195 protein-coding genes, 1 tRNA gene, 2 pseudogenes and 1 riboswitch (2 of these 199 running past the window's edge) are annotated in these 227,381 nt (G+C 72.9%); of the genes and pseudogenes, 114 read left to right on the top strand and 84 right to left on the bottom strand.

The features are described 5' to 3' along the window. A protein-coding gene (gene dnaE / locus ACZ7MX_RS27800) for a DNA polymerase III subunit alpha (protein ID WP_472135956.1) crosses the window boundary here: on the top strand, positions 1 to 1,666 show its 3' portion. It extends 1,877 nt beyond the left edge of the window; only the last 1,666 of its 3,543 coding nucleotides appear in the window; its start codon lies beyond the left edge, outside the window; its stop codon occupies positions 1,664 to 1,666. Positions 1,667 to 1,735: 69 nt separating this feature from the next. Here the strand turns inward: dnaE and ACZ7MX_RS27795 are convergent, their stop codons facing one another. Continuing rightward, positions 1,736 to 1,903: a hypothetical protein gene (locus ACZ7MX_RS27795; protein WP_199812527.1), complete on the bottom strand. Its 168-nt coding sequence runs from the start codon at positions 1,901 to 1,903 to the stop codon at positions 1,736 to 1,738. A 275-nt stretch (positions 1,904 to 2,178) separates the two neighbouring features. On the opposite strand from ACZ7MX_RS27795, the gene ACZ7MX_RS27790 reads away from it, so the two are divergent. From ACZ7MX_RS27790 to ACZ7MX_RS27775, 4 genes are all read left to right on the top strand, one after another. Then, positions 2,179 to 3,471 carry an NYN domain-containing protein gene (locus ACZ7MX_RS27790; RefSeq protein WP_472135955.1) on the top strand — a complete coding sequence of 431 codons (1,293 nt, stop codon included), beginning with the start codon at positions 2,179 to 2,181 and terminating at the stop codon, positions 3,469 to 3,471. A 75-nt stretch (positions 3,472 to 3,546) separates the two neighbouring features. After that, positions 3,547 to 4,557: an ABC transporter ATP-binding protein gene (locus ACZ7MX_RS27785; protein ID WP_472135954.1), complete on the top strand. Its 1,011-nt coding sequence runs from the start codon at positions 3,547 to 3,549 to the stop codon at positions 4,555 to 4,557. Positions 4,558 to 4,675: 118 nt separating this feature from the next. After that, positions 4,676 to 5,476, top strand: a complete 801-nt coding sequence (locus ACZ7MX_RS27780; protein ID WP_472136010.1) for an ABC transporter permease — start codon at positions 4,676 to 4,678, stop codon at positions 5,474 to 5,476. Between the two features lie 68 nt (positions 5,477 to 5,544). Continuing rightward, positions 5,545 to 6,222, top strand: a complete 678-nt coding sequence (locus ACZ7MX_RS27775; protein ID WP_472135953.1) for an ABC transporter permease — start codon at positions 5,545 to 5,547, stop codon at positions 6,220 to 6,222. 41 nt (positions 6,223 to 6,263) lie between these two features. On the opposite strand, the gene ybaK is transcribed toward ACZ7MX_RS27775, so the two are convergent. The 3 genes from ybaK to ACZ7MX_RS27760 form a co-directional block, all read right to left on the bottom strand. Continuing rightward, on the bottom strand, positions 6,264 to 6,758 hold the full coding sequence (ybaK, locus tag ACZ7MX_RS27770) for a Cys-tRNA(Pro) deacylase (protein WP_201802008.1): 495 nt from the start codon (positions 6,756 to 6,758) through the stop codon (positions 6,264 to 6,266). Between the two features lie 66 nt (positions 6,759 to 6,824). Continuing rightward, positions 6,825 to 7,565, bottom strand: coding sequence for an LON peptidase substrate-binding domain-containing protein (locus tag ACZ7MX_RS27765; protein ID WP_472135952.1), 741 nt, complete (start codon positions 7,563 to 7,565; stop codon positions 6,825 to 6,827). A gap of 466 nt (positions 7,566 to 8,031) precedes the next feature. Next, on the bottom strand, positions 8,032 to 9,633 hold the full coding sequence (locus tag ACZ7MX_RS27760; RefSeq protein WP_472135951.1) for an oxidoreductase: 1,602 nt from the start codon (positions 9,631 to 9,633) through the stop codon (positions 8,032 to 8,034). A gap of 307 nt (positions 9,634 to 9,940) precedes the next feature. On the opposite strand from ACZ7MX_RS27760, the gene hisD reads away from it, so the two are divergent. From hisD to hisF, 8 genes are read left to right on the top strand one after another with little or no spacing between them, the layout of a single operon-like run. After that, the gene (hisD, locus tag ACZ7MX_RS27755) at positions 9,941 to 11,266 is read left to right on the top strand and encodes a histidinol dehydrogenase (RefSeq protein ID WP_472135950.1); all 1,326 of its coding nucleotides are present in this window, start codon (positions 9,941 to 9,943) and stop codon (positions 11,264 to 11,266) included. Positions 11,267 to 11,292: 26 nt separating this feature from the next. Continuing rightward, positions 11,293 to 12,417: a histidinol-phosphate transaminase gene (locus ACZ7MX_RS27750; RefSeq protein ID WP_472135949.1), complete on the top strand. Its 1,125-nt coding sequence runs from the start codon at positions 11,293 to 11,295 to the stop codon at positions 12,415 to 12,417. After that, positions 12,414 to 13,007, top strand: coding sequence for an imidazoleglycerol-phosphate dehydratase HisB (gene hisB / locus ACZ7MX_RS27745; RefSeq protein WP_030413627.1), 594 nt, complete (start codon positions 12,414 to 12,416; stop codon positions 13,005 to 13,007). The genes ACZ7MX_RS27750 and hisB overlap by 4 nt, the downstream gene beginning before the upstream one ends. Positions 13,008 to 13,011: 4 nt before the next feature. Then, positions 13,012 to 13,176 (top strand): hypothetical protein, encoded by a 165-nt coding sequence (locus ACZ7MX_RS27740; protein ID WP_030413628.1) that lies wholly within the window; start codon positions 13,012 to 13,014, stop codon positions 13,174 to 13,176. Further along, positions 13,173 to 13,823 carry an imidazole glycerol phosphate synthase subunit HisH gene (hisH, locus tag ACZ7MX_RS27735; RefSeq protein WP_472135948.1) on the top strand — a complete coding sequence of 217 codons (651 nt, stop codon included), beginning with the start codon at positions 13,173 to 13,175 and terminating at the stop codon, positions 13,821 to 13,823. The genes ACZ7MX_RS27740 and hisH overlap by 4 nt, the downstream gene beginning before the upstream one ends. A 5-nt stretch (positions 13,824 to 13,828) precedes the next feature. Further along, positions 13,829 to 14,554, top strand: coding sequence for a bifunctional 1-(5-phosphoribosyl)-5-((5-phosphoribosylamino)methylideneamino)imidazole-4-carboxamide isomerase/phosphoribosylanthranilate isomerase PriA (gene priA / locus ACZ7MX_RS27730; protein ID WP_472135947.1), 726 nt, complete (start codon positions 13,829 to 13,831; stop codon positions 14,552 to 14,554). Next, positions 14,551 to 14,988, top strand: coding sequence for a RidA family protein (locus ACZ7MX_RS27725; protein ID WP_472135946.1), 438 nt, complete (start codon positions 14,551 to 14,553; stop codon positions 14,986 to 14,988). The genes priA and ACZ7MX_RS27725 overlap by 4 nt, the downstream gene beginning before the upstream one ends. Next, a complete protein-coding gene (gene hisF, locus ACZ7MX_RS27720) occupies positions 14,985 to 15,749 on the top strand; it encodes an imidazole glycerol phosphate synthase subunit HisF (RefSeq protein WP_472135945.1) in 765 nt (254 codons plus the stop codon). The genes ACZ7MX_RS27725 and hisF overlap by 4 nt, the downstream gene beginning before the upstream one ends. Before the next feature lie 28 nt (positions 15,750 to 15,777). Here hisF and ACZ7MX_RS27715 read toward each other — a convergent pair whose 3' ends face one another. Genes ACZ7MX_RS27715 through ACZ7MX_RS27705 form a run of 3 tightly spaced genes read right to left on the bottom strand, consistent with a single transcriptional unit; the run spans position 15,778 to position 19,138 of the window. Continuing rightward, positions 15,778 to 16,521: a succinate dehydrogenase/fumarate reductase iron-sulfur subunit gene (locus tag ACZ7MX_RS27715; RefSeq protein ID WP_472135944.1), complete on the bottom strand. Its 744-nt coding sequence runs from the start codon at positions 16,519 to 16,521 to the stop codon at positions 15,778 to 15,780. Further along, positions 16,518 to 18,467: a fumarate reductase/succinate dehydrogenase flavoprotein subunit gene (locus ACZ7MX_RS27710; RefSeq protein WP_472135943.1), complete on the bottom strand. Its 1,950-nt coding sequence runs from the start codon at positions 18,465 to 18,467 to the stop codon at positions 16,518 to 16,520. Before ACZ7MX_RS27710 ends, ACZ7MX_RS27715 begins: the two co-directional genes overlap by 4 nt. Positions 18,468 to 18,469: 2 nt before the next feature. Beyond that, positions 18,470 to 19,138 (bottom strand): succinate dehydrogenase, encoded by a 669-nt coding sequence (locus ACZ7MX_RS27705; RefSeq protein ID WP_472136009.1) that lies wholly within the window; start codon positions 19,136 to 19,138, stop codon positions 18,470 to 18,472. 130 nt (positions 19,139 to 19,268) lie between these two features. Here ACZ7MX_RS27705 and ACZ7MX_RS27700 point away from each other — a divergent pair, with 130 nt between their 5' ends. Continuing rightward, the gene (locus tag ACZ7MX_RS27700) at positions 19,269 to 20,240 is read left to right on the top strand and encodes a LysR family transcriptional regulator (RefSeq protein ID WP_472135942.1); all 972 of its coding nucleotides are present in this window, start codon (positions 19,269 to 19,271) and stop codon (positions 20,238 to 20,240) included. A gap of 10 nt (positions 20,241 to 20,250) precedes the next feature. Beyond that, the gene (locus tag ACZ7MX_RS27695) at positions 20,251 to 20,883 is read left to right on the top strand and encodes a TIGR03085 family metal-binding protein (protein WP_472135941.1); all 633 of its coding nucleotides are present in this window, start codon (positions 20,251 to 20,253) and stop codon (positions 20,881 to 20,883) included. 46 nt (positions 20,884 to 20,929) lie between these two features. Here ACZ7MX_RS27695 and ACZ7MX_RS27690 read toward each other — a convergent pair whose 3' ends face one another. Then, positions 20,930 to 21,079, bottom strand: coding sequence for a hypothetical protein (locus tag ACZ7MX_RS27690; RefSeq protein WP_472135940.1), 150 nt, complete (start codon positions 21,077 to 21,079; stop codon positions 20,930 to 20,932). Positions 21,080 to 21,118: 39 nt separating this feature from the next. Between ACZ7MX_RS27690 and hisI the strand changes: the two genes are divergently transcribed. From hisI to lgt, 11 genes are all read left to right on the top strand, one after another. Next, a complete protein-coding gene (gene hisI / locus ACZ7MX_RS27685) occupies positions 21,119 to 21,505 on the top strand; it encodes a phosphoribosyl-AMP cyclohydrolase (protein WP_472135939.1) in 387 nt (128 codons plus the stop codon). Positions 21,506 to 21,516: 11 nt separating this feature from the next. Beyond that, positions 21,517 to 23,052, top strand: coding sequence for an anthranilate synthase component I (locus ACZ7MX_RS27680; protein WP_472135938.1), 1,536 nt, complete (start codon positions 21,517 to 21,519; stop codon positions 23,050 to 23,052). A gap of 67 nt (positions 23,053 to 23,119) precedes the next feature. Then, entirely contained in the window at positions 23,120 to 23,836 is a 717-nt protein-coding gene (locus ACZ7MX_RS27675; RefSeq protein ID WP_472135937.1) for a TIGR02234 family membrane protein, read from the top strand. Positions 23,837 to 23,921: 85 nt separating this feature from the next. Continuing rightward, positions 23,922 to 24,164 (top strand): HGxxPAAW family protein, encoded by a 243-nt coding sequence (locus tag ACZ7MX_RS27670; protein ID WP_472135936.1) that lies wholly within the window; start codon positions 23,922 to 23,924, stop codon positions 24,162 to 24,164. Positions 24,165 to 24,323: 159 nt separating this feature from the next. After that, complete coding sequence (locus tag ACZ7MX_RS27665) at positions 24,324 to 24,770, top strand: DUF2752 domain-containing protein (RefSeq protein ID WP_472135935.1); 447 nt, start codon at positions 24,324 to 24,326, stop codon at positions 24,768 to 24,770. Between the two features lie 151 nt (positions 24,771 to 24,921). Continuing rightward, positions 24,922 to 25,731, top strand: a complete 810-nt coding sequence (gene trpC / locus ACZ7MX_RS27660) for an indole-3-glycerol phosphate synthase TrpC (protein WP_030413643.1) — start codon at positions 24,922 to 24,924, stop codon at positions 25,729 to 25,731. A gap of 20 nt (positions 25,732 to 25,751) precedes the next feature. Further along, positions 25,752 to 25,934, top strand: coding sequence for a tryptophan biosynthesis modulator TrpM (trpM, locus tag ACZ7MX_RS27655; RefSeq protein WP_472135934.1), 183 nt, complete (start codon positions 25,752 to 25,754; stop codon positions 25,932 to 25,934). A gap of 110 nt (positions 25,935 to 26,044) precedes the next feature. Beyond that, the gene (gene trpB / locus ACZ7MX_RS27650) at positions 26,045 to 27,337 is read left to right on the top strand and encodes a tryptophan synthase subunit beta (RefSeq protein ID WP_472135933.1); all 1,293 of its coding nucleotides are present in this window, start codon (positions 26,045 to 26,047) and stop codon (positions 27,335 to 27,337) included. Then, positions 27,337 to 28,155: a tryptophan synthase subunit alpha gene (gene trpA, locus ACZ7MX_RS27645; RefSeq protein WP_472135932.1), complete on the top strand. Its 819-nt coding sequence runs from the start codon at positions 27,337 to 27,339 to the stop codon at positions 28,153 to 28,155. The genes trpB and trpA overlap by 1 nt, the downstream gene beginning before the upstream one ends. Positions 28,156 to 28,301: 146 nt before the next feature. Further along, the gene (locus tag ACZ7MX_RS27640; RefSeq protein WP_472135931.1) at positions 28,302 to 29,285 is read left to right on the top strand and encodes a DsbA family protein; all 984 of its coding nucleotides are present in this window, start codon (positions 28,302 to 28,304) and stop codon (positions 29,283 to 29,285) included. 96 nt (positions 29,286 to 29,381) lie between these two features. Next, a complete protein-coding gene (gene lgt, locus ACZ7MX_RS27635) occupies positions 29,382 to 30,497 on the top strand; it encodes a prolipoprotein diacylglyceryl transferase (RefSeq protein WP_472135930.1) in 1,116 nt (371 codons plus the stop codon). An 85-nt stretch (positions 30,498 to 30,582) separates the two neighbouring features. Here the strand turns inward: lgt and ACZ7MX_RS27630 are convergent, their stop codons facing one another. From ACZ7MX_RS27630 to ACZ7MX_RS27605, 6 genes are read right to left on the bottom strand one after another with little or no spacing between them, the layout of a single operon-like run. After that, positions 30,583 to 31,626: an HpcH/HpaI aldolase/citrate lyase family protein gene (locus ACZ7MX_RS27630; RefSeq protein WP_472136008.1), complete on the bottom strand. Its 1,044-nt coding sequence runs from the start codon at positions 31,624 to 31,626 to the stop codon at positions 30,583 to 30,585. 14 nt (positions 31,627 to 31,640) lie between these two features. Next, on the bottom strand, positions 31,641 to 32,900 hold the full coding sequence (locus ACZ7MX_RS27625) for a CaiB/BaiF CoA transferase family protein (protein ID WP_472135929.1): 1,260 nt from the start codon (positions 32,898 to 32,900) through the stop codon (positions 31,641 to 31,643). Beyond that, a complete protein-coding gene (locus ACZ7MX_RS27620) occupies positions 32,897 to 34,435 on the bottom strand; it encodes an ADP-ribosylglycohydrolase family protein (RefSeq protein ID WP_472135928.1) in 1,539 nt (512 codons plus the stop codon). Before ACZ7MX_RS27620 ends, ACZ7MX_RS27625 begins: the two co-directional genes overlap by 4 nt. Next, positions 34,432 to 35,745, bottom strand: coding sequence for an ADP-ribosylglycohydrolase family protein (locus ACZ7MX_RS27615; RefSeq protein ID WP_472135927.1), 1,314 nt, complete (start codon positions 35,743 to 35,745; stop codon positions 34,432 to 34,434). Before ACZ7MX_RS27615 ends, ACZ7MX_RS27620 begins: the two co-directional genes overlap by 4 nt. Then, positions 35,742 to 37,034: an ADP-ribosylglycohydrolase family protein gene (locus tag ACZ7MX_RS27610; RefSeq protein WP_472135926.1), complete on the bottom strand. Its 1,293-nt coding sequence runs from the start codon at positions 37,032 to 37,034 to the stop codon at positions 35,742 to 35,744. Before ACZ7MX_RS27610 ends, ACZ7MX_RS27615 begins: the two co-directional genes overlap by 4 nt. Next, positions 37,031 to 38,248, bottom strand: coding sequence for an ADP-ribosylglycohydrolase family protein (locus tag ACZ7MX_RS27605; protein ID WP_472135925.1), 1,218 nt, complete (start codon positions 38,246 to 38,248; stop codon positions 37,031 to 37,033). The genes ACZ7MX_RS27610 and ACZ7MX_RS27605 overlap by 4 nt, the downstream gene beginning before the upstream one ends. Positions 38,249 to 38,547: 299 nt before the next feature. Between ACZ7MX_RS27605 and ACZ7MX_RS27600 the strand changes: the two genes are divergently transcribed. From ACZ7MX_RS27600 to ACZ7MX_RS27590, 3 genes are all read left to right on the top strand, one after another. Then, positions 38,548 to 39,279: a VIT1/CCC1 transporter family protein gene (locus tag ACZ7MX_RS27600; RefSeq protein ID WP_472136007.1), complete on the top strand. Its 732-nt coding sequence runs from the start codon at positions 38,548 to 38,550 to the stop codon at positions 39,277 to 39,279. Positions 39,280 to 39,568: 289 nt separating this feature from the next. Then, the gene (gene gltB, locus ACZ7MX_RS27595; RefSeq protein ID WP_472135924.1) at positions 39,569 to 44,170 is read left to right on the top strand and encodes a glutamate synthase large subunit; all 4,602 of its coding nucleotides are present in this window, start codon (positions 39,569 to 39,571) and stop codon (positions 44,168 to 44,170) included. Continuing rightward, positions 44,163 to 45,623, top strand: coding sequence for a glutamate synthase subunit beta (locus ACZ7MX_RS27590; protein ID WP_472135923.1), 1,461 nt, complete (start codon positions 44,163 to 44,165; stop codon positions 45,621 to 45,623). Before gltB ends, ACZ7MX_RS27590 begins: the two co-directional genes overlap by 8 nt. A 169-nt stretch (positions 45,624 to 45,792) precedes the next feature. On the opposite strand, the gene ACZ7MX_RS27585 is transcribed toward ACZ7MX_RS27590, so the two are convergent. Next, positions 45,793 to 46,365, bottom strand: a complete 573-nt coding sequence (locus tag ACZ7MX_RS27585) for a hypothetical protein (protein WP_472135922.1) — start codon at positions 46,363 to 46,365, stop codon at positions 45,793 to 45,795. 67 nt (positions 46,366 to 46,432) lie between these two features. Here ACZ7MX_RS27585 and ACZ7MX_RS27580 point away from each other — a divergent pair, with 67 nt between their 5' ends. Continuing rightward, a complete protein-coding gene (locus ACZ7MX_RS27580; protein ID WP_472135921.1) occupies positions 46,433 to 47,194 on the top strand; it encodes an ArsR/SmtB family transcription factor in 762 nt (253 codons plus the stop codon). Positions 47,195 to 47,200: 6 nt separating this feature from the next. On the opposite strand, the gene ACZ7MX_RS27575 is transcribed toward ACZ7MX_RS27580, so the two are convergent. Then, positions 47,201 to 47,740, bottom strand: a complete 540-nt coding sequence (locus ACZ7MX_RS27575; protein WP_472135920.1) for a PPOX class F420-dependent oxidoreductase — start codon at positions 47,738 to 47,740, stop codon at positions 47,201 to 47,203. 130 nt (positions 47,741 to 47,870) lie between these two features. Continuing rightward, the gene (locus tag ACZ7MX_RS27570) at positions 47,871 to 48,374 is read right to left on the bottom strand and encodes a hypothetical protein (RefSeq protein ID WP_472135919.1); all 504 of its coding nucleotides are present in this window, start codon (positions 48,372 to 48,374) and stop codon (positions 47,871 to 47,873) included. Between the two features lie 154 nt (positions 48,375 to 48,528). Between ACZ7MX_RS27570 and ACZ7MX_RS27565 the strand changes: the two genes are divergently transcribed. Next, a complete protein-coding gene (locus tag ACZ7MX_RS27565; protein ID WP_472135918.1) occupies positions 48,529 to 49,263 on the top strand; it encodes an MBL fold metallo-hydrolase in 735 nt (244 codons plus the stop codon). 135 nt (positions 49,264 to 49,398) lie between these two features. Here ACZ7MX_RS27565 and ACZ7MX_RS27560 read toward each other — a convergent pair whose 3' ends face one another. Next, positions 49,399 to 50,442, bottom strand: a complete 1,044-nt coding sequence (locus ACZ7MX_RS27560) for a LacI family DNA-binding transcriptional regulator (protein ID WP_472135917.1) — start codon at positions 50,440 to 50,442, stop codon at positions 49,399 to 49,401. A gap of 166 nt (positions 50,443 to 50,608) precedes the next feature. On the opposite strand from ACZ7MX_RS27560, the gene ACZ7MX_RS27555 reads away from it, so the two are divergent. Further along, a complete protein-coding gene (locus tag ACZ7MX_RS27555) occupies positions 50,609 to 51,304 on the top strand; it encodes an alpha/beta fold hydrolase (protein ID WP_472135916.1) in 696 nt (231 codons plus the stop codon). 25 nt (positions 51,305 to 51,329) lie between these two features. Here ACZ7MX_RS27555 and ACZ7MX_RS27550 read toward each other — a convergent pair whose 3' ends face one another. After that, complete coding sequence (locus ACZ7MX_RS27550; RefSeq protein ID WP_472135915.1) at positions 51,330 to 52,232, bottom strand: hypothetical protein; 903 nt, start codon at positions 52,230 to 52,232, stop codon at positions 51,330 to 51,332. 264 nt (positions 52,233 to 52,496) lie between these two features. Here ACZ7MX_RS27550 and ACZ7MX_RS27545 point away from each other — a divergent pair, with 264 nt between their 5' ends. The 3 genes from ACZ7MX_RS27545 (at position 52,497) to ACZ7MX_RS27535 (ending at position 56,923) form a co-directional block, all read left to right on the top strand. After that, positions 52,497 to 53,306: a S1 family peptidase gene (locus tag ACZ7MX_RS27545; protein ID WP_472135914.1), complete on the top strand. Its 810-nt coding sequence runs from the start codon at positions 52,497 to 52,499 to the stop codon at positions 53,304 to 53,306. Positions 53,307 to 53,519: 213 nt separating this feature from the next. Further along, complete coding sequence (locus ACZ7MX_RS27540) at positions 53,520 to 53,699, top strand: hypothetical protein (protein WP_472135913.1); 180 nt, start codon at positions 53,520 to 53,522, stop codon at positions 53,697 to 53,699. A 143-nt stretch (positions 53,700 to 53,842) separates the two neighbouring features. Next, on the top strand, positions 53,843 to 56,923 hold the full coding sequence (locus tag ACZ7MX_RS27535) for an endo-alpha-N-acetylgalactosaminidase family protein (RefSeq protein WP_472135912.1): 3,081 nt from the start codon (positions 53,843 to 53,845) through the stop codon (positions 56,921 to 56,923). A gap of 53 nt (positions 56,924 to 56,976) precedes the next feature. On the opposite strand, the gene ACZ7MX_RS27530 is transcribed toward ACZ7MX_RS27535, so the two are convergent. Further along, positions 56,977 to 58,776 carry a glycoside hydrolase family 35 protein gene (locus ACZ7MX_RS27530; RefSeq protein ID WP_472136006.1) on the bottom strand — a complete coding sequence of 600 codons (1,800 nt, stop codon included), beginning with the start codon at positions 58,774 to 58,776 and terminating at the stop codon, positions 56,977 to 56,979. A gap of 237 nt (positions 58,777 to 59,013) precedes the next feature. On the opposite strand from ACZ7MX_RS27530, the gene ACZ7MX_RS27525 reads away from it, so the two are divergent. The 4 genes from ACZ7MX_RS27525 (at position 59,014) to ACZ7MX_RS27510 (ending at position 65,811) form a co-directional block, all read left to right on the top strand. Beyond that, positions 59,014 to 59,889: a helix-turn-helix domain-containing protein gene (locus ACZ7MX_RS27525; RefSeq protein ID WP_472135911.1), complete on the top strand. Its 876-nt coding sequence runs from the start codon at positions 59,014 to 59,016 to the stop codon at positions 59,887 to 59,889. Between the two features lie 70 nt (positions 59,890 to 59,959). Then, the gene (gene pepN / locus ACZ7MX_RS27520) at positions 59,960 to 62,620 is read left to right on the top strand and encodes an aminopeptidase N (protein ID WP_472135910.1); all 2,661 of its coding nucleotides are present in this window, start codon (positions 59,960 to 59,962) and stop codon (positions 62,618 to 62,620) included. Between the two features lie 348 nt (positions 62,621 to 62,968). Continuing rightward, positions 62,969 to 64,387, top strand: coding sequence for a pyridoxal phosphate-dependent decarboxylase family protein (locus tag ACZ7MX_RS27515; protein WP_472135909.1), 1,419 nt, complete (start codon positions 62,969 to 62,971; stop codon positions 64,385 to 64,387). Further along, on the top strand, positions 64,384 to 65,811 hold the full coding sequence (locus ACZ7MX_RS27510; protein ID WP_472135908.1) for a lysine N(6)-hydroxylase/L-ornithine N(5)-oxygenase family protein: 1,428 nt from the start codon (positions 64,384 to 64,386) through the stop codon (positions 65,809 to 65,811). The genes ACZ7MX_RS27515 and ACZ7MX_RS27510 overlap by 4 nt, the downstream gene beginning before the upstream one ends. Before the next feature lie 84 nt (positions 65,812 to 65,895). Here the strand turns inward: ACZ7MX_RS27510 and ACZ7MX_RS27505 are convergent, their stop codons facing one another. Next, positions 65,896 to 67,707, bottom strand: coding sequence for a bifunctional metallophosphatase/5'-nucleotidase (locus ACZ7MX_RS27505; protein ID WP_472135907.1), 1,812 nt, complete (start codon positions 67,705 to 67,707; stop codon positions 65,896 to 65,898). A gap of 180 nt (positions 67,708 to 67,887) precedes the next feature. On the opposite strand from ACZ7MX_RS27505, the gene ACZ7MX_RS27500 reads away from it, so the two are divergent. Then, complete coding sequence (locus ACZ7MX_RS27500) at positions 67,888 to 68,583, top strand: SIMPL domain-containing protein (protein WP_472135906.1); 696 nt, start codon at positions 67,888 to 67,890, stop codon at positions 68,581 to 68,583. A gap of 145 nt (positions 68,584 to 68,728) precedes the next feature. After that, positions 68,729 to 70,165: a pyruvate kinase gene (gene pyk, locus ACZ7MX_RS27495; protein ID WP_472135905.1), complete on the top strand. Its 1,437-nt coding sequence runs from the start codon at positions 68,729 to 68,731 to the stop codon at positions 70,163 to 70,165. 51 nt (positions 70,166 to 70,216) lie between these two features. Here pyk and ACZ7MX_RS27490 read toward each other — a convergent pair whose 3' ends face one another. Both ACZ7MX_RS27490 and ACZ7MX_RS27485 read right to left on the bottom strand, forming a co-directional pair. Further along, a complete protein-coding gene (locus ACZ7MX_RS27490) occupies positions 70,217 to 71,005 on the bottom strand; it encodes a helix-turn-helix domain-containing protein (RefSeq protein ID WP_472135904.1) in 789 nt (262 codons plus the stop codon). 83 nt (positions 71,006 to 71,088) lie between these two features. Beyond that, positions 71,089 to 71,171: transfer RNA gene (locus tag ACZ7MX_RS27485), tRNA-Leu, on the bottom strand. 88 nt (positions 71,172 to 71,259) lie between these two features. On the opposite strand from ACZ7MX_RS27485, the gene ACZ7MX_RS27480 reads away from it, so the two are divergent. Further along, entirely contained in the window at positions 71,260 to 71,916 is a 657-nt protein-coding gene (locus ACZ7MX_RS27480) for an ANTAR domain-containing response regulator (protein WP_472135903.1), read from the top strand. Positions 71,917 to 71,989: 73 nt separating this feature from the next. On the opposite strand, the gene ACZ7MX_RS27475 is transcribed toward ACZ7MX_RS27480, so the two are convergent. The 7 genes from ACZ7MX_RS27475 to ACZ7MX_RS27445 all read right to left on the bottom strand — a co-directional run bounded on the left by ACZ7MX_RS27475 (position 71,990) and on the right by ACZ7MX_RS27445 (position 81,110). After that, positions 71,990 to 72,706: an ABC transporter ATP-binding protein gene (locus ACZ7MX_RS27475; protein WP_472135902.1), complete on the bottom strand. Its 717-nt coding sequence runs from the start codon at positions 72,704 to 72,706 to the stop codon at positions 71,990 to 71,992. Beyond that, entirely contained in the window at positions 72,703 to 73,662 is a 960-nt protein-coding gene (locus ACZ7MX_RS27470; protein WP_472135901.1) for an ABC transporter ATP-binding protein, read from the bottom strand. Before ACZ7MX_RS27470 ends, ACZ7MX_RS27475 begins: the two co-directional genes overlap by 4 nt. A 5-nt stretch (positions 73,663 to 73,667) precedes the next feature. Continuing rightward, on the bottom strand, positions 73,668 to 75,461 hold the full coding sequence (locus tag ACZ7MX_RS27465; protein ID WP_472135900.1) for a branched-chain amino acid ABC transporter permease: 1,794 nt from the start codon (positions 75,459 to 75,461) through the stop codon (positions 73,668 to 73,670). 5 nt (positions 75,462 to 75,466) lie between these two features. Continuing rightward, entirely contained in the window at positions 75,467 to 76,396 is a 930-nt protein-coding gene (locus ACZ7MX_RS27460) for a branched-chain amino acid ABC transporter permease (protein WP_472135899.1), read from the bottom strand. A gap of 126 nt (positions 76,397 to 76,522) precedes the next feature. After that, complete coding sequence (locus tag ACZ7MX_RS27455; protein WP_472135898.1) at positions 76,523 to 77,755, bottom strand: branched-chain amino acid ABC transporter substrate-binding protein; 1,233 nt, start codon at positions 77,753 to 77,755, stop codon at positions 76,523 to 76,525. Between the two features lie 463 nt (positions 77,756 to 78,218). After that, a complete protein-coding gene (locus ACZ7MX_RS27450; protein WP_310728064.1) occupies positions 78,219 to 78,692 on the bottom strand; it encodes a PaaI family thioesterase in 474 nt (157 codons plus the stop codon). A 132-nt stretch (positions 78,693 to 78,824) separates the two neighbouring features. Beyond that, positions 78,825 to 81,110, bottom strand: coding sequence for an FdhF/YdeP family oxidoreductase (locus ACZ7MX_RS27445; RefSeq protein ID WP_472135897.1), 2,286 nt, complete (start codon positions 81,108 to 81,110; stop codon positions 78,825 to 78,827). 263 nt (positions 81,111 to 81,373) lie between these two features. On the opposite strand from ACZ7MX_RS27445, the gene polA reads away from it, so the two are divergent. Further along, positions 81,374 to 84,091, top strand: a complete 2,718-nt coding sequence (polA, locus tag ACZ7MX_RS27440; protein ID WP_472135896.1) for a DNA polymerase I — start codon at positions 81,374 to 81,376, stop codon at positions 84,089 to 84,091. Between the two features lie 83 nt (positions 84,092 to 84,174). On the opposite strand, the gene ACZ7MX_RS27435 is transcribed toward polA, so the two are convergent. Further along, the gene (locus ACZ7MX_RS27435) at positions 84,175 to 85,092 is read right to left on the bottom strand and encodes a DUF4184 family protein (RefSeq protein ID WP_472135895.1); all 918 of its coding nucleotides are present in this window, start codon (positions 85,090 to 85,092) and stop codon (positions 84,175 to 84,177) included. 151 nt (positions 85,093 to 85,243) lie between these two features. Between ACZ7MX_RS27435 and ACZ7MX_RS27430 the strand changes: the two genes are divergently transcribed. The 3 genes from ACZ7MX_RS27430 (at position 85,244) to pgfA (ending at position 88,379) form a co-directional block, all read left to right on the top strand. Beyond that, positions 85,244 to 87,040: a lytic transglycosylase domain-containing protein gene (locus tag ACZ7MX_RS27430; RefSeq protein WP_472135894.1), complete on the top strand. Its 1,797-nt coding sequence runs from the start codon at positions 85,244 to 85,246 to the stop codon at positions 87,038 to 87,040. Positions 87,041 to 87,239: 199 nt separating this feature from the next. Then, positions 87,240 to 87,374, top strand: a complete 135-nt coding sequence (locus ACZ7MX_RS27425; RefSeq protein ID WP_472135893.1) for an SPW_0924 family protein — start codon at positions 87,240 to 87,242, stop codon at positions 87,372 to 87,374. Between the two features lie 18 nt (positions 87,375 to 87,392). Next, the gene (gene pgfA, locus ACZ7MX_RS27420; RefSeq protein WP_472135892.1) at positions 87,393 to 88,379 is read left to right on the top strand and encodes a cell envelope lipid trafficking protein PgfA; all 987 of its coding nucleotides are present in this window, start codon (positions 87,393 to 87,395) and stop codon (positions 88,377 to 88,379) included. Here pgfA and hrpB read toward each other — a convergent pair. Further along, positions 88,366 to 90,924, bottom strand: coding sequence for an ATP-dependent helicase HrpB (gene hrpB, locus ACZ7MX_RS27415; RefSeq protein ID WP_472135891.1), 2,559 nt, complete (start codon positions 90,922 to 90,924; stop codon positions 88,366 to 88,368). The genes pgfA and hrpB overlap by 14 nt on opposite strands. An 81-nt stretch (positions 90,925 to 91,005) precedes the next feature. Then, entirely contained in the window at positions 91,006 to 91,848 is an 843-nt protein-coding gene (locus tag ACZ7MX_RS27410) for a class I SAM-dependent methyltransferase (RefSeq protein ID WP_472135890.1), read from the bottom strand. A 374-nt stretch (positions 91,849 to 92,222) separates the two neighbouring features. Between ACZ7MX_RS27410 and rpsA the strand changes: the two genes are divergently transcribed. Further along, the gene (gene rpsA, locus ACZ7MX_RS27405; protein ID WP_472135889.1) at positions 92,223 to 93,743 is read left to right on the top strand and encodes a 30S ribosomal protein S1; all 1,521 of its coding nucleotides are present in this window, start codon (positions 92,223 to 92,225) and stop codon (positions 93,741 to 93,743) included. Between the two features lie 194 nt (positions 93,744 to 93,937). On the opposite strand, the pseudogene ACZ7MX_RS27400 reads toward rpsA, so the two are convergent. Next, positions 93,938 to 94,830: pseudogene (locus ACZ7MX_RS27400) on the bottom strand (right-handed parallel beta-helix repeat-containing protein). Between the two features lie 453 nt (positions 94,831 to 95,283). On the opposite strand from ACZ7MX_RS27400, the gene ACZ7MX_RS27395 reads away from it, so the two are divergent. The 4 genes from ACZ7MX_RS27395 to ACZ7MX_RS27380 all read left to right on the top strand — a co-directional run bounded on the left by ACZ7MX_RS27395 (position 95,284) and on the right by ACZ7MX_RS27380 (position 98,276). Further along, positions 95,284 to 96,237, top strand: a complete 954-nt coding sequence (locus ACZ7MX_RS27395; RefSeq protein ID WP_472135888.1) for a PAC2 family protein — start codon at positions 95,284 to 95,286, stop codon at positions 96,235 to 96,237. Positions 96,238 to 96,371: 134 nt separating this feature from the next. Then, on the top strand, positions 96,372 to 96,962 hold the full coding sequence (coaE, locus tag ACZ7MX_RS27390; RefSeq protein ID WP_472135887.1) for a dephospho-CoA kinase: 591 nt from the start codon (positions 96,372 to 96,374) through the stop codon (positions 96,960 to 96,962). 221 nt (positions 96,963 to 97,183) lie between these two features. Further along, positions 97,184 to 97,636 carry a cupin domain-containing protein gene (locus ACZ7MX_RS27385; RefSeq protein WP_472135886.1) on the top strand — a complete coding sequence of 151 codons (453 nt, stop codon included), beginning with the start codon at positions 97,184 to 97,186 and terminating at the stop codon, positions 97,634 to 97,636. 190 nt (positions 97,637 to 97,826) lie between these two features. Beyond that, a complete protein-coding gene (locus ACZ7MX_RS27380) occupies positions 97,827 to 98,276 on the top strand; it encodes a tetratricopeptide repeat protein (RefSeq protein ID WP_472135885.1) in 450 nt (149 codons plus the stop codon). 159 nt (positions 98,277 to 98,435) lie between these two features. Here ACZ7MX_RS27380 and ACZ7MX_RS27375 read toward each other — a convergent pair whose 3' ends face one another. Continuing rightward, positions 98,436 to 98,771, bottom strand: a complete 336-nt coding sequence (locus ACZ7MX_RS27375; RefSeq protein ID WP_472135884.1) for a DUF6343 family protein — start codon at positions 98,769 to 98,771, stop codon at positions 98,436 to 98,438. Positions 98,772 to 98,801: 30 nt separating this feature from the next. Then, positions 98,802 to 100,358: a UvrD-helicase domain-containing protein gene (locus tag ACZ7MX_RS27370; RefSeq protein WP_472135883.1), complete on the bottom strand. Its 1,557-nt coding sequence runs from the start codon at positions 100,356 to 100,358 to the stop codon at positions 98,802 to 98,804. 253 nt (positions 100,359 to 100,611) lie between these two features. Between ACZ7MX_RS27370 and ACZ7MX_RS27365 the strand changes: the two genes are divergently transcribed. Genes ACZ7MX_RS27365 through ACZ7MX_RS27355 form a run of 3 tightly spaced genes read left to right on the top strand, consistent with a single transcriptional unit; the run spans position 100,612 to position 106,825 of the window. After that, positions 100,612 to 103,467 (top strand): DEAD/DEAH box helicase, encoded by a 2,856-nt coding sequence (locus tag ACZ7MX_RS27365; RefSeq protein ID WP_472135882.1) that lies wholly within the window; start codon positions 100,612 to 100,614, stop codon positions 103,465 to 103,467. Beyond that, positions 103,464 to 104,897, top strand: coding sequence for an SWIM zinc finger family protein (locus ACZ7MX_RS27360; RefSeq protein WP_472135881.1), 1,434 nt, complete (start codon positions 103,464 to 103,466; stop codon positions 104,895 to 104,897). The genes ACZ7MX_RS27365 and ACZ7MX_RS27360 overlap by 4 nt, the downstream gene beginning before the upstream one ends. 14 nt (positions 104,898 to 104,911) lie before the next feature. Beyond that, positions 104,912 to 106,825: a helicase-associated domain-containing protein gene (locus ACZ7MX_RS27355; protein ID WP_472135880.1), complete on the top strand. Its 1,914-nt coding sequence runs from the start codon at positions 104,912 to 104,914 to the stop codon at positions 106,823 to 106,825. Between the two features lie 472 nt (positions 106,826 to 107,297). Here ACZ7MX_RS27355 and ACZ7MX_RS27350 read toward each other — a convergent pair whose 3' ends face one another. Then, on the bottom strand, positions 107,298 to 108,887 hold the full coding sequence (locus ACZ7MX_RS27350; protein ID WP_472135879.1) for an FAD-dependent monooxygenase: 1,590 nt from the start codon (positions 108,885 to 108,887) through the stop codon (positions 107,298 to 107,300). Positions 108,888 to 109,610: 723 nt separating this feature from the next. Between ACZ7MX_RS27350 and ACZ7MX_RS27345 the strand changes: the two genes are divergently transcribed. The 4 genes from ACZ7MX_RS27345 to ACZ7MX_RS27330 all read left to right on the top strand — a co-directional run bounded on the left by ACZ7MX_RS27345 (position 109,611) and on the right by ACZ7MX_RS27330 (position 112,829). Next, complete coding sequence (locus tag ACZ7MX_RS27345; protein ID WP_472135878.1) at positions 109,611 to 110,555, top strand: quinone oxidoreductase family protein; 945 nt, start codon at positions 109,611 to 109,613, stop codon at positions 110,553 to 110,555. Positions 110,556 to 110,714: 159 nt separating this feature from the next. Further along, positions 110,715 to 111,656, top strand: a complete 942-nt coding sequence (locus ACZ7MX_RS27340; RefSeq protein WP_472135877.1) for an IclR family transcriptional regulator domain-containing protein — start codon at positions 110,715 to 110,717, stop codon at positions 111,654 to 111,656. A gap of 43 nt (positions 111,657 to 111,699) precedes the next feature. Next, positions 111,700 to 112,149 carry a hypothetical protein gene (locus ACZ7MX_RS27335; RefSeq protein WP_472135876.1) on the top strand — a complete coding sequence of 150 codons (450 nt, stop codon included), beginning with the start codon at positions 111,700 to 111,702 and terminating at the stop codon, positions 112,147 to 112,149. Positions 112,150 to 112,190: 41 nt separating this feature from the next. Next, entirely contained in the window at positions 112,191 to 112,829 is a 639-nt protein-coding gene (locus ACZ7MX_RS27330; RefSeq protein WP_472135875.1) for a nucleoside/nucleotide kinase family protein, read from the top strand. A 29-nt stretch (positions 112,830 to 112,858) separates the two neighbouring features. Here ACZ7MX_RS27330 and ACZ7MX_RS27325 read toward each other — a convergent pair whose 3' ends face one another. Beyond that, entirely contained in the window at positions 112,859 to 114,289 is a 1,431-nt protein-coding gene (locus ACZ7MX_RS27325) for a WGR domain-containing protein (RefSeq protein WP_472135874.1), read from the bottom strand. A gap of 136 nt (positions 114,290 to 114,425) precedes the next feature. On the opposite strand from ACZ7MX_RS27325, the gene ACZ7MX_RS27320 reads away from it, so the two are divergent. Next, the gene (locus ACZ7MX_RS27320; protein WP_201802071.1) at positions 114,426 to 114,896 is read left to right on the top strand and encodes a type II toxin-antitoxin system PemK/MazF family toxin; all 471 of its coding nucleotides are present in this window, start codon (positions 114,426 to 114,428) and stop codon (positions 114,894 to 114,896) included. A 21-nt stretch (positions 114,897 to 114,917) separates the two neighbouring features. On the opposite strand, the gene ACZ7MX_RS27315 is transcribed toward ACZ7MX_RS27320, so the two are convergent. The 3 genes from ACZ7MX_RS27315 to ACZ7MX_RS27305 form a co-directional block, all read right to left on the bottom strand. Continuing rightward, positions 114,918 to 115,460, bottom strand: coding sequence for a DUF1697 domain-containing protein (locus ACZ7MX_RS27315; RefSeq protein ID WP_472135873.1), 543 nt, complete (start codon positions 115,458 to 115,460; stop codon positions 114,918 to 114,920). A gap of 78 nt (positions 115,461 to 115,538) precedes the next feature. Further along, positions 115,539 to 116,138 (bottom strand): methylated-DNA--[protein]-cysteine S-methyltransferase, encoded by a 600-nt coding sequence (locus ACZ7MX_RS27310; RefSeq protein ID WP_472135872.1) that lies wholly within the window; start codon positions 116,136 to 116,138, stop codon positions 115,539 to 115,541. 89 nt (positions 116,139 to 116,227) lie between these two features. After that, positions 116,228 to 117,118: a glycerophosphodiester phosphodiesterase gene (locus tag ACZ7MX_RS27305; RefSeq protein WP_472135871.1), complete on the bottom strand. Its 891-nt coding sequence runs from the start codon at positions 117,116 to 117,118 to the stop codon at positions 116,228 to 116,230. Positions 117,119 to 117,662: 544 nt separating this feature from the next. Between ACZ7MX_RS27305 and uvrB the strand changes: the two genes are divergently transcribed. The 4 genes from uvrB to ACZ7MX_RS27285 all read left to right on the top strand — a co-directional run bounded on the left by uvrB (position 117,663) and on the right by ACZ7MX_RS27285 (position 123,833). After that, positions 117,663 to 119,795, top strand: a complete 2,133-nt coding sequence (gene uvrB, locus ACZ7MX_RS27300; protein ID WP_472135870.1) for an excinuclease ABC subunit UvrB — start codon at positions 117,663 to 117,665, stop codon at positions 119,793 to 119,795. Between the two features lie 166 nt (positions 119,796 to 119,961). Then, positions 119,962 to 120,540, top strand: a complete 579-nt coding sequence (locus ACZ7MX_RS27295; RefSeq protein ID WP_030811182.1) for a TerD family protein — start codon at positions 119,962 to 119,964, stop codon at positions 120,538 to 120,540. A gap of 104 nt (positions 120,541 to 120,644) precedes the next feature. Then, positions 120,645 to 122,615 carry a TerD family protein gene (locus ACZ7MX_RS27290; protein WP_472135869.1) on the top strand — a complete coding sequence of 657 codons (1,971 nt, stop codon included), beginning with the start codon at positions 120,645 to 120,647 and terminating at the stop codon, positions 122,613 to 122,615. A gap of 216 nt (positions 122,616 to 122,831) precedes the next feature. After that, positions 122,832 to 123,833, top strand: a complete 1,002-nt coding sequence (locus ACZ7MX_RS27285) for a TerC family protein (RefSeq protein ID WP_472135868.1) — start codon at positions 122,832 to 122,834, stop codon at positions 123,831 to 123,833. Between the two features lie 76 nt (positions 123,834 to 123,909). Here the strand turns inward: ACZ7MX_RS27285 and ACZ7MX_RS27280 are convergent, their stop codons facing one another. From ACZ7MX_RS27280 to ACZ7MX_RS27270, 3 genes are all read right to left on the bottom strand, one after another. Then, a complete protein-coding gene (locus ACZ7MX_RS27280) occupies positions 123,910 to 124,566 on the bottom strand; it encodes an MBL fold metallo-hydrolase (protein WP_472135867.1) in 657 nt (218 codons plus the stop codon). 10 nt (positions 124,567 to 124,576) lie between these two features. Next, positions 124,577 to 125,320 (bottom strand): maleylpyruvate isomerase family mycothiol-dependent enzyme, encoded by a 744-nt coding sequence (locus tag ACZ7MX_RS27275; RefSeq protein WP_472135866.1) that lies wholly within the window; start codon positions 125,318 to 125,320, stop codon positions 124,577 to 124,579. Between the two features lie 132 nt (positions 125,321 to 125,452). Continuing rightward, entirely contained in the window at positions 125,453 to 127,033 is a 1,581-nt protein-coding gene (locus tag ACZ7MX_RS27270) for an FAD-dependent oxidoreductase (protein WP_472135865.1), read from the bottom strand. Positions 127,034 to 127,104: 71 nt separating this feature from the next. On the opposite strand from ACZ7MX_RS27270, the gene ACZ7MX_RS27265 reads away from it, so the two are divergent. Both ACZ7MX_RS27265 and uvrA read left to right on the top strand, forming a co-directional pair. Further along, positions 127,105 to 127,878 (top strand): TetR/AcrR family transcriptional regulator, encoded by a 774-nt coding sequence (locus ACZ7MX_RS27265; protein ID WP_472135864.1) that lies wholly within the window; start codon positions 127,105 to 127,107, stop codon positions 127,876 to 127,878. A gap of 284 nt (positions 127,879 to 128,162) precedes the next feature. Continuing rightward, positions 128,163 to 131,219 carry an excinuclease ABC subunit UvrA gene (gene uvrA, locus ACZ7MX_RS27260; protein WP_472135863.1) on the top strand — a complete coding sequence of 1,019 codons (3,057 nt, stop codon included), beginning with the start codon at positions 128,163 to 128,165 and terminating at the stop codon, positions 131,217 to 131,219. A gap of 75 nt (positions 131,220 to 131,294) precedes the next feature. Here the strand turns inward: uvrA and ACZ7MX_RS27255 are convergent, their stop codons facing one another. Beyond that, entirely contained in the window at positions 131,295 to 132,311 is a 1,017-nt protein-coding gene (locus ACZ7MX_RS27255; RefSeq protein WP_472135862.1) for a carbohydrate kinase family protein, read from the bottom strand. Continuing rightward, complete coding sequence (locus ACZ7MX_RS27250) at positions 132,308 to 133,477, bottom strand: LacI family DNA-binding transcriptional regulator (RefSeq protein WP_472135861.1); 1,170 nt, start codon at positions 133,475 to 133,477, stop codon at positions 132,308 to 132,310. Before ACZ7MX_RS27250 ends, ACZ7MX_RS27255 begins: the two co-directional genes overlap by 4 nt. 389 nt (positions 133,478 to 133,866) lie before the next feature. Between ACZ7MX_RS27250 and ACZ7MX_RS27245 the strand changes: the two genes are divergently transcribed. Beyond that, positions 133,867 to 134,298: a Rieske (2Fe-2S) protein gene (locus ACZ7MX_RS27245; RefSeq protein ID WP_472135860.1), complete on the top strand. Its 432-nt coding sequence runs from the start codon at positions 133,867 to 133,869 to the stop codon at positions 134,296 to 134,298. A 90-nt stretch (positions 134,299 to 134,388) separates the two neighbouring features. Here the strand turns inward: ACZ7MX_RS27245 and ACZ7MX_RS27240 are convergent, their stop codons facing one another. After that, positions 134,389 to 135,327, bottom strand: a complete 939-nt coding sequence (locus ACZ7MX_RS27240; RefSeq protein ID WP_472135859.1) for a hypothetical protein — start codon at positions 135,325 to 135,327, stop codon at positions 134,389 to 134,391. Between the two features lie 237 nt (positions 135,328 to 135,564). Between ACZ7MX_RS27240 and ACZ7MX_RS27235 the strand changes: the two genes are divergently transcribed. The 13 genes from ACZ7MX_RS27235 (at position 135,565) to pgi (ending at position 149,801) form a co-directional block, all read left to right on the top strand. Then, on the top strand, positions 135,565 to 136,200 hold the full coding sequence (locus ACZ7MX_RS27235) for a papain-like cysteine protease family protein (protein WP_472135858.1): 636 nt from the start codon (positions 135,565 to 135,567) through the stop codon (positions 136,198 to 136,200). Positions 136,201 to 136,203: 3 nt separating this feature from the next. After that, positions 136,204 to 137,082 (top strand): hypothetical protein, encoded by an 879-nt coding sequence (locus ACZ7MX_RS27230; protein ID WP_472135857.1) that lies wholly within the window; start codon positions 136,204 to 136,206, stop codon positions 137,080 to 137,082. A gap of 102 nt (positions 137,083 to 137,184) precedes the next feature. Then, a complete protein-coding gene (gene uvrC / locus ACZ7MX_RS27225) occupies positions 137,185 to 139,305 on the top strand; it encodes an excinuclease ABC subunit UvrC (RefSeq protein ID WP_472135856.1) in 2,121 nt (706 codons plus the stop codon). Between the two features lie 59 nt (positions 139,306 to 139,364). Continuing rightward, on the top strand, positions 139,365 to 140,255 hold the full coding sequence (gene rapZ, locus ACZ7MX_RS27220; protein WP_472136005.1) for an RNase adapter RapZ: 891 nt from the start codon (positions 139,365 to 139,367) through the stop codon (positions 140,253 to 140,255). Continuing rightward, positions 140,252 to 141,313 (top strand): gluconeogenesis factor YvcK family protein, encoded by a 1,062-nt coding sequence (locus ACZ7MX_RS27215; protein WP_030411881.1) that lies wholly within the window; start codon positions 140,252 to 140,254, stop codon positions 141,311 to 141,313. Before rapZ ends, ACZ7MX_RS27215 begins: the two co-directional genes overlap by 4 nt. Further along, positions 141,304 to 142,293 carry a DNA-binding protein WhiA gene (gene whiA / locus ACZ7MX_RS27210; RefSeq protein WP_018091880.1) on the top strand — a complete coding sequence of 330 codons (990 nt, stop codon included), beginning with the start codon at positions 141,304 to 141,306 and terminating at the stop codon, positions 142,291 to 142,293. Before ACZ7MX_RS27215 ends, whiA begins: the two co-directional genes overlap by 10 nt. 230 nt (positions 142,294 to 142,523) lie before the next feature. Continuing rightward, on the top strand, positions 142,524 to 143,528 hold the full coding sequence (gene gap / locus ACZ7MX_RS27205) for a type I glyceraldehyde-3-phosphate dehydrogenase (protein WP_030411882.1): 1,005 nt from the start codon (positions 142,524 to 142,526) through the stop codon (positions 143,526 to 143,528). A 113-nt stretch (positions 143,529 to 143,641) separates the two neighbouring features. Beyond that, a complete protein-coding gene (locus tag ACZ7MX_RS27200) occupies positions 143,642 to 144,844 on the top strand; it encodes a phosphoglycerate kinase (protein WP_472135855.1) in 1,203 nt (400 codons plus the stop codon). A gap of 6 nt (positions 144,845 to 144,850) precedes the next feature. Then, positions 144,851 to 145,627, top strand: a complete 777-nt coding sequence (gene tpiA / locus ACZ7MX_RS27195; RefSeq protein ID WP_030411884.1) for a triose-phosphate isomerase — start codon at positions 144,851 to 144,853, stop codon at positions 145,625 to 145,627. Between the two features lie 157 nt (positions 145,628 to 145,784). Then, a complete protein-coding gene (gene secG / locus ACZ7MX_RS27190) occupies positions 145,785 to 146,021 on the top strand; it encodes a preprotein translocase subunit SecG (protein WP_030411885.1) in 237 nt (78 codons plus the stop codon). 153 nt (positions 146,022 to 146,174) lie between these two features. After that, positions 146,175 to 146,510 carry an RNA polymerase-binding protein RbpA gene (locus ACZ7MX_RS27185; protein ID WP_016578660.1) on the top strand — a complete coding sequence of 112 codons (336 nt, stop codon included), beginning with the start codon at positions 146,175 to 146,177 and terminating at the stop codon, positions 146,508 to 146,510. Between the two features lie 279 nt (positions 146,511 to 146,789). Continuing rightward, a complete protein-coding gene (locus ACZ7MX_RS27180; RefSeq protein ID WP_472135854.1) occupies positions 146,790 to 148,091 on the top strand; it encodes an MFS transporter in 1,302 nt (433 codons plus the stop codon). A gap of 57 nt (positions 148,092 to 148,148) precedes the next feature. Next, positions 148,149 to 149,801: a glucose-6-phosphate isomerase gene (gene pgi, locus ACZ7MX_RS27175; protein ID WP_472136004.1), complete on the top strand. Its 1,653-nt coding sequence runs from the start codon at positions 148,149 to 148,151 to the stop codon at positions 149,799 to 149,801. Positions 149,802 to 150,014: 213 nt separating this feature from the next. Here the strand turns inward: pgi and pgl are convergent, their stop codons facing one another. Genes pgl through tkt form a run of 5 tightly spaced genes read right to left on the bottom strand, consistent with a single transcriptional unit; the run spans position 150,015 to position 156,651 of the window. Next, on the bottom strand, positions 150,015 to 150,797 hold the full coding sequence (pgl, locus tag ACZ7MX_RS27170; RefSeq protein WP_472135853.1) for a 6-phosphogluconolactonase: 783 nt from the start codon (positions 150,795 to 150,797) through the stop codon (positions 150,015 to 150,017). Continuing rightward, complete coding sequence (opcA, locus tag ACZ7MX_RS27165) at positions 150,794 to 151,876, bottom strand: glucose-6-phosphate dehydrogenase assembly protein OpcA (protein ID WP_472135852.1); 1,083 nt, start codon at positions 151,874 to 151,876, stop codon at positions 150,794 to 150,796. The genes pgl and opcA overlap by 4 nt, the downstream gene beginning before the upstream one ends. Continuing rightward, complete coding sequence (gene zwf, locus ACZ7MX_RS27160; protein ID WP_472135851.1) at positions 151,873 to 153,405, bottom strand: glucose-6-phosphate dehydrogenase; 1,533 nt, start codon at positions 153,403 to 153,405, stop codon at positions 151,873 to 151,875. Before zwf ends, opcA begins: the two co-directional genes overlap by 4 nt. 5 nt (positions 153,406 to 153,410) lie before the next feature. Next, positions 153,411 to 154,529, bottom strand: a complete 1,119-nt coding sequence (gene tal, locus ACZ7MX_RS27155) for a transaldolase (protein WP_472135850.1) — start codon at positions 154,527 to 154,529, stop codon at positions 153,411 to 153,413. Positions 154,530 to 154,563: 34 nt separating this feature from the next. Beyond that, positions 154,564 to 156,651: a transketolase gene (tkt, locus tag ACZ7MX_RS27150; protein WP_472135849.1), complete on the bottom strand. Its 2,088-nt coding sequence runs from the start codon at positions 156,649 to 156,651 to the stop codon at positions 154,564 to 154,566. A gap of 437 nt (positions 156,652 to 157,088) precedes the next feature. On the opposite strand from tkt, the gene ACZ7MX_RS27145 reads away from it, so the two are divergent. The 3 genes from ACZ7MX_RS27145 (at position 157,089) to ACZ7MX_RS27135 (ending at position 159,656) form a co-directional block, all read left to right on the top strand. Next, a complete protein-coding gene (locus ACZ7MX_RS27145) occupies positions 157,089 to 158,060 on the top strand; it encodes a heme o synthase (protein WP_351534391.1) in 972 nt (323 codons plus the stop codon). Positions 158,061 to 158,075: 15 nt separating this feature from the next. Beyond that, complete coding sequence (locus ACZ7MX_RS27140) at positions 158,076 to 158,462, top strand: hypothetical protein (protein ID WP_472136003.1); 387 nt, start codon at positions 158,076 to 158,078, stop codon at positions 158,460 to 158,462. Positions 158,463 to 158,591: 129 nt separating this feature from the next. Then, a complete protein-coding gene (locus ACZ7MX_RS27135) occupies positions 158,592 to 159,656 on the top strand; it encodes an amidohydrolase (RefSeq protein WP_472135848.1) in 1,065 nt (354 codons plus the stop codon). Here ACZ7MX_RS27135 and ACZ7MX_RS27130 read toward each other — a convergent pair. The 3 genes from ACZ7MX_RS27130 to ACZ7MX_RS27120 all read right to left on the bottom strand — a co-directional run bounded on the left by ACZ7MX_RS27130 (position 159,629) and on the right by ACZ7MX_RS27120 (position 162,593). Then, a complete protein-coding gene (locus ACZ7MX_RS27130) occupies positions 159,629 to 160,642 on the bottom strand; it encodes a COX15/CtaA family protein (RefSeq protein WP_472135847.1) in 1,014 nt (337 codons plus the stop codon). The two genes, ACZ7MX_RS27135 and ACZ7MX_RS27130, sit on opposite strands and share 28 nt — an antisense overlap. Before the next feature lie 105 nt (positions 160,643 to 160,747). After that, the gene (locus ACZ7MX_RS27125) at positions 160,748 to 161,542 is read right to left on the bottom strand and encodes an ABC transporter permease (protein WP_472135846.1); all 795 of its coding nucleotides are present in this window, start codon (positions 161,540 to 161,542) and stop codon (positions 160,748 to 160,750) included. Between the two features lie 88 nt (positions 161,543 to 161,630). Next, on the bottom strand, positions 161,631 to 162,593 hold the full coding sequence (locus ACZ7MX_RS27120; RefSeq protein WP_472135845.1) for an ABC transporter ATP-binding protein: 963 nt from the start codon (positions 162,591 to 162,593) through the stop codon (positions 161,631 to 161,633). A 199-nt stretch (positions 162,594 to 162,792) separates the two neighbouring features. Here ACZ7MX_RS27120 and ACZ7MX_RS27115 point away from each other — a divergent pair, with 199 nt between their 5' ends. The 8 genes from ACZ7MX_RS27115 to ACZ7MX_RS27080 all read left to right on the top strand — a co-directional run bounded on the left by ACZ7MX_RS27115 (position 162,793) and on the right by ACZ7MX_RS27080 (position 169,488). Further along, the gene (locus ACZ7MX_RS27115) at positions 162,793 to 163,656 is read left to right on the top strand and encodes a helix-turn-helix transcriptional regulator (protein WP_472135844.1); all 864 of its coding nucleotides are present in this window, start codon (positions 162,793 to 162,795) and stop codon (positions 163,654 to 163,656) included. Further along, positions 163,653 to 165,074: a Fe-S cluster assembly protein SufB gene (sufB, locus tag ACZ7MX_RS27110; RefSeq protein WP_472135843.1), complete on the top strand. Its 1,422-nt coding sequence runs from the start codon at positions 163,653 to 163,655 to the stop codon at positions 165,072 to 165,074. The genes ACZ7MX_RS27115 and sufB overlap by 4 nt, the downstream gene beginning before the upstream one ends. A 62-nt stretch (positions 165,075 to 165,136) precedes the next feature. Further along, entirely contained in the window at positions 165,137 to 166,321 is a 1,185-nt protein-coding gene (gene sufD / locus ACZ7MX_RS27105) for a Fe-S cluster assembly protein SufD (protein WP_030411901.1), read from the top strand. Further along, complete coding sequence (locus tag ACZ7MX_RS27100) at positions 166,318 to 166,635, top strand: non-heme iron oxygenase ferredoxin subunit (RefSeq protein WP_472135842.1); 318 nt, start codon at positions 166,318 to 166,320, stop codon at positions 166,633 to 166,635. Before sufD ends, ACZ7MX_RS27100 begins: the two co-directional genes overlap by 4 nt. A gap of 7 nt (positions 166,636 to 166,642) precedes the next feature. Continuing rightward, complete coding sequence (gene sufC / locus ACZ7MX_RS27095; protein ID WP_030411903.1) at positions 166,643 to 167,407, top strand: Fe-S cluster assembly ATPase SufC; 765 nt, start codon at positions 166,643 to 166,645, stop codon at positions 167,405 to 167,407. Next, positions 167,404 to 168,660 carry a cysteine desulfurase gene (locus tag ACZ7MX_RS27090; RefSeq protein WP_472135841.1) on the top strand — a complete coding sequence of 419 codons (1,257 nt, stop codon included), beginning with the start codon at positions 167,404 to 167,406 and terminating at the stop codon, positions 168,658 to 168,660. Before sufC ends, ACZ7MX_RS27090 begins: the two co-directional genes overlap by 4 nt. A 37-nt stretch (positions 168,661 to 168,697) precedes the next feature. Beyond that, a complete protein-coding gene (gene sufU, locus ACZ7MX_RS27085; protein ID WP_030799206.1) occupies positions 168,698 to 169,156 on the top strand; it encodes a Fe-S cluster assembly sulfur transfer protein SufU in 459 nt (152 codons plus the stop codon). Then, positions 169,153 to 169,488: a metal-sulfur cluster assembly factor gene (locus ACZ7MX_RS27080; protein ID WP_033270552.1), complete on the top strand. Its 336-nt coding sequence runs from the start codon at positions 169,153 to 169,155 to the stop codon at positions 169,486 to 169,488. Before sufU ends, ACZ7MX_RS27080 begins: the two co-directional genes overlap by 4 nt. A 108-nt stretch (positions 169,489 to 169,596) precedes the next feature. Here ACZ7MX_RS27080 and ACZ7MX_RS27075 read toward each other — a convergent pair whose 3' ends face one another. Next, the gene (locus tag ACZ7MX_RS27075) at positions 169,597 to 170,070 is read right to left on the bottom strand and encodes a MarR family winged helix-turn-helix transcriptional regulator (RefSeq protein WP_472135840.1); all 474 of its coding nucleotides are present in this window, start codon (positions 170,068 to 170,070) and stop codon (positions 169,597 to 169,599) included. Positions 170,071 to 170,208: 138 nt separating this feature from the next. Here ACZ7MX_RS27075 and ACZ7MX_RS27070 point away from each other — a divergent pair, with 138 nt between their 5' ends. The 3 genes from ACZ7MX_RS27070 to ACZ7MX_RS27060 all read left to right on the top strand — a co-directional run bounded on the left by ACZ7MX_RS27070 (position 170,209) and on the right by ACZ7MX_RS27060 (position 173,048). After that, positions 170,209 to 170,673, top strand: a complete 465-nt coding sequence (locus tag ACZ7MX_RS27070; RefSeq protein ID WP_472135839.1) for an SgcJ/EcaC family oxidoreductase — start codon at positions 170,209 to 170,211, stop codon at positions 170,671 to 170,673. A 270-nt stretch (positions 170,674 to 170,943) separates the two neighbouring features. After that, complete coding sequence (dapD, locus tag ACZ7MX_RS27065; protein WP_472135838.1) at positions 170,944 to 171,954, top strand: 2,3,4,5-tetrahydropyridine-2,6-dicarboxylate N-succinyltransferase; 1,011 nt, start codon at positions 170,944 to 170,946, stop codon at positions 171,952 to 171,954. A 170-nt stretch (positions 171,955 to 172,124) separates the two neighbouring features. Continuing rightward, positions 172,125 to 173,048: an EI24 domain-containing protein gene (locus ACZ7MX_RS27060; protein WP_472135837.1), complete on the top strand. Its 924-nt coding sequence runs from the start codon at positions 172,125 to 172,127 to the stop codon at positions 173,046 to 173,048. On the opposite strand, the gene dapA is transcribed toward ACZ7MX_RS27060, so the two are convergent. The 3 genes from dapA to ACZ7MX_RS27045 form a co-directional block, all read right to left on the bottom strand. Further along, the gene (dapA, locus tag ACZ7MX_RS27055) at positions 172,951 to 173,895 is read right to left on the bottom strand and encodes a 4-hydroxy-tetrahydrodipicolinate synthase (RefSeq protein WP_472135836.1); all 945 of its coding nucleotides are present in this window, start codon (positions 173,893 to 173,895) and stop codon (positions 172,951 to 172,953) included. The genes ACZ7MX_RS27060 and dapA overlap by 98 nt on opposite strands. 198 nt (positions 173,896 to 174,093) lie before the next feature. Then, complete coding sequence (locus ACZ7MX_RS27050; protein WP_199812430.1) at positions 174,094 to 174,243, bottom strand: hypothetical protein; 150 nt, start codon at positions 174,241 to 174,243, stop codon at positions 174,094 to 174,096. A gap of 135 nt (positions 174,244 to 174,378) precedes the next feature. Continuing rightward, the gene (locus tag ACZ7MX_RS27045; protein WP_472135835.1) at positions 174,379 to 176,217 is read right to left on the bottom strand and encodes an endonuclease/exonuclease/phosphatase family protein; all 1,839 of its coding nucleotides are present in this window, start codon (positions 176,215 to 176,217) and stop codon (positions 174,379 to 174,381) included. Positions 176,218 to 176,463: 246 nt separating this feature from the next. Here ACZ7MX_RS27045 and ACZ7MX_RS27040 point away from each other — a divergent pair, with 246 nt between their 5' ends. Both ACZ7MX_RS27040 and ACZ7MX_RS27035 read left to right on the top strand, forming a co-directional pair. After that, positions 176,464 to 177,978: a hypothetical protein gene (locus tag ACZ7MX_RS27040; RefSeq protein ID WP_472135834.1), complete on the top strand. Its 1,515-nt coding sequence runs from the start codon at positions 176,464 to 176,466 to the stop codon at positions 177,976 to 177,978. A gap of 161 nt (positions 177,979 to 178,139) precedes the next feature. Further along, positions 178,140 to 179,594, top strand: coding sequence for an alkaline phosphatase PhoX (locus tag ACZ7MX_RS27035; protein ID WP_472135833.1), 1,455 nt, complete (start codon positions 178,140 to 178,142; stop codon positions 179,592 to 179,594). Here ACZ7MX_RS27035 and ACZ7MX_RS27030 read toward each other — a convergent pair. Further along, positions 179,591 to 180,493, bottom strand: coding sequence for a class I SAM-dependent methyltransferase (locus ACZ7MX_RS27030; protein WP_472135832.1), 903 nt, complete (start codon positions 180,491 to 180,493; stop codon positions 179,591 to 179,593). The genes ACZ7MX_RS27035 and ACZ7MX_RS27030 overlap by 4 nt on opposite strands. 73 nt (positions 180,494 to 180,566) lie before the next feature. Here ACZ7MX_RS27030 and ACZ7MX_RS27025 point away from each other — a divergent pair, with 73 nt between their 5' ends. Beyond that, a complete protein-coding gene (locus ACZ7MX_RS27025; protein WP_472135831.1) occupies positions 180,567 to 181,598 on the top strand; it encodes an MsnO8 family LLM class oxidoreductase in 1,032 nt (343 codons plus the stop codon). Here the strand turns inward: ACZ7MX_RS27025 and ACZ7MX_RS27020 are convergent. From ACZ7MX_RS27020 to ACZ7MX_RS27010, 3 genes are all read right to left on the bottom strand, one after another. After that, positions 181,573 to 182,733, bottom strand: a complete 1,161-nt coding sequence (locus ACZ7MX_RS27020) for a TerD family protein (RefSeq protein ID WP_472136002.1) — start codon at positions 182,731 to 182,733, stop codon at positions 181,573 to 181,575. The two genes, ACZ7MX_RS27025 and ACZ7MX_RS27020, sit on opposite strands and share 26 nt — an antisense overlap. Positions 182,734 to 182,809: 76 nt before the next feature. Further along, the gene (locus tag ACZ7MX_RS27015; RefSeq protein ID WP_030411749.1) at positions 182,810 to 183,082 is read right to left on the bottom strand and encodes a GlsB/YeaQ/YmgE family stress response membrane protein; all 273 of its coding nucleotides are present in this window, start codon (positions 183,080 to 183,082) and stop codon (positions 182,810 to 182,812) included. A gap of 136 nt (positions 183,083 to 183,218) precedes the next feature. Continuing rightward, positions 183,219 to 184,037 carry an NAD-dependent epimerase/dehydratase family protein gene (locus ACZ7MX_RS27010; protein WP_472135830.1) on the bottom strand — a complete coding sequence of 273 codons (819 nt, stop codon included), beginning with the start codon at positions 184,035 to 184,037 and terminating at the stop codon, positions 183,219 to 183,221. Positions 184,038 to 184,348: 311 nt separating this feature from the next. Here ACZ7MX_RS27010 and ACZ7MX_RS27005 point away from each other — a divergent pair, with 311 nt between their 5' ends. Further along, positions 184,349 to 185,320 (top strand): 5-dehydro-4-deoxyglucarate dehydratase, encoded by a 972-nt coding sequence (locus tag ACZ7MX_RS27005; RefSeq protein ID WP_472135829.1) that lies wholly within the window; start codon positions 184,349 to 184,351, stop codon positions 185,318 to 185,320. Further along, positions 185,320 to 186,552 (top strand): hypothetical protein, encoded by a 1,233-nt coding sequence (locus tag ACZ7MX_RS27000; RefSeq protein ID WP_472135828.1) that lies wholly within the window; start codon positions 185,320 to 185,322, stop codon positions 186,550 to 186,552. Before ACZ7MX_RS27005 ends, ACZ7MX_RS27000 begins: the two co-directional genes overlap by 1 nt. Here the strand turns inward: ACZ7MX_RS27000 and ACZ7MX_RS26995 are convergent. The 3 genes from ACZ7MX_RS26995 to ACZ7MX_RS26985 all read right to left on the bottom strand — a co-directional run bounded on the left by ACZ7MX_RS26995 (position 186,524) and on the right by ACZ7MX_RS26985 (position 189,445). Next, the gene (locus ACZ7MX_RS26995; RefSeq protein ID WP_472135827.1) at positions 186,524 to 187,264 is read right to left on the bottom strand and encodes a response regulator transcription factor; all 741 of its coding nucleotides are present in this window, start codon (positions 187,262 to 187,264) and stop codon (positions 186,524 to 186,526) included. The two genes, ACZ7MX_RS27000 and ACZ7MX_RS26995, sit on opposite strands and share 29 nt — an antisense overlap. After that, positions 187,261 to 188,577, bottom strand: a complete 1,317-nt coding sequence (locus ACZ7MX_RS26990) for a sensor histidine kinase (RefSeq protein WP_472135826.1) — start codon at positions 188,575 to 188,577, stop codon at positions 187,261 to 187,263. The genes ACZ7MX_RS26995 and ACZ7MX_RS26990 overlap by 4 nt, the downstream gene beginning before the upstream one ends. Before the next feature lie 97 nt (positions 188,578 to 188,674). After that, entirely contained in the window at positions 188,675 to 189,445 is a 771-nt protein-coding gene (locus ACZ7MX_RS26985; protein ID WP_472135825.1) for an IclR family transcriptional regulator, read from the bottom strand. A 228-nt stretch (positions 189,446 to 189,673) separates the two neighbouring features. Here ACZ7MX_RS26985 and ACZ7MX_RS26980 point away from each other — a divergent pair, with 228 nt between their 5' ends. Together ACZ7MX_RS26980 and ACZ7MX_RS26975 are read left to right on the top strand one after the other, a co-directional pair. Next, positions 189,674 to 191,233: an aldehyde dehydrogenase (NADP(+)) gene (locus tag ACZ7MX_RS26980; RefSeq protein ID WP_472135824.1), complete on the top strand. Its 1,560-nt coding sequence runs from the start codon at positions 189,674 to 189,676 to the stop codon at positions 191,231 to 191,233. 8 nt (positions 191,234 to 191,241) lie between these two features. Further along, positions 191,242 to 191,844 (top strand): GNAT family N-acetyltransferase, encoded by a 603-nt coding sequence (locus ACZ7MX_RS26975; RefSeq protein ID WP_472135823.1) that lies wholly within the window; start codon positions 191,242 to 191,244, stop codon positions 191,842 to 191,844. Here the strand turns inward: ACZ7MX_RS26975 and ACZ7MX_RS26970 are convergent. Further along, positions 191,762 to 192,475 carry a class I SAM-dependent methyltransferase gene (locus ACZ7MX_RS26970; protein ID WP_472135822.1) on the bottom strand — a complete coding sequence of 238 codons (714 nt, stop codon included), beginning with the start codon at positions 192,473 to 192,475 and terminating at the stop codon, positions 191,762 to 191,764. The genes ACZ7MX_RS26975 and ACZ7MX_RS26970 overlap by 83 nt on opposite strands. An 80-nt stretch (positions 192,476 to 192,555) precedes the next feature. On the opposite strand from ACZ7MX_RS26970, the gene ACZ7MX_RS26965 reads away from it, so the two are divergent. The 3 genes from ACZ7MX_RS26965 (at position 192,556) to ACZ7MX_RS26955 (ending at position 195,579) form a co-directional block, all read left to right on the top strand. Next, complete coding sequence (locus ACZ7MX_RS26965) at positions 192,556 to 193,260, top strand: DsbA family oxidoreductase (protein ID WP_472135821.1); 705 nt, start codon at positions 192,556 to 192,558, stop codon at positions 193,258 to 193,260. Between the two features lie 82 nt (positions 193,261 to 193,342). Beyond that, the gene (locus ACZ7MX_RS26960) at positions 193,343 to 194,410 is read left to right on the top strand and encodes an aminotransferase class V-fold PLP-dependent enzyme (protein ID WP_472135820.1); all 1,068 of its coding nucleotides are present in this window, start codon (positions 193,343 to 193,345) and stop codon (positions 194,408 to 194,410) included. 101 nt (positions 194,411 to 194,511) lie between these two features. Next, positions 194,512 to 195,579: an alkene reductase gene (locus ACZ7MX_RS26955; RefSeq protein ID WP_472135819.1), complete on the top strand. Its 1,068-nt coding sequence runs from the start codon at positions 194,512 to 194,514 to the stop codon at positions 195,577 to 195,579. 138 nt (positions 195,580 to 195,717) lie between these two features. On the opposite strand, the gene thpD is transcribed toward ACZ7MX_RS26955, so the two are convergent. From thpD to ectA, 4 genes are all read right to left on the bottom strand, one after another. Further along, positions 195,718 to 196,617 (bottom strand): ectoine hydroxylase, encoded by a 900-nt coding sequence (thpD, locus tag ACZ7MX_RS26950; RefSeq protein WP_472135818.1) that lies wholly within the window; start codon positions 196,615 to 196,617, stop codon positions 195,718 to 195,720. A 95-nt stretch (positions 196,618 to 196,712) separates the two neighbouring features. Further along, positions 196,713 to 197,129 (bottom strand): ectoine synthase, encoded by a 417-nt coding sequence (locus ACZ7MX_RS26945; protein ID WP_472135817.1) that lies wholly within the window; start codon positions 197,127 to 197,129, stop codon positions 196,713 to 196,715. 56 nt (positions 197,130 to 197,185) lie between these two features. After that, positions 197,186 to 198,454, bottom strand: a complete 1,269-nt coding sequence (gene ectB, locus ACZ7MX_RS26940) for a diaminobutyrate--2-oxoglutarate transaminase (protein ID WP_351541094.1) — start codon at positions 198,452 to 198,454, stop codon at positions 197,186 to 197,188. Between the two features lie 126 nt (positions 198,455 to 198,580). Beyond that, positions 198,581 to 199,147 (bottom strand): diaminobutyrate acetyltransferase, encoded by a 567-nt coding sequence (ectA, locus tag ACZ7MX_RS26935; RefSeq protein WP_030799264.1) that lies wholly within the window; start codon positions 199,145 to 199,147, stop codon positions 198,581 to 198,583. Between the two features lie 576 nt (positions 199,148 to 199,723). Between ectA and ACZ7MX_RS26930 the strand changes: the two genes are divergently transcribed. Beyond that, positions 199,724 to 200,815 (top strand): amidohydrolase family protein, encoded by a 1,092-nt coding sequence (locus tag ACZ7MX_RS26930; RefSeq protein ID WP_472136001.1) that lies wholly within the window; start codon positions 199,724 to 199,726, stop codon positions 200,813 to 200,815. Between the two features lie 19 nt (positions 200,816 to 200,834). Here the strand turns inward: ACZ7MX_RS26930 and ACZ7MX_RS26925 are convergent. Next, positions 200,835 to 201,760, bottom strand: a pseudogene (locus tag ACZ7MX_RS26925) (bile acid:sodium symporter family protein). Positions 201,761 to 202,151: 391 nt separating this feature from the next. On the opposite strand from ACZ7MX_RS26925, the gene ACZ7MX_RS26920 reads away from it, so the two are divergent. Beyond that, positions 202,152 to 203,165, top strand: a complete 1,014-nt coding sequence (locus ACZ7MX_RS26920; protein WP_472135816.1) for an SCO1860 family LAETG-anchored protein — start codon at positions 202,152 to 202,154, stop codon at positions 203,163 to 203,165. 177 nt (positions 203,166 to 203,342) lie between these two features. Here ACZ7MX_RS26920 and cobC read toward each other — a convergent pair whose 3' ends face one another. The 9 genes from cobC to ACZ7MX_RS26875 all read right to left on the bottom strand — a co-directional run bounded on the left by cobC (position 203,343) and on the right by ACZ7MX_RS26875 (position 213,495). Next, positions 203,343 to 204,440: an Rv2231c family pyridoxal phosphate-dependent protein CobC gene (gene cobC / locus ACZ7MX_RS26915; protein WP_472136000.1), complete on the bottom strand. Its 1,098-nt coding sequence runs from the start codon at positions 204,438 to 204,440 to the stop codon at positions 203,343 to 203,345. 29 nt (positions 204,441 to 204,469) lie between these two features. After that, positions 204,470 to 205,351, bottom strand: a complete 882-nt coding sequence (locus ACZ7MX_RS26910; RefSeq protein ID WP_472135815.1) for a sirohydrochlorin chelatase — start codon at positions 205,349 to 205,351, stop codon at positions 204,470 to 204,472. After that, on the bottom strand, positions 205,348 to 205,941 hold the full coding sequence (locus ACZ7MX_RS26905) for a cobalamin biosynthesis protein (RefSeq protein WP_472135814.1): 594 nt from the start codon (positions 205,939 to 205,941) through the stop codon (positions 205,348 to 205,350). Before ACZ7MX_RS26905 ends, ACZ7MX_RS26910 begins: the two co-directional genes overlap by 4 nt. Beyond that, on the bottom strand, positions 205,938 to 206,606 hold the full coding sequence (locus tag ACZ7MX_RS26900; RefSeq protein ID WP_472135813.1) for a VOC family protein: 669 nt from the start codon (positions 206,604 to 206,606) through the stop codon (positions 205,938 to 205,940). The genes ACZ7MX_RS26905 and ACZ7MX_RS26900 overlap by 4 nt, the downstream gene beginning before the upstream one ends. Continuing rightward, a complete protein-coding gene (locus ACZ7MX_RS26895) occupies positions 206,603 to 207,988 on the bottom strand; it encodes a cobyrinate a,c-diamide synthase (protein WP_472135812.1) in 1,386 nt (461 codons plus the stop codon). Before ACZ7MX_RS26895 ends, ACZ7MX_RS26900 begins: the two co-directional genes overlap by 4 nt. A gap of 16 nt (positions 207,989 to 208,004) precedes the next feature. Next, the gene (gene cobO / locus ACZ7MX_RS26890; RefSeq protein WP_030411724.1) at positions 208,005 to 208,604 is read right to left on the bottom strand and encodes a cob(I)yrinic acid a,c-diamide adenosyltransferase; all 600 of its coding nucleotides are present in this window, start codon (positions 208,602 to 208,604) and stop codon (positions 208,005 to 208,007) included. After that, the gene (locus ACZ7MX_RS26885) at positions 208,604 to 210,733 is read right to left on the bottom strand and encodes a putative cobaltochelatase (RefSeq protein WP_472135811.1); all 2,130 of its coding nucleotides are present in this window, start codon (positions 210,731 to 210,733) and stop codon (positions 208,604 to 208,606) included. The genes cobO and ACZ7MX_RS26885 overlap by 1 nt, the downstream gene beginning before the upstream one ends. A 177-nt stretch (positions 210,734 to 210,910) precedes the next feature. Further along, positions 210,911 to 212,512: a cobyric acid synthase gene (locus ACZ7MX_RS26880; protein WP_472135810.1), complete on the bottom strand. Its 1,602-nt coding sequence runs from the start codon at positions 212,510 to 212,512 to the stop codon at positions 210,911 to 210,913. After that, on the bottom strand, positions 212,509 to 213,495 hold the full coding sequence (locus tag ACZ7MX_RS26875) for a cobalamin biosynthesis protein (RefSeq protein ID WP_472135809.1): 987 nt from the start codon (positions 213,493 to 213,495) through the stop codon (positions 212,509 to 212,511). Before ACZ7MX_RS26875 ends, ACZ7MX_RS26880 begins: the two co-directional genes overlap by 4 nt. Before the next feature lie 129 nt (positions 213,496 to 213,624). Beyond that, positions 213,625 to 213,758: riboswitch (cobalamin riboswitch) on the bottom strand. 203 nt (positions 213,759 to 213,961) lie between these two features. On the opposite strand from ACZ7MX_RS26875, the gene ACZ7MX_RS26870 reads away from it, so the two are divergent. Genes ACZ7MX_RS26870 through ACZ7MX_RS26860 form a run of 3 tightly spaced genes read left to right on the top strand, consistent with a single transcriptional unit; the run spans position 213,962 to position 218,459 of the window. Continuing rightward, the gene (locus tag ACZ7MX_RS26870; RefSeq protein WP_472135808.1) at positions 213,962 to 214,387 is read left to right on the top strand and encodes a hypothetical protein; all 426 of its coding nucleotides are present in this window, start codon (positions 213,962 to 213,964) and stop codon (positions 214,385 to 214,387) included. Between the two features lie 5 nt (positions 214,388 to 214,392). Next, on the top strand, positions 214,393 to 217,056 hold the full coding sequence (locus tag ACZ7MX_RS26865) for a vWA domain-containing protein (protein WP_472135807.1): 2,664 nt from the start codon (positions 214,393 to 214,395) through the stop codon (positions 217,054 to 217,056). Beyond that, positions 217,053 to 218,459 carry an extracellular solute-binding protein gene (locus tag ACZ7MX_RS26860; protein WP_472135806.1) on the top strand — a complete coding sequence of 469 codons (1,407 nt, stop codon included), beginning with the start codon at positions 217,053 to 217,055 and terminating at the stop codon, positions 218,457 to 218,459. Before ACZ7MX_RS26865 ends, ACZ7MX_RS26860 begins: the two co-directional genes overlap by 4 nt. Positions 218,460 to 218,532: 73 nt before the next feature. On the opposite strand, the gene ACZ7MX_RS26855 is transcribed toward ACZ7MX_RS26860, so the two are convergent. Next, complete coding sequence (locus ACZ7MX_RS26855; RefSeq protein WP_030411717.1) at positions 218,533 to 218,769, bottom strand: hypothetical protein; 237 nt, start codon at positions 218,767 to 218,769, stop codon at positions 218,533 to 218,535. Between the two features lie 22 nt (positions 218,770 to 218,791). Continuing rightward, the gene (locus ACZ7MX_RS26850; RefSeq protein WP_472135805.1) at positions 218,792 to 220,075 is read right to left on the bottom strand and encodes an inorganic phosphate transporter; all 1,284 of its coding nucleotides are present in this window, start codon (positions 220,073 to 220,075) and stop codon (positions 218,792 to 218,794) included. Positions 220,076 to 220,454: 379 nt separating this feature from the next. On the opposite strand from ACZ7MX_RS26850, the gene ACZ7MX_RS26845 reads away from it, so the two are divergent. From ACZ7MX_RS26845 to ACZ7MX_RS26835, 3 genes are all read left to right on the top strand, one after another. Then, complete coding sequence (locus ACZ7MX_RS26845; RefSeq protein WP_472135804.1) at positions 220,455 to 221,123, top strand: class II aldolase/adducin family protein; 669 nt, start codon at positions 220,455 to 220,457, stop codon at positions 221,121 to 221,123. A 124-nt stretch (positions 221,124 to 221,247) separates the two neighbouring features. After that, positions 221,248 to 222,375 carry an alpha/beta hydrolase gene (locus ACZ7MX_RS26840; protein ID WP_472135803.1) on the top strand — a complete coding sequence of 376 codons (1,128 nt, stop codon included), beginning with the start codon at positions 221,248 to 221,250 and terminating at the stop codon, positions 222,373 to 222,375. Between the two features lie 189 nt (positions 222,376 to 222,564). Then, positions 222,565 to 224,052, top strand: coding sequence for a hypothetical protein (locus ACZ7MX_RS26835; protein ID WP_472135802.1), 1,488 nt, complete (start codon positions 222,565 to 222,567; stop codon positions 224,050 to 224,052). A 34-nt stretch (positions 224,053 to 224,086) separates the two neighbouring features. Here ACZ7MX_RS26835 and ACZ7MX_RS26830 read toward each other — a convergent pair whose 3' ends face one another. After that, positions 224,087 to 224,503: a VOC family protein gene (locus ACZ7MX_RS26830; RefSeq protein WP_472135999.1), complete on the bottom strand. Its 417-nt coding sequence runs from the start codon at positions 224,501 to 224,503 to the stop codon at positions 224,087 to 224,089. 291 nt (positions 224,504 to 224,794) lie between these two features. Here ACZ7MX_RS26830 and ACZ7MX_RS26825 point away from each other — a divergent pair, with 291 nt between their 5' ends. From ACZ7MX_RS26825 to ACZ7MX_RS26815, 3 genes are all read left to right on the top strand, one after another. Next, on the top strand, positions 224,795 to 226,393 hold the full coding sequence (locus ACZ7MX_RS26825) for an ABC-F family ATP-binding cassette domain-containing protein (RefSeq protein WP_472135801.1): 1,599 nt from the start codon (positions 224,795 to 224,797) through the stop codon (positions 226,391 to 226,393). Between the two features lie 393 nt (positions 226,394 to 226,786). Beyond that, the gene (locus tag ACZ7MX_RS26820; protein ID WP_030411710.1) at positions 226,787 to 227,008 is read left to right on the top strand and encodes a helix-turn-helix domain-containing protein; all 222 of its coding nucleotides are present in this window, start codon (positions 226,787 to 226,789) and stop codon (positions 227,006 to 227,008) included. A 112-nt stretch (positions 227,009 to 227,120) separates the two neighbouring features. Beyond that, positions 227,121 to 227,381, top strand: partial view of an enoyl-CoA hydratase/isomerase family protein gene (locus tag ACZ7MX_RS26815; protein WP_472135800.1) — the beginning only. 519 nt of this gene lie beyond the right edge of the window; the window shows 261 of its 780 coding nt (coding positions 1-261); its start codon is at positions 227,121 to 227,123; the stop codon falls past the right edge of the window.

Here is a 227,381-nt window from a genome sequence, read left to right as displayed (position 1 = left end):
CACCCTCGGCGTCTTCCAGTTCGACGGCGGCCCGATGCGGTCGCTGCTGCGGCTGATGAAGCCCGACAACTTCGAGGACATTTCCGCCGTCTCGGCCCTGTACCGCCCGGGCCCGATGGGCATGGACTCGCACACCAACTACGCGCTGCGCAAGAACGGCCTCCAGGAGATCACCCCGATCCACCCGGAGCTGGAGGAGCCGCTCAAGGAGGTCCTCGGCCTCACCTACGGCCTGATCGTCTACCAGGAGCAGGTGCAGAAGGCCGCCCAGATCATCGCCGGGTACTCCCTCGGCGAGGCCGACATCCTGCGCCGCGTCATGGGCAAGAAGAAGCCCGAGGAGCTGGCGAAGAACTTCGTCCTCTTCCAGGAGGGCGCGCGGAAGAACGGCTTCTCCGACCAGGCGATCCAGGCGCTGTGGGACGTCCTGGTCCCGTTCGCCGGCTACGCCTTCAACAAGGCGCACTCCTCCGCGTACGGCCTGGTCACGTACTGGACCGCGTACCTCAAGGCGAACTACCCGGCCGAGTACATGTCCGCGCTGCTGACGTCCGTGCGCGACGACAAGGACAAGTCGGCGGTCTATCTGAACGAGTGCCGCCGCATGGGCATCAAGGTGCTGCCGCCGAACGTCAACGAGTCCGAGGCCAACTTCGCGGCCCAGGGCGACGACGTCATCCTCTTCGGCCTCACCGCGGTCCGCAACGTCGGCCAGAACGTCGTCGATTCGATCATCCGCTGCCGCAAGGCCAAGGGGAAGTACGCCTCGTTCCCGGACTACCTCGACAAGGTCGACGCGGTGGTCTGCAACAAGCGCACCACCGAATCGCTGATCAAGGCCGGTGCCTTCGACGAGCTGGGCCACACCCGCAAGGGCCTGACGGCGCACTACGAGTCGATGATCGACAACGTCGTCCAGGTCAAGCGCAAGGAGGCCGAGGGCCAGTTCGACCTCTTCGGCGGCATGGGCGACGACTCCGCCGACGACGGCCCCGGTTTCGGGCTGGACGTGGAGTTCTCCGAGGACGAGTGGGACAAGACCTATCTGCTCGCCCAGGAGCGCGAGATGCTCGGTCTGTACGTCTCCGACCACCCGCTCTTCGGCCTGGAGCACGTGCTGTCCGACAAGGCCGACGCCGCCATCTCGCAGCTCACCGGCGGTGACTACTCCGACGGCTCGATCGTCACCATCGGCGGCATCATCTCCGGCCTCCAGCGCAAGATGACCAAGCAGGGCAACGCCTGGGCGATCGCCACCGTCGAGGACCTCGCCGGCTCCATCGACTGCATGTTCTTCCCGGCCACCTACCAGCTGGTGTCCACCCAACTCGTCGAGGACACCGTGGTGTTCGTCAAGGGCCGCCTCGACAAGCGCGAGGACATCCCGCGGCTGGTCGCCATGGAGATGATGGTCCCCGACCTCTCCGAGGCCGGCACCAACGCCCCCGTGACGATCACCATCCCGACGGTCAAGGTCACCCCGCCGATGGTCGAGAAGCTCGGTGAGGTGCTCAGCAGCCACCGCGGCTCCACCGAGGTGCGGATCAAGCTCCAGGGCGCCCGCAAGACCACGGTGCTCCGGCTGGACCGGCACCGGGTCACCCCCGACCCGTCGCTCTTCGGCGACCTCAAGGTGCTGCTCGGCCCGTCCTGCCTGGCCGGCTGACCGGACGCCGGTGCACCCGAGGGGCGCGTCCCGCCGTGGACGCGCCCCTCAATTCGCCTGTCCTACATGTCAGTTGTGGCCGAACCGGCGCTCGCGGTTCTTGCGGGCGAGATCCCCCGGGGTGGCGGTGACCGACTTCGTCTGGGCCTCCATGGACGACTTCTGAGCCGCCTGCTGGCCGCGCTCCGCCTGGCTGGCAGCCTTCTGACTGCGGTCCTGCTTCTTGTCCTTGGCCATGACCGTTGCCTCCTGAGGGGGAATCTGGGATCGGGGCCGCGACCAGACTTACACGCCGGACAGAACCCTGCATTTCGGGCAATTACCCTCTGTAATGCGGACGATCACGCGCTGTACCCGAGATCCCCGCCGAATCCGCCACGCCGATGATCCAGTTCCGGCAGATAACGCCCGTACGGTCGGGCAGACTCGAAGGAAAGTCGAAGGAAAACTCGTGCCACGGGCCGAGCCGGGGGGCGACCGGACTTTCAGCACCTCAGGGAAGAGGGTGGAACGTGGATCGCTGCGTCGTCCTGGTGGACGCCGGATACTTGCTCGGCGCCGCCGCGAGCCTGCTCGCCGGAGAGCCCGCCCGTTCCCGGATCACCGTCGATCACGCCGCTCTCATCCAGGGCCTGCGCCAGCGCGCCGAGGCGGACACCGAACGCCCGCTGCTGCGCATCTACTGGTTCGACGGCGCCCCCGACCGCGTCCCGCAGCCCGAGCACCGCCGGCTGCGCGTGATGCCCCGGGTCACCGTCCGGCTGGGCGCCCTGACCCGCAGCGACGGCCGCTGGGCGCAGAAGGGCGTGGACGCCGCCATGCACGCCGAGCTGACCGAACTCGCCCGTAACCGCGCCTGCTCCGACATCGTCCTGGTCACCGGCGACGGCGACCTGCTGCCCGGCCTGATGTCCGCGAAGGAACACGGCGTCGCCGTCCACCTCTGGGCCGTCCAGGCCGCCGACGGCGACTACAACCAGTCCGAGGACCTGGTGGCCGAGGCCGACGAGCGCCGCGTCCTCGACCGCACCTGGATCACCCGCGCGGTGCGCGCCAAGGAACTCGGCGGCGTCTGCCCACCCCCGCCCGACCCGCGCCCCGAGATCGCCGCGATCCTCTCCGCGCCACTGCCCGAGTCCGCGGTCGCCGCCGCCGCGGCGGCCGCCGCCTCGTCCTCCGGCCCGGACCAGGCCGACGGCATCCGTCCGCGCACCTCCGCCAACGGCGTGGGCCGCCCGGCCGCCGGCGCCGACGGCGACCAGCCCGCCGCCGGCGAATCCGGCGGCAACGGCAGCCGGGCCGTGCCCACCCCCAAGGACCTGGCCGGCCTCGGCCGCGACCGGGCGGCCGGCCAGGGCGCCGCGCAGCCCGCCGCCGCGGCCGGCGCCACCCTGCGCTGGTCGTCCGACAAGGGCTGGGTCGAGCGCGGCGGCCCGGTCGGCGAACCGGACGCCACCGCCGGCCTGCCCACCCTCGCCCAGCTGACCAGCGCCGAACAGCGCTGGGCCGACCGCGAGGAGGACATCACCGCGGTCAGCGGCGACCCCTTCGAGGTCGGCCAGGTCTTCGCCCGCCGCTGGACCGAGCGGCTCTCCGATGCCGTCCACCTCCAGGAGCTGTCGACCGAGTACCCGCGCATCCCGCACCGGATCGACGGGGAACTGCTGCGCTACGCCGCCCGGTTCGGCCTGCTCGCCCACAAGGACGACCAGATCGACGAGCACGACCGCTATGCGATCCGGGCCGGCTTCTGGCGCGAGGTCGACCTCCGCACCGCCGCGGAACACGCCCCCGTCGGGGACTGACCCCCGCCACCCGGCCCCCCCGCCACGGTGCCCCGCGGACCGGCGGCGGGCCCGGGACGCGTACCCTCATAGCTCGTGAGGACGGGCGCAGAAGGGCCGGAGCACGGCGGGCCGGTGATCGCCGTGCGGGAGCTGGTCAAGACCTACCCCGCACCGCGCGGGCGCCGCGGGGCGGCAGCAGCCCCCGCCGTACGGGCCAACGACGGCATCAGCCTGGACGTACGCCGCGGGGAGATCTTCGGGCTGCTCGGACCCAACGGCGCCGGCAAGTCCACCCTGGTCCGCCAGCTGACCGGCCTGCTCCGCCCGGACGCCGGCAGCATCCACGTCCTCGGCCACGACCTGGTGCGCCACCCCGAACGCGCCGCCCGGCTGCTCGGCTACCTGGGCCAGGAATCCACCGCCCTCGACGAGCTGACCGTCGCGCTGGCCGTGGAGACCACCGGCCGGCTGCGCGGCCTCGGCGCCCGCGAGGCGCGCGCCGAGCGGGACGCGGTCCTCGCCGAGCTGGGCCTGGCCGACCTCGCGGCCCGCCCCCTGAAGAAGCTCTCCGGCGGCCAGCGCCGGCTGGCCTGCTTCGCCACCGCACTGACCGGCGAGCGTCCGCTGCTGGTCCTGGACGAGCCGACCACCGGCATGGACCCGGTCGCCCGCCGCGCCGTATGGGCCGCGGTGGACCGCCGCCGGGCCGAGCGCGGCGCCACGGTCGTGCTGGTCACCCACAACGTGCTGGAGGCCGAGAGCGTGCTGGACCGGGTCGCGGTGATCGACCGCGGCCGGGTCATCGCCTGCGACACGCCCGGCGGACTGAAGGACATGGTCAGCGACGAGGTCCGGCTGGAGCTGGTCTGGCGCGACCGCCCGCCGCTGGACGTGCCCGAGGTCGCCGCGCTCGAAGCCACCGCGCGCACCTCCGGCCGCCGCTGGACCCTCCGCCTCCCCGCCGACCAGGCCCGCTCCGCGGTCGCCGCGGTCACCGCCGGCCCCGCGTTCGCCGCCCTGGACGACTTCACGCTCGCCACGCCGAGCCTGGAGGACGTCTACCTGGCGCTCGGCGGACGCGCCGAAGGACTGGTGAAGGCATGAACGCCGCAGGGCCCGGCGGACGTACTGCCCACCGGGGAGGGGCCGGGGGACCGACGACGCAAGGGGGACACCACGAGGAAGGCTGGAGAACACGGTGAGTGTGGTTCCCGCGCAGGCGGTGGCCGGGACGACGTCCCCGGACGCCGCGGACCCGTCCGCCGAGGCCGCCCCGCTGGCGCCGCGCGCCCGCTTCGGGCCCGCGCTCGGCGCCGTCTACCGCGCCCAGCTCTCCCGCGCCCGGGTCGCCCGGATACCGCTGCTGTTCGTCGCCACCTTCCAGTCCATCGGGATCATGGTCCTGCTGCGCGGGGTCGTCGACGGCGGCGGCCCGGCCCGGGACGTGGTCGCCGGCTCCAGCGTGCTGGTCGTCGCCTTCGTGGCGCTGAACCTCCTCGCCCAGTACTTCGGCCAGCTGCGGGCCGGCGGCGGACTCGACCACTACGCGACGCTGCCGGTGCCGCCGGCCGCCGTGGTGCTCGGCGCGGCCGCCGCCTACGCGTCCTTCACCGTGCCCGGCACCCTCGTCACCGCCGTCACCGGCTGTCTGCTCTTCCAGCTGCCGATGGCCCACCTCTGGGTGCTGGCCGCCGTGCTGCCGCTCGCCGGCGCCGCGCTGGCCGGCCTCGGCGCGGCCCTCGGCCTGCTCGCCCCGCGACCCGAACTCGCCACACTTTGCGGCCAGTTGGGCATGTCGGCGGCACTGCTGCTGGGCGTGCTGCCGGCCGCCCGGATGCCCGAGCTGGTCGGCTGGGCGCGCGATCTGCTGCCCTCCACCTACGGCGTGGAGGCGCTGGCCCGGAGCTTCGGTTCGCATCCCGACTGGTCGGCGGTCGGTGCCGACCTCGGTGTCTGCGCTGCCGTCGGCGTGCTCTCGCTGGCCGTCGCCACCTGGGCCTACCGCCGTGCGGCGACCCGGTGACCGGCGCCCCGGCGCCCGACGGGCGTCCTGCTTCCCGTCCCACCAGCCCCACCTGGCACGATGACGGGGTGACCGCACCGCTGACGCCCTCCGACAACCAGCCGCCCGAAGAGCCGCAGCACCCCGACGCCGCGCCCGCCGCCGGCCCGGGTGCCGCCGCCGGTACCGACGACCCCCCGCTCGGCCGCGAGCTGCGCGAGGCCGCGCTGATCACCCTCGTGGTCACGGTCGGCGGCGTACTGCTCGGCGTCCTGTGGAACTGGCTCGCCCCGCACATCCCGCTGATCGCGGACACCCGCAACGTCTACCTCAAGGACACCGAGGGCGAGGAGGCGATCGGCACGGACGGCACCTTCCTACTGCTGTCCCTCGGCTTCGGCGTGGTCAGCGCCGCCGTGACCTTCCTCGTCCGCCGCCGCGGCGGCATCCCCCTGGTCGTGGCGCTCACCGTGGGCGGACTCCTCGGCGCGGCCGTCGGCTGGGTCACCGGCATGTGGCTCGGCCCCACCCCCGACGTCGTCGCGCACGCCAAGCAGGTCGGTCCCGGCGTCACCTTCTACGGCCCGCTCCGACTCCAGGCCAAGGGCGCCCTGCTGGCCTGGCCGCTCGCCGCGATGGTGACCCAGCTCGTACTGACCGGATTCTTCGGCCCCCGCGACCCGGAACCGCCGGCCCCGGACTGGTCCACGGCGCCCGCGCCCGGCGACGCTGACCACCACGGCCACCACCCGCCCGCCGACGCCTGACGTGAAAAGGGCGGCACCCGGCCGCCCCTCCCACGCCTCCCTCAGCTCCGGGCGATCGGCGCCAGCCGCGCCCCCGTGAGCGCCACCAGATCCTGCGGCGACAGCTCGACCTCCAGCCCGCGCCGCCCCGCCGACACACAGACCGTCGGCCGGCCCTCGGCCGAGGCGTCCACCACCGTGGGCAGCCGCTTGCGCTGGCCCAGCGGCGAGATCCCGCCCACGACGTACCCGGTGGTGCGCTCGGCCACCGCCGGATCGGCCATCGCGGCCCGCTTGCCGCCCACCGCGGCCGCCAGCGCCTTGAGGTCCAGCGACCCCGACACCGGCACCACGGCGACCGTGAGCGTCCCGTCGACGTCCGCCAGCAGCGTCTTGAAGACCTGCTCGGGCGCGACGCCGAGCGCCTCGGCGGCCTCCTCGCCGTACGAGGCGGTGGCCGGGTCGTGCGCGTAGGAGTGCGTGGTGAAGGCGACCCCGGCCGCCGTGAGCGCGACCGTCGCCGGGGTGCCGACGGATTTCCTGGACTTCTTCGCCAACGTCTTCGTGCCTCTTGGTGTCTCGCGGCGGGTCCGCCCGCCGACGCGTACCGCCGCGGCCGGCCGTCAGTTGGGGCTGGTCGGCTGCCGGGTCAGCTCCACCGCCGGCAGCGACGGGAGCTTACCGAGCAGCGCCGACTCCTGACGAAGGAGTTTCAGCTCCTGCCCGAGCCGGGCCGCGGTGTCCGGCGCCTCCAGCAGCTGCTGCTTGGCCGGCACGTCCAGCACGGCCGCCGCCGCGACGAGGTACGACAGCACCGACGGGTCGGCCGGCAGGTCCTGCCCGCTCGACAGCGTCCGCTCGTTCGCCCACGCCAGCCGCTTCTGATAGGTACGGAAGGCCCGCACGACACCCGACGCGAGCACGCCCGCACCGTCACCCGGGCTCTCCGGAAGCTCCTCGACCTCGCCGGTCAGATACGGCCCGGAGGCGTCCACGGACAGCAGCCGGAAGCGGGTGGTGCCGGTCGCCAGGACCTCGTAGCCGGTGTCGGCGGCGGACGACTTCTCGCGGATGGTCGCGGCGTCCGCCACGCACCCCACGGCGTGGAACGCCCGCATCGGCTCGTCCCCGAAGCCCGCGGCGGGCCCCTTCTCGTCCGGCAGCGTGGCGTCCGGCAGGCCCTGCGCGGTGGGCGCGACCTCGCGTCCGTCCCGGATCGCGATCACCGCGAACCGGCGCTCGTCCTCGGGCAGCGCGGACAGATCGCGCATCATCGCCCGGTACCGCGCCTCGAACACGTTCAGGGGCAGGACGAGCCCCGGGAACAGGACCGAGTTGAGCGGAAAGAGGGGTAGCGAGGTCACGGCGGTAGCCTAGCCGCCCACGTTTTCGGCTCTCCCGCCGTGGTGGTTGCTCGCCGTTGCGCTGTGCGGCGCCCTCCACGTAGCTGGCTTTCCCGCCGCGGGGCGTCTCGCCGTTGCGCCTGGCGGCGGGCGTTTGTGTGTCGGGTGCGGTGACAGCCCTCCAGACTTCGTCCTCCGGTCTGTCCCCTCCCGTGAGTGGGAGTTTTCGTGGGGCCGGGCGTGGTTCCGTTCACTGCGGACGCCTACGGGGAAACGGGCACCCCCACCGGCCGTTCCCTCCCCCACAACGGGAGGGGCTGGACCGGAGGACGAAGTCTGGAGGGCCGGGACCGCACCCGACCACCACCAGCCCGCCGCAGGCGCAACGGCGAACAAGACCCGCGGCGCCGCAGACGGGTACGTGCGGGGGCGCCGCAAAGCGCAACGGCGAGCGAGCCCCGCGGCGGGACGGCCAAGTACGTGGGGCTCACTGCCGCCGCAACAGGCGGGAGGCACCCGCTGCCACCGTTGTCGCCAGGACCCAGCCCGCCATGATGAGGATCGCCGCGACCCACTGCGCGGTTCCGCCGGGTTTCCAGGCGGCTCCCTGGTTCAGGTCTATGACGGGGAGGAGGAGGTCGAGGGAGTAGAGGTACGGGTTCCAGGGGGGTGCCTCGCCGGCCTTGAGGGGTGGGGGCGGGGTCATCGAGAAGTAGGCCGTGCCGATGGCCCAGAGGATGGCCATCCAGACCGCGGCGCGGCCGGGGCGGTAGCCGTAGGCGACGGTCCAGTCCTGGAGGAAGCCCCACGCCTTCGCGGCCAGCGGCAGCGTCTCGCGGCGGCGGCGCTGCTTGGCCAGCAGGACCTCGCGGGCATCGGAGTCCTCGCCGCTGGCGCGTAAGGAGGCGGCGAGCATCTCGTAGGGCTCGGGCGCGTATTCGGGGGTGGCCGCGGCGACCCACTGGAGGCGCAGCGCCAGCGGGAAGTGGCCGCGCGGTATCAGCGTCTCGTACGCGAAGCCGGCCATCCACAGGCCGCCGAGGCCCGGCCAGCTCGCGGATTTGTCGACGAGGTTGACGACCCGGGCGCCGGAGAGGATGACCCGGCCGCGCTGCGGCCGCTCGCCGAGGAACCGCAGCTCCGGCGTCTGGATCCGGCGCAGCGACAGCTCCTGGTCGGACTCCATGACGAACCGGGCGTGCTCGAAGTCGACCGCGTCGCCGAACCGGCCGTCGTCCAGCCGCATCCCGCCCTCGCACTCGAAGCGCTGCATACGGGTGCCGCGGGGCGGGGTGTTGGTGATGCCGTACGGGGGAGTGGCGCCGCTGGAGAACGGGGAGTTCGCCAGGCCCGCGGCGGTCAGGTAGAGGGTGCGCTCGACGGTCAGCTGCGGGGCGTTCAGCGCCCGGCGGCCGAAGGGGTTGCTCAGATGGCTGCCGCGCAGGCTCAGCGAGACCCCGACCGTGGCGCCGCGCAGCGACAGTTCGCCGTAGGACTCCAGCATCTCGGCCTGCAGGTCCTGGGCGACGGTCAGGCCGTCCGCCATGATGGAGCGGCCCTGGCGGTCCTTGTGGACGACGGTCTGGTTGAGCATGAGGTCGGTGCCGATGTGGGCGTCGCTGAGCCGGATGCCGGACTGCACGACGCACCGCGGCAGGTGCAGATCGCCCTCGGTGTGCAGCCGGGCGGCCTCCAGCCGGGGGATCGCGCAGTTCACCATCCGCAGCGTGCTGAACCGGCTCTCCGGAAGCACCACCTCGGCCTCGAAGCGGCAGTCCCGCAGCTCCACGAATGGCTTGATCGTGCCGCCCGCCACGTCGAGGGTGTCCGTGATGTACGCGCCGGTGAGCTTCAGCGCCGAGACCCGTCCCGGCTGGGCCGGCGGTCCGTCGAGCAGCAGCAGCGCCACCACGCGGGCCCGCACCCGGCGTTCCGGGCCCCACAGGTGCTGGCCGTGCGGATCGTCCCGGATCGGGTCCCCGATGTGCAGGTCGCAGGTGCTGCCGTTGCGGAACGCCTGCCACATGCTCCATTCCGCCGAGGTCAGCCGCAGGTCGGCGGGCGCGTCGCCGTCCCTGGTCTCCGTCACTGTGTCCCCCTTGCTGTCCTGTGGTCCGCCGCGGCGCGTGCCCGCTCCGCCGCCTTCGCGTGTCGCAACCTGTTCGGACGCATTTCGTGCGCCGGTCCGCGCGCGTCCCGCAGCCGCTCCCGCAGGTCTCCCCGTACGCCGCTACGTGGCCCTTGCCCGCTCGGTGAACGGTTGAACACGCGTGGTCAGGGCCAACTCCGGTCAACTTCGCGGCGCGGCGTCACCGTGCGTCCGGACCCTGCGTCGCTGTGTATCACCCAGTGATACGGGCGGCCGGGCGCAGGAGCGGGTCTGAGACACTGGGGACGTGATCTCCCGAATCGATCTGCGCGGTGACGCCCTTCCCGAGGGCGGCGCCCTGCGCGACCTGCTGCCCCGTGCCGAGTTCGACGTGGAAGCCGCCCTGGCGAAGGTGCGGCCGATCTGCGAGGACGTGCATCATCGGGGCGACGCGGCGCTGATCGGTTACGCGGAGAAGTTCGACGGGGTCACGCTCGACCAGGTCCGGGTGCCGGCCGCCGCGCTCACCCGTGCCCTGGAGGAGCTCGACCCGGCCGTGCGCGCGAGCCTGGAAGAGTCCATCCGGCGCGCCCGCATCGTGCACCGCGCCCAGCGCCGCGCCCCGCACACCACCCAGGTCGTCCCCGGCGGCACGGTCACCGAGAAGTGGGTGCCGGTCGAGCGGGTCGGGCTGTACGCCCCCGGCGGCCGGTCGGTCTACCCGTCGTCCGTGATCATGAACGCCGTCCCGGCGCAGGAGGCGGGCGTCCCCTCGACGGCGCTGGCGTCCCCGCCGCAGAAGGAGCACGGCGGTCTGCCGCACCCGACGATCCTCGCCGCCTGCGCGCTGCTCGGCATCGACGAGGTGTACGCCGCCGGCGGTGCCCAGGCCGTCGCGATGTTCGCGTACGGCACCGAGACCTGTGCCCCGGCCAACATGGTCACCGGCCCCGGCAACATCTGGGTCGCCGCCGCCAAGCGCTACTTCACCGGACGCATCGGCATCGACACCGAGGCCGGCCCGACCGAGATCGCCATCCTCGCCGACGACACCGCCGACGCCGCGCACGTCGCCGCCGACCTGATCAGCCAGGCCGAGCACGACCCGCTGGCCGCCGCCGTCCTCGTCACCGACTCCGTCGAGCTCGCCGAGGCCGTCGAGAAGGAGCTGGAGCCGCAGATCGCCGCGACCCGGCACGTCGACGACCGGATCGTCCCGGCGCTGTCCGGCAAGCAGTCCGCGATCGTGCTGGTGGACGGCGTCGAGGAGGGCCTGCGGGTCGTCGACGCGTACGGCGCGGAGCACCTGGAGATCCAGACCGCGGACGCCGCCGCCGTCGCCCAGCGGGTGCGGAACGCCGGCGCGATCTTCGTCGGCCCGTGGGCGCCGGTCTCGCTCGGCGACTACTGCGCGGGCTCCAACCACGTGCTGCCCACCGGTGGCTGCGCCTGCCACTCCTCGGGACTGTCCGTGCAGTCGTTCCTGCGCGGCATCCACATCGTCGACTACACCCAGGACGCGCTGGCCGAGGTCGCGCACCACGTCGTGACGCTGGCCGAGGCGGAGGACCTGCCCGCACACGGGGCCGCCGTCAAGGCCCGGTTCGGCTGGAAGGTCCCCGAAGGCAAGTGACGCGAACGAAGCAAGGCACCACACCCATGACCCGCAACTCCGCAGTGACCGGCCTGGACGACCTCCCGGTGCGCGACGAACTCCGCGGCAAGTCCCCTTACGGCGCCCCGCAGCTGGACGTCCCGGTACGGCTCAACACCAACGAGAACCCCTACCCGCTGCCCGAGCCGCTGGTCGAGCGGATCGCGGAGCGGGTGCGCGAGGCCGCCCGCGACCTCAACCGCTACCCGGACCGGGACGCGGTCGAGCTGCGCACCGAGCTGGCCAGGTACCTGACGAGGACCGGCAGGTACCCGCTCGGCATCGAGAACGTGTGGGCCGCCAACGGCTCCAACGAGGTGATCCAGCAGCTGCTGCAGACCTTCGGCGGACCGGGCCGCACCGCGATCGGCTTCGAGCCCTCGTACTCGATGCACGCGCTCATCGCGCGCGGCACGGGCACCGGCTGGATCTCCGGTCCGCGCAACGAGGACTTCACGATCGACCTCGCCGCGGCCGAGCAGGCGATCGCCGAGCACAAGCCGGACGTCGTCTTCATCACCACCCCCAACAACCCCACGGGCAACGCGGTCCCGCCGGAGACGGTGCTCGCGTTGTACGAGGCCGCCCAGGCGGCCAAGCCGTCGATGGTGATCGTCGACGAGGCGTACATCGAGTTCAGCCACGGCGACTCGCTGCTGCCGCTGCTCGCCGGACGGCCGAACCTCGTCGTCTCCCGCACGATGTCGAAGGCCTTCGGCGCGGCCGGGCTGCGCCTCGGCTACCTCGCCGCGGACCCGGCGGTGGTGGACGCCGTCCAGCTCGTACGGCTGCCGTACCACCTCTCGGCGGTCACCCAGGCCACCGCGCTGGCCGCGCTGGAGCACACCGACACCCTGCTGAAGTACGTCGAGCAGCTGAAGTCGGAGCGGGACCGGCTGGTCACCGAGCTGCGCGCGATCGGCTACGAGGTCACCCCGTCCGACGCCAACTTCGTGCAGTTCGGGCGGTTCGAGGACGCGCACGCGGCGTGGCAGCGGATCCTCGACCGCGGCGTGCTGGTCCGCGACAACGGCGTACCGGGGTGGCTGCGGGTGTCCGCCGGCACCCCGGAGGAGAACGACGCGTTCCTCGACGCGGTACGTGAACTCAAGAAGGAGCCCCAGGCATGAACCGCGTAGGACGCGTGGAGCGCACCACCAAGGAGACCTCGGTCCTCGTCGAGATAGACCTCGACGGCACCGGGCGCACCGACATCGCCACCGGTGTCGGCTTCTACGACCACATGCTCGACCAGCTCGGCCGGCACGGTCTGTTCGACCTCACCGTGAAGACCGACGGCGACCTGCACATCGACTCCCACCACACCATCGAGGACACCGCCCTCGCGCTCGGCGCCGCCTTCAAGCAGGCGCTGGGCGACAAGGTGGGGATCTACCGCTTCGGCAACTGCACGGTGCCGCTGGACGAGTCGCTCGCCCAGGTGACCGTCGACCTCTCCGGCCGCCCGTACCTCGTGCACACCGAGCCCGAGAAGATGGCGCCGATGATCGGCGAGTACGACACCACGATGACCCGGCACATCCTGGAGTCCTTCGTCGCCCAGGCGCAGATCGCCCTGCACGTGCACGTCCCGTACGGCCGCAACGCCCACCACATCGTGGAGTGCCAGTTCAAGGCCCTGGCCCGGGCCCTGCGCTACGCCAGCGAGCGCGACCCGCGCGCGGCCGGGATCATCCCGTCGACCAAGGGAGCCCTGTAGTCCCGTGAATGGCCTGTCGACCGTCTTCATCCTCCTCGGGCTCTTCCTCCTCGGCGGCGTCTACTCCTTCTGGAAGCAGCAGCTGCCCAAGAGCCTGATCGTGCTGCTCTCCGTCGGCTCGGCGATGTGCCTGGCCGCCGGTGTGCTGCGGCTGGAGGTGTGGAATTGACCGCCCCGTCCTCCCGTAAGAAGGTCGTCGTCCTCGACTACGGCTTCGGCAACGTCCGCTCCGCGGAGCGCGCGCTGGCGCACGTCGGCGCGGACGTGGAGATCACCCGGGACTTCGACCGGGCGATGAACGCCGAGGGGCTGCTGGTCCCCGGTGTGGGCGCGTTCGCCGCCTGCATGCGCGGGCTGAAGGAGGCCCGCGGCGACTGGATCATCGGGCGCCGGCTGGCCGGCGGCCGCCCGGTCATGGGCATCTGCGTCGGCATGCAGGTCCTCTTCGGCCGCGGCATCGAGCACGGCGTGGAGACTTCAGGCCTGGACGAGTGGCCGGGCACGGTCGGCCCGCTCAAGGCCGACATCGTCCCGCACATGGGCTGGAACACCGTCGAAGCCCCCGAGGACTCGCACCTGTTCGCCGGGCTGCCCGCCGACGCCCGCTACTACTTCGTGCACTCCTACGCGGTGCACGACTGGGAGCTGGAGATCGGCAACCCGCACCTCGCCGCACCGAAGGTCACCTGGGCCACGCACGGCGAGCCGTTCGTGGCCGCGGTCGAGAACGGCCCGCTGTGGGCCACCCAGTTCCACCCCGAGAAGTCCGGCGACGCCGGTGCCCAGCTCCTCACCAACTGGATCGAAACGCTGTGAACGCTGTGAACACGCTTGAACTGCTGCCCGCCGTCGACGTCCGCGACGGCCAGGCCGTCCGCCTCGTACACGGCGAGTCCGGCTCCGAGACCTCCTACGGCGACCCGCTGGAGGCGGCCCTCGCCTGGCAGCGGGCCGGCGCCGAGTGGCTGCACCTCGTCGACCTCGACGCGGCCTTCGGCACCGGCGACAACCGCGCGCAGATCGCCGAGGTGGCCCGCTCGATGGACATCAAGGTCGAGCTGTCCGGCGGCATCCGCGACGACGCCTCGCTCGCCGCGGCGCTCGCCACCGGCTGCACCCGGGTCAACATCGGCACCGCGGCGCTGGAGAACCCCGAGTGGGTCGCCAAGATCATCGCCGAGTACGGCGACCGGATCGCGGTCGGCCTGGACGTCCGGGGAACGACGCTGCGCGGCCGCGGCTGGACCCGCGACGGCGGCGACCTCTACGAGACGCTGGCCCGCCTGGACTCCGAGGGCTGCGCCCGGTACGTCGTCACCGACATCAACAAGGACGGCACCCTCCAGGGCCCCAACCTGGAGCTGCTGAAGAACGTCTGTGCCGCCACCGACCGCCCCGTCGTCGCCTCCGGCGGCGTCTCCTCCCTCGACGACCTGCGGGCCATCGCGGGCCTCGTACCGGAGGGCGTCGAGGGCGCGATCGTCGGCAAGGCGCTCTACGCCAAGGCGTTCACCCTGGAGGAAGCCCTGGAGGCGGTGTCCCGATGAGCGAGGCCGTGCGGCGCGTCCAGTCCGACAGCCCCTGGGAGGGCGCCTTCGGCCATGCACGCGCCGTCGCGGCCGGGGACCGGGTCCTCGTCGCCGGCACCCTGCCGTTCACCGGCACGGTGCTGCACGGCGAGGGGGACCCGTACGAACAGGCGCTCGCGGCCTTCCGGCAGGGCCTCGACGCGCTGCGGGAATTCGGCCTGGGCGCCGAATCCGTCATCCGCACCCGCATGTACCTCACCCACGTGCGCGACGTGGACGCCGTCGGCCGGGCCCACAAGGAGCTCTTCGACGCCGTGCGGCCCGCCGCGACCGTGCTCGTGGTCTCCGGCTTCGTCGATCCGCGGGTGCTGGTGCAGATCGAACTCGAAGCATTCCGCGACAGCGCGACCCCGGGGGACGCACCCCGGGCCCCCGAAGGAGAACCGCGATGACCCTGGCGGTCCGAGTCATCCCTTGCCTGGACGTCGACAACGGCCGGGTCGTCAAGGGCGTCAACTTCCAGAACCTCCGCGACGCCGGCGACCCCGTCGAGATGGCCAAGATCTACGGCGAGGAGGGCGCCGACGAGCTGACCTTCCTCGACATCACCGCCTCCTCCGGCAACCGCGAAACCACCTACGACGTGGTCCGCCGCACCGCCGAACAGGTCTTCATCCCGCTCACCGTCGGCGGCGGCGTCCGCACCTCTGAGGACGTCGACAAACTCCTCCGCGCCGGCGCTGACAAGGTCGGCGTCAACACCGCCGCCATCGCCCGCCCCGACGTGATCCGCGAGATCGCCGAACGCTTCGGCAGCCAGGTCCTGGTCCTGTCGGTCGACGCCCGCCGCACCGACGCCGGCACGCCGTCCGGCTTCGAGGTCACCACCCACGGCGGCCGCCGCGGCACCGGCATCGACGCGGTCGAATGGGCCCACCGCGCCGCCGAACTCGGCGCCGGCGAGATCCTGCTGAACTCCATGGACGCCGACGGCACCAAGGACGGCTACGACGTCGAGATGATCGAGGCGGTCCGCAAGCACGTCACCGTCCCGGTCATCGCCTCCGGCGGCGCCGGCAAGCTCTCGCACTTCCCCCCGGCCGTCGCCGCCGGCGCCGACGCGGTCCTCGCCGCCTCGGTCTTCCACTTCGGCGACCTCCGCATCGGCGAGGTCAAGCAGACCCTGCGCGAGGCGGGGCACCCGGTGCGCTGACCTGCGGTGCCCCGCCCCGGGGGGGCGCTCAGCGCCCCTTGCGCACCGCCCGGACGAACTCGCGGTTCATCCGCGTGATGCTGAACAGCGGGATGCCCTTGGGGCAGGCGGTGGCGCACTCACCGGTCAGCGTGCAGCCGCCGAAGCCCTCCTCGTCCATCTGCGCCACCATGTCCAGGACCCGGGACTCGCGTTCCGGGGCGCCCTGCGGCAGGACGCCCAGGTGGTTGACCTTGGCGGAGGTGAACAACATCGCCGCCCCGTTCGGGCAGGCGGCGACACACGCCCCGCAGCCGATGCACTCGGCGTGCTCGAAGGCGAAGTCGGCGTCGGGCTTGGGCACCGGCGTCGCGTGGGCCTCGGGAGCAGCACCCGTGGGCGCCGTGATGTACCCGCCGGCCTGGATGATCCGGTCGAAGGCCGATCGGTCCACGACCAGGTCCTTGATCACCGGGAAGGCGGACGCGCGCCACGGCTCGATGTCGATCGTGTCGCCGTCCGAGAAGGACCGCATGTGCAGCTGACAGGTGGTCGTCCGCTCGGGTCCGTGCGCGTCGCCGTTGATGACGAGCGAGCAGGCGCCGCAGATGCCCTCGCGGCAGTCGTGGTCGAAGGCCACCGGGTCCTCGCCCCGGAGGATGAGCTCCTCGTTGAGCGTGTCGAGCATCTCCAGGAAGGACATGTCGGACGAGATGCCGTCCACCTCGTACGTGGACATGGCGCCGTCGGCGTCGGCGTTCTTCTGCCGCCAGACGCGCAGGATGAGCCTCATGCGTAGCTCCGCTGGGTGGGGTGGACGTACTCGAAGACCAGGTCTTCCTTGTGGAGGGTCGGGGCCTGGCCCGTACCCGTGAACTCCCAGGCGGCCGCGTAGGAGAACGCGTCGTCCCGGCGGGCCGCCTCGCCGTCCGGGGTCTGCGACTCCTCGCGGAAGTGGCCGCCGCAGGACTCGGCCCGGTGCAGCGCGTCGAGGCACATCAGCTCGGCGAGCTCCAGGTAGTCGACGATCCGGTTGGCCTTCTCCAGGGACTGGTTGAACTCCGCACCGGTACCGGGCACCTTGATGCGGCGCCAGAACTCCTCGCGGATCTGCGGGATGCGCTCCAGTGCCTTGCGGAGCCCCGCCTCCGTACGGGCCATACCGCAGAACTCCCACATCAGCTCGCCGAGTTCGCGGTGGAAGGAGTCGGGCGTGCGGTCGCCGTCGACGGCCAGGAGGAGGTGCAGACGGTCCTCGGTCCCGGCGAGGACTTCCTGGACGACCGGGTGGTCGGCGCCGATCCCGTCCTCGTGCGGATGGCGCGCCAGATAGTCGTTGATGGTGGCGGGCAGCACGAAGTAGCCGTCGGCGAGGCCCTGCATGAGGGCGGAGGCGCCGAGCCGGTTGGCGCCGTGGTCGGAGAAGTTGGCCTCACCGATCGCGAACAGGCCGGGGACGGTGGTCTGCAGGTCGTAGTCGACCCACAACCCGCCCATCGTGTAATGCACGGCCGGGTAGATCCGCATCGGCACCTCGTACGGATCCTCGTCGGTGATCCGCTGGTACATGTCGAAGAGGTTGCCGTACTTGGCCTCGACGGCCCCCCGGCCCATCCGCGCGATCGCGTCGGCGAAGTCCAGGTACACGCCCTGCCCGCCGGGGCCCACGCCCCGCCCCTCGTCGCAGACGTTCTTCGCGGCGCGCGAGGCGATGTCACGGGGGACGAGGTTGCCGAAGGACGGGTAGCTGCGCTCCAGGTAGTAGTCGCGCTCGTGCTCGGGGATCTCGGCGGGCGGCCGGGTGTCGCCCTTCGCCTTCGGCACCCAGATCCGGCCGTCGTTGCGCAGCGACTCACTCATCAGCGTCAGCTTCGACTGGTGGTCGCCGGTGCGCGGGATGCAGGTCGGGTGGATCTGCGTGAAGCAGGGGTTGGCGAAGTACGCGCCGCGCCGGTGCGCCCGCCAGATCGCGGTCGCGTTGGAGTTCATGGCGTTCGTCGACAGGTAGAAGACGTTGCCGTAGCCGCCGGAGGCGAGCACCACCGCGTCCGCGACGTACGTGTCGATCGTGCCGGTGATCAGGTCGCGGGCCACGATGCCCCGGGCCCGGCCGTCGACCACGATCAGGTCCAACATCTCGGTCCGCGGGTGCATCGTCACGTTCCCGGCCGCGATCTGCCGGGACAGCGCCTGATAGGCGCCGAGCAGCAGCTGCTGGCCCGTCTGGCCGCGGGCGTAGAAGGTGCGGGAGACCTGGACACCGCCGAAGGAGCGGGTGTCGAGCAGACCGCCGTACTCGCGGGCGAACGGCACGCCCTGGGCCACGCACTGGTCGATGATCTCGACGGAGATCTGGGCGAGGCGGTGGACGTTGGACTCGCGGGCCCGGAAGTCGCCGCCCTTGACGGTGTCGTAGAAGAGCCGGTGGATCGAGTCGCCGTCGTTGCGGTAGTTCTTCGCCGCGTTGATGCCTCCTTGCGCGGCGATGGAGTGGGCGCGGCGCGGGGAGTCCTGGTAGCAGAACTGCTCGACGTGGTAGCCCTGTTCGGCGAGCGTGGCACCGGCCGCACCGCCGGCGAGCCCGGTGCCGACGACGATGACGGTGTGCTTGCGGCGGTTGGCCGGGTTGACCAGCTTCGCCTCGAAGCGGCGGGTGTCCCAGCGCTCGGCGACCGGCCCGGCCGGCGCCTTGGTGTCGGCGACCGGCTCCCCGGTCGCGTAGTCGGCGTAAGGAGACATGGTCAGCTCACCACTTCGGTCATGACGGCGACGGGTACGGCGACGAAGCCCACCGTCAGCACCAGCGCGAGGACGTTGGCGGTGGTCTTCAGCAGGCGGTCACGGGTGCGGCTGCCGACGCCGAGGCTCTGCGCGGCGCTCCAGAAGCCGTGCCGGACGTGCAGGCCCAGCGCCAGCATCGCGACGAGGTAGATGACGTTGCCGTACCAGGTGGAGAAGGTGTCCACCACGTTCTGGTACGGGTGGCCGGGCCGGAAGCCGGGGTGCACGGTCCCGGTCGTCAGGTCGAGCAGGTGCCAGACGAGGAACAGACCGAGGATGATCCCGCCCCAGCGCATGGTGCGGGTCGCGTAGCTCGCGCGCCGCCTCTTGTGCACGTATTGGGCGGGGCGTGCCTTGAGGTCGCGGCGGCTGAGCTGGTACGCGGACGTGGCGTGGGCGACGACGGCGACGATGAGGACGACGCGGACCAGCCACAGCGTCCACTCCTCGTGCATGAACGGCTCGCCCACCGTCCGCAGCCAGTGCGCGTAGTGGTCGAACTCGCCCGGCCCGAAGAAGATCTTCAGGTTCCCGATCATGTGGACGACCAGGTAGAGCAGCATGACCAGCCCGCTCACGGCCATCACGGTCTTCTTGCCGACGGTCGAGTCCCAGAGCCGTTGCGTCATGGACGGCCGTCGGTCCGTCCGTATGCCCAGTGCCATGGGTCCCGACCGTAAGGAGCGGGCCGCCATCAGTCCAAGACATGCTCCGGCTCATCTCCATAGGCTGGGCCTATCGATGCCGTACCGTCGCCGCATGCAGCTGCAGCAGCTCCGCTACTTCACCGCGGTCGCCGACACCCGCCACTTCACCCGCGCCGCCGAGCGCGAACACGTCGCCCAGCCCTCGCTGTCCCAGCAGATCCGGTCCCTGGAACGGGAGCTGGGCGCCGAGCTCTTCCACCGCGCCCGCGGCCACATCGCCCTCACCGACGCCGGCGAGACCTTGCTGCCGCTCGCCCGCCGGATCCTCGCCGACGCCGAGACCGCCCGCCGCGAGGTCCAGGAGGTCGCCCAGCTGCGCCGCGGCCGGCTGCGGCTCGGCGCCCCGCCCAGCCTCTGCGCCAGCCTCGTCCCCGACGTGCTGAGCGCCTTCCACGCCGCCTACCCCGGCGTCGACCTGATCGTCACCGAGGACGGCTCCCAGGACCTGGTACGCGCCCTGGCCGACGGCGCACTCGACCTCGCCCTGATCATCACCCCGCTGCCCGTCCAGGCCCCCGCCCTGGCCACCTCCGAGCTGCTGCGCGAGGAACTGGTCGTGGTCTCCGCCCCCGACCGGCCCGCCCCGGTGACCGGCCGGCGCACCAGGATCCGCGTCGAGGACCTCCGCGGCCGCCCGCTCGCCATGTTCCGCCGCGGCTACGACCTGCGGGAATTCACCACCGCGGCGTGCCGCGCGGCCGGCTTCGAGCCGACCTTCACCGTCGAGGGCGGCGAGATGGACGCGGTCCTCGGCTTCGTCCGCGCCGGCCTGGGCATCGCCGTGGTGCCCAGCATGGTCGCCGAACGCTCCGGCCTGCGGATCACCCCCTTCGCCACCCCCGGCATGCACCGCGTCGTCTCCGTCGCCCACCGCGGCGACGTCTCCCCGCCCCGTGCCGCCCGCGAACTGGAACGCATCCTGAAGGCACACCTGGGCCTGGAGCCGTCGCCCGGCCCCGGCGGGGGTTCTGCCCCTCGCCCGGCGCCGCGCGGCGCCGTGGCAGGTGATCGCGACCGGCCGTAGGCTGGCCGCTATGTCGACCCATGCGAAGCGTGAACGACTCCTCCTCGCCGACCTGTTGGAGAGCGCCGGGCCCGAGGCGCCGACGCTCTGCGAGAACTGGACCACCCGGGACCTGGCCGCCCACCTGGTCGTCCGCGAGCGGCGCGCCGACGCCGCCGGCGGGCTGCTGGTCAAACCGCTCGCGGCCCGGCTGCAGCGGGTGCAGGCGGAATTCGCGGCCAAACCGTACGGCGAGCTGATCCACCTGATCAGGACCGGCCCGCCGCGGCTGTCGCCGTTCGCGCTCAAGCCGGTCGACGAGGCGTCCAACACCGTCGAGTTCTACGTCCACACCGAGGACGTCCGGCGCGCCCGCCCCGAATGGACCCCCCGCGCGCTGGACCCCGTCTTCGCGGACGCGCTGTGGACCCGGATCGAGCGGATGGCCCGGGTGCTGGGCCGCACGTCACCGGTCGGGCTGGTCTTGCGCCGCCCGGACGGGCGCACGGCGGTCGCCCACCGCGGCACACCGGTCGTCACGGTCGTCGGCGAGCCGGGCGAGCTGACGATGTTCGCCTTCGGCCGGCAGGAAGCCGCCGACGTGCAGCTGGACGGCGACAAGGAAGCGGTCGACCGGCTGCTGGCCGCGAAGCTCGGCATCTGAGGCGCGTCCGGGCCGGCGGGAGCGCCGGCCCAAAGACGCCGCGCCCTCAGCGGTGCAGCAGCACCAGGACGACCACCACCGCCACCACCACCGCCGCCGCGAACACCGCCGCCAGCACCCGCGCCGCCACCCGCGCGGCCCGGTCCGGCTCCGGCGGCGGGGGCGGTGGTACGGGCGGTGGCGGTTGCGGGGGCATATCTGCAGGATGACAGGGCCCGCACGGCACAATGGAGCCATGAGCAGCAGCCGCACGCCCCTCGCCGACTCCGCACTGGACCCCGCGATCGCCGCCCGCCTCAAGCGCGGCGCCGACGGTCTGGTGCCCGCCATCGCCCAGCAGTACGACACCGGTGAGGTGCTGATGATGGGCTGGATGGACGACGAGGCGCTGCACCGCACCCTGACCACCGGACGCTGCACGTACTGGTCCCGCAGCCGCCAGGAGTACTGGGTCAAGGGCGACACCTCCGGCCACGTCCAGTACGTCCGGTCGGTCGCCCTGGACTGCGACGCGGACACCCTCCTGGTGAAGGTCGACCAGGTCGGCGCCGCCTGCCACACCGGCGCCCGCACCTGCTTCGACGCCGATGTGCTGACGACCGGGGACCCCCGGGACCAGTAGGCTCCGCTGCCATGACCACGGGAACCACCGGCACCGCCCATCCGGACCTCGACACCTTCCGTACGCTCGCCAAGGACCGGCGGGTCATTCCCGTCACCCGGCGCCTGCTCGCGGACGGCGACACACCGGTCGGGCTGTACCGAAAACTCGCCGCCGAGCGCCCCGGCACCTTCCTGCTGGAATCCGCCGAGAACGGCCGCACGTGGTCGCGCTACTCCTTCATCGGCGTCCGCAGCGCCGCCACCCTCACCACCCGCGACGGCCGGGCGCACTGGCTCGGCACCCCGCCGGTCGGCGTGCCCACCGACGGCGACCCGCTGGCCGCCCTGCGCGCCACCGTCGAGACCCTGCACACCCCGCGCGACCTCATCGAGGGCGCGGGACTGCCGCCCTTCACCGGCGGCATGGTCGGCTACCTCGGCTACGACATCGTGCGCCGCCTGGAGAAGATCGTCGACAGCACCGCCGACGACCTCCGGCTGCCCGAGCTGACCATGCTGCTCACCTCCGACCTCGCCGTCCTCGACCACTGGAACGGCACGGTCCTGCTGATCGCCAACGCGATCAACCACAACGACCTCGACACCGGCATCGACGAGGCGTACGCCGACGCGGTGGCCCGCCTGGACACCATGGCCGACGACCTGGCCCGGCCCGCGCCGACCGGCGCCGCCGCGCTGCCGCCGTCCGAGGTCCCCGCGTACACCGCCGAATGGGGCGGCCCCGCCTACCAGGAGGCCGTCGACGACATCAAGGAGCGCATCCGGGCCGGCGAGGCCTTCCAGGTGGTGCCCTCCCAGCGCTTCGAAACCCCTTGTACGGCAAGCGCGTTGGACGTCTACCGCGTACTGCGGGCCACCAACCCCAGCCCGTACATGTACCTCTTCCGCTTCGAGGCCGCCGACGGCAGCTCCTTCGACGTGGTGGGCTCCAGCCCCGAGGCGCTGGTGAAGGTCGAGGGCGGCCGGGCCATGGTCCACCCCATCGCCGGCACCCGCCCGCGCGGTGCGTCCGTCCAGGAGGACCAGGCCCTCGCCGACGAGCTGCTGGCCGACCCCAAGGAGCGCGCCGAGCACCTGATGCTGGTCGACCTGGGCCGCAACGACCTCGGCCGGGTCTGCGCACCGGGCAGCGTCGAGGTCGTCGACTTCATGTCCATCGAGCGCTACAGCCACGTGATGCACATCGTCTCGACGGTCACCGGGCAGGTCGCCGAGGGCCGCACCGCCTTCGACGTGCTCACCGCCTGCTTCCCGGCCGGCACCCTCTCCGGCGCCCCCAAGCCGCGCGCCCTGCAGATCATCGAGGAGCTGGAGCCGACCAAGCGCGGCCTGTACGGCGGCTGCGTGGGCTACCTCGACTTCGCCGGCGACTCCGACACCGCCATCGCGATCCGCACGGCGCTGCTGCGGGACGGCACCGCCTACGTCCAGGCGGGCGCCGGCGTGGTCGCCGACTCCGACCCGGTGGCCGAGGACACCGAGTGCCGCAACAAGGCGGCGGCGGTGCTCCGTGCCGTGCACACCGCCAACCGCCTGGGCCGCTAGCCCACCTCCCGCCCGGTACCACCCCCGCGCACCGGCCCCCTCCGGCCGGTGCGCGATAGTGGTACGCGTGAGTGCCGCACCGCAGACCCCCGCCACCACCGAGCCCTCGGACGCCACCGAGGCCCCGGACACCGCGCCTTCGGACGGGACCGCGCCCCCGGCCGGCGACCCGTCCGGTCCGGCCCGGGCCGTCGGCGGCGCCCGGCGCAGCCTCGCGCTCGCGCTGCTGACCGGCGCGGTCGGTGCCGGCCTGGCCCTGCTGGCCTCCGGCCGCACCTGGGCCCGCGGCTCCGCGGTGCTGGCCCAGGGCGAACTGCCGCGCACGGTCACCGGCGCCGACGTCACCGGCGTCCCCGGCGCACTGGCCGTGGTCGGCCTGGCCGCGCTGGTCGCCGTCTTCGCGGTCCGCCGGGCCGGCCGCATCGCGGTCGCCTCGCTGCTGGCGCTCAGCGGCACCGGCATCGTCGTCGCCGCGGTGCTCGGCAACGGCGACACCTCCGCCCTGCGCGAGAAGGCGGCCACCGCCGTCGGCCTGACCGGCGCCGATGTGCATCACGTCACGCACACCGGCTGGCCCTGGGTGGCCGCGGCCGGCGGTCTGCTGCTGCTTGTCGCCGGCGTCCTGGCGCTGGTCCACGGGCGCCGCTGGCCTGCGATGTCGGGCCGGTACGAGCGCACGCCCGGCGGCGCCCGCGGCCCGCGCCGCACCCCCGCGGCCCCGGACCTGGACCGCCCGGAGGAGATCTGGAAGTCCCTGGACCGCGGCGAGGACCCCACCCGGTAAAGGGGCCCCGCCCGGCATCGGTGACAATGGACGCCGAGGATCACCGCGCCCGGACCCCGGCGCGATAGAGCAACGAGGAGCACTCATGTCGAGCAGTGGCCACGGACACACCCCCGCAGCCTGGACGGGCGTCATCATCTCGTTCATCGGCTTCTGTGTCGCCGGAGCCTTCATCGTGCTGGGGAGCGTGCCCGGCTTCTGGGCCGGCATGGTCCTGATCGGCGCCGGCGCCGTGGTGGGCGGTCTGATGCGCGCGGCCGGCCTGGGCCAGGAGCCCAAGCGCTCGGCGAAGGCCCGTGCTCCCCAGGCGCAGCCGCAGGAGGGCTGAGCCCGCCCCGCACCGGGTGATCCTCCGGACCGCCCTGCCCCCGAAGGCGCCGCTTCCCGGCCCGTACGCCACCCCCGGGTGCCGTACCCGCCGTCCGTGTCCACCCCGTACGGCGGCCGAGAAGCTGCGCCTTCGCGCATACCCGCGCACAATCGGCACGTGAGCGATCGCGCGGCCGGCGCCCGGCCCCCAGCCCCGCCGGCGGCCGGACTGCCCCGCCGGCTCCGGGCCCCGCTGGGCACCCTGACCGCCGCCCTCGCGGCCTTCGGCTACGTGGGCGCCGTCGACCCCAACCGGCCCGGCCACTACCCCGTGTGCCCGCTGCGGCACCTCACCGGCGTGCTCTGCCCGGCCTGCGGCGGCCTCCGCAGCGCCCATGCCCTCGTCCACGCGGACCTCGGTGCCGCGCTGGCCGCCAACGCCCTCCTGGTGGCCGCCTGCGCCGCCGGTGCGGCCTTCTGGGCGGTCTGGTTCGGCCGGGCGGCCCGCGGGCTCCGCACGGCGGGACCGCAGCCGCGCGCCGTGCACTGGTGGGTGCTGGGCGGCCTGCTGCTGGTCTTCACGGCCGTCCGCAACCTTCCCTTCGGCAGTGGCCTGGCGCCATGAACCGCCGGCGCGGAGGTGTCCAGCTTGTGGGACCACGGTCAACCGGATGCGGGACCTGCACCCCGCGGCGGATACCATCGGAGAGCCGGGTGGGGCAGTGCGTCCCACGGGCCACTGTCCACCTCCCCCGCTCAAGAAGGAGGCCGCTCGCGTGAGTGTGCTCGACGAGATCATCGACGGGGTCCGTGCCGACCTGGCCGAGCGGCAGGCGCACACCTCCCTCGACGAGCTCAAGGAGCGGGCCCGTAAGGCGCGCCCCGCGATGGACGGTGTCGCGGCACTCAAGGGCGAGAGCGTCACGGTCATCTGCGAGGTCAAGCGCTCCAGCCCCTCCAAGGGCGCGCTGGCCGCGATCGCCGACCCGGCCGGCCTGGCCGCGGACTACGAGGCCGGCGGCGCCGCGGTGATCTCCGTGCTGACCGAGCAGCGCAAGTTCGGCGGTTCGCTGGCCGACCTGGAGGCCGTCCGGGCCCGGGTCGACATCCCCGTGCTGCGCAAGGACTTCATCGTCACCGCCTACCAGCTGTGGGAGGCCCGCGCCTACGGTGCCGACCTCGCCCTGCTGATCGTCTCCGCGCTGGAGCAGGAGGCGCTGGTCTCGCTGATCGAGCGGGCCGAGTCGATCGGGCTGACGCCGCTGGTCGAGGTGCACGACGAGGAAGAGGTCGCCCGCGCGGTGGACGCCGGCGCCCGGATCATCGGCGTCAACGCCCGCAACCTCAAGACCCTGGAGGTCGACCGTGGCAACTTCGCCCGGGTCGCCCCCGAGATCCCGGACCACATCGTCAAGATCGCCGAGTCCGGTGTCCGCGGACCGCACGACCTGATCGCCTACGCCAACGACGGCGCGGACGCGGTCCTGGTCGGCGAGTCGCTGGTCACCGGCAAGGACCCCAAGACCGCGGTGGCCGACCTGGTCGCCGCCGGTTCCCACCCGGCGATCCGCCACGGGCGGGCCTGAGGGCCCGGGAGCACACCGACATGACCACCGCCGCCGCCCGCCGCCCCGAGGCCAAGCGCTCCGCGCTGCCCTCGTGGCACCGCGGCTGCCGGGCGCCGGCCCGCCGGGTCCGCGGCCGCCGGGTCAGGTACCACATCGGCTCGGAGCCGGGCCAGATCAACGGCATGCGATGGCGCCCCGACAGGGGCGCGGGACAGTACTGACATGCGGCTGCCGCCGCGTGACCGAGGCCGGCCGCCCAGGCCCGCGGCCGCGTACTGACACCCCCGCCCACGGCGATCAGAGTCCCTACACTCACCCGTGAGGTTTCCGCATGCCCAGCGAGTTCTTCATTCCTGACCCTGAGGGTCTGGTCCCCAGCGCCGAGGGCTATTTCGGCGCGTTCGGCGGCAAGTTCATCCCGGAGGCCCTCGTCGCCGCCGTCGACGAGGTCGCCGTCGAGTACGACAAGGCCAAGAACGACCCCGCGTTCGCCCGCGAACTCGACGACCTGCTCGTCAACTACACCGGGCGCCCCAGTGCGCTCACCGAGGTGCCGCGGTTCGCCGAACACGCCGGCGGCGCCCGGGTGTTCCTCAAGCGCGAGGACCTCAACCACACCGGCTCGCACAAGATCAACAACGTGCTGGGCCAGGCGCTGCTCACCAAGCGCATGGGCAAGACCCGGGTCATCGCCGAGACCGGCGCCGGCCAGCACGGCGTCGCCACCGCCACCGCCTGCGCCCTCTTCGGCCTCGACTGCACCATCTACATGGGCGAGGTCGACACCCGGCGCCAGGCTCTGAACGTGGCCCGGATGCGGATGCTCGGCGCCGAGGTCATCGCCGTGAAGTCCGGCAGCCGCACCCTCAAGGACGCCATCAACGAGGCGTTCCGCGACTGGGTCGCCAACGTCGACCGCACCCACTACCTCTTCGGCACGGTCGCCGGCCCGCACCCCTTCCCGGCCCTGGTGCGCGACTTCCACCGCGTCATCGGCGTCGAGGCCCGCCGGCAGATCCTGGAGCGCGCCGGCCGCCTGCCGGACGCCGCGCTCGCCTGCGTCGGCGGCGGCTCCAACGCCATCGGCCTGTTCCACGCCTTCCTGCCCGACACCGACGTCCGGCTGATCGGCTGCGAGCCGGGCGGCCACGGCGTCGAGACCGGCGAGCACGCCGCCACCCTCACCGAGGGCACCCCCGGCATCCTGCACGGCTCGCGCAGTTACGTCCTCCAGGACGAGGACGGCCAGATCACCGAGCCGTACTCCATCTCGGCCGGCCTCGACTACCCCGGGATCGGCCCCGAGCACGCCTACCTCAAGGACGTCGGCCGCGCCGAGTACCGCGCGGTCACCGACGACGCCGCGATGCAGGCACTGCGGCTGCTGTCGCAGACCGAGGGCATCATCCCGGCCATCGAGAGCGCCCACGCGCTGGCCGGCGCCCTGGAGGTCGGCCGCGAGCTGGGCCCCGACGGCCTGCTGCTGGTCAACCTCTCCGGCCGCGGCGACAAGGACATGGACACCGCGGCGCGGTATTTCGGGCTGTACGACGACGAAGCCGCCGAGGGCGAGCGCGCCGAGGTCAACGGCGTGATCCAGCCGACCGGCGAGGGGGAGAAGTGATGGCGGGCAACCTCGAACTGCTCAATTCCGTACTGGCGCAGGCCAAGGCGGAGAACCGCGCCGCGCTCGTCGGCTACCTCCCGGCCGGTTTCCCGACCGTCGACGGCGGTATCCGCGCGATGACCGAGATGCTGGACGGCGGCTGCGACATCGTCGAGGTCGGACTGCCGCACAGCGACCCGGTCCTGGACGGCCCGGTCATCCAGACCGCCGACGACATCGCGCTGCGCGGCGGGTTGAAGATCGTCGACGTCATCCGCACGGTCCGCGAGGTGCAGGCCGCCACCGGGGCACCGGTGCTGTGCATGACGTACTGGAACCCCGTCGACGCCTACGGCGTCGAGCGGTTCGCCGCCGACCTGGCCGAGGCCGGCGGCGCCGGCTGCATCCTGCCGGACCTCCCCGTCGAGGAGTCCGAGGTGTGGCGCAAGGCCGCCGAGCAGCACGGGCTGGCCACCGTCTTCGTGGTCGCGCCGAGCAGCCGGGACGAGCGGCTCGCCAAGATCACCGCGGCCGGCAGCGGCTTCGTCTACGCCGCCTCGCTGATGGGCGTCACCGGCACCCGCGAATCCGTCGGCCTGGAGGCCCAGGAACTGGTGGGCCGCACCCGCGCGACCACCGAGCTGCCGGTCTGCGTCGGCCTGGGCGTCTCCAACGCCACCCAGGCCGCCGAGGTGGCCCAGTTCGCGGACGGGGTGATCGTCGGCTCGGCGTTCGTCAAGCGGCTGCTGGAGGCCGACGGCGACGAACCGGCCGGTCTCGCCGGGGTGCGCGCCCTGGCGGGCGAGCTGGCCGAGGGCGTGCGCAAGCGCTTCTGAAGCCGCCGGCCCGAGGGACGGCCGCCGGCCGGGGACGGCGGGCGGCCGGGCGGACGTCCACAGCGACACGGAACGCCGTCCCTCGATAGGGCGAACATCGGTGCGGAGGGGTGCGGCGGCACCCCTCCGCTTCGTTTGTCAGGGGCGTGAGCCAGAAGAACGAAGAGGGTAAGAGAAGCGCCCGCGAGCGGCTGCAGGCCCAGCGGGAGAAGGAGCAGGCACGCGCCCGGCGCGGCCGGCAGGCGATCGTCGCCGGGGCGGTGCTGGTGGTGCTGGCGATCGCCGGCGGCATCACCGCCTGGGTGATGTCGTCGGGCAGCGGCGGCAGCAGCTCCGACAACGAGACGGCCCTGCCCAAGCAGGCCAGCGGCGGCGGCAGACCGGCCGTCCCGGTGGGCGCACCGAACGCCCCCTCCACCCTCACGGTGTGGGAGGACTTCCGCTGCCCCGCCTGCCAGCAGTTCGAGACCGGCTTCCGCCCGGTGATCCACGAACTCCAGGACCAGGGCCGGCTGAAGAGCGAGTACCACCTCGTGACGATCATCGACGGCAATGCCGGCGGCAAGGGTTCCCTCAACGCGGCCAACGCCGCGCTGTGCGCCCAGGACGCCGGACGGTTCCGCGACTTCCACGACGTCCTCTACGCGAACCAGCCGCCCGAGCAGGAGGACAAGTTCGCCGACAAGAAGTACCTCCTCCAGCTGGCCGGCAAGGTCAAGGGCCTGACCACCCCGGCCTTCACCGCATGCGTCAACGACGGCAAGTACGACGCCTTCGTCCGCAAGTCCAACGACGCCTTCGCCCGCTCGGGGTACCGCGGCACCCCGACCGTCCTGCTCAACGGCAAGGACCTGTCCAAGGTCAAGGGCGGCCGGATGACCCCGGCGGACCTGAAGAAGATGGTGCTGGACGCCGGCAAGGGCAAGCAGCCGGGCACCGGAGCCCCGTCCGCCCCCGCCTCGCCGGGCCACAGCGGGTCCTCGGGCCATGGAGCATCACGGGGCCACGGGGCGTCGCGGGGCCACGGCGCCTCACCCGCCCCAAGTGCCCCGCCCGGCAAGGGCGCCGGCGGCGCACCCGGCACCGGCGCGCACGCCGGCCACGGGGCCGGGGCCTCGCCCTCCTTCTGACCACACAGCGTCACGACGTACCGGCGGGGTCGTTACGGAGCCGTAGCCGGGCGGGTTGTCGCCGACCCGGCCCGGCGCGGTAGCGTCGTCCCTGCCATGGAACTCGCATTCATTCCCAGCCCGTCGGTCGGCGTCGTACACCTCGGCCCGATCCCGCTGCGCGGCTACGCGTTCTGCATCATCATCGGCGTCTTCGTGGGCGTCTGGCTCGGCAACAAGCGCTGGGTCCAGCGCGGCGGCCGCTCCGGAACGGTCGCGGACATCGCCGTGTGGGCCGTGCCCTTCGGACTGGTCGGCGGCCGCCTCTACCACGTCATCACGACGTACGAGCCGTACTTCGGCAAGGACGGGCACCCGCTCAACGCCTTCAAGGTGTGGGAGGGCGGTCTGGGCATCTGGGGTGCGGTGGCGCTCGGCGCGGTCGGTGCCTGGATCGGCTGCCGCCGCCGTGGCATCCCGCTGCCGGCCTACGCCGACGCGCTGGCGCCCGGCCTGGCGCTGGGCCAGGCGATCGGCCGCTGGGGCAACTGGTTCAACCAGGAGCTCTACGGCAAGCCCACCGACCTCCCCTGGGCGCTGAAGATCAGCTCCGACCCGGCCATCGGACGCGTCGGCGGCACCTACCACCCGACCTTCCTCTACGAGTGCCTGTGGTGCATCGGCGTCGCGGCGCTGGTGATCTGGGCCGACAAGCGCTTCCGGCTCGGCCACGGACGGGCCTTCGCGCTGTACGTCGCCGCCTACTGCGCCGGCCGCGCCTGGATCGAGTACATGCGGGTCGACGAGGCGCACCACATCCTGGGCCTGCGGCTGAACGTCTGGACCGCGCTGATCGTCTTCATCCTGGCCGTCGTCTACTTCGTGGTGTCCGCCAAGAAGGCGCCCGGCCGCGAAGAGGTCGTCGAGCCCGGTGCGCTGGAGGAGCGCGCGGCCGCGGAGGCCGCCGCGGCCGCCAAGAGCGACGAGGAGGGCGAGTCCGCCGACGGCGCCTCCCCGGAAGCCGAGGACGGGGCCGAGGACAAGGTCTCGGTCGAGAAGCCCGCCGCGAAGACGGAGCCGGCGGCGAAGACGGAAAAGCCGGCGAAGGCCGCCGAGCAGGCGGAGCAGGCGCCGGCCGGGAAGCCGGAGGCGGCGGCCGCGGACGTACCGGCTGCTGACGAGCCGGCGGCCGACGAGCCGGCCGCCGAGGCCGCGGACAGCAAGAAGTCCTGAGCACCTGACGTTTTTCGAGCCTGACGTTTTCGAGCCTGAGGCGGCCCGGGACCCCGTGTCCCGGGCCGCCTCATTGTCTGCGTGGTCAGCGTTGTCCGCGCGCGGCCAGCGACAGCACCCGCCGGGCGCCGGCGACCACCGCCGCGTCCACGAACCGCCCGTCCGCCAGTGCCTGGGCGCCGCCCTCCGCGGCGGCCGCCCGGACGATCTCCGCCGCCGCCTCGATCTCCTCCGGCGAGGGGAGGTGGGCCGCTTCGATGACCGGCAGCTGGCGCGGGTGGATCGCCGCCCGGCCCAGGAACCCCATCGCCCGGCCCCGGGCGCAGGACCGGGCCAGTCCCTCCAGGTCGTGCACGTCCGGGTAGACCGACTGCGGCGGCGGCGCCAGCCCGGCCGCCCGGGCGGCGACCACGGCCCGGCTGCGCGGCCAGGCCAGCCCCGCCTCGTCCCGTACCCCCAGCTCCGCCGCCAGGTCCGCCTCGCCGAGCGCGATCCCGCGCAGCGCCGGGTGGGCGGTGGCGATGGCGAAGGCGTGCTCGATGCCGAGGGCGGATTCCAGCAGGGCGTAGAGCGCCGGGGTGGCGGGCAGTGCGCGGGTGGCCCGGCCGGCCGTAGGGGCGAGGGTGGCGGTGGCCGTGCCGGGGCCCGGATGGACGGTACGGGGGCCGCGGGCGGTGCGTCCGGCGGCGAGCCGGCCGGTGCGGGCGGGTGCGGTCAGCGGGGTGGCGACCGGCTCCGCGAACCGTCCGCCGGCCGGCCCGCCGAGCGGCCCGGCGGCCGTCGTGGCCCAGCCCGCGGCCCGGCGGATGTCGGCCGGCCCCTGCACCTTGGGCAGCCGCAGCCCGGCCAGGCCCGGCAGCGCGGCGAGGGTGCGGATCTCGTGCTCGGCGAGCGGACCGTCCAGCGCGTTGACGCGGACGTGCACCGGAGCCGGGCCCGGCGCCGGGTCGCTCAGCAGCTCGGCGGTGGCCCGCAGCGCGTACTCCTTGCGGTCCGGGGCGACCGCGTCCTCCAGGTCGAGCACCACCACGTCGGCCCCGCAGCCGAGCGCCTTGGCGACCGTCCCGGGCCGGTCACCGGGCACGTAGAGCCAGGTCAGCGGCGTTGCGGCGGGGGCCTCGTGGGGCATCGGCACGGGCTTGGTCACAGCGCGCCCGCCTCCCGGAGTCCGGTGATCTCCGCTTCGTCCAGGCCGAGGGCGGCCAGTACCCCGTCGGTGTCCGCGCCGTGCGGACGGCCGGCCCACCGGATGGCGCCCGGGGTTTCGGACAGCCGGAAGAGGACGTTCTGCATCCGCAGGGGGCCGAGTTCGTCGTCCGGGACCTCGGTGATCGAGCCCAGCGCCGCGTACTGCGGGTCCGCCAGCACGTCCCGCACGTCGTAGACGGGCGCGATCGCCGCCTCGGCCAGTTCGAAGGCGGACAGCACCTCGGCCCGGTCGTGCCGGGCGATCCAGTCGCCGACCGCCGCGTCCAGCTCGTCGGCGTGGCGGGCCCGGCCGGCGCCGGTCCCGAACCACGGCTCGTCGATCACCTCCGGCCGGCCGACCAGCCGCATCACCCGTTCCGCGACCGACTCGGCGGAGGTGGAGACCGCGACCCAGGAGCCGTCGGCGGTGCGGTAGGTGTTGCGCGGGGCGACGTTGGCGGAGCGGTTGCCGGTCCGCGGCTGGACGTGGCCGAGCTGGTCGTACCAGAGCGGGTGCGGGCCGAGCACGGTCAGCAGCGGTTCGATCAGCGCCAGGTCGATGACCTGGCCGCGGCCGGTGGCCGCCCGGCTGTGCAGCGCGGCCATCACGGCGTACGCCGCGGTGAGCGCCGCGATGCCGTCGGCGAGGCCGAACGGCGGCAGGGTCGGCGGCCCGTCCGGCTCCCCGGTGATCGCCGCGAACCCGCTCATCGCCTCGGCGAGGGTGCCGAATCCGGGGCGCCGCGCGTACGGGCCGAACTGCCCGAAGCCGGTGACCCGGGCCAGCACCAGCCGCGGGTTGGCCGCGGACAGCTCCGCCCAGCCCAGCCCCCATTTCTCCAGGGTTCCGGGCCGGAAGTTCTCGATGACGGCGTCCGCCCCGGCGGCCAGCCGCAGCAGCACCTCCCGGCCGCCCGGATGGGAGAGGTCGAGCGTGATGGCCTTCTTGTTGCGGCCCAGCAGCTTCCACCACAGCCCGACGCCGTCCTTGGCGGGCCCGTGGCCGCGCGCGGGGTCGGGCCGGTGCGGATGCTCGACCTTGATCACCTCGGCGCCGAAGTCGCCGAGCAGGGTGGCGGCGAGCGGCCCGGCGAACAGGGTGGCGAGGTCGATCACCCGCAGCCCGTCGAGCGGGCCGGGGGAGGGGGCGGCGTCCGGGTGCGCGGGCCCACCGGCCGCGGGCCGGGACATCCCGGACAGGGACGGGTCGGTCATGGTGCGGTTGCCTCCGGTCGGTCGGCGGGGCCTGGCTCAAGGGAGCCTCGGTCAGGGGAGCCTCGGTCGGGGGAGACCCGGTCGGGCAGGGGCGCGACGCGGTCCGGCGGGACGACGAGCGCGGCGGTGCGGTGGGCGAGGGCGTCGAAGCCGATGCCGTCCAGCCCGCCGATGCCGGTGGTGAGCCGGTTGCGCAGCGGCGCGGTCCAGCGTCCGGGCAGCGCGTCCGGTGCGCCGGCGAGCAGCCCGGTCAGCGATCCGGCGGTCGCCCCGTTGGAGTCGGTGTCCCAGCCGCCGGACACCACCCGGCACACCGAACCGGCGAAGTCACCGTCGGCGTGGGTCAGCGCGGCGGCCAGCAGCGCGGCGTTCGGCACCGCGTGCACCCAGTGGTAGTGGCCGTACGCGCGGTGCAACTGGTCGGCGACGGCGGCGAATCCGGCCGGTGACCGGTCCGGCGCCTCGCACGCCAGGGCGATGCCGCGGCGGACCGCCCGGGCCAGCCGGGACCGCGGCGGGACCACCGAGAGCCCGGTCCGCAGCGCGCCGTGCACATCGGTGCCTCCGCCGGCCGCGGCCAGCGCGGCGGCCGTGAACATCGCCGCGTGGACGCCGCCCGCGGTGTGGCTGAGCGTGGCGTCCCGCCAGACCAGCGCCGCGGCGGCGGCCGGGTCGCCGGGCCGGGTCCAGCCGAAGACGTCCGCCCGGATCTGCGCGCCGATCCACTCCCGGAACGGGTTGCGGTGACGCGCGGTGTGCGGCGGCTCGATGCCGTCCAGCAGGTTGCGGTAGGCGATCCGCTCGGCGGTGAAGGTCCGCCCGGCCGGCAGCTCGTCCAGCCACAGCCGCGCCACGTCGGCGGCGGTGAAGTCCGGCCCGTGCCGTTCGAGGAGCAGCAGGTTCAGCAGCGGGTAGTTGAGGTCGTCGTCCTCGGGCATCCCGTCGAGGACCCCGGCGAGCGAGGTGGCGCGGCTGCGGCGGTTCCACGGGTACCGCGCGGCCACCGCCGGATCGAGCCCCTCCTCGGTGAAGTACGAGGTCAGCGGCCAGTTCCCGGTCGCGCGGGCGAGCGCGCGGATGCCCTCAAGCGGCAGCTTCTCGACGGGCTTGCCGAGCAGGCAGCCGGCCGCCCGCCCGAGCCAGGCGGCCTCCAGCCGGGCGGCGGCCGGCCGCTCGGCAATCCTGCCGGTAGCCGCCGACGGCCATGACGGGCAAGCGGCCTGAATGGCCGTCAGTTCTGTCGGCTCGTCATCGGCCAACGGGCTGGGCAGCGCGGCGAGTTCGTCGAGCAGAGCGGTCGCGGTGGCGCGCAGTGCCGGGTCCGCGGGGCGGTCCGAGGCGCCCGCCCGGTCCGGTGCCGGCGCCCCGCCCGCCGACTGCCAGCGTCGCGCGATCCGGGCCACCGCGGCCGCGTCCCGGCCGTCCTCGGCCGCCTGCCGCAGCTCGTGCCCGAGCAGGTCCTCGGGCTGCACCCAGGTCAGCCGGAGCGGTGCGGCGGGGGCCGGGCGGGCGGTGGCCGGCGCCTTCGCCGTCACCGTACGCCCGCCTCCGTCATCGCCGGGATGGCCGAGATCGCGGTGAACGCCTGCTCGTGGGTGCGGGCGCGGGCCCGGTCGCGGGTGAAGATCTCCCGGGCGACGGTCGCCAGCGCCGCGCCGGGGGCCTGCAGATCGAGGCGGCTGGCGCGGGCGACCTCGCTGCTCCACTCCTCCGGCACCGCCGAGGCGCCGCGCAGCGCACCGGCCAGCGCGCCGCTCATCGTGGCGATCGAGTCGCAGTCCCGTCCGTAGTTGACCGAGCCCAGCACGGTGGACCGGAAGTCGCCGCCGCCGACCAGCAACATGCCCAGCGCGACGGGGAGTTCCTCGATCGCGTGCAGCCGGGAGGGGCGGCGGGCGCCGAGCGAGGGGTTGCGGTAGTCCGGGCCGACGGTGTCGAACGGGGCGACCGCCGCCCGCAGCGCCGCCACCGCCGATTCGTGGTCGTCCAGCGTCGCGGCGGCCTCGCAGACCGCCTCGATCGCGGCGCGGGTGCCGTCCTTCGCCAGCCGCAGGGCCTGCACGACGACCGAGGACGGGGTGGCGTCGGGCGCGAACGCGGCGGCCACCGCCGCGGCGAACACCCCGGCCGCCTCCCGCCCGTAGGAGGACTGGTGCGCACCGGCGATGTCCAGCGCCTCGGCGTAGGCCCGGTCCGGATTGCCGGCGTTGACCACGCCGACCGGCGCCATGTACATCGCCGCACCGCAGTTGACGATGTTTCCGACGCCGGCCTCGCGCGGATCGGCGTGCCCGTAGTGCAGCCGGGCCACGATCCACTTCTCGGCGAGGAAGATCCGCTGCAGCGGCAGCGCCTCGGCCTCCAGCTCCGGGATCCAGCGGGGGTTGCCGATCAGGTCCGGGACGAGGTGGTCGGCGACGTCGTAGGCGTCGAGGTGGTCGCGCACCGACTCGTAGACCCGGACCAGCGCATGGGTCATCAGGGTGTCGTCGGTGACGTGGCCGTTGCCCTTGTGGTACGGCGCGAGGGGGCGGGCGGTGCGCCAGTCGTCGTGGAACGGGCCGACGATGCCGGTGACCCGGCCGCCGTACCGCTTGACGATCTCCTCCGGCGTGCGGCCCTCGACCGGACCGCCGAGCGCGTCCCCGACCGCGGCACCCACCAGGCAGCCGATCGCCCGGTCCTCCAGGGAGGGGGTGTCGGGCCGGACCGGCGGGGCGAGCGGGGCGGCCGGCGTGGGCGGGACGGCCGCGACAGGGGTGACGGGCAGGACCTGGGTGGCCCCGGCGCCGAGGGCATCGGGTGCGCCCGGCGCCTCGGGTGCGGTGTCGCTGGTGTACGTCATGTGCGGAGGAGTCCTTCCACGAGAGGGGTGGGGGAGAAGGCCGGAGCGGCCTTCGGGGCGGCTCCGGGCGGGGCCGCGGGGCCGGCGCCGGCGGGGCCCTCCGGGGCGGTCAGCTCCGCCCGGGCCAGCGCGCCGGCCAGTTCGACGAGGTCGGTGCCGGCCAGCCGGGGCAGTGCGCAGCCGGACAGCACCCGGCAGGCGTCGCGCCAGGTGCGGGGCAGCGCGGGGGCGCCGGTGAGCGCACCGGTCAGCGCCCCGGCGAGGGCGGGCGCGGAGTCGGCGACCCGGGAGAGGCAGGCGGCGGCCGGTACGGCCTCGGCGACCTGCCCGTCGGTCGCGAGCGCCAGCGCCAGGGCCACCGGGACGGTCTCGGCGGCGGCGATGCCGTAGCTGTAGACGTGGTCGACGATCTCGTGCTCCAGGACCGGCACCAGGGCGAACGCGGTGCCGGGGCGGCCGGGCCGGTCGGCGGCGTGGATCCGGGCGAGGTGGAGGGCGTGCAGGGCGTTGCGGCGGATCTCGGTGCCCTCGGGCAGCTGGGCCAGCGCGGTGTCCACCGCGCCGGACGCCGGGGCGCCGCCGAGCGCGGCGGCCACCGCGGCGGCCATCGCCCGGGCCCCGTGCACCCCGTCGCCGTCCTGGGTGTAGCGCGCGTCGTACTCGGCCAGGTCCGCCGCCGCGGCCGGGTCGCCCGGGTGCACCACGGCCAGGACGGCGGCCCGGACGCACGCCGCGTCGTCGAAGAAGTGCGGGTTGTCGTGGCCGGTGGCGGGCGGCCGCAGCCCGGCGGCGAGGTTGCCGAGCCCGGCGCGCACCGAGATCCGGGCGCGCAGCGGCAGGACGGCGGACTCCACCTCGGGCGCCCGGTCGGCGGCCGCGGCGACCTCGCTCGCCAGCGCGTTCCAGGCGAGGTCGAGGGCGGCCCGCATCCGGCGGTTGCGGCCCAGGTCGCTGAGCAGCGCCCCGGCCGCGGTCAGCACGGACCCGGCGGTGAAGGCCGCCCACTCGGCGTCGTCGGACGGGCCCAGCCGCAGCGGCTCGGGCGGCTGGTTCAGGGCGATCGGCACCGGCAGCGTGGTGGTGGCGTTCTGTTCGGCGAAGGTGTCCAGCTCGCGGGTGAGCCGCCGGGTCCACTCCGGCATCCGCGCCGCCCGGTGCCGGGCCGCGGGCCATCCGGCGGCGTCCCCCGCGGCCAGCCCGAGCAGCAGCCCCTCGATCCGGCTGCGCGCGGCCGCGACGGGGCCGCCGGCGGCCGCCCCGCCGGCCCCGTCGCCCGCCCGGCCGCTCATCTCGTGCCCACCCCGGCCGCGGCCCGGTCCGCGGGAACGGGCTCCGCCGCAGGGCTCCGGTCCGCCCCGCTCTCGTCCGCCCCGCTCTCGTCCACCCGGCGCTCCTCCGCCCGGCGCTCCTCCGTCCGTCCGCCGTCCGCCCCGCCCGGTGCCAGCAGCTCGGCGATGTCCAGGACGTGGTAGCCCGCCATCGACGGCAGGCAGCTGCCGCGTGCCGGGCCGATGGCCCGGGCCCACTCCTCGGGGATGGCGCCGGCCCCGCCCAGTGCTCCGGCCAGGGCCCCGGCGACCGCGGCCGTGGTGTCGGCGTCCCGGCCCATGTTGACCGCGGTCAGCACCGAGCCCCGGAAGTCGCCGCGGGCCGCCGCGAACGCCCCGAAGGCCAGCCCGACCGCCTCCGGCGCCAGGTCCGTCCAGGGATAGCCGCCGACCACGACGGCGGAGCGCACCGCGCGTTCCGTGCCGAGCCGGGTGATGCCCGGATCGTGGCCGCAGCGCTGGGCCGCGCCCACCGCCCGGCGCAGCGAGCGGGCGGTCCAGGAGTCCTCCGGGACGACGGACAGCGCGGCGGCGACCACCACGTCGGTGAGCGGGGTCCCGCCGGGACCGGAGCCCGAAGGTTCCTGGGGGAGGGCGACCATCGCGGCGGCCACCCCGGCGGCCACCGCCCGGCCCCCGTAGATCCCCTCGCCGTCATGGCTGACCGTGCCGTCGATGGCGACCAGCCGGGCGGCCTCGGCGGGCCGGCCGGCCGCGAACACCCCGAACGGCGCGGCGCGCATCGCCAGCCCGTCGCTCCACGCGTGCCGGTGCTGCGCGGAGATCGGGGCGGCCAGCCCGCGGCGCAGGTTCTCCAGGGTGCCGCGCTCGCTGAAGCCGGCGCCGCGGAACGGCCCCTCGTCCCGGTCGGCGATCCACTGGTGCCAGGCCGCCTCGACGTCCGCGACGGTCAGTGCCGAGCCGTGCGCGGCCAGCAGCAGCCCGGAGAAGATCGCGTACTCGGTGTCGTCGGTGCCGGCCGGGTCGTCCTCGACGTAGCCCTCGATCCGGCCCCAGCGGCGGCGGATCTGCGAGGGCTTCATGTTCTCCGCGGGAGCGCCCAGGGCATCCCCCACGGCGAGCCCGAGCAGCGCCCCGCGGGCCCGGTCGCGTACGCCGTCGCCGGCCGGGCCCGGGGCGCCCCGCTCCGGGGACGGGGGGTCCGCTGCGCTCATGGTGCTATGCGTGCCACGCGGCGCCCCCGCTCTCCTCTGCCTGGCCGCGAGGTCACCCGGTCGACGCCCCGGCGGGACGCCCGTACGGCGCCGGAAACGGGCCCGCAAGCAGCCCGATCACCGCCCGTGACCGGCCTCCCATCACCGACTTTTCGAAGAAACCGCAGGTCAGCGCGGTAAGTTCGGCCTTCCTTGCTAGCGGCGGAGGGTGATCCCCGCATAACTTCGAGGGGTTGCAGGGGGAAGTGCCGCCATCGGCCCACACCTCGCGGAAGGGAGCAGGTCCCGATATGTCCGTCATGGAGATCATGGATGCCGCGGCGCCGACGCACGTGGCGCACCGCGACAACCACACCCACCGCGACGTCAACGGCGGCTGGCTGCGCCCCGCCGTCTTCGGTGCGATGGACGGTCTGGTGTCGAACCTCGCCCTGATGACCGGTGTCGCCGGCGGTGCGCTGTCCCAGCAGACGATCATCATCACCGGCCTCGCCGGGCTGGCCGCCGGTGCCTTCTCGATGGCCGCGGGGGAGTACACCTCGGTCGCCTCGCAGCGCGAGCTGGTGCAGGCCGAGCTGGACATCGAACGCGACGAGCTGCGCAGGCACCCCAAGGACGAACAGGAGGAGCTCGCGGCCCTCTACGAGTCCCGCGGGGTCGAGCCGGAGCTCGCCCGCAAGGTCGCCGAACAGCTTTCCCGCGACCCCGAGCAGGCGCTGGAGATCCACGCCCGCGAGGAATTGGGAATAGACCCGTCCGACCTTCCTTCCCCGGCCGTGGCCGCCATTTCTTCCTTTGGATCCTTTGCGCTGGGCGCGCTGCTGCCTGTTCTTCCTTACCTGTTGGGCGCTTCCGCGATCTGGCCCGCGGTGCTGCTCGCGCTGGTCGGACTCTTCGCCTGCGGTGCCGTCGTGGCGCGGGTGACGGCCCGCTCGTGGTGGTTCAGCGGACTGCGCCAACTCGCCCTCGGCGGCGCCGCCTCGGGTGTGACGTACCTCCTGGGAGCGCTGTTCGGCACCGTCGTAGGGTGACGTGTCATGCGGGCGGCTGCATAATTAACCTGTTACCCCGCGGTTTCGGTTCGTTGACGACCGGGCATAAGGCACTGGCGTCGCGGGCAATGTCGCTCGCCGAACGCCGCCCTGTGGGACGGCTCTCTTCCGTCCGCGTTCACGACCCACCGCGCCTGCGGTGTCCGCATGTTGGAAGCCTCTTTTCGGTTCTCGGGAAGCGGGCCATCCTGTAACCTGCACGAAATTTCGCGGAGGGCCAACGTCGTCCCTCGGCAATGCCTATGCCACGACGACGTTGGGAGAGCCGATGCGCTTCGCGTCCACGCACTCCGGGACCACCAGCAGCGCCCACGCCGCCTGGTCGCCCATGGACGGGCGCCCCGCCCAGCAGGGGATGTACGACCCGCGCAATGAGCACGACGCCTGCGGCGTCGGCTTCGTGGCCACCCTCACCGGCGAGGCCAGCCACGCACTGGTCGAACAGGCGCTCACCGTCCTGACCAACCTGGAGCACCGCGGTGCCACCGGCTCCGAGCCCGACTCGGGCGACGGCGCCGGCATCCTGCTCCAGGTGCCGGACGCGTTCCTGCGCGAGAACGTCACCTTCGAGCTCCCCGAGGCCGGCGCCTACGCCGTCGGCATCGCCTTCCTGCCGTCCGACGCCCAGGCCGCCGCCGACGCCGTCTCCCGCATCGAGACGATCGCCGGCGAAGAGGGCCTGGACGTCATCGGCTGGCGCGTCGTCCCGGTCGCCCCGCAGCTGCTCGGGAACGGCGCCCGCGCCACCATGCCGGCCTTCTCCCAGCTCTTCGTCGCCGACGGGCAGAACACCGGCCTGGCCCTGGACCGCAAGGCCTTCGCGTTGCGCAAGCGCGCCGAGCGCGAGGCCGGGGTCTACTTCCCCTCGCTGTCCGCCCGCACGATCGTGTACAAGGGCATGCTGACCACCGGCCAGCTGGAGCCGTTCTTCCCGGACCTGTCCGACCGCCGCTTCGCCACCGCGATCGCCCTGGTCCACTCCCGCTTCTCCACCAACACCTTCCCGAGCTGGCCGCTCGCGCACCCGTACCGCTTCGTCGCGCACAACGGCGAGATCAACACCGTCCAGGGCAACCGCAACTGGATGCGTGCCCGCGAGTCCCAGCTCGCCTCGGAGCTCTTCGGCGAGTCGGCGCTGGAGCGGATCTTCCCGGTCTGCACCCCGGACGCCTCCGACTCCGCCTCCTTCGACGAGGTCCTGGAGCTGCTCCACCTCGGCGGCCGCTCGCTGCCGCACTCCGTGCTGATGATGGTCCCGGAGGCGTGGGAGAACTCCACCTCCATGGACCCGGCCCGGCGCGCCTTCTACCAGTACCACTCCACGATGATGGAGCCCTGGGACGGCCCCGCCTGCGTCACCTTCACCGACGGCACCCAGGTCGGCGCGGTCCTCGACCGCAACGGCCTGCGCCCCGGCCGCTACTGGGTCACCGACGACGGCCTGGTCGTGCTCTCCTCCGAGGTCGGCGTCCTCGACATCGACCCCGGCAAGGTCGTCCGCAAGGGCCGCCTCCAGCCCGGCAAGATGTTCCTCGTCGACACCGCCGAGCACCGCATCATCGAGGACGACGAGATCAAGGCGCAGCTCGCCGCCGAGCAGCCCTACCAGGAGTGGCTGGACTCCGGTCTGATCGAGCTCGCCGACCTGCCCGAGCGCGAGCACATCGTGCACACCCACGCCTCGGTCACCCGCCGCCAGCAGACCTTCGGCTACACCGAGGAAGAGCTGCGGGTGCTGCTCGCCCCCATGGCCAAGGCCGGCGCCGAGCCGATCGGCTCGATGGGCACCGACTCGCCGATCGCCGCGCTCTCCGAGCGCCCCCGGCTGCTCTTCGACTACTTCACCCAGCTGTTCGCGCAGGTCACCAACCCGCCGCTGGACGCCATCCGCGAGGAACTGGTCACCTCGCTGATCTCCTCCCTCGGCCCCCAGGGCAACCTCCTCACGCCCACCGCGGCCTCCTGCCGCAGCGTGACCCTGCCCTTCCCGGTGATCGACAACGACGAGCTGGCGAAGCTCATCCACATCAACGCCGACGGCGACATGCCCGGCATGAAGGCCGTGACCCTCTCCGGCCTCTACCGCGTCTCCGGCGGCGGCGACGCGCTGGCCGCCCGCATCGAGGAGATCCGCGCCGAGGCCGACGCCGCCATCGCCGACGGCGCCCGGCTCATCGTGCTCTCCGACCGGCACTCCGACGCCGAGCACGCCCCGATCCCGTCGCTGCTGCTGACCTCCGCGGTTCACCACCACCTCATCGCCACCAAGACCCGCACCCAGGTCGGGCTGCTCGTCGAGGCCGGCGACGTCCGCGAGGTGCACCACGTCGCCCTGCTCATCGGCTACGGCGCCGCCGCGGTCAACCCCTACCTGGCCATGGAATCCGTCGAGGACCTCGTCCGCGCCGGCACCTTCCTGCCCGACGTCGAGCCCGAGACGGCCATCAAGAACCTCATCAAGGCGCTCGGCAAGGGCGTGTTGAAGGTCATGTCCAAGATGGGCATCTCCACCGTCGCCTCCTACCGCGGCGCGCAGGTCTTCGAGGCCATCGGCCTGGACGAGGAGTTCGTCGCCCAGTACTTCCACGGCACCGCCACCAAGATCGGCGGCGCCGGCCTGGACGTCATCGCCAAGGAGGTCGCCGCACGGCACGCCAAGGCGTACCCGGCCTCCGGCATCGCCGCCACCCACCGCGCGCTGGAGATCGGCGGCGAGTACCAGTGGCGCCGCGAGGGCGAACCGCACCTCTTCGACCCGGACACCGTCTTCCGGCTGCAGCACGCCACCCGCAGCCGCCGCTACGACATCTTCAAGAAGTACACCGAGCGGGTGAACGAGCAGTCCGAGCGCCTGATGACGCTCCGCGGCCTGTTCGGCTTCAAGTCCGACCGCCCGTCCATCCCCGTGGACGAGGTCGAGCCCACCTCCGAGATCGTCAAGCGCTTCTCCACCGGCGCCATGTCGTACGGCTCCATCTCCCAGGAGGCGCACGAGACCCTCGCCATCGCCATGAACCAGCTGGGCGGCAAGTCCAACACCGGTGAGGGCGGCGAGGACCCCGAGCGCCTCTACGACCCGGCGCGCCGCTCGGCCATCAAGCAGGTCGCCTCCGGCCGCTTCGGCGTGACCAGCGAATACCTCGTCAACTCCGACGACATCCAGATCAAGATGGCGCAGGGCGCCAAGCCCGGCGAGGGCGGCCAGCTGCCCGGCCACAAGGTCTACCCCTGGGTCGCCAAGACCCGGCACTCCACCCCCGGCGTCGGCCTGATCTCCCCGCCGCCGCACCACGACATCTACTCCATCGAGGACCTCGCCCAGCTGATCCACGACCTCAAGAACGCCAACCCGGCGGCACGTATCCACGTGAAGCTGGTGTCGGAGGTCGGCGTCGGCACGGTCGCCGCGGGCGTCTCCAAGGCCCACGCGGACGTCGTCCTCATCTCCGGCCACGACGGCGGTACCGGCGCCTCCCCGCTGACCTCGCTCAAGCACGCGGGCGGCCCCTGGGAGCTCGGCCTCGCCGAGACCCAGCAGACCCTGCTGCTCAACGGCCTGCGCGACCGCATCGTCGTGCAGACCGACGGCCAGCTCAAGACCGGCCGCGACGTGGTCATCGCCGCCCTGCTGGGCGCCGAGGAGTACGGCTTCGCCACCGCACCGCTGGTCGTCTCCGGCTGCGTCATGATGCGCGTCTGCCACCTGGACACCTGCCCGGTCGGCATCGCCACCCAGAACCCGACGCTGCGCGAGCGGTTCAACGGCAAGGCCGAATACGTCGTCAACTTCTTCCAGTTCATCGCCGAAGAGGTCCGCGAGCTCCTGGCCGAGCTGGGCTTCCGCAGCCTCGACGAGGCCATCGGCCACGCCGAACTCCTCGACACCACCCGGGCCGTCAACCACTGGAAGGCGCAGGGCCTCGACCTGGCCCCGCTGCTGCACGTCCCCGAGCTGTCCGAGGGCGCGGTCCGCCACCAGGTCACCGTCCAGGACCACGGCCTGGAGAAGGCGCTCGACAACGAGCTGATCAAGCTCGCCGCCGACGCGCTGGCCGCGGACACCGCCGAGGCCGCCCAGCCGGTCCGCGCCCAGGTCGCGATCCGCAACATCAACCGGACCGTCGGCACCATGCTCGGCCACGAGGTGACCAAGAAGTTCGGTGGCGCCGGCCTGCCCGACGACACCATCGACATCACCTTCACCGGCTCGGCCGGCCAGTCCTTCGGCGCGTTCCTGCCGCGCGGCATCACGCTGCGCCTGGAGGGCGACGCCAACGACTACGTCGGCAAGGGCCTCTCGGGCGGCCGGATCGTCGTCCGCCCGGACCGCGGTGCCGACCACCTCGCCGAGTACTCCACCATCGCCGGCAACACCCTCGCCTACGGCGCCACCGGCGGCGAGCTGTTCCTGCGCGGCCGGGTCGGCGAGCGGTTCTGCGTCCGCAACTCCGGTGCCACGGTGGTCTCCGAGGGCGTCGGCGACCACGGCTGCGAGTACATGACCGGCGGCAACGCGGTCGTCCTGGGCGAGACCGGCCGCAACTTCGCGGCGGGCATGTCCGGCGGCTTCGCCTACGTCATCGACCTGGACAAGAACAACGTCAACAAGGAACTCGCCGGCGCGGTGCACCCGCTGGACGAGAACGACAAGCAGTGGCTGCACGACGTGGTGCGTCGCCACCAGGAGGAGACCGGCTCCACCGTCGCCGAGAAGCTCCTCGCCGACTGGGATGCCGCGGCCCCGCGGTTCAGCAAGGTCATCCCGCCCACGTACCAGGCAGTGCTCGTCGCCAAGGAAGCCGCCGAGCAGGCCGGACTCTCCGAGTCCGAGACCCACGAGAAGATGATGGAGGCGGCGACCAATGGCTGACCCCAAGGGCTTCCTGACCCACGAGCGCGAGACTGCCAAGACCCGCCCCGTCGAGGAGCGCGTCAAGGACTGGAACGAGGTCTACCAGCCCGGCTCCCTGCTGCCGATCATCAGCAAGCAGGCGTCGCGCTGCATGGACTGCGGCATCCCCTTCTGTCACAACGGCTGCCCGCTCGGCAACCTCATCCCCGAGTGGAACGACTACGCCTACCGCGGGGACTGGAGCGAGGCCAGCGAGCGGCTGCACGCGACCAACAACTTCCCGGAGTTCACCGGTCGTCTGTGCCCCGCGCCCTGTGAGGCCGCCTGTGTGCTGGGCATCAACCAGCAGCCGGTGACCATCAAGAACGTCGAGGTCTCCATCATCGACAAGGCGTGGGACAACGGCGATGTCACCCCGCAGCCGCCCGAGCGCCTCTCCGGCAAGACCGTCGCCGTCATCGGCTCCGGCCCGGCCGGTCTCGCCGCCGCCCAGCAGCTGACCCGGGCCGGCCACACCGTCGCGGTCTACGAGCGCGCGGACCGCATCGGCGGCCTGCTCCGCTACGGCATCCCCGAGTTCAAGATGGAGAAGCGCCACATCAACCGCCGCATCGAGCAGATGCGCGCGGAGGGCACCAAGTTCCGCACGGAGGTGGAGATCGGCCGCGACATCGACGCGAAGAAGCTGCGCAAGCGCTACGACGCCGTCGTCATCGCCGCCGGCGCCACCACCTCCCGCGACCTGCCGGTGCCCGGCCGGGACCTCAAGGGCATCCACTTCGCGATGGAGTACCTGCCGCTCGCCAACAAGGTGCAGGAGGGCGACCTGACGGTCGCCCCGATCACCGCCGAGGGCAAGCACGTGGTCGTCATCGGCGGCGGCGACACCGGCGCGGACTGCGTCGGCACCGCCCACCGCCAGGGCGCGGCCTCCGTCACCCAGCTGGAGATCATGCCGAGGCCGGGCGAGGAGCGCAGCGCCGGCCAGCCGTGGCCGACCTTCCCCATGCTCTACAAGGTCACCTCCGCACACGAGGAGGGCGGCGAGCGGGTCTACTCCGTCTCCACCACCCACTTCGAGGGCGACGAGGACGGCAACGTCCAGTGGCTGCACCTCACCGAGGTGGAGTTCGTCGACGGCAAGCTGGAGCAGAAGCCGGGCACGGAGCGCAGGATCCCCGCCCAACTGGTCACCCTGGCCATGGGCTTCACCGGCACCGACCAGCAGAACGGCCTGGTCGAGCAGTTCGGCCTGGAGCTCGACGCCCGCGGCAACGTCGCCCGCGACGCCGACTTCGCCACCAACGTGCCCGGCGTGTTCGTCGCCGGGGACGCCGGCCGCGGCCAGTCGCTGATCGTGTGGGCCATCGCCGAGGGCCGCTCCGCCGCCCGCGGTGTGGACCGCTTCCTGACGGGAGCCAGCGCCCTGCCGGCCCCCATCAGGCCGACGGACCGCGCACTGGCCGTCTGACCCGGCGCGCACCGTGCGCGACCGTCCCTGAATGTCCCGTACAACGTCGTACGGAGGCACGGGAACCGGGGCCTGCCCCGGACCCCGTCCGCGGCGCCTGTCTTTTCTCCCCGACCGGAGGGCAGGCGCCGCGGGTCTTTCCGGAAGCCCCCGCCCGCCCCACCGGCCCCTACGAGCCGCCGCGTTCGGCCGGGTAGCGGCGGCCCAGCTGGCGGGCCAGCTCCCGGGCGGGGGCCGGTACGGTCCGGTCCGGGGGAGCGGCCGACGGGCGGAAGTCGTGCACCGGGGGGTGCCACGCCCCCAGGTCGATCCGCCGGTCGCTCAGCGGCAGCACCCACCGCGGGTCCGCGTGCACCCGCAGCACCTGTGCCTCGATCTGCGTCCATGCCCCGTCGGTCACCGTGCGCTCGCCGACCCTGCGGGCCTCCAGCTGCACCGGACAGTGCGCCAGCCGGGGCGGCCGCACCAGCTCCGACGGCTCCGTCCACGGAGCGTCCGCCGAGGGCGGCAGCGCCCCCGGTCCCTCTTCGGTCCCCGTCGCGTCCGGCGGCAGATTGAACACGACGTCCGGGCGAACCGCGAGGTTCCTGGCGGTACGACCCCGGGTCGGCAGCCAAAGGCTCACGACCGGGCCGAGCTCCCACCGGATCCGCAGCTCGACCTGGACGAAGGTTCCGTCGTCGTTCTCCGTGGACAGCAGCGCCGGGGTGACCGAACTGCTCTTCTCCAGCGCGCCTCTCATGCCGTTGAGGATAGAAGCCGGATGATTCGGTGCTCACCGAAATGTTATCAGAGGTTACTCTGTGTACATGAACCGATGGGACGCAGATCAGGAAAAACTCGCGGCGACCCCCGATCTCGCCGCGCTCGCGGCGCTGCTCGCGGACCGCACCCGCGCCGCCATCTGCATGGCCCTGCTCGACGGCGGCACCTGGACCGCCGGAGAACTCGCCGAATACGCCTCGGTGGCACCCTCCACGACCACCGAGCACCTCAACCTCCTGGTCGCCGGCGGGCTGCTCGCCGAAGAACGCCAGGGACGGCGGCGCTACGTCCGGCTGGCCGGCCCGGACACCGCGGAAACCCTGGAGAACCTCGCCGGACTCGCCCCCTACCGCCCCGTCCCGATCCGCTCGCTGGCCGAGGCCAACCAGCGCCGGGCCCTGCACCACGCCCGTACCTGCTACGACCACATGGCCGGCGCCCTGGGCTGCGCCCTCGCGGAGGTGATGACCGAACGCGGCCTGCTGGCACGGGAATACGGCCTGGTCCTCACCGCGGCCGGCGCCCACTGGCTGACCGCCCTCGGCATCCCCGACACCGGCCCGTCCCTCGCCCACCGCGCCCATGTCCGTACGTGCCACGACTGGACGGTGCGGCGCCCGCACCTCTCCGGTGCGCTCGGCGCCACCCTCTACCGCCACGCCCTGGAGCGCCGATGGATCGTCAAATCCCCGACGACCCGCATCCTCAGCGTCACCGAATCCGGCCGCACGGCCTTCCGCGACCGCCTCGGCCTGCCCGACGAGGCCCTTTCCCCGTCCCTCGCCTTCCCGGCCCCGCGCGGCTGACCGCGGTCAGTCCCGGTCGCCGGACGCCCGGTCCTGGGAACCCTGCTCGTCGGATGCCCGGCGGTCGGATGCCTCGTCGTCGCCGGTCACGAGGCGGGCCGGGAAACCGCCGGTGGCGATCGGGCCCCAGCGCAGCGGGGTCACCCGGATCAGTGACTTGCCCTGCTTGCGCATCGCCTCGCGGTACTCGTCCCAATCCGGGTGCTCACCGGCGATGTTGCGGTAGTACTCGACCAGCGGCTCGACCGACTCCGGCGCGTCGATGACCTCCGCCTCGCCGTCGATCTGCACCCACGGACCGTTCCACTCGTCGGACAGCACCAGCACGCTGGCCGACGCCACCCGGCGCAGGTTGCGGACCTTGGCCCGCTCCGGATACGTCGACATGACCAGCCGGCCGGAGTCGTCCACCCCGCAGGTCAGCGGCGAGGCCTGCGGGGTGCCGTCGGAGCGGCGGGTGAGCAGGATCGCGCGGTGCCGGGGGCGGACGAACTCCAGCAGCTCGGGCAGGTCGACACGGGTGGTGGTGGCGAGGGAAGGGCTCATACGGCGAGGGTAGGTCCTGGAGCGCGCTCCAGGGCGAACGCCGACGTGCCGTGCCTGTCGGCCCGTCAGCCCTACCGGCCTCGTCGGCCCGTCCGCCTCGCCGAGCCGTTCGCCTTCGCCCCTTCTCCGGTCAGCCCTTCAGGAGTTGCTTGCCGGTGGCCGCGTCGACGACCTTGCGGTCACCGAGGGCGTCCTTCAGCCGTATCGTCACCTTGTCGGTGGCCAGCATCTCGGTGCACATGCCCTGGGAGCTCTTGCGCTTACCCCAGCCGGTGACGACCACGAGCCCCTTCGACTCGTGGCTGCGCGCGCCGAAGCGGATGTCGCAGGCGCTGTGCCCGACGGTCACGGTGATCTCCCGGGCCGTGCCGACGTCCTTGGGCCGCTGGGCCTTCACCAGCGGCAGGAGCGCCTGCTGCCGGCCGTGCACCGGCGAGACCTTCGGCCAGTCCCGCTCGATCTGCGCGGCCCGCTCCTCGAACGCGTCCTGCTTCTTCAGCGGCGGTCCGCCGCTCACCGTCTGCTGATGCTGCTGCTCCGGCTTGCCACAGCCGGACAGGGCGACGGCGCCGGACACCGCCAGCGCGAGCACGGCGGTGAGCGTACGGGTGCGGGAGTGGGGGATTCCTCGCATGACATGCCTCCTCGGTTCACGGATGGGACGTGGGGGACGCAAGACCGGTTCCGGCCGGATTTCGCCCGCCGGCCGCGGGTGTTCGCCGTTGGCTTGATCCGCCCACGGCGCAACCCGGCGACCGGCGCCGCGCCCCGCGGTTAGCGTCCGGGTCATGGACCCACTCACCCGTATCAGCCGTGCCGTCTGGCAACTCGCCTTCCCCGTCGGGCACGTCCACCTCGTCGCGCTCCCCGACGACGGCTTCGCCGTGGTCGACACCGGGGTCCCCGGTTCGGCGCCGGCCGTTCTGGACGCGCTCGCCCGGCTCGGCGGCCACCCGGAACGGCTGCGGCAGATCGTGCTCACCCACTGCCACGCCGACCACATGGGTTCCGCCGCCGATCTGGTCGAGGCCACCGGGGCCGAGGTGCTGGCCGGTGCGCCGGACGCCCCGTACGTCCGCGGCACCGCCGCCGAGCCCGCGGCCGTCCTCACCGCGGCCGAACTCCCGCTGCACGAGCGCATCATGGCCGATTTCGCCGCCGCCGGCGTCCCGCCGCTGCGGCACGTCGCCGTCGACCGGGAACTGCGCGACGGCGACACCCTCGACGGCTGGCCGGAGCCGGTCCGGGTGCTCGCGGTCCCCGGTCATACGCCCGGCGGAATCGCCCTGCACCTGCCCGCGAGCGGGCTGCTGTTCCCCGGGGACGTCATCGGCGCCTCCCCGGACGGCGACCGTGCGGTGCTCGGGCCGTTCAACGTCTCGCGGGAGCAGGCCGTGGCCTCCTTCCGGCGGCTGGCCGCGCTCGACGACGTCGGCACGGTGTGCGTACCGCACGGGGGGACGATCCGGGAGAACGCCCGGGCGGTGCTGGCCGCGGCCACCCCGGAGACGGACTGGCGGTAGTCAGCCGGCGGCCCCTGTCTCACCGGAGCCTGCGGGACGGGCCTCACCGGAGCCGGCGGGCCGAGCCTCACAGAAGCCGGCGGGCCGAACCGCACAAGCCACACCCACCCCGCCCGTCACCCGGACCCCCGCCCGTCACCCCGACTCCCGTCCCTCGACCCGGAACGTGCCCAGCCGGTGGACCGCGGGGGTCCGGTCCGGGTCGCGGATGAGTGCGGCGACCAGGGCGGCGATCCGGTCCGGCGGGGTGATCTCGGCGCGGACGCTGGTCAGCCGGGGGCGCAGCAGCCGGGCCAGCAGCAGATCGTCCGCGCCGACCACACCGATCTCGTCCGGCCCGGTACCGAGGGTGTGCCCGGCGTCCTGCAGGGCCCGCATCAGCAGCATCGCGTACTCGTCGTTGTAGGCGAACACCCCGTCCAGGCCCCGGCCGGACCAGTCGGCCGCCAGCCGTGCCGCGGACTCCTCGGTCAGTTCCAGGTCGAGCGGATGCACCTCGGCGCCGGGCCGGCCCGCGGCCGCCTCCCGTACGCCCGCCAGGCGCGGCCCGGCGAGGTCCGCCAGCCCCGGATCGGCGGGCCGGACCACCCCGATCCGGCGCCGGCCACCGGCCAGCAGGTGCTCGCCCGCCCGCAGCCCGGCCTCCCGCTGATCCAGCAGCAGGGCATGGGCGCCGGGCGGTGCGGACGGTCCGTGGGTGAGGACCGCGGCGGTGCCCGCGCGGTGCAGCAGTTCGACCGCGGGGGCGTCCAGCGGCGGGCCGTGCAGTGCCAGGACGGCGGCCGGCCGCAGTTCGGCCCAGGCGCGGGCGGCGGCCATCGGCGAGGCGGCGGGCGCGCCGTGCAGCACGCCGGTGTAGCCGAGGCCGTGCAGCGCGGTCTGGAATCCGGCCAGGAACCGGGTGAAGAGCGGGCCGAAGGCCGGGACGGTGTCGGCGGGGGCGGCCAGCAGCACGATGCTGCCCCGGCCGGCCCGCAGGGTCCGGGCCGCGGCGTGCGGAACGTAGCCCAGTTCCTCGGCGGCGGCCCGGACCCTGGCCTGGGTGCGGGCCCCGACCCGGCCTTCGGCCTGGCCGTTCAGGACGTAGGAGACCGTCGCGCGCGAGACCCCGGCGAGCCGGGCAACGGCCGCGCTGGTCGGGGGAGTCGGGGTGGCCCGGGGGCCGGCTGGGTCAGTCATCCTGCGGGGCATCCTCGCACAGGGGTTTTGCCCGGCGGGCCCGGGCGCGGCTGGTTCCCCGCCTCCACTGACACGTGTAACGTCGGCCGGGCGCGCCCACGGTGCGGGACGGCCGGCCCGGGGCGCCGCCCACCGGAGCGCGGACGTACGGGAGAGAGGTACGGGCATGCAGCTGTACACCCACGAATGGGGCACCGGCAGCCGGACCGCGGTGCTGGTCCACGGAATGATGTCCGACCACCGCACCTGGCACCGGGTCGGCCCGGCGCTCGCCGAACGGGGCTACCGCGTGCTCGCCGTCGACCTGCGCGGCCACGGCCGCAGCCCGCGCGGGGAGTACGGCGCCGAACTCTTCGCCGAGGACCTCGTGGAGACCCTGCCCGCCGGGCCCGAGGTCGTCGTCGGGCACTCCCTGGGCGGCCTCGCGCTCTCCCTGGCCGTGGAGCGGCTGCAGCCGCGGCGCGCGGTCTACTGCGATCCGGCCTGGTCGCTGGGGCGCACCGGGCAGTCCGTCGACCCGGCCGTGTTCCTGCCGTTCAAGAACGCCGACCGGGCGATGGTGCGCGGCTTCAACCCGCGCTGGTCGGACGCCGACGTCGACATCGAACTGGCCACGCTCGCCGACTGGGACACCGCGACCGCGCTCGCGCTGTCCGCCGAGCACCTCACGGACCGCACGCCGGAGAAGCCGGTGGTCCCCTCGCTGGTGCAGATCGCGGGGGAGGGGTTCCTCTTCACCGACGAGGCGGCCGCCGAACTCACCCGGCGCGGCTTCGAGGTCCGTACCGTGCCCGGCGCCGGGCACACCATCCACCGCGATGACTTCGAGGGCTTCCTGACGGGGCTGGAGGGCTGGGTCTGACCCCCGCCGGCCTTCTGATCAGGCGTCAGGTGTCGCAGTCCAGCAGCGTCTTGCACAGGCCGCAGCGTGCCTGGAGGGTCCCCCGTACCGGCAGGCGCAGCCGCTGGTGGCAGGCGGGGCAGGGGAACGACACCTTCAGCGGTGCCGGGCCCTCGAAGGCGTAGTCGTCACCACCCGGCCCGGACACCCGGCCGGCGCGGCGCGGGTCCCGGGCCGTCCGCCGGTCCTTGGCGTAGCGCATGCGGGCGGCCCACCCGGCGGCGGCCAGCGGCGGCCGCCGCAGGTCCTGCCGGGCCCGCGCCGCACCAGCGGTGTACGCGTCGTACGCCTGCGGGCTGGTGAACCACGGCGCCGGGTCCTCGCCGAAGAACGCGGCCCGTTTGGCGAGGACGTAACCGAACTCCTCCGGCGTCAGATAGCCGAGCTTCTGCGAGAACGGGCCGTGCTCGCGGTAGGCGTCCAGCAGCAGCCAGCCCGCGCCGAGGTAGGTGGTGGCGGTGTCGGTGAGGATCTCGTTGTCGCGGGTGCCGGGGAACGACAGGTCCAGGCGGTGCAGGTAGACGTGCATCACCTCGTGGGCCAGTGCGGCGCCGATGTCCTTGCGGTGGGTGCGGAAGCGGTCGTTGAGCTCGATGAAGTACTCCGGGCCCGCGGTCAGTTCGACGTTCGCGGCGTGCTCCATCTCCCGGAAGCTCACCACGATCCGGGCATCGGGCAGATGCAGCTGCCGCACCAGCGCACGGGCGATCCGCTGGGCGCCCAGATGCAGGTCCTCGGTGTCGTCGAAGGCCACGTCGACCGGCAGCACGCTGGTGCCGAAGGTGCTCACCGTGTCGTACGACAGCCGGGTGAACAGCGCGTGGAGGGCCGAACGGACCGTGTCGAGATGGGGATAGCCGTGCTCGATCCCGCGCTCACCCGTCGTCATCCGGCCACTGTACGGCGCCGCCGGGAATGTCCGGTACGGCCCTCGGGGCGTGGCTGTCACGGGAGTTGGCCGGATGCGCACCCTTGTCACCCTCATCCGGCACTCCGGATAATCACAGGGCGCTCCTCGGACTCATCCCCCACTGGGTCCGGACGCCATGCGGCGGGCTGTCGTCCTCCACGCTGATCCTTCGACGGCCACCTCCGGCTCCGGTGTTGGCATGGGCTCGTCAGCGACGTGCAACCCCCCACGAAAGGAAGCCCGTTGCGCAGCTACCGGAAGCTCCTCACGAGAACCACCGCCGCCGGCGCGGTCGCCCTGGCGGCCTTCAGCCTCCAGCCCGGCACCGCAACCGCCGCCCCCGCACCCGACCCGTCCGGCTCCGTGCACACCAAGGTCGTCGGCGGCACCAAGGCCGACCAGGGCGAATTCCCGTTCATGGTGCGCCTGTCGATGGGCTGCGGCGGCGCCCTCTACGCCAAGGACATCGTGCTGACCGCGGCGCACTGTGTCGACGGCAGCGGCGACAACACCTCCATCACCGCCACCGGGGGCGTGGTCGACCTCCAGGACTCCGCCGCCGTCAAGGTCAACTCCACCAAGGTGCTGCAGGCGCCCGGCTACAACGGCAAGGGCAAGGACTGGGCGCTGATCAAGCTCGCCAAGCCGATCGACCAGCCCACCCTGAAGATCGCCGAGGACACCAAGCTCAACAACGGAGACTTCACCATCGCCGGCTGGGGCGCCGACAAGGAGGGCGGCGACCAGCAGCGCTACCTCCTCAAGGCCACCGTCCCGTTCGTCGACGACGCCACCTGCCAGAAGGCGTACGGCGACCAGCTGACGCCCGGCGACGAGATCTGCGCCGGCAAGCTGGACACCGGCGGCATCGACACCTGCCAGGGCGACTCCGGCGGCCCGATGTTCCGCAAGGACGAGGGCGGCAAGTGGCTCCAGGTCGGCATCGTCTCCTGGGGCGAGGGCTGCGCACGGCCCGGCAAGCCCGGTGTCTACTCCGAGGTGAGCACCTTCGCCGCGGACATCAAGAAGGCCGCGGGCCAGCTCGGCGGCTGACCCCCGCCCCGCACCACCCACGCACCGAAGGGCCCGGGTGCCGCTCCCCGGGCCCTTCGCCGTGCCCGGACGCCGGGACCTCGGTCCCCGCCCGCCGGGACCTTGGTCCCGTCCCGCCCGGGACCAAGCTCACCTCCCGGCCGGGGCTTGTGCCGCCGCCGATGACCGTACGACCCATGGGCAGCCGGCGCCCGGCGCTCTAGCGTGAACGGCATGTCCACCGACCGCCGTACCCGGCCCCCGGGCCCCGACCGCGACCGCCGCGCCACCGTCCTCGCCGCCGTCCTCCTGGCCGCCTCCGCCGCCGCCCTGGCCTACGTCCTGCTCGGCGGCCACCACGGCCCCGTCGAATGCCCCGCCGGCGCGGCCCCGCCGCCCGCCGCCCCGCGCTAACCGCCCCCGGACCGCCCCGCCGCCACATCTGTCCAACACCTCCCCCTCCTTTGTCCATAGGCGCACGCCCCGCCCCCGCAGCACGCTGTCCGCCGACAGGCAGTGCCACCCGCAGCAGTGCCGCACGAGGGAGGACAGCGCGCGTGAACGAACAGACCGGTGCCCCGCGCGGGCCCAGCCGCCGAAGGGTCGTCGCCGCCACCGCGCTCGCCCCGGTCGCCGGGGCCCTCCCGCTCGGCGCCCGCACCGCCGCGGCCGCACCCCGCACCGCCGAGGCCGTGCTGCGGTCCGACGCGCTGGAGGTCCGCGTCGACACCGCCTTCCCGCGCATCGTCTCCTACACCGACCGCGCCACCGGAGCCGTCCTGCACGGCCAGCCCACCCCGGTCACCCAGGTCCTCGTCGACGGCACCGCCCGCACCCCCCGCGTCACCCACCGGGCCCGCACCGACCGCGCCACCTACACCCTCACCTTCGACGGCGGCACCACCGTCACCGTCGAGATCACCGTCCAGGACCGGCGGACCACCTGGCGGGTCACCCGCATCGCCGACACCCCCGCCCTGCGCATCGGCACCCTCCAGATCCCCGGCCTCGCCCTGCTCTCCGTGCGCAGCGACCAGCCCGGCGCGACCCTGCTCGCGGCCCGCATCGAACTCGACAAGGCCAAGAGCGGCGACACCCTCATCGAGGTCACCGACCGCACCCCCGCCGAGCCCGCCCCCACCGGCTGCGCATACGCCGTCGTCGCCACCGACCACCTGGCCGCCGGCATCGAGACCAACACCGTCTACGACCACCCCACCGGCGCCACCACCTGGGAGAACGGCCGGCTGTGGCGGCAGACCGTGCAGGGCGACGGCTTCACCGCGGCCACCCTCACCCCAGGACAGTGGACCCACCGCGCGGCCGGCCAGCCGACCGGCGCCACCGACCCGCTGCCGTACGCGACCGTCATCGTCACCCGCGACCGCAACGGCGACGGCCGCACCGACTGGCAGGACGCCGCGATCGCCCTGCGCGACATCATGGTCGTCCCGCTCGGCGCCGACGACCAGCACCTCCGCGTCGTCCCGCACATCCCGTTCAACTTCGCCAGCCAGGCCACCAACCCGTTCCTCGCCACCCTCGACCACGTCAAACGGATCGCCCTGGCCACCGACGGACTACGGCAGTTCACCCTGCTCAAGGGCTACCAGTCCGAAGGCCACGACTCCGCCCACCCCGACTACGGCGGCAACTACAACGAACGGGCCGGCGGCCTGGCCGACCTCAACACCCTGCTGCGCGCCGGAAAGAAGTGGAACAGCGACTTCGCGGTGCACGTCAACGCCACCGAGTCCTATCCCGTCGCGCACGCCTTCTCCGAGCAGCTCGTGAACAAGGACGACAAGCAGTGGGACTGGCTCGACCAGTCCTACCGCATCGACGCCCGCCGCGACCTGGTCACCGGCAACATCGCCCGCCGCTTCGCCCGGCTGCGCAAGGAGACCGACCCCGCCCTGACCACCCTCTACCTCGACGTCTTCCGGGAATCCGGCTGGAACTCCGACCGCCTCCAGCGCCATCTGCGCGACCAGGGCTGGCAGATCGCCACCGAATGGGGCCACGGACTGGAACGGTCCTCCCTCTGGTCGCACTGGGCCAACGAGACCGACTACGGGCCCGACACCTCCCGCGGCATCAACTCCCGGCTGATCCGCTTCCTGCGCAACCACCACAAGGACGTCTTCGCCGACAAGTGGCCCACCCTCCTCGGCAACCCCCGCATGGGCAACTTCGAGGGCTGGGTGGGCAAGACCGACTGGTCCGCCTTCTACGCGATCATCTGGACCGACGCCCTCCCCGCCAAATACCTCCAGGCCTACCCGATCAAGACCTGGACCGACCACGAGATCACCTTCGAGGGCCCCACCCACACCTCGGTCAGCGACACCACGGGCACCCGCCGGATCACCACCGACGGCCGGCTGGTCTACGACGGCGGCAGCTACCTGCTCCCCTGGGAGCCCCGCCGCGCCACCGACCCCGGCAAGCTCTACCACTACAACCCCCGTGGCGGCACCACGAGTTGGGCGCTGCCCCGCGGCTGGTCCACCGCCACCACCGTGCACGCCTACCGGCTCACCGACCAGGGCCGCACCGGGCACACCCGGCTGCCGGTCCGCGGCGGCCGGATCACCCTCACCGCCGAGGCCGGCGTGCCCTACGTCGTCCACCGCGACCCGGCACCCGTCCAGGGCGACCCCCATTGGGGCGAAGGCACCCCGCTGACCGACCCCGGCTTCCACTCCGGCACCCTCGACGCCTGGCGGACCACCGGCCCGGCCACCGTCCGGCTCAGCGAACGCGGCGACTACGAACTCGTCATCGGCGCCGGCCCGGCCGCCCGCGTCGCCCAGAACCTCACCCGCCTCGCCCCCGGCACCTACGCCGCCTCCGTCCAGGTCGAGGTCGGCGCCACCCCCGGCGAACGGCGCCGCGCCGCCCTGGAGATCCGCACCGCCGACGGCCTCACCACCGCCAACTGGACCGACACCTCCACCGCCGGCAACTACGTCGCCGCCGACCGGAAGTCCGGCACCCGCTTCCAGCGCCTCTTCACCCACTTCACCGTCCCCGAAGGCGGCGGCCCCACCACCCTCGCCCTCACCGCCGCGGCCGGAGCGGCCCAGGTCCGCTTCGACAACGTCCGCGTCGTCCCCGCCACCCCCACCACCAAGGAGGGCACCCTCGTCCACGAGGACTTCGAGCACGTCCCCCAGGGCTGGGGCGTCTTCGTCAAGGGCGACGCCGGCGGCAGCACCGACCCCCGCACCCACATCGCCCAGCGCCACGCCCCCTACACACAGGCCGGCTGGAACGGCAAGGCCATCGACGACGTCATCGACGGCGGCCAGTCCCTCAAGTCCCGCGGCGAGAACACCGGCCTGGTCCACCGCACCGTCCCGCACACCGTCCGCTTCACCCCCGGCCACCGCTACCGCGTCACCTTCCGCTACGAGAACGAACGCGCCGGCCAGTACGCCTGGATCACCGCCGTCGACGACCCCGCACCCCGCGAACTGACCCGCACCCCCCTCCCCGTCGCCACCCGGCCCGCCACCCACACCTACGAGTTCACCGCCCCCGCCACCGGCGAGGCATGGATCGGACTGCGGAAAACCGGCGACGACGGAACCGCGGAGTTCGTCCTGGACTCTTTCGAGGTGCGCGAGGTGTAGTCGGCCGTGGGAGCGGGTCGGTGCGCCCCCACGGCCCCACCTCCCGCGGCGGCTCAACCCGCCGCGGGCACCAGACCGGGCGCCCCGGCCCCTTCCCCCACAGCGACCGGGGCGCCCTCCCACTCCCACACCAGCACCTCGTTGCGGCCCGCCCGCAGCACCGGCCCCGGCACGTACAGCGCACGCTGCGGCCCCACCGCCCGATAGCGGCCCAGACAGAACCCGTTGACCCACACGAACCCGTGCACCCAGCCCGGCAGCGTCACCTCCGCGTCCCCCGGCCGCCCGGCCACCCTCACCACCCCCCGGTACAGCCCCGCCCCGCCCGCCGCCCGCGCCACCGGCCCGAACGGCACCTCGGCAAGCGCCCCCGGCTCCTCCAGCGCATCCAGCCGCAGCCCCCGCGACCGCACCCCGTGCAGGAACTGCCGCTCGTGCAGCAACCCGCCCGTGATCCCCTTCGGCTCGCCCAGCCGAGGCCCGTAGTTGACCCGCCCCAGCGACTGCACCCACACCTCCACCGACGCCGGCCCCGCCACGTCCCCCACCACCGCGTCCTCGCCGTCCACCACCGCCCGCCGCACCCCGTCGACGTACACCACCGCCCGGTCCCGCAACCCCCGCAGCCGCAGCGCCCGACCCTCCCGCGGCCCCGGCACCGCCACCCGGTGGCGGACCAGCCCCCGGTCCACCCCCAGCTCCTCGAACGTCGCCGGACCACCGCCCACCACCTCGGCCCCGCCCAGCGCGTCCAGCACCGCCCCCGCCGGCGCCCACTCCCCGAGCTCCACCACCGCCGGCGACGACAGCACCGGCCCCGGCTCCGGCACCGCCGGCAGCGGCCCCTCGGCCCACTCGGCCAGCACCTCCCGGAACCGCCAGAACTTCTCCGTCGGCCGCCCCCGCTCGTCCACCGGCGCCCCGTAGTCGTACGACGTCACCGTCGGCAGCAACGCCCCGTCGTGCAGCTCACCCGCCCGGTTCGCGCCCGCCCACCCGCCGAAACTCGTCCCGCCGTGCGCCATGTAGACATTCACCGAGGCACCGCACTCCAGGATCTCCCGCAACGCCCCGGCCGCCTCCCGTGCCGCCCGCGGCTGGGCCACCCGCCCCCAGTGCGCGAACCACCCGCACCAGAACTCCATGCACATCACCGGCCCCGCCGGCCGGTGCCGCCGCAGCGCGGCGAACGCCTCCCGCGCCCCGCTGCCGAAATTCACCGTGGCCAGCACCCCCGGCACCGTGCCACCCGTCAGCATGTGGTCCTCCGGCCCGTCCGACGTGAACAGCGGCACCTCCACCCCGAGCTCCCGCAGCCGCCCCACGATCCACTCCAGATACCGCGCATCACTGCCGTACGAGCCGTACTCGTTCTCCGCCTGCACCATCACCACCGGACCACCGCGCCCGTCCGGCCCCGCCACCGTGCACTGCCGCGCCACGATCTGCGGCAGCAACCGCCCGAACCACCCGTCCACCGCCCGCAGATACACCGCGTCCCACGTCCGCACCCGCGACCCCAGCGGCCCCGTCAGCCACTCCGGCAGCCCGCCGTTCTCCCACTCCGCGCAGATGTACGGCCCCGGACGGACGATCGCCCACAACCCCGCCGCCCGCACCGCGTCCAGGAACCGGCCCGGCGCCTCCGCGTCCCGGAACTCCCCGGGCCGCGGCTCGTGCAGATTCCACGGCACATAGGTCTCCACACAGTTCAGACCCATCGCCTTCAGCATCGCCAACCGGTGCCCCCACTGCGCCTCGTGCACCCGGAAGTAGTGCAGCGCCCCCGACAGCAACCGCACCGGCCGCCCGTCCAGCTCGAAATCCCGCTCACCCACCACGAACCGCGCCACCACGCCCCCTCCCGGGCCGCCCACCCCCGCCCGGCCGGGCCGGCCGGGCACGCGCGGACGCGCTCACCTCACCGATCACCCTCGCCCTCTGGCGGCCCGCCGGTCCATGGACAAAGATCGGCGTTGTTTGGACGGAAGCGGTCAGGGCGTGTCCCCGGATCAACCAGCTGCGAACGACCCGGGAAACCCGGAAGACCCGGAGGACACTGCCCCGTACGGAGCGACGGGAGACCCGGCGTGTACCACACCTGGATGCGCTACTTCACGCCCAGCCCGGTCCACCACCGGCTCGGCCTGGTCTGCCTGGGCGTCGGCCTCCAGCACGGCACCCTCCCCCCGGTCGGCCCCCGCACCCTCGACCACCACGTCGCCATCGTCATCCGCGCCGGCCGCGGCTGGTACACCACCCCCGACGGCCACCGCCGCACCCTCACCGCCCCCGCCCTCCTCTGGATCCTCCCCGGCGTCACCCACCACTACGGAGCCGACCCCGACACCGGCTGGGACGAAAGCTTCGTCGACTTCACCGGCCCCGCCACCGCCACCTACACCGAACTCGGCTACATCGACCCCGACCGCCCCGTCGTCCCCCTCACCGACACCGGCCCCGCCCGCACCGCCATCGGCAAGATCGCCCGCGCCGCCCGCCGCGGCAACCCCCTCCTCGACGTCGAGACCGCAGCCGCCGTCCACGAACTCCTCGTCGCGCTGCGCCACGCCCGCGCCGACACCGACGCCGACGGCGACCCCGTCCTGACCGCCCTCGCCCGCGACGCCTTCCTCCCCCTCTCCGTCGCCGAACACGCCGCCCGGCACGGCATGACCCCCGCCGAACTCCGCACCGCCGTCCGCCGCGGCGCCGGCTGCAGCCCCAAGGACTACCTCCTCGGCATCCGCCTCGGCCGCGCCAAGGAACTCCTCGTCGGCACCGAACTCCCGGTCGCCGCCGTCGCCCGCCGCGTCGGCTACGACGACCCCGCCTACTTCAGCCGCCTCTTCACCCGCCGCGTCGGCACCGCCCCCGTCCGCTTCCGCGACCGCCAGGTCAAAAGCGTCCCCGGCGGCTGGTCCACCCAGATCCCCGACCCCGACAACCCACCCCTCGTCGGCTGACCCGGCCCCGCCCACGCCCTCGGGCAAACCCCCGTGCACCGCCGACCGACCGTACGGCAGCATGGCAACCATGCCCCAACTGCAGCGCGACGAGGCGCAGACCCGAGCCCGCCACATCGACGTCCACCGCTACGACATCGCACTCGACCTCACCCAGGGCGACGAACGCTTCGGCTCCCGTACGGTCATCCACTTCACCGCACGCACCGACGGCGACACCTTCGTCGAACTCCGCCCCGCCGAGCTGCACACCGCCACCCTCGACGGCCGGCCCCTCGACCCGGCCACCCTCGACGACAACCGCCTCCCCCTCACCGGCCTCACCGCCGGCCCCCACGAACTCCACCTCCACGCCACCATGCGCTACTCCCGCACCGGCGAGGGCATGCACCGCTTCACCGACCCCGCCGACGGCGAGACCTACGTCTACACCCAGCTGTTCCTGGAGGACGTCCAGCGCGTCTTCGCCGCCTTCGACCAGCCCGACCTCAAGGCCGTCTTCGCCCTCACCGTCCGGGCCCCCGAGAACTGGACCGTCCTCGCCAACGGCATCACCGAACACCTCGGGGAGGGCCACTGGAAAGCCGCCCCCACCCCCCTCATCTCCACCTACCTCGTCGCCGTCGCCGCCGGCCCCTGGCACTCCGTCCGCACCGAACACGCCGGACTGCCCTTCGGCATCCACTGCCGCCGCTCCCTCGCCCCCCACCTCGACGCCGACGCCGAGGAGATCCTCGACCTCACCCGCCGCTGCTTCGACCGCTACCACGAGATCTTCGAGGAGCCCTACCCCTTCGACTCCTACGACCAGGCGTTCGTCCCCGAATTCAACGCCGGCGCCATGGAGAACCCCGGACTGGTCACCTTCCGCGACGAGTTCGTCTACCGCTCGGCGGTCACCGACACCGAACGCCAGACCCGCGGCATGGTCATCGCCCACGAAATGGCCCACATGTGGTTCGGCGACCTGGTCACCCTCCAGTGGTGGGACGACATCTGGCTGAACGAGTCCTTCGCCGAATACATGGGCTACCAGGTCCTGTCCGAGGCCACCCGCTTCACCGACACCTGGACCGACTTCGCCGTCGCCCGCAAGAGCTGGGGCTACGACGCCGACCAGCGCCCCTCCACCCACCCCGTCGCCCCCGCCCCCGAAGACGTCCCCGACACCGCCTCCGCCCTCCTCAACTTCGACGGCATCTCCTACGCCAAGGGCGCCTCCGCCCTGCGCCAACTCGTCGCCTGGATGGGGGAGAAGGACTTCCTGGCCGGCATCAACGACCACTTCGCCCGCCACCGCTTCGGCAACGCCACCCTCGCCGACTTCATCGACTCCCTCGCCCGCGCCACCCACCGCGACGTCCACACCTGGGCCGCCCGCTGGCTGCGCACCACCGGCGTCGACACCCTCACCCCCGTCGTCGGCGAAACCGACGGCCACTGGAACCTCACCGTCGAACAGACCGGCAGCCAGGACGGCACCCGCCCGCACCGCCTCACCGTCGGCCTCTACGACCCCGACCCGCACACCCCCGGCCGCCTCGTCGCCCGCACCCCCCTCACCCTCGACGTCCCCGACGACCCCGCCCACACCGGCACCGGCCGCCGCCCCGCCCTGCTCCTCCTCAACGACCAGGACCTCACCTACGCCAAGGTCCGCCTCGACCCCGCCTCCTGGGACACCGCCCTCGCCGCCCTCTCCGGCCTCCCCGACCCGCTCACCCGCGCCGTCGTCTGGAACGCCGCCCGCGACATGGTCCGCGACGGCGAACTCGCCCCCACCGCCTACCTCGACGCCGCCCGCGCCCACCTCCCGCACGAAACCGACCTCGCCATCCTCCAGGGCGTCCTCGCCTTCGCCCGCACCCAGATCGCCGACCGCTACCTCACCCCCACCGCCCGCCACACCGCCCTGACCACCCTCACCGCCCTCAGCCGCGACATACTCCGCCGCACCGAAGGCCCCGAACACGGCACCGCCGCCGGCCTCCGGCTCACCGCCGTCCGCGCCTTCATCGACAGCGCCACCACCCCCGAAGGCATCCAGGACTGGCTCGACGACGGCAGCGTCCCCGGCGGCCCCCACCTCGACCCCGAACTGCGCTGGCGCATCCTCGGCCGGCTCGCCACCCTCGGCGCCGCACCCGCCGCCGAACTCCACGCCACCATCGACGCCGAACTCGCCCGCGACCCCAGCGCCACCGGCCGCGAAGGCGCCGCCCGCTGCCGCGCCGCCCTCCCCGACTCCGCCGCCAAACAAGCCGCCTGGGACGCCCTCTTCACCACCGACGAGGACACCGCCCTCTCCAACTACCTCTTCACCGCCACCGCCACCGGCTTCTGGGCCCCCGAACACCACGACCTGCTCCGGCCCTACGTCGCCCGCTACTTCACCGACGCCCCCGGCCTCGCCGCCGCCCGCGGCGCCGCCCTCGCCGAGGCCGCCGGCCGCCACGCCTTCCCCGCCACCTTCGTCGACGAAGAAACCCTCCACCTCGGCGAAACCTGCCTCACCGACCGCGACCCCACCCCCGCCCTGCGCCGCAAACTCACCGACCAACTCGACGACCTGCGTCGCGCATTGCGCGTCCGCAACGCCACCACCGCAGACACCACCGGCACAGCCACGACCGGCGCAGACACCACCGGCACAGGCACGACCGGCGCAGGCACCACCGGCGGAGGCACCACCGCAGGCACCACCGGTGCCGCCACCGGGATGCCGCACTGACGCATCCGCCTGCGGGAATACCGGCCCCCTGACGGTGCGTTGTGGCTCCGCAGGGGGCCCTCGCACCCCTTACGGGTAACCCCCTACGGGTTCCGTTCGACCGCCGCGCCCGGCCCGGCCGCCGCACCCCGCCCGCCCGGCCCCGTCGCCCGCCCCGCCCCCACCCCTCACCCCGTCCGCCGGCACCCGAACACCTGCGGTACACCCGTACCACTTACGGGTGGTATGACCGCGACCGGTGGATACGCGCCGTACAGGGAAAGTAACTTAGGGCCGCCTAAACAGCTCGTCCGCACCCGGACCGGGCAGGCACACCGCCCCAACCCTCCCTGACAGAAGAGCACACCCATGTCTGTGCCCCCTGCCGGCACCGCCCTCGCAGGCGGCACCCACGGCCCCCGCGCACTCCGCCCCCTCCTCGACATCGTCCTCGAAGCCCTCACCACCGGTGCCGAGGACCGCGCCGGCCCCCTCCCGCCCGGCGGCCCCGACGCCGTCGCCCGCGCCGTGCACGACGCCTGCCACCCCCTCCTCCCGGACCGCGGCACCGGCCCGCACGCCGCCCTGCGCACCCTCGTCCACACCCTCGCCGCCGGCGCCGCCGACCCCGCCGACCCGCACTGCGCCGCCCACCTGCACTGCCCCCCACTCGCCCTGGCCACCGCCGCCGAGCTCGCCGCGGCCGCCCTCAACCCCTCACTCGACTCCTGGGACCAGGCCCCCGCCGCCTCCACCCTCGAAACCCTCACCAGCCGCGCCCTCGCCGCGCTCGTCTACCCCCAGGCCACCGCACCCGACGCGCTGGTCACCACCGGCGGCACCGAATCCAACCAACTCGCCCTCCTCCTCGCCCGCGAAGCCGCCCCCGCCCCCGGCCGCCCCCACACCGGCCCCCTCCAAATCGTCTGCGGCGCCAACGCCCACCACTCCATCCACCGCTCCGCCTGGCTCCTCGGCCTCCCCGAACCCCTCACCCTCCCCACCCCCAACGGCATCCTCACCCCCGACACCGTCCACACCTGCCTCGCCAACCTCACCGGACACACCGGCCCGGTCCTCCTCACCGCCACCGCCGGCACCACCAACTCCGGCGCAATCGACCCCCTCACCGACCTCGCCGACCTCGCCGACCACCACGGCGCCCGCCTCCACATCGACGCGGCCTACGGCGGCGCACTCCTCTTCAGCGACACCCACCACACTGCTCTCACCGGCCTCGCCCGCGCCCACACCGTCGCCCTCGACCTGCACAAACTCGGCTGGCAACCGGTAGCCGCCGGCCTCCTCGCCGTCCCCGACACCGGCGCGCTGGCCGCCCTCACCCACCAGGCCGACTACCTCAACGCCGACGACGACACCGAAGCCGGCCTCCCCGACCTCCTCCACCGCTCCCTCCGCACCACCCGCCGCCCCGACATCCTCAAAATCGCCGTCACCCTCAAGGCCCTCGGCCGCCGCGGCCTCGGCGAACTCGTCGACCGCACCCTCGCCGCGGCCCAGACCCTCGCCGACCTCATCGAGGACCACCCCCGCTACGAACTCCACTCCCGCCCCACCCTCACCACCGTCCTCTTCCGCCCCAAAGGTGCCGACGACACCACCCTCGCCACCATCCGCCGCACCCTCCTCACCGACGGCCAGGCCGTCCTCGGCCGCGCCACCACCCCCACCGGCCTCTGGCTCAAGGCCACCCTCCTCAACCCCCACACCCGAACCGGAGACCTCACCACCCTCCTCAAACTCGTGGAAGGCCGCATCCCCCGATGAGCAGCACCACCGAAACCCCCGTCACCCACCCCGCCACCCCCGACGAGCCCCTCGACCTCGCCGGCATCGGCATCGGCCCCTTCAACCTCTCCCTAGCCGCCCTCGCCCACCCCCTCACCCACCTCCGCACCGCCTTCTACGACCAGCGCCCCACCTTCCACTGGCACCCCGGCCTCCTCATCGACGGCGCCACCCTCCAAGTCCCCTTCCTCGCCGACCTCGTCACCCTCGCCGACCCCGCCAGCCCCTGGAGCTTCCTCAACTACCTCAAAACCCGCGAACGCCTCTTCCCCTTCTACTTCGCCGAGCGCTTCCACATCCACCGCGCCGAATACGACGCCTACTGCCGCTGGGTCAGCGAAAACCTCCCCACCCTCCACTTCGGCCACCAGATCGACGCCGTCCGCTGGAACCCCGAACGCGAAACCTTCGAGATCGACTACACCCAACTCGGCACCGACGGCGAAGCCGAAGCCCTCGGCCGCACCCACGCCCGCAACCTCGTCCTCGGCATCGGCACCACCCCCCACGTCCCCGTCCCCCTCCGCCCCCTCGCCGACGCCCCCGCCGTCCCCGTCATCCACTCCGCCGACTACCTCGACCACCGCGACCGCCTGCTCGCCGCCGACCACCTCACCGTCATCGGCGCCGGCCAATCAGGCGCCGAGATCTTCCTCGACCAGCTCCGCGCCCGCCCCGTCGGCCACGAAGGCCTCCACTGGCTCGCCCGCACCCCCGCCTTCGCCCCCATGGAATACAGCAAACTCGGCCTCGAACACTTCACCCCCGACTACACCCGCTACTTCCACGGCCTCCCCGAACGCGTCCGCGACACCCTCGTCCCCGCCCAGTGGCAACTCCACAAGGCCATCGACCACGACACCCTCGCCGCCATCCACGACGAGCTCTACCGCCGCACCCTCCACGGCGGCTGGCCCGACGCCACCCTCACCCCCGGCGTCTGTGTACGCACCGCCGGCCGCGTCGGCACCACCAAGGTCGAACTCCACCTCGACCACACCCAGCAAGGCACCCGCTCCCGCCTCACCACCGACGCCGTCGTCCTCGCCACCGGCTACCGCGAACGCCGCATGGACACCCTGCTCGCCGCCCTCGACCCCTACATCCGCCGCGACGCCGCCGAACGCCCCCGCATCGACGCCCACCACCGCATGGCCCTCGACCCCACCGTCACCGGCTCCCTCTACGTCCAGAACGCCGAAACCCACACCCACGGCGTCGGCGCCCCCGACCTCGGCCTCGCCGCCTGGCGCAGCGCCACCATCCTCAACGACCTCACCGACACCACCCCCTACCCCCTCCCCACCCGCACCGCCTTCACCACCTTCGGCCTCCCGCAACCCCCCACCCCCCACACCCGCACCATCCCCACCCAAGGCAGCACCCTCGTCCCCCGCCACTGACAAAACAGGGCGCGGCGGCGCCCCCGGCACCGCCGCACCCCACCCGCCAAAAGACCGGCAATTCCGTCAAGCGCCGGCCAACCGCTAAAACACCGGCACCCCGTCCCGCACCAACCGCCAGTCCACCGAAGCGAACACCGACGGATCGATCTCCTTCTTCTCCTGCACCCAATTGATGATCAAATTCCGGATCTCGTCCGACGTCGACCACACCTGCCGCGCCCCCGCCACATGCGGAAAACCACCACCCCCACTCGCCCGGTAGTTGTTCACCGCCAGCACGAACCGCGCATCATCCGCCAGCGGCTTCCCCTCCCAGGTCAGCTTCCCGATACGCCGACCCGCCGGCTGTGCGATATCGATCTCGTACGACAGCCCCCGCACCGCGTCATAGTTGTAGTCCGGAATACCGTCCGCATTCGTGAGCCGCGCCGGATCCACCGGACCGCCCGCCGCCGTCCGCACGTAATACCGCGCGGAAAACTCCAGGTACTCCCGCAACTGCGCCCCCGTCAACACCCGCGCCTCCAGCGTGTTGTCGAACGGATACAACGCCGCCATCGACCGGATCGTCACATCCCCCTCCGGCACCCGCGCCGCACGCGAAAAACACGACGCCTGCGACACGATCGGCAACCCCGCGAACTCCGACCCCGCCAACGCCTTACGCACCACCTCGGCCTGCACAAAGGCAATGAAGTCCAGCACCGGCACGTCCTTCACCGGAGCCTCGGCCGCCGACAACTCCGCCTTCGACCGGCCGATCACCCGATTCACATACGCCACCACCTTCCGGTGCTCCGCCCGCAACAGACCGGTGATCCGCGAATCCTCCGCCACCGCATTCGCATTCAGGACCCGCGAACCGACCGACCCCACCTCCCAACGCCCCCGACGCCACTCGACCACCACATCGAAAAGCGTCAGCCGCTGCCCCCACTTCAACGGCTCCGACAGCACCACCTCCCGGCCGGTCTCCGCATTCACCACCCGCCGCTCGGGAATCTCCACATGCGCATGCCCCACCAGAATCGCGTCGATCCCCGGCACCCGCTTCGCCACCAACGCCGCCGCATTCTCCACATACGGCAACTGATCCCCGTACGACGACGTCCCACTCGCCCCCGAATGCGCCGCCACGAACACCACGTCCGCACCCATCGACCGCAACTTCGGCACCCAGTGCGCGGCCTGCTCCACCAACCCCGGAAACGCCAGCTTCCCCTGCACATGCGCCTTGTCCCACAGCGCGATCCCCGGATTCGTCAAACCCAGCACCGCCACCGTCACCACCCGCCCCTGCGGCGACCGCAACCGCTTCAGCACATACGGCCGGAACGCCGGACGCAACGTCCGCGCATCCACCGCATTCGCCCCCAGCAGCGGAAAATCACAACTCTCCTCGAACTTCCGCAGCACCGGAATCCCGTAATTGAACTCGTGATTCCCCAACGCCGCCGCGTCATATCCGATCGCATTCATCGCCCGCGCCATCGGATGCACCGGACCACCCGGATCCGTGATCGGATCCACCTTCGCGTAGTAATACGCCAGTTGCGTCCCCTGAATGGTGTCACCCGCATCGATCAGCAGCGTGTGGTGCCGGCCCTTCTCCCGCCGCACCCGCGACACCAGCGTCGAAATCTTCGCCAGCCCCACATCATTGTGGTCCGCGTCATCGAACTCCGCGTCCGTGGTGTAGTCCCAGTTGAAGACGTTCCCGTGCAGATCCGTCGTCCCCATCACCGTGAACCCATACCGCTCCCGCCGATGACCACGACCCCGCCCGTGCTGCCCCGCCGGCTCGGCCGCCGCCGGCGCCGCGGCCCCCGCGAGCGCCATCCCGGCCCCCGACACCACAGAACTCCCCACGAACTTCCTACGGTCGAGCGACATTCCCACTCCCCTGCATCCACGCGGACAAGCGCCACCACAACCCGCGGCAACGCGCGTAGATTCTGGCCCGCCCGCCCCCTCCGCAACACCCCCCGACCGCCCGAAAACCCCACGATCCCCACCCCGGTGTGCAACCCTGCGCCCACCGCACCCACCCACACCCCGCCCGAGGAGCCCCCCATGACCGACCCCGGCCCCCTGCCCTACGGCACCCCCGACACCCCCCGCCTCGCCGTACGCGGCGAAGCCACCCTCGAAGTCGACCCCGAAATCGCCCGCATCGCCGTCACCGTCGCCGCCCGCGGCACCGACCGCACCACCGCCCTCACCGACCTCACCCGCCGCAACGAACAAGCCCTCACCCTGATCAAGAGCTACCCCGACGCCCTCGAAAAGCTCGAAACCGGCGCCCTCAGCATCACCCCCGAACTCACCGACAAAGGCCGCCACGAACGCATCCGCGCCTACCGCGGCCGCGTCACCCACACCGCCACCCTCACCGACTTCACCACCCTCGGCGAACTCACCACCCGCCTCGCCGACCTCGACCTCACCCGCGTCGACGGCCCCTGGTGGGACCTCCGCCCCGACTCACCCGCCCACCGCGCCGCCCGCACCCAAGCCGTCCACGAAGCCGTCCAGCGCGCCCGCGAATACGCCGAAGCCCTCGACGCCCGCCTCGACGCCCTCCTCGAAATCGCCGACCTCGGCGCCGAGAACACCGCACCCGTCGCCGCCCCCGCCATGCGCGCCTTCGCCGGCTACGGCGGCGCCCACACCCAGGAAAGCGCCCCCGCCCTCGACCTCGAACCCCAACGCCAAACCGTCTACGCCAGCGTCAACGCACGCTTCACCATGACCCGTCCCGCACTCTGAGACGCCACCGCGCGAGGGCGAAATTCTGCTCATCGGAGCGCCTTCGCGCGCATTCCATTACTTGTCAACAGCCTTTCACCAAGCGCTCGTTGAGCAGTCACCTTCTTACAGTTCCCTACCGCCGGGTAAGTCATAGGGTCGAAACATGCGCCGAGCAAAGATCGTCTGCACACTGGGACCCGCCACCGACTCGTACGAGCAGATCAAAGCCCTCGTCGAAGCCGGAATGGACATCGCCCGCTTCAACCTCAGCCACGGCACCTACGCCGAACACGAAGCGCGATTCGACCGGGTCCGCAAAGCATCCGAAGAAACCCGCCGCAGCGTCGGCATCCTCGCCGACCTTCAAGGCCCGAAGATCCGCCTCGGCCGATTCCGCGAAGGACCCGTACTTCTCGAACGCGGCGACGAGTTCACCATCACCGTCGAACCCGGCACCGAAGGCGACCGCCACCTCTGCGGCACCACCTACCCCGGCCTCGCCGCCGACGTCACCACCGGCGAACGCATCCTCGTCGACGACGGCAAGGTCACCCTCCAGGTCACCGAAGTCAACGGCCCCCAGGTCCGCACCGTCGTCATCGAAGGCGGCATGGTCTCCGACCACAAGGGCCTCAACCTCCCCGGCGTCGCCGTCTCCGTCCCCGCCCTCTCCGAAAAGGACCAGGACGACCTCCGCTGGGCCCTGCGCTACGGCGCCGACATCATCGCCCTCTCCTTCGTCCGCAACGGCCGCGACATCGAAGACGTCCACCGCATCATGCGCGAGGAAAACCGCTTCCTCCCCGTCATCGCCAAGGTCGAAAAACCCCAGGCCGTCGACAACATCGACGACATCGTCGCCGCCTTCGACGGCATCATGGTCGCCCGCGGGGACCTCGGCGTCGAAATGCCCCTGGAAACCGTCCCCATCGTCCAGAAGCGCGCCATCAAACTCGCCAAGCGCAACGCCAAGCCGGTCATCGTCGCCACCCAGATGCTCGACTCGATGATCGACAACTCCCGCCCCACCCGCGCCGAAGCCTCCGACGTCGCCAACGCCGTCATCGACGGCACCGACGCCGTCATGCTCTCCGGCGAAACCAGCGTCGGCAAATACCCCACCGAAACCGTCAAGACCATGAGCCGCATCGTCGAGGCCGCCGAGGAAGACCTCCTCGCCAAGGGACTCCCGCCGCTCACCGAGGCCAACAAGCCCCGCACCCAGGGCGGCGCCGTCGCCCGCGCCGCCGCCGACATGGGCGACTTCCTCGGCGCCAAATTCCTCGTCGCCTTCACCCAGTCCGGCGACACCGTCCGCCGCCTCTCCCGCTACCGCTCACCCATCCCGCTCCTCGCCTTCACCCCCGACCCGGCCACCCGCTCCCAGCTCAACGTCAGCTGGGGCGTGGAGACGTTCCTCGGCCCCACCGTCAACTCCACGGACGAGATGGTCGCCCAGGTCGACGAGCAACTCCTCAAGATCGGCCGCTGCCAGAAGGGCGACCTGGTCATCATCACCGCCGGCTCCCCGCCCGGCGTCCCCGGCTCCACCAACCTCGTCCGCGTCCACCACATCGGCGAGTCCGAACCCACCAACTAGCCCCACCCGCACAAGATCCCGCTGGGCCGAGGTACCTGACTGCCGTCCCTGTCAGTACTTCGGCCCGATGTGTTGGTCCATGAGCGCCACGGAGGCTTTGCGGGCCACGGAGATGTTGAACGGGTCGCTTCCGCGCGCGAGCACGGTCCACTCGACGCCGACCTTGGTGAGGGTGTCCGAGAAGAGCCGCCGGATGTCGTCGGACTTGTTGGTGAAGAAGTACCGCGGGTATTCGTAGCGCTTGCGCTCGCCACCCACGAGCCGGGTGGTCCAGTTGGTGATCCGACAGCCGTCGGAGTGGATGAGTCCGCGGAGGAAGTCCCAGGGGTAGTTGTCGACGATCTGCTGCTGCCAGGGTTCGAGGAGGATTCGTCGCTGGTGCTTCTTGCCCTCGCCGTGCTGCGGGAACATGCACCATAAGTGCTTTGAGTAGACCTTCACGTTGTGGCAACCGGTCCTGCGGACCCGGCACACGGAGTTGTCGGGGAAGACCGCGCGCATGGCGCCTTCGCAGGCATCCATGAGGCCCGGCCAGCCGTCGCCGCACGCGATCATGAGGCTCGGTACGCGGTGCGCCGAGTACTGGATGATGTGGCCATCGCCAAGATAGAGGGCGAGGAGATAGGCGTACGCCGCTGCGTCGAGTTCGCGCCCGTCGCACCGTGGGCATTTCGGGTTGTGCGCACCTGGACACTCTCCGTGCTTGGCGCGGTCCATGTGGCGCCAGTAGCTGATGGTGCCGGGAGGGACGCCCAGCGCGCGGGCTACATCCGCATTCCTTGCCCCCGCGCGGAGCTGGGCGATTGCCTTGTGTCGCACGTCTGTGCCGTGGAAGTTCATGACATCACTGTGCGTGACGAATCGCCAGAGCGGAACGAAAGTGCTTGCGAACCACGCGAAGGTGGAGTTCCGCTTGTCTGAGGTGCCCGGTGTGGGATTCGAACCCACATGCCCGAAGGCACGGCTGTTTGAGAGCCGCGTGTCTGACCAGTTTCACCAACCGGGCCGGCTGCAGAGACACCCTACCGTGTACGCCACCGCGACTGCCTCTAGGTAGGCTGCAATGGCACCACCTGACCGCACCGAGGAGTCCCGTGAGCGCCGCCGAGCCCGAGCAGCCCGTCGCCGATGACGATCAGTCGCATGTTCCGCCGCTGACCACGCGCGTCGTGATCGCGGAGGACGAGGCCCTCATCCGTCTCGATCTCAAAGAGATGCTGGAGGAGGAGGGCTACACCGTCGTCGGTGAGGCCGGCGACGGGCAGACCGCCGTGGAGCTGGCCCGGGAGCACCGTCCCGATCTGGTGATCCTGGACGTGAAGATGCCGGTGCTGGACGGTATCTCGGCGGCCGAGAAGATCGCCGAGGAGAGCATCGCGCCGGTGCTGATGCTGACCGCGTTCTCCCAGCGGGAGCTGGTCGAGCGGGCGCGGGACGCGGGCGCGATGGCGTATCTGGTGAAGCCGTTCTCGAAGAGCGATGTGGTACCGGCGATCGAGATGGCGGTGAGCCGGTTCACCGAGCTGAAGACGCTGGAGAAGGAGGTCGCGGACCTCACGCAGCGGCTGGAGACGCGCAAGCTGGTGGACCGGGCGAAGAGCATTCTGCAGACGCAGTACGGGCTGACCGAGCCGGCTGCGTTCCGGTGGATCCAGAAGACGTCGATGGACCGGCGGCTGTCGATGCAGCAGGTCGCGGAGGCGGTCATCGAGGACGCCGAGGAGAAGAAGCAGCAGAAGAAGGGCCAGTAGCGCGGCTCCGCACCGTGTGTGCGTGCGGCCCCGTACCGGTGGTGACCGGTGCGGGGCCGCACTCGTATGTGCCTCAGTCCTCGCCGAGGTAGGCCTTGCGGACGGATTCGTCGTGGAGGAGGTGCTGGCCGGTGCCGGAGAGGGCGATGCGGCCGATCTCCATGACGTGGGCGTGGTCGGCGAGGGTGAGGGCGGCCTGGGCGTTCTGTTCGACGAGGAGGATGGTGGTGCCTTGTGCGCGGAGTTCGCGGATCGTTTCCATGATTTTTTTCATCATGATCGGTGAGAGGCCCATGGAGGGTTCGTCGAGCATGAGGAGTTTGGGGCGGGACATGAGGGCGCGGCCCATGGCGAGCATTTGTTGTTCGCCGCCGGAGAGGGTGCCGGAGGCTTGTTTGCGGCGTTCTCCGAGGATGGGGAAGAGTTCGTAGACGCGCTGGATGTCTTTTTCGATGCCGTCCTTGTCCTTGCGGAGGAAGGCGCCGAGTTGCAGGTTTTCCTCGATGGTGAGGCGGGGGAAGAGGTGGCGGCCTTCGGGGGAGTGGGCGAGGCCGAGGGCGACGATTTTGTGGGCGGCGACTCCGGTGAGGGGTTTTCCGTCGAAGGTGATTTTTCCGGCGCTGGGTCTGAGGAGTCCGGAGAGGGTGCGGAGGGTGGTCGTCTTTCCGGCGCCGTTGGTGCCGATGAGGGTGACGACCTGGCCGGCTTCGACGGTGAAGGAGATGCCTTTGACGGCTTCGATCTTGCCGTAGGCGACCCGGAGGTCTTCGACCTCTAGCAGTGCGGTCACGGGGCTTCTCCCTTGGTGGTGCCGGGGTTGCTCGGTGCGTCGGCCGCCGTGTTTTCCGCCGTGTCTGCCGTCGTGTCGGCCACTGCTTCGGCCGCTGCTTCGGCGGCGGCGACCTCGGCCGCCTCGGCTTCTCCGGGGGCGCCGTCGAAGGGTTCGCCGAGGTAGGCGGCGATGACGCGTTCGTCGGCCTGGACGGTGTCGGAGGTGCCTTCGATGAGTTTTTCGCCCTGGACGAGGACGGCGACGCGGTCGCAGAGGTTGAAGATGAAGCGCATGTCGTGCTCGATGACGAGGACGGCGATGCCTTTGTCGCGGATGGCGAAAACGAGTTCTTCGGTGGCCCGCGTTTCCTGGGGGTTCATTCCGGCGGTGGGTTCGTCGAGGAGGAGCAGGCCGGGTTCGGAGGCGAGGGCGCGGGCGATTTCGAGTTTGCGTTGTTCGCCGTAGGGGAGGTTGCGCGCGAGGTGGTCGCGTTTGTGGGCGAGGCCGATGAATTCGAGGAGTTCTGTGGCGCGTTCTTCGCTGGTGCGCTCGGCTTTTTTGAAGCCGGGGCTGCGGAGGAGGGCGGACCAGAGTCCTTCTTTGGTGCGGGTGTGGCGGCCGACGAGGACGTTTTCGAGGACGGTCATGTTGGCGAAGAGGCGGATGTTCTGGAAGGTGCGGGCGATGCCGGCTTTGGTGACGAGGTGGGGTTTGGGCGGGAGGACGGTGCCCCGGTAGGAGACGGTGCCTTCGGTGGGGATGTAGAGGCCGGTCAGGCAGTTGAAGAACGTCGTTTTCCCGGCGCCGTTGGGGCCGATGAGGCCGACGATTTCGCGGGGGTGGACGGTGAGGTCGACTCCTCGTACGGCGGTGAGGCCGCCGAAGCGCATGGTGACGCCGTCGGCGCGGAGGACGGGGTCGTTGTGGGTGGGGGTGTTGTCGGTGGCGGGTGCGAGGGTGGGTGGTGTGGTCATGGTCGTCACGCCTTTGCCTTGGTGACGCCGGTGGTGGCGGCTGGGTCGGGGAGGCGTTGGTCGGGCACGTCGAGTTGACCGGTTTCGTGGAATTCGAGTTGTTTGCGGCGGTCGGGGATGAGGCCTTCGGGGCGGAAGCGCATGAGGAGGACGAGGGCGATGCCGAAGAGGAGGAGTTGGTAGTCCTGGAGGAAGTCGAGTTTGGCGGGGATGAGGAAGAGGATGGCGGCGCCGACGAGGGGGCCGCTGAGGGTGCCCATGCCGCCGAGGATGACGGCGGCGAGGAGGAAGGCGGAGTTGGGGGGTTGGGGTCCGGCGAATTGGAATTGTTCGGGGGTGGCGGTGGTGACGACGTGGGCGTGGACGGTGCCGGCGAGTCCGGCGAGGGCGGCGCCGAGGGCGAAGGCGAGGAGGCGGAGCCGGAAGCTGTTGATGCCCATGGCGACGGCGGCGGTTTCGTCTTCACGGATGGCGATCCAGGCGCGGCCGATGCGGGAGGCGGCGGCGCGGCGGAAGACGAGGACGACGAAGGCGGTCACGAGGATCATCAGCAGGTAGTAGTTGCCGTAGGTGGCGATGGGGATGCCGAGGATGTCGTGGGTTTCGCCGAAGTTGAAGCCGAGGATTTCGAGGTTGGGGATGTTGGGGATGCCCATGGCGCCGTTGGTGATGTCGGGGCCGGTGGTGCCGTTGAGGTTGAGCATGGCGATGCGGAAGATCTCGCCGAAGCCGAGGGTGACGATGGCGAGGTAGTCGCCGCGTAGCCGGAGGGTGGGGGCGCCGATGAGGACGCCGAAGACGAGGGAGGCGGCGGCTCCGGTGAGGAGGGCGGCCCAGAAGGGGAAGTGGAGGCCGAGGGCGGATTCGGGGGAGCCGGAGACGAGGGCCGCGGCGTAGGCGCCGACGCCGAGGAAGGCGACGTATCCGAGGTCGAGGAGGCCGGCAAGGCCGACGACGACGTTGAGGCCGAGGGCGACGGTGGCGAAGATCAGGATGTTGGCGCCGATGATCGTGTACTGGTCGGTGTCCTGGGTGAGGGGGAAGCTGGCGGCGGCGAGGAAGGCTGCGGTGAGGGCGACGCCGCGGTGTTGGTGGGTGAGTTCGGTGAGGCGTGCGATGAGTCCGGCGCGGTGCAGGGCGGGGACGGCGAGGGCGATGAAGAGGAGGTAGCCGACGAAGGGGGCGCCGTCGTCGGTGTCGATGCCGTAGGTGAAGGCGATCAGTCCGGCGGCGAAGGCGGCGGCGATGGTGAGGATCTCGGCCCAGGTGGGGAGGGTGCGGCTGCGGGGCCGTAGGGGGCTGGCGGTGAGGAGGGCGGTGAGGCGTTGCCAGGGGTTCGCCGGTGGGGTGGTGGGGGGTTGGTCGGGGGGCAGGGCGAGGGCGCCGAGGAGGGTGAGGAGTGCGGCGGTGCCGGCTGCGAAGCCGCCGGGTTCGAGGTTGACGAGGCCGCCGAGTTGGACGGCGATGGCGCCGAGGGTGAACCAGGTCGCGGCGAAGGTGGCGAGGGCGGCGAGGAGGGTGGGGGCGTTGCGTCCGGCGGGGGTGAGCCAGGTCAGGCCGCGCAGGCCGAGGGTGGAGGCGGCGAGGAGGAGGGTGAGGAGGCCGCCGGTGAGGGTGACGATCTGGAGGCCGGCGGGGGAGCCGTAGTAGGTGAGGTCGCCGGGGAAGTCGCTGCTCCAGGTCCAGGAGAGGCCGGTGGTGGCGGCGGTGGCGAGGGCGCCGGCGGCGGTGGTGAGTCGTGCGGTGCGTTCGGGGAGGGGGAGGAGGCCCCGGGGGGTGGTGGCGGTGTGGGTGGTCATCGGTATCACGCCCGATCCGCGACGCGTTCGCCCAGCAGGCCTTGTGGCCGCAGGAGGAGTACGAGGATGAGGAGGACGAAGGCCCAGACGTCCTTCCAGGCTCCGCCGCCGAATTGCTGCATGCCGGGGATTTCCTCGATGTAGGCGGTGGCGAGGGCTTCGGCGATGCCGAGGACGACGCCGCCGAGCATGGCGCCGTAGATGTTGCCGATGCCGCCGAGGACGGCGGCGGTGAAGGCTTTGAGGCCCATGATGAAGCCCATGCGGAATTGGACCTCGCCGGTGCGCAGTCCGTAGGCGACGGCGGCGACGCCGGCGAAGGCGGCGCCGATGGCGAAGGCGAGGACGATGATGCGGTCGGTGTTGATGCCCATGAGCTTGGCGGTGTCGGGGTCCTGGGCGGTGGCCTGCATGGCGCGGCCGCTGCGGGTGCGGGCGACGAAGAAGCCGAGGGCGATCATGCACAGGGGGGCGGCGATGAGGACGAAGAGGTCGCCGCGTTGGACGGTGGCGCCGAGGATGTCGAGGGCGTGGCCCTTGAACTGGGGGAAGACGCGGGCTTGTTTGCCGTCGGGGTACCACTTCCAGATGGCTTGCTGGAGGGCGATGGACAGGCCGATGGCGGTGATGAGGGGGGCGAGGCGGGGGGCGCCGCGCAGGGGGCGGTAGGCGAAGCGTTCCGCCGCGATGCCGACGAGGACGGATACGACGATGCCGCCGATGAGCATGACCGGCAGGGCGAGGGCGAGGGAGGTGCCGGTGGGGAGGGCGAGGTAGACGCTGAGCGCTCCGAAGCCGCCGACCATGAATATCTCGCCGTGGGCGAAGTTGATGAGCTGGACGATTCCGTAGACCATCGTGTAGCCGATCGCGATGAGTCCGTACATCGCGCCGAGGATGAGTCCGTTGGCCAGCTGTTGCGGCAGTTCGCTCACCGCAGGGCCTCCGTGGTGTGAACAAGCACGGGTGGGAAGTCGGGGGGTGTCCCGGTGTGCCGCGGGCCGCGCCAGGGTCGTTCGTGGCGTCCTGGCGCGGCCCGGGGGAGTGGTGGTGCGGTGGCGTCAGCTCTTGTCGAATTCCTTGAACGGAGCGCTGAAGCGGGCGGCCCAGTCGCCCTTGTCGACCTGGTAGGCGGTGATCATGGTGTTGGTGGTGTCGCCGTATTTGTCGAAGGCGACCTTTCCGGTGACGCCGTCGAAGGTGACCTTGTTCATGGCGTCGGTGACCTGCTTGCGGGCGTCCTCGGGGAGCTTGCCCTTATTGGCGTCGACGACGCTCTTCACGGCCTGGATGAGGGCCCAGGTGGAGTCGTAGGTGGAGCCGCCGTACGCCTCGTAGGGCTCCTTGAACCCGGCTGCCTTGTAGTCGGCGATGAACTTCTTGGCGGAGGGGAGTTGTTCGACGGGCTTGCCGACGGAGGAGGCGTAGTCGCCCTGGGCCTTCTTGTTCAGCTTGATGTAGTCGCCGCTGTACATGCCGTCGCCGCCCATGAGGGGGACGGTGACGCCGCCGTCCTTGAGCTGCTGGCTGAGGGGGCCGGAGGCGGGGTATTCGCCGCCGTAGAAGACCAGGTCGGGTTTGGCGGATTTGACCTTGGAGACGACGGCTTTGAAGTCGCGGTCGTCGGGGCTGACGTGTTCGGTGCCGACGATCTTTCCGCCGAGTTTGGCGAACTGGTCCTTGAAGGAGGAGGCGAGGCCGACGCCGTAGGTTTTCTGGTCGTCGATGACGTAGGCCTTCTTGGCCTTGACCTTTTCCCAGGCGTACTGGCCGTCGAAGGCGCCTTGCACTTCGTCGGTGGTGGCGGTGCGGAAGTAGGTGGGGAATTGCCGGACGCGCTTGTTCTTCTTCCAGTCCGGGCCCTGGGTGAGGTCGGGGGTGGTGTTGGCCGGGGAGATCAGCGTCAGGTTGTTCTGCTTGGAGACCTGCTGCATGGACTGGGCGACGCCGGAGTTGAGGGGGCCGACGATGCCGAGGACGTCCTTGTTGCCGGCGAGTTTGGTGGCGTTCTGCTGGCCGACGTTGGGCAGTGCCTTGTCGTCGAGGGCCTGGAGTTTGAAGGTGACGCCCTTGACTTCGTTGTTCTTGTTGGCGATGTCGACGGCGAGCTGGGCGGAGTTGCGTATGCCCAGGCCGAGTGCCGAGAGTTCGCCGGTGGTGGGGGCGTCGAGGCCGATGACGACGGTGGTTTTTCCTTCGCCGTCTTTGTTGTTGTCGCCGCGAGAGCCGCACGCGGAGAGCGTGAGGGCGCCGGTGGTGACTGCGGTGATGAGGAGCAAGGAACGGTGACGCACGATCAGTCCTTTCCCTGGCGCGGCCACGGCTGTCGCATGGCCGATTCGCGCGCCGGGCTGCACGGGTGGAAACGGGTCCGTGCTCGCAGCGCGCCCGGCGGCGCGGTGACTGGCGGTGACTCTAGAGCGGTGTTCGTCGCGTCGGCAGAGGCGCTGGCCAGGATGTGACGCTCTTGTTATGACCAGCGATGAGTGTTTTGCCGTCATGGTCCTTACAGGTGGAGCGAACGCGGCGCGGAAGGTGAACACGCACTTCCGTGGGTGGTTGCGCGGTGCGACCGCCGGAGGGCGTCCGGCTATCGGAGGGGGCGGGCCGGGGCCTGTGGTGGCACGGGGTCCGGGGTGTGCGGGTTGAGGCGGTATTGCGCGCGCGTTACGCAGCGTTACGGAAATGCGTGCGGCCCCGCACCCTGGGCGAGGGGCGGGGCCGTGGTGGTGGGCGGCGTGGGCCGTCCTGATCCGGTCAGCTGCGGTAGGCGTCGGTGTCGACGTCGCGCAGCATGCAGGTCAGCCGGGCGGTGCAGACCCGCTTGCCGTGTTCGTCGGTGATGACGACCTCGTAGGTGGCGGTGGAGCGGCCGCGGTGTACGGGGGTGGCGACGCCGGTGACGAGGCCGGAGCGGACGCCGCGGTGGTGGGTGCAGTTGAGGTCGACGCCGACGGCGAGTTTGGTGGGGCCGCCGTGGAGCATGGAGCCGACGGAGCCGAGGGTTTCGGCCAGTACGGCGGAGGCGCCACCGTGCAGGAGGCCGTAGGGCTGGGTGTTGCCCTCGACGGGCATGGTGCCCACGACGCGGTCGGGTGCGGCTTCGGTGACCTGGACGCCCATCCGCTCGCCGAGGTGTCCGGCGGAGAAGAGTGCGGGCAGGTCGATGCCGAGTCCGGCCCACCGGTCGAGGGTCTCCTGCGGGAATTTGGTGGTGGTCTGCTCACCCATGCCTACGGCTCCGTTCGCTCGCCCGTGATCGTCGTCGATCCGTGCCCGTTCCTATCAGGCCGCTGAGCGAGCGCTCAGCGCGGGGTGGGGTGTTCCCGGCGGCCGGCGCGGTGCCGGCCGCCGTGGTGGGGGTCAGTCGGTGGCGGTCTTCTCCAGGCGGATCACCACGGACTTGGATGCGGGGGTGTTGCTGGTGTCGGCGGTGTGGTCGAGCGGGATGAGGACGTTGGTCTCGGGGTAGTAGGCGGCGGCGCAGCCACGGGCCGTCGGGTAGTGCACGACGCGGAAGCCGGGGGCGCGGCGTTCGCTGCCGTCGGTCCATTCGCTGACCAGGTCGGTGTAGTCGCCGTCGGCCAGGCCGTGGGCGCGGGCGTCGTCGGGGTGCAGGAGCACCACCCGGCGGCCGTTCTTGATGCCGCGGTAGCGGTCGTCGAGGCCGTAGATGGTGGTGTTGTACTGGTCGTGCGAGCGCAGGGTCTGCAGCAGCAGCCGGCCTTCGGGGACGGTGGGGTATTCCACGGGTGCGGCGGTGAAGTTGGCCTTGCCGGTGGCGGTGGGGAAGCGGCGGCTGTCCCGGGGGGCGTGCGGCAGGGCGAAGCCTCCGGGGCGGGCGACCTTGGTGTTGAAGTCGTCGAAGCCGGGGATGACGCGGGCGATGCGGTCGCGGATCGTGGCGTAGTCCTTCTCGAACTCCTCCCACGGGGTGGCGCTGGCGGGGCCGAGGACGCGGCGGGCGAGGCGGGCGACGATGGCGGGCTCGGACAGCAGCTGGGGGCTTGCCGGTTCGAGGCGGCCGCGGGAGGCGTGCACCATGCCCATGGAGTCCTCGACGGTCACGAACTGCTCGCCGCCGTCCTGGCGGTCGCGTTCGGTGCGGCCGAGGGTGGGGAGGATCAGCGCGCGGGCGCCGGTGATCACGTGCGAGCGGTTGAGTTTGGTGGAGACGTGGACGGTGAGCCGGGCGCGGCGCATCGCGGCCTCGGTGACGTCGGTGTCGGGGGTGGCGGAGACGAAGTTGCCGCCCATGGCGAAGAACACCTTGGCCTCGCCGTCGCGCAGGGCGCGGATGGCGCGGACGACGTCGAGGCCGTGTTCGCGCGGGGGCGCGAAGCCGAATTCCTTCTCCAGGGCGTCGAGGAACGCGGGGGCGGGCCGTTCGAAGATGCCCATGGTGCGGTCACCCTGGACGTTGCTGTGGCCGCGGACGGGGCAGACGCCGGCGCCGGGGCGGCCGATGTTGCCGCGCAGGAGGAGGAAGTTGACGACTTCCTGGATGGTGGGGACGGAGTGCTTGTGCTGGGTCAGGCCCATCGCCCAGCACACGATGGTGCGCCGGGAGGCGAGGACCATCTCCAGGGCGCGTTCGATCTCGTCGCGGGTCAGGCCGGTGGCGGCGAGCGTGGCGTTCCAGTCGTCGTCGGCCTGCGCCGCCTGCGCGAACTCCTCGAAGCCGTGGGTGTGTTCGCGGATGAAGTCCGTATCGAGGGCGCCGTCGGTGGCGAGGATCCCGCGGTTGAGGGCGCGGAAGAGGGCCTGGTCGCCGCCGAGGCGTACCTGGAGGAAGAGGTCGGTCAGGGCGGTGCCGCCGCCGGCCAGTCCGCGCGGGGTCTGGGGGTTCTTGAAGCGTTCCAGGCCGGCTTCGGGCAGCGGGTTGATCGAGATGATCTTGGTGCCGCCGGCCTTGGCCTTCTCCAGGGCGGTGAGCATGCGGGGGTGGTTGGTGCCGGGGTTCTGGCCGGCGACGATGATCAGGTCGGCCTTGTAGAGGTCCTCCAGCAGGACGCTGCCCTTGCCGATGCCGATGGTCCCGGTGAGGGCCGAGCCGGACGACTCGTGGCACATGTTGGAGCAGTCGGGCAGGTTGTTGGTGCCGAATTCGCGGGCGAAGAGCTGGTAGAGGAAGGCGGCCTCGTTGCTGGTGCGGCCGGAGGTGTAGAAGACGGCCTCGTCGGGGGAGTCGAGGGCGGTCAGCTCCTCGCCGATGATGTCGAAGGCGCGCTCCCAGGTGACCGGGGCGTAGTGGCCGGCGCCTTCGTCCAGGTACATGGGGTGGGTGAGGCGGCCCTGCTGGCCGAGCCAGTAGCCGCTGCGGGTGGCGAGGTCGGCGACCGGGTGGGCGGCGAAGAAGTCCGGGGTGACGCGGCGCAGGGTGGCCTCTTCGGCGACGGCCTTGGCGCCGTTCTCGCAGAACTCGGCGGTGTGCGGTTTGTCGGGCTCGGGCCAGGCGCAGCCGGGGCAGTCGAAGCCGTTGGGCTGGTTGACGCGCAGCAGGGTCAGGGCGGTGCGGCGGACGCCCATCTGCTGCTGGGAGATCTTGAGGGCGTTGGTGATCGCCGGCATTCCTACGGCGGAGTGCTGGGGTGCGCTGACCTGGGGCGCGTCCTGGACGGGGTCGGACGCGGGCGGCTTGCCTGCCATGGCGCTCTCCTGTGAGCCGTGAGCTGGTGCTCGCTCCGCCGGCGCGGCGGATCGTTGTCGTGCGCATCCGATCCTGTCACGGACCGGGGCGGGCGGTGCAGGGGAGTGCGGGCGGCGTGCGGGGGAGGGCCGGCTGGAGCGGGCGCCGGGGGCCGGGGCGAGGGGTGCCCGGGGCGTGCGGGGCAGGGGGGCGGAGGCTGCCGCGGCGGGGATTGTCAGTGGGCCGTGGCAGGATCGGGGGCGTGGCAGCAAAGGCAGCGAAGATGAGCGAAGCGACCGGCACCGAGGCGGCGGCGGGCGGTCGTCCCCGCCTGCTCCTCATGGACGGACATTCCATGGCATACCGGGCGTATTTCGCCCTGCCCGTGGAGAATTTCACCACCGTCACCGGCCAACCGACCAATGCGATCTACGGCTTCGCGTCGATGCTCGCGAACACCCTGCGTGACGAGGCGCCCACGCATTTCGCGGTCGCCTTCGACGTCTCGCGCAAGACCTGGCGCTCCGAGGAGTATCCGGAGTACAAGGCGAACCGCTCCAAGACCCCCGACGAGTTCAAGGGCCAGGTCGAGCTGATCGGTGAGCTGCTCGACACGATGCGGGTCAAGCGCTTCGCGGTGGACGGCTTCGAGGCCGACGACGTCATCGCCACGCTCACCGAGCAGGCCGTCGCCCAGGGCTTCCACGTCTCCATCGTCACCGGCGACCGGGACTCCTTCCAGCTGGTCTCCGACGACGTCACGGTCCTCTACCCCACCAAGGGCGTCTCGGAGCTGACCCGGTTCACCCCCGAGAAGGTCTTCGAGAAGTACGGCCTGACCCCCGCCCAGTACCCGGACTTCGCCGCGCTGCGCGGCGACCCGTCCGACAACCTCCCCGGCATCCCCGGCGTCGGCGAGAAGACCGCCACCAAGTGGATCAACCAGTTCGGTTCGTTCGCGGAACTGGTGGAGCGGGCCGACGAGATCAAGGGCAAGGCCGGTCAGAACCTCCGCGACCACCTGGAGTCGGTGAAGCGCAACCGCGTGCTGACGGAGATGGTGCGCGATGTGAAGCTGCCGTGCGGCCCCGAGGAGTTGACCCGCGAGGCGTACGACCGCGAGGCCCTCAAGGTGTTCCTCAACGCCCTGGAGATCCGCAACCAGGGCCTGCGCGACCGGCTGCACGCCGTCGACCCCGGCTCCGTGGAGAGCGCCGAGGAGGCCGCGCCGGCCCCGGGCGTCGAGGTGGACGGCACGGTCCTGGCCACCGGCGAGCTCGCCCCGTGGCTGGCCGAGCACGCCACCGGACCGCTGGGCGTGGCCACCGTCGACGTCTGGACGCTGGGCAGCGGCAGCGTGGCCGAGGTGGCGCTGGCCACCCCGCAGGGGCCGGCCGCCTGGTTCGACCCCGCGCAGCTGGACGAGGCCGACGAGCAGGCGTTCGCCGCCTGGAGCGCCGACCCCGAGCGCCCGAAGGTGATGCACAACGCCAAGGGCTTGATGCGGGTCTTCGGCGAGCACGGCTGGCGCATCGAGGGCGTCACGATGGACACCGCCCTCGCCGCCTATCTGGTCAAGCCCGGCCGCCGCTCCTTCGCGCTGGACGCCCTCTCCATCGAGTACCTCGGCCGGGATCTCGCCCCGGCCGCGGCCGGCGACGGCCAGCTGGCGTTCGGCGCGGACGAGCAGGCCGAGGCGGACGCCCTGATGGCGCAGGCCCGTACGGTCCTCGACCTGGGGACGGCGTTCCAGGCGAAGCTCGCCGAGGTCGGCGCGGCCGATCTGCTGCGCAATGTGGAGCTGCCGACCAGTGATCTGCTGGCCCGGATGGAGCGGGCCGGTATCGCCGCGGACCGGGGCTGGCTGGAGCGGATGGAGCAGCAGTTCGCCGGGGCGGTCGCGCAGGCCGTCAAGGAGGCGCACGCCGCCGCGGGCCATGAGTTCAACCTCGGCTCGCCCAAGCAGCTCCAGGAGGTCCTCTTCGGCGAGCTGGGCCTGCCGAAGACCAAGAAGACCAAGACCGGTTACACCACCGATGCCGACGCCCTGGCCTGGCTGGCCGCGCAGACCGACAACGAACTCCCGGTGATCATGCTCCGCCACCGGGAGCAGGCCAAGCTGCGCACGACCGTCGAGGGCCTGATCAAGACCATCGGCGCGGACGGCCGTATCCACACCACCTTCAACCAGACCGTCGCCGCCACCGGCCGGCTGTCGTCCACCGACCCCAACCTGCAGAACATCCCGGTGCGGACGGACGAGGGCCGGGCGATCCGCCGCGGCTTCGTCGTCGGCGAGGGCTTCGAGTCGCTGCTGACCGCCGACTACAGCCAGATCGAACTCCGCGTGATGGCCCACCTCTCCGAGGACGAGGGCCTGATCGAGGCGTTCACCTCCGGCGAGGACCTGCACACCACCGTCGCCTCCCAGGTCTTCTCAGTCGCCAAGAGCGCGGTCGACCCGGAGATGCGCCGCAAGATCAAGGCGATGTCCTACGGCCTGGCGTACGGGCTGTCGGCGTTCGGCCTCTCCCAGCAACTGGGCATCCAGCCCGACGAGGCCCGCAAGCTGATGGACACCTACTTCGAGCGGTTCGGCGGGGTGCGCGACTACCTCCGCCGCGTCGTGGAGGAGGCCCGCGCCACCGGCTACACGGAGACGATGCTCGGTCGCCGCCGCTATCTGCCGGACCTCAACAGCGACAACCGCCAGCGCCGCGAGATGGCCGAGCGGATGGCGCTGAACGCCCCGATCCAGGGCACCGCCGCCGACATCGTCAAGATCGCGATGCTGCGGGTGGACATCGCCCTGCGGGCCGCGGAGCTGCGGTCCCGGATGCTGCTCCAGGTCCATGACGAAATCGTCGTCGAGGTGGCCCCCGGCGAACGCAAGCAGGTCGAGGAGCTGGTCCGCCGCGAGATGGCCGACGCCGTCGAGCTGAGCGCCCCGCTGGACGTCTCGGTCGGCTCGGGCAAGGACTGGGAGTCGGCGGCGCACTGACGGGAGCGCGGCGGGGCGCACCGACCGGACGCGGCGGGCCGGGGCGGGCCGGGGCCGGGGCCCCGGTGCCGCGCGGACCTGCCTCAGTCGGCGGCGGGCACCGCCTCCCGCGGGTCCGCCGCCGCACCGGTCCGCGCGGCGGGCAGCGGGCCGTCGGCCGGCCGTCCGCGGCGCGCCCGCCGGTCCAGCAGCCGTACCGCCAGGCCGTGGAGCAACAGCCCGACGGTGAGGCCGGCGCCCGCGCCGAAGAGTGCGGACGGCAGATAGTCGAACCACACCGCCGCGTCGCCGTAGTCGGCGTGCGCCCGCAGGACGCGGTCCACCGCGCCGGCCAGGACGCACGCCGACAGCGGAAGGGCGAGCAGCAGCCGCAGCCGTACGGACAGCGCGGGCACCGTGGCCGCGGCTGCGGCCCGGACGGCGGGGTCGGCAGCCCCGGCGGCCCGTAGTGCCGACCACCCGAACCACACCAGCGCGGTCATCGCCAGCGCCGAGGTGCCGTACTGCAGATACGTCGGCACCGGCCAGCCGCCCACGACCCGGTCCAGGCCGGGCACCAGCCGCGTCCCCCAGCGGCCCGGGTGGGTGAAGGCGTCCCACACCACATGGGTCGCCGAGCCGAGCACCGCGGAGAGCACGAACCAGCCGGTCAGCGCGGCGAGTTCACGGGGTCCGCGGGCACGCCACGGGCGGCCCCGGACGCACAGCGACACCCGCCCCCGAAAGGCCGCCGGCAGCAGCGCCAGCAGCGGGTCGCGCACCAGCAGCCAGCCGCCGACCAGCGCCGCGGTGATCAGCACATCGACGGTCAGCACCCCGGACAGCGCATGGGTGACCGCGCCGAACTCCATCCCGCCCGGCACCAGCGTGTCCGCGTAGTACGTCATGTCCGGCGCGAACGACCCCGCCACCAGCGCCGAGGCGACCAGCCGGCCGCGGGCCGTACCGGTCCGCCGGACGACCGGCAACACGGCCGCGGCATGGCTGAGCGTGAACGGCATGGCACCACCCCTCGTTCGATTCAGATCATTATGTGTCCGATGAGGTGGTAGATGCCGGGCCCGAGTTGTCGTAGTGTCGCCTGAGTTGGAGCGCCGGGGAGCGCGACACCGCGTCAGAAAACGCGGTGCGTCAACGCGGAGGGGACCACGTATGGCAGCCACATTCCGGCGGCGGCTTCGCAGGGGAGCGGCCTCGACGGCCGTGGCGGCGTTCGTCCTCGCCGCCCTGACCGCCTCCCAGTCGCCGGACGCCACCGCGAAGGCGGCCAAGGAACAGGAACCCTCCCCGCCGGTCGACACCCCCATCGACGGCGGCGCGACGTACTACTCCGACCTGCCGCCGCACAACAGCCCGGCGCCGCCCCGCCGTTCCTCCCACTCCCACCCCGACGGCGGCACCCACGTCATCACCGGGCCCGCCCAGGCCGGCATCCCGGCCACCGTCCTGGCCGCTTACAAGAAGGCCCAGTCCCGCCTCGACGCCGAGGACCCCGGCTGCCGGCTGCCCTGGCAACTGCTCGCCGGTATCGGCAAGGTCGAATCCGGCCAGGCCGGCGGCGGCGCGGTCGACGCCGACGGCACCACCCTCCGGCCGATCCTCGGCCCGCAGCTCAACGGCCACGGCTTCGCCCGCATCCTCGACACCGACGGCGGCCGCTTCGACGGCGACACCACCCACGACCGCGCCGTCGGCCCGATGCAGTTCATCCCCTCCACCTGGGCCGAGGGCGGCCCGCAGCACGGCGGTTGGGGCGCCGACGGCAACGACGACGGCAAGAAGGACCCCAACAACGTCTACGACGCCGCGCTCGCCGCTGGCCGCTACCTCTGCGCCGACGGCCGCGACCTGTCGGACCCCCGCGACCTGGACCGCGCCGTCCTCGGCTACAACGACTCCGCCGACTACCTGCGCACCGTGCTGTCCTGGTACACGTTCTACCGCAAGGGCACCTACGAGGTGCCCGACGGCCACGGCGTCCTCCCGGCACACCACCGCGGCAGCCACAAAACCGGCAATGGGCACGGAGGTTCCCGCCCCGGCGGTGGGACCGGCCAGGGCCGGTCCCACGGCAAGGGTCCCGGCACGCCCGCCAAGCCCCGGCCGGAGCCCAACGGGCCCGCCCGGCCCGGCGGTTCCGTTTCCGGCCACACCCCGGGCACCCCCACCCCGAAGCCCACCCCCGGCACCCCCCGGCCCGGCACCCCGGCACCCGCCGAGCCCGGCCCCGTCACCGCCCTCGCCCGCGTCGGCGGCCAGGACCTGACCGCCATCGCCGGCACCGACTTCGCCACCGCGCCCCAGGTACGCGCCAAGGACGCCGCGGGCAAGCCCGTCGCCGGCGCCCGGATCCGCTTCACCCTCCCCGCCGGCACCGACGCCCGCTTCCCCGGCCACGCCACCACCGCCACCGTCACCACCGGCAAGGACGGCCTGGCCACCGCGCCCACCCTGCACGCGGGCGAACGGACCGGTGACTTCCGCCTCCGGGCGACGGCCGTCGGCCGCACCCTGCCCGCCGTCACCTTCGACGCCACCGTCAAGGCCAGGCCGGCGCCGAAGGCCGACACCCTCACCCGCACCTCGGACAAGGAGCTGACGGCCACCGCCGGCCATGCCTTCGCCGAGGACGCCGTCGAGATCCAGGCGACCTACCAGGGCAAGATCGCGGCGGGCGTGCCGGTCACCGCGACCATGGTCACCGACGACCCCGACAATCCGGTGGAGAACGACCGGGGCCCCTACTTCAAGGACCCGAAGGCCACCGACGAGAACAAGGACAAGCCGGTCCGCACCCTCGCCGGGCTGACCACGGACGCCGACGGCCTGCTGAAACTCCCGAAGATCTACACCGACTCGCACACCGGGACGTTCCTGCTGCGGCTGACCACCGACGACGGCGCCGTCCTCACCGTCAAGCTGAAGGTCGCCGCCCCGGCCGCCTCCTGACCACACCGGCGGCCGGCGACCCCGGCCGCAGCCCCCGGCCGGACCGGCACCCCCGCCCGGCCCGCACCGCCGTCCTGCCCGCCGTCCCGGGCAGGGCGGCGGTGCCCCATGCGCCCGGGCGGCACCTGTTCTCATCTCGGCCGCCCGTTGCTACGGTGCCCCCGCCCTGACGCCGTATCAGATATGCCGGGAGGCGACCATGCGCGCCCTGATTGCCGCCGCGGCCGGACTGGCCGCCGCACTCGCCCTCGTCCTCACCGTCACGGCCGCCGGCGCCCCCAGCGGCACCACCTCACCCAAGCCGCTGCTCACCACCGTCCCCGCACACCCCTGAGGGAGGGACGCCCCCGCCATGCGCCGCACCGCCAGCCTGGTACTGCTCGCCTTCGCCGTCTTCTTCACCGCACTCTCCCCGCTGCTGCGGTGGTACGCCTTCCCGCGGCTCGCCAAGATCCCGCCCGGCCAGTACCAGGACATGGTCCTGGAGGCCCGGCCCGCCACCCTCATCGACTACGGCACCATGAAGGCCAGAACGGTCCCCAAGGTCACCGTCGTCCAGACCCTCAAGGGCGACGTCGCCGCCTCCGACCGGATCGAACGGACCGCCGGCCGCGACGTCGTCGTCTGGGACACCCTCTCCTACGTCGCCGGACCCGACGGCAAGATGGTCTCCGCGGTCCCCGAGCGCTACATCTTCGACGCCCACTCGCAAGAACCCGTGCACGCCACCGGCGAGATGGTCGACGGCGACCCCGTGCACCGCACCGGCATCGAGTACAAATGGCCGTTCCTCACCGAGAAACGCGACTACACCTACTTCGACGCCCAGACCCGCACCTCGGCCCCCATCCACTACAAGGGCACCCGCACCTTCCGCGGCCTGGAGGTCTACTACTTCGAGCAGACCATCCCCTGGACCAAGGTCCCGCTGCCCAAGAAGATGCCGGTCAAGGGCATCACCCCCGCGTCCGTCGAGAAGATGGGCACCACCCGCTGGTACACCACCAAGCGGATGTTCTGGGTCGAACCCGTCACCGGTGCCCCCGTCAACGGCGAGGAGGTCCACCGGGAAGAGCTGCGCGGCGGCGACCTGCTGCCCGGCGGCGGCAAGGTCACCGCCTTCGCCGGCCACGTCAGGATGCGCGCCGACTACGTCGACGCAACCGTGGCCCTGGTGACGTCCCAGCGCACCCTCGTCCTGCTCCTGACCAGCTACCTCCCCGAGGGATTCCTGACCCTCGGCGCCGCACTGCTCGCCCTGAGCCTCCACCTCGAAGCCCGCAGCCGCCGCCCGGCCACCCCGACGACGGACGCGGAACCCGCCCTCAGCCCCGCCTGAGCCGCGCGGAGGTGTGCCGGGTCGGCTCGGCCGCCGAAGGATCCTCCGGCCAGGGATGCTTGGGATACCGGCCGCGCAACTCCGCGCGCACCGCGCGGTAGCCGTCCCGCCAGAACGACGCCAGATCGGCCGTGACCGCGGCCGGCCGCCCCGCCGGCGAGAGCAGATGCACCAGCACCGGCACCCGCCCGCCGGCTATGCGCGGCGACTCCTGCCAGCCGAACAGCTCCTGCAGCTTCACCGCCAGCACCGGCTGCTCCCCGCCGTAGTCCACCCGCACCCGGGAACCGCTCGGCACCTCGATGCGCTCCGGCGCCAGCTCGTCGAAACGGGCCGCGTCACCGGTCGCCCAGGGCAGCAGCCGGGCCAGCGCCGTCGCCGTGTCGACCCGCTCCAGATCGGCCCGCCTCCGCGCCCGGCCCAGCTCGACCCCCAGCCAGTCCTCCACCCGCGCGAGCAACGCCGCGTCCGAGACGTCCGGCCACGGCGCGCCCAGCTCGCGGTGCAGGAACGCCATCCGCTGCCGCACCGCCACCGCGCCCGGAGGCCACCGCAGCAGCCCGAGCCCTTCCCGGCGCAGCCCCGCCACCACGGCCTCCCGCACCAGCTCCGGGTCCGGCGCCGACAGCGGCCGCACCGCCAGCTCGATCGCCCCCAGCCGCTCCACCCGCCGCGCCACCACGTCCCCGTCCGACCAGCGCACCTCCTCACCCGACGAATACAGCGCCCGCGCCGCCGCACACGCCGTGTCCTCGTCGATCACCGCCGCCAGCCGCACCCGCGCCGACGCCGCGGCCACCGGCCGGTCCGCCACCGCGACCGCCAGCCACCGCGCGTCCCGCAGCCGCGAACCCTCCCCGCCCGGTTCGGCACCGGTGCCCGACGCCATCAGATAGCTGCCGGCCCCGCGCGCCCGGGCCACCCGCTCCGGGAACGCCAGCGCGGCGACCAGCCCCGCCACCGCGTCGTCCGGCGCGCCCCGCCCCGCGCCCGCACCACGGGGCGCCTCCCCGGCCCCGGCCGCGCCGGGCTCACCGACCGCCGCCGCCAGCCGCCGCGCCTCCTGCCGCCATCTGGCGGCATAGCCGTCCCCGCCCCGGCGCGCGGTGCGCCAGGCCTCCGCCAGATCGTCCCCGTACGCGCGCGGCGGCTCCTCGCTCAGCAGGGCGACCACCTCCGCCGCCCGCCGCACCCCGACCTCGGCGGAGCCGTCCAGCAGCGCCCGCGCCAGCCGGGGGTGCACGCCCATCCGCGCCATCCGAAGGCCCCGCGGCGTCGCCCGGCCCTCCGCGTCCACCGCGCCGACCGCCGTCAGCACCTCCCGGGCCGCGGCCAGCGCCCCGGCCGGCGGCGCGTCCAGCAGCGCCAGACCGCTCGCGTCCGGATCGCCCCAGCACGCCGCCTGCAACGCGAACGCGGTCAGATCGGCCACCCTGATCTCCGGGTCGGGGAAGGCCGGCAGCCGCCCGTCCTCGCCCTCCGCCCAACAGCGGTAGACCACACCCGGCGCCTCCCGCCCGGCCCGGCCCGCCCGCTGCCGGGCCGCCGCCCGGGACGCCCGTACGGTCGTCAACGCGCTCAGCCCCCGCGCATGGTCCATCCGCGGCACCCGCGCCAGCCCGCTGTCGACCACCACCCGCACCCCCGGCACGGTCAGGCTGGACTCCGCCACCGAGGACGCCAGCACCACCCTGCGGACGCCGTCCCCGCCCGCCAGTACGGCGTCCTGCACCTCGGCCGGCGCCCGCCCGTGCACCTGCAACACCTCGGCGTCCACCCCGGCCAGCTCCCCGGCGACCCGCCCGATCTCCCCGACACCGGGCAGGAAGCACAGCACATCGCCGGTCCGCTCGCGCAGCGCCCGCCGCACCACGCCCGCCACATGCGTCAGCAGCGCCGGATCGACCCGCAGGCCGTGCGCCGGCCGCACCGGCCGCTCCGGGGGCGCCCACACCGTCTCCACCGGATGCGACACGCCCGCCGCCACCACCACCGGGGCCGGTCCCGACGCCCCGCCCAGCAGCCCGGCCCACCCCTCGGCGTCCGTCGTCGCCGAGGCTGCCACCAGCCGCAGTTCCGGGCGGAGCGTCTCCCGCACGTCCAGCAGGAACGCCGCGGAGGTGTCGGCGTCCAGATGCCGCTCATGGCACTCGTCCAGCACCACGACATCCACCCCGGCCAGCTCCGGGTCGCGCTGCAGCCGCTGCAGCAGCACGCCGGTCGTCACGACCTCCACGGTCGTACGCGGCCCGGCCCGCCGCTCACCGCGCACCGTGAACCCCACCCGGTCACCCACCTGCTCACCCAGCAGCCAGGCCATCCGGCGCGCCGCGGCCCGGGCCGCGATCCGCCGCGGCTCGGCGACCAGCACCCGCCGGCGCGGCCCGCCGTCGGTCAGCCCGGCCAGGTCCAGCGGCACCAGCGTCGTCTTGCCGGTGCCCGGCGGGGCGCACAGCACCGCGCTGCCGGCCCCGTCGAGGGCGGCCCGCAGCGCGGGCAGGGCGGTCCGTACGGGCAGCTGGGCGAGGGCGTCACGGGCGATCACAACCCCCAGTCTGCCGCCCGCCACCGACAACGCCGCCCGCCGCCGGCGACGCCGGACCGCCCCGGCTACCGGCAGGGGCTGCTACGCCTCCGCCTCGCACACGAAGATCGCCGTCCCCGGGATCAGATGCCCGCGCAGCGGGGACCAGCCGCCCCACTCCTGGGTGTTCCACTCCGGCCATTCCGGTTCGACGAGGTCCAGCAGCCGGAACCCGGCCGCGACCACGTCCCGCACCCGGTCTCCCAGCGTCCGGTGGTGCTCCACGTACACCGCCCGCCCGGTCCCGTCCTGCTCGACGTACGGGGTGCGGTCGAAGTAGGACGCCGCCACCGACAGCCCCTCGGGCCCCGGCTCGTCCGGGAAGGCCCAGCGGATGGGGTGGGTGACGGAGAAGACGAACCGCCCGCCCGGTCGCAGCACCCGGCGCACCTCGCGCAGCACCTGTACGGGATCGGCGACGAACGGCAGCGCCCCGTATGCCGAACAGGCGAGATCGAAACTGCCGTCGCGGAAGGGAAGCGCCCCGGCGTCCGCCTCCACCAGCTCGGTGGCCATGACTCCTGGCGTCCCCGGCGTCCCCGGTGCGGCATCGGCGATCCGCAGCGCGTGCTGGAGCTGCCGGTGGGAGAGGTCCAGCGCCACCGGGAGCGCGCCCTGCGCCGCCAGCCAGCGGGAGCACTGCGCCGCGCCGGCCCCGATCTCCAGGATCCGGCGGCCCTTCAGCTCGGCGACCGGCCCGAGCAGCGCCGCCTCCGCCTCGTCCAGCCCCTCAGGACCCCACACGAACCGGTCGTCCCCCAGGAACGCGCCGTGCTCGCTCTGGTACTCGTCCGCGTGACGGTCCCACCAGCCCCGATTGGCCCGGCTGCTCTCCGTGTCCGAGGCGTCACGGCGGGTCGCCTCCGGCTCGTGGTCTTGGTTCATCGCGCCCGTCGTCGTAGTCTTCGCTCTGCTTGTTGCTGCAGGGACTGTGAGGCCACTCGGCCTCGCGGAACATCGCGTGTGCCGGTTTTGGGGCGCTCTGCCCCGGGTGTGCGCGTTCGCGCATTGACCGTGTCCGGCTGCCCCCGTATGCTACAAGTTGCGCTGCGGGCTTGCGCGCCTCAGACGGAGCAGGCCGCGCTCGCATCTGTATGCACCCCTCGGTTTTGAGGCGTTTTGAGCGGCTCCGATGCTTCGGCATCCACGAGCCTCCTCAGAAAACGTCTCTGACACTGTCCGGCTTATGCAGAGGCGATACGGGCTCTCGGCGTAGCAGTACCTACGACTTCAATGTCCGTACCGGAGCCCTTTCCCACATGACGAGCAGCACCGAGACCACCGCCACCACCCCGCAGGTTGCGGTCAACGACATCGGTAACGAGGAAGCTTTCCTCGCCGCGATCGACGAGACGATCAAGTACTTCAACGACGGCGACATCGTCGACGGCGTCATCGTGAAGGTCGACCGGGACGAGGTCCTGCTCGACATTGGTTACAAGACCGAAGGCGTCATCCCGAGCCGCGAGCTCTCGATCAAGCACGACGTCGACCCCAACGAGGTCGTCGCCGTCGGTGACGAGATCGAGGCCCTCGTCCTCCAGAAGGAGGACAAGGAAGGCCGCCTGATCCTCTCGAAGAAGCGCGCCCAGTACGAGCGTGCCTGGGGCACCATCGAGAAGATCAAGGAAGAGGACGGCATCGTCACCGGTACCGTCATCGAGGTCGTCAAGGGTGGTCTCATCCTCGACATCGGCCTCCGTGGCTTCCTGCCGGCCTCCCTGGTCGAGATGCGCCGCGTCCGCGACCTTCAGCCCTACGTGGGCAAGGAGCTCGAGGCCAAGATCATCGAGCTGGACAAGAACCGCAACAACGTGGTCCTGTCCCGCCGCGCCTGGCTGGAGCAGACCCAGAGCGAGGTCCGCCAGACCTTCCTCACCACCCTCCAGAAGGGTCAGGTGCGCTCCGGCGTCGTCTCCTCCATCGTCAACTTCGGTGCCTTCGTGGACCTGGGTGGCGTCGACGGTCTCGTCCACGTCTCCGAGCTGTCCTGGAAGCACATCGACCACCCGTCCGAGGTTGTCGAGGTCGGCCAGGAGGTCACGGTCGAGGTCCTGGACGTCGACATGGACCGCGAGCGCGTGTCCCTGTCGCTCAAGGCGACCCAGGAAGACCCGTGGCAGCAGTTCGCCCGGACCCACCAGATCGGTCAGGTCGTCCCGGGTAAGGTCACCAAGCTCGTTCCCTTCGGTGCGTTCGTGCGCGTCGACGAGGGCATCGAGGGCCTGGTCCACATCTCCGAGCTGGCCGAGCGCCACGTCGAGATCCCGGAGCAGGTCGTCCAGGTCAACGACGAGATCTTCGTCAAGGTCATCGACATCGACCTCGAGCGCCGTCGCATCAGCCTCTCGCTGAAGCAGGCCAACGAGTCCTTCGGTGCCGACCCGACGGCGGTCGAGTTCGACCCGACCCTGTACGGCATGGCCGCGTCCTACGACGACCAGGGCAACTACATCTACCCCGAGGGCTTCGACCCCGAGACCAACGACTGGCTCGAGGGCTACGAGACCCAGCGCGAGGCGTGGGAGAACCAGTACGCCGAGGCGCAGCAGCGCTTCGAGCAGCACCAGGCCCAGGTCATCAAGTCTCGCGAGGCCGACGAGCAGGCTGCGGCCGAGGGCGCTGCGGCGCCGGCGGCGCAGGGTGGCGGCCAGGCCGGCGGCGGCAACGCCGGTGGCGGCGGCTCCTACTCCTCGGAGTCGGCGGACAACTCCGGCGCCCTGGCGTCGGACGAGGCCCTTGCCGCGCTCCGCGAGAAGCTGGCCGGCGGCCAGAGCTGAGCTCGCGCCGGTAGGCAGTAGCTGATCGACGAAGGCCCGTTCCCCTCGGGGGGCGGGCCTTCGCCGTGCCGTCGTGCCGTCGTGCCGTCGTGCCGTCGTGGTGTTGCGGTGTCGCGGTTTCGGGTGTTGGTCGGGGTCCGGCCACGGCGTCCGGCGCGTCGGTCGGCCCGTCAGTCGGCGCGTCAGTCGGCGCGTCAGCCCACGGGGACGCCGGGATTGGCGACGCCGCGGCCGCCCGTGACGGTGTTGTCCCCCGTGATGGTGACCGGGCAACCGGAAGCGTCGTAGTCGGTGATGTTGAAGCCGTAGCGTCCGGATCCGGTGGCGCCGCTCAGATCGGACCGGTTGCCCCGGAAGACCGTGCCGCAACCCCGGCCCGGCTGCTGGCTGTGGGTCTCGTAGCCGTTGTTGCTGGTGTGCCTGCCCGTGTTGTTCTCGACGAGCACCTTGTTGCCCTTGATGTCGACCCATGAGTCGTCGAAATGGGCGCCCGTCAGCCCGCTCCCGTCGAAGGTGTTGCCGCTGATCTTCGCGCCGGTGGTGCCCTCCTTGATGTCGATGTTCTCGCCGCCGACCCCGGGGCCGATGGTGTTGCCGAGGATCTGCACGTTGTCGCTCTTGTCGTCGGTGCCGCCCGCACTGCCGACGTAGACGCCCTCGCCCATCCCGCTGCCGTTCTTGCCGGTGTTCCGGATGATCGAGTTCCTGATGACGCCGTTCTTGCTGGACTTCCGGAAGTGCAGGCCCTCCATGTCCAGGTCGTGCACGGTGACGGAATCGATGACGACCCCCTCGCGGCGTCCCTCACGATCCCCTTCTGGCCGCCGGTGACGGTGATCCCCTTGACGGTCCAGTAGGAGGCGCCGTTCACATACAGGCCGTAGCCGCCGCCCGCGGTGAGCACTGCCCGGGGCGAACCGGTCAGCGTGATGCGGGAGGTGGGGGTCCCGGCGGCGGTGAGGGCGTCCTTGAGCTCCCCGGCCGTCGAGACCTCGACGACGCGGACGGTCGCGGCCGGCCCGGGCCCAGCCAGGGGGCCGGCGGCGGCCGGAGCGGCCAGCGGGACCAGCGAGGCGGCGCTCAGCAGTACGGCGCCGGTACCTCCGCACACACGGACACGTGCACCGCTCGGACGGCTGGTTCGGCAGGCTTCTCGGGGGCGGGTCGGTGCGCCTCTCACTCGGTATCGCCATGGGCTCCAACTTCCTTCTTGTATGTGAACATTGAGCGGTTTTATGAACCTCGGTAGGTCGGGCTGACGGTAGAGGTGGGAGGCGGGTGCGTCAAGGCTTCAACCGGGGAGTGGGGGCAGCTCAAGTCGCATGCGGGGGAGGCAAGTTGGGGCCACATTCCTGAATGGCAAGAGGGAGAAGGCCGGGCCCTCCCGAAGTAGCGCACGGCAGGGGACGGCCTGTCGCGGAACGGTGGGGTCCGGCGGTGGCGGGAACTGTCCGGTACGGGACCGGGTCATATCCACGGGCGGGAATGCCGGCGGGCGACCGCGCGTTGCCGTTCATGAGAACGAGGAGGAGCGGTCACTGTGTTGGATCCCCAGGGGTTGTACGAATGGGAGCCGAGCGGGCTCGCGGAGGTCGAGGCGTTGGCCTCCAGGGACTCCGCCGGACTGGTGCTGCTGTACCACTTCGACGGGTACATCGACGCCGGTGAGACCGGCGATCAGATCGTCCGTCGGCTGCTGGACGGCCTGCCGCACCGGGTCGTGGCCCGCTTCGACCACGACCGCCTCATCGACTACCGCGCCCGCCGCCCGCTGCTCACCTTCGAGCGCAACCGCTGGAGCGCCTACGAGACGCCGAGCATCGAGCTGAGGCTGGTGCGCGACACCACCGATGCACCCTTCCTGCTGCTCTCCGGCCCGGAGCCGGACGTCGAGTGGGAGCGCTTCGCGGCCGCCGTGAAGGAGATCGTCGAGCGTCTCGGGGTGCGTCTCTCGGTCAACTTCCACGGCATCCCCATGGGCGTTCCGCACACCCGCCCGGTCGGCATCACCCCCCACGGCAACCGCACCGACCTGATGCCTGGGCACGCCAGCTTCTTCGACGAGGCCCAGGTGCCGGGCAGCGCGGAGGCGCTGATCGAATACCGCCTGGCGGAGGCGGGGCACGATGTGCTCGGCGTGGCGGCGCATGTGCCGCACTACATCGCCCGCTCCGCTTACCCGGACGCCGCGCTGACGGTCCTGGAGGCCGTGACGGGGGCGACCGGCCTGGTGCTGCCCGGCCCGGCGCATGCGTTGCGTACGGAGGCGCTGCGCACCCAGGAGGAGATCGAGCGGCAGATCTCCGAGGGCGACGAGGAGCTGGTCGCGCTGGTCAGCGGGCTGGAGCACCAGTACGACGCGGTGGCCGGTGCCGAGACCCGGGGCAGCCTGGTGGCCGAACCGGTGGAGCTCCCCTCGGCCGACGAGATCGGCCGGGAATTCGAGCGCTTCCTGGCGGAACGGGAGGGCGACGGCGGCGGACCCGGCGCCTGACGCCCCGCCCCCGCCCCCTCCGCGTCTCCGGGCCCTCGCCCGGCCTCCCCAGTCCTCCCCGGGCCTCCCCGGCCCCCTCCCGGATCTCGCTTCCCCCGCAGCGGCCCGCTCCGGGCACCGTATAGCGTGGGCCCATGGTGAAGGTGGGGCTGACCGGCGGCATCGGCGCGGGCAAGAGTGAGGTTTCACGACTGCTGGCGTCGTACGGCGCGGTCATCGTGGACGCGGACAAGATCGCACGCGAGGTCGTCGAGCCGGGTACGCCCGGACTCGCGGCGGTGGTCGAGGAGTTCGGGGAGGACGTCCTCGCACCGGACGGCACGCTGGACCGCCCCAAGCTGGGCGGCATCGTGTTCGCCGACCCCGCGAAACTCCAGGCGCTCAATGCGATCGTGCACCCCTTGGTGGGTGCGCGGTCCGCGGAACTCGAGGCATCGGCGGGCCCGGACGCGGTGGTCGTGCACGACGTCCCCCTACTCACGGAGAACGGCCTGGCGCCGCTCTACGACCTGGTGGTGGTGATCGACGCCGCCCCCGAAACCCAGCTGGACCGCCTGGTACGGCTGCGCGGCATGACGGAGGACGAGGCGAAGTCCCGAATGGCCGCCCAGGCCACCCGCGAACAGCGACTCGCGATCGCCGACCTCGTCATCGACAACGACGGCCCTTTGGAGGCCCTGGAACCCCAGGTCCGCAAGGTATGGGAACGCCTGCGCAACGCTTGAGGCCACCGCAGTGACCTGTCCGGACCCGGAGGGGGATGGGTGCGGGGCTGGCTGAGGCGACGTGCGTCGGGCCGGTGGGCGGGAATGGGGGCGGGGCTGGCTGGGGGGACCGGTGTCGGGGCGGCGGGCGGGAGCGGGTACCGGCGCCGCTGGGGGGCGGGTCCCGGCCGGGTGGGGGAGTGGCTGCCGGGCTCGAACAGGTGGGCGGTACCCTCGCCGCCATGACTGCTGCTTCCGATCTTGACGCCAAAGCCCCGGCCGACGAGCCCGCGGCCGAACCGGTGGCTGAGCCCGTCTCCTCACCTTCCGCCGCCGAATCGGCGCCTCCCTCTTTCGTCGTGAACATCCCCGGCGTCGCGGACGCCGACCTGGAGCCGGAGCCGCTGGACCCCTCGCAGATCGTCTCCGGTGCGCCCGAGGTGACGGGGAAGGTGCTGTGGGAGTCTCCGGACGGCCGGCAGATCCGCGGTATCTGGCAGATCACGCCGGGTGTGGTGACCGACACCGAGGCCAACGAGCTGTTCGTTGTCGTCAGCGGACGCGCCACCATCGAGGTCGAGGGCGGCTCGGTCCTCGAGGTGGGCCCCGGCGACGCCTGCATCCTCCGCGAGGGCGACCGCACCCGCTGGACCGTCCACGAGACGCTCCGCAAGGCGTACCACATCAGCCTCTAGCGGCCCTCTGGCGGCATGACCAGGAGGGCAGCGGAGGGTGGGCCCGGCCGAGCGTCCCTGGCTGGCTCGGCTCCGCCGGGGCCGGGGAATGCCGTGAGCGGCAGGGTTGTTGTGGCCCCTGGTAACGCCGTACGGTCCGTGGCGGATGCATGCCTGCACCGACGGCGACGCCGGTGGAGAGGAGTAGGCCGTGCCCGAGAGCAGCCCCGAGACACATGTCATCGACTTTCGTGCCGCGGAGCAGCTGCTGGCTGCCCGCGACCCCCGCGGCGCGATCCGGTTGCTGGACTCGGTCATCACCGCGCATCCGGAGAACACCGCGGCCCGCCTGCTGCGCGCACGTGCCTTCTTCCTCGCCGCCCAACTACGGCCGGCGGAGCTCGAGTTCCAGATCGTGCTGGAGCGCGAGCCCGACAACGCCTTCGCCCACTTCGCGCTCGCCCGCACCCTGGAGCGTGCTGCCCGTCCTGACGAGGCGCTCCGCCACTTCCGGCTGGCGGCGGCCCTCGATCCCCGCCCGGAGTTCATCCAGGCGGCCCGCTTCGCCCCGGACGCCACGGACAACGGTGACCGGGCTCCTGGTGACCGGGCTCCGAAGGACACTCCCGGCCGGCCGGAAGGCGACGTGGGACCGGAGTAGGTAGGGATCCGAACTCGGGACCGAGTAGGTAGGGACGGAACCGGAGGAGGGGACGCCGGCCCGCCGCCGGCAGCGACGTTCGGCTGCCCCGCCTCCCCACGTACGGCCTGCGACCGATCGCTTCCTACGGCCGCCTGCCGCGTCACACCGGCTGCCGTGTCACGGTCTGCTTCCGCGTCGGCGGTCCCTGTCGCTGCGTATGCCGAAGGCGTCGTTCCGGCCCCGGTCGGGCTCGTACGGGGGTACGTCCTTGCCCGGTTGGTAGTGCGGCCCCTGGCGGATATGGCGAATGACCATGATCAGGTCCGCGGCCGCCACCATGGCGAGTGCGGCACACGCGGCCGCCCATTCCGGCCGCCCGAAGTCGGCGAAGGCCACGGCCCCGGCGACGGCCCACAGCAGTCCCCACAGGGCCAGGCCGCAGCGTATTTTCAGCGGGCTGCGTGCCTGCAGGGGCTCATTTCCCGTACGCATCGGCATCATCTCCCACTTCACCCTCCAGGATCCTCCTGATCCGTGAGTCAGTCACTGGTCTTCCTCTCCTTGGCAGGCCCCCTCGTCCTTGCAGGTCTTCGTCTTCGTGGCGGCCCTGTCGGTGGGGCGGGGATCGCCTGCCGGGTGGCCGTTGATCCAGGACAGCCCGCCGATGTCGAGCTGCGAGCGGGCGCGGGTCACGGCCACGTACGCCAGGCGCGCCTCGTCCACGTCGATGGGCCCGGGGAGCGGCCGGCCGGTTTCGTCGCACTCGTCGAGGTCATCGGGGCCCGTGAAGTCGTCCGCGATGCGTACGCTCGGCCACTCGCGGCCCTTGGCCCGATGGGCCGTGGACACCGTCACCTCGGCGGAGTCCTCGGGCGAGAGCCGGTCCAGGGCCTGGAGCACGGCGTCCGTGCCGTGCTCGTCGACGAGTTCCACCAGTGGCAGGAGGTCCCGTCCGGCCGGATCGAACTCCGCGTATTCGCGTAGCTCGGCCCAGGTCTCGAAGAGCATCAGCTCCGGATGGCTGGTCCGGCGTCCGGTTTCGAGGTCGTGCACGGCGCGAGCCAGGGAGCTCAAGGTCTCGCCGCCGCCCGCGAGGGCGACCCGGCGGCCCGCCTCCAGCTGTCGTATCACCTCCACCATCGCCCCCACGTTGGTCCGGCACAGAATGGCCTCGGGGGAGCGGACCGGGCGCAGCTCCGTCTTCCGGTCCGGCGCGCCTCTGAGCCGGATCGGTGCGTCGACGATCGCGAGCCAGCGGTTGGCCTCGGCCGCCAGCGCCGGTCCGAAGCGGAAGGAATGGGAGAGGGTCAGCCGGCTGCCGTCGAAACCGGTCATCACGTCGCGGGCGCCGCGCCAGCCGTAGATGGCCTGGGCGGAGTCGCCGACCAGCACCAGCTGGGCGTGGTCGCGCTGTGCCGTGAAGACCTGCTCGACGACGGGATTGGTGTCCTGGGCCTCGTCCAGGAGCAGGAAGTCGGCCGGGATGACGGGCTCGGTCAGGGCCCACATCTTCAGGTAGTGGTCGTGCTCGAAGCGGACCACGCCGTGATCGGGGCGCTGCAGATCGGCCCATGCCTTGCGGGCGTACGGCAGAACGACCTCGGCGAGGTGGGCGTGCAGCGGCGGGGGTTCGGCGCCGCGCAGGGGCGGGACGTGCCGGGCGCGGATCTCGCGGTCGGCCGAGTGGCAGAAGCGGGTCACGGTGCGCAGGGCCGTATAGGAAAGTGCCTTGTGGGTGACCGTGCGCGCACCGATGCGTAAGGATATGCCGTCCTCGATGCCCAGGGCTGCGCCGGTGCGCCAGCCCGCTTGCCGTGGGGCGTTCATCCGGGACTGATAGCGCCTGCCCACGGCGGTGTAGGCGAGGGCGTGGGCGGTTCCGCAGGCGACCTCGCTGGGGAACGTCCGGGCGGCGTGGCGGGCGACGGCCCTGTTGAAGGCGATGTAGCGGCCGAGCCGGCCCTGCCGTCGCGCGGAGTGCGCGAGCATTCCCAGCGTCGTCGTCTTGCCGGTGCCGGCACCGGCCTGGATGACGAGGTGGGCGCCCGTCGGAAAGAGCTCGGCGGCGGCGCGTTGTTCGGGCGTCGGAGTGTTGTGCATCGGGCTGCCTTTCGGTGTGGAGTGGCGGCGGGGACGGGAGGGCCCGTCCGTCGATCGTCGCTACTTGATCACGGAGAGTGATGATGTAACTGACTGTAGCCGATCGCTGCGGATCCGCGACGAGATTTTTTCTGCCTGTGGATAACTCCGCCGCCCAGCGCCCGCCGCCCCCGCCGGCCGTCGGCGTTGTCAGTGCCGTCTGCTTTCATCGGGAGACGGCAGGAGCCGGAGGATTCGGACGTCAGGAGACGGCATGAGTGAGCGGTGGGAGGACGGCGGGTACGCCGCCGCGGCCTGCTGTGCCGCGGTCTTCCTGCCCGCGCAGCCGCCCCGCGCCGGCCGGATCGCGCTCTGGCGACCCGACGGCGGGCCGCTCCCGGAGCCCGGCACCGATGCCCGCGACGACGGCCCGCAGCACACGGTCGCGGAGGTGACGCAGCTGACCGTGGCCCGGCGTCATGGCAGCGGCGCCCGGGCGCGTACGGTTCCGGCCGTGCTGCTGCCGGTGGCCGAGGCCGTACCCCTGCTGGTCCGCGCCCGGCACGATCCGGCCGCAGACCCGGCGGCTGCCTGCTGGGGAGCTGCCACTCTGCACGCCCTGCATCTCGCCGCGCGCGGGCGGCTGCTGCCGGGGCTGACGCCCGAGGACACCGACGCCTGGCGGGCCGGCCCGCTCGACCCGGACGACATCGCGCACCTCCGGGCGATCGCCGCCGCCATGCCCGCCGAGGCCTACGCCGTCCCCCTCCCCGACAGCCGCCCGCTGCACCTGCCCGACCCCGTCGACCTGGTGCGGCGCTATGTGGACGCGGTGGTGGACGCGCTGCCCCGTACCCCCGCCGCCGAGCTGGTGGCCGGCGCCCCGTTCGCCGCGTACGCACCGCAGCGCCTCCCCGGTGCGCGCGACTGGGCCGCCGAGGTCGCGGCCGGTGTCGACGCGGGGGTACGGCTGTCCCTGCGGCTCGATCTCGCGCCGGACCGGCTCTTCGACGTCACGGGGGAGAGCGAAGAGGGCGGCGAGGGGAGCGCGGCGGTGGTGCTGCAGGTGCAGAGCCTCACGGACCCGACGCTGATCGCCGACGCCCGGCAGTTGTGGGACGGCGAGGGACCCGACCACTTCGGTCCGCGCTCCCGCGTCGACACCCTGCTCGCGCTGCGCCGTGCCGCCCGCGTCTGGGCCCCGCTGACCCGCCTCCTGGAGCGCCCGGTCCCCGACGTACTCCCCCTCGGGGAGGACGAGTTGTACGAGCTGCTGGGGGATGCCGCGCCCCGGCTCGGGGCCGCGGGCATCGCCGTCCACTGGCCCAGGGAACTGGCCCGCGGGCTGACCGCGGCCGCGGTGCTGCGCCCGGCGCCGGGCTCCGCCGCGGACGGCTTCGGGTTCTTCGACACCGGCCAGCTGCTGCAATTCCGCTGGCAGCTGGCGATGGACGGACTCCCGCTGACCGAGGCCGAGATGGACGAGCTCGCCGAGGCGCACCGGCCCGTCGTCCGGCTGCGCGACCAGTGGGTCCTGGTGGACCCCGGGCTCGTGCGCAAGGCCCGTAAGCGGGAGCTGGGCTATCTGGAGCCGGCCGACGCCCTCGCCGCGACGCTCAACGGCACCGCCGAGGTGGACGGGGAGCAGGTCGAGGTGGTGCCTCTGGGGGCGCTCGCCGCGCTGCGCGGCCGCCTCACCTCCGAAGCGCACGCCCTGCCCCAGCCGTCCGGACTGCGCGCGACGCTCCGCGACTACCAACTACGGGGCATGACCTGGCTCGACACCATGACCACCCTCGGCCTCGGCGGCTGCCTGGCCGACGACATGGGCCTGGGCAAGACCATCACCGTCATCGCCCTCCACCAGCACCGGCGCCCCACCGACCCCGTCCTGGTGGTCTGCCCGGCCTCCCTCCTCGGCAACTGGCAGCGCGAGATCGAGCGCTTCGCCCCCGGCACGCCCGTACGGCGCTTCCACGGCACCGGCCGCAGCCTGGAGGGCCTGACGGGCGGCTTCGTGCTGACGACGTACGGCACGATGCGCAGCAGCGCCGCCCAACTGGCCGCCCGGCGCTGGGCCTGGGTCGTCGCCGACGAGGCGCAGCACGTGAAGAACTCCCGCTCGTCCACGGCCAAGGCGCTGCGCGGCATCAAGGCGCCGGCCCGGATCGCGCTCACGGGCACGCCGGTCGAGAACAACCTCTCCGAGCTGTGGGCGCTCCTCGACTGGACCACGCCCGGCCTGCTCGGCCCGCTGAAGACGTTCCGGGCCCTGCACGCCCGCGAGGTCGAGGGCGGCCAGGATCCGCAGGCCGCCGAGCGGTTGGCGAGACTGGTGCGCCCGTTCGTCCTGCGCCGCAAGAAGTCCGACCCGGGGATCGCCCCCGAGCTCCCGCCCAAGACGGAGACCGACCACCCGGTCGCCCTCGGACGCGAACAGGCCGCCCTGTATCAGGCCGTGGTCCGCGAGACCCTCGCCCGGATCGAGACCGCCGAGGGCATGACCCGCCGCGGCCTGGTCATGAAGCTGCTCACGGCCCTCAAACAGATCTGCAACCACCCCGCGCAGTACCTCAAGGAGACCGCCCCGGGCCTGGCCGCCCGCTCCGGGAAGCTCGAACTCCTCGACGAACTCCTGGAGACGATCCTCGCCGAGGGCGGCTCCACCCTGGTCTTCACCCAGTACGTGAGCATGGCCCGGCTCCTCGAACGCCATCTGGCCGCCCGCGGCATCCCCGCCCAACTGCTGCACGGCGGAACGCCCGTCGCCGAACGGGAGAAGATGGTCGACCGGTTCCAGTCAGGGCACGCCCCGGTCTTCCTGCTGTCCTTGAAGGCGGCGGGCACCGGTCTGAACCTGACCCGCGCCGGACATGTGATCCACTACGACCGCTGGTGGAACCCGGCGGTGGAGGAACAGGCCACCGACCGCGCCTACCGCATCGGCCAGACCCAGCCCGTACAGGTCCACCGGCTGATCACCGAAGGCACCGTGGAGGACAACATCGCCCAACTCCTCGCCGCCAAGAGGGCGCTGGCCGATGCCGTGCTCTCCGGAGGGGAGACCGCACTCACCGAGCTCTCCGACGCCGAGCTGGCCGATCTCGTTTCCCTGAGGAGGGCCGGATGATCCCCCGTCGCCCCTCGGGGCGCGCTGCCGCCGCGGACCGGCTGGCCCGCGCCGACCGTACGCGTACCTTCCCGCCCCTGCCGCCCCGGCCCGGCGCCCGGGGCCTGTTCGCCGAGTCCTGGTGGGGCAGCGCCTGGCTGGACGCACTGGAGACCACCGCGCTCGACAGCGCCCGGCTCGCCCGCGGACGGACCTACGCCCGCGACGGCCACGTCGACACCATCAATCTCACCCCGGGCCGCGTCCTCGCCACCGTACGGGGCAGCAGGCCCCGCCCCTACAGCGCCGAGATCCGCCTGCGCACCCTCAGCGACCACCAATGGGACGGCCTCCTGGACGCCGTCGCCGCGGAACCGGACCAGCTCGCCGCCCTGCTGGCCAAAAAGCTCCCGCGGACCCTGGCCGAGGGCGAGGTGGGTCTCCTTCCCGGGCCGGGCGATCTCGTCCCCCGCTGCTCGTGCCCCGACCACGGCAGGCCCTGCAAACACGCCGCCGCGCTCTGCTTCCAGGTGGCCAGGCTGCTGGACGCCGACCCGTTCGTGCTGCTGCTGATGCGCGGCCGCGGCGAGCGTGAACTCCTCGACGCGCTCTCCCGCCGTAACACCGCCCTCACCGCAGGGGAGGCCCGCACCAGGACACCGGACGGCGCGGCACCGCCCACCAGCAGCAGGGGCGCCGCCGACCCGGCGCCGTCCGGGCCCTCCGGGCGCCCCCGTGCCACCGGCGAGGAGCCGGCCGCAGCCGCGCCGGGGACGCCCGCGCCGCGCCCCGTCCTCGCCCGCGCCGCCCTCGCCGACCGCCCCCGGCCGGCCCTCCCGCCGCCCCTGCCCGCACCGCCGCAGCCCGGCCGGCCGCATGCCCTCCCCGACGGCGACGGCCTGCCCTTCGACCCCGCCACCCTCGAACTGCTCGCCGCCGACGCCGCGGCCCGCGCCCACGCCTGCATCACCGCCGCCGCCGGCCCCGGCGGACGGCCTGCCCCCACCGGCCCCTTCCCGGAACTCCCGCCCTGGGAGGACGCCGTACGCCTCGCCGCCACGGCCCACCCCACCGCCGGACTGACCTCCGCCACCCGCACCCTCTACCGCGATCTCGCCGCGGCGACCGGACGAACCCCCACGGACGTGGCCCGCTCCGTCGCCGCCTGGCGGCAGGGCGGACCCGAAGGACTCGCCCTCCTCCACAGCACCTGGAACCCCCCGGCCGGCGACTTCGACCGGGCCCGCAGCGCCCTCCGCGCCGCGGACCTCCCGGCCCTCCGCCCCCACCACAACCACCTCACCGACCCGGCGCGCGGCATCCAGCTCCGCTTCGGCCGCGACCACCGCTGGTACCCGTACGAATCCGAACCGGGCGCCGAGGACTGGTGGCCCGCCGGCCCCGCCGACCCCGACCCCGTAGGCGCCGTCACCACCCTGCTCGCACGATGACTAACCTCAAGGCCGTGGAAGGTCTCGACACACTCACCCGCGCCCTCGCCCGCCGCACCCCCGAGCAGCTCGCCGCACTCCTCACCCGCCACGCCGAGCCGCTCGCCCGCCGCCCCGCCCCCACCGAACTCCGCGGCCTGGCAACCGCGTTGTGGTCCTACGAAACCCTCCACCACCTGGTGCTGCACCTCGACCACCCCCGGCTCCAGGTACTCGCCACCACCGCCCGGCTCAGCCAGGAACGCACCGGACGCACCGCTCCCGCGCCCGGCGCCGACTACCAGTCCCTGATGGCGCACCGGCTCTCCTTCGCCCACCTGGCAGGCGCACCGGTCCCGCCCCAGGACGTGTTCGCCGCGCTCGGCGCCGACCGGCCCGGACCGGCGCGTTCCGCCGCCGAGGCGGCCCTGCGCGCCCTTTACGACGACGGCCTCGCCGCGCCCACCGAGGACGGCGCCGTCGTCGTCCCGCCGCGCGCCCCCCAACTCCTCGGCGCCCACGACCTCGGCCCGTTCCGCCCCGACGCCCCACGGCTCGCCCCGGACCCGAGCGCCGACCCCGGCACGCCCGCCGCACCGGTCCCGGCGACCTCGCCGTACGACGAGTCCCGGGCCGCCGCGGCCGCCTTCGCCGCCACCCTGGAGCGCCTGCTGGCCTCCCTGGCCACCCGGCCCGCCGCCCTCCGCAAGTCCGGCGGACTGGCCGTACGGGAGATCAAACGGCTGGCCAAGGCCGCCGGCGCCACCGAACCGCACGTCCGCCTGCTCCTCGACCTCGCCCTGGCCGCCGAGCTGATCGCCCTCACGCGTACCCCGACGGGCATCACCGCGCTCCCCACCGGCGCCTACGACGACTGGCTGGAGCGCCCGCCCGGCGCCCGCCTCGCCCCCGTCCTCGCCGCCTGGTCCACCCTGTGGGCCGTTCCCACCCACACACCGTTCGGAGAGACCCCGAGCGCCCTCGTCCGCGGCAGCGACCGGCACGCCCCCGCCCTCCGGCACGCCCTCCTCGCCGCCCTGGACACCGTCCCCTCCGGCGCCGGAGCGCCCCTGCCGCCCCTGCCGTCCACGGGAGCCTCGGAGCAACCGGAGCCCGCCGAGGGGCCGTTGGCGGACCTCCTCCGGGCGGCGGACTGGTACCGCCCGCTCGCCGTCACCCGACAGCCGATGGCCGAGGAACGCGCCGTCCACACCCTCCACGAAGCGGCCTACCTGGGCCTCGTCGCGCACGGCACCCTCACCCCCCTCGGGCGGGCCCTGCTCAACGGCCCGGACGCCCTCGCCGAGCCGCTCGGCGACCTGCTGCCGCCACCGCTCGAACAGGCCCACTTCCAGGCCGACCTGACCGCCGTCGTACCCGGCCGTCCGTCCGCCGCGCTTGCCGGGCTGCTCGCCTCCGCCGCCGACCGGGAGTCCGAGGAACACGCCGTGACCTGGCGGTTCACCCCCGCATCGGTCCGCCGCGCGCTGGACGCCGGACACTCCGCCGACACCCTCCTCACGGAACTCACCGGGGCCTCGGCAACCGGCGGCCTGCCCCAGCCGCTGCACTACCTCGTGCGGGACGCCGCCCGCGCCCACGGACGGATGCGGGTGCTGCCCGCCGCCTGCTGCATCCGCTCCGACGACGAAACACTCGTCCGGGAACTCGCCGGCCACCGCGCACTGCGCGATCTCGCCCTGCGCGCCATCGCCCCGACCGTCCTGGTCAGCGGCCGTCCACCGACCGCCACCCTGGACGCGCTGCGTGCCGCGGGCTATGCGCCGGCCCTGGAGTCCGACACCGGTACGACCACCGTCGAACGCCTCCCCTCGCACCGCAGCCAGGCCCCCGCCCCGGCCCGCGACCCGCACGCCCCGCTCCACCTCGCCCGGCGCCTCCTGGGACAGGAACAGCCACAGGGGGCCACCCTGAGCGGACGATCCTGATACCGGAGGCGGAAGCGGGCCGCGACGGACGGCGCACGAGAGCGGCCCGGGCGGCGGCTGCTCGTACTCCGTGCCGCCCTTGCCCGGATCCACGGCAGCAGATCGGGTCCGGCTCGACCTCCTCGCTCATCGAAACCGGTACCGGCGGGACCCACTTCACGATCCCCAGCTCCGCCGAGAGGTCGACGCCGCCCGCCCGCGCCTGCGCCATGCCATAGCCACCCCGGCCAGCGCCTTCGGGCGGCAGACGACGCCCTGCCACAGCTCGCCCGGCAGACGGATCGCCTTGATCCGGTTGGCCGCCGAGCCGGCCGGCTTCCCCCTCAGCCCCAGGCCGGCCACCAACTCCCCGGGCAGCACGGCCCGTTCCGGTAAGACCGCCAGTCCATCCGACCGATAGGCGCCCTTCCCCGTAGATGCCGGGCGACCGAACTCCCCCACGGCCCGTACGGCCCGGCAGGCGGCCGCGGGGTCAGCCCTCGGCCGGTTTACGGTGTCCGGCGCCGCCGGTGCGGCGCAGGGCCGTCGGCCGGAAGCCGCGTGGGCGGGGGAGGCGCCGGGTGGCGGGGGCGGCCGAGACCGCGGACGGTGCGGCGGCCGCGGCCGGCGAGACCTCGGGCGGGGCGCCGGACCCGGTGGGCGCGCCGGATGCGGCGGGCGGGACGGGGAGCGGGGGCGCCTCCCAGTCCGCGGCGCCGGTGACCGGACGGGTCAGGGACGTGTCCCGCAGCATGGCGAGAGCGGCCGGGCCGCGCAGGAACGGTGCCGGACGCGGGCCGCCGGTGACGACATCGACGTAGGCGCGGCAGACGGTGGCCCGGCCGGCGGCGGGGGAGTGGCCGGGCACACCGGTGGCCAGGGACCAGAGCTCGTCGACCAGGCGCCCGACGGTGCGCTGGACCCTCCGGGCGAGCGCCGGATCGTCCATGCCGTACCGGCCCAGCGCCTCGCGCAGCGCGGTGGCGCTGTGGGCGGCGAGCGAGAGGCCCTGGCCGAAATCGGGGCTGAGCGCGGCCACCGCGCCGCCCAGCGCGAGGAATCCCGAGGGCCAGGACGGCAGTTGTTCGTAGCGCCGCCGCCGGTTGACCGTGTCGCGGGACAGCCGCACCTCGCTCAGCGGCTCGGCCTCGGCGAGGAGGTCGCCGATGCGGGGGTCCCCCGCGCGCCGGGCGAACGGCACGAACCGGCCGGCGTGCTGGGTCGGCCGGTCCTCGCCGGTGCCGGTGAGCGTGACCAGCCAGCGGCCGCCCTCGATCGGCACCAGCGTCGCGGTCCGCTCCGGGACGGCCCGCACCCGGAGGGCGCGCCCGGCGACGCTGCGGGCCGCGCCGGAACGACCGGGCGGCGGCGCGACAAGGCCCGAACGGGAGGTCAGCACCGGGACGTTGTCGCTGCCCTCGGGGGCGCGGAAGATCCGCGTCGCCGAGACGGTCGCGGAGTCCGCGAGATCCTCGGCCACCCGCGGCAGTCCCAGGGCGGCGAGGCGCGCCCGGCTGGTGGAGTGGCGGCCGGTGGCGTCGACGACCAGGTCGGCGTCGAGACGATACGTTTCGCCGGTCGTGGTGTCGCGGACCCGCACCCCGGTGACGTGTTCCGCGGTGCCGGTCAGCTCCTCCGCTTCGGTGCCGTCGATGACGGCCACCCCGGGGCGGGCGGGTACCTGCTGGCGGACGACCCGGTCGAGCAGGTCGCGGGAACAGGCGATCAGATGCGGCGGACAGCGCCGGTCCGACCAGCCCAGCGGACCGCGGCCGGCCAGCTCCGCCGGCACCGGAACCCGGCGGGCGCCCTCCGCCAGCCAGCGCTCGACGCTGCCGGGAACCAGGGCCTCGACCATCCGGGCACCGTCCGCGGCGAGCAGATGCGCGTGCCGGGCGTGCGGCAGGTCGGTCGGCAGCGCCGGGGTCCGCGGCAGCCGCTCCCGCTCGACGACGATGACCTCGGCGTACTCGGACAGTGCCGCCGCGGCGAGCATGCCCGTGAAGCCGCCGCCGAGCACCACGGCGAGGTAGGGGTGGGTGAACTGCAGCCCGGTGCCGGGCGTACTGCTCGAGGCGTTCATGGGCAGTCCCGTTCTCGTCGGCGGCGCACGGTCCCCCGGCGGGGGCGGGACGCGTCCAGATAGAGCGGTGCCGCGTACGGCCGGGAGTGGCGGCGCGCGGCGGCGATGACGGCATCCGTGGCAGCCGCGACGGTGGCCGTCAGCGAGGGCGGCAAGGACGCGGATGCGGTCCGCAGCAGGCGGAGAGGTGCCGGTGGAAGTGGCAGTGCGCGTTGTGGGTCCCGGCAGGCCGGCGCGTAGGCCGGCCTGCCGCCCCCCGATTTCCCCATCATGATTCCCCCTCAGGCCGTGCCCGCGCTGCCCTGCGGGCGGCCAGGCCCTCCGCCACCCGCCCGTATCACCGGGTGCGGTGGGCGAGCAGCGCTGCCTCGCGGAGCGTGCTCGGCCCCAGGGGACGCGGCCGTCACCAGTGGTCAACGGCGGACACAATTCGGGATCGTAGGCGGCGGCGATCACATCCGGTAGCCGAGATTGAGCGAGGGATGCGAGGCAGCCATCTCGGCCATACCGCTGGGTATATCCGCAGCAAAACGGTGCAACGGGTGGAAAACGCACTGGCGGTTTCTCGCGTCGCGAGAAAGCCGGCGGGAAAATCCCGTCAGAAGAAGGGCAAGGGCAACCCGCACCTCTCATGGTTGGCGCGAAATGATCGGGTATCCGCCCGACAACGGGCGCCCCGCCTACCCTGTGCGGGCACCGCACTTGTGAACCTGAGGGAGAGTCGTGCGCGCGATTGTGATGCGGGAATTCGGCGGTCCGGACGTGCTGCGGCTGGAGGACGTGCCCGAGCCCGCACCCCGCGGTGGCCACTCGCTGGTGCAGGTGACCCTGGCCGGCGTCAACTACGCGGACGTCCATGTCCGGGGGGACTCCTACCTCGCGCCCGTGGAGCTGCCGTACATACCCGGCAACGAGGTCGTGGGCACCGTGGACGGCGGCCGCCGGGTCGTCGGGCTGTGCCGCGGCGGGGGCTACGCGGAACGGGCCCTGCTGCACCGCCGCGTCACCTGGGACGTGCCCGACGCCATCAGTGACGAACAGGCCGTCGCACTGGCCCTCCAGGGCAACAGCGCCTGGCACCTGCTGTTCACCGTACTGCGGATCACCAAGGGCGAGACCCTCGTCGTGCCGGCCGCGGCCGGAGGCGTCGGCTCGCTGGCCGTCCAGCTCGCCGCGCATGCCGGGGCCAGGGTCATCGGTCTCGCCGGCTCGCCCGAGAAGCGCGAACTGGCCGCCGCACTGGGCGCCGAGGCCGTCATCGACTCCCACGCCGACGACCTGACGGACCGCATCCTGGACGCCGCCGGCGGCCCCGTCGACGCCGCTCTGGAGATGACCGGCGGCGCCACCTTCACCCGCACCCTCGCCGCCGTCGCACCGCGCGGCCGGCTCGCCGTCTACGGCTTCGCCGGCGGCGACCTGGCGAACGTCCCGACCCGGGACCTGATGGAGCGCTCCCTGACCGTCTCCGGCTTCTGGCTGCCGCAGCTCTACGCGGACCGTACGGCCCTGCCGACGTCCATGGGGGCGCTGTTCGACGCCGTCGCCGACGGCACCCTCAAGCCGCTCACCGGCGCGGCCTACCCGCTCGGTGAGGCGGCCCGGGCACACCACGACCTCGCCGCCCGCACCCCGACCGGGAAACTCGCCCTCGACGTCACCCGATAATGCGGATAACCCGGGGCCGCGGGCGGGCAGAACGGCTCCGGGAGCACTCCCGGGCGCCGACTGCCGGAGGGTGCGGCCGCGGGTGACGGGGGCGTCGGCTTCCACCGGACACGCCGGGCGCCTTCGGGCGCGGAACACTGCCAGGGGAGAGAGCACACGATGGGCAACAGCACCACAGCACCGGGGTCGCCGGCTTCGGCCGCCGCGCCCGCCTCCGCTTCGGGCTCCGCCGTCACGGCGCCGGGCTCCCCCGGGCGCAAGGGCGGACGCCAGACGGCCAAGAACGGGCCCTCGGCGGGCAGCCGGGCGTCGGGATCCAGCCATGCCGAGCGGGTCTTCCTCGTCCAGACCGCCTTCGCCGAACTCGGCGGATCGGCCCACGGCCCCGGCGAGATAGCGGAGTTCACCGGCCTGGACGACTCCGTCGTCTACCGCATCCTGCAGTCCGGCATCTACCAGCGCATCTTCGAACGGGTCGACCGCGGCCTGTACCGCCTGTGCACCTCCGCCGCCCAACTCGCCTTCACCGCGCTCGACCACCGCCTCGACGGCACGGTCACCCAGACCGTGCTGCAGGAATTGCGCAGGGCCACCGACGGCGGCCTGGCCTTCCTCTACATGGTGGCGCCCTTCTCCGGCGCCCAACGGCAGTGTGTCGACATGGCCGTCGGTGACTCCGACCTGGCCGAACTCGGCATGACGCCGCGCGACGTGCTGTCCGTGACGCGTTCCTTGCGCACCGGCGCCTCCGGGCGGACGATCCTGGCCTACCTGCCGGAGGTGCTCCAGCAGCGGGTGCTGGCCGAGCCCGTACCGGACCAGGCCGGACCGGGCGTCTACCGGGACAACGACGCGCTGCTGGCCTCCCTCGCGGAGGTCCGCGACCTCGGCCACGCGCTCGGCTACGAGGAGTGCATGGCCGGATGGAACTCCTGCGCGGCGCCCATCATGTGGGACGGCTCCATCATGGGGGCCGTCCTGCTGCTCAAGCTCAAGTCCGTGATGCCGGTGGCCCCCGACAACGTCATCGAGGCGACGAAGGAGGCGGCGGCCGAACTCAGCCGCTACGGCGCCGCCGGCCCGGACGCGGGCCAGGCCTGAACCGCGGCGGGACGGAACCACACCCGACACCCGAGGGGGACCGATGGAAGCGGAGTTGGTGGCACTCGCCACGGCAGGGGCGACCACGCTCGTACAGCAGATGGCGACGGATGGCTGGGCCGGCGTCCGGCGCCGCATGGCGGCCTTCCTCGCCCGCCGCCGGGGCGCCGGGGACGAGGCCGCACTGGAGGGCGAGCTGGACGACTCGCGCGCCGATCTGGTCGTGGCGCAGGAGGAGGGCGACCAGGACGGGGTGGCGGGCGTGACCGCGGCCTGGCGGCTGCGGCTGCGCCGGCTGCTGAGCGAGGACCCGGCCGCCGCGGCCGAACTCCGCGCCCTGCTCGACGAGGTCGCGCCCGAAGCGGACCGCGGCACCGTCTGGCACGTCCACAACAACGTGAGCGGCGGGGCCCACGGCATGGTCATCCAGGCCGGAGTCGTCCACGACGCCCGCACCTTGCCCGCCCCGCCCGGCGGACCCTTCCCCGGCTGACGCCCCGCGCGCCGCGCCCCGCCGCCCGGCACAATGGCGGGGTGCGGCTCGAAGCGATCACCTGGGAACGGCTCACCGACGCGCTCGCCGAGCGGATCCTCACCACGGAGGCCCAGGACGGCAGCCCCTGGCGGAGAGTCGCCCTCGACGGAGCGCCCGCCGCCGCACCCGGCGACCTGGCCGGGCGGCTCGCCGAGGCACTGCGGCTCCGCGGCCGGGCGGTGCACAAGGCCGACGCCTTCGGCTTCCTGCGCCCCGCCTCGCTGCGCCTCGAATACGGCCGGGAGGACCCCGACGCTTACCACGACGAGTGGTTCGACCGGCAGGCGCTGTGGCGCGAGGTCTTCCAGCCGCTCGACCCGGGCGGCACCGGACGCGTCCTCCCGGACCTCTGGGACCCGGTGGCCGACCGGGCCACCCGCAGCGCGTACGTGACGCTGCCGCCCGGCGGTGTCCTGCTGCTGCACGGTCCCCTCCTGCTCGGTCACTGGTTCCCCTTCGATCTCACCGTCCACCTCACGCTGTCGCCGGCCGCGCTCGCTCGCCGCACCCCGCAGCACGAGCACTGGACGCTGCCCGCCTTCGCGCGCTACGAGGCCGGGACCCGGCCCGAGGAGGCCGCGGACATCGTCGTACGGGCCGACGACCCGCGCCGGCCGGCCTGGAGCGGACCCGCCTGATCCGGTGGCCGCAGAGCGGTCCGGCGGCCTCAGACGAGCTGCCGTATCTCGCCGCGGACGCGGTAGAACCCGCCCGCGGCCGCCGACAGGTCGTCGACGACGTACCGCGCCCCGGGCTGCCGTATGTGACGGGGGAACTGGACGTTCCAGGACGGTTCATAGCCCGCGGAGACCACATGGACCCGCAGCCGGCCGCCCTCCTGGACGCACTCCACCACGACCCCCGAGGCGGCCGCGGCCGCCACCGTCCGCACCGTGGCCGACGGTGTGTACGTCGGCAGCGCGGCGGCCGACTTCACGTCCCGGGCCACCGGCACCGTGCCCGCCCGGGCGGCGGCGACGGCCGCCTCGCTCGCGTCCACGCACACCAGCGATCCGTCGGTGGTGACCATGTAGAGCTTCTCGTCCAGATACTGCATCGACAGCGCCGAACCTCCGCCCGTGCCCAGCTTCCACAGGCGGGTGCCGTCGGCGGCGAAGCAGTACACCGAAGAGGCCGAGTCGCCGGCGAAGACGTAGCGGCCGCCCGGTGCCGTCGCGCAGGAGTAGACGACCGTGTCGCAGGTGTACGTCGCCTCCAGCGCCCCGGAGTCCTTCGCCAGCCGCTGGACCACCCGCCGGTCGGTACCGGCGTACACCGAGTCGTCCTCCTGCCAGCCGAACAGCACCGCGCCCTGGGTCGGCGTGTGCCACAACTCGCCGCTGCCGTCGGCGGAATAGGCCGTCACGCCGCGGCGGTGGCCGTGGTAGACGGCCCGCTCGTCCCGCCGCACCATCCAGGCGTGCTCGCCGGTGCTGCGCCGCGACCACTGGTACTCGTCCTCGTGGTCGATGACCGTCAGACCGCCGCTGCGGTCCGCGACGTTGAGGATGCCCTCGCGGATGTCCAGCCAGAAGATGTCGACGTCGGGGGCGATGTCGTAGGCGGCGAACGGGAGCTTCGAGGAGAGGTCGTAGACCGTGCCGTCGTCACAGCCGGCGTAGATCCAGAAGTCGTCCGCCACCAGGCACTTGACGCCGGCCGGCAGCCGGTAGTGCGCCAGCACCTCGCCGTCGTGGCCGAGGGCGTGCACATCGCCGTTCTGGTTGGCGACCCATGCGCGGTCCTCGTCGATGTGGATGCCGAACGCCGCGGCACCCGTGCGGAACCGCCACAGCACCGGCGCGAGCGCGCGAGCCGTCGACGGCGCCGAGGACACCTGGCGGCGCGTCACCGGGCGGGCGGTGCGCTGCCCCTGGACGGCCGGGGCGTAGCCCTTGCGGACCTTCTCGCCGATCTTCTTCGCGGCCGCGGCCTGTGCCTTCTCCCGCGTCGGGAACGTCGAGGTCTGCTGCTGGCCGGCCGCGCCGATCCGGCCGTAGCGCACCGAGACGACCGTGTCCTGCACCGTCACCTCGTAGAACTTGTGGGCGCCACCGCCCTCTTGGGACAGTTCCAGATACGTCGTGGTCTCGGACATGATGCTCCCCTCCCGGGCGGCCCCGACGGCCGTCCCCCGCTGTGAAAAACCGTACGGCCGACCACTGACAACGGGCCGTGGAGCGCGGCTCGGGGCCGCTGAACGCCCTGCTCAGGGCGGCAGTTAGCGTGGGGGCGTGACCTCTTCCTTCACCGCATCAGACCCCTCCGGCGCGGCCGACGCGCTGCCCGGCAGCCAGGGACCCACCGCAACCGTGGAAGCCCGGCCGGGCTCCGTCGGCACCGTCCGGATGACCTACGCGCCCGACCCCGACGGCGACCCGGACCCGGGCGAGATCGTCTGGACCTGGGTGCCCTACGAGGAGAACGACGGCCGGGGCAAGGACCGGCCGGTACTGGTCGTCGCCCGGGAGACCGGCGGCACGCTGCTGGCGGTCCAGCTGTCCAGCAAGCGGCACAGCAACGACCGGGAGTGGGTGGCGATAGGCGCAGGACCCTGGGACCGCGCCGGCCGCGACTCCTGGGTGGCGCTCGACCGGGTCCTGCGGGTGCACCCGGAGGGCATGCGGCGCGAGGCGTGCGCCCTGGACCGGGGCCGCTTCAACCTCGTCGCCAACCGGCTGCGGGAGTTCCACGGCTGGCGCTGAGCGGCCGGGGCCCGGCCGGCGTCAGGCGTCCGCCAGCGCCAGGAGCTTGGTGACGGTGTTCCAGTTACGGGCGGTGGCCGTCACCCCGAGCGGGATGCGGCTCACCAGCGCGGCGAGCTTGGAGCGGCCGATGCCGTCCGGGCACCACAGATACAGTTCGCGTCCGGCCAGCCGGAACCGGTCGGGCGCGAACGCCGGCTGGTCGATCGCCTCCAGGCGCGAGGTGTCGGCCGGCACCTCCGACAGGAACGTCAGGTGCAGGCTCTTGGGCTCCGCCTCGGCCTCGGGAAACGGATTCGCGGCGACCGCGGCGGCCAGCTCGTCACGGGTCCGCACGACCACCGGCACCGTGAGGCCGAGGTCGGCGGTGATCCGGTCCGCGATCCTCCGGGCCGTCTCGCCGGGCGGGGTGCCCGGATCGGCGAAGACGAGGTTGCCGGTCTGCAGCAGCACGGTGACGTCCTTCAGACCCAGCGACTCCGCCAGCTCCCGCTGCCGGGACTTGGGGAAGGAGTTGTGGCCTCCGACATTGATGCCGCGGAGCAGAGCGATCTGACGGGACATGGCACTGCCCTTCGGGGAGCCGGCCTCGGTGAGGACGGACGACGGCCGGAACCGGGAGCCGGAACCGGAGGGACGGGATCAGAAGAGCGGCGCGGGCAGCACGCCTTCGAGCGCGAGCAGCTGCCGCTTGGTCTCCAGGCCGCCGCCGAAGCCGCCGATCCCGCCGTCACTGGCGACGACACGATGGCAGGGGACAACGACCGGCAGCGGATTGGATCCCATCGCGGCGCCCACCGCGCGGGCGGCACCCGGCTCCCCGACCCGGTCGGCGAGGTCCTGATAGCCGACCACGTCGCCGTAACGGACACCGGTGGCCAGGATGTGCAGGACCCGGGCGTGGAATCCGGACGACAGCGACCAGTCCAGGGGGACGGTGAAGGTCCGCAGCTCCCCGGCGAAATAGGCGGTGAGCTCGGCCGCGGCCGTCGCCAGATGGGGTATCTCCGCGAGCGGCGGCCCGCCGAAGAACTGCTCCAGCCGGGTCAGCGCCCGGCGGCCCCTCCGCTCGTCGGCATGGAAGACGACCTGCACCAGACCGTCCCGCGTCGCGGCCAGCAGCAGCGGACCGATGGGGGTCGCGAGGCGGGTCCACGCCCAGTCGCGCCGGGTGGTGGACCCGGCCTTCGGCGGCGCGTCCGCCCGGGCCGCCGGCCCCGGAACCTGCTCGGAATTCGTCACCTGATCAGGGTAGGACGCCCCACTGACAACGCGGCGGGAAACGGCTCGCGACGGCCTCCCGTCGGGCCGTTCCCGCAGGTCCGCGGCGCTCAGCCGGAGTGTTCGCGGCCTTCCACGGCCTCCCGCACCACGTCCGGCTTGTTCGTGATGATGCCGTCGACGCCCAGACCGGCGACCTTCACCGCGGTGGCCGCGTCGTCCACGGTCCAGGTGTACAGGTCCAGCGCCCGCCGGTGCGGCCCCCGCAGCCCGTGCACGGCGGCGACGTACTCCGGGGTGACCGCCGTGTGGACCGGATTGATCTGGTCGCAGTACTCCGCGTACTTCGGCAGGTCGGCCAACGACGGGTTCCCGAGGAAGCCGGTCCTGATGTCGCGGCGGAGGGTGTGCACGGTCTTGATGGCGTCGGCGTTGAAGCTCTGGATGATCAGCCGGTGCCGGACGTGCTCCCTGTCCAGCCAGCCGGCCCGGCGCAGCTCCCTGAGGGTCTGCAGCTCGATGCCTGGATAGAGCTCCGGGGACTTCAGCTCCATCAGCAGGCTCTGGTCGTTCTCCTCGACCTCGTCCATGTAGTCCTCGAGGGTCGGCACCCGCTCGCCCTCGAACTTCGGTCCGAACCAGCTGCCCGCGTCCAGCTTCTCGATCTCCTTGAGGGTGAAGTCCGAGACGTTCCAGGGGGAGCGGTCGGGGAAGACCTTCTTGACGTTGGTGGTCCGTGCGAGCGAGTTGTCGTGGAGGATGACCAGCTCGCCGTCCTTGGTGCGCTGGACGTCGTTCTCGACCCATTCGAAGCCGCGCCGGGCGGCTTCGTCGATGGAGGCGAGGGTGTTCTCGGGGGCGTACGAGGAGGCGCCGCGGTGGGCGACCGTCACCGGGGCGTTCCGGTGCGGTGCGGCCTGGGCGGCGGCAGGGGAGAGGACGAGCGCGGACAGACCCATGAGCGCACCGGCGACGACGGTGGCGACGGGGCGGATACGCATACGGACTCCTCGTGACGTCGTTGAGGTGAGCTGACGAGAACGGACGGGAACCGGAGGGACGGAGAGAGGCTCGCAGCCGGGCCGTAGCGGGAGGTGGTCGTGCGGTGGCCGGGCGTGGAACGAGACGTGGCCGGTGTGCCGTGTGGAGCGTCGCGCAATTGCAGGATGCCCGGATCTGTCATGCAACAGACGTACGCTTCCGCCGCCGTCCAACTTGCCGGAGCCGGGGCGTCCGCGCATCTTGGCCGATGATGTGTCACCCTTCGGGTCTCTGAACGGTTTTGGGTGCACGCAGGGAAGAAGGGGCGCGCGGCGACCGCCGCGCGGGGGCTCCCTCGCGATCAGGGAACGGTGCTGTCGCGCCGGCGGAGACGATGATCACCGGGGCGTGTCGCGTCGGCGGTCCCGCGCCGCCCGGCCGAAGCCGCCGCACCGCGCCCCGCGCCCGCCGGCAGCACCGCCCGCCCGCCGGGCCCGCTCGCGAATTCGCAGGTCGGAGCAGTGGCCACGTCGATTGTCAGTGGCGGGTCGTACGGTGGATCCCATGCGGCCCGTATCAAAGATCGAACGCACGGTGGCACCTTTCGAGGTCGTCAGCCCGTACCGACCCAGTGGTGACCAGCCGGCGGCCATCGCCGAGCTGGAGCAGCGCATCCGCGGGGGTGAGAAGGACGTCGTCCTGCTGGGCGCGACCGGTACCGGCAAGTCGGCGACCACCGCGTGGATGATCGAGAAGCTGCAGCGCCCGACCCTCGTGATGGCGCCCAACAAGACCCTCGCGGCCCAGCTCGCCAACGAGTTCCGCGAGCTGCTCCCGAACAACGCCGTCGAGTACTTCGTCTCCTACTACGACTACTACCAGCCCGAGGCGTACGTCCCGCAGTCCGATACGTACATCGAGAAGGACTCCTCCATCAACGAGGAGGTCGAACGGCTGCGCCACTCCGCGACGAACTCCCTGCTCACCCGGCGTGACGTCGTCGTGGTCGCCTCGGTGTCCTGCATCTACGGCCTGGGCACGCCCCAGGAGTACGTCGACCGGATGGTGCCGCTCAAGGTCGGCGACGAGATCGACCGCGACCAGCTGCTGCGGCGCTTCGTCGACATCCAGTACAGCCGCAACGACCTGGCCTTCACCCGCGGCACGTTCCGGGTCCGCGGTGACACCATCGAGATCTTCCCGGTCTACGAGGAGCTGGCCGTCCGGATCGAGATGTTCGGCGACGAGATCGAGGCGCTCTCCACCCTCCACCCGCTCACCGGCGAGGTGATCAGCGACGACCAGCAGCTGTACATCTTCCCGGCCAGCCACTACATCGCCGGTCCCGAGCGCATGGAGCGGGCCATCGCCGGCATCGAGGCCGAGCTGGCCGACCGGCTCACCACCCTGGAGAAGCAGGGCAAGCTGCTGGAGGCCCAGCGGCTGCGGATGCGCACCACGTACGACATCGAGATGATGCGCCAGATCGGCTCCTGCTCCGGTATCGAGAACTACTCCATGCACATGGACGGCCGCGAGCCCGGCTCGGCGCCCAACACCCTCATCGACTACTTCCCGGAGGACTTCCTCCTGGTCATCGACGAGTCGCACGTCACCGTCCCGCAGATCGGCGCCATGTACGAGGGCGACGCCTCCCGCAAGCGCACCCTCGTCGACCACGGCTTCCGGCTGCCGTCCGCCCTGGACAACCGGCCGCTGAAGTGGGAGGAGTTCCTGGACCGCATCGGGCAGACCGTGTACCTGTCCGCGACCCCCGGACCGTACGAGCTGGCCCGCAGCGACGGCTTCGTGGAGCAGATCATCCGCCCCACCGGCCTGGTCGACCCGGAGGTCGTGGTCAAGCCCACCGACGGGCAGATCGACGACCTGGTGCACGAGATCCGCACCCGCACCGAGAAGGACGAGCGCGTCCTGGTCACCACGCTCACCAAGAAGATGGCCGAGGACCTCACCGACTACTTCCTGGAACTCGGCATCCAGGTCCGCTACCTGCACAGCGACGTCGACACCCTGCGGCGCGTCGAGCTGCTGCGCGAGCTGCGTTCCGGCGAGTTCGACGTCCTGGTGGGCATCAACCTGCTGCGGGAGGGCCTCGACCTGCCCGAGGTGTCCCTGGTGGCCATCCTGGACGCCGACAAGGAGGGCTTCCTGCGCTCCGGGACCTCGCTGATCCAGACCATCGGCCGCGCCGCGCGCAACGTCTCCGGCCAGGTGCACATGTACGCCGACAAGGTCACCCCGGCGATGGAGAAGGCCATCGACGAGACCAACCGCCGCCGGGAGAAGCAGCTGGCGTACAACAAGGAGCACGGCATCGACCCGCAGCCGCTCCGCAAGAAGATCGGTGACATCGTCGCCACCATCGCCCGCGAGGAGATCGACACCCGGGAGCTGCTGGGCAGCGGCTACCGCAAGGCAGGCGACGCCAAGGACACCAAGGGCAAGGCGCCGGTCCCGGCGCTCGGCGCCAAGGCGGCGAAGGGCAAGGGCGCCAAGGCGGAGGCCCCGCTGACGGACCGTCCGGCGGCCGAACTCGCCGAGCTCATCGAGGAGATGACGGAGCGGATGCGGGCCGCCGCGGCCGAGCTGCAGTTCGAGATCGCCGCCCGACTGCGCGACGAGGTCGGCGAGCTCAAGAAGGAGCTGCGGCAGATGAGGGAGGCCGGCGTGAAGTAGTGGGGGCCGGGCGGGTGGCGCACTCACCAGGACGGGTGGCGCGCCCGCCCTGGTGTTGCAGAAACGCCACAAACACGGGCCCGCGACGCCCCGGGCCCGTCGTCCTGCGTAGGGTCGAAGCTGCCGCCGGAGACGTGGGCGGGACGGTACAGAGAGGGGACGGCGCGTGTCGGTCAATTTGTCCAAGGGGCAGGGCATCAGCCTGCAGAAGTCCGACGGGGGGACGCTGACCGCGGTCCGGATGGGGCTCGGGTGGCGCTCGGCGCCGCGCCGCGGACTGTTCGGCCGGCGGACCAAGGAGATCGACCTCGACGCCTCGGCGGTGCTGTTCGCCGGCAAGCAGCCGATCGACGTCGTCTTCTTCCAGCACCTGGTCAGCGACGACGGCGCGGTCCGGCACACCGGTGACAACCTGGTCGGCGGTGCCGGCCAGGGCGGCGACGACGAGGCGATCCTGGTCGACCTGGCGCGGCTGCCGGTCCACATCGACCAGATCGTCTTCACCGTCAACTCCTTCACCGGGCAGACCTTCACCGAGGTGGAGGACGCCTTCTGCCGGCTGGTCGACGAGACCACCGGCCAGGAGCTGGCCCGCTACACCCTCACGGGCGGCGGCAACTACACCGCACAGGTCATGGCCAAGGTGCACCGCGTCGGCGACGGCTGGAAGATGACCGCCATCGGCGAGCCCTCCGTCGGCCGCACCTTCCAGGACCTGGTTCCGGCGATCGTCCCGCACCTGTAAACCGCCGCAGCACCACGGCAGCGCGCACCCGGGCCGCGCCGCCGTGCGCCCCGGGCAGCCGCCCGGGGCGGGCCCGGGACGAGTGACAACCAGGGGGAAGAACGATGACGGCCGAGCTGGTCCGGGGCCAGAACCATCCGCTGGACCGGAGCCGGGTGGAGATCCGGATCGCGGCGGGCGTCCCCGTCGTGGCCGGGGTGACGCTCGGCGACGAGCAGGGCGGGCTGCCGGGCCCCGAAGCCGTGGTCCACCCGGGTGCGCCCCGTCGGCCCGGCGTCGAGGTGCCCGGCCGGGCGGCGGCCGAGCACCGCATCACGGTGGACCTCGACGCGCTGCCCGCGGCCGTCCACCGCGTCAGCGTGCTGCTGGCGCTCGCCGCCCGGAGCGGCGCGCCGGCCACCTTCGGCGCGGCCCCCGCCCCGTCCGTACGGCTCACCGCCGTCGACGGCACGGGCCTGGCCGGCTGCACCCTCACCGGACTGACCGCCGAGACGGCCGTCGTCGCCGTCGAGCTGTACCGCCGCCAGGGAGCCTGGAAGGTACGGGCGGTGGGCCAGGGTTACGCCGACGGTCTGGCCGCGCTGCTGCAGGACCAGGGACTGGCCCGGGCGGCCGAACTCGCCGCCGGGATCGAGGCGGCGACCGCACCGGCCCCGGCCGGAGAGGTCCCGGCGCGCGAGGCCCCTGCCCTCGCCGCCACGTCCGCGGCCGCCACCCCGGCCGCCGGCGGTCCCGTCGACTACCGCCACCCGCAGCGCCGCAGCACCCCGGCGCCCGGCCCCACGCCGCCCGCCACCGCCCCGTCCGGTGCCCCCGTGTCCGGTGCCCCCGTGGCGGACGGCCCTCCGCCACCCGTGGCCGGGGACGCCGCCGGATGGAGCATGGAGGAGCGGCTCTACAACCAGATCTGGGGCATGTTCGAGGATCTGGCCCGTTCGGTCGCGGCGTACCGCAGCGCCTCGGACTTCGCCGAGTCCCGTCTGGCGCAGGAGCTCGACGAGGTCCTCGCCGACCCGCGCAACCGCCTGGGCGCCGCCGCCGACGTCGCCCGGGCCACCGCCCGGGACCGGCACGCCACCCTCCTGACCCGGGCCCGCGCCGCCCTCGACCGCGACCTGGCCCAGCTGACCGCCGAGTCGGAGGTCGTCGAGCCCGCCCTGCCGCCCGCGTTCGCCCGCTGGGACAACCCCGTATGGCAGGGCCACCACGTCCCTCTGGAGCGCCCGATGGCGCTGCGGCTGGGCGATCTGCACCTCCCCGAGGTGCTGGACCTGCGCATCCCCATGCTCGTCCGGCTCCCGTTGGAGCGCGGACTGTGGATCGACAGCGGGCCCGACTCCCTCGCCCGCGGCGCGGAGCCCGGACGGGAGCGCGAGTTCGGCCGGCGCGAGCTGGGCAGCGCGCTGACGGAGGGCCCGCCGGACCCGGCGGAACTACGGCGGCTCGCCCTGGAGGCCGCCGTCGCGATCGCCGCCCGGCTGCTGGCCGTCCACCCCGCCGGGGAGTTCGCCGTGCAGGTCATCGACCCCGCGGGTGCGGCGGGTCAGGCGCTCGCGCCGCTCGTGGAGACCGGTGCCCTGCCGGGGCCTCCGGTGCCCGGCGCCCAGGGGGTGGCCACGGTCCTGGAGGGGCTGATCAGACGGGTCGACCTGGTCCAGATGGCGGTGCGCAGCCGGGCCGCGGACGCGCTCCCGCCCGATCTGGACACCGCCGAACAGCTGCTGATCGTCCATGACTTCCCGCACGGCTTCGACGACCGCGCGGTGACCATGCTCCGCTATCTGGCCGACGAGGGCCCGGCAGCCGGGGTCCATCTGATGATGGTCGCCGACCGTGCCCAGGCCCGGGAGTTCGGCCCGGTGCTGGACCCGCTGTGGCGTTCCCTGCTGCGCCTCACCCCGGTGCCGGACGCCCACCTCGCCGATCCCTGGGTCGGCCACGCCTGGACGTACGAGCCGGCGCTCGCCCCGAAGGGCAGCCAGGTGGTGCGCCAGGTGCTGACCCGGCTCGCGGAGGCCCGCCGCGCCGCCGCCCGCACCGAACCCGCCGGGCCACCCCTGCCGCCAGCCCCCTGACCAGCACTTTTACCCATTACTTTACTAAATCTTGGTCCTCCTTTACTCTTCTTGGTGCGGAGGGGAGTACTCCCGATGCGGCGCACCCGTCATCACGGATCGTGAGTGTGACGAGATCCCGGGACGCCGGCCCCGTGCCCTTCGGGCGGCGCGGGGCGGAAGAGACCTCCGGCAGCGACGACGCTGTGAGTGCCGTACGACTCTGCCGGAGGAGCAGTGGACACTTCCCTGACCCTGTGGGTGCTGACCATCCTTGGTCTCTGCGCCCTGATCGCCGCCGACTTCTTCATCGGCGGCCGCACACCGCACGAGGTCTCCCTGAAGGAGGCCGGCACCTGGACCGCCGTCTGGATCGCCCTCGCCGCGCTGTTCGGCCTCGGGCTGCTGGTCTTCGGCGGGACCGCACCGGCCGGTGAGTTCTTCGCCGGCTTCATCACCGAGAAGTCCCTGAGCGTCGACAACCTCTTCGTCTTCGTCCTGATCATGGCGAAGTTCGCGGTCCCGGCGGTCTACCAGCAGCGGGTGCTGATGGTGGGCGTCCTGATCGCACTGGTCCTGCGGGCCGGCTTCATCGGCGCGGGCGCCGCGATCATCGCCAACTTCTCCTGGGTCTTCTACCTCTTCGGCGCGTTCCTCATCTGGACGGCCTGGAAGCTCATCCAGGAGGCGCGGGCGGACCAGGAGGACGAGGAGTTCGAGGAGAACCGCTTCCTGAAGATGGTCGAGCGGCGCTTCCCGTCGACCGACCGCTACCACGGCACCAAGCTGTTCGTCGTCGAGAACGGCAAGCGGCTGATGACCCCGATGCTGATCGTCATGCTGGCGATCGGCACCACCGACGTCCTCTTCGCCCTGGACTCCATCCCGGCGATCTTCGGCCTCACCCAGGACCCGTACATCGTCTTCACCGCCAACGCCTTCGCCCTGATGGGCCTGCGTCAGCTGTACTTCCTCATCGGCGGACTGCTGAAGAAGCTGGTCCACCTCTCCTACGGCCTGTCGGTCATCCTCGGCTTCATCGGCGTGAAGCTCGTGCTGCACGCGCTCCACGAGTCCGGAGTGGCCGTACCGGAGATCAGCATTCCGGTCTCCCTGGGCGTCATCTGCGCCGTGCTGGTCGTCACCACGCTCACCAGCCTGCGCGCCTCGAAGAAGCAGTCGGCGGCCGAGGCGGCACCCGTCGAGGCGGCGGACGCCGAGGAGCGCATCGGGTCCTGACCATCCGGAGACGGGCCGGCGCACGGCCCGTCTCCGCTCGCCCCGATGGCCGGTCGACCCCGGCCCGTCAGTCCCGCTACCAGCCCCGCTCGCGCCACTGGGCCAGATGCGGGCGCTCGGCGCCCAGGGTGGTGTCGTTGCCGTGGCCCGGGTAGACCCAGGTCTCGTCGGGGAGTTCGCCGAAGAGCTTGCTCTCCACGCCGTCGATCAGACTGCTGAACTTCTCGGCGTCGCCCCAGGTGTTGCCGACACCGCCGGGGAACAGGCAGTCGCCGGTGAACAGATGCGGAGGGCCGTGCGGGTCGTCGTAGACGAGCGCGATGCTGCCGGGGGTGTGACCGACCAGATGGCGCGCCGTCAGCCGGACCCGGCCGACGGTGATCGTGTCGCCGTCGTCGACCAGGACGTCCGTGGGGACGGGGATGCCCTCGGCGTCGTACCGGCCCGCGTACGTCCGCGCGCCCGTCGCGCCGACCACCTCCCGCAGCGCACCCCAGTGGTCGCCGTGGCGGTGCGTGGTCACGACGGACGCCAGACCGCTCTCGCCGACCAGCGCCAGGATGGTGTGCGGATCCGCGGCCGCGTCGATCAGCAACTGCTCGTCGGTCGCCCGGCACCGCAGCACATAGGCGTTGTTGTCCATCGGACCGACCGCGACCTTCGAGATCATCAGGTCGGTCAGCTCGTGCACGTCGGCCGGTCCGCCGACCTTCACTGCTCCGCTGTAGGCCATGAACCCCACTCTAGAGCGGGGGTACGACAGGCAGCGCGGAGCCGTGACCGTCGAGTTCCTTGCCGTCCCCGCGCCCGGTGAGCCACCCGACCAGGGCCGTTGCGGAGCCGCTCACCACCACGGGCGCGGCCTCGTCGCCCGGGCCGGTGGCCGCGCGGCCGGTGCGCCAGTGGCGGCCGTCGTCGGTGCGGATCTCCAGGGCGGGCAGGTCCGGATGCCCGGCGAACTTGATGGTGGTGAGGAACGCCAGCTCGCCGTCGATGAACGCGGGCGACAGCTGGTCCAGGGTGTGGCCCACGCCGAGGTCCAGGTGGTGCAGCTCCACCTCGGCCAGCCGGCGCAACGGCAGCCGGTCGGCGCGCTCCACGACCCCGTTGCGCATCTCCACCTCGAAGGCGCGGCGCGCCTCCGGCAGCGCGTCCACCGCCGCGTCGAACCGCGCGGCGCTCTCCTTGAGGTCCGTCAGATGCGCCTCCAGGGAGCGGTCGGCGTCCCGCTCGATGTCGGCGTCCCGGGCCTCGGCGCCGGCGTACATCGGCGTACGGACGTCCGTCCGTGCCCAGGTGAGGAGGTTGACCAGGGCGTCCGCGTTGCGTGCCAGATGGGCGAGGACATGGCCGCGGGTCCATTCGGGGAGCAGCGAGGGTTCCCCGATCGCCGCGTCGTCGAGCTTGCCCAGCGAGATCAGGAGCCGGTCGGTGGCCTCACGAACGGCGGCCACATCGTGCGCGAAGTGGGGCGGGGTGACGGTCATGTTCCGAAGCTAGCGCCGCCCGGGCGGGTTCGGGAGTCGGCGGACACCGATCGGGGCGTACGCGGGGCGGGACGGGCGGCGCGCGGCGACCGGCCGGGCCACCGGGCGCCACCCTCCCAGGGGCCGGCCGCGTCAGCCCGTCAGGTCGGCGGGCGGGCCGAACCACTGCCGCAGCGCGGCCGCCGGCCCGTCCGGCGCACCCGTCGTGTCACCCGCGTCGGCCGCGGCCCCGGGGACGTCCGCGGCCCAGGCGGTGCAGCCGTCCGGCCGCACCAGCAGGCCCGCGAGCCCCGGCCGCTGCGGGCAGCCGGTGGTCAGCAGCCGCACCCGGCCGCCATATCCGGCGGCGCACTTGCGCAGCTCCGCGTCATCGGCGAGATCGAGCAACAGCCCTTGCCCGTCCCGCAGATGGTCCCCGAGCCGGCTGCCGTCGGAGAGCTCCAGGTCGGGTGCGCTGCGGCCGGTCAGCGGATGGTCGCCGGGCAGGTCGTAGCGCTGCCAGACACCGGAGATCTTCTTCGCGAAGAAGGTGGTGGCGGTGACCGTGCCCGCCAGTTCGGCGACGATCCGGCGCAGCGCCCCCGCATGCGACTCGGGCCGCATCAGCGCCACCTGGGCACGGGTCCAGTCCAGCACCCAGGCGCCTATCGGGTGCCGCTCGGCCGTGTAGGTGTCGAGCAGCCCCTCGGGTGCCCAACCGTGCACCGTCGCGGCCAGCTTCCAGCCGAGGTTCATCGCATCGCCGATGCCCAGGTTCAGCCCCTGCCCGCCGAACGGCGAGTGGACGTGAGCCGCGTCACCGGCGAGCAGCACCCGTCCCGCCCGGTAGTCGGGCACCTGGCGGGCGTTGTCGGTGAACCGGGTCGCCGAGATCACCTTGTGGACCCGCACCTCGTCCACCCCGGAGACGCGGCGCAGCGACGCCTCCAACTCCTGTGCGGTGACCGGAGCTTCCCGGTCCGCGGGCGGCCCGTCGAATTCGACGGTGAGGAACCGGCCGGGCATCGGACCGTGCGCGTACGTCCCGTGCTCCGTCCAGTTCCAGCCGGCCCCCAGCGCCTCGGTACCGGTCATCTCCACCAGGGCCTGGCGGCCGGTGATCCCCGGGGCCGTGCCGGGGAACGGGAATCCGGCGAGCCGGCGGACCGTGCTGCGGCCACCGTCGCACCCCACCAGCCAGCCGGTCCGCAGCGTGCCCTGCGAGGTGTGCACCCGCACCCCGTCGTCTCCGGCGTCGAAGCCGGTCAGCGTCACCCCGCGGCGCACCTCGACGCCCAACTCGGCGGCGCGCGCGGCGAGCAGCCGTTCCAGGGACTCCTGGGGGACCAGGCCGACGTCGGCGGCGGGTCCGGCGGCGTCGAAGTCCGGATCGGACTCGTCGAGCAGATCGCCGCGCAGCATGATGCCCGCGAAGTGCCCGGCGAACTTGGGCGGTTGCTGCACCACGGAGGCGCCGGCGGCCTGCCGCTGGCTCAGGAACGCGCTGAACCTCCCCAGGGCGGTGCGCTGCACCTCGGCCAGCTCCGGGAGCAGTCCGCGCCGGTAGAAGGCCTCCGCGCTGGGGGTGTTGATCGCCCCCGCCTTGATCGTCGTGTCCACCTCGGTCAGCCGCTCCAGGACGACGACCGGGACATCGGCCAGTGCCAGTTCGCAGGCGAGCATCAGCCCCACCGGGCCGCCCCCTGCCACGACTACGTCTGCGTCATAGGTCATGGCGCGAAGTGTAGCCACTAAAAACTTTTGGCGGCTCAAAATTGTCGGAGGGGGCGCCTAGGATTTCCGGCATGGTGGATGTGCAGCAGCGTGCGGACGCGCGGACCGGTCGGGACCCGAAGGGCGGGAGTGCGACGGGCGGGAGCGCGCCCGGTGCGGGGCACCGGTCCGAAGCGGCCCGCGGCCGGCAGCCGGAGACCGGCTTCGAGGTGGAGGACGGGCGGCTGACGCTGCGCGAGCGCAAGAAGCTGCGCACCCGCCGGCGGATCTCCGGCGAGGCCACCCTGCTCTTCATCGAGCGCGGCTTCGACAACGTCACCGTCGCCGAGGTGGCCCGCGCCGCCGAGGTCTCCACGATGACCGTCTTCAACTACTTCCCGCGCAAGGAGGACCTCTTCCTCGACCGCATCCCCGAGGGGCAGGAGCTGATCCGCCGCGCCGTACGGGACCGCGGCCCGGACGAGACGCCGCTGGCCGCCCTCCGCCGGCTCGTCCTCGACCTGCTCGCCGAGCGGCATCCGCTGTGCGGGGTGGGGGAGGGGTTCGAGCACTTCTGGCGTACGGTGCTGGACTCCCCGGCGCTGCGGGCCCGGGCCCGCGAGGCGGTCGAGGAGCTGGAGGGCACCCTCGCCGGACTGCTCGCCGAGGCCGCGGGCGGCGACGCCGGGCGGCCGGACCACTCCGCCCGGCTGGCCGCGGCACTGATCGTCGCCGGGATCCGGACCGCGTACGCCGAGGCCGTGGGCCGTCAGCTCGCGGGGGAGCCGGTCGGTGAGGTGGCCGCCGGGCAGGCGGAGGTGCTGCAGCGCACCTTCGAGGCGCTGGAGCGGGCACTGCCGGCTTGACGGGCCGGCCGGGCCGTGCCGCGGGCGTTTCCGCAGCGTACGGGCGTGCGACGGGCCGGGAAGGATGTGTGGCCGCCACACGTTTGGGTGAAGAGGGCTTCCGGCCCCCGTAAATCGAATGCGCGTGCTATAGGCTCGTGTGTGGCATCCCAAAGACAGTGCCGCTGCGGGCCCCATACCCTGGGGCGGGGGCCCCGCTCCGTTCCGCCGCCTCTGCTCATCACCGAGCGGCGGACGCAGAAGCCCGCGGCTCCCGCCCCTCTCCAAGAAAGGTGCCGACCGGCGTGGCCGACCGTCTCATCGTCCGTGGCGCTCGCGAGCACAACCTCCGCAACGTCTCGCTCGACCTCCCCCGCGACTCCCTCATCGTCTTCACGGGCCTCTCCGGTTCGGGCAAGTCCTCGCTCGCCTTCGACACGATCTTCGCCGAGGGGCAGCGGCGTTACGTCGAGTCGCTGTCCTCGTACGCCCGCCAGTTCCTCGGGCAGATGGACAAGCCCGATGTGGACTTCATCGAGGGCCTGTCCCCCGCGGTGTCGATCGACCAGAAGTCGACGTCGCGCAACCCGCGCTCGACGGTCGGCACGATCACCGAGGTCTACGACTACCTCCGGCTCCTCTTCGCCCGCATCGGCAAACCGCACTGCCCCGAGTGCGGCCGGCCGATCGCCCGGCAGTCGCCGCAGGCCATCGTCGACAAGGTCCTGGAGCTGCCCGAGGGCAGCCGCTTCCAGGTGCTCTCCCCGCTGGTGCGCCAGCGCAAGGGAGAGTTCGTCGACCTCTTCTCCGACCTCCAGACCAAGGGCTACAGCCGCGCCCGGGTCGACGGCGAGACCATCCAGCTCGCCGAGCCGCCCACGCTGAAGAAGCAGGAGAAGCACACCATCGAGGTGGTCGTCGACCGCCTCACGGTCAAGGAGAGCGCCAAGCGCCGGCTGACCGACTCCGTCGAGACCGCCCTCGGCCTCTCCGGCGGCATGGTCATCCTCGACTTCGTCGACCTCGACCCGGACGACCCCCAGCGCGAGCGGATGTACTCCGAGCATCTGTACTGCGCCTACGACGACCTCTCCTTCGAGGAGCTCGAACCCCGCTCCTTCTCCTTCAACTCGCCCTTCGGCGCCTGCCCCGAGTGCACCGGCATCGGGACGCGCATGGAGGTCGACCCCGAGCTGATCGTCCCCGACGAGGACCGCTCCCTCGACGAGGGCGCCATCCACCCCTGGTCCGGCGGACACACCAAGGAGTACTTCGGCCGCCTGGTCGGCGCGCTCGCCGACGCCCTCGGGTTCCGTACGGACATCCCCTGGGCCGGGCTGCCGGCCCGCGCCAAGAAGGCGCTGCTGTACGGCCACAAGACCCAGATCGAGGTCCGCTACCGCAACCGCTACGGCCGCCAGCGCGCCTACACCACCCCCTTCGAGGGCGCGGTGCCGTTCGTCAAGCGCCGGCACTCCGAGGCCGAGAGCGACAGCAGCCGCGAGCGCTTCGAGGGCTATATGCGCGAGGTGCCCTGCCCGACCTGTGAGGGCACCCGGCTGAAGCCGATCGTGCTCGCCGTCACGGTCCAGGAGAAGTCGATCGCCGAGGTCGCGGCCATGTCGATCAGCGACTGCGCCGACTTCCTGCGGGGGATGACGCTCAACGCCCGTGAGAAGAAGATCGCCGAGCGGGTGCTCAAGGAGGTCAACGAACGACTGAAGTTCCTGGTCGACGTCGGCCTGGACTACCTCTCGCTGAACCGCGCGGCCGGCACCCTCTCCGGCGGTGAGGCCCAGCGCATCCGGCTCGCCACCCAGATCGGCTCCGGCCTGGTCGGCGTGCTCTACGTCCTCGACGAGCCGTCCATCGGTCTGCACCAGCGCGACAACCACCGGCTGATCGAAACCCTGGTGCGGCTGCGCGACATGGGCAACACCCTGATCGTGGTGGAGCACGACGAGGACACCATCAAGGTCGCCGACTGGGTCGTGGACATCGGCCCGGGCGCCGGTGAACACGGCGGCAAGGTCGTGCACAGCGGCCCCATGAAGCAGCTGCTGACCAACAAGGAGTCGATCACCGGTCAGTACCTGTCCGGCAAGAAGGCCATCGCGACCCCGGACGTCCGCCGGCCCGCCGACCCCGCCCGCCGGCTGACGGTGCACGGCGCGAAGGAGAATAACCTCCGCGACATCGACGTCTCCTTCCCGCTCGGCGTGTTCACGGCCGTCACCGGCGTCTCCGGCTCCGGCAAGTCGACGCTGGTCAACGACATCCTCTACACCCACCTCGCGCGCGAGCTGAACGGCGCCAAGTCGGTACCGGGCCGGCACACCCGGGTCGCCGGGGACGACCTGGTGGACAAGGTCGTCCATGTCGACCAGTCCCCGATCGGCCGGACCCCGCGCTCCAACCCGGCCACCTACACCGGTGTCTTCGACCACGTCCGCAAGCTCTTCGCGGAGACGATGGAGGCCAAGGTCCGGGGCTATCTGCCGGGACGCTTCTCGTTCAACGTCAAGGGCGGCCGCTGCGAGAACTGCTCCGGCGACGGCACGATCAAGATCGAGATGAACTTCCTGCCGGACGTGTACGTGCCGTGCGAGGTCTGCCACGGCGCGCGCTACAACCGCGAGACGCTGGAGGTCCACTACAAGGGCAAGTCCATCGCCGAGGTGCTGGACATGCCCATCGAGGAGGCGCTGAGCTTCTTCGAGGCGGTCCCCACCATCGCCCGGCACCTCAAGACCCTCCACGAGGTCGGCCTCGGATACGTCCGCCTCGGACAGTCCGCGCCGACGCTCTCGGGCGGTGAGGCGCAGCGCGTCAAGCTGGCCAGCGAGCTGCAGAAGCGCTCGACGGGCAGCACGGTCTACGTCCTCGACGAGCCGACCACCGGTCTGCACTTCGACGACATCAGCAAGCTGATCAACGTGCTGTCCGGGCTGGTCGACAAGGGCAACACCGTGATCGTCATCGAGCACAACCTCGATGTGATCAAGACGGCGGACTGGGTCGTCGACATGGGTCCCGAGGGCGGCAACGGCGGCGGCCTGGTCGTCGCCGAGGGCACGCCCGAGGAGATCGCCTCGGTCCCGGCCAGCCACACCGGCAAGTTCCTGCGGGACATCCTCGGCGACCGGGTCAGCGACGCCGTGACGGTCGCGGCCGGCAACGGCGGCCGCTCGGCCGGCCCCGGCGCGGCGAAGACCCCGCCCGCCAAGAAGCCGGCCGCCAAGAAGACCGCGGTGAAGAAGACCGCGGCGAAGAAGACCGCGGCGAAGAAGACCGCGGCCACGGCGACGAAGAAGACCGCTGCCAAGAAGACCGCGGCACGCACCCGCCGGTCCGCGTCCTGACGCGCCACCGGCCCGGCCGGGACCCACGAGGGCCCCGGCCGGGCCGGTGCGGACCGCGACCGCTGGACCGCCGGCTTATGCCGCCAGTTCCGTCGCGTACGGCGGCTCCGCGCCCGCTCGGGAGCAGGTGATGGCGGCCGCACGGGCGGCGAAGCGGAGGATGTCCTCCCAGTCCTTGTCGCCGAGGGCGGCGAGCGCGGCGTACGAGAGCGCGTCATGGGCGTCGAGCCGGTGCAGCAGCGCCGCGTTGACGGTGTCGCCCGCTCCGATGGTGTCGACGACGGTGACACGCTCACCGGGGACGGTCAGTTCGCGGCCGTCCCGCGTCAGCACCGTCAGCCCCGCGCCGCCATGGGTGAGCACGATCGCCGCGGGCCCCACGGCCAGCCACTCCCGGGCCGCCGCGAGGACCGCCGACCGGCCGCTGGCCGTACCGGCATAAGCCGCATCCCCGCCCGTACCGGCGCCCGGACCGCCGTCCGCAGCGGCCTCCCGCCCCGCCAGCCACAGTGCGTCCTCCTCCGACAGCTTCAGCAGGGCGACATGCGGCAGCCGCGAGCGGAAGCGGGCGCGATAGGCGTCCGGATCGGGGATCAGGCCCGGGCGGACATTGGGGTCGAGGGCGGTGAAGACGCCGCGCGCGGCCTCGCGTCGCAGCAGGGACTCGTAGGCGCTCGCCCCCGGTTCCAGCACCAGCGAGCAGGTGCCCAGGGAGAGCGCGCGGACCGCGGCGGGCAGCTCCCGCGGCAGGGTGAAGAGCCGGTCGGCGGTGCCGTCGGCGTAGAAGCCGTAGCCCGCCGAGCCGTCCGGGCTGATGTCCGCCACCGCGAGGGTGGTCGGCTCGGCGCCGCGCTGCACCAGCGAGGTGTCCACCCCACCGCTGCGCAGCCCGTTCAGCAGCGCCTCGCCGAAGCTGTCGGTCGAGACCCGGGAGCAGAACGCGGTGGGCGAGCCCAGCCGCCCCAGGGCGACCGCGGTGTTGTACGGGCCACCGCCGCGCCGCGGCAGCAGCGCGGGCAACTGGCCGTCCAGGGAAGGGCCTTGAGAGCTGGGGACGAGGTCGATGAGCGCCTCGCCGGCGACGACGATCACGGGTTGGGGTTCCTTTCCTGGGCGGCCTGGGCGGCCTGGGCAGCGGCCGGAACGGCCGGGCGAGCGGCCGGGCGAGTGGCCGGTGCGGCCGGGGAAGCGGTCCGTTCGGCCTGGTGAGCAGCGTGTCCGGCCGGGTTGGCGGCCGGGCCGGGGCCGGTCGCCGGGCCGGTTTCGGGGCAGCCGCACGACGTACGGTGCACGAAGGTGCAGGGCAGACGGACGGTGCGCGGCGGCCGGCCGGGCTCCGCCAGCCGCTCCAGCAGCAGCCGGACCGCGGTGGCCCCGATCTCCTTGCTGGGCTGGGCGATCGCGGTCAGCCGGGGGCTGAAGAGGTCGGCCCAGGAGAAGTCGTCGAAGCAGGCCAGCGCGAGGTCACGGGGGACGTCGAGGCCCAGGCCGCGCAGCGCACGGAGCGCGCCGATGGTCATCGCGTTGTTGGCGGTGATCAGTGCGGTGGGCGGTTCGGGCGCGGCGAGCAGCTGCCGGGTGGCGTCCTCGGCGCCCTCCGCCTCGGAATTGCCGCCGGCCAGGAGTTCGGGCGCGAAGGGGAGGCCCCGCGAGCGCAGGCCCTCGCGGTAGCCCTGGACGCGCTCCGTGGTCGTGCTCAGCCCCGGCAGCCCGGCGACCAGGCCGATCCGGGTGTGCCCTGCGTCGGCGAGGTGCTCGACGAGCTCCCGCACCGGGCCGGTGCTCTCCGCGCACACCTGGTCGTGTTCCTCGCCGACCAGCCGGTCCAGGAAGACGGTGGGCACCTCACGCCGGGCCAGATAGGCGGCCATCTCGGCGGGCTCCGCTGACGGCGCGACGATCACGCCGTCCACCCGGCGTTCGTGCAGCAGCTGGACGACCTTGCGCTCGTGCTGCGGATCGTCGTGCGGATCGGCGATCAGCAGGCTGTAGCCGGCCTGCAGCGCACCGGCCTCGACGCCCTGGAGGATCTCGGTGAAGTACGGGTTGCTGATCGCCGAGACCGCCAGGCCGATCGACCGGGTGCGGGCGGTCACCAGCGAGCGGGCCAGGGTGTTGTGGGTGTAGCCGAGCTCCTCGATGGCGCCGAGCACCGCCGCCCGGGTGTCCGGGCGCACCGGCCGGGTCCCGTTCAGCACGTGCGAAACGGTGGCGACGGAGACCCCCGCCCGCCGCGCCACATCCACCATCGTCGTCATCCGGCTCTTCCTCCCCGCGGGTACGGCGCCAGGGCGGCGCCCACGGCCGCGCCCGTACGGCGGCCTCGTCCCGCGAGATCCCCACAGTACGAGCATCGCCGCCAAACGTAAACGCTTGCGTAAGCGTTTACGTGCAGGGTGGTCCGTCCTGTGCAGCCGCTGCTGTCGAAGAGCTGTCGGAGAGCGGCCGGAGAACGGCCGGAGACCAACTGGGGGCCGGCCGGAGACCAGCCGGAGGCCAAGGGCCGCAGTCCTGGAGGAGTGGGAGGAGATCGGGCAGGCGCTGCTCGGGGGCCGTCCGGCCCGACCGGAAGGGAAGGAAGTCGTGCCGGTATCGTCGGGATCCGTCCGCCTCTGAACCTGTGAACCGTGTGATCCCTGGAGCCGTCATGAGCCAGCCCCCCGCCCGCCGGACCGTACTTCGGGGTGCCGCGCTCGCCGGGGCCGCCGGCTTCGGGCTGGCGGCCTGCACGCCCAACGGCTCGGACGACTCGGACGACTCGGCGATCCCCGACAAGCCCGTGGAGCTGGGGTCCGCCGCCGACGTCCCGGTCGGCGGCGCCAAGCTCTACCGCGAGGACCGGCTCGTCGTCTCCCAGCCCGCCAAGGGCACGTACAAGTGCTTCAGCGCCAAGTGCACCCACGCCGGCTGCATCCTGTCCGACGTCGAGAAGAAGGAGGGCAGCTGCCCCTGCCACGGCAGCCGCTTCGACGTCACCACCGGCAAGGTCGTCCAGGGCCCGGCGTCCGAGCCGCTGCCCGAGGTCCCGGTCAGGGCCGAGCACGGCAAGCTGATCGCGGGCCCGAGCACGGCAAGCTGATTGCGGACCGACGGGCCGGCCTGCCCGGCCGACCACCCCCCACCCCCATCGGGATGCCGCCCTTACCCCCCATCCCACCCGATGCCGCCCTTATCCCCAATCCCACCCGATCCCCAGTATTCCGGGCCGCACCCCCTGCTCGACGAGGTGGACGGCGTGGTACCGGCCGCTGAGCGTCAGCTCCTGCTGGGCGCTGCGCGGGGCGCCCGCCGAGGCCTGGGCGAAGCGGCGGCAGCGCACCGGCAGCGCCGCCTCGTCGAACCGCACCTGCAGCACGTACTGGCAGCCGGCGAAACTGAAACCGCGCAGGTACTCGCTGCTGGGGCCGCCGCTGCCGTCCTCGAAGACGTAGCCGAAGACATGGGTGTCGCCGGCCCGCAGCCGGGTGTCGAAGAGCAGCTCGGCGACCACCACACCGGCCTCGGCGTGCCCGCGCACCCGGCCCAGCCGGCAGTTCTCGCCGGCGTGCACCCGCACCCGGGCGGGCTCGCAGCCCGCCTCGCCGCGGTGGATGGCGACATAGCGGTCCACGCCGTCCCGGTGGGCCCGGACCACCTGGTGGGACTCCCGCTCGACCAGCTGGCGCTGCGGCCCGATGCGGACCCGTTCGTGGTGGCCGACGGTGTGCAGCCCGCCGTCCGCGGGCGCCTCCAGCTCGACGAACAGCCGCTGCAGCGCGTCGGCGGGCGCCACCAGCGAGCGGTACGTGCGGGCGACCGGCCGCTCGGCCTCCCGGTGGGCACCGCCCTGCGGCACCAGCAACCGGTGCAGGGACTGCGCGGGCAGTTCCAGGACCTCCTCCAGGGCGCGGACCGCCCGCAGCGATTCGGGCCGCTGCGGCCGCCGGGCGCCCTGCTGCCAGTAGCTCAGGCTGGTCACCCCGATGGTGATGCCGCGCTGGGCGAGCTTGTGCTGGACCCGGGTGAGGGCCAGCCCCCGGGCGGTGAGCGCGGAGCGCAGGGCGAGATGGAACGGACCGGTCCGCAGGAGCTGGGCCAGCTCGGCCGACTGGGGAGTGTTCTGTGCCATGTCCTCTTCCTCCGGCGCGCGGGTGAACGTTCACATCCGGATTGCGCGCCGCGTGCTCTCCGTGCCTGTTCACTGCAGTACGCCGGGCACCGGTCGTTCACATCCGGGCCCGTCCGTCCACACCCCCATGTCATCCCGCATTGAAGCGTGTTGACCTGCCTGCGACAACACCCGATGCTCCTTCGCAAGCATCCGGATGCGCTCCTCTCCCCCTCACCCCCCATCGGGAGGAACGCCATGCCACGTGCACCCCTGTCCCGCCGGAGATGGCTGTCGGCCGCGGCGCTGACCACCGCCGTACTGACCGCCTCCTCCACCGCGACCACCGCGGCGGCCACCCCGCCCGCCCGTCCGTCGCACCCCGCCGCCACGGCCGCCCCCGCGCGACCCCTGACCGCCAACCGCCTCGACATCTCCATGCAGGCCCAGGAGAAGACCAACTGGTGCTGGGCCGGCTCCGGCAACACCATCGCCACCTGGTACGGCAGGAACTACAGCCAGAACCAGTTCTGCAACGCCGCGTTCGACCGCCAGCAGGGCACCACCTGCCCCAACAACCAGGCCACCCTGGGCAACGTGCAGAACGCCTTCGACTGGATGGGCATCAACTCCGGCTCCTACGTGACCGGATGGCTCCGCTACAGCACCGTCCAGAACGAGATCAACGCCAACCGGCCCATCGAGACCCGCATCCAGTGGTCCTCCGGCGGCGGCCACATGCACGTCGTCTACGGCTACGACACCGACAACAACTGGATCTACTGGGGCGATCCCTGGCCCTCCAACTACCGTTATAACTGGGGCGATTTCGACTACTACGTCAACGGCAGCTCCTTCTCCTGGACGCACTCCCTCTACCGGATAGGAGCCTGAGGCATGACGCAGCGCACCGCCGCCTCCCACGCCGTCCGTGCCGTCGCCACCGGAGCGCTGGCCGCCGCCCTGATCGGCCTCGCGCCGTACACCGCGGTCGCCGCGCCCGTCCCCGCGCCGCAGGCACCGGCCCGGGCGAGCCTCACCGCGGCCCACGACGCGGCCACCGCCCCCGCGACCCTGAAGACCGTGGCCCGCTTCTTCGCCGCCGACCAGGAGCGCGAAGGCGCCCGGGCCGTGGCGCCCGGCACCGTACGGCCGCACATCGAGGGCGCCGCCGTCCCGGTCTACTCCCTCTCCCCGGACTTCGTCCGCGGCACCGCCCACGCCCCCGTGGCCCGGCTGGAGTTCCTCGCCAGCAAGGCCGTCGCCGCCGACGGCCGGACCGCCTCGGTGTGGACCGTGCGGCACGGTGGCACCTGGAAGGTGGTCAACATCGCCAGCGGCGACGACGAGACCCGCTACGCCGCGGCCGGCGCCGCCCGGGACGCGGCCGGCACGGTCTTCCACGAGCCGCAGATCGACGCCTGGTACCTCCAGCGCGGCGACCGCATCGAGCCGCTGGACGCGGACGCCCGGAAGGCCGTCGGCGCCCACGGCACCACCGTCGCCGCCTACCGCAAGCGGGTGGCGAAGGCCTACGGCGACAAGCTCCCCGGCTCCGCGTACGACCGGCGGGGCGAGGCCGGCGGTTACGGCCCGAAGGCCGCGGAGCGGGCCGCGCCCGCCGCGGAACCGGCCGCCGGGCAGCCCGCCCAGGCGTCCGCGGTGCCGGACGGCGACCTCCCCGTGACCGCCGCCACCACCGCGGCCGGCGCCGCCGCGCTGCTCGCCCTGGGCCTGTCCACCGCGACCGCCCTGCGCCGGCGCCGCCACCGCTGACCAGGGCGCCCGGCCGCCTGCCCGCCACCCCCACGGCGGGCAGGCACCCCGGCCGCGGTCCGGACACCGTGATTGTCGGTGGCGGTCAGTAGGGTGGGGTTCATGGCAGACCCCAGCAGCTACCGACCCAAGCCGGGACAGATCCCCGACTCGCCGGGGGTCTACAAGTTCCGCGACGAGCACGGCAGGGTCATCTACGTCGGCAAGGCCAAGAGCCTGCGCCAGCGCCTGGCCAACTACTTCCAGGACCTGGCCGGCCTCCACCCGCGCACCCGCACGATGGTCACCACCGCCGCCTCGGTGGAATGGACCGTCGTCTCCACCGAGGTCGAGGCGCTCCAGCTCGAATACAGCTGGATCAAGGAGTTCGACCCCCGCTTCAACGTCAAATACCGCGACGACAAGAGCTATCCGTACCTCGCGGTCACCCTCAACGAGGACTTCCCCCGCGCCCAGGTCATGCGCGGCGCCAAGAAGAAGGGCGTGCGCTACTTCGGCCCGTACGCCCACGCCTGGGCCATCCGCGAGACCGTCGACCTGATGCTGCGGGTCTTCCCCGTCCGCACCTGTTCCGCGGGCGTCTTCAAGCGCTCCGCCCAGATCGGCCGCCCCTGCCTGCTCGGCTACATCGGCAAGTGCTCCGCCCCCTGCGTCGGCCGGATCTCCGAAGCGGACCACCGCGAACTCGCCGAGGAATTCTGCGACTTCATGGCCGGCCGGACCGGCGCCTACATCCGCCGCCTGGAACGGCAGATGCAGGACGCCGCCGAGGAGATGGAGTACGAACGCGCCGCCCGGCTCCGCGACGACATAGGCGCCCTCAAGCGGGCCATGGAGAAGAGCGCCGTCGTCCTCGCCGACGCCACCGACGCCGACCTGATCGCCGTCGCCGAGGACGAACTCGAAGCCGCCGTCCAGATCTTCCACGTCCGCGGCGGCCGGGTCCGCGGCCAGCGCGGCTGGGTCACCGACAAGGTCGAGGCGGTCACCACCGGCGACCTCGTCGAACACGCCCTCCAGCAGCTCTACGGCGACGAGCAGGGCGACGCCGTGCCCAAGGAAGTGCTGGTCCCCGCCCTGCCCGACCCCGCCGAACCGGTCGCCCAGTGGCTCACCCAGCGCCGCGGCTCCCAGGTCTCCCTGCGCATCCCGCAGCGCGGCGACAAGAAGGACCTGATGGCCACGGTCGGCCGCAACGCCCAGCAGGCCCTCGCCCTGCACAAGACCAAGCGCGCCTCCGACCTCACCACCCGCTCCCGCGCCCTGGAGGAGATCGCCGAGGCCCTCGGCCTGGACTCGGTGCCGCTGCGCATCGAGTGCTTCGACATCTCCCACCTCCAGGGCGAGGACGTGGTCGCCTCCATGGTGGTCTTCGAGGACGGTCTGGCCCGGAAGAGCGAATACCGCCGCTTCCAGATCAGGGGGTTCGCGGGGCAGGACGACGTCCGGTCCATGCACGAGGTCATCGGCCGCCGTTTCCGGCGCTACCTCCAGGAGAAGCAGAAGTCGGGGGAGTGGACCGAGGAGCCCGGGCAGCCGGACGGCGAAACCCCCGAAACCCCCGAAACCCCCGAAACCCTCGAAGTCCCCGAAGCCCAAGCCCCTGAAGCCCCCTACGCCCCCGGCGAGGACACCGCCCCCGCCACCGGCGGCCCGCTCGACGACGACGGCCGCCCCAAGCGGTTCGCCTACCCTCCCCAGCTCGTCGTCGTCGACGGCGGCGCCCCGCAGGTCGCGGCCGCCCGCCGGGCCATGGACGAGCTCGGCATCGACGACGTCGCCGTCTGCGGCCTGGCCAAGCGCCTGGAGGAGGTCTGGCTGCCCGGCGAGGACGACCCGGTCGTCCTGCCGCGCAGCAGCGAGGGCCTCTACCTCCTCCAGCGCGTCCGCGACGAGGCACACCGCTTCGCGATCACCTACCAGCGCAGCAAGCGGACCAAGCGGCTGAAGGCCTCACCGCTCGACGCCGTGCCCGGCCTCGGCGACACCCGCCGCCACGCACTGCTCAAGCACTTCGGCTCGTTGAAGAAGCTGCGGGCCGCGACGATCGACGAGATCTGCGCGGTCCCGGGGGTCGGCCGCAAGACCGCCGAGACGGTCGCCGCGGCGCTGGCCGGAGCGGCACCGACCGCTCCCGCGGTGAACACCGCCACAGGAGAGATCATTGAGGATGACGGGGCCCCACCGGCCGCGTTGTCGGCAGAACGGGGGCAGGAACCATGAGCACAGAGCACGAGACGCAGGAAACCGAGAGAGACGGTGCACAAGTGAGTACGGGCACGATGCGCGAGTCCGAACCGGGCGAGAGCGCCGCGATCCCCGAGCTGGTGATCATCTCCGGGATGTCCGGCGCCGGCCGCAGCACCGCCGCCAAGTGCCTGGAGGACCTCGGCTGGTTCGTCGTCGACAACATCCCGCCCGAGCTGATCCCCCCGATGGTCGAGCTCGGCGCCCGCTCCCAGGGCAACGTCGCCCGCATCGCCGTCGTCGTCGACGTCCGCGGCCGCCGCTTCTTCGCCAACCTCAAGGAGTCCCTGGCCACCCTCGACGCGCAGAACGTCAAGCGCCGCATCGTCTTCCTGGAATCCTCCGACGAGGCCCTGGTGCGCCGCTTCGAGTCCGTGCGCCGCCCGCACCCCCTCCAGGGCGACGGCCGCATCGTCGACGGCATCGCCGCCGAACGCGACCTGCTGCGCGAGCTGCGCGGCGACGCCGACCTGGTCATCGACACCTCCAGCCTCAACGTCCACGAGCTCCGCGCCAAGATGGACGCCCAGTTCGCCGGCGAAGAGGTCCCCGAGCTCCGCGCCACCGTCATGTCCTTCGGCTTCAAGTACGGCCTGCCCGTCGACGCCGACATGGTCATCGACTGCCGCTTCATCCCCAACCCGCACTGGGTTCCCGAGCTGCGCCCCTTCACCGGCCTCAACGACGAGGTCTCCCACTACGTCTTCAGCCAGCCCGGCTCCAAGGAGTTCCTGGACGGCTACGCCGAGCTGCTGCGGATCGTCGCCGAGGGCTACCGCCGCGAGGGCAAGCGCTACGTGACCATCGCCGTGGGCTGCACCGGCGGCAAGCACCGCAGCGTCGCGATGTCCGAGAAGCTCGCCCGGAGGCTGGTCTCCGAGGGAGTGGAAACCGTCGTCGTCCACCGCGACATGGGGCGCGAGTGACCGGCCGCACACCACGGCTGCGCCGGGTCCGCCGATTCGTCCCCAGCGGCCGTGCGACGAAGGGCGCCACCCCCAAGGTGGTGGCGCTCGGCGGAGGCATGGGCCTGTCCGCCTCCCTCGCCGCGCTGCGCCGCATCACCGGTGACCTCACGGCCGTCGTCACGGTCGCCGACGACGGCGGCTCCAGCGGCCGGCTCCGCGACGAGCTCGGCGTGCTGCCGCCCGGCGACCTGCGCAAGGCGCTGGCCGCGCTGTGCGGCGACGACGACTGGGGCCAGACCTGGGCCCGGGTGATCCAGCACCGCTTCCAGAGCGAGGGCGAGCTGCACGACCACGCCGTCGGCAACCTCCTCATCGTCGCCCTGTGGGAGCAGCTCGGCGACCACGTCCAGGCACTCGACCTGGTCGGCAAGCTGCTCGGCGCCCACGGCCGGGTCCTGCCCATGTCGGCCGTCCCCCTGGAACTCCAGGCCCAGGTCAGGGGCCACGACCCGGACCACCCCGACGACCTCTCCACGGTCCGCGGTCAGGCCACCGTCGCCCTCACCCGCGGCGAGGTGCAGTCCGTCCACGTCGTCCCCGAGGATCCGCCGGCCGTTCCCGAGGCGGTCGCCGCGGTGCGTGACGCCGACTGGGTGGTTCTCGGCCCCGGATCCTGGTTCTCCTCCGTGATCCCCCATCTGCTGGTGCCAGAGCTGCGCCAGGCCCTGGAGGAGACCAAGGCACGCAAGGTCCTCTCCCTCAACCTCGCACCGCAGCCGGGCGAAACCGATGGCTTCTCCCCGCAGCGTCATTTGGAGGTTTTGGCCCGACACGCCCCTAAACTCGCCTTCGACGTGGTGCTGGCCGACAAGGCCGCCGTGCCCGACATCGATGGTCTGACGGTTGCCGCCAAGCAGCTCGTCGGCAGCGAGGTCGAGCTGGCGGCGGTTGCGGCGCAAGGAGACGACGCCCGGTCGACCGCCGGGGGAGCCCCCGACCGGCACGACCCGGAGCTGCTGGCCGCCGCGTACGACCGTATTTTTCGGATGCATGGAAGGATCGGCCCATGGCGATGACGGCTGCGGTGAAGGATGAGATCTCCCGGCTCCCCGTCACCCGGACCTGCTGCCGGAAGTCGGAGGTCTCGTCGATCCTGCGGTTCGCGGGAGGTCTGCACCTGGTCAGCGGACGCATTGTGATCGAGGCCGAGCTGGACACGGGCATCGCCGCCCGCCGGCTCCGCAAGGACATCCTGGAGATCTTCGGGCACAGCTCCGACCTGGTGGTGATGGCCCCCGGCGGACTGCGGCGCGGCAGCCGCTACGTCGTACGCGTGGTGGCCGGCGGCGACCAGCTGGCCCGCCAGACCGGCCTGGTCGACGGCCGCGGCCGCCCCATCCGCGGGCTGCCCCCGCAGGTAGTCTCCGGCGCCACCTGCGACGCCGAGGCCGCCTGGCGCGGGGCCTTCCTCGCCCACGGCTCGCTCACCGAACCCGGCCGCTCCTCCTCGCTGGAGGTCACCTGCCCCGGCCCCGAGGCGGCGCTCGCCCTGGTCGGCGCGGCCCGCCGCCTCGGCATCGGCGCCAAGGCCCGCGAGGTCCGCGGCGTGGACCGCGTCGTCGTCCGTGACGGTGACGCGATCGGCGCGCTGCTGACCCGGCTCGGCGCCCACGAGTCGGTGCTCGCCTGGGAGGAGCGGCGGATGCGCCGCGAGGTCCGGGCCACCGCCAACCGCCTCGCCAACTTCGACGACGCCAACCTCCGCCGCTCGGCGCGGGCCGCCGTCGCCGCCGGCGCCCGGGTGCAGCGCGCACTGGAGATCCTCGGCGAGGAGGTTCCCGAGCACCTCGCCGCGGCCGGCCGGCTGCGCATGGAACACAAGCAGGCGTCCCTGGAGGAGCTCGGCGCCCTCGCCGACCCGCCGCTCACCAAGGACGCGGTCGCCGGCCGGATCCGCCGCCTGCTGGCGATGGCCGACAAGCGCGCCCAGGACCTCGGCATCCCCGGCACCGAATCCAACCTCACCGAGGAACTCGCCGAGGGCATGGTCGGCTGACCCGACCCTCCGCACCCTCCTCACCCTCCCGTCCGCCCCCGGTGCCACGAGCGCACCGGGGGCGGTCGCGCAGGTACGTCCTCCGGCGAAAAACGCTCATCTGAGAAGCATCGAGCGCGTTTTGTCAATGTCACGTACGTCTCGTATAGGGGGTAGGGTCGGAGGCGGTCGGGGACAGCCCATACAGCTCGCCGGTGTCTTTGCCGGCGTACCAACGAGGAGATCGGTTCGTGACGATCCGCGTAGGCATCAACGGATTCGGCCGCATTGGTCGCAACTACTTCCGCGCGCTCCTGGAGCAGGGTGCGGACATCGAGATCGTCGGTGTCAACGACCTGACCGACAACGCCACCCTGGTCCACCTGCTCAAGTACGACACCATCCTGGGTCGCCTCAAGCAGGACGTCAGCCACACCGACGACACCATCACGGTCGGCAACCAGACCTTCAAGACGATGGCGGAGCGCGACCCGGCGAACCTCCCCTGGGGCGAGCTCGGCGCCGACATCGTCGTCGAGTCGACCGGCATCTTCACCAAGCGCGAGGACGCCGCGAAGCACCTCGCCGCCGGCGCCAAGAAGGTCCTGATCTCCGCGCCCGCCAAGGACGAGGACATCACGATCGTGATGGGCGTCAACAACGACAAGTACGACGCCGCCAACCACCACGTCATTTCCAACGCCTCCTGCACCACCAACTGTGTGGCGCCGATGGCGAAGGTCCTCGACGAGAACTTCGGCATCGTCAAGGGCCTGATGACCACGGTCCACGCGTACACCAACGACCAGCGCATCCTGGACTTCCCGCACAAGGACCTGCGCCGCGCCCGTGCCGCCGCGGAGAACATCATCCCGACCTCCACGGGTGCCGCCAAGGCCACCGCGCTGGTCCTCCCGCAGCTCAAGGGCAAGCTGGACGGCATCGCCATGCGCGTCCCGGTCCCCACCGGCTCGGTCACCGACCTCGTCCTGGAGCTCGACCGCGAAGTCAGCAAGGACGAGATCAACTCCGCGTTCCAGAAGGCCGCCGAGGGCCAGCTCAAGGGCATCCTGGAGTACACCGAGGACCCGATCGTCTCCTCGGACATCGTCAACTTCCCGGCCTCCTGCACCTTCGACTCCTCCCTGACGATGGCGCAGGGCAAGCAGGTCAAGGTCGTCGGCTGGTACGACAACGAGTGGGGCTACTCCAACCGCCTGGTGGACCTGACCACCTTCGTCGGCGGCCAGCTCTGATATCTCTGCCTGATACCCCAGGCACCGAGGTGTGAAGGACGGGGCTCGTACGGCGCGACGAAGCGTCGTACGAGCCCCGTCCTGCGACCGAATCAAGCGACGGAGCACTTCCCATGAAGACGATCGACGACCTCCAGGTAGCGGGACAGCGGGTCTTTGTCCGCGCCGACCTGAATGTCCCGCTGGACGGCACCACCATCACCGACGACGGCCGGATCCGCGCCGTCGCCCCGACGATCGCCAAGCTCACCGAGCGTGGCGCCAAGGTGATCGTCGCCTCCCACCTGGGCCGCCCCAAGGGCGCCCCGGACCCGGCCTTCTCCCTGGCCCCCGCCGCTCAGCGGCTCGGTGAACTCCTCGGCCAGGACGTGGCGTTCGCGACCGACACCGTCGGCGAATCCGCCGCCGCCGTCACCGCGGGCCTCGCCGACGGCCAGGTGGCCGTGCTGGAGAACCTCCGCTTCAACCCCGGCGAGACCAGCAAGGACGACGCCGAGCGCGGCGCCTTCGCCGATCAGCTCGCCGCCCTCGCCGACCTCTACGTCGGCGACGGCTTCGGCGCCGTGCACCGCAAGCACGCCTCCGTCTACGACCTGCCCCAGCGCCTGCCGCAGGCCGCCGGTGACCTCATCGCCACCGAGGTCGGCGTCCTGAAGAAGCTCACCGAGGACGTCAAGCGCCCGTACGTCGTCGTGCTCGGCGGCGCCAAGGTCTCCGACAAGCTCGCCGTCATCGACGAGCTCCTCGGCAAGGCCGACCGCCTCCTGATCGGCGGCGGCATGGCGTACACCTTCCTCAAGGCCAAGGGTTACGAGGTCGGCATCTCCCTCCTCCAGGAGGACCAGATCCCGGTCGTCACGGAATACATGGAGCGCGCCGAGAAGAACGGCGTCGAGCTGGTCCTGCCGGTCGACGTCCTGGCCTCCACCGACTTCCCGGACCTGAAGACGAAGGCCCCCGCCGACTTCGAGACCCTCGACGCCGACAAGATCCCCTCCGACAAGGAGGGCCTGGACATCGGCCCGAAGACCCGCGAGCTGTACGCTTCCAAGCTGGCCGACGCCGCGACCGTCTTCTGGAACGGTCCGCTCGGTGTCTTCGAGCACCCGGACTACGCCGGTGGCACCCGTGCCATCGCCCAGGCGCTCGTCGACAGCGATGCCTTCACCGTGGTCGGCGGTGGCGACAGCGCCGCCGCGGTCCGCCTGCTGGGCTTCGACGAGAAGGCATTCGGCCACATCTCGACCGGTGGCGGCGCCAGCCTCGAATACCTCGAAGGCAAGACGCTCCCCGGCCTCGCCGCTCTGGAGGACTGAACAACCGTGAGTGACCGCACCCCGCTGATGGCGGGCAACTGGAAGATGAACCTCAACCACCTCGAGGCCATCGCACACGTCCAGAAGCTCGCCTTCGCCCTCACCGACAAGGACTTCGACGCCGTAGAGGTCGCCGTCCTGCCGCCCTTCACCGACCTCCGCTCGGTGCAGACGCTGGTCGACGGCGACAAGCTCAAGATCAAGTACGGCGCGCAGGACCTCTCCGCGCACGACTCCGGCGCGTACACCGGTGAGATCTCCGGCGCGATGCTCGCCAAGCTCAAGTGCGCGTACGTGGCCGTCGGCCACAGCGAGCGCCGCCAGTACCACGGCGAGAACGAAGAGATCTGCAACGCCAAGGTCAAGGCCGCCTTCAAGCACGGCATCACCCCGATCCTCTGCGTCGGCGAGGGCCTGGACGTCCGCAAGGCCGGCAACCACGTCGCGCACACCCTCGCCCAGGTCGACGGCGGCCTCGCGGACATCCCGGCCGAACAGGCCGAGACCATCGTGATCGCCTACGAACCGGTGTGGGCCATCGGCACCGGCGAGGTCGCCACCCCCGAGGACGCCCAGGAGGTCTGCGCGGCCATCCGCGGCCGCCTGGCCGAGCTCTACAGCCAGGAGCTGGCCGACAAGGTCCGCATCCAGTACGGCGGCTCGGTCAAGTCCGGCAACGTTGCCGCGATCATGGCGCAGCCGGACGTCGACGGCGCCCTGGTCGGCGGCGCGGCACTGGACGCCGACGAATTCGTCAAGATCGTCCGCTTCCGCGACCAGTAGCAGCCGCGCAACACCAGCAACTATGACGAGGGCGAGCCCTCGTCGTACCCTGTCGGGGCCGGGACCGGTGCACCAGCGCCGACCCGGCCCCGCACCATATGTTCCACGTATCGTGATCCCTACGTCCGTCCGTCAGTCCTAGAGAGTTGGTCCAGCCGTGGTCATCGGATTCTCGATCGCCCTCATCGTCTTCAGCCTGCTGCTGATGATGCTGGTGCTCATGCACAAAGGGAAGGGCGGCGGTCTGTCCGACATGTTCGGCGGCGGCATGCAGTCCTCGGTCGGCGGCTCCTCGGTCGCCGAGCGCAACCTGGACCGCATCACCATCGTGATCGGTCTGCTGTGGTTCGCCTGCATTGTCGTCCTCGGCGTCCTGATGAAGCTCGGCAGCTGACATACCGTCGGGGACGCGGCCTATCATGAGGGCGGCGTCCCGGGACGGTAACTCCGCTCACTGGACGCGCGTTGGGCCTTACGTAGACTGTGGCGTTCCGCAGCGCAGCTGATGTGAAGGCTTTGCAGCACCATTACGCAGGGAGTAACGACCGTGGCAAGTGGCAACGCGATCCGAGGAAGTCGGGTCGGGGCGGGGCCGATGGGGGAGGCCGAGCGCGGCGAGTCCGCGCCGCGCATCCGCATCTCCTTCTGGTGCTCCAACGGGCACGAGACGCAGCCCAGCTTCGCCGGCGATGCGCAGGTTCCGGACACCTGGGACTGCCCGCGCTGTGGTTTCCCGGCAGGCAAGGACCGGGACAGCCCGCCGGACCCGCCGCGCACCGAGCCCTACAAGACCCACCTCGCCTACGTCCGTGAGCGCCGCAGCGACGCCGACGGCGAGGCGATCCTCGCGGAGGCGCTCGCCAAGCTCCGCGGCGAGATCTGACGGAACAGACAGATGGCCGGCCCGGCCGGAGGGAACCCCCCTCCGGCCGGGCCGGCCGCGTTCGCGCGAGCCGCCGCCCCTCGGCCCTCCGTCGCACCGGTCTTCCGTCGCATCTGAGGCAGCGGATGGGGAAGCTGCCCGAGGCCCGTTGTCAGTGGTCGCCCGTACCGTAGGAACATGCGCACGGTGGGTGAGTGCGTGACTGCGAAGTGTTGCCGTGTGGGCGAAGCGCCGCCGCGTACGGCGGCCACGGATGACGACGGCCGAACGGGGGGCGAGATGACGGACAAGGTGGTGCGCGCGACGGCGGACCGGACGGTGGGTGCTGCCGGCCCGCTCACCTGGCGCGGGGGCTTCGGCCGGCTGTGGACCGCGGCCGCCGTCTCCCGCTTCGGCGACGCCCTGCGCGGCACGGCCCTGCCGCTGCTGGCCTACTCCCTCACCGACTCCCCCCTGCTGATCTCCCTGGTCACCGTCTGCGGCTTCCTGCCCTGGCTGCTGTTCGGACTGGTCAGCGGCGCGGTCGCGGACCGCATGGACCGGCGCCGGGCCATGTGGACGGTCGACGTGGCCCGCGGTCTGCTGGTGGCCGGCTTCGCGTTGGCCGTGGCGACCGGCCGGGCCGGCATCGGACTGCTGCTCGCGCTGGCCTTCGCGCTCACGACCCTCCAGACGCTGTTCGACAACGCAGCCACGGCCCTGCTGCCCGCGCTCGTGCCCCAGGAGGCACTGCCCACCGCCAACGCCCGGCTGCTGACCGGCCAGGAGGTCGCCCACCGGTTCCTCGGCGGACCCCTCGCCCCGGCGCTCGTCGCGCTCGGTGCCGCGCTCCCCTTCCTCGTCGATGCCATGACGTACCTCCTCGCGGCCGGTCTCGTCGCCTCCCTGCGCACCCCGCCACCGGCCCGCCCGCCGGCCGCCACCGGACGCACCCTGCGCCGCGACCTCACCGAGGGCATACGGGAGTTGTGGCGCGACCGGGTACTGCGGGCGTTCTGCCTGTCGGTGGCGCTGGCCAACACCGGCATGGGGGCGCTCATCGCCACCCTGGTGGTGGTCGTCAAGGACGGCCTGGGCGCCGGGAACACCGGCTACGCCGTCATCACGACCGGATACGGCATCGGAACGGTGCTGGGCGGCCTCTGCGCGGCCCGGATCCTCGCCGCGGCCGGCAGCCCGTTCCGCGCCGCGTTCCTCATCGGAGTGCTGCAGACCTTGCTCCTGGTGGGCTTCGGGACGGTGCCCGCGGCCGGCGCCGCGGCGGTGCTCCTCGGCCTGTTCGGCTTCGCCGGCACGGTGGCCACCGTTCTTGAGGCCACCGTCGTCCAACGGCGCGCCCCGGCCGCCCTTCTCGGCCGCATCAGCGCCGCGTTCCGGACGGTGTCCCTCGGCACCGCACCCCTCGGCGGACTGCTCGGCGGCGCAGCCGCCACGGCGTACGGCCCCGGCAGCCCCGCCCTCCTCGCCGCCGGCCTGCTGGGCCTCGCCACCCTGGCACTCCTCCCCGCCCGTCCACCGGTTCGTCAGATGCCGGACAGCGCACCGACCGACAGCGGACAGATACCTCATACCGCGCCCTGATCAATTAGGTTGGGAGATGGCGGGGCCGGTACGAGATGAAGAAGGCTGATGTCCGAGATGAACCCACAAGGCCGCAGCAGGCTCGACCAGATGCCTGAGTGGACCGCGCTGAGCAAGCACCGCGAGCAGCTGGGGGAGGTGCACCTCCGCGAACTGTTCGAGCGCGACCCCGCGCGCGCCGACCGCTACACCCTCCAGGTCGGCGACCTGTACCTGGACTACTCCAAGCACCTGGTCACCGACGAAACCCTGCGGCTGCTCGGCGACCTGGCCGCGGCGACCGGCGTGGCCGAACTGCGCGACGCGATGCTCTGCGGCGACAAGATCAACGTCACCGAGCAGCGGTCCGTACTCCACACCGCGCTGCGCGCACCGGGCTCCGCGGTCATCAAGAGCGACGGCACCGACGTCGTCCCCGCCGTCCAGCACGTCCTGACCAAGATGGGCACCTTCTCCGACCGGGTCCGCTCCGGCGACTGGAAGGGCCACACCGGCAAGCGCATCAAGACGGTCGTCAACATCGGCATCGGCGGCTCGGACCTCGGCCCCGCCATGGCCTACGAGGCGCTGCGCGCCTACACCCACCGGGACATGCAGTTCCGCTTCGTCTCCAATGTGGACGGCGCGGACCTGCACGAGGCCGTCCGCGACCTCGACCCGGCCGAGACGCTCTTCATCATCGCCTCGAAGACCTTCACCACCATCGAAACGATCACCAACGCCACCTCGGCCCGCAACTGGCTGCTGACCGGCCTCCGGGCCGACGAGTCAGCCGTCGCCAAGCACTTCGTCGCCCTCTCCACCAACACGGAGAAGGTGACCGAGTTCGGCATCAACCCGGACAACATGTTCGAGTTCTGGGACTGGGTCGGCGGCCGCTACTCCTACGACTCCGCGATCGGCCTCTCGCTGATGATCGCCGTCGGCAAGGAACACTTCCGCGAGATGCTGGCCGGCTTCCACCTCGTCGACGAGCACTTCCGCTGTGCCCCGCCGCAGGAGAACGCCGCGTTCCTGCTGGGTCTCCTCGGCATCTGGTACGGCAACTTCTGGGACGCCCAGTCGCACGCGGTACTGCCCTACAGCCACTACCTCTCCAAGTTCACCGCTTACCTCCAGCAGCTGGACATGGAGTCCAACGGCAAGTCCGTGGACCGCGAGGGCCACCGGGTCACCTGGCAGACCGGCCCGGTCGTCTGGGGCACCCCCGGCACGAACGGCCAGCACGCCTACTACCAGCTGCTCCACCAGGGCACGAAGATGATCCCGGCCGACCTCATCGGCTTCGCCGAACCGGTCGCCGACCTGCAGCCCGGCCTGGTGGCCCAGCACGACCTGCTGATGGCCAATCTCTTCGCCCAGGGCCAGGCACTGGCCTTCGGCAAGACGCCCGACGAGGTGCGCGCCGAGGGCGTGGCCGAGGAACTGGTCCCGCACAAGACCTTCCAGGGCAACCGCCCCACCACCACGATCCTCGCGAAGGAACTCAGCCCGTCCGTACTCGGCCAGTTGATCGCCCTGTACGAGCACAAGGTCTTCGTCCAGGGCGCGGTCTGGAACATCGACTCCTTCGACCAGTGGGGCGTCGAACTCGGCAAGGTCCTCGCCAAGCGCGTCGAACCGGCCCTCACCGAGGGCGCCGACGTACCGGGCCTCGATCCCTCGACCACCGCCCTGGTCGCCAAGTACCGCGCCCTCCGCGGCCGCTGACCCCCCGCCAGCCCACCACCCCCAGCCAAGCCCGACCGAGGGGCCGCGACGCCACACCGTCGCGGCCCCTCGCGGCTGAACACGCCGGTGCCACCCGCACACACGCCGCGGGCCCCGCCCTCAAGGAGGACGGGGCCCGCAGGGCACAAAGGATGGCCGGCCGCGAAAGCCGCCCACTCGGGCCGAGCTGCCCACTCGGACCGAGCCGTCGGCTCAGGCCGACGCCGGTGGGTAGAGACTGCGCGGCAGTTGGGCCGCGGCGGGCTCGTCGAGGAGCCAGAGCGTGCGGCTGCGGCCGCGCGCGCCGGCCGCCGGGGCCTGGACCTCGCCCGCGCCGGAGAGCGCGATGGCCGCCGCGTTCGCCTTGTCCTCGCCGGCCGCCAGCAGCCAGACCTGCCGGGCCGCGCGGATCGCGGGCAGGGTCAGGGAGATCCGGGTGGGCGGCGGCTTGGGCGCACCGTGCACCCCGACCACCGTGCGCTCGGTCTCCCGTACGCCGGGGAGCTCCGGGAAGAGCGACGCGACGTGGGTGTCCGGGCCGACGCCGAGCAGCAGGACGTCGAAGGACGGGACCGGGCCGTGGTCCTCCGGGCCTGCCGCGGCGGCGAGTTCGGCGGCGTACGCCTCGGCGGCGGCGTCCGGGTCGTTGCCGTACGGGCCGTCCGCTGCGGGCATCGGGTGCACCCGGGCCGGGTCGAGCGGGACGCTGTCGAGCAGCGCCGCGCGGGCCTGGGTGTCGTTGCGCTCCGGGTCGCCCGCGGGCAGGAAGCGCTCGTCGCCCCACCACAGGTCGAGCCGGGACCAGTCCACGGCGTCCCGGGCGGGCGCCTCGGCGAGGGCAGCGAGCAGCCCGTTGCCGTTGCGCCCGCCGGTCAGCACGATGGCGGCGGAGCCGCGGGCGGCCTGGGCGTCCACGATCTTCGTGATCAGCCGGGCCGCCGCGGCCCTCGCCATCAGCTCCTTGTCGCGGTGGACGACGACTTGGGGAGCACTCACTTGGTGGCCGCCTTCTTGGCGGGCGCCTTCTTCCCCGAGGACGCGGACTTCGCCGGGTTGCCGTCGGCGGACGCCGCCGGTTCGCCCTCGGCCGTCGTGCCCTTGGTGTCCGCCGGGCCCTCGCTGCCGCCGCCGGCCGGCCGGTCGCTGCTGCCGTCGCCGAGGCGTTCCACGCCGAACTTCAGGGCGGCGGCGTAGATGTCGTCCGGGTCGAGCCGGCGGAGCTCCTCGGCGAGCAGTTCCGCGGTCTCCCGGCGCTTGAGCGCCACCGAGCGGTCCGGCTGGCCGGGCATGGAGAGCGTGGCCAGCGAGGCCTCGGGGCGGTCGAGCACTATGGGGCCGCCGCTGGACTGCATGCGTACCGCCGTCAGGCCGGGGCCGCCCGAGACCTTGCGGGAGACCGGGACGTTCAGCCGGCTGGCGAGCCACATGGCGAGCAGCTCGCAGCTGGGGTTGAACTCCTCGCCCTCGACCTCGGCGGAGGTGACCGTGCACGGGCCCTGGTCGAGCGCCGCCGCCAGCATGGAGCGCCAGGGCGTGATCCGGGTCCAGGACAGGTCGGTGTCGCCCGGCGTGTACGTTTCGGCGCGCGCGGAGAGCTCCTGCACCGGGCTCTCGGAGGCGTAGGCGTCGGTCACCCGGCGCTGGGCGAGCGCGCCCAGCGGGTCCTTGGCCGGGTCCAGCGGGGCGTTGACCGCCCACCAGACCACCACCGGGGCGTCCGGCAGCAGCAGTGGCAGCACCACGGACTGGGCGTGGTCGATCGCCTCGCCGTAGAGCCGCAGGACGACCGTCTCGCCGGTGCCGGCCTCGGTGCCGACCCGCACTTCCGCGTCCAGGCGGGCCTTGGCGCGGTCGCGCGGCGACCGGCTGACCCGCTTGATGACGACGAGGGTGCGCGAGGGGTGCTCCCGGGACGCCTCGTTGGCGGCCTTGAGGGCGTCGTAGGCATTCTCCTCGTCGGTGACGATGACGAGGGTGAGCACCATGCCGATGGCGGGGGTGCCGACGGCGCGACGGCCCTCCACCAGCGCCTTGTTGATCTTGCTGGCCGTGGTTTCCGTCAGATCGATCTTCATGGCCGACGCCAGCTCCGTCCGTCTCGTGCGAGCATTTCGTCCGCCTCGGCCGGGCCCCAGGTGCCCGCCGGGTACTGCGCGGGCTTCCCGTGCCGGTCCCAGTACTCCTCGATCGGGTCGAGGATGCGCCAGGACTGCTCGACCTCCTCCAGTCGCGGGAAGAGGTTGGCGTCGCCCAGGAGCACGTCGAGGATCAGGCGCTCGTACGCCTCGGGGCTGGACTCGGTGAAGGACTCGCCGTAGGCGAAGTCCATCGAGACGTCCCGGACCTCCATCGAGGTGCCGGGCACCTTGGAGCCGAACCGCACGGTCACGCCCTCGTCCGGCTGGACGCGGATGACCAGGGCGTTCTGGCCCAGTTCCTCGGTGGCGGTGTGGTCGAAGGGGGAGTGCGGGGCGCGCTGGAAGACGACCGCGATCTCGGTGACCCGGCGGCCCAGCCGCTTGCCGGTGCGCAGGTAGAAGGGGACGCCCGCCCAGCGGCGGTTGTCGATCGACAGCTTTATCGCGGCGTAGGTGTCGGTCTTCGACTTCGGGTTGATGCCGTCTTCCTGGAGGTAGCCGACGGCCTTCTCGCCGCCCTGCCAGCCGGCCGCGTACTGCGCGCGCACCGTCTCCTTGCCCAGGTCCTTCGGCAGCCGTACCGCGCCGAGCACCTTGGTCTTCTCCGCGACCAGGGCGTCGGCCTCGAAGGAGGCGGGCTCCTCCATGGCGGTCAGTGCGAGCAGCTGGAGGAGGTGGTTCTGGATGACGTCACGGGCCGCGCCGATGCCGTCGTAGTAGCCGGCCCGGCCGCCGATGCCGATGTCCTCGGCCATCGTGATCTGGACGTGGTCGACGTAGCTGCGGTTCCACAGCGGCTCGAACATCGTGTTGGCGAAGCGCAGCGCCAGGATGTTCTGGACGGTCTCCTTGCCCAGGTAGTGGTCGATCCGGAAGACCTCGTGGGGCGGGAAGACCTCGTGGACGATCCGGTTGAGCTCCTGGGCGCTTTCGAGGTTGTGCCCGAACGGCTTCTCGATGACCGCGCGGCGCCAGGAGTCCTCCTTCTGGTCGGCCAGTCCGTGCTTCTTGAGCTGCTGGACGACCTTGGGGAAGAACTTCGGCGGCACGGACAGGTAGAAGGCGAAGTTGCCGCCGGTGCCCTGGGCCTTGTCGAGCTCGTTGATGGTGTCCTTGAGGGTCTCGAACGCCACGTCGTCGTCGAAGTCGCCCTGGACGAAGCGGCAGCCCTGCACCAGTTGCTGCCAGACCTCCTCGCGGAACGGCGTACGGGCGTGTTCCTTGACCGCCTGGTACACCTCCTGCGCGAAGTCCTCGTTCTCCCACTCCCGGCGGGCGAATCCGACGAGGGAGAAGCCGGGCGGAAGCAGGCCGCGGTTCGCCAGGTCATAGACGGCGGGCATCAGCTTTTTCCGGGACAAATCGCCCGTGACGCCGAAGATGACCAGGCCCGACGGCCCCGCGATGCGCGGGAGCCGTCGGTCCGCGGCGTCACGAAGCGGGTTCGCTCCATGAACAGCGGTCAAGGGGATCAGCCCTCCGAGGGAGCGAGGCGCTTGAGCTCCGCCTCGGTCGACTTGAGCAGGTCGTTCCAGGAGGCCTCGAACTTCTCGACGCCCTCGTCCTCCAGGAGCTGCACGACATCGTCGTACGCGATGCCGAGCGCGCCGAGCGCGTCGAGATCGGCCTGCGCCGCCTCGTAGGTGCCGGCGATGGTGTTGCCGGTGATCTCGCCGCGCGCCGCGGTGGCCTCCAGGGTGGCCTCCGGCATGGTGTTGACCGTGCCCGGGGCGACCAGCTCGTCCACGTACAGCGTGTCCTTGTAGGCCGGGTCCTTGACGCCGGTCGAGGCCCACAGCGGACGCTGCTTGTTGGCGCCGGCCTTGTCCAGGGCGGCCCAGCGGTCGGAGGAGAAGACCTCCTCGTACGCCTGGTAGGCCAGCCGGGCGTTGGCCAGCGCGGCCTTGCCCTTGAGGGCCTTGGCCTCGTCGGTGCCGTTCTTGTCCAGGCGCTTGTCGATCTCGGTGTCCACGCGGGACACGAAGAACGAGGCCACCGAACGGATCAGGGACAGGTCCAGGCCCGCGGCCTTGGCCTTCTCCAGGCCCGCGAGGTAGGCGTCCATGACCTCGCGGTAGCGCTCCAGCGAGAAGATCAGCGTGACGTTGACGCTGATGCCCAGGCCGATGACCTCGGTGATCGCCGGCAGGCCCGCCTTGGTGGCCGGGATCTTGATCAGCGTGTTCGGGCGGTCCACCAGCCACGCCAGCTGCTTGGCCTCGGCGATGGTCGCCGCGGTGTGGTGGGCAAGGCGCGGGTCCACCTCGATGGAGACCCGGCCGTCCTGCCCGCCGGTGGCGTCGAAGACCGGCCGCAGGATGTCGGCGGCGTCCCGGACGTCCGCCGTCGTGATCATGCGGATGGCTTCCTCGACGGTGACCTTACGGGCGGCGAGGTCGCTGACCTGCTGCTGGTAGCCGTCGCCCGAGGAGATCGCCTTCTGGAAGATCGACGGGTTGGTCGTGACGCCGACGACGTGCTGCTGGTCGATCAGCTCGGCGAGGTTGCCGGACGTGATGCGCTTGCGCGACAGGTCGTCCAGCCAGATCGCGACGCCTTCGTCCGAGAGGCGCTTGAGTGCGTCTGTCATGGGTTCTGCATCTCCTACTCGTCGTGTACGTGCGTCAGCGCGCGGCGGCTTCGAGCGACTCGCGGGCGGCGGCGGCGACCGCGTCGGCGGTGAAGCCGAACTCGCGGAAGAGGACCTTGCCGTCGGCCGAGGCGCCGAAGTGCTCCAGCGACACGATGCGTCCGGCGTCGCCCACGAAGCGGTGCCAGGTCAGACCGATGCCCGCCTCGACGGCGACCCGCGCCTTGACCGACGGCGGCAGCACGCTGTCGCGGTACTCCTGGTCCTGCCCCTCGAACCACTCGACACACGGCATCGACACCACGCGGGTCGGGATGCCGGCGGCCTGCAGCTGCTCGCGCGCGTCGACGGCGAGCTGCACCTCGGAGCCGGTGCCGATCAGCACGACCTGCGGGTCGCCGCCGTCGGCCTCGAAGAGCACGTAACCGCCCTTGGCGGTGTCCTCGTTGGCCGGGTACGTCGGGACGCCCTGGCGGGTCAGTGCGAGGCCGTGCGGGGCACCCACGCCGAACTTCTTCGTGTAGCGCCGGAGGATCTCGCGCCAGGCGAGCGCGGTCTCGTTGGCGTCGGCCGGGCGCACGATGTTCAGGCCCGGGATGGCGCGCAGCGAGGCCAGGTGCTCGACCGGCTGGTGGGTCGGGCCGTCCTCGCCCAGACCGATGGAGTCGTGCGTCCACACGTACGTCACCGGCAGGTGCATCAGGGCCGACAGCCGGACGGCGTTGCGCATGTAGTCGGAGAACACCAGGAAGGTGCCGCCGTAGATGCGGGTGTTGCCGTGCAGCGCGATGCCGTTCATCTCCGCGGCCATGGAGTGCTCGCGGATGCCGAAGTGGATGGTGCGGCCGTACGGGTCGGCCTCCGGCAGCGGGTTGCCCTCGGGCAGGAACGACGACGTCTTGTCGATCGTGGTGTTGTTGGAGCCCGCGAGGTCCGCGGAGCCGCCCCACAGCTCAGGGATGACCGCGCCCAGCGCGTGCAGCACCTTGCCGGACGCGGCGCGGGTGGCGACCGGCTTGCCGGTCTCGAAGACGGGGAGGTGGTCCTCCCAGCCCTCGGGCAGCTCGGTGGCGGCGATCCGGTCGAACTCCGCGGCGCGCTCCGCGTTGGCGGTGCGCCAGGCGGCGAAGGACTTCTCCCACTCCTTCTTGGCGTCCCGGCCGCGGTCGAGGGCGCCGCGGGTGTGCGCGAGCACCTCGTCGGTGACCTCGAAGTGCTTCTCCGGGTCGAAGCCCAGCACGCGCTTGGTGGCCGCGACCTCCTCCTCGCCCAGCGCCGAGCCGTGCGCGGCCTCGGTGTTCTGGGCGTGCGGGGCCGGCCAGGCGATGATCGAGCGCATCGCGATGAACGACGGCTTGTCGGTCACCGCCTTCGCGGCCTCGATGGCGCGGAACAGCGCCTCGGGGTCGAGGTCGCCGTTCTCCTTGGGCTCCACGCGCTGGACGTGCCAGCCGTAGGCCTCGTACCGCTTCACGGTGTCTTCGGAGATGGCGGTCTCGGTGTCGCCCTCGATCGAGATGTGGTTGTCGTCCCACAGCATGATGAGGTTGCCGAGCTTCTGGTGGCCGGCCAGCGAGGACGCCTCGGCGGAGATGCCCTCCTGGAGGCAGCCGTCGCCGGCGATCGCGTAGATGTAGTGGTCGAACGGCGAGGAGCCCTGGGCCGCGTCCGGGTCGAACAGACCGCGCTCGTAACGGGCCGCCATGGCCATGCCGACCGCGTTGGCGACACCCTGGCCCAGCGGGCCGGTGGTGGTCTCCACGCCGGTGGTGTGGCCGTACTCCGGGTGGCCGGGGGTCTTCGAGCCCCAGGTGCGGAAGGCCTTGAGGTCGTCCAGCTCCAGGCCGTAGCCGGCCAGGAAGAGCTGGATGTAGAGCGTCAGGCTGGAGTGGCCCGCGGAGAGGACGAACCGGTCGCGGCCGGTCCAGTCGGCGTCCGCCGGGTCGTGCCGCATGAGCTTCTGGAACAGCACATAGGCGGCGGGCGCCAGGCTCATGGCCGTACCCGGATGGCCGTTACCGACCTTCTGCACGGAGTCCATGGCCAGGACCCGGACGGTGTCCACCGCCCGCTGGTCCAGTTCGGTCCACTCGAATTCTGTGGTGGTCGGCTTGGTGCTCACCCTGAGTCAGGGCTCCTCTCCACATGTCGAATGCCACGGACGGGTATGTCCGCCAGGCGGTGTCGAGCCTACCCCCGCAAGTGCGGGCGTCTTTTCGACGCTCATTCGGTGTTTTCGGTGCTCAGTCGCTGCGTGGCCGTCACGGGGTTCGCCGCTTCGGGCAACCGGATCGCCGGGCCGGACATTCCCGGCCCGGCGGCCACGGCCATACGACCAGACTGCCGGGCGGCGGTCCCGCCCGCCTCCTGAACAGCGGGCGAACGCCCGGGGAAAGCTGCCGCCGCCACCCCGCCGCGCGGGCCCCAACACGACCCCACCCCCGCGAAGATCGCCGTATGGCCAACGTCTAAAGTGGCGTGGTACGCGCAAGCTTTTACCCGGTTCACGGGGTCGTAAGGGCTTGCGAGCCTTATTTCCATCCGCGGCGGGAGCCGCTGATGTTACTTCCAGGGGTGTGCGTGACGGCCGTCGAATCCCGTCCTGCGGGGGTGCTCTCCGAGAGCCCGGGTGGTCCAGGTCGCCGTCCGTTCGGGGCCCGCGTCAAGGCGTTCGTGGCACTGACCAAGCCGCGGATCATCGAGCTGCTGCTGATCACCACGGTTCCGGTGATGTTCCTCGCTCAGCAGGGTGTGCCCGACCTGTGGCTGGTGCTCGTCACCTGCGTCGGCGGCTACCTCTCCGCGGGCGGCGCCAACGCCCTGAACATGTGGTACGACCGCGACATCGACGCCCTGATGGAGCGCACCTCGCAGCGTCCGCTGGTCACCGGCATGGTGAGCCCGAACGAGTGCCTGGTCTTCGGCATCTCCCTCGCGGTGGTCTCCACGCTCCTGTTCGGCTTCGCGGTCAACTGGCTGTCGGCCTGGCTGTCCCTGGGCGCGCTGCTCTTCTACGTCGTCGTCTACACGATGATCCTCAAGCGGCGGACGTCGCAGAACATCGTGTGGGGCGGTATCGCGGGCTGCCTGCCCGTCCTCATCGGCTGGTCGTCGGTCACCGACTCCATGTCGTGGGCGCCGGTCATCCTCTTCCTGGTCATGTTCTTCTGGACGCCGCCGCACTACTGGCCGCTGTCCATGAAGGTGAAGGACGACTACGCGCGGGTGGGCGTGCCGATGCTTCCGGTCATCGCCTCCAACAAGGTGGTCGCGCGGCAGATCGTCGTCTACAGCTGGGTGATGGTCGGGGTGTCCCTGCTGCTGACGCCGCTCGGCTACACCGGCTGGTTCTACACCGCGGTGGCGCTGCTCGCCGGCGGCTTCTGGCTGTGGGAGGCGCACGGGCTGCAGAACCGCGCCAAGGCCGAGGTCACCGGCGCCAAGCTCAAGGAGATGCGGCTGTTCCACTGGTCCATCACCTATGTGTCCCTGCTGTTCGTCGCCGTCGCCGTGGATCCCTTCCTTAGGTGATTACTCGTGGGTAGCATGCTGTTCATGGCAGACACCCAGCAGGCGGACGAGCAGACGGCGGTCGGCGCGGCGGCCGCCACCAAGGACGAGAAGCGGGCCGGCAAGCGCGCGGCGCGGCTCGCCCGGCAGATCCGCGCCTTCGCCGACTCCCACGGCGGCAGCGCCGAGGGCCAGCTCGCGCACATCGCCCGGGGCACCGTCCGGATCGCCCTCGTCGGGGCCAACGGCGAGTGGGGCAACCTCGTCGCCGGTTCGTACGACGAGGCCAAGGACGCCGCGGCCCGGGCCGGCCTCACCCTCCACGACGACTTCGACGGCGAGCTCGCCGCCAAGGTCCGCACCGGCCGCTACGAGTGGTCGCGGATGGCCGGCCTCCAGCTGGGCGGCCCGGCCAACGCCTGAGGGCCGTGCGGCGGCGCGCCGGGGCGCGCGCCGGAAGCGGAGCCCGCTACCTCACCACCCCCTCCTCCGTTAAGCCCACCGGACGCGGCGCTCCGGCCACGCCCGGCGGGCTCTCGGGAGGAGGAGCGGATGGACGGCCTTCCCTTCCTGGCGGATCAGCCACCGCTCATCGATCAGTACAGCCACGGCGCCGTGCACGGCGAACTCGGCCTCGGCTCCTTCGAGACCCATCTGGCCGCGGCGGTCGGCGCCCACGGCCCGGCCCCCGCCGGCACCAGCTACTTCGACAGCCTCACCGGGCTCGCGATACGCCGCTGGTGCCCTCCGCTGCTCGGCCTGGAGCCGCACTGCCCGCCGGCCCGCTATCTGGCCCGCAGGCGCGAGGTGGGCGCCTACACGGCCGGCCGGATGCTGCTCCGCGGCTCCGGCATCGGCACCTTCCTGCTGGAGGCCGGCACCCCCAGCGAACTGACCTCGGCCGCCGAGATCGCCGCCGCCGCCGAGGCCCGCGCCCACGAGGTCGTACGGCTCGAACCGCTCGCCGAGCAGGTCGCCGACACCTCCGGCAGCGTCGAATCCTTCCTCGGCTACACCGCCGAGGCCCTCTACGCGGCGGCCCAGCACGCCACCGCCTTCGCCTCCGGTGCCACCTACTGCGACGGACACGCCCCCGAGGCCGGCGAGGTACGGCGCGCCGCGGACCGCTGGCTGCGCGCCCGCCGCCCCGGCGACCGGCTCACCGAGCCGGCGCTCGTCCGGCACCTGCTGTGGAGCGCGGTCGCCACCGGCCTGCCCGTACAGCTGCACTGCCCCGACCCGCAGCCGCTGGCCGGGTTCCTGCGGGCCACCACCGGGATCGGCGCGGACCTGGTCCTGCTGCCCGCGGCCCCGCACCACCGCCGGGCCGCCCAGCTCGCTGCCGTGCACGCCCATGTGTACGCCGACGCCGGGCCCTGCCCGGCGGAGACCCTGCCGCACGCGCCGTTCGGCAAGCTGCTGTTCTCCTCCGGCGCCCGCGGGCTGCCCGAGCTCTATGTGACCGGCGCCCGGTCCTTCCTGCGTGCCCTGGACCGCCTCGTACGGGAGTGGACCGCCGAGGGGCTGTGCGGGGCGGAGGACGGGCGGCGGATCACCGAGATGATTGCGTCCGGAACGGCCCGCCGGGTCTACCGGCTCGGCGTGGAGACCGCCTGAGACTCCGCGGACTCCTCCGCCGCGGCGGCGGCCGGCGCGTCGCCGTCGCCGGCCTCGTCCTCCTGGAGCGGGCCGCGGTCGCGCAGCGACAGCGCCACCCGCAGCACGGCGATCCACACCAGCGTCGATCCCAGCATGTGCAGCCCGATGACGATCTCGGGCAGCCCCAGGAAGTACTGGACGTAGCCGATGACGCCCTGCAGCGCGAGGCAGGCGAACAGCTCCAGAACGGTGCGGCGGGCGGCGGCCGGCGCCTTGACGGCGCGCAGCGCGAACCACAGGGCCACGCTCAGGCCGACCGCGATGTAGACGAAGTCGACGTGGAGCTGGGTGATCTCCTGCCAGTTCAGCGGGATGCGGTGGACCTTGTGCGCATCGCCGGCGTGCGGGCCGGTGCCGGTGACGACCGTGCCGATGACGGTCAGTGCGCCGGTCACCGTCACCAGCAGCCAGGCCAGCTGCCGGACGGGACGGGCGACCACGTCCCGCGGCTCCTCGTCGCCCTCGCCGGCCCGCTGCCAGCTCAGCACGGCGACCGTGAGCAGGGCCGTGGTCAGCAGGAAGTGCGCGGCGACGAGGTACGGGTTCAGGCCGGTCAGGACCACGATGCCGCCCCAGACGGCGTTGCCCATCACGACCCAGAACTGGGCCCAGCCGAGGCGGGTGAGCGAGCGGCGCCGGGGGTGCCGCGCACGGGCGGCGATGATGAACAGCCCGACGAACGCGCACAGCACGTACGTCAGCATGCGGTTGCCGAACTCGATGAGGCCGTTGATGCCCATCGCATGGGTCGGCGTGAGGCTCTCCGGCGTGCACTTCGGCCAGGTCGAGCAGCCCAGTCCGGACTGCGTGAGCCGGACCGCGCCGCCGGTCACGACGATGATCACGGCCATCACGACGGTCGCCAGCGCGGCCCGCCGCACGAAGGCCGCGGACGGCTGCCAGCGGCGGGCGATCAGCTCAAGGGGATTCAGCGAATTCGGCACGGGGGCCATGGTATGCGGCGGCTTGTGCAAGTTTTCACGAGGGGGTCCCGGAGTCCGGAGCCGGGCCCTGAGGGAGGAGGCCCGGGGTCCGGTCGGCCCCCGTGCCTACTCCCAGCGGAAGAACTTCGCCGCGGCGCCCAGCCCCAGGACGGCCCAGGCGGCGAGGATGCCCAGGTCGGACCACGGCACCGCCGCGCCGTGTCCGAGCACCTCGCGCAGCCCGTCCGAGAGGGCCGAGATCGGCAGCAGGTGCAGCACGGCCCGGGCGGCCTCCGGGAACTTCGCGAGCGGGACGATGACCCCGCCGCCGACCAGGAGCAGCAGGAAGACGAGGTTGGCCGCGGCCAGGGTCGCCTCGGCCTTCAGGGTCCCGGCCATCAGCAGTCCCAGCCCGGAGAACGCGGCCGTGCCCAGCAGGAGGAGCAGCAGCACGGTGAGCGGGTTGCCGTGCGGGGACCAGCCCAGCGCGAGGGCCACCGCGGTCAGCAGCACGATCTGCAGGACCTCGGTGACCAGCACCGCACAGGTCTTCGCGGTCATCAGCCCCCAGCGCGGCAGCGGCGAGACGGCGAGCCGCTTCAGGACGCCGTAGCGGCGCTCGAATCCGGTGGCGATGGCCTGGCCGGTGAACGCGGTGGACATCACGGCCAGCGCGAGGATGCCCGGCGCCAGGAAGTCCACCGCCCGGCCCGCTCCGGTGTCGACGATGTCGACGGCGGAGAAGAGCACCAGCAGCAGCGTCGGGATGATCACGGTGAGCAGCAGCTGCTCGCCGTTGCGCAGCAGCATCCGGGTCTCCAGGGCCGCCTGGGCCCGGATCATCCGCGGCAGCGGCGCGGCGCCTGGCCGCGGGGCGAACGCGCCCGTTCCGGTGGCGGTACCGGCCTCGGTGGCGGTCATGCGCGCAACTCCTTACCGGTCAGCTCCAGGCTGTGCCTTCCCGGGGGACGCCCCCCGGACCCCCGGCCGAAAGACGCGTGGGTCCCTCTCATGCGCGCAGCTCCTTACCGGTCAGCTCCAGGAAGACGTCCTCCAGGGTGTGCCGCTCGACGGCTATCGCGTCCGGCATCACGCCGTTCTGCGCGCACCACGAGGCGACCGTGGCCAGCAGCTGCGGGTCGATCTTCCCGTGGACGCGGTAGATGCCGGAGGCAAGCTCCGAGGCGGCGCTGTCCGCGGGCAGCGCCTTGAGGAGGGAGGCGAGGTCGAGGCCCGGCCGGCCGGTGAAGCGCAGGCTGTTCTCGGCGCCGCCGCGGCACAGTTCGTCGGGGCTGCCCTGGGCGATCACCCGGCCGCCGTCGATGATCGCGACGTCGTCGGCGAGCTGTTCGGCCTCGTCCATGAAGTGGGTGGTGAGCACGCAGCTCACGCCGTCGGTGCGGAGTTCCCGTACGAGGTCCCAGGTGGCGCGGCGGGCCTGGGGGTCGAGGCCGGCCGTCGGCTCGTCGAGGAAGACCAGCTCCGGGCGGCCGACCACGGCCATGGCCAGCGCCAGCCGCTGCTGCTGCCCGCCGGAGAGCCGCCGGTAGGGCGTCCGTCCGCACGAGCCCAGGCCCAGCCGGTCGATGAGCATGCCGACGTCGAGCGGGTGGGCGTGCAGGGTGGCGGTGTGCCGCAGCATCTCCTCGGCGCGGGCGCCCGCGTAGACGCCGCCGGACTGCAGCATCACGCCGATACGGGGGCGCAGCGCGGCCGCGTCGGCGACCGGGTCCAGGCCCAGGACGCGGACCGTGCCCTCATCCGGACGGCGGTAGCCCTCGCAGGTTTCGACGGTGGTGGTCTTGCCGGCGCCGTTGGGCCCGAGCACGGCGGTCACCGTGCCGTGGGCGACGGTCAGGTCGAGCCCGTCCACCGCGGTCTTCGTCCCGTACCGCTTGACCAGGCCGGTGACCTCGACGGCCGGCGCCCGTCCGGGGGACCGGGGAGTGCTCCCCGGGGAGGTGCTGCGCATGCCGCGCAGTCTACGAAGAGCGGCCGCACCGCCGTCAGTGGGGGCGCGCCCCGCATCGTGGCGCGTCCCCGCAGGTCGGCGACGGAATCGCGGGCCAAGGGGCAGGGTTGAAATGAGGTGAACCTAAGTGATAGAGGCCACCATCCCGCCATCCGGACCCCGCTTGAATCGCTTTGACGAATTACGCAACAATGGCGTTGTGAAATACGCGAGCGAGGATCAGCGAGAGCCCGGGGTCGGTACGACCGCCGGGCCGGCCGCCTCCGCGCCCGAACGGGACGCCCGGGCGACGCCGGCCCCGCAGGCCGCCCCCGTGTCACACGACGAACAGCAGGGCACCCGCAACAGGGTCGCCCGTTCCATCCTCGACCACGGCCCGTCCACCGCCGCCGAGCTCGCCCTCCGGCTGGAGCTGACCCAGGCCGCCGTTCGCCGGCACCTGGACGCGCTGGTCGCCGAGGGCGTCGTCGAGCCCCGCGAGCAGCGGGTCTACGGCAGCCGCGGCCGCGGCCGCCCGGCCAAGGCCTTCGCCCTCACCGACTGCGGGCGGGACGCCTTCGACCAGGCCTACGACCAGCTCGCCTCCGACGCGCTGCGCTGGATCGCGCAGAGCGCGGGCGGCGGCGAGAAGGGCGAGGCGGCGGTCGCCGCGTTCGCCCGTGCCCGGCTGGCCGCCCAGGCCGAGGTCTACCGCGAGGCGGTCGAGAGCGCCGACCCGGAGGCCCGCACCCAGGCCCTGGCGAGGGCGTTGACCGCGGACGGGTACGCTGCTACGGCGCGCAGCGCCCCCAACCCCCAGCTCGGTGAACAGCTCTGCCAGCACCACTGCCCGGTCGCCCACGTCGCCGAGCAGTACCCGCAGCTGTGCGAGGCGGAGACCGAGGTCTTCTCCCGATTGCTCGGGACCCACGTACAGCGCCTTGCCACCATCGCCCACGGCGACGGGGTGTGCACGACCTTCGTCCCGAAGGCCGGAGCCGGCAAGGCAGCTCACCGGGCCGGTGAGCGCCACCACAAGACCACGACACCATCTGCAAGCACGGCCGGGAGGAACCCCGCATGACGCTCCCCACGGAGACTGCTCACCCCGAACTCGAGGGTCTGGGCAACTACGAATACGGCTGGGCCGACTCCGACGTGGCCGGCGCTTCGGCGAAGCGCGGTCTCTCCGAGGACGTCGTCCGTGACATCTCGGCGAAGAAGAACGAGCCGGAGTGGATGCTCAAGCTCCGCCTCAAGGGCCTGAAGCTCTTCGACAAGAAGCCCATGCCGAACTGGGGCTCGGACCTGTCGGGCATCGACTTCGACAACATCAAGTACTTCGTCCGCTCCACCGAGCAGCAGGCCGCCTCCTGGGAGGACCTGCCCGAGGACATCAAGAACACCTACGACAAGCTCGGCATCCCCGAGGCGGAGAAGCAGCGCCTGGTCGCCGGTGTCGCCGCGCAGTACGAGTCCGAGGTCGTCTACCACCAGATCCGTGAGGACCTGGAGGCGCAGGGCGTCATCTTCCTGGACACCGACACCGCGCTGAAGGAGCACCCGGAGCTCTTCCAGGAGTACTTCGGCACGGTCATCCCGGTCGGTGACAACAAGTTCGCGTCGCTGAACACCGCGGTGTGGTCCGGCGGCTCGTTCATCTACGTCCCCAAGGGTGTCCACGTCGACATCCCGCTGCAGGCCTACTTCCGGATCAACACCGAGAACATGGGCCAGTTCGAGCGGACGCTGATCATCGTCGACGAGGACGCCTACGTCCACTACGTCGAGGGCTGCACCGCGCCGATCTACAAGTCGGACTCGCTGCACTCCGCGGTGGTCGAGATCATCGTCAAGAAGGGCGGCCGCTGCCGCTACACGACCATCCAGAACTGGTCGAACAACGTCTACAACCTGGTCACCAAGCGCGCCGTCGCCTACGAGGGCGCGACCATGGAGTGGGTCGACGGCAACCTCGGCTCCAAGGTGACGATGAAGTACCCGGCGGTCTACCTCATGGGCGAGCACGCCAAGGGCGAGACCCTGTCCATCGCCTTCGCCGGCGAGGGCCAGCACCAGGACGCCGGTTCCAAGATGGTCCACATGGCGCCGAACACCTCGTCCAACATCGTCTCCAAGTCGGTGGCGCGCGGGGGCGGCCGGACCTCCTACCGCGGTCTGGTCGAGATCGGCGAGGGCGCCGCGGGCTCCAAGTCCAACGTGCTGTGTGACGCCCTGCTGGTGGACACCATCTCCCGGTCGGACACCTACCCCTACGTCGACGTCCGCGAGGACGACGTCTCCATGGGCCACGAGGCGACCGTCTCCAAGGTCAGCGAGGACCAGCTGTTCTACCTGATGGCCCGCGGTCTGTCGGAGGACGAGGCCATGGCGATGATCGTGCGCGGCTTCGTCGAGCCGATCGCCCGTGAGCTGCCGATGGAGTACGCCCTGGAGCTGAACCGGCTGATCGAGCTGCAGATGGAGGGTGCGGTCGGCTGACCCGGCCGCCGCCCCCGCCCGCAGCACCCTTCTTGACGCAGAAAGCGAGCACTACGACAGCCATGGCTGAGGCTCAGAACATCCCGGCGGGTTCCACGACCACCGGCTCCATCGCGGTGGCCGCGGAGTCCACCGTCGCCACCCGGATGAGCGCCCCGCCGTCCTACGACGTGGCGGACTTCCCGGTGCCGCACGGCCGCGAGGAGGAGTGGCGGTTCACCCCCCTCGCGCGCCTGAAGGGCCTGCACGACGGCTCCGCCGCGGCCGGCGGTCCCGACCTGAAGATCGACATCACCGCGCCCGAGGGCGTCACCCACGAGCTGGTCGACCGCGCCGACCCGCGGGTCGGCAAGGCCGGCAAGCCCGTCGACCGGGTCGCCGCCCAGGCGTACAGCTCGTTCGAGAAGGCCTCGGTGGTCACGGTCCCCAAGGAGACCGTGCTCAGCGAGCCCATCCGGATCTCCGTGCACGGCGAGGGCGGTACCGCCTTCGGCCACCAGGTCATCGAGCTCGGCGCGTTCGCCGAGGCGGTCGTGGTCATCGACCACACCGGTGACGCGGTGCTCGCCGCCAACGTCGACTACCTCCTCGGTGACGGCGCCAAGCTGACCGTCGTCTCCGTCCAGGACTGGGACGAGTCGGCCGTCCACACCGGCCAGCACAACGCCCTGGTCGGCCGGGACGCCACCTTCAAGTCCGTGGTCGTCACCTTCGGCGGCGACCTGGTCCGCCTGCACCCGCGCGTCACGTACGCCGGCCCCGGCGGCGAGGCAGAGTTCTACGGCCTGTACTTCACCGAGCAGGGCCAGCACCACGAGCACCGCCTGTTCGTCGACCACGAGGCGTCCAACTGCCGCTCGCACGTGACCTACAAGGGCGCGCTGCAGGGCGAGGACGCGCACGCCGTCTGGATCGGCGACGTCCTCATCCGCGCCTCGGCCACCGGCACGGACACCTACGAGCTCAACCGCAACCTCGTCCTCACCGACGGCGCGCGGGTCGACTCGGTGCCCAACCTGGAGATCGAGACCGGCGAGATCGTCGGCGCCGGCCACGCCTCGGCGACCGGCCGCTTCGACGACGAGCAGCTCTTCTACCTGATGGCCCGCGGCATCCCCGCGGAGGAGGCCCGCCGGCTCGTCGTCCGCGGCTTCTTCGCCGAGCTGGTCCAGCAGATCGGCCTGCCGGACGTCGAGGAGCGCCTGATGAGCAAGATCGAGGCCGAGCTGGAAGCGTCCGCGGTATGAGCTACGTACGCGCAGCGGCGCTGAGCGAGCTGGCGGAGGACACCCCCAAGCGGGTGGAGATCGACGGCACGCCCATCTCGCTGGTCCGCACCGAGGGCGAGGTGTTCGCGATCAACGACATCTGCTCGCACGCGAACGTCTCCCTCTCCGAGGGCGAGGTCGAGGACTGCTCGATCGAGTGCTGGCTGCACGGTTCGAGCTTCGACCTGCGCACCGGCAAGCCGTCCGGCCTCCCCGCGACGCGCCCCGTCCCCGTATACCCCGTAAAGATCGAAGGGGACGACGTGCTCGTCTCCGTCACCCAGGAGTCCTGAGTCACCCATGGCAACGCTTGAGATCCACGACCTGCACGTCTCCGTCGAGGCCGAGAACGGCCAGCGCGAGATCCTGAAGGGCGTCGACCTGACCGTGAAGCAGGGCGAGACGCACGCCATCATGGGCCCCAACGGCTCCGGCAAGTCGACCCTCGCCTACTCCCTCGCCGGTCACCCGAAGTACACGATCACCGGCGGCACCGTCACCCTCGACGGCGAGGACGTCCTTGCGATGTCCGTCGACGAGCGCGCCCGCGCCGGTGTCTTCCTCGCCATGCAGTACCCGGTCGAGGTCCCCGGCGTCTCCGTCTCCAACTTCCTGCGCACCTCCGCCACCGCGATCCGCGGCGAGGCCCCCAAGCTGCGGCTGTGGGTCAAGGAGGTCAAGGAGGCCATGGAGCGCCTGAACATGGACCCCGCCTTCGCCGAGCGCAACGTCAACGAGGGCTTCTCCGGCGGTGAGAAGAAGCGCCACGAGATCCTCCAGCTGGAGCTGCTCAAGCCGGCCATCGCGATCCTCGACGAGACCGACTCCGGTCTGGACGTCGACGCGCTGCGCATCGTCTCCGAGGGCGTCAACCGCGTCCGCGAGACCGGCCAGGTCGGCACCCTGCTGATCACTCACTACACGCGCATCCTGCGCTACATCAAGCCCGACCACGTCCACGTCTTCGCCAACGGGCGGATCGCCGAGTCCGGCGGCCCGGAGCTGGCGGACAAGCTGGAGGCCGAGGGCTACGAGGCATACGTGAAGGGTGGTACGACCGCGTGACACAGCTGCCGGGCCTCCTCGACACAGAGGCGATCCGTAAGGACTTCCCCCTCCTGGACCGCCAGGTCCACGACGGCCGGAAGATCGTGTACCTGGACAACGCGGCGACCTCCCAGAAGCCGCGCCAGGTCCTCGACGCCCTGAACGCCTACTACGAACGTCACAACGCCAACGTCCACCGCGGCGTGCATGTGCTCGCCGAGGAGGCCACGGCGCTGTACGAAGGTGCTCGCGACAAGGTCGCCGCCTTCATCAACGCGCCGAGCCGCGACGAGGTGATCTTCACCAAGAACGCCTCGGAGTCGCTCAACCTCGTGGCGAACATGCTCGGCTGGGCCGACGAGCCCTACCGCGTGGACCGTGAGACCGAGATCGTCATCACGGAGATGGAGCACCACTCCAACATCGTCCCGTGGCAGCTGCTCTCGCAGCGCACGGGTGCGCAGCTGAAGTGGTTCGGCCTGACCGACGACGGCCGCCTGGACCTTTCGAACATCGAAGAGGTCATCACCGAGCGGACGAAGATCGTCTCGTTCACGCTGGTCTCCAACCTCCTGGGCACCTTCAACCCGGTCGAGACGATCATCCGGCGGGCCCAGGAGGTCGGCGCGCTGGTCTGCATCGACGCCTCGCAGGCCGCCCCGCACATGGTGCTGGACGTGCAGGCGCTGCAGGCCGACTTCGTGGCCTTCACCGGCCACAAGATGTGCGGCCCGACCGGCATCGGTGTCCTGTGGGGCCGCCAGGAGCTGCTGGAGGACCTGCCCCCGTTCCTGGGCGGCGGTGAAATGATCGAGACGGTGTCCATGCACTCCTCGACCTACGCGCCGGCGCCGCACAAGTTCGAGGCCGGTACGCCCCCGATCGCCCAGGCCGTCGGCCTCGGCGCGGCCGTGGACTACCTCGCCTCGATCGGCATGGACAAGATCGCCGCCCATGAGCACGTGATCACCGAGTACGCCGTCAAGCGGCTGCTGGAGGTCCCCGACCTGCGGATCATCGGTCCGAGTTCGGCCGAGGACCGCGGCGCGACGATCTCCTTCACGCTCGGCGACATCCACCCGCACGACGTCGGCCAGGTCCTCGACGAGCAGGGGATCGCGGTCCGTGTGGGCCACCACTGCGCACGGCCGGTGTGCCTGCGCTACGGAATTCCTGCGACCACGCGAGCGTCGTTCTATCTGTACTCCACCCCGGCCGAGGTCGACGTCCTGGTCGAGGGCCTGGAGCACGTGCGGAACTTTTTCGGATGACCACGCACAGCGGACGAGGACGAGGACTGACTGAGCCGTGAAGCTGGATTCCATGTACCAGGACGTCATCCTGGACCACTACAAGCACCCCCATGGGCGCGGTCTTCGGGACGGCGACGCCGAGGTGCACCACGTCAACCCGACCTGCGGCGACGAGATCACGCTGCGGGTCCGCCTCGACGGCGCGACGATCGAAGATGTGTCCTACGAGGGGCAGGGCTGCTCGATCAGCCAGGCCAGTGCGTCGGTGCTCAACGACCTCCTGGTCGGCAAGGAGCTCGGTGAGGCGCAGAAGATCCAGGAGATGTTCCTGGAGCTGATGCAGTCCAAGGGCCAGGTGGAGCCGGATGACGCGATGGAGGAGGTGCTGGAGGACGCGGTGGCGTTCGCCGGCGTCTCCAAGTACCCGGCGCGCGTGAAGTGTGCCCTGCTGAGCTGGATGGCCTGGAAGGACGCCACGGCCAAGGCCCTCTCCCAGGAGGCGAAGACGGCATGACCGACACCCCGACCACCACCAAGCCGGCCTCGGAGGAAGAGGTCCGCGAGGCGCTGTACGACGTCGTCGACCCCGAGCTGGGCATCGACGTCGTCAACCTCGGGCTGATCTACGGCATCCACATCGACGATGCCAACATCGCCACCATCGACATGACGCTGACCTCCGCGGCCTGCCCGCTGACCGACGTCATCGAGGACCAGGCGAAGTCCGCCACGGACGGGATCGTCAACGAGCTGAAGATCAACTGGGTCTGGATGCCCCCGTGGGGCCCGGACAAGATCACCGACGACGGCCGCGAGCAGCTCCGCGCGCTGGGCTTCAACGTCTGATCGACGTCCGGCCGGATCCGCACCCCGCGGGTCCGCACCCATGTCACGGCCGTGCCCGCCAGTCACCGCTGGCGGGCACGGCCGTATCGCGTTTTCGGGCCCCTGTGGTCAGTCGCCGGGCAGGCCCTTGGTCTCCGTGGTGGCGGCCCGCAGCGCCGGTGCCGCCGCGGCGAAGTAGCGGAAGAGCACGCGGAGTTCGTCCGCGCTGAAGGTCTCGAAGACCTCGGCCATCCGCCGCCGCGCCGGCCCGAAGGCCGCCTCGTCCTCCTCGTGGGGCAGCGGCAGCGGCTCGACGACCACCCGCCGCCGGTCCTCGGGGTCGGCGGCCCGGCGGGCCCGGCCGGCCCGTACCAGCCGGTCGACGAGCCGGGTGGTGGCGCTCTGGGAGAGCCCGATGCGCTCGGCGAGGGCGCCGGTGGTGAGCGGCCCGGCGAGCTCCAGGGTGTGCAGCGCGTAGAGGTCGGTGGGGTGCTGGCCGAGCACCTCCGCGGCGGCCTGGCCGTGCAGCACGGTGGACGTGACATAGGCGCGGTAGCTGTCGGCGTGCTGCTGCAGCAGGGCGTCGCGCTGCTGGTCGGACATCTCGCTCACCTTCCGGAACCGTGACTCGCTTGCGGGGTCGACGCACGCGCCGACCCCTTGCCACATCCTTGCATGCCTGCATATATTGCATGCGTGCATGCAAATGAATCGCAGTCACCAGTTTCCGCAGGGGGAGTCATGAACGCATCACCGGTAGGGACCACCCAGGACGCCGCGGCCGCCGTACGGGAGCGTTTCGCGGCCCACCGGCTCGCCTGGGGCGACGCCGACGCCTACGGCCGCTCGTTCACCGAGGACGCCGACTACATCACCTTCTACGGCGGCCGGCTCACCGGCCGCGAGGGGGTCGTCGAGGGCCACCGGGGACTGTTCGCCGGCGTCCTCGCGGGCTCCCGCCTCTGGGCCGAGATCACCGGCCTGGCGTTCCTCACCCCGGACGTGGCCCTGGTCCACGCCCGCGGCGCCGTCCTCAAGGGCCGCCGCACCCGGCCGGGCCGCCGCGCGCTCTCCGTCCAGACGTACGTCCTGGTCCGCGAGCCGGACGGCGACTGGCGTATCCGCGCCTTCCACAACACCCGCCACCGGCCCCGCACGGAGGCGCTGAGCGCCGCCCTGGCCCGCTGGGCCCCCAAGGCCCACTGACCGGACGGCCGGCCACGTCGTGCCCCGCGCTCGGTACGGTTGTCCGCATGGCCTACGTGACGCTCGCCGGCGCGATCCTGTCCGAGGTCCTTGCGAGGTGATCGCCGGGGTCGTGGTGCTGAACCCGGGCGGGGCGCACTGACGACCTCGGCAGCACGGCCGGCGGCGGACTCGTACGGCCCTACGAAGCGGGTGGTGCGACCGTACGGGCCGGGCCCGAGCACTGAGACCGGTTCGCCTCGGCGGGCGCCCTCCGGTTAGGTTTCCCGCATGACCGATGCTGCTACCTCCGCTTCCTCCCGCACCACCGGCGCCGTCGCCGCCGGGCTCGCCACCGTCACCTCCGACGGCACCGTTCTCGACACCTGGTTCCCGGCCCCCGAGCTGGTGACCGTGACCGCCGAGGGCCCCGGCCCGGCCGGCACCGAGCGCCTGGACGACGAGCGCGCCACCGACCTGCTGGGCGCCGCCGTCCTCAAGGCGATCGGTCCGGACCCGGTCCGCGAGGTCGAGGTCGTGGCCGTCCGTACGGTCATCGCCTCGCTCGACGACAAGCCGCTGGACGCGCACGACGCCTACCTGCGTCTGCACCTCCTCAGTCACCGCCTGGTCAAGCCGCACGGGCAGAACCTCGAAGGCATCTTCGGCGCGCTGGCGAACGTCGCCTGGACCTCGCTGGGCCCGGTGCCGGTCGACCGGCTGGAGACGGTGCGGCTGAACGCCCGCGCCGAGGGGCTCCACCTCCAGGTCACCAGCGTCGACAAGTTCCCGCGGATGACCGACTATGTCGCGCCCGCCGGGGTGCGGATCGCCGACGCCGACCGGGTCCGCCTCGGCGCGCACCTCGCCGCCGGCACCACCGTCATGCACGAGGGCTTCGTCAACTTCAACGCCGGGACGCTCGGCACCTCCATGATCGAGGGCCGGATCAGCGCCGGTGTGGTCATCGGTGACGGCTCCGACGTCGGCGGTGGCGCCTCCACGATGGGCACCCTCTCGGGCGGCGGCAAGCAGATCATCTCGGTCGGCGAACGCTGCCTGCTCGGCGCCGAGTCCGGCATCGGCATCGCCCTGGGCGACGAGTGCGTCGTCGAGGCCGGTCTGTACGTCACCGCGGGCACCCGGGTCACCCTGCCCGACGGCCAGATCGTCAAGGCCCTGGAGCTGTCCGGCGCGGACAACATCCTCTTCCGCCGCAACTCCACCACCGGCGCCGTCGAGGCCCGCCCGAACAAGGCGACCTGGGGCGGCCTGAACGAGATCCTGCACAGCCACAACTGACGGCCCGGTCACCCCTGACGGCCCGGCCCCTTGACGGCCCGGCCCCCACGGGGCGGTGGCGCACCTCGGTGAAGCGGAGGGCGGCCCGGCGGAAACCTTTCCGCCGGGCCGCCCTCCGCGTGGTGCCCGCCCGGTCCCCGCCACTGCCGGGCACCCTCTAGGCTTGCGCCATGCGTGATCTTGTAGCGGGGATGCGGTATCTGGGCGAGGGGCAGCGCTGGGTCGCCCGGCACGGCCGGTGGTGGGGGTTCGGGCTGATCCCGGCGCTGATCGCGCTGGTGCTCTACGCCGGCGTGCTCACCGCGCTGGCCATCTGGTCCGGCGATCTCGCCGCCTGGGCGACACCGTTCGCCGACGACTGGGGCTCGCCCTGGCAGCAGCTGCTGCGCGGGGTGTTCGTGGCACTGCTGCTGGCCGGCGGACTGACGCTGTCGGTGCTGACCTTCACGGCGGTCACCCTGGTGATCGGCGACCCGTTCTACGAGTCGCTCTCGGAGCAGGTCGAACAGAGCGAGGGGTACTGCCCGCCCGGCCCGGACCGGCCGCTGTGGCGGGAGATCGCGCTCGCGCTGCGCGACAGCGTCCATGTGCTGCTGCGCGCGGCCGGCTTCGGCGTGCTGCTCTTCGTCCTCGGCTTCGTGCCCTTCCTCGGCCAGACCGTGGTGCCCGCGATCGGCTTCTGCGTCTCCGGGTTCTTCCTCACCGTCGAGCTGACCGCGGTGGCGATGCAGCGCCGGGACGTCCCGGTGCGCGCCCGGCTGCGGCACTTGCGCGGCCGCAAGGCGCTCGCGGTCGGCTTCGGCACCCCGCTCGTGCTGCTCTTCCTGATCCCGTTCCTCGCGGTCGTCCTGATGCCGGGCGCGGTGGCCGGCGCGACGCTGCTGGTGCGGGACCTGCTGCCGGACGGGAACGGGGACGAGGGCGGCGACCGGGGCGCGGACGAGGCCGCGGGCCGCGTCGAGGGTGCGGCCCCGGCCGGCGTCGGCCCCCTTCCGGCTAGCCCGGTACCCCCGCCGGCACCGCACTTTCCACAGCCTCCGCGTCCGCAGTCCGGTCCAGGGCCGTCCGCAGGGCGTCCGCCAGCCGGCTGGTGAGCGCGGCGTCCGCGTCCAGCAGGGGGCCGCGGACCGGCCCGGCCGGCAGCCCGAGGTGCGTCAGCAGCGCCTTCACGGCGACCGTGCCGGGCGTTCCGGACCCGGTCACCGCCTCGATGAGCGGGATCAGGGCGAGCTGGCGGCGGGCCGCGCCGGCGGTGTCGCCCGCGTCGTAGGCATCGAGGACCGCCCGCACCGCCCGCGGCGCCACATTGCCGGCCGTGCTGACGCAGCCGGCGCCGCCCAGCGCGCGCAGCGGCAGGATCTGCTCGTCGCAGCCCGCGTAGTACGCCAGGTCCGTCGCGGCCAGCACCTTCGCCGACTTCAGCAGGTCGTAGCCGCAGTCCTTGACCGCCGCGATCCGCGGGTGGCCGGCCAGTCGCAGCAGGGTGTCCGCGGTCAGCGCGGTGCCGGTGCGGCCGGGGATGTCGTAGAGCATCACCGGCAGCCCGGTGGCGTCCGCGACCGTGCGCAGATGGTGCGCGACGGCCTCCTGCGGGGGCCGCGAGTAGTACGGCGTGACCGCCAACAGGCCGTGCGCGCCCGCCCGTTCGGCGCTGCGGGCCAGTTCGACGGTGTGCCGGGTGTCGCTGGTGCCGACCCCGGCGGTGATCCGGGCACGGTCGCCGACCGCCTCGGCGACGGCCCGCAGCAGGGTCTCCTTCTCGGCGTCCGAGGTGGTGGGGGACTCGCCGGTGGTGCCGCTGAGGACCAGGGCGTCACAGCCGCCCTCGTCGACGAGCCGGGTGGCGAGCCGCTGGGCGCCGTCCGGGTCCAGCTCCCCGTCAGCGGTGAACGGGGTGACCATGGCGACCGCGGTACGGCCGAAGGGGGTGGGGTTCTCCATGCCGGAAGTGTGAGGGCCCATCATCTTTCACGTCCACTTAGTTGTTCTTGTGCGATTCTTAAGTGATGCCATGTAGTTGATGGCTTGATGGCTTGATGGCTCGTCAGTCGTGCCGCGCCGGCCGGTGGTTCCGCACCCGCAAACGCGGGGCGGCCGCCGCACCTCTCGGTGCGACGGCCGCCGGGCTGCACAGGCCCATCACGCGTCAGTCAGGCCATTCCGCGAACGCTTCAGGTCCTGGGTCCGCTCGGACGCGGACTCCTCCGACGACTTCGGCTTCCGCTGGTCGGCGCGCCGCTCCGCGGCACGGTCCTTGTTGCCCGACTTACGGTTCTGCGCCTTCGGCATGATGACTCCCTATGTCTCGCCGAATGTTGCTTACCTGCCCAGTACCGCACCCCCGGCCGCGATCGGCTCCCGGACGTGGGCCAGTGGAGTGACGGACAGGTCACTCGGGGTGACGAAAGCGGGGGAGTCCGGGCCTCACGGCTTGATCCGCAGCACCTGCGGATCGTGGTCGCTGGCCTGGTCGGCGTACTCGGCGTTGATGTGCACGATGTCGTAGTCCGGCCTGGTCAGGTGGCGGCTGGTGAGCATGTGGTCGAGCACCTGCGAGTTGCCGCTGTAGACGTAGCCGTAGCGTTCCGCGGCCGGCAGCCCGGTCACCAGGTCCGTGAGCACGCCACCGGCGGTGAGGTCCTTCAGGGCCGGCGAGAACTGGTAGTCGTTGAGGTCACCGGCCACCACCACGTCCGCCTTGGGGTCCTTGGCCAGCAGGTCCTTCACGAACGCGTTCACCAGCTTCGCCTGTGCGGTGCGCTGGGTCTCCGAGGAGCGGACCGGCGGCTGGAAACGGCTGTCCAGGCCCTGGTCGCCGCCCTTGGAGTTGAAGTGGTTGGCGATCACGAAGATCCGGCTGCCCGGGCGGCTCTTGAGCGAGAACTGCCCTGCCAGCGGCTTGCGGCTGGTCTTCCACGCCTCGTCGGCCGGCGCGATCCGGCCCGGGGAGGCGGACAGCGCGGCCCGGCCGTGGTCACCGACCACCGTGACCGGGGTGGTGGCGTCGCCGCCCTTGACGTCCGTGAACGACACCCGCGCCGGGTTGAACAGGAACGCCGTCCGGATGTTGCCACCCGGCTGGCCGCCGTCCTGGTCGTTGACCGGGTCGATCTGCCGCCACTGGTACGCCGGGCCGCCGGCCGCCTTGATCGCGTCGGTGAGCTTCGTCAGGGTGCTGCCGGCGCCGACCGTGCCGTCGTCCTTGGCGCCGCTGTCGTCCTGGACCTCCTCCAGGGCGACGACGTCCGGGGTCGCCAGGTTGTGCACCAGCGCCTTGGCCAGCCGGTCGAACTTCGCCTGCGGGTTGTCCGGCGCGAGGTTCTCGACGTTGTAGGTGGCCACCGCCAGCTCGCCGGACTTCTGCTTGCGGGTGGTCTCCGGCTTCGGGCCGTTGCCGGTGAGCTTGCCCAGCTCGGTGGCCTGGAGCGTGTAGCCGCCGAAGTTGTCGTAGTCCAGCGGCCCGGCCGTGGTGCCGGCCAGCGTGTCGCCGACGTCGGCCACCGGGAACGGCCGCTCGGAGAAGGGGATCAGCGACGCCACCTTCACCCGGCCGCCGTTGGGGTCCGCGTACGAACGGTAGAGGGTGCCGCCGCGCGGGGTGCGGTTGTGGCCCGGCTCGGCGGTCACCCACAGCTCGTGGTACTGGTTCGTCGGGCCGACGACCCGGGCGCCGCCGACCGCGACCCGCATGCCCTCCAGCGACTCGTAGCGGTCCAGCGCGTAACTGCCCGGGCGCAGCTTCAGCGACTCGATGCTCTTGCCGCCCGCGTCGGGGGCGTAACGGTTCGGCACCGAGGCCGAGTTGAGCGTGAAGGCGGCCGGCAGCGGGTTGCCCGACGAGTCGGTCTGCCAGGTCGCCTTGGTGATCTCGGTGACGGACTGCAGGCCGGCGTCCTTGCCGCCCGGGTAGTACTCGCTGACCGTGCCGGAGAACGTGATCGCGTCACCCACCGAGACCTTGGGGGTCTCCTTGCCGGTGAAGACGAAGACCGCCTCGCTGGTGGCCGGGTCGTCGTCCGGGTGCGGGTCCTGCACCCAGAAGCCGCGCGAGGAGCCGAACGCCCGGACGGCGGTGACCGTACCGGGTACGTCGCTGACCTGCTTCCCGGCCAGCGGGGATATTCGGGTGCTGCCCTGGATGTCGTGGATCCGGGCGCCGGCCGCCGAGGCGGACTGGGTGGCGGTCAGCAGTCCACCGGCGAGGGCGGCCGCGGCGACCGCGCCGAGGGCGGCCGGTCTGCGGAGCGGACGACGGGACGGCATGCATGCCTCCGAGGGGAGAGGGGGGTGGAAAGAGCGTGTGCGGAGCCGGAACGGCGTCACGCTACGCGCGTCAATCTCTTGTGCGGGCAAGGGAGTTGTCAAGGTTCTCCCGGTGTCCGGCGGGCGGCGCGGGGGTGAACCGCCCGAGATACGGAGAATTCCGTCTACGCTGGGGCGGCGCCCTCCCCGGAGCTACCGCTGGGAGGTACCCCCAGCCGTAGTCCGTTCCGAGGAGCTGAGCACCCGATGTCCGCAGACCGTCCCACCCTGCCGCCGGTGCGGCTGCTCTCCGAGGCGGAACTGGCCCGGGACGCGCTCAGCGCCCCCCTGATGTCCCGGGCCGTCCGGCTCGCCCGCTGGGCCGAGCGGGGCGTCCCGGTCGGTGCCGGCGGCGAGATCCTCCATGACGCGCTGGCCGCCGCCACCGAGCACCTCGGCCTGAGCGCCGACGAGGACGGCCCGGCCTGCACCGCCGAGGCGTGGCAGCTCGCGGTGGACACCGGCCTGGTCGAGATCGAGGAGACCGAGGAGACCGCGGACGCCGACGGGACGACGGCCGGGGACGGGGCCGGACCGGCCGACGACGCCGCGGTCGGCACCGCCACCCCCGGCGAGGAGCTCGCCCTGCTCACCTCCGGCAGCCCGCAGGACGTCCTCGACATCTGGCTGTCCGGCATGGAGACGGTGCTCGCCGACGCGGCCGCCCCCGACCTCGCCGATATCGCCGACCAGCTCGCCGAGGGCGGTGAGCTGGACCTGGACGCCCTCGACTGGAACCCGGAGGAGGAGGCCGAGCTGCTCGACGGCATCCTCGGCAACCTCTACCTCCTCACCGCCCTGGCCGAGGGTCCCGACCGGCATGTCCCGCTGCCCGCGCTGGCCGCCTCCATGATCGTCCCGGACGACATGGACGAGCCCACCGACGACGTCCTCGAAGAGGTCTCCGAGGCGATGATGCGGCTCGACGACCAGTTCCGGGTGCTGGAGCCGATCGGCCTGGTCGCGTACCGGCCGGTCGACGAGGCGCTCATCGAGGAACTGGACGAGGAGGGCGAGACGATCCGGGCCGCCGAACCCCTCACCGACGAGGACGTCTCCCGCTACGGCCTGGTCCGCCTCACCCCGCTCGGCGTCTACGCGGTCCGCGCCCGGCTGCTGGACGCGGGCGTCGACGCCCCGGCGGTCGGCGACCTCACCGGCAAGGGCGCCGACGTCCTCCTCGACGCGCTGCCCGACTACCCCGAGGCGGACGCCCAGGCCGAGTCCGAGCAGTGGCTCGCCGCCCGCGCCCCGCTCGACGCCGCCCGCGAGCTGCTCGGCGCCGCCCGCGGCGACGACGAGGGCGCCCCGCGCCGCCGGCTCGCCGCCCAGCAGACCCTCTCGCTGGTCGCCCCGGACGCCGAGGCCGCGCTGCGCGAGGTGCTCGACGACCGGCAGCTGGGCGGCCTGGCCCGGGTCTGGCTGGCCGAGCGCGGGCTGCCCGGCATCCCCGAGCCGTCCCAGGACATGATCTTCTGGCTGACGGTCGACACCATCGCCGCCCAGCTGGCCAGCGCGGACGAGGGCGCCGAGGCCGAGCTGCGTGACCTGGTCCAGGGCCTGACCGAGCAGCACAGCGGCTTCTTCGACGCCGCCTGGCGGGTGGACCACCCGGCCACCGCCGATGTCCTGGAGGCCATGGGCCGGCTGCACCCGGACAAGAAGGCCGCCAAGGAGGCCCGCAAGGCCGCGTTCAAGGCGCGCTCCCGGCAGTCGCACTGAGTGATCTTTGCCGGGGCCGGTCCGCGGGCGGGAAACACCGCCGCGGGCCGGCCCCAACTGCTTCCTGGATGTCGCGCCGCGTTCAACTGGAGTTCGACGACGCACGAGAGCGTGTGCGGCGCAGGCACAGGGGAGTAGAACCGGCCATCTTGGAGATGACAATGCCGCTCACCCGGAGAGATTTCGCCAAGCGTTCCGCCCTCGCCGGCGCGGGGGTCGCGCTGGCCGGCAGCGCCGGCGTACTGGCCACCGCGCCCGGGGCGCTCGCCGCGGACGCGGCACCGGCCGCGGACGGCGCGGCGGACGGCCCCGGCCACCCGGCCGGCTACGGCCCGCTGCTGCCCGACCCGGACGGCATCCTCGCCCTCCCCGCCGGGTTCTCGTACAAGATCGTCACCCACTCCGGTGTCACCACGCTCGACAGCGGTGAGTCCACCCCCTCCAACCACGACGGCACCGGCACCTTCGCCGGCCACCGTGGCACCACCCTCCTGGTCAACAACCACGAGCTGAAGGGCCCGCGCGCCAACTGGCCGCACCCGGTCCCGCTCGCCGCGGGACTGGTCTACGACCCGGCCGCGGCCGGCGGCTGCACCGTCGTCGAGGTCGCCAAGGACGGCACCCCGGTCGGCGAGTGGGTCGGCATCGCCGGTACGTCCACCAACTGCGCGGGCGGCACCACCCCTTGGGGCACCTGGCTCACCTGCGAGGAGACCGAGGACAAGGCCGGCCAGCACGGCATGACCAAGGACCACGGCTACGTCTTCGAGGTCGACCCCCACGACGCGCGGGCCGGCCGCGACCCCAAGCCCGTCAAGGCGCTGGGCCGTTACGCCCACGAGGCCGTCGTCATCGACCCCCGGCGCGGCCACGCCTACCTCACCGAGGACGCCGCCGGCCCCAACGGCCTCTTCTACCGCTGGACCCCGCCGCAGGGCTTCCACCACGGCCGCGGCCGGCTCCGCACCCTCGCCGACGACGCCGGGGTGCTCCAGGCGTTCAAGTGCTTCGACTCCGGCGGCCGGTTCGTCGACGACCTCTCCCGCGCCACCCGGCCCGGCACCGTCTACGGCGTCGACTGGATCGACGTCCCCGACCGCGACGCCCGGACCACCTCCGTCCGCAAGCAGTTCACGGACACCGGGGTCACCCGCGCCCGCAAGCTGGAGGGCCTGTGGTGGGCGGACGGCGGCGCCTACGTGGTGTCCTCCTACGCCCGCGAGGAGAGCCCGGTCCAGCACGACGGGCAGGTCTGGTTCTACGACCCGCGGCGGCGGACCCTGACCCTGAAGGTGCTGCTCGGCGTCAACCCCGACCCCGGCAAGGACGGCGCGTTCGACGGCCCGGACAACATCACCGTCTCGCCCTACGGCGGCCTGATCATCGCCGAGGACGGCGAGGGCGTCCAGCACCTCTTCGGCGCCACCGAGGACGGCCGCACCTACCCCCTGGCCCGCAACGAACTCAACATCGGCACCGCCGAGGAGCCCGAGTACAGCGAGTTCACCGGCCCGGTCTTCTCCCCGGACGGCCGCACCCTCTTCGCCAACATCCAGGAGCCCGGCATCATGCTGGCCATCACCGGCCCCTGGAAGCGGCAGCCCCGCCGGGGCTAGCCGCCGGCCCGGCGGGGCGCGACCGCCGTGAGCAGGTAGTAGTCCAGCAGCCCGGTCTCGTATGCCGTCAGATAGCGGCGCGGCCACCCGTCGGAGAGCTCGGGCTGCTGGGCCATGTACCGGTCGTACCCCTCCCACACCGCGTCGCCGATCGGCCGTACGACGACGTCCCGCAGCCCGGCCGCGGCCAGCGTCCCGGCGAACTCGTCGATCACATGCGGCACGTCCAGCCCGTCGGCGTACGGCGGCAGCAGCCCGGGCAGCTCCCGGGCGGCCTGGGGGGTACGGGCGAAGAACGTGGTCAGCGCCAGCCGGCCGCCGGGCCGCAGCACCCGCGCCGCCTCCCGGGCGAAGGCGGCCGGGAAACGGAAGTGCTGGACGGCCTCGACGGAGTACAGGCAGTCGACGGTGTCCGCGGACAGCGGCATCCGCTGGGCGGCCCCCAGGACGAACCTCAGCCGCCCGGCGCCGCCCGCCCCCGCGGCGAGCAGTTCGGCGTGCGCCGCCCGGGCCCGGGCGATCTGGTCGGGGTGCGCGTCCAGACCGATGACCGGGTCCAGCCCGAACTCCCGCAGCGCCAGCGCACAGCCCAGCCCGCGCCCGCAGCCGGCCTCCAGGGCGCTGCGGCCGCGCGCCTCGCCGAGCGTGCCGAGCACCAGGCGGTAGAGGTCCTGCTCGCTGCGCACCCGGTCCGCCTCGGTCAGCGCCCGGCCGGTCAGGTCGCCCAGTTCCGCCCAGTAGCCGAAGTTGATGAACCCGCCGGCGAAGGCGGGCACGGTGGCGAGGTCCAAGGCGCCGTAGACCGTCGCGACCCGCGGCGGGAGGTCCGGCGCGGCCGCTGGGCCGTCCGGGTGGCCGGCGGCCCCGGCCGGGCCGGTCTGCGGCTGCTGCTGCGCCATGGGGAAGGCTCCTTCCGCGGCCGGCGGGCGGGACGGGGAATCCCGGGGGCTGCGGGACGTTGAAGCAGGGGTGGTGAACTCGACGACACGGACGACACAATTTTCGGTCCTGGACCGCTCCCGCACCAGGGAAGGGCACCCGGAGGCGGCCGCCCTGCGGGACACGGTGGCGCTGGCGCGCCGCGTCGAGGAGCTCGGCTACCACCGCTTCTGGGTCTCCGAGCACCACGGCGTGCCCGGCGTGGCCGGCTCCGCGCCGACCGTGCTCGCCGCCGCGGTGGCCGCCGCGACGTCCCGGATCCGGGTCGGCACCGGCGGGGTGATGCTGCCCAACCACCGGCCGCTGGTGGTCGCCGAGCAGTTCGGGGTACTGGAGTCGCTCTTCCCCGGCCGGATCGACATGGGACTCGGCCGGTCGGTCGGCTTCACCGGCGGGATCCGCCGCGCGCTGGGCACGGACAAGGACGCCGCCGAGGACTTCGGCGCTCAACTCGCCGAGCTGCTCGGCTGGTTCACGGGGGAGCAGACCGCCCATCCGCAGGTCCACGCGCGGCCCGCGGAGGGGCTGCGGATCCCGGCGTTCGTCCTGGCGACGGGGGCCGGCGCGCGGATCGCCGCGGCGGCCGGGCTGGCGCTGGTCATCGGCGACGTCCGCGGCCGGCAGAAGATGCTGGACGCCATCGACGGCTACCGCCAGGGCTTCACGCCCTCGCCGCTGTGGGAGCGCCCCTACGTGGTCGTCTCCGGCACGGTGGCGGTCGCGGACACCGAGGCGGCGGCGCGCCGGCTGCTGCTGCCGGAGGCCCGCGCGCTGGCGTACTCCCGCACCCACGGCGTCTTCCCGCCGCTGCGGCCCGCCGAGGACGGACCGGCGGCCACGGCCGGCATGTCCGACCGTGAGCGCGGCTTCTACGAGGACGCCCTGCGCGGGCACGTCCACGGCACGGAAGAACAGGTGGCCGACGCCCTCGGCACGCTGATCGACCGCAGCGGCGCGGACGAGGTGCTGGTCACCACCAGCACCTACGACCGCGCGGCGCTGACCGAGTCGTACGAGCGGCTGGCGCGGGTCGCCGGGCTCACAGCGCCTGACCGGCGGGTTTGACCATCCCGCGGACCGTGCGGGCGTCGACGAACTCGCCCATGGCGGTCATCTCCCACTCGCCGGAGAACTGGCGGATCAGCTTGGCCATCATCACGCCCGTGCGCGGTTCGCCGTGGGTCAGGTCGAAGCGGACCAGTTCTTCACCGGTCTGGGCGTCCAGCAGGCGGCAGTACGCCTTGGCGACGTCGGAGAACTTCTGGCCGGAGAAGGAGTTCACGACGAAGACCAGGCCGGTCACCTCCGGGGGCACCCCGCCGAGGTGGACGGTGATCGCCTCGTCGTCGCCGGCGCCCTCGCCGGTGAGGTTGTCGCCGGAGTGCTGGACCGCGCCGCCGAGGATCATCAGCTTGCCGAAGAAGCAGTTGTCGATCTTCTTGCGGTCCGGGCCGTAGGCGATGACGGAGGCGTCCAGGTCGATGTTCTTGCCGCGGAAGGCGGGCTCCCAGCCGAGGCCCATCCGGACCGAGCCGAGGAGCGGGCGGCCGCCCTTGACCAGCGAGACGGTCTGGTTCTTCCGCAGGCTGACCCGGCCCTTGTCGAGGTTGACCTTCCCGGAGCCGGGCGCCGGGGCCGGCGGGGCGGGAGGCACGGGCGGAGCCGCCGGGGCCGCAGGAGCCGCCGGTGCCGCCGGGGCGGCGGGGGCGGCGGGCTCCTCGACGCTCACGCCGAAGTCGGTGGCGATCCCCGCCAGGCCGTCGGCGTAACCCTGGCCCACCGCACGGACCTTCCAGGCCCCGGCCCGGCGGTAGATCTCGACGACCACCAGCGCGGTCTCCGCGTCCAGCCGCGGCGGGGTGAAGGTGGCGATCACGCTGCCGTCGTCGGCGTTGCGGACGGTGCCGGTCGGCTCGGTGCCCGCGAACGTCGCGCCGGGGGCCTCCGGGCTCGCGGTGACCACGATCTTCTCGATGGCGTCGGGCACCGCGGCGGTGTCCACCGTGATGGTGTCGCCGCCGGCCGCCGCGGAGTACGTCACACCGGGGCCCGTGGGCTGGTTGTAGAACACGAAGTCGTCGTCGGAGCGCACCTTGCCGTCGGCGCCGAGCAGCAGACCCGACACGTCCAGCCGTACGGGGGCGGTGACGTCCACCGCGACCCGTACGGCGGTGAGCGGGAGGTTCGAGCCAGGAGTCATAGCGGTCATGCCGGGACCAACGATCGGCTCGCCTTTGCGGTTCCATTACCTGCGGCCGGACGGCCGCCGGGCCGTCTCACCGTCGTTCGCGGGAGTTGCCGAACAGCAGCCGGTAGGCGATCAGCAGGACCAGCGCACCGGCGACCGAGGCGATCCACATGGACGGTTCGCCGAAGTCCTTCGGTATCGGGCGGTGCAGGAACTTGGTGGACAGCCAGCCGCCGATGAAGGACCCCACGATGCCGATCAGGGTCGTGCCCACGATCCCGCCCGGGTCGCGCCCCGGCAGCAGGACCTTGGCGATGATGCCCGCGATCAGCCCCAGTACGAGCCAGCTGACGATGCCCATGATGCGTTCCTCGTTCCTGCGCGTGTGTGCGTGCCCGGCGGGGTGCCGGTGCACAGACGAGGACGCCGGCCGGGCGGCGCGGGTTCCGTGCCGTGGTCCGTACCACGCGCGCACCGCCCGGGCCGGCGGCCGGCGCTCAGTGGGGCCATCGGGGCGGGTCGGTGCAGAAGGAGCCACCGAGATGGGCGTGTTCCGGATTGCCGGGGTCCAGTTCCCCCTGGGCGGCGAGGAGTTCCGCGGCGTACGGCTCGGAGTCGTCCCTGGGCTCGTACCCGAGGGCGCGGGCGGACGACAGGTCCCACCACAGGCGGGTGTTGGCGGAGGAACCGTGGACGACGGTGTGGCCGACGTCCGGCGCGGTGAGCGCGGCGTGCAGCAGCCGGGCCGCGTCGGCCGGGCTCAGCCAGATCGACAGCATCCGCACCGTGGTCGGTTCCGGGCAGCAGGAGCCGATCCGGACGGACACGGTCTCGATGCCGTGCAGGTCCCAGTAGAGCGAGGCGAGGTCCTCGCCGAACCCCTTGGAGAGGCCGTAGTAGGTGTCCGGGCGGCGGGGGGTGTCCACCCCGATCGCGCCGGAGCCGTCCGCCGGGCGCGGGGTGAAGCCGACCGCGTGGTTGGAGGAGGCGAAGACGATCCGGCGGACGCCCGCCTCGCGCGCCGCCTCGTAGAGGTGGTAGGTGCCCTCGATGTTGGCGCGCAGGATCTGCTCGAACGGGGCCTCCAGCGAGATCCCGGCGAAGTGGACGATGGCGTCGACCCCGCGCACCGCCTCGCGCAGCGCCTCCTTGTCGGCCAACTCGGCGGTGATGGCCTCCGGTTCGCCCGCTGTGTTCTCGATGGGGCGCTGGTCGAACAGGCGCAGCCGGTACCCGTAGGGCGGCAGCAGTTCGCGCATCAGGGTGCCGAGCCCGCCGGCGGCGCCGGTGAGCAGGACGGTGCGGGGTGTGGTCATGGGTGAGGGGCTCCTCGGGCGGTGGGGTGGCGGACGGCTCCCGTGCGGCACGGACGGGCGCATTCGAGGGCGCATTCCATGGCGGATGGCGCATTCATGTCCGTGGACGCCACACGCTAAGGAGGGCGCCATGACCGGTCAAGACAAGTGACAGATCGGGTAAATCCGCTTGTCATCCCGCCGCTGTCAGGGAAGTTGGGGACCCTTGACCCGTGGAGGTCGACTGCTCTAGCGTGAACGCGGTTCAGGGATATGGACGTCGATCAGTATCGTGCACGTACGCCACGTGCAGGCATGTCAGGGAGAGCCCCGTGACCGCACACCCTCCTCCCGCCGCGGCCGGCCCCCGGCTCGCCGACCGCCTCGACGGACTGCTGTTCTTCCCCGTGACCGCGTACGGCCCCGACGGCACCCTGGACCTGACGGCCTTCCGCACCCACGTACGGAGCGGGATCGACGCGGGCGCCGCCGCGGTCTTCGCCTGCTGCGGCACCGGCGAGTTCCCCGCGCTCGGCCCCGAGGAGTTCGCCGACTGCGTCGCGGCCGCGGTCGAGGAGGCCGCCGGCCGGGTCCCGGTGATCGCCGGCACCGGCTACGGCACCGCGCTCGCCGTCCACTTCGCCCGCCTCGCCCACCGGGCGGGTGCCGACGGACTGCTCGCCCTGCCGCCGTACCTCGTCGTGGCCGGGCAGGACGGCCTGCTGCGGCACTACACCGCCCTCGCCGCCGCCACCGGGCTGCCGGTCATCGTCTACCAGCGCGACAACGCCGTCTTCGCCCCGTCCACCGTCGCCGCCCTGGCCCGCACCCCCGGCATCATCGGCCTCAAGGACGGGCTGGGCGACCTCGATCTGCTGCAGCGCATCATCAGCGCGGTCCGCACCGAAGCCCCCGACGAGGACTTCCTCTACGTCAACGGCCTGCCCACCGCGGAACTCACCGGCCCCGCCTACCGGGGCCTGGGCGTCCACCTCTACTCCTCCGCCGTCTTCGCCTTCGCCCCCGAGATCGCCCGCGCCTTCCACCGGGCGCTCACCACCGGCGACCACGACACCGTGCAACGGCTGCTGGACGGCTTCTACCGGCCGCTGGTCGAACTCCGCCACCAGGGCCGCGGTTACGCCGTCTCGCTGGTCAAGGCGGGGGTCCGGCTGCGCGGCCTGGACGTCGGCGAGGTCCGGCCCCCGCTGTGTGAACCCGCCCCCGCGCACCTGGAGCAGCTGGCCGCACTGCTCGACCACGGCCTGGCGCTGGCCGCGGCGGCACCCGGGACCGGCGCCTGATGCGCGCCGCCGCCTTCCTCTACCCCTGGGACGTCATCGGCGACCCGGACGCCCCGGCACGCCTCGCCGGCCTCGGCATCGACCAGGTGTCCCTGGCCGCCGCCTACCACTCCACCCGCGCCCTCACCCCGCGCCACCCGCGCCATCGCATCGTCACCGCCCGGCACTCCGCCGTCCTCTACCCGCCGGACCCCGCCCACTGGTCCGGCCGGGAGCTCCGCCCCTACGCCCAGGACTGGGTGGCCGAGCCCGACCCCTTTGGCGCGGCGGCCCGGGCGCTGGCCGACGCGGGCCTGGAGGTGCACACCTGGGTCGTCCTGGCGCACAACTCCCGCCTGGGCGGCGAGCATCCGTCCGTCGTGGTCCGCAACGCCTACGGGGACGCCTACCCGTGGGCGCCGTGCATCGCCCGGCCCGAGGTGCGCGGCTACCTCGTCGACCTCGCCGCCGAGGCCGCGGTCCGCCCGGGCGCCCGCGGTACGGAACTGGAGTCCTGCGGCTGGTACGGGCTGGCCCATCTGCACGCCCACGACAAGATCGCCGGAGTGCCGCTGTCCGGCGCCGCGCAGTACCTGATGTCGGTCTGCTTCTGCACCGTGTGCACCGAGGGGTACCGCCAACTCGGCGTATCACCACGGGAGTTGAGGGCGGCGGTGGTGTCCGCCCTGGAGCCGCTCTGGTCGGCGGAGGCGCCGTCCGGGCCGGCCGCCCCTCCGGGGGACCGGGAGGGTGAGTGGGCCGCCGTCGAGGCGCTGCTCGGCGCGGAGCCGGCGGGTGTGCTGCGCACCTGGCGGGACCGCGCCGCCCGTACGCTGCGGCGCGCGGTGGTGGGCGCCGTACGGGCGGCCGCGCCGGGCGGCTTCCGGGTGCTGCTGCACGCCGATCCGGCCACCCACCGCTGCGGCGCGCACCCCGGCGTGGACCCGGCCCAGGCGCTGGCCGACGCGGACGGTGTGGTCCTGCCCTGCACCGGCGGTGCCGCGGCCCGCGCCGCGGCACTCGGCCCGTTCGCCGGCCCGCGCCCCGCGACCGCGACGGTCGCCGCCAACCTCACCATCGTCTCCGGCCTGGGCGGCAGCCCCCGCACCCTGGCCGCCGACGCCGCCCACGCGGCCAGCCTGGGCGCCGGCGAGCTGCACCTGTACCACGCGGGCCTGGCCGGCAACGACGACCTGGCCGCCGTCCGGGAGGGGCTGGCCGAGCTCAGGGACGGGGCGGGGGAGCGGCCGTAGGGCGGACGAACCCGCACTCGTACGCCGTGATGACGGCCTGGGTGCGGTCCCGCACGCCGAGTTTGGCCAGCACGCTCGCCACATGGGTCTTCACCGTGGCGGGGCCGACGCCCAGTCGGTCGGCGATCTCGGCGTTGGTGAGGCCCGCGGTCATCAGCCGCAGCACCGCCCGCTCCCGGTCGGACAGCCGGGTCCGGAGCTGTCGCGCGGTGTCCTCCGCGGCCCGCTGTCCGGCGTGCCGGGCGGCCAGCCGGCGTACCGCGGCCGGGAAGAGCAGCGAGTCGCTGCGCGCCACCAGCCGTACCGCCTGCACCAGTTCGTCCGCGCCGGACCGTTTGAGCAGGAAGCCACTGGCGCCGGCCCGCAGCGCGTCGTAGACGTAGGCGTCGTTCTCGAAGGTCGTCACGACGATGATCCGCGGCGGCTCGGGCATGGTGGCGAGCACCTGCTCGGTCGCCCGGATCCCGTCGATCTCCGGCATCCGCACGTCCATCAGGACCACGTCCGGGCGCAGCGACCGGATCAGCGGCACCGCCTCGGCCCCGGTGGTCGCCTCGCCGACGACCTCCAGGCCGGGCTCGGCGCCCAGGATCGCGCGCAGCGCCGTGCGCACCATCCGCTCGTCGTCGGCGAGCACGATGCGCAGCGGGAGCGGCGGGTGCGGCGGGCCGCCCCCTTCCGCCGACGGCTCCGTGACCGGTCCCTGTGTCATGGTGCGTCCCCCTCCGGCCCGGCCCGTCGTCGGCCCGGCGTCCCGTTCCCCGTGTCATCCGTGGTGTCGTGCGCCCGCTCCGCCAGCGGCAGCCGGGCGGTCAGCCGCCAGGTGCCGTCCTGCGGCCCGGCGGCCGCCTCCCCGCCCAGTAGCCGGGCGCGCTCCGCGATGCCCCGCAGGCCGCGGCCGCCGCCCGTCCGGGGCACTCCCTCCTGCGCCGCCCCGGAAAGCGGGTTCTCCATCCGAAGCGTCAACTCATCGTCGTCCACGCAGAGTTGGAGCCGAACCGGGACCGGGCCGGCGTGCCGCAGGACGTTGCCGAGGCCCTCCTGCACGATGCGGTACGCCTCCCGGGAGACCACCGGCGGCAGTTCGGTGCGGCCGCCCCGCACGGTCGCCTCGACCGGTACGCCCGCCGCCCGGGTCCGCTCCAGCAGTTCCTCCAAGGCGTCCAGGGTGGGTGCGGGCAGCGCCGGGTCGGAGTGGTCCTCCTCGCGCAACAGGCCCAGGACGGTGTCCAGTTCGGCGACCGCGGCGCGGGTGGTGTCCTCGATGGCGGCCAGTGCCCGGCGGGCGAACTCGGGGTCCGCGTCCAGCACCCGGCGGGCCGCGCTCGCCTGGAGGGTGACCGCGCTCAGCGCGTGGCCCACGGCGTCGTGCAGTTCGCGGGCCAGCCGGTTGCGGGACGCCAGGTCGGCGGCGCGGCGTTCGGCCGCGGCCAGCCGGTCGGCGGGGGTGGGCCCCAGCAGCGGCGGGGCGCAGCGGGCCAGCAGGGCCCCGGCCGCCCAGGTGGTGCCGAGGACCAGGCCCAGCAACCCGAGCCCGGCGAGCGGGCCGAGGACGCCCGGCAGGCCCTGCGTCCAGGCCGGTACGGAGTCCCGTAGCGGCGCGGAGAACGGCAGCACCAGCAGCACCAGCGCGGCGGGCGGGGCGGACAGGGTCATCCCGCTGACGATGCCGCCGGCCGTCAGATGCGCCACGAACCACAGCGCGCTGCGCCGGCGGGCCGCCCAGGTGAGCGCCGGTCCGTCGGCCAGCCGCTCCCCGGGCACCCCGCACAGGGACCGTACGGCGGCCACCTCCAGCGGGCGCAGCAGCGGGAAGAGCAGCCCGGCCACCGCGGCGAGCGGCAGCGCGCAGCCGAACGCGGTGAACTGCACGGGCACCTGGCGCAGCGGGTCGGCGCCGGGCCAGAACAGCGGGAGGACGACCGAGGCCAGCAGGTAGAACGGCATCAGGAGCGCGCCGCCCAGGATCAGGTGGACCCAGCGGCCGCCCCTCAGCCGCGGCCCCGGCCGGACGTGACCTTTCATGCCCGCAAGCCTTCCGCCCGGCCGGGCCGGGCACCTCGGCCCCGCCGACGATCCGCCTCCGCCGTGCGGGGGAGGGCCACCCGGCCCGGGTGGCGCCTCACAGCCGCCGGGTCGCCAGGGTCAGCCGGTCGCGGGCGTCGAACAGGGTGTCCTTGATCATCTGCTCATGGTCCGGGGTCAGCCGGGCCACCGGCACCGAGCAGCTGATCGCGTCCCGGGCCGGGGTGCGGTAGGGGATCGCCACCCCGAAGCAGCGCAGGCCCAGGGTGTTCTCCTCGCGGTCGACCGCGTAGCCCTGCTCGCGCACCGCGTGCAGCTCCTCGATGAGCTGTTCGCGGTCGGTGATCGTGTGCTCGGTCAGCTGCGCGAGGGTGGGCGGCAGCATCGCCCGTACCTGATCGTCGGGGTACGTGGCGAGCAGCGCCTTGCCCAGCGAGGTGGAGTGCGCGGGCAGCCGCCGGCCGACCCGGGTGAACGGGCGCAGGTAGTGCTGCGACTGCCGGGTGGCGAGGTAGACCACGTTGGTGCCGTCGAGGCGGGCGAGGTGGATGGTCTCGGTGGTGTCGTCGGAGAGCCGGTCCAGGGTCGGCCGGGCCACCGCGACCACCTCGTCGCCGTCGATGTACGACGTGCCGACCAGCAGCGCGCGGACGCCGATGCCGTACCGGGTGCCGGTCGCGTCGGTCTCCACCCAGCCGAGGTCGACGAGGGTGCGCAGCAGCATGTAGAGGCTGGACTTCGGGTAGCCGACGGCTTCCTGGACGGAGGCGAGGGAATGCATACCGGGGCTGCCCGCGAAGTGCTCCAGCAGTTCCACCGTCCGCACCGCGGACTTGACCTGCGCTCCTCCGGAATCGGCAGCTGACATCGCCCTTGACCCCTCTGTTCGGACAGCCATAGAGTCCCGTTTGTTCAAGATCTGGGACGGCGTTCAGCATATCGAACGGTGTCCGGTCCGCTGCAAGGTCCGGGCGGCTCCGGAAACCGGCCCCGCGCCGGGGCCGGGGGAGTCCCGGACCGCACCCGCGACGGGCCCGGACACGACCCGGCACGGCACAGTACGACCCGGCACGGCATCACCCAGGAGGAATGCACGGTGGCAGCGGCAGCACCAGTCTGGAGTGTCGACCCCCGAACCGGGAAGCGGCGGGAGCAGGTTGCGGTGGAGGCCACAGCGGCCGAGGTGGACGGCGCGGTCCGCGCCGCGCACGCCGCCCGGGAGGCGCTGGCCGACCGGGGGGTGCGGGCCGCGCTGCTGCGCCGCGCCGCCGGCCTGCTCGACGAGGCGGGCGAGGCGGTCATCGAGGCCGCCGACGCCGAGACCGCGCTCGGCCCCGGCCGGCTCACCGGCGAACTCGCCCGCACGACCTACCAGTTGCGGTCCTTCGCGGACCTCGTCGAAGAGGGCGCGTTCCTCGACGTACGGATCGACCACGCCGACCCCGGCCTCACCCCGCCCCGGCCCGACCTGCGCCGCTACAAGATCCCGCTGGGCGTGGTCGCGGTCTACTCCGCCAGCAACTTCCCGCTGGCCTTCTCCGTCCCCGGCGGCGACACCGCCAGCGCCCTCGCGGCCGGCTGCCCGGTCGTCGTCAAGGCGCACCCGGACCACCCCGCCACCTCCGAACTGTGCGCCGCGCTGCTGCGCCGCGCCGCCGACGAGACCGGGCTGCCGGCCGGCGTGCTGCACCTCGTCCACGGCTTCCAGGCCGGGATCGACCTGGTCCGCCACCCGCTGGTGGCCGCGGCCGGCTTCACCGGCTCGGTGCGCGGCGGCCGCGCCCTGTACGACGCGGCCGCGGCCCGCCCGCACCCGATCCCCTTCCACGGCGAGCTGGGCAGCCTCAACCCGGTCGTGGTCACCGAGGCCGCGGCCGCCGAGCGCGCCGAGCAGATCGGCGCCGGGCTGGCCGGCTCGATGACCCTGGGCACCGGCCAGTTCTGCGTCAAGCCGGGCCTGGTACTGGCGCCGGCCGGGCCGGCCGGGGACCGGCTGCTGAGATCGCTGACCGACGCGGTCAGCGACACCGGGGCGGGGGTGATGCTCGACCGGCGGATGCGCGAGGCGTTCCTCGGCGGCGTCCGCGACCGCGCCGAACTGCCCGACGTCGAGGCCCCGGTGACCCCGGGGGCCGGCAGCGAGCACACCGTCAGCGCCGGCTTCCTCACCGTGCCCGCCGCCCGCCTCACCGCCGAGGGCCCGCACGACCTGCTGCTGGAGGAGTGCTTCGGTCCGGTCACCGTCGTCGCCCGCTACACCGACGAGGCCGAGATCGGCACCGTCCTCGCCCGGCTGCCCGGCAACCTCTCCGCGACCCTCCACCTGAGCGACGCGGAGGCCGCCGGCACGGACGGGGACGGCACCGACGGCGGCGGCCTCGGTGCCCGGCTGCTCGCCCGGGTCACCCCGCTCGCCGGCCGGGTGGTCGTCAACGGCTGGCCGACCGGCGTCGCGGTCGCCCCCGCCCAGCACCACGGCGGCCCCTACCCGGCCACCACCTCGACCGCCACCTCCGTCGGCGGCACCGCCGTGGAACGCTGGCTGCGGCCGGTCGCCTACCAGGACACCCCGCCCGCCCTGCTGCCGCCCGAGCTCCGCGACGGCAACCCCCTCGGGCTGCCGCGCCGGATCGACGGCCGCCCCGAGGGCGGCTGAGGCCCGGCGTGCACCCCGCCCCCGACACGGCCGCCCTCCGGGTCCGCGGCGCGACCCGCGGGGACCTGACGGCGATCGCCGCCCTGCACGCCGGGGCCCGCGCCGCGTACCACAGCGCCCGCCACCCCGGTACGCCCTTCGACACCCCGGCCGAACAGGCCCGCTGGCACGACGCCTGGGCCCGGGTCCTGGACCGCGCCGACACCCCCGCGCTCTGCGCCGAACGGCACGGCACGGTCGTCGGCGCCGCCTCCTACCTCCCGCACGCCTCGACGGCGCCGGGGGAATCCCGCACCGGCACCGCCCGCCCCACCGTCGCGCTCGACCAGCTGCACGTCGCCCCCGCCCACTGGGGCACCGGCGTCGGCCGCGCGCTGCACACCGCCTGTCTGCGCGCCTGGCGCACGGCCGGATTCTCCCGCGCCGTCCTCGACGTCCTCTGGCACAACCACCGCGCCCGCACCTTCTACGACCGGCTCGGCTGGCGCCCCGACCCGGACCGCCGCCCCGCCCCCGACGCCACCCACCTCACTCTGGCGCTGGACCTGACCGGCCCGGCTCCGGACGCCCCACCCCCGGAGCCGCCGGAGCCGCCGTCCTCCGGGCGATGAGCTGCAGCCGCTCGGCCCGCCGCCCGTCCAGCGTCCCCACCGACCCGGACCGCTCCGCCACCACCGAGAAACCCGCCGCCCGCACCAGCCCCCGCAGCCGCTCGGGGGTGTGGTGCCGGAACACCCCGCCGTCGGGCGTCCCGAACACCCCGAACGTGCCGTACCGGTCCGCGAACCGCCGGTACCGCTCCTGGTTGAACGCATCGTCCTGCAGCGGCACATCGCTCACGTACAGCACCCCGCCCGGCCGCACCAGCCGCCCCAGCTCCCCGGCGATCGCCTCCTGGTCCGCGTCCCGGGGCACGCAGGTGAGCACCGCGAACAGCAGCGCCGCGTCGAAGGACCCGGCCCCGAACGGCAGCGGCAGCCCGGGATGGTGCCGCAGGTCCAGCTCCGGGTGCTCCCGCCGCCCCCGCGCGATCAGCGCCGCCGAGACGTCCACCCCGCACACCCCGCGGTACCCCAGCCCCGCCAGCTCGGCGGTCAGCCGCCCGTAGCCGCAGCCGTAGTCCAGCACCCGCGCCTCCCGCGGCACGTAGGCGTCCAGCAGGGCCGGATCGAGCGGGTGGGTGAAGGTCTTCGCGGAGCCGGTCGTCTCCCAGAACCCGAGGAATCCCTGTGGCGAGGTCATGTCCGGACGGTACCCGCGGAATAGCCCGGCGCCCCGCGCGGTTGCACCCACGAACACGTCCCGACGAGGAAAGTCAGCACATGCGCGTCGAAATCTGGTCCGACATCGCCTGCCCCTGGTGCTACATCGGCAAGGCCCGCTTCGAGGCCGGGCTCGCCGCGTTCGCGCACCGCGACGAGGTCGAGGTGGTGCACCGCTCCTTCGAGCTCGACCCGAAGGCGCCGGCCGCCTCGGACGTCCCGGTGCTCGACATGCTCGCCGCCAAGTACGGCGTCAGCCGCGCCCAGGCCGAGCAGATGGAGGCCCGGGTCGCCGCCGCGGCCGCCCAGGAGGGCCTGGACTACCGGTCCGACCGCATCCACGGCAACACCTTCGACCTGCACCGCCTGCTGCACCTGGCGAAGGCGCACGGCCGCCAGGAGGCGCTGCTCGACGCCTTCTACCGCGCCAACTTCGCCGAGGCCCGGCCGCTCGGCGACCCCGCCGTCCTCGCCGAGCTCGCCACCGGCGCCGGGCTGCCCGCCGACGAGGTCGCCCGGGTGCTCGCCGACCCCGACGCGTACGCCCGCGAGGTGCGCGCCGACGAGCGGGCGGCGGCCGAGCTGGGCGCCACCGGCGTCCCGTTCTTCGTCATCGACCGCCGCTACGGCATCTCGGGCGGCCAGCCCGCCGAGGTCTTCCGGCAGGCCCTGGAGCGGGCCCACGCCGACGACGTGGTGGAGCTCGTGCCGGCCGGTGACGCGGAGGTCTGCGGGCCGGACGGCTGCGCGGTGCCTCACAGCTGACCGCCGGCCGGCGGCCGACCGGGCACGACCACGGACCGGAACACCGTGGACGGAGCGTGCCCCGCCGAGCACAGTGGGGGGCATGCAGCGACATGAGCCACTCGGCGGGGCCGAATTCGCGCCCGAGACGACCTATCTGAACTCCGCCTCCAGCGGACTGCTCCCCCGGCGCAGCGCCGACGCCCTGCGCGCGGCCGTCGAGGAGGCCACCTCCTACGGCACGATGGGCCGCGACTACTTCGCCGCGCCCGCCGCCGCCCGGGCCGCCTTCGCCCGGCTGCTGGACATCCCCGCCGAGCGCGTCGCCATCGGCAGCTCGGTCGCGGTGCAGTCCGCGGTCGTCGCCGCCTCGCTCCCGCCCGGCAGCGAAGTCCTCGCCCCCGAGGGCGACTTCAGCTCCCTGGTCAACCCGCTCGGCACCCACCCGGACCTCACCCTGCGCACCGTGCCGCTGGAGGCCCTGGCCGACGAGGTGCGCCCCGGCACGGCCCTGGTCGCCTTCAGCGCCGTGCAGTCCCTCGACGGCCGGATCGCCGACCTCGCGGCGGTGCGCGAGGCCGCGGCGGCCCACGGGGCGCTCACCTACCTCGACGCCACCCAGGCCGCCGGCTGGCTGCCGCTGCGCGCCACCGACTACGACTTCCTGGTCTGCGGCGCGTTCAAATGGCTGCTCTGCCCGCGCGGCACGACGTTCATGGCCTTCGGCGGCGACCGCGGCGGACCCGGCACCGGCCCCGACTGGCCGGCGCCGCACGCCGGCTGGGTGGCCGGGGAGGACATCGGCGAGTCCAACTACGGCCTGATCCGGCCGGCCGCCACCGCCCGCCGCTACGACGAACCGCACGCCCACTTCGCGTACATCGGCGCCGCGGCGTCCCTCGGCCTCATCGAGGAACTGGGCGTGGCCGCCGTCCACGCGCACAACACCGCGCTCGCCGACCAGTACCGCGCCGGACTGGCCGAACGCGGCCTGACCCCGCGCGGCGCGCCCGGCTCGGCGATCGTCTCCGCCCCCGGACCGGCCGACGCCCAGGAGCGGCTGGCCGAGGCCGGCGTACGGATCTCGGTGCGCGGCGGCCTGCTGCGCGCGGCCTTCCACCTCTACAACGGAACGGCCGATGTGGAACGACTGCTGGAGCTGCTGAAATAGCCGGCCGGTGACGGGAATGCCGGGCGGGGGCCGGGGCGTTGGAAGGAGACGAACCGCCCTGGGCAATGCCCCTGCCCCGCACCGTAGTTGAGAGGCCCTCAGTGACCACCGCATTCGAGCCGTTCGAGCTCGCCGGCACTCCGCTCGCCAACCGCCTCGTGATGGCGCCCATGACGCGGAACCGCGCCACCGAGGAGGGCGTTCCCACCCCGTCGATGGTCCGCTACTACACCCAGCGGGCCTCGGCCGGCCTCATCATCACCGAGGCCACCCAGACCGAACCGGCCGGCCGCGGCTACCCGTTGACCCCCGGCCTGCACACCCCCGAGCAGGTCGCCGGATGGCGCGCGGTCACCGACTCCGTGCACGCCGCGGGCGGCAGGATCTTCGCCCAGCTGTGGCACGGCGGCCGCATCGGCCACCCGGTGCTGCTGCCGGACGGCCTGGTGCCGGTGGGGCCCTCCGCGGTCGCCGCGGCCGGCCAGGGCTTCACCCAGGAGGGCCCGACGGACTTCGTCACCCCGCGCGAGCTGACCGGCGAGGAGATAGCCGCGACCATCGCCGGATTCGCCGCGGCGGCCCGCAACGCGATCGAGGCCGGGTTCGACGGCGTGGAGATCCACGGCGCCAACGGCTATCTGATCCACCAGTTCCTGGCGCCCAACGCCAACCTCCGCACCGACGAGTGGGGCGGTTCCGACGAGGCCCGGGCCCGCTTCGCCGTCGAGGTCGTCCGGGCCGTCGCCGACGCCGTCGGGGCGCACCGCACCGGACTGCGGATCTCGCCCGGCAACCCCTTCAACGACATCGCCGAGCCCGCCCCCGAGACCACCTACACCACGCTGATCGAGGCGATCGCCCCGCTGGGCCTGGCCTATCTGCACACCTGCGACGTCCGCGACCCGGACCTGCTGGCCCGGCTGCGCAAGCGCTTCGGCGGCACGTTCCTGCTCAACCCGGCCACCGACGGGCGGCCCACCGGCCCCGAGGAGCTCGGCCTGATCGAGGAGGGTGAGGCCGACCTGCTCGCCTACGGCGCACTGTTCCTCGCCAACCCCGACCTGCCCCGCCGGCTCGCCCTCGGCGGCCCCTTCAACACCCCTGACCGGGCGAGCTTCTACGGCGGCGACGACACCGGCTACCTCGACTACCCGGCGCTGGAGGACTGAGCAGGCGGGCCGGCCGGGCGGCACCCCGGTGGCCCGGCCCCGTCCCGTCACCGTCCTGACACCACAGCGCGGCCGCCGCACAGACCTGCTGTGCGGCGGCCGCGCCACCGGGTACGTCCGCCCGGCTACCTCATACCGCTACTTCACCGGGGTGAAGTCCCGCGCCCCGATGTAGTCCGGGCGCCGGACCGGGGCCGCGAAGGGCTCCACGGCCGTGTTCTCCACGCTGTTGAAGACGATGAAGACATTGCTGCGCGGGTACGGCGTGATGTTGTCGCCGGAGCCGTGCATGGCGTTGCAGTCGAACCACGTCGCCGAGCCGGCCTTGCCGGTGAAGAGGCGGATGCTGTGCTGGTCCGCCATCTTGGTCAGGACCTCGTCCGAAGGGATGCCCGCGTCCTGCATCTGCAGGGACCGCTTGTAGTTGTCCTTCGGCGTCTCGCCCTCGCACCCCACGAAGTACTGGTGCGAACCGGGCATGATCATCAGGCCGCCGTTGGTGTCGTAGTTCTCCGTCAGCGCGATCGAGACCGACACGGTGCGCATGTTCGGCAGCCCGTCCTCGGCGTGCCAGGTCTCGAAGTCCGAGTGCCAGTAGAAGCCGGAGGCACCGAAGCCGGGCTTCACGTTGATCCGCGACTGGTGGACGTAGACGTCCGAGCCGAGGATCTGCCGGGCACGGCCGACCACACGCGGGTCGGCGACCAGCTTGGCGAACACCTCGCTGATCTTGTGCACCTCGAACACCGACCGGACGCTCTGCGACTTCGGCTCGACGATGGAGCGCGGGTCGGCGCGCATCGCCGGGTCGAGCACCAGCCGGTCCAGTTCGGCGCGGTACACCGCGACTTCCTCCGCGGTGAGCAGTTCCCCGATGGCGAAGAAGCCGTCGCGTTCGAAGTCGCTCAGCTCGGACGGCGCGAACGGGCCGGCCGCTCCGGGCTGCGACCACACCACCGGGTCCTTCCGCGGAGTGATCACCTCAAAGGTGCCGCGGGTCGGGTACAGGTCGGCGATGCGCTCGGGTGCGGTGGTCATGGTGTTGCCTTCCTCTCCTCTCGTACGGAATCTGGCATACGGGCGCGCGTTGGTACCTTCCTTGCTCTGCCGGACGGGGCAGGCGGCAGGTCGCCTCAGACCGTCTCGGGCTCGCTGTCCGGTTCGGTGAGAAGCGGGTAGACCCCGTTCTCGTCGTGGTCCTCGCGGCCGGTGACCGGCGGGTTGAAGACGCACAGGCAGCGGAAGTCCTGCTTGATCCGCATGGTGTGCTTCTCATGCCCGTCGAGCAGGTACATCACGCCGGGCGTGATGATGTGCTTCTCGCCGGTCTCGTCGTTGGTCAGCTCGGCCTCGCCCTCGACGCAGACGACGGCCTCGATGTGGTTGGCGTACCACATCGACGTCTCGGTGCCGGCGTACAGGACGGTCTCGTGCAGCGAGAACCCGACCCGCTCCTTGGCGAGCACGATGCGCTTGCTCTCCCAGGTGCCGGACTTGGATTTGACGTGGCGGTCGGTGCCTTCGATGTCCTTGAAGGAGCGGACGATCACGGTGCGGGCTGCCTTTCTGTCGTGACGGTGGTGCGTGCGGTGCCGAACGGCGCCGGTCAGGCGCAGTCGCGGACCGCGCGGCCGAGGATGCGCAGACCCTCGTCCAGTTCCTCTGGGGTGGTGGTCAGGGCCGGCAGCAGCTTGACGACCTCGCTCTGCGGGCCGGAGGTCTCGATCAGCAGGCCCAGCTCGAAGGCGCGCGTGGCGATCTTCCCGGCGAGGTCCTTGTCGTTGCACTCCAGGCCCCACACCAGACCGCGGCCGCGGTACTCGGCGAAGGTGCCCGGGTTCTCCTCGACGATCGCCTTCAGGTGCGCCTCGACGATCTCACCGCGGGCCAGGGTCTGCTTCTCCATCTGACCGTCGGCCCAGTAGGTGTCGAGCGCCGCGGCGGCCGTGACGAAGGCCGGGTTGTTGCCGCGGAAGGTGCCGTTGTGCTCGCCCGGCTCCCAGATGTCCAGCTCCGGCTTGAACAGGGTGAGCGCGAGCGGCAGGCCGTAGCCGCTGATGGACTTCGAGACGGTGACGATGTCCGGCACGATGCCCGCCTCCTCGAAGGAGAAGAAGGCACCCGTGCGGCCGCAGCCCATCTGGATGTCGTCGACGATCAGCAGCATGTCCTGGCGCTCGCACAGGGCGGCCAGCGCGCGCAGCCACTCGGCGCGGGCGACGTTGATGCCGCCCTCGCCCTGCACGGTCTCCACGATCACGGCGGCGGGCTTGTTCAGGCCGGAGCCCTGGTCCTCCAGCAGCCGCTCGAACCACAGGAAGTCCGGGGTCTGGCCGTCGAGGTAGTTGTCGAACGGCATCGGGGTGCCGTGCACCAGCGGGATGCCGGCGCCGGCCCGCTTCATGGAGTTGCCGGTGACCGCGAGGGCGCCCAGCGACATGCCGTGGAAGGCGTTGGTGAAGGACACGATCGACTCGCGGCCCTTGACCTTACGGGCCAGCTTCAGCGCGGCCTCGACCGAGTTGGCGCCCGTCGGGCCCGGGAACATGACCTTGTAGGGCAGGTCGCGCGGCCGCAGGATGATGTTCTGGAACGACTCCAGGAACGCCCGCTTGGCCGTGGTGGACATGTCCAGGCCGTGGGTGATGCCGTCCCGGTCGATGTAGTCGATCAGGGCGCGTTTGAGGACCGGGTTGTTGTGCCCGTAGTTGAGCGACCCGGCGCCGGCGAAGAAGTCGAGGTAGGTGTGGCCGTCCTCGTCGGTGATGCGGCTGCCCTGCGCGCGGTCGAACACGGTGGGCCAGCCACGGCAGTAGCTGCGCACCTCCGACTCCACGGTCTCGAAGACGCTCAGATCGGGCTGGGTGATGGTCACAGCATGCTCCTGGGAGATGAGTGCGAGAGGCGGAAGAAGTCTTTGGGGGGCGGGGTGGCGCCGGCGGGTCGAGGGGTGCCGGTGCCGCACGGCCGTCGCGGCGGCGGTGCCGCGCGGCCCTGGGGACTAGGGCGCGGGCCTGGCCGGGGGCGCGAACGGGCCGATGAGGTGCAGCACCTCCGGCTCGTGGCCCTGCTCGGGGAACAGCCCCGCGTCGAAGAGCACCTCGCGCTGGACCGGCACGGAGTGCCGCTCGCCGAAGGACGCGAACAGCCGGTTGGAGGCGGCGTTGTCGGGGGTGATGGTGGTCTCGACGAAACGGATGCCCAGCTCTTCCCGGGCACGGGTGGTCACCCCGTCCAGGAGGGCGGCCGCCAGCCCCCGGCCCCGGTGCGCCGCGTCGACGGCGACCTGCCAGACGACGAGGGTCTCGGGGCGCTCGGGACGGATGTAGCCGGTCAGGAAGGCGGCCGGCTCACCCTCCGCGTCGCGGGCGACGACGGAGGTGGCGGCGAAGTCCCGACACCACAGGAGGTAGCTGTACGAGGAGTTCAGGTCCAGCGCCTTGGAGTCGCGGGCGATGCGCCAGATCGCGGCTCCGTCCTCCACTCGCGGGGTGTCGAGCTTGAAGCCCTCCGGAAATTCTCCGATATCGCTACGGGCACCTGCATGGTCTGCTTGTGCGGCGGTCATGGGAATTAAATTTACCCAGGGGAAAAGGAAATTGCATCGCGGGGAGGGGTTACGTCGGGCCGCCCGATGTGTTATCGCGCGGGGGCGCCCGGGCGCGCGACGTCGAGTCGGGTTGCCCCGATTTGACCGGGAAGTACGGGGCGAAACGGACGGGCTGTGTGGTCGGTCACAGGTCCGTAACGCCCGCGAGATCGGTCCGAATTACGGACTTCGAGACTAACGGAATCTTGGCGTTTGAGCTGCGGAAAAGCGGGAAGAAGAAGACGGGAAGCTGTACTCGAAGTAATTGGGAATTCGCCACCGGAGACCCTGACGCAAGGCCCGGAAAAAGCTGTGGGACACATCCATGAGAAGCACCGCAAGAACATGCGCCAAGAACGCGCGCGGGGTTTTTCGGAAACATTGCGGCAATAAACGCCTACAGAGCGTCGGCGACTCCCGGGGCGGCGCTCCCCACGGGCCGTCGCCACCGCGTCCCCCGCCCGCCGGCTTTCCCTCCCCGGCCGCCCGGCCACCGCCGTGACCGCCGTCTCCGGCAGGCCCGTCGGCGCCGCCTAGAGTGCCGGTATGACGTCCATGAGCGAAGGTGCGGTGCTGCACCTCAAGGGGAGGGTCCTCGTCGGACCGGACGACGTGCGCGACGAGCTGTGGGTGGTCGGCGGGCGGGTGACCTACGACCGGCCGGCCCTGGCACGCGATGCCACCACCGTGCAGGGCTGGGCGCTGCCCGGCCTGGTCGACGCGCACTGCCACGTGGGCCTGGACGCGCACGGCCCGGTGGACGCGCCCACCAGCGAGAAGCAGGCGCTCACCGACCGTGACGCCGGCACCCTGCTGATCCGGGACGCCGGATCACCCTCCGACACCCGCTGGGTCGACGACCGTGCGGACCTGCCGAAGATCATCCGGGCCGGCCGGCACATCGCCCGCACCAAGCGGTACATCCGCAACTACGCCCATGAGATCGACCCCGAGGACCTGGTCGCCTACGTCGCCCAGGAGGCCCGCCGCGGCGACGGCTGGGTCAAGCTCGTCGGCGACTGGATCGACCGCTCCACGGGGGACCTGGCGGCCTGCTGGCCCAAGGGCGCGGTCGAGGCGGCCATCGCGGAGGCGCACCGCCTGGGCGCCCGGGTGACCGCGCACTGCTTCGCCGAGGAGACCCTCGCCCCGCTCGTCGAGGCCGGCATCGACTGCATCGAGCACGCCACCGGGCTCACCGAGGAGACCATCCCGCTGTTCGCCGAGCGCGGGGTCGCCATCGTCCCCACGCTCGTCAACATCGCCACCTTCCCGCGCCTGGCGGACGCCGGCGCCGGGAAGTTCCCGCGCTGGGCGGACCACATGCGCCGGCTGCACGACCGCCGCTACGACACCGTCCGGGCCGCCTACGACGCCGGGGTGCCCGTCTTCGCCGGCACCGACGCGGGCGGCTCGCTGGCGCACGGCCTGGTCGCCGACGAGGTCGTCGAGCTGACCCGGGCCGGGTTGCCCGCCCGGGCCGCGCTCTCGGCCACCACCTGGGGCGCCCGCGAGTGGCTCGGCCGCCCGGGCCTCACCGAGGGCGCCCCGGCGGACCTGGTGGTCTACGAGAGCGATCCGCGCGAGGACGTCCGGGTGCTGGCGGCGCCGCGCCGGATCGTGCTGCGCGGCGAGGTCGTGGGCTGAGACACCCCTCGGGGCGGGACTACCTCCGGCGGGCCATCCAGGCCGCCACCACCGCGCCCGAGACGTTGTGCCACACCGAGAAGACCGCGGCGGGCAGCGCCGCGGCCGGGCTGAAGTGGGCGGTGGCCAGCGAGGCGGCCAGTCCGGAGTTCTGCATGCCGACCTCGAAGGCCATCGCCCGGCTCGCCGGCCCGCCCAGCCGGGCCAGGCGGCCCGCGGCGTGCCCCAGCGCCAGCCCGAGGCCGTTGTGCAGCACCACGGCCAGCAGCACCGGCAGTGCCGCCTCCTTGATCGCCGGCGCGCTGCCGGAGACCACGACCAGGACGATCACCGCCACGGTCGCCGCGGACAGCCAGGGCAGGGCCCGCAGCAGACGGTCCACGAACCGGCCCGCGACCAGCCGGACCAGCAGGCCCGCCACGACCGGCAGCAGCACCGTCTTCAGGATGTCGGTCACCATGCCCCCGGCGTCCACGGCCAGGAACTGCCCGGCGAGCAGCAGCGTCAGCGCGGGTGTGATCAGCGGCGCGAGCACCGTGGAGACCGTCGCCACCGACACGGACAGCGCGACATCGCCGCGCGCCAGGAACGTCACGACGTTGGACGCGGTCCCGCTGGGCGCGCAGCCGACCAGGACCACCCCGGCCGCCAGTTGCGGTGGCAGGTCCAGCACGGTCGCGATCAGCCAGCCGAGCCCCGGCATGATCACACGTAGTGGGCGACCAGGCCCAGCCCCACCGCCCAGGGCCGCCGGGCGACCGCCGTGACGTCCGGCGGGGTCAGCGTCAGCCCCATCGTGAACATCACCACGCCGAGCAGCCACGGCACCGCGGGCGCCCAGCCGGTGAAGTGCGCCGGCCACAGCAGCCCGACCGCCCCCGCGGCGACCACCAGCAGCGGGAAGACGGTGACCGCACGGCGGGCCGCCCGGTCGGTGGCGGGCAGCTCGCCCGGAGGGGCCGCGGCCGGCTGTTCCTGCCGTGCGTCCGGGTGCTGGCTGTTCTGCTCGATCGACACGGCGGCACCCTATCCGGGGTCTTCGTGTACAGGACAACGAGTTCCGGATCCTGGACGCGGGCCCGGAGCCGGCCCGGGACGGGGCCGGTCGGTCAACGGGGATCACCCGAGAAGTGGGGCGGCTGTGACGGGGGAGATGCGGGGTGCCGCAGGAATCGAACCCGCGCGCGGAAACCACCCTTTGGGATGAACTGACCTCACGTGGCTGCCCGTTCACCCTCGGTACGGACACGATGTGCGGGTCGATGTCGCCGGCCCGCGTGATGTCCCCCATTGGCGCGGCCGGCGACTCCATTTCTCTCGTGGGGGTTCCACACACGTGTCCACCAGTCCCGCCCACTCCTCCGGTGCGCCCCGGCGCCTGGCCGCGGCCGTCGTCGCCACCGCGCTCACGGCCGGTCCCGCCGTGCTGCTCGGCGCCGTGCCGGCGCACGCCACCGGAGGGCACGGCCCGGCCCGTGGCAAGGCCGACGCGGTCGTCCTGCGCACCGGCCTCAACGTCGGCCTGCTCGACAAGACGGTCGACGTCCCGCTGAACGCCGTGCTGAACGAGGTGCACGCGCCCGCCTCGGCCGACAAGACCGCGCTCACCGTGCGGCTCGACGGCATCGACCGGGGCCGCCCGTTCACCGTGCTGCGCGCCGACGCCGCCACCGCCCGCGCCACCACCGGCCGCCAGAAGGCCGAGGGGTACGCCAACCTGCTGCACGCCAAGGTGCGGCTGCCCGGTCTGCCGCTGCTGTCCCTGATCGAGGTCCAGCAGGTCACCGCCAAGGCGGTGTGCGAGGCGGGCCACCGGCCCCGGGCCGAGGCCAACGTCCTCGGCCCCGTCCGCGTCCTCGGCAAGAAGGTCACGCTCACCGCCGGCGGCACGACGGACGTCAAGGTGCCGGGCGTGGGCGACGTACGGCTGGACCTGTCGCAGAAGAGCGTCACCGGAAAGAGCGCCGCGGCCACCGCGCTCCAGCTGAACGTCTCGGTCAACCCGCTCAAGCTCAACGTCGCCGAGGTGCACGGCCGGGTCACCCTCGTCCACGCCGGCTGCACCGCGCCGGACGCCACCACCCCGCCCGCACACGGCGGTTCCGGCGGCACCACCGGAGGCGGCACGAGCGGCGGCGGCACCACCGGCGGCGGGGGTGACAAGCCGGCCGGCGGCGGCACCGAGGTCAACCACAGCGGTGCCGGGAAGACCGGCCCCGACCTCGCCGAGACCGGCGGCAGTTCGGCCACCCCGTACCTCGCCGGCGGTGCCGCGCTGCTGGTCGCGGCCGGCGCCGGGGCACTGGTGCTCACCCGCCGGCGCCGCGCCGCCGCCCCGCAGGGCGGCTGACGGCTCCGTACCCCGTGCCGGTGCTGTGGGGGCACCGGCCGCGGGGTACGGCCCGGGGTGTGCCGTACGGACCGGAGGCGGCCCGTACGGCACACCCCACCCCCGCCGGGGCCCGTCGGAAGCGAAGCGTGGTGCGACGGGACCCGGCGGGCCCGTGCGCCGTCCCGTCGGCCCCGGCTAGCCCAGCACCTCGGCCAGCGCCGTCACGAACCGGTCGGTGGTGGCCCGGTCCCGTACCGCCAGCCGCAGCCAGTCGGGCCCCAGGCCCGGGAAGGTGTCCCCGCGGCGCACCGCGAAACCGCGCGCCCGCAAGCTCTCCCGCACCCCGGCCGCGCCCGGCAGCCGCAGCAGGACGAACGGACCCGCCGCCGGCCCGGCCACCCGGATCTCCCCGAACTCGCCCAGCCGGGCCAGCAGATGGGCCCGGTCCCGGGCGATCTCCTCGGCCGCCGCGGCGGCCTCCGCCAGCGCCGCCGGCGCACTGCACGCCTCCGCGGCGGCCAGCGCCGGACCGGACACCGGCCACAGCGGCTGGGCCCGCTCCAGGTCCGCCACGGTCCCGGGACCGGCCAGGACATAGCCGATCCGCAGCCCCGCCAGCCCCCACGTCTTGGTCAGGGAGCGCAGCACCACCAGCCCCGGCAGATCCGTGCGCCCGGCCAGCGACTCCCGCTCACCGGGCACCGCGTCCATGAACGCCTCGTCCACCACCAGCGTCCGCCCGGGCCGCGCCAGTCGGGCCAGCGCGGCCGCCGGGTGCAGCACCGACGTGGGATTGGTGGGGTTGCCGACCACCACCAGGTCGGCGTCCTCGGGCACCGCGTCCGGATCCAGCCGGAACCCGTCCCGTTCGGAGAGGACCACCCGTTCCACGGCGTGCCCGGCGTCCCGCAGCGCCGCCTCCGGTTCGGTGAACTGCGGGTGCACCACCACCGGTCGGCGGGCCCGCACGGTCCGCGCCAGCAGCACGAACGCCTCCGCCGCCCCGGACGTCAGCAGCACCCGCTCCACGGGCAGCCCGTGCCGCCCGGCCACCGCCCGGCGCGCCGCCCGGCCGTCCGGATAGGCGGCCAGCGAGTCCAGCGACGCGGCGAGGCGCGCCTTGAGCCAGGCCGGGGGAGTGCCGGCCCGGACGTTGACCGCCAGGTCCGTCAACGCGCCGCCGTCGCCCCGCACTTCGGCATCGCCGTGGTGCCGCAGATCGGGCTCGTCCGCCGGGGCGGGGGAGGGGCCGTCCGGGACGGGAGCGGGCGCGGCGGGGCCGGAGCCGCGCAACCGGACCGCGTCGGTGGGCGCCGGCACGGTCACCGCTCCCCGGCGCCCGCCGGCACCCGCTGCGGGCCGTACGGGTCCCCGTCGTCCGCCGCCCGGCCGCCGGCCGGCGGTGCGCCCCCGGCCACCGCCGCGCGGTAGCGCTCCACGACCACCTCGGCCACCTCGGGCCCGGTGCCGAGCACCTGGGCACCGAACACCTCGATGTCCGGGTGCGCCGCGGCCCAGCCCTCGGTCTGCATCCACAGCCGCTCCACCGGACCGTCGGCGAAGAAGGCGTAGGGCAGGACCACGATCCGGGCCGGACCGGCCGCGCCCGGGACCGGCCCGGCCAGCGCCCGGCAGCGGTCCAGCCCGGCCGGTACGTCCGGCGCGGTCTGCCCGACGAACGCGGTCTCCACGCCCGCGAATCCGCGGCCCTCCCAGAGCAGCCGCGCGGCCCGCGCCACCTCGGCGTTGGCATGCGGATCGCTCGCCCCGCGCCCCACCAGCAGCACCGTGGTCCGGGCCCGGTCCTGCGGCGTACGGGCGCCGGCGCCCAGCGCCTCCTCCAGCCGCCGCTCCAGCACGTCCAGCAGCCGCGGGTCCGGGCCGGGTGCGGCGGCGCAGACGTGGCGCAGGCCCGGGTGCCCGGCGGCCGCGCGCTCCAGCGCCGCGGGCAGGGTCTCGGTCCCCGCACCGGTCGGCGCCAGCAGCAGCGGCACCGCGACGAGTTCGGTCACCCCCCGGCCGGCCAGGGCGTCCACGGCGCCGGCCAGTGGCACCGGCGATCCCGGGGCGCCGAAGAACCCGCCGGCGACCGGGACCTCGGGGTGACGCTCGCCGACCGCGCGCACCAGCGCGCGCAGGGCCTCGGCCGCGCCGTCGTCACGGGCGCCGTGACCGGCGATGAGCAGTGCGGGAGGGGTGGTCACGGGGTCTCCTTGCTACCGGTGTCTTCGCCGTCGGGCGCCTTGCCGTCGATGACCGGCCGCCGCCGCTCGGTGCCACGGTGGGGTGGGTCGGGGGAGGTCATGACGATATCGGCACCGGGCGCGGGGGCGGCGGCCGCTCCCTCCCTACCAGCGGTAAGTGCACCGTGGGGCGTTACTGCCACCAGCGCGAGCGCACAGGTCGCCCGGCCGGCCGGCGACTTCCGCTTGCCGGCGAGCAGTTCGGCACCCGGCCCGGCGGCCAGCAGCGCGGCCGCCTCGGCCACGCTCGCCGTCCCCGCGGCGGCCGCCACCACCGCGGACGGAGCCGGCACCGGTACGGCCGCCAGCGCCGCCGCCGGGAACGACCGCAACGGCACCCCCAGCCGCCGCGCCGCCTCCGTCAGTCCGGGCTCGTCCGCCCTCGCCGTCACCGTCGCCAGCGCCAGCACCGGACCGCCGGCACACCCCGCCGCGGTGCGGGCCGCTCCGATCAGCTCCAGGACCTCGGACGCCGGCACGCCGCGGCGCGCCCCCACGCCCACCACCAGAGCCGCCGGCCCGCCCAGGGCACCGGCCGTCCGGCGGCTCATACCGCGCCGGCTCTCCACCCGAACTCCACCCGGCCGTACCGCCCTTCCACGACCGCGGTCAGTTGCACGTCCGGCCCGGCGGTGAGTTCCCCCGGCCACCGGACGCCGAGCGCCGCCCACTCGGCCCGGGCCGCCGCCGGGTCGGGATGCACCGCCCGCAGCGCGACCAGCGGCACCACCGGGAGTCCGGCGGACGGATGCGGGGTGCTGCCCCAGTCCAGCAGGAACGGCGCCGATCCGTCGCCGGCCCCCGGCGGCGTCAACTGCCAGGCGAGCCGGCCGCCGTCCGGTGTCCGGCGGGACATCGCCACCGCCTCGCCCGGGTCGTGGCCGCGCGCCCGTGCCGCGGCCACCCGGGCCGCGATACCGGTGACCCGGGCCGCCCAGGTGACCAGCCGCGGCCCGGTCAGCGCGTCGATGCCGAACCACCGCGGCCCGTCGGGCGCGGGCTGCTCCGGATCGGGCCCGATGATCTCCAGGTACGCCCCGCCGCCCAGCCCCAGCAGGTGGTTGCGGGTCCCGCGGCCGGGATGGCTGCCGCCCGGGACCGGCCCCACGCCGGTCAGCGCGGCCACCTCGGCGACGGTCGCCGCGAGATCGGGGGTGGCGAGGACGAGGTGGTCGAGGACGGCCGGCGGCCCGTCCGTACCGGACCCGCCGGTCACGGGGCGGCCACCGGTGCCCGGCGCGCCGCGCCCGCCACCAGCCGCGCCGCCAGCGACGGTTGGGCCGCCCAGTGCACATGCAGGTACGAGGCGTGCACCCCGCCCGTCACGAAGCCCTCCACCCGACGCTCCGGATGCGTCAGCCCCCAGGCCGGTCCGTCGCCCGCGCCCGGCTCCAGCACCGTGCGGTGGAACTCGTGGCCGCGCACCCGGGTCCCGGCCGCCGCCAGCGCGTTGTCCGCCAGCGCCACCGCCTCCCGGTAGCCCAGCGTGAGGCGTTCGGTCATCCGGGCCTCGGCGGGCAGCACCCCGCACATCGGCTTCCCGTCGATCGCCCGGGACAGGTACAGCAGCCCGGCGCACTCGGCGGACACCGGCGCCCCCGAGGCGGCCAGGCGGGCCACCGCGGCGCGCAGCGGTGCGTTCGCCGACAGGTCCGGCGCGTACACCTCCGGGAAGCCGCCGCCGATCACCAACCCGCGCGTACCGGCCGGCAGTCGCTCGTCCCGCAGCGGATCGAACGGCACCACCTCGGCGCCCGCCGCGGTCAGCAGCTCGGCGTGCTCGGCGTACGCGAAGGTGAACGCGGCACCGCCCGCGACGGCGATCACCGGCCGGCCCCCGGACGCGTCCGGCCGGACCTCCGCCGCCGGGTCCCAGGGCGCGTCCGGCAGCTCCGGCACCGTCCGCGCCAGCGCCAGCAGCGCCTCCATATCGCAGCCCTCGCGCACCCGCGCGGCCAGCTCCCGCACCGACGCGAGGGCCTCGGCCCGGCGTTCGGCCACCGGCACCAGCCCCAGGTGCCGGGACGGCGTACCGGCCCGGCCGTCCCGCCGCAGCGCACCCAGCACCGGCACACCGGAGGACTCCATCGCCTCCCGCAGCAGCGCCTCGTGGCGGTCCGAACCGACCTTGTTGAGGATCACCCCGGCCAGCCGCACCTCCGGGTCCCACGACGCGAAGCCGTGCACCAGCGCGGCCACCGACCGGGACTGCGAGGAGGCGTCCACCACCAGCACCACCGGCGCCCGCAGCAGCTTCGCCACCTGCGCCGTCGACGACAGCTCGCCCATGCCGGACGCCCCGTCGAACAGCCCCATCACGCCCTCGACGACCGCCAGGTCCGCGCCCGCCGCACCGTGCAGGAACAGCGGCGCGATCCGGTCCGGTCCGCACAGGTACGCGTCCAGGTTGCGGCCCGGACGGCCGGTCGCCAGAGAGTGGTAGCCCGGATCGATGTAGTCCGGGCCGACCTTGTGCGGCGAGACCACGAGTCCCGCCTCGGCGAACGCCGCCATCAGACCGGTGGCCACGGTGGTCTTCCCGGCCCCGGACGACGGTGCGGCGATCACCAGCCGGGGAACGGCGCCCCCGCCGCTCATGCTGCACCCACCTCGCTCACCACTCGATGCCCCGCTGGCCCTTCTGGCCCGCGTCCATCGGGTGTTTGACCTTCGTCATGTCGGTGACCAGGTCGGCCACGTCGCACAGCGCCTGCGGGGCGTTCCGGCCGGTGATCACCACGTGCTGGGTGCCGGGCCGGTCGCGCAGCACCGAGACCACCTCGTCGGTGTCCACCCAGCCCCAGTGCAGCGGGTAGGCGAACTCGTCGAGGACGTACAGCTTGTAGGTCTCCGCGGCGAGGTCCCGCTTGACCTGCTCCCAGCCCTCGCGGGCCGCCTCCTCGTTGCTGAACTGCGAGTCGCGCTGCACCCACGACCAGCCCTCGCCCATCTTGTGCCAGGCGACCGTGCCGCCCTCACCGGAGTCGCCGAGCACCCGCAGCGCCCGCTCCTCGCCGACCTTCCACTTCGCCGACTTCACGAACTGGAACACCCCGACCGGCCAGCCCTGGTTCCAGGCCCGCATCGCCAGCCCGAAGGCGGCGGTCGACTTGCCCTTGCCCAGGCCCGTGTGGACCAGCACCAGCGGCCGGTTGCGGCGCTGGCGGGTGGTGAGTCCGTCGTTCGGTACGACGGACGGTTGTCCCTGCGGCATTACGCGGCCTTCCTGTTGCCGTGAACGGTCCTTGTGCCCTGAACGGTCCGTACGAGCGCGGAGACGCTGTCCGCGCGCAGTGCGTCGAGGGTGACGGCGGTGCCGGTGAGGTCCCGGGCCAGCTCACCGGCCAGACCCAGCCGTACCGGCCCGGCCTCGCAGTCCACGACGACCGAGGCGGTGCCGTCGGCGGCCAGCAGCCGGGCCGCCCGGGACGCCCGGACCCGCGGTTCGGGGCCGCCGGTGGCCCGTCCGTCGGTGACGACGACCAGCAGCGGGCGGCGCGCGGGGTCCCGCATCCGCTCCACCCGCAGCACGTCGTGCGCCGCGAGCAGCCCCTCGGCCAGCGGGGTGCGGCCCCCGGTGGGCAGCGACGCGAGCCGCGCCGCACCGGCCTCGACCGACGACGTCGGCGGCAGCGCGACCTCCGCGCCGGCGCCCCGGAACGTGATCATGCCGATCTTGTCGCGCCGCTGGTAGGCGTCGAGCAGCAGCGAGAGCACCGCGCCCTTGACCGCGCTCATCCGCTTGCGCGCCGCCATCGACCCCGAGGCGTCCACGACGAACAGGACCAGATTGCCCTCCCGCCCCTCGCGCACCGCCTCGCGCAGATCGTCCCGGCGCACCAGCAGCCCGGTGCCGTGCCGTCCGCGCGCCTTCTGGTGGGGCGCCGCGGCCTGCACCGTGGCCGCCAGGTGCAGCTTGCCCAGAGTGCCCCGGGGACGGCGGGCGCCGGTGGTCCGGCCGTGTGCGGTACGGGCCCGGGAGCGGCGGCCGTCGGCGCCCTCGCCCAGCCCCGGCACGTCCAGCCGCCGGGCCTTGAACGGCTCGTCGGCCGCCACCGCCGGCTTCTCCGCGACCGCACCGCCCGGCGCCTGCGGCCGGGCCCCGGCCTCGTCCCCGGACGGCTCGGGTACGGACTCCGGCGCCTGCGGGGTCTCCTGCTCACGCTGCTGCGGCAGTCCGTCCCCCGGCGGCACCGACGTCTCCTGGGGGCCGCCCTCCTGGGGGCCGCCCTCCTGCGGCGGCAGCCCGCCGCCCGGACCGCCCCCGTCGGGACCCCCGTCGTCCGGACCGTCCGGCTCCGGATCGTCCCCGCCGTCCGCCGGGTCGTCCTGCCCGGCGAACTCCTCCAGCGTCCGGTCGAGTTTGTCCTCGTCGAGGCCCGGGGCGTCGAACGGGTTGCGGCGCCGGCGGTGCGGCAGGGCCAGCAGCGCCGCCTGCCGCACGTCCTCCTCCCGGACCTCCGTCCGCCCGGCCCACGCGGCCAGCGCGGTGGCGGTCCGCGCCATCACGATGTCCGCCCGCATCCCGTCCACCTCGAACGCGGCACAGGTCGCCGCGATCTGCCGCAGCGGCGCATCGCCCAGCGTCACCTCCGGCAGCAACTCCCGTGCCGCGCCGATCCGTTGCCGCAGCGCGTCCTCCTCGGCCGCCCAGCGCGCCGCGAAGCCGGCCGGATCGGCGTCGTACGCGAGCCGCCGCCGGACCACCTCCACCCGCTGCGCCGGCTCCCGGGAGGCCGCGACCTCGACCGTCAGCCCGAACCGGTCCAGCAACTGCGGCCGCAGCTCGCCCTCTTCGGGGTTCATGGTCCCGACGAGCAGGAAACGGGAGGCGTGCCGTACGGAGACGCCCTCGCGCTCCACGTAGGAGGCGCCCATGGCGGCGGCGTCCAGGAGAACGTCGACCAAGTGATCATGGAGCAGGTTGACTTCGTCCACGTAGAGGATGCCCCGGTGGGCCGCCGCGAGCAGCCCCGGCTCGAACGCCTTCACCCCATCGGCGAGTGCCCGCTCGATGTCGAGCGCGCCGACGAGCCGGTCCTCGGACGCACCCACCGGCAACTCGACCATGCGGGCCGGACGGGACTCGGCGGAGCCGGTTTCGTGCCGGCCGTCCGGACACTGCGGATCGGGCGCGAGCGGGTCGCAGCTGAAGCGGCAGCCCGCCACCACCGGCACCTCGGGCATGAGAGCCGCCAGGGCACGCACCGCGGTGCTCTTGGCGGTGCCCTTCTCGCCACGGACCAGGACACCGCCGACCGCCGGACTGACGGCGTTCAGCAGCAGCGCCAGCCGCAGGTCGTCCATGCCGACGACGGCGGTGAACGGATACCGGGTGCTCATGTGGTGATCACTCCTTCGAGTGGCTTGCGTCCGTTGCCGGTCGTCACTGTTTCCGCCGCGCGGCACGCTGGCGGTCCTTGGCCCTGCATATGCGGGGATGGCCCACTCCTTCACGAGCACCTGGTGGAGCTGCTTCTTTGCTCCCCGCACATGCGGGGGTCACGCCTCCGGGGGCCCTCATGGCGCCCCCGGAGGCACGAACGGCAGCCCCTCCGGCACCCCCTTCTCGATCAGCCGCAGCAGCGCCCCGGTGTCCGCGTGCTCCTCGATCAGATCGCCCAGCCGGTCCAGCTGCTCCTCGCGCAGCGCGCCGAAGCGGGTGTCCGGGGCCGGGACGAACGCCCGCCCGGCGTCCGCCGCCACCCGCCGCAGGAAGGCCCGGCGGAAGGCGTCGCTCTCCAGCGAGCCGTGCCAGTGCGTGCCCCATACGGAGCCGACCCGGCAGCCATCGAGGGCGCGTCCCCGGCCGTCGGTCATGAACGCCTCGTCCCCGCCCGTCACTTCGGCGACGCCGTGGTGGATCTCGTAGCCCTCCACCGGCTCGCCGAGCGCCTCGCCCAGCGGCCGGGCGAGCGTCTTCTCCACCGCGAAGCGGACCCGTACGGGCAGCAGCCCGAGGCCCTCGACGGCGCCCGCCCTCGACTCGACCTCGTCGTCGATGTGCTCGCCGAGCAGCTGGTAGCCGCCGCAGATGCCCAGCACCGGGCGGCCCTCCGCGGCCCGCCGGGCGACCGCGTCGGCCAGCCCGCGCTCGCGCAGCCAGGCCAGGGCGCGGACCGTGCCGCGGGTGCCCGGCAGCACCACCAGGTCCGCGTCGGCCAGCTCCTCGGGCCGGTCCACGAACCGCACCACCACGCCCGGTTCGGCGGCCAGCGCGTCCACGTCGGTGAAGTTCGACATCAGCGGGACGGCGCAGACCGCCACCCGCAGCACGTCCGCGCCGTGCGGCGGGGCCACCACGCTTTCGCGCACCGCGCCGCGCAGCGAGACCCGGAGGCCGTCCTCCTCGTCGATGCCGAGCCCGTGCGCGTACGGCAGCACGCCCAGCGTCGGCCGCCCGGTCAGCTGCCGCAGCATGTCCAGGCCGGGCTCCAGCAGCGTCACATCGCCCCGGAACTTGTTCACGAGGTACCCCGCGACCAGCGCCTGGTCCTCCTGCGACAGCAGCGCCGTGGTGCCGAAGAAGGACGCGAAGACGCCGCCGCGGTCGATGTCGCCGACCACCACGACCGGTATCCGGGCGGCCCGGGCGATGCCCATGTTCACGATGTCGGTGCGCCGCAGATTGATCTCGGCCGGGCTGCCCGCGCCCTCGCAGATGACGGCGTCGTGGGTGCGGCGCAGTTCGGCGAGACAGTCGGTGACCGTCCCCAGCAACTGCTCCCGCCCGCCCGCGTACTGCGCCTCCCCGGGGGACGACCCCCCGGGCCCTCCGAAGTACCCGCGCGCGCTCAGCTCACCCACCGGCTTGCCCAGCAGCACCACCTGGCTGCTGCGGTCGCCGCCCGGCTTGAGCAGGACCGGGTTCATCAGCGCGGTCGGTTCGACCCGGGCCGCGGCGGCCTGCATCGCCTGCGCCCGGCCGATCTCCGCGCCCTCACGGGTGACGAACGAATTGAGCGACATGTTCTGCGCCTTGAAGGGCGCCACCTTCACGCCCTGCCGGACCAGCCAGCGGCAGATCCCCGCCGTCACCACGCTCTTGCCCGCGTCGGACGTCGTACCGGCCACCAGCAGCCCGCCGCCGAGCCCCCCGGCCGTCCCGCCTTGCCCGTTCACCGGCGCTTCCTCCCGCTCGTGCCCCTGCCGCCTGCGACCCCGTGCCGCACCGCGCCCGCCGTCAGCCGTCCCGCCACCGTCGCCACCAGCGCCAGCGCGCTCACCCGCCGCGACAGCCGCACCGCCCGCTCGATGTCCGCCACCGCGGGCGGCCGCGCCGCGCCGTTGAGCACCGGACGGTGCTCCACCCGTCCGCCGTACGCCAGCGTGCCGCCCAGCCGCACGCCCAGCGCGCCCGCGAACGACGCCTCCACGGGACCTGCGTTGGGGCTCGGGTGCGCCCCGCCGTCCGCCCGCCAGGCCGCGAGCGCACCGCGCCGGTCGGGGCCCGCGAGCACGGTCAGCGCGGCGGTCAGCCGGGAGCCGGGCCAGCCGGCGACATCGTCGAGTCGGGCCGCGGCCCAGCCGAACCGCCGGTAGCGCGCGGACTTGTGACCCACCATCGCGTCCAGGGTGTTCACCGCCCGGAACGCCACCAGACCGGGCACCCCGCCGAACGCGCCCCACACCAGGGCGCCCACCACCGCGTCCGAGGTGTTCTCGGCCACCGACTCCACCACCGCGCGGGCCATCTGCGGCCCGTCCAGCGCCTGGGGATCGCGGCCGCACAGATGCGGCAGCCGCTCCCGTGCCACGTCCAGATCGCCCGCTTCCAGCGCACCGCCGACGGCCCGCGCCTCCCGGCCCAGCGAGGTGCCGCCCAGCACCGCCCAGACGGTGGCCGCGGTCAGCGCCACCCGGGCGCCGCTGCGGTGCCGTACGGCCCGCTCCAGCAGCGCCGCGCCGGCCGCCGCGCCGCCCGCGCACAGCAGGGCGTGGGCCGCGCCGCGGCCCCGGTGGTCGCGCCACAGCCGGCGCTCGACGGCGGCGGCGGCCCGGCCGAACGCGGCCACCGGATGGCCGCGCCGCGGGTCCGCCGCGATCAGGTCGCCGAGGAAGCCGAGAGCCGCGCCGCACGCATATCCCGCGTGTTCGCCGCGCATCCGATCAGGCCGCCGTCGGTCCTCGAAGGGGCCCTGCGGCAGCGGGAAGTGGGGGGCGGGGCGGGCGGCCAGGCATGGCGGTATGTCCTCACTCAGGGTCCTCGCCCTGGCTCGACGTGACGGCGACCAGAGTCTCCTGGCTCCCGGATCGGCGTGTCCCCCGGCCTTCCCGCCCGTACGTCGGTACGGACCGTGGCCCTCGTCGGAGGAACGCTCCCCGGTGACAGTGGCGGGACCGCGCCGGATTCTCACCGGACTTCCTCATCTGTCGCCGATTGGCCCCGGCAGTCCACCACGGTCCGCGAAGCCCGTCAACTCGCCCTTGACCTGCGACGCTGCCCCGCGGCAGGCCCTGTGGCGCACGCCACAGGGTGGTGGTGGCGTCACGGACGGTTGCCCCCGTCCCTGATTCCACGTCACTATCTGGTGCACGGTGGCGAAGGGGCCGCCGGAAGGGGGCTGGGGGATGCCGGAGCACGTCGACCATCACGAGGACCGTCAGGAGATCCGCCTCAGGGTCACCGGGACGGACAATCCGCAGCAGGACCTCGACGACCTCCGGGCCTGGCTGGAGCGCGAACCCTGGCTGAGCCGCCGGGAACACACCTGGGAGCACCGGCCGCAGCCCCCGCACCTCACCGGCGACGGGGACGAACCGGGCCCCGCCGACATGGCCGTGGGCGTGGACGACCTGATCCTGGTCATCGTCGGCGCGATCGCCACCGAGGTCACCAAGGGAATGAGCATCGCCGTGCGGGAATGGCTGCGGCGCCGCAAGGAGGAGCGTGCCGCCGGCGAGGAACCCGCCGTCGAGGTCGTCGGCGACGGCGGCCCAGGACGCCCCGATCCCGGCAGCCCGGCGCACGAGAGTGGCAGCACCGGCGAGGACTGAGCCGGATGTCCGAATACGACGCGCGGGGAAAGATCAACCGGGCGCTGCTGATCGCTGTCCACGACTACGCGACGCTTACGCGCCTGCCCGCGGTGGAGGACAACATCGCCGAGCTGAGCCGCGCGCTGACCGCCACGGACCTGTTCACCGCCGACGAGATCACGCCCTGCCGGCCGGCCGAACCCGAGCAGCTCAGCCAGGCGCTCAAGACCGCCGCCGACGAGGCCCGCGGACTGCTGCTGGTGTACTTCTCCGGCCACGGCTGGGTCGGCAGCGACGGCGGCGACCTGCGGCTGATGGTCGGCGGCTCGGTGCCCCGGCAGAGCCACACCACCGTCTCCTGGCATGACGCGGTGCTCTCCTGCCTCGACAGCGCCCGCGCCGAACGCATCGTCATCGTCCTGGAGTGCTGCTACGCGGGCAACGCCGGCGGCGCCTTCCACTCCCACCGCAAGCCCATGTCGCTGCTGATGGCCGCCCAGCCCAACCGCCGGATCTTCAGCGGCGAGGAACCGGCCGGCGGCACCGTCTTCACCCGCGCCCTGGTGCAGATCCTCGCCAACGGCCTCCCCGGCCGGCGGTTCGTCACCTTCGAGGACCTGGTACGGGAATTACGGGTCCGGCTCGCCGGTGAGCGGACGCCGATGGGCGACGTGTGGGAGCCCCGGTCCGCGAAGCAGAACACCGTCGACGACGTCGTGCTGTCCTTCGCCACCCCCGAGGCGCGGCTGCCGACCCCGCCGCGGGTCCGCTTACGCCGCCACTTCAACGAGTACGTCCGGCCCCGCCTGAAACCGCTGCTCGCCTGCCTCACCGCGCTCGTCCTGATCGCCACCGGGCTCGTCGTCCGGCACCTGCTGCAACCGCCGCCGGACTGCCCCCCCGCCCTCGAACTGCGGCTGCTCACCGCGCCGGAGGCAGAACCGTCCCTGCGCCAGGCCGCGTTCGACTACGAGATGTCCGAGGCCAACACCCGCCCGCTGCAGGGCGAGGGCGACCTCCCGGCGGGCTGCCGGCGCGCCCAGATCACCGTCTACTCGGCCGCCAAGGACCAGATCGACCAGGGCTTCGCCGCCGCCGCCCGCTGGCAGGGCGAGGCCCGGGGCACCGGCCAGGGACAGCAGGACGACAAGGGCACCGATCCGCTCTACCGGCCCGGCCCGCAACCCGACCTGTGGATCCCGGAATCCACCGCCGACTACGAGGAGGCCCGTCGCGGCATGCCCGGCACGGGCTCCCCGGCGACCCTGCACAACACCGGCCCGGTCGCCTACAGCCCGCTGGTCGTCGGCATCCCCGCCGGCAAGCGGCCGGCCGACGTCGAGACGGTGGGCGCCTCCTGGCAGGACCTGCTCACCGGCACCGACAGCGGCCACCAGGACCTCAAACTGCTGCGCCCCAGCCCGGTGCTGTCCGGCACCGGCCTGCTGCACACCATCGGCCTCTACCTCGCCAACGACGGCTCGCACATCGGCTCCTCCGGCTCCCCGGACCCGGCCCTCGCCGAGGGCGCCGAGCAGCGGCTCTCCGCCCCGGGCAGCCAGTACGCGGACAGCACCGAGCTGCTGTGCTCACTGCGCCCGGCCACCGGCCCCGACACCACCGCCACCGGCCAGGCCCCCGCCGGCGCCGGCCGGGGCGACCGCTCGGCGCCGCTGGTCTCCGAGAAGTCCCTGGCCGACTACAACCTCGGCCGGGCGATCGGCAGTTGCCCCGCCCTGGCCGGCCCGCTCGCCACGGACGACCGCTACGTCGCCTACTACCCCAAGAACGTCCCGGCGCTCGACCACCCGCTGATCCGCGTCGACTGGCGCGGCACCACGGACGCCACCGAGCGGCAGGCCGCGGTCGGCCGCTTCGCCGACTGGCTGCGCGCCCCGGACGGCGGCCGTCCGGTCCTCACCGCGCAGGGCTACCGCCCGGTCCCCGGCAAGGACGGCACGGACCCCGCGCCGCCGCCGGGCTCCCCGCTGCGCGACAGCCGCGCCGACGCCGACCTCGACGCCCGCGTCGTCCCCTTCACGGCCGGCACCGAGCAGGTCGCCCGGGTGCTCCACGGCTACGACAAGGCGCAGAAGCCCAGCCGGCTGCTGATCCTCATGGACACCTCCACCTCGATGGCCGACGGCGGCAAGCTCCCGGTCGCCCTCGGCGCCGTGGGCCGCGCCCTGGAGATGGTCGGCGAGCGCCACACCTACGGCCTGTGGACCTTCCCCGACCGCGCCCACCCCGGCGATCCGGACGCGGTGCGCCGGGTCGTCCGCCCGGGCGCGGTCGATCCGGCGCCCGGCAAGGCCGCCCTGGACCGGATCGCCAAGGGCGACCTGGTCGACCACGGCGCCGCGATGGAGGAGGCGCTGACCGCCGCCGTACGGGAGATGAAGAAGTCGTCCGGCAGCAACCAGGCCATCGTGCTGATCATGGACGAGGACGACGGCAGGCTGCGGCGCGCGGCGGGCGTCGAGCAGCGGCTGACCGCGCTGCTGAGGCAGAAGCCCGCGGTGCCGGTGCTGACCCTGGTGCTGGGCAAGGCCGGCTGCGACAACTTCGCCCTCCAGGGACTGGCCGGTGCTTCCCGGGGGCAGTGCGTGCCCGGCGGCCCGCAGGCGCCCGATCTGCTCGCCGGCCTGATCGCGTCCATCGGCACCGCGGGCAAGGAGGACCGGTGAGGAACCCCCGTACCACCTGGCCGGCCGCCGCGCTCGCCCTGACGCTGACCGCGGCGGTCTCCGGCTGCACCTCCGACTCCGGGCCCGGCCCCGAGAAGGGCCCGATCGTCCTGGCCACCGGCAGCGACCTCAGCAGCACCGGCGTCCGCCAGGCCCTCATCCACGCCTTCGAGCGGCGCACCGGCCGTTCGGTGCGGATCGTCAAGCTGCCGGACACCGCGGACGGCCAGCGCAGCCAGCTGCTGGCCGCCGGCCAGTCCGGCAGCGGCGCCTACGACGTGCTCAACCTCGACGTGGCCTGGACCGCCGAGTTCGCCGAGGCCGGCGTCATCCGCCCCTGGGGCACGAGCCTGGACGGCGACTTCCTCGACAGCGTGGTCAAGACCGTCGAGTACGACGACAAGGTCTGGGCCGTCCCCTTCAACACCGACGCCGGCCTGCTCTACTACCGCAAGGACATCCTCGCCAGGTACAAGCACTACCGACCGCCCACCAACTGGGGCGACGTGAAGGCCATGGCCCTGGAGGTCACCGGCGCCTACAACCGCGCACTCGCCCGCGGGACCCACGACGGCAAGGTCCCCGAGGACAAGAAGCTCTACGGCATGGTCGCCCAGCTGCGGCCGTACGAGGGCCTGACCGTCAACGCCCTGGAGGCCGCCTGGGCCAGCGGCGGCGACCCGGACGCCACCAGCTTCACCAAGGGCGAGCAGGTCGGCGCCCTCCAGCTGGGCGTCGCGGACCTCAAGGACCGGCTGGACACGATCATGCCGCACGCGGCCATGGCGATGGACGAGACGGAGAGCCGCCGCTGGTTCGCCGACGGCCGGGCGCTGTTCATGCGCAACTGGCCGGTGGAGTACGCCTCGGTGGCCGAGAAGCTCACCCCCGGCGTGAAGTTCGACGTCGCCGAGCTGCCGGCCCGGCCCGCCGACGGCAAGCGGATGTCCGTCCTGGGCGGGCAGAATCTGGCGATCTCCGCCGGCAGCAGGCGGCCGGAGGGGGCCCGCGCGCTGATCGAGGCGCTCACCGGCCCGGCAAGTGAACGCTGCCTGCTGGAACGGGGCTTCGCGGCCACCCGCGGCTCGGCGTACCGGGAGGCGGGCAAGGCGCCGGTCTGCCCGCTGCCGCCCGAGCACGGCGAGCACGGCGCCACCGGGCAGCCCTGGCCCGGCCAGGAGCCGCCGTACACCAGGACGCTGTACGCGGCGCTGCTGGCGGCCGAACCGCGCCCGCGCAGCGCCCACTACCAGACCTTCAGCAAGGTCGTGCAGATCCGGGTCTCGGAGTACCTGGGCAGCCCCGGCGGTACGGCCATCGCCGACGAGCTGGCCCGCGAGGCCGACGAGGCGCTCAGCGGGCGGGGCGCACAACGGGCGAGGCGCCCGGCCGAGGACGGCTGATGCCGCCTTCCGCCGGGCGCCTCGCGCCGTCGGACCTGTCGTCGTGTGCCGCTGCCCGCCGCTGTGGGCGGGGTCAGGCGGCGACGATCAGGTAGATGCCGTAGGCCACGGCCGCCGCGCACAGGGCGAAGGCGACCAGCGCACCGGTCCGCGCGCCCGCCCCGGGCGCGGTCGCGGCAGCCGCCTCGCCCTCCCGGACCGGCTTGCGGGAGGTGCCGACGATGCCGACGGTGAAGAGGCCCACCAGTCCGACCGTCACCACGAGGGTGACGCCGAAGACCTGGCCGAGAGCTGCCCAGTCGATGGTCATGGGGTTCCTTGGGTGAGAGCCGTTAGCGGGTGACCGTCGCGGCCTGGGCGCGCGGGGCGTGGGTGGTCGGGGTGTCGGTGGCGGCGGCCTGAGCCGGCACCGCGGCGTCGGCCGGGGCGTCGGCCGGCGGGACCGGGTGGCCGGCCGGGGGAGGGGAGACGGCGCGCAGCGCGGCGGTCACCACGCCCACCGGTTCGGCGGCCGGGCCCTCGTTGACGTTGGTGTGGTCGATCGGCTTGCGCCGGGAGGCGGCCCAGATGGCACCGCAGACGCCCAGTGCGAGGACCGCCACCGCGCCCACGCCCCAGCTGCCCTGACCGGCCAGGAACGCGGCGCCCGCGGCGACCGCGCCGGCGGCCGGCAGCGTCAGGGCCCAGGCGGCGACCATCCGGCCGGCCGTGGACCAGCGCACCACGCCGCCCTTGCGGCCGAGGCCCGAGCCCATCACGGAGCCGGAGCAGACCTGGGTGGTGGAGAGCGCGAAGCCGAGGTGGGAGGAGGCCAGGATGGTGGCCGCGGCGCCGGTCTGGGCGGCGAAGCCCTGCGGCGGCTGGATGTCGGTGATGCCCTTGCCCATCGTGCGGATGATCCGCCAGCCGCCCAGGTACGTGCCGAGCGCGATGGCCAGGCCGGCCGAGGCGATGACCCACAGCGGCGGGTCGGCGTGCGGGGCGACGACCCCGCCGGTGATCAGCGCGAGGGTGATCACGCCCATGGTCTTCTGGGCGTCGTTCGTGCCGTGGGCGAGGGAGACCAGGGCGGCCGAGGCGATCTGCCCGGCGCGGTAGCCCTTGGCGGTGTCGGCCTCGTCGCGGCCGCGGGCCAGGCGGTAGGTGAGCCGGGTCGCCGCCATCGAGGCCAGGCCCGCGACGAACGGGGCGGCCACCGCCGGGATCAGGACCTTCATCACCACGGCCTCGCCGTGCACGCCGTGGGTGCCGACGGACACCAGGGTGGCGCCGATGAGGCCGCCGAAGAGTGCGTGGGAGGAACTGGAGGGCAGGCCCGCGAGCCAGGTGACCAGGTTCCAGATGATCGCGCCGACCAGGCCGGCGAAGATCACCTCCGGTCGGATGCCGGAGGCTTCGTCGATGATGCCGCCGGAGATGGTCTTGGCCACCTCGACGGAGAGGAACGCGCCGACAAGATTGAGCACTGCCGACATCGCCACCGCGGTCTTGGGTCGCAATGCCCCGGTGGAAATGGTGGTGGCCATTGCGTTGGCCGTGTCGTGGAAGCCGTTCGTAAAGTCGAACACCAAGGCCGTGACGATCACGATCCCGATGAGAAGCGTGATGTGTTCCATTCACCCAGGCAATCAGTTCGAAGGTCAGTGTCGCTCGGAACGTACGGAGGGTGGGTGAACGGAAGGTGAACTGGGCCGGGCGCGATGATGACGCCCCCGCACTGTTCACGCGGAGGCGCCTCCCCTGTCACTTTCGTCTCACCCGTCGGTGAACTCCCTGCGCTACGCCGGTCCGCAGTCGGTCGTGACGTGCATGACAAGGCGAAGGTAACGGAGCAGTCGCCCAAGACGGTCGATTCCCGGCCAAACCACCTCGACCCATCAGGTATCCCCATATGGCGGATACCGGCCCGGCGGGCCCCCGGCGTACCCTTCCCCGGCCTGCTCGTACGGTGGCGCGCACTGCATCCGCACTCGCCGCACCGCGCCGGAGGACCCCATGAAGGACCGTCCCGACCCGCTCGCCGCCGCCTGGAGCGACCTGGTCGACACCGCCCGCAGAACCGTCGCCGACGGCCTGGTCGTCGGCACCTCGGGCAACGTCTCGTGCCGCCTGAAGGACCTGATCCTGGTCACCCCCAGCGGCGTTCCCTACGACCGGCTCGGCCCCCGCGACACCACCGCCGTCGACCTCGAAGGGCGGCAGATCATCGGCAGCCTCCGGCCGACCAGCGAGCTCCCGATGCACCTGGCGGTCTACCGCAGCACCCCGGCCGCCGCCGTCGTCCACACCCACGCCCCGCACGCCACCGCCGTCTCCACCCTCGTCCCCGAACTCCCGCCGGTCCACTACATGGCCGCGGCGCTCGGCGGCCCCGTCCGCGTCGCCCCCTACGCGCTCTACGGCAGCGACGAGCTCGCCGACCACATGCTGGAGGCGCTCCGCGACCGCACCGGCTGCCTGCTCCAGAACCACGGCACCCTCACCTACGGCGACAGCCTCGACCAGGCCCTGGACCGCACCGCCCAGCTGGAGTGGATGTCCCGGGTCTGGCTGCTCGCCCACTCCGTGCCCGGCCGCACGCCGGCCGTGCTGTCCGCCGGCCAGCTCGACGCGGCCGGCACCCGCCTGAGCGGCTACGGCCAGCCCAACGGCGCCCGCGGCTGACCGCACCCACAGCCCGACCGCACCCGGGACGGCGGCCCGCCCCGCCGGGCGGCCGCCGTCCCGCCGGTCACCCCGGCGACGTGGCCGAGTGGCCGCACCCGGCGCCGCCGCCCACACTGAGGGGGTGCGTCCGGTTACCGCGGCGGCCGTGGCCGTCCTCACCGTGGCCGGTGCCGGGGCGACCGCCGTGGCGGTCGGCCGGTACGCCGGCGACATTGCCCTGAAACCCTCGCCCGACCACCCCCTCCCGGGGGACTCCCGGCTCACCGTGCACTCCGCCGGGGGCGAGCGGATCGCCCTCACCCGCAGCTTCGCGTCCCTGCGGCCCGGCACCTACGGCCTGACCGGCGCCGGCTGCCACGCGGAGGTCGGCTCCGTCGTCCGCGGCGCCCCGCACCCCGCCGACGCCGTCGTCCGCCGCCTGGAGCGGGTCACCCACGGCACCCTGCGGCCCGGCATGCGGATGCGGCTCACCCCGCAGGTGCACAGCGGCAACCCCCGCGACGCCCTCGGCCTCGACTGCGCCGACGTCGACGTCCCCGGCGAACTCGGGCCGCTCCCCGCCTGGTTCGTCCCCGGCGTACGCGACACCTGGGTCATCACCGTGCACGGTCTGGGCACCACCCGCGAACACCCCATGGTGGTCATGCCGTTCCTGCACCGCCACCGGCTGCCCGTCCTCGACCTGGCCTACCGCAACGACCCGGGCGCCCCGCGCACCACCGACGGCATCAACCACCTCGGCGACAGCGAATGGCGCGACCTGGACGCGGCGATCCGCTACGCCGTCCGCTACGGCGCCCGCGACGTCGTCCTCCACGGCTGGTCCGTCGGCGCCACCATGGCCCTGCGCGCCGCCACCCACTCCGCGCTCCGCGACCGCATCAGCGGACTGATCCTGGACTCGCCGGTCCTGGACCGGCACACCACCGTCCGCGCGCTGGCCGCCGCCCGGGGGGTCCCGCGCGCCCTGCTGCCGCTCGTCGTCCGGGCCGCCGAGGGCGTCACCGGGATGCCCGTCCACCGGCCCGCCGACGCCGCGGACCCGGCCGCGCTCAACGCGCCCACGCTGATCTTCCACGGCCCCGACGACCGGATCGCCCCCTGGGCGGCCTCCCGCGCCTTCGCCGCCCGCCGCCCCGACCTGGTCACCCTGCACGCCGTCCCGCACGCCCCGCACGCCGCGATGTGGAACGCCGACCCGGCCGGCTACGAGGAGGCGCTGCGCCGCTTCCTCACCCCCCTCATGTGACGCCCCGCGCGGCGGCCCGGGCGCCGCGTCCGGTGCCCCCGGCCCCGGCCCGGCCGGCGCGGTGACGCCACGGCATACGCAGGGACAACTCCCCCCATCCGGGATGCGTCGGCGCGATGACGGCGCCCCACCGGATCGCAAGCCGGGTTCCGATTGGGCTTTCGGGCCGTCAGCGGCAACACTGCTCCTGTGACGTCCCGTACTCCGCGCGACTCCCGGCTCCGACTCGTCCCCCGTCAACCGGTTGCGGCCGCCCGCCGGGCGGTGACAACCCGGGCCAAGCGCCCGGCGCCCCGCCCGCCCGAGGGCACCCCGCCGCCCGCGGAACTGGCCCGCCAGGCCCGCGCCGTGCTGGCCGGCGCGGCCCGGCTCGCCCGCTGGGCCGACGGCTCCGGCGCGGCCGGCGGCACCGGCGGCGGTCTGCGGACCGGCCCGGACGGCGCACTGCCGGCGGCGGTGGTGGAACGCGCCGCGGACGCGCTGGCCCTGACGCCGCAGCAGGTGCGCACCGACTGGGACCTGGCCCGGCTCGCCGGACTCGTCGAGCTGCACGACGGCCTGGTCCGCCCCGGCTGGCGGCTGCGCGCCTGGGACCGCGACGACACCGCCGTGCTGCGCGGCTGGGTCGCGCTCTTCGACGCCTGGTCGCTGGCCCGCCCCGCCCCGGCCGGTGCCGCCCCCGCGATCGTCGCCGAGGTCGTCGAGGCACTGCCGCAACTGCTCTCCCTGCTGCACCTGTCCGCCGGCCCGGTACGCCTGCCGGTCCTGCTGGACATGCTCGAACAGCGGGTCACCGAACTCCGCACGGAACGCTGCGAGGTCCCCTACGGCCAGGACGCCCCGGACACCGCGCACGTCCCGCAGGCGCCCGGCGCCCCGCACCCGGCGCCCGATCCGGCCGACGACTCCGCGGGGGCGTCGCTGGCCGAACTCCTGGACTGGGCGCTGGACGCCCTGCTGACCGTCGGCGCGCTGGTGCCCCACCACGGCGCCCGGGACGGCGTCCACCGGGGCGCGCCGGACGCGGCCGAGGCGCAGCTCACCCCGCTGGGCAACTGGTCGGTGTGGGTCAAGCTGGAGCAGATCTGCGTCGCCGCGCAGAGCCCGGCCGGCAACATCGAGCAGTCCGCGGAGGCGATGCTGCGCGGCTGCGCCCGGCTGACCCCGGGACCGGCCCGCGCCGAGTACCGCGCCTGGCTCGCCGCCCGCTCCGTCGGCGCGGCCGTCGAGGAACTGCTGACCGTGGCCCGCGGCGAGGACGCGCTGCTGCGCGGCCTGGCCTTCGAGGCGCTGCGGGCCGTCGGCGCCCCCGCCGAGCAGGCCGTACGCGCCGCCGCCGAGGAGCCCGTGCTGCGTCCGTACGCCCTGCTGTGGCTCGTCGAGCACGAGGGCGGCGACCCGGAGACCGCGCCGGACGTGCTCACCCGCGAGGAGTCGACCTGGCTGTGGGTGGACACCGCCGCGGCGGTCGCCGACCACGGGGAGACCCAGCTGCTGGTGCGCCACCTCGACTCGGCGGTCCAGGGCTCGGTGCCCCGCCTCCTCGAAGAGGTCCGTGCCGTCGGTCATCCCCGCACCGTCCAGGTGCTGGTCGCGCTGGCCGCGGCCCACCCCGACCCGGCCCTCGCCAAGGCCGTGCGCCGGGCGGCGTTCCAGGTGCACACCGGCGGGGCCTGACCGCCGACGGCCGGCGCCGGGCCCGGGCCGGGGGTCATGGCCCGGCACCGGCGGCGGCCACGGCCGGGGTGTAGGTGCCGAAGCTCCAGACGTTGCCCTCGGCGTCCCGGGCGAGGTACTCCCGCGAGCCGTACTCCATGTCGGTGGGCGGCAGCAGGATCTCCACGTCCGACCGCTCGGCCCGCCGGTAGTGGGCGTCGGTGTCCTCGACGCGGACGTAGACGCCGACCGGCCCGGCCTCCTCCATCGCCTCGGCGAAGACCCCGCCGCGCCCCTTCGAACCCAGCATCACCGTGCCGTTGCCGTAGGAGAGTTCGGCATGCAGCACCAGGCCGTCCTCGGTCTCGTACTTCGCGCCGACGGTGAAGCCGAACGCCCGGGTCAGCTGGGCGATGGCGGCCTGGGCGTCCTGGTAGAGCACCGTCGGATACATCGTCGGGGTCCCTGGCATCGTGATCACGGTCCTTTCCTCAGGCGGCTTCATGTGTCCCGGATCACAGTCTTTCACCGGGGACCGACAACGCCCGCCCGCGCTCCGCGCACGCTGTCGCAGCGCACGGCGTGGCCTGCGGTCCCGGGCCGCCGGCCGGCCCCCGCGCCCCGCCCGCCGGCCGGGAAAACTACTTGCACCGCCCCGTTAGACTGCCTCCCATGGCAGTTCTCCTCTGGGTTCATTAGACGGCGCAGCCCGCTCTCGGACCGTCCGTCCAATCCGCCGTCTTCCTGCCCTGGAGTTTTTCCCGTGATCACCGCTTCCGGCATCGAGCTGCGCGCCGGCGCCCGCGTCCTCATCGAGTCCGCCTCCTTCCGCATCGCCAAGGGCGACCGGATCGGCCTGGTCGGCCGTAACGGCGCCGGTAAGACCACCCTCACCAAGGTGCTGGCGGGGGAGGGCATCCCCGCCGCCGGCACGGTCACCCGCTCGGGAGAGGTCGGCTATCTGCCGCAGGACCCGCGCACCGGCGACCTGGACGTCCTCGCCCGCGACCGCATCCTGTCCGCCCGCGATCTTGACACCGTGCTGCGCAAGATGCGCGAGAACGAGGACCGGATGGCCAACGGCAAGGGCGCCACCCGCGAAAAGGCGATGAAGAAGTACGAGCGCCTGGAGACCGAGTTCCTGACCAAGGGCGGGTACGCCGCCGAGGCGGAGGCCGCGACCATCGCCGCCAGCCTCGGCCTGCCCGACCGCATCCTCGCCCAGCCGCTGCACACCCTCTCCGGCGGCCAGCGGCGCCGCGTCGAGCTGGCCCGGATCCTCTTCTCGGACTCCGACACCCTGCTGCTCGACGAGCCGACCAACCACCTCGACGCCGACTCGATCGTCTGGCTGCGCGACTACCTCAAGACCTACCGCGGCGGCTTCATCGTCATCTCGCACGACGTCGACCTGGTCGAGACCGTCGTGAACAAGGTGTTCTACCTGGACGCCAACCGGTCCCACATCGACATCTACAACATGGGCTGGAAGCTCTACCAGCAGCAGCGCGAGGCCGACGAGAAGCGCCGCAAGCGCGAGCGGGCCAACGCCGAGAAGAAGGCCGCCGCGCTCAACTCCCAGGCCGACAAGATGCGGGCCAAGGCCACCAAGACCGTCGCCGCGCAGAACATGGCCCGGCGCGCCGAGAAGCTGCTCTCGGGCCTGGACGAGGTGCGGGTCTCCGACAAGGTCGCCAAGCTGCGCTTCCCGGACCCGGCGCCGTGCGGCAAGACCCCGCTCACCGCCGAGGGCCTGTCGAAGTCCTACGGCTCCCTGGAGATCTTCACCGACGTCGACCTCGCCATCGACAAGGGCTCCCGGGTCGTCATCCTGGGCCTGAACGGCGCGGGCAAGACCACCCTGCTGCGACTGCTGGCCGGCGTCGAGCAGCCCGACACCGGCGAGGTCCGCCCGGGCCACGGCCTCAAGCTCGGCTACTACGCCCAGGAGCACGAGACCCTGGACCCGGACCGCACGGTCCTGGAGAACATGCGCTCGGCCGCCCCGGACATGGACCTGGTCGCCATCCGCAAGACGCTGGGCTCCTTCCTCTTCTCCGGCGACGACGTCGACAAGCCCGCCGGGGTGCTCTCCGGCGGCGAGAAGACCCGGCTCGCCCTGGCGACGCTGGTCGTCTCCTCCGCCAATGTGCTGCTGCTCGACGAGCCCACCAACAACCTCGACCCGGCCAGCCGCGAGGAGATCCTCGGCGCGCTGCACACCTATGCGGGCGCGGTGGTCCTGGTGACGCACGACGAGGGCGCGGTGGACGCGCTCCAGCCGGAGCGGATCATCCTGCTGCCCGACGGCGTCGAGGACCTGTGGGGCCAGGACTACGCGGATCTGGTCGCGCTGGCCTGATCCGGGCGCCCGGCCCGGAGGGCTCCGGGCCGGGGCGTAGCGGCCTCCCGCGGTGCGCTCACGGCGGGGGGATCATGCCGTATGGATCATTCGGCCGACGTGTGATCCATCATCTGAGTGAGAACGGCTCGTACACCGGCGTGCCTGCGCGCGGTGTCCCGTCCGCTCCGCCCCGGACCGCCCCTTTTCGGCCGTACGCCACCTGACCTGCCACTTCTCGTCCCGAGCGGCGGCCGCCCGGCCCGCGGGATGAGCGGAATGTCGCATTCCGCCCGCTGGAAAGGCGTCTCCGTCGGCAAAGGATGTCGGAGAGACCTTGTGGAATGGGTGGCCAGGAAGCCGGGGAGGGGTGATCATGAGAGTCCAGAGCGCACTTCCCACGAGGAGGCACGGGTGGCCGAGACTCTGAAGAAGGGCAGCCGGGTGACCGGCGCCGCGCGCGAGAAGCTCGCGGCAGACCTGAAGAAGAAGTACGACTCCGGTGCGAGCATCCGGGCGCTGGCCGAGGAAACCGGTCGCTCCTACGGATTCGTGCACCGGATGCTCACCGAATCCGGCGTGGTGCTGCGCGGTCGCGGCGGAGCCACAAGGGGCAAGAAGGCCGCCACGGTCTGACAGCCGCGTCTCCGGAACAGCGGTGTCCCCCCGGTCGGCCGATCAGTCGGCCGGGAGGTTACCGTTCAGTCACTTACGCACGCACGTGCGGCTGGCTGACTCGGAGGCGCTCATGACTCTGCTCGACAAGGACGGTGTGCGGCTCACCGTGGACGGCGACATCGCCACGGTGACCCTCGCCAACGCGGCCAAGCGCAATGCACAGTCGCCGGCCATGTGGCGGGCACTGGCCGAGGCGGGCTCACTGCTGCCGGGGAACGTCCGGATCGCGGTGCTGCGCGGTGAGGGCCAGTCCTTCTCCGCGGGCCTCGACCGGCAGGCGTTCACGCCTGAAGGCTTCGACGGCGAGCCGTCCTTCATCGATCTGGCGCGC

Source organism: Streptomyces sp. NPDC107765, assembly GCF_055657085.1.
The sequence above is the reverse complement of the archived record's forward strand: the minus strand, read 5'-3'. Positions and strand labels throughout refer to the sequence as shown.

What these genes read in the sequence shown, in the direction of transcription:
- hisF (WP_472135945.1), top strand. Translation starts at nt 14,985, where the DNA reads ATGACCCTGGCGGTCCGAGTCATCCCTTGCCTGGACGTCGACAACGGC.
- ACZ7MX_RS27680 (WP_472135938.1), top strand. Translation starts at nt 21,517, where the DNA reads ATGACCACGGGAACCACCGGCACCGCCCATCCGGACCTCGACACCTTC.
- ACZ7MX_RS27265 (WP_472135864.1), top strand. Translation starts at nt 127,105, where the DNA reads ATGGTGGATGTGCAGCAGCGTGCGGACGCGCGGACCGGTCGGGACCCG.
- ACZ7MX_RS27500 (WP_472135906.1), top strand. Translation starts at nt 67,888, where the DNA reads ATGACCGACCCCGGCCCCCTGCCCTACGGCACCCCCGACACCCCCCGC.
- trpM (WP_472135934.1), top strand. Translation starts at nt 25,752, where the DNA reads ATGACCACCGCCGCCGCCCGCCGCCCCGAGGCCAAGCGCTCCGCGCTG.
- ACZ7MX_RS27060 (WP_472135837.1), top strand. Translation starts at nt 172,125, where the DNA reads ATGCGTGATCTTGTAGCGGGGATGCGGTATCTGGGCGAGGGGCAGCGC.
- rapZ (WP_472136005.1), top strand. Translation starts at nt 139,365, where the DNA reads ATGCGCGAGTCCGAACCGGGCGAGAGCGCCGCGATCCCCGAGCTGGTG.
- ACZ7MX_RS27550 (WP_472135915.1), bottom strand. Translation starts at nt 52,232, where the DNA reads ATGACGACGGGTGAGCGCGGGATCGAGCACGGCTATCCCCATCTCGAC.
- sufC (WP_030411903.1), top strand. Translation starts at nt 166,643, where the DNA reads ATGGCAACGCTTGAGATCCACGACCTGCACGTCTCCGTCGAGGCCGAG.
- ACZ7MX_RS27615 (WP_472135927.1), bottom strand. Translation starts at nt 35,745, where the DNA reads ATGACGTACACCAGCGACACCGCACCCGAGGCGCCGGGCGCACCCGAT.
- ACZ7MX_RS27795 (WP_199812527.1), bottom strand. Translation starts at nt 1,903, where the DNA reads ATGGCCAAGGACAAGAAGCAGGACCGCAGTCAGAAGGCTGCCAGCCAG.
- ACZ7MX_RS26855 (WP_030411717.1), bottom strand. Translation starts at nt 218,769, where the DNA reads ATGACCATCGACTGGGCAGCTCTCGGCCAGGTCTTCGGCGTCACCCTC.
- ACZ7MX_RS27070 (WP_472135839.1), top strand. Translation starts at nt 170,209, where the DNA reads ATGAACGCATCACCGGTAGGGACCACCCAGGACGCCGCGGCCGCCGTA.
- lgt (WP_472135930.1), top strand. Translation starts at nt 29,382, where the DNA reads ATGGAACTCGCATTCATTCCCAGCCCGTCGGTCGGCGTCGTACACCTC.
- cobO (WP_030411724.1), bottom strand. Translation starts at nt 208,604, where the DNA reads ATGCCGCAGGGACAACCGTCCGTCGTACCGAACGACGGACTCACCACC.
- ACZ7MX_RS27410 (WP_472135890.1), bottom strand. Translation starts at nt 91,848, where the DNA reads ATGAACCAAGACCACGAGCCGGAGGCGACCCGCCGTGACGCCTCGGAC.
- ACZ7MX_RS27050 (WP_199812430.1), bottom strand. Translation starts at nt 174,243, where the DNA reads ATGCCGAAGGCGCAGAACCGTAAGTCGGGCAACAAGGACCGTGCCGCG.
- ACZ7MX_RS26970 (WP_472135822.1), bottom strand. Translation starts at nt 192,475, where the DNA reads ATGACCTCGCCACAGGGATTCCTCGGGTTCTGGGAGACGACCGGCTCC.
- ACZ7MX_RS27340 (WP_472135877.1), top strand. Translation starts at nt 110,715, where the DNA reads ATGGGCAACAGCACCACAGCACCGGGGTCGCCGGCTTCGGCCGCCGCG.
- ACZ7MX_RS26865 (WP_472135807.1), top strand. Translation starts at nt 214,393, where the DNA reads ATGTCCGAATACGACGCGCGGGGAAAGATCAACCGGGCGCTGCTGATC.
- ACZ7MX_RS27315 (WP_472135873.1), bottom strand. Translation starts at nt 115,460, where the DNA reads ATGTCCCGTCAGATCGCTCTGCTCCGCGGCATCAATGTCGGAGGCCAC.
- ACZ7MX_RS27035 (WP_472135833.1), top strand. Translation starts at nt 178,140, where the DNA reads ATGCCGCTCACCCGGAGAGATTTCGCCAAGCGTTCCGCCCTCGCCGGC.
- ACZ7MX_RS27715 (WP_472135944.1), bottom strand. Translation starts at nt 16,521, where the DNA reads ATGAGGCTCATCCTGCGCGTCTGGCGGCAGAAGAACGCCGACGCCGAC.
- ACZ7MX_RS27010 (WP_472135830.1), bottom strand. Translation starts at nt 184,037, where the DNA reads ATGACCACACCCCGCACCGTCCTGCTCACCGGCGCCGCCGGCGGGCTC.
- ACZ7MX_RS27670 (WP_472135936.1), top strand. Translation starts at nt 23,922, where the DNA reads ATGTCGAGCAGTGGCCACGGACACACCCCCGCAGCCTGGACGGGCGTC.
- ACZ7MX_RS27750 (WP_472135949.1), top strand. Translation starts at nt 11,293, where the DNA reads ATGACCCGCAACTCCGCAGTGACCGGCCTGGACGACCTCCCGGTGCGC.
- coaE (WP_472135887.1), top strand. Translation starts at nt 96,372, where the DNA reads ATGGTGAAGGTGGGGCTGACCGGCGGCATCGGCGCGGGCAAGAGTGAG.
- ACZ7MX_RS27335 (WP_472135876.1), top strand. Translation starts at nt 111,700, where the DNA reads ATGGAAGCGGAGTTGGTGGCACTCGCCACGGCAGGGGCGACCACGCTC.
- ACZ7MX_RS27075 (WP_472135840.1), bottom strand. Translation starts at nt 170,070, where the DNA reads ATGTCCGACCAGCAGCGCGACGCCCTGCTGCAGCAGCACGCCGACAGC.
- ACZ7MX_RS26995 (WP_472135827.1), bottom strand. Translation starts at nt 187,264, where the DNA reads ATGACACAGGGACCGGTCACGGAGCCGTCGGCGGAAGGGGGCGGCCCG.
- ACZ7MX_RS26960 (WP_472135820.1), top strand. Translation starts at nt 193,343, where the DNA reads ATGCAGCGACATGAGCCACTCGGCGGGGCCGAATTCGCGCCCGAGACG.
- pgi (WP_472136004.1), top strand. Translation starts at nt 148,149, where the DNA reads ATGAACCCACAAGGCCGCAGCAGGCTCGACCAGATGCCTGAGTGGACC.
- ACZ7MX_RS27370 (WP_472135883.1), bottom strand. Translation starts at nt 100,358, where the DNA reads ATGCACAACACTCCGACGCCCGAACAACGCGCCGCCGCCGAGCTCTTT.
- ACZ7MX_RS27430 (WP_472135894.1), top strand. Translation starts at nt 85,244, where the DNA reads ATGGCAGCCACATTCCGGCGGCGGCTTCGCAGGGGAGCGGCCTCGACG.
- ACZ7MX_RS27235 (WP_472135858.1), top strand. Translation starts at nt 135,565, where the DNA reads ATGCCACGTGCACCCCTGTCCCGCCGGAGATGGCTGTCGGCCGCGGCG.
- whiA (WP_018091880.1), top strand. Translation starts at nt 141,304, where the DNA reads ATGGCGATGACGGCTGCGGTGAAGGATGAGATCTCCCGGCTCCCCGTC.
- ACZ7MX_RS27365 (WP_472135882.1), top strand. Translation starts at nt 100,612, where the DNA reads ATGAGTGAGCGGTGGGAGGACGGCGGGTACGCCGCCGCGGCCTGCTGT.
- ACZ7MX_RS27350 (WP_472135879.1), bottom strand. Translation starts at nt 108,887, where the DNA reads ATGAACGCCTCGAGCAGTACGCCCGGCACCGGGCTGCAGTTCACCCAC.
- ACZ7MX_RS27100 (WP_472135842.1), top strand. Translation starts at nt 166,318, where the DNA reads ATGAGCTACGTACGCGCAGCGGCGCTGAGCGAGCTGGCGGAGGACACC.
- ACZ7MX_RS26990 (WP_472135826.1), bottom strand. Translation starts at nt 188,577, where the DNA reads ATGAAAGGTCACGTCCGGCCGGGGCCGCGGCTGAGGGGCGGCCGCTGG.
- ACZ7MX_RS27435 (WP_472135895.1), bottom strand. Translation starts at nt 85,092, where the DNA reads ATGCCGTTCACGCTCAGCCATGCCGCGGCCGTGTTGCCGGTCGTCCGG.
- ACZ7MX_RS27705 (WP_472136009.1), bottom strand. Translation starts at nt 19,138, where the DNA reads ATGACGCAACGGCTCTGGGACTCGACCGTCGGCAAGAAGACCGTGATG.
- pgfA (WP_472135892.1), top strand. Translation starts at nt 87,393, where the DNA reads ATGCGCCGCACCGCCAGCCTGGTACTGCTCGCCTTCGCCGTCTTCTTC.
- ACZ7MX_RS27040 (WP_472135834.1), top strand. Translation starts at nt 176,464, where the DNA reads ATGTCCGCAGACCGTCCCACCCTGCCGCCGGTGCGGCTGCTCTCCGAG.
- gltB (WP_472135924.1), top strand. Translation starts at nt 39,569, where the DNA reads ATGCGCTTCGCGTCCACGCACTCCGGGACCACCAGCAGCGCCCACGCC.
- ACZ7MX_RS27180 (WP_472135854.1), top strand. Translation starts at nt 146,790, where the DNA reads ATGACGGACAAGGTGGTGCGCGCGACGGCGGACCGGACGGTGGGTGCT.
- opcA (WP_472135852.1), bottom strand. Translation starts at nt 151,876, where the DNA reads ATGAAGATCGATCTGACGGAAACCACGGCCAGCAAGATCAACAAGGCG.
- ACZ7MX_RS27630 (WP_472136008.1), bottom strand. Translation starts at nt 31,626, where the DNA reads ATGCCCCACGAGGCCCCCGCCGCAACGCCGCTGACCTGGCTCTACGTG.
- pyk (WP_472135905.1), top strand. Translation starts at nt 68,729, where the DNA reads ATGCGCCGAGCAAAGATCGTCTGCACACTGGGACCCGCCACCGACTCG.
- tal (WP_472135850.1), bottom strand. Translation starts at nt 154,529, where the DNA reads ATGACAGACGCACTCAAGCGCCTCTCGGACGAAGGCGTCGCGATCTGG.
- ACZ7MX_RS27710 (WP_472135943.1), bottom strand. Translation starts at nt 18,467, where the DNA reads ATGTCTCCTTACGCCGACTACGCGACCGGGGAGCCGGTCGCCGACACC.
- ACZ7MX_RS27610 (WP_472135926.1), bottom strand. Translation starts at nt 37,034, where the DNA reads ATGAGCGGCCGGGCGGGCGACGGGGCCGGCGGGGCGGCCGCCGGCGGC.
- ACZ7MX_RS27700 (WP_472135942.1), top strand. Translation starts at nt 19,269, where the DNA reads ATGCAGCTGCAGCAGCTCCGCTACTTCACCGCGGTCGCCGACACCCGC.
- sufD (WP_030411901.1), top strand. Translation starts at nt 165,137, where the DNA reads ATGGCTGAGGCTCAGAACATCCCGGCGGGTTCCACGACCACCGGCTCC.
- trpA (WP_472135932.1), top strand. Translation starts at nt 27,337, where the DNA reads ATGGCGGGCAACCTCGAACTGCTCAATTCCGTACTGGCGCAGGCCAAG.
- ACZ7MX_RS27200 (WP_472135855.1), top strand. Translation starts at nt 143,642, where the DNA reads ATGAAGACGATCGACGACCTCCAGGTAGCGGGACAGCGGGTCTTTGTC.
- ACZ7MX_RS26875 (WP_472135809.1), bottom strand. Translation starts at nt 213,495, where the DNA reads ATGCGCGGCGAACACGCGGGATATGCGTGCGGCGCGGCTCTCGGCTTC.
- ACZ7MX_RS27465 (WP_472135900.1), bottom strand. Translation starts at nt 75,461, where the DNA reads ATGACCACCCACACCGCCACCACCCCCCGGGGCCTCCTCCCCCTCCCC.
- ACZ7MX_RS27145 (WP_351534391.1), top strand. Translation starts at nt 157,089, where the DNA reads ATGTTACTTCCAGGGGTGTGCGTGACGGCCGTCGAATCCCGTCCTGCG.
- ACZ7MX_RS27270 (WP_472135865.1), bottom strand. Translation starts at nt 127,033, where the DNA reads ATGACCTATGACGCAGACGTAGTCGTGGCAGGGGGCGGCCCGGTGGGG.
- ACZ7MX_RS27135 (WP_472135848.1), top strand. Translation starts at nt 158,592, where the DNA reads ATGGACGGCCTTCCCTTCCTGGCGGATCAGCCACCGCTCATCGATCAG.
- ACZ7MX_RS27510 (WP_472135908.1), top strand. Translation starts at nt 64,384, where the DNA reads ATGAGCAGCACCACCGAAACCCCCGTCACCCACCCCGCCACCCCCGAC.
- ACZ7MX_RS27290 (WP_472135869.1), top strand. Translation starts at nt 120,645, where the DNA reads ATGACGGCCGAGCTGGTCCGGGGCCAGAACCATCCGCTGGACCGGAGC.
- trpB (WP_472135933.1), top strand. Translation starts at nt 26,045, where the DNA reads ATGCCCAGCGAGTTCTTCATTCCTGACCCTGAGGGTCTGGTCCCCAGC.
- uvrB (WP_472135870.1), top strand. Translation starts at nt 117,663, where the DNA reads ATGCGGCCCGTATCAAAGATCGAACGCACGGTGGCACCTTTCGAGGTC.
- ACZ7MX_RS27080 (WP_033270552.1), top strand. Translation starts at nt 169,153, where the DNA reads ATGACCGACACCCCGACCACCACCAAGCCGGCCTCGGAGGAAGAGGTC.
- ACZ7MX_RS27000 (WP_472135828.1), top strand. Translation starts at nt 185,320, where the DNA reads ATGCGCGCCGCCGCCTTCCTCTACCCCTGGGACGTCATCGGCGACCCG.
- ACZ7MX_RS27030 (WP_472135832.1), bottom strand. Translation starts at nt 180,493, where the DNA reads ATGGCGCAGCAGCAGCCGCAGACCGGCCCGGCCGGGGCCGCCGGCCAC.
- ACZ7MX_RS27490 (WP_472135904.1), bottom strand. Translation starts at nt 71,005, where the DNA reads ATGAACTTCCACGGCACAGACGTGCGACACAAGGCAATCGCCCAGCTC.
- ACZ7MX_RS27540 (WP_472135913.1), top strand. Translation starts at nt 53,520, where the DNA reads ATGTCCACCGACCGCCGTACCCGGCCCCCGGGCCCCGACCGCGACCGC.
- ACZ7MX_RS27560 (WP_472135917.1), bottom strand. Translation starts at nt 50,442, where the DNA reads ATGACTGACCCAGCCGGCCCCCGGGCCACCCCGACTCCCCCGACCAGC.
- ectA (WP_030799264.1), bottom strand. Translation starts at nt 199,147, where the DNA reads ATGACCGCCGCACAAGCAGACCATGCAGGTGCCCGTAGCGATATCGGA.
- ACZ7MX_RS27570 (WP_472135919.1), bottom strand. Translation starts at nt 48,374, where the DNA reads ATGCGAGGAATCCCCCACTCCCGCACCCGTACGCTCACCGCCGTGCTC.
- ACZ7MX_RS27125 (WP_472135846.1), bottom strand. Translation starts at nt 161,542, where the DNA reads ATGACCGCCACCGAGGCCGGTACCGCCACCGGAACGGGCGCGTTCGCC.
- ACZ7MX_RS26870 (WP_472135808.1), top strand. Translation starts at nt 213,962, where the DNA reads ATGCCGGAGCACGTCGACCATCACGAGGACCGTCAGGAGATCCGCCTC.
- uvrC (WP_472135856.1), top strand. Translation starts at nt 137,185, where the DNA reads ATGGCAGACCCCAGCAGCTACCGACCCAAGCCGGGACAGATCCCCGAC.
- ACZ7MX_RS27690 (WP_472135940.1), bottom strand. Translation starts at nt 21,079, where the DNA reads ATGCCCCCGCAACCGCCACCGCCCGTACCACCGCCCCCGCCGCCGGAG.
- rpsA (WP_472135889.1), top strand. Translation starts at nt 92,223, where the DNA reads ATGACGAGCAGCACCGAGACCACCGCCACCACCCCGCAGGTTGCGGTC.
- ACZ7MX_RS26845 (WP_472135804.1), top strand. Translation starts at nt 220,455, where the DNA reads ATGAAGGACCGTCCCGACCCGCTCGCCGCCGCCTGGAGCGACCTGGTC.
- ACZ7MX_RS26905 (WP_472135814.1), bottom strand. Translation starts at nt 205,941, where the DNA reads ATGAGCCGCCGGACGGCCGGTGCCCTGGGCGGGCCGGCGGCTCTGGTG.
- ACZ7MX_RS27625 (WP_472135929.1), bottom strand. Translation starts at nt 32,900, where the DNA reads ATGACCGACCCGTCCCTGTCCGGGATGTCCCGGCCCGCGGCCGGTGGG.
- ACZ7MX_RS27325 (WP_472135874.1), bottom strand. Translation starts at nt 114,289, where the DNA reads ATGTCCGAGACCACGACGTATCTGGAACTGTCCCAAGAGGGCGGTGGC.
- ACZ7MX_RS27575 (WP_472135920.1), bottom strand. Translation starts at nt 47,740, where the DNA reads ATGAGCCCTTCCCTCGCCACCACCACCCGTGTCGACCTGCCCGAGCTG.
- ACZ7MX_RS27240 (WP_472135859.1), bottom strand. Translation starts at nt 135,327, where the DNA reads ATGGCACAGAACACTCCCCAGTCGGCCGAGCTGGCCCAGCTCCTGCGG.
- ACZ7MX_RS27725 (WP_472135946.1), top strand. Translation starts at nt 14,551, where the DNA reads ATGAGCGAGGCCGTGCGGCGCGTCCAGTCCGACAGCCCCTGGGAGGGC.
- sufB (WP_472135843.1), top strand. Translation starts at nt 163,653, where the DNA reads ATGACGCTCCCCACGGAGACTGCTCACCCCGAACTCGAGGGTCTGGGC.
- polA (WP_472135896.1), top strand. Translation starts at nt 81,374, where the DNA reads ATGAGCGAAGCGACCGGCACCGAGGCGGCGGCGGGCGGTCGTCCCCGC.
- ACZ7MX_RS27385 (WP_472135886.1), top strand. Translation starts at nt 97,184, where the DNA reads ATGACTGCTGCTTCCGATCTTGACGCCAAAGCCCCGGCCGACGAGCCC.
- ACZ7MX_RS26830 (WP_472135999.1), bottom strand. Translation starts at nt 224,503, where the DNA reads ATGCCAGGGACCCCGACGATGTATCCGACGGTGCTCTACCAGGACGCC.
- ACZ7MX_RS27585 (WP_472135922.1), bottom strand. Translation starts at nt 46,365, where the DNA reads ATGAGAGGCGCGCTGGAGAAGAGCAGTTCGGTCACCCCGGCGCTGCTG.
- ACZ7MX_RS26930 (WP_472136001.1), top strand. Translation starts at nt 199,724, where the DNA reads ATGAGCGAAGGTGCGGTGCTGCACCTCAAGGGGAGGGTCCTCGTCGGA.
- ACZ7MX_RS27425 (WP_472135893.1), top strand. Translation starts at nt 87,240, where the DNA reads ATGCGCGCCCTGATTGCCGCCGCGGCCGGACTGGCCGCCGCACTCGCC.
- hisB (WP_030413627.1), top strand. Translation starts at nt 12,414, where the DNA reads ATGAACCGCGTAGGACGCGTGGAGCGCACCACCAAGGAGACCTCGGTC.
- ACZ7MX_RS27695 (WP_472135941.1), top strand. Translation starts at nt 20,251, where the DNA reads ATGTCGACCCATGCGAAGCGTGAACGACTCCTCCTCGCCGACCTGTTG.
- ACZ7MX_RS26850 (WP_472135805.1), bottom strand. Translation starts at nt 220,075, where the DNA reads ATGGAACACATCACGCTTCTCATCGGGATCGTGATCGTCACGGCCTTG.
- ACZ7MX_RS27120 (WP_472135845.1), bottom strand. Translation starts at nt 162,593, where the DNA reads ATGCGCAGCACCTCCCCGGGGAGCACTCCCCGGTCCCCCGGACGGGCG.
- ACZ7MX_RS27250 (WP_472135861.1), bottom strand. Translation starts at nt 133,477, where the DNA reads ATGACGACGATGGTGGATGTGGCGCGGCGGGCGGGGGTCTCCGTCGCC.
- ACZ7MX_RS27515 (WP_472135909.1), top strand. Translation starts at nt 62,969, where the DNA reads ATGTCTGTGCCCCCTGCCGGCACCGCCCTCGCAGGCGGCACCCACGGC.
- dapA (WP_472135836.1), bottom strand. Translation starts at nt 173,895, where the DNA reads ATGGAGAACCCCACCCCCTTCGGCCGTACCGCGGTCGCCATGGTCACC.
- ACZ7MX_RS27470 (WP_472135901.1), bottom strand. Translation starts at nt 73,662, where the DNA reads ATGACCACACCACCCACCCTCGCACCCGCCACCGACAACACCCCCACC.
- ACZ7MX_RS27045 (WP_472135835.1), bottom strand. Translation starts at nt 176,217, where the DNA reads ATGCCGTCCCGTCGTCCGCTCCGCAGACCGGCCGCCCTCGGCGCGGTC.
- ACZ7MX_RS27555 (WP_472135916.1), top strand. Translation starts at nt 50,609, where the DNA reads ATGCAGCTGTACACCCACGAATGGGGCACCGGCAGCCGGACCGCGGTG.
- ACZ7MX_RS27360 (WP_472135881.1), top strand. Translation starts at nt 103,464, where the DNA reads ATGATCCCCCGTCGCCCCTCGGGGCGCGCTGCCGCCGCGGACCGGCTG.
- ACZ7MX_RS27445 (WP_472135897.1), bottom strand. Translation starts at nt 81,110, where the DNA reads ATGGCAGGCAAGCCGCCCGCGTCCGACCCCGTCCAGGACGCGCCCCAG.
- thpD (WP_472135818.1), bottom strand. Translation starts at nt 196,617, where the DNA reads ATGACCACCGCACCCGAGCGCATCGCCGACCTGTACCCGACCCGCGGC.
- ACZ7MX_RS27600 (WP_472136007.1), top strand. Translation starts at nt 38,548, where the DNA reads ATGGAGATCATGGATGCCGCGGCGCCGACGCACGTGGCGCACCGCGAC.
- ACZ7MX_RS27230 (WP_472135857.1), top strand. Translation starts at nt 136,204, where the DNA reads ATGACGCAGCGCACCGCCGCCTCCCACGCCGTCCGTGCCGTCGCCACC.
- ACZ7MX_RS27450 (WP_310728064.1), bottom strand. Translation starts at nt 78,692, where the DNA reads ATGGGTGAGCAGACCACCACCAAATTCCCGCAGGAGACCCTCGACCGG.
- ACZ7MX_RS26985 (WP_472135825.1), bottom strand. Translation starts at nt 189,445, where the DNA reads ATGTCAGCTGCCGATTCCGGAGGAGCGCAGGTCAAGTCCGCGGTGCGG.
- hisI (WP_472135939.1), top strand. Translation starts at nt 21,119, where the DNA reads ATGAGCAGCAGCCGCACGCCCCTCGCCGACTCCGCACTGGACCCCGCG.
- ACZ7MX_RS27275 (WP_472135866.1), bottom strand. Translation starts at nt 125,320, where the DNA reads ATGACCGTCACCCCGCCCCACTTCGCGCACGATGTGGCCGCCGTTCGT.
- ACZ7MX_RS27020 (WP_472136002.1), bottom strand. Translation starts at nt 182,733, where the DNA reads ATGACTCCTGGCTCGAACCTCCCGCTCACCGCCGTACGGGTCGCGGTG.
- pepN (WP_472135910.1), top strand. Translation starts at nt 59,960, where the DNA reads ATGCCCCAACTGCAGCGCGACGAGGCGCAGACCCGAGCCCGCCACATC.
- ACZ7MX_RS27590 (WP_472135923.1), top strand. Translation starts at nt 44,163, where the DNA reads ATGGCTGACCCCAAGGGCTTCCTGACCCACGAGCGCGAGACTGCCAAG.
- ACZ7MX_RS27305 (WP_472135871.1), bottom strand. Translation starts at nt 117,118, where the DNA reads ATGCGTATCCGCCCCGTCGCCACCGTCGTCGCCGGTGCGCTCATGGGT.
- ACZ7MX_RS27015 (WP_030411749.1), bottom strand. Translation starts at nt 183,082, where the DNA reads ATGGGCATCGTCAGCTGGCTCGTACTGGGGCTGATCGCGGGCATCATC.
- ACZ7MX_RS27605 (WP_472135925.1), bottom strand. Translation starts at nt 38,248, where the DNA reads ATGAGCGCAGCGGACCCCCCGTCCCCGGAGCGGGGCGCCCCGGGCCCG.
- ACZ7MX_RS27280 (WP_472135867.1), bottom strand. Translation starts at nt 124,566, where the DNA reads ATGGCCTACAGCGGAGCAGTGAAGGTCGGCGGACCGGCCGACGTGCAC.
- ACZ7MX_RS27580 (WP_472135921.1), top strand. Translation starts at nt 46,433, where the DNA reads ATGAACCGATGGGACGCAGATCAGGAAAAACTCGCGGCGACCCCCGAT.
- ACZ7MX_RS26965 (WP_472135821.1), top strand. Translation starts at nt 192,556, where the DNA reads ATGCGCGTCGAAATCTGGTCCGACATCGCCTGCCCCTGGTGCTACATC.
- ACZ7MX_RS26895 (WP_472135812.1), bottom strand. Translation starts at nt 207,988, where the DNA reads ATGAGCGGCGGGGGCGCCGTTCCCCGGCTGGTGATCGCCGCACCGTCG.
- ACZ7MX_RS27565 (WP_472135918.1), top strand. Translation starts at nt 48,529, where the DNA reads ATGGACCCACTCACCCGTATCAGCCGTGCCGTCTGGCAACTCGCCTTC.
- ACZ7MX_RS26885 (WP_472135811.1), bottom strand. Translation starts at nt 210,733, where the DNA reads ATGAGCACCCGGTATCCGTTCACCGCCGTCGTCGGCATGGACGACCTG.
- ACZ7MX_RS27505 (WP_472135907.1), bottom strand. Translation starts at nt 67,707, where the DNA reads ATGTCGCTCGACCGTAGGAAGTTCGTGGGGAGTTCTGTGGTGTCGGGG.
- ACZ7MX_RS27245 (WP_472135860.1), top strand. Translation starts at nt 133,867, where the DNA reads ATGAGCCAGCCCCCCGCCCGCCGGACCGTACTTCGGGGTGCCGCGCTC.
- ACZ7MX_RS27140 (WP_472136003.1), top strand. Translation starts at nt 158,076, where the DNA reads ATGCTGTTCATGGCAGACACCCAGCAGGCGGACGAGCAGACGGCGGTC.
- dapD (WP_472135838.1), top strand. Translation starts at nt 170,944, where the DNA reads ATGACCGATGCTGCTACCTCCGCTTCCTCCCGCACCACCGGCGCCGTC.